This window comes from Actinokineospora spheciospongiae, from assembly GCF_003182415.1.
Lineage (GTDB): Bacteria > Actinomycetota > Actinomycetes > Mycobacteriales > Pseudonocardiaceae > Actinokineospora > Actinokineospora spheciospongiae.
Genome location: NZ_QHCP01000002.1, coordinates 618,183 through 848,412, shown reverse-complemented (window position 1 = coordinate 848,412; position 230,230 = coordinate 618,183). Strand labels below are relative to the sequence as shown.

The following is a 230,230-nucleotide window of genomic DNA, read 5'->3' as shown; positions in this document are numbered from 1 at the left end:
CTGGAGGGCTGGCGGGCTGGCGGGCTGGCGGGCTGGCGGACTGGCGGGCTGGGAGGGGGCGGCGGGCTCAGGTGGAACTGGGCGGGAGCGAGGGGCGTCCGATGGGGGCTGGGACCCGAGAACTCGGAAGGTCTGGTCGTGCGATTCCAGGTGCTGGGGCCGTTGCGCGTGGACGACGGCGGTGTGGCCGTGGGGCTTGGCGGGACCAAGCAGCGGGTGTTGCTCGCGCACCTGCTGCTGAACGCCGGACGGGTGGTCCGGGCCGCTGCGCTGGTGGACGCGCTGTGGGGGGACGAGCCGCCGACCTCGGCCGGGGCGAACCTCCAAACCTACGTGTGGCGGCTGCGGCGGGAGGTGGCACCGGAGGCGCTCGTGCGCAGCGGGGACGGGTACGCGCTGCGGGTGCCGGAGGAGTCCGTCGACGCTTTCCTGTTCCGGCGGGAGTGCGCGCGGGCGCGGACCGAGCGCGACCCGGTGGTGGCGCTGGAGCTGTTCGAGGGGGCTGAGGCGCTCTGGCGGGGGGAACCGCTGGCGGACCTGCCCGCCGTCCCCGCCTGGGAGGCGGAGCTGAGCGCGCTGTGCGAGGCGCGGTTGGCCGCCACCGAGGACCGGTTGGCGCTGGAGTTGCGGCTGGGGCACCACGGGCGGGTGGCCGAGGAGCTGGCACCGCTGCTCGACGAGCACCCGTACCGGGAACGGTTGTGGCAGCACCACCTGGACGCCCTCGCGGCCTCCGGGCGGCGGGCGGACGCGTTGGCGGCCTACCGGTCGGCGCGGGAGCGGTTCGTCAACGAGCTGGGGGTGGAGCCGGGACCGGGCCTGCGGGCGGCACAGGCACGAATCCTCCACGGCAGCAACCACCCCGCTCCCGGCAGCCATCCCACTGGCGGCGGCCACCCCGCTCCCGGTGGTTACGTCGATCCTGGTGATCACGCCGGTCCCGTTGGCCACCCCGCTCCCGGTGGTTACGTCGATCCTGGTGATCACGCCGGTCCCGTTGGCCACCCCGCTCCCGGTGGTTACGTCGATCCTGGTGATCACGCCGGTCCCGTTGGCCACCCCGCTCCCGGTGGTTACGTCGATCCTGGTGATCACGCCGGTCCCGTTGGCCACCCCGCTCCCGGTGGTTACGTCGATCCTGGTGATCACGCCGGTCCCGTTGGCCACCCCGCTCCCGGTGGCCACCTCGATCCTGCTGGTCACGCCGATCCCGGTGACCACTCCGCTCGCGGTGTTCACGCCGATCCCGGTGGCTACCCCGCTCGCGGCGGCCACGTCGATCTTGGCAGCCACGCTGATCCTGGCGGTCACCCCGCTTGCGGCGGCCACCGCGCTCGCGGCGATCACCATGCTCGCGGTGGCCGCACCGCTTGCGGTGACCACGGCGGTCCCGGCGGGCAGCACGTGCCGATCCGGCAGCTACCGCCGGACCTGCCCGACTTCACCGGGCGGGAGGAAGCGGCGGCCGAACTCCTGCGGTCCCTGGCACCCCGGCCCGGGCAGTACGCGGCGCCGGTCGCCGTGGTGTCCGGGCCGCCGGGGACGGGGAAGTCGGCGCTGGCCGTGCACGTGGCGCACCGGTTGCGCGAGGAGTACCCGGAGCAGTTCTACGCCGACCTCGGGGCCACCGGTGGGCGGGCGCCCGAGGCCGTGCTGACCGACTTCCTGCACGCGCTGGGGGTGTTCGGGGCCGGGCTGCCCGAGGGGGTCGCGGCGCGGGCCGCGCTGCTGCGGTCGCGGCTGGTGGGGCGGCGGGTGCTGGTCCTGCTCGACGGTGCCACCGGTGCCGCGCAGGTCCGGCCGCTGCTGCCCGCCGACGGCGGGTGCGCGGTCTTGGTCACCGCCCGCTCGCGGCTGCCGGAGCTGGTGGGGGCGCACTCGGTGGGGCTGACCGAGTTCGCCCGCGCGGAGAGCGTGCGGCTGCTCGCGGGCATCGCGGGTGCCGACCGGGTGCGGGCCGAACCGGGACCGGCGGCGGACGTCGCCGAGTTCTGCGGGCACCTGCCGTTGGCCATCCGGATCGCGGGCACCCGGTTGGCCGGGCGGCGGGGGTGGACCGTGGGGGTGCTGCGCGACCGGTTGGCCGACGAGTCGCGGCGGTTGGGTGAACTGCGGGTGGGCGACCTGGCGGTCCGGACCGGGTTCGAGCTGAGCGTGCGGCAGTTGCCGGAGGCGGGGGTGCGCGCGTTCGGGCGGTTGGCCCTGCTGCCGGGGCGGGAGTTCCCGGCCTGGGCCGTGGACGCGCTGCTCGGGTCCCCCGCACCCGACGTGCTGGACGGGTTGCTCGACGCGCACCTGGTCGCGGCGGCGGGCCCCGGGTTGGACGGGCAGCCGCGGTACCGGTTGCCCGACCTCCTGCACTGCTACGCCAGGGAAGTCGTCGACGCCGAGGCGGCCGGGGAGCGCGCGGCCGCGTTCGCCCGGTCGATTTCCGCTTTGTCGTCCCTGGCCAAGCGCGCCGCCCGGGGACTGCCCGCGTCGTTCGGAGCGGTGCTCGGGGAAGCGGTGGGGTGGACGCTGGACCCGGCGGACGAGGCGACCGCGGTGGCGAAGCCGTTGGAGTGGTTCGGCACCCACCGGCACGTGCTGGTCCGCGCCGTCGAGTCGGCCGCCGCCGCGGGGGAGGCCGAACTCGCCTGGCAACTGGCCGCCGCGTCGGTCCCCTTCCACGACCTGCGTGGCCACTACGACGACTGGCACACCGCCCACCAGCACGCCCTGAACGCGGTGCGCGAAGCGGAAAACCCCCGGGGGGAAGCAGTCCTGCTGCGCGGCCTGGGCCAGGTGCACCTCTACCGCGACGAGTACTCAGCCGCCGCACGGAGCCTGACCCGGTCCGCAGAGCTGTTCGCCACCCTGGAAGACCACCGCGGTGAAGCCTCAGCCGTGGCAGGCCTCGGCACCCTCGCCCGAGTCGGGAACCGCCCGGACCAGGCACTGCCGCACTACCGGCGGGCACTGCGGGGATTCCGCGCGGTCAACGACCTCGGCGGCGTGGCCCAGACGCTGGGCTCGCTCGGTTCGGCGTACCGCGCCCTGGGAGTGCTGGACGCCGCCGCGGTCCGCTTGGCCGCCGCCCTCGACGCCGCCCGCCACCTCGGGGACGCGCACCGAGAGGCCAAGGTGCGCACCGAACTGGCCGCCCTGCACCGGGACAACCACGATTTCCCCGCCGCCGAGGGAGAACTGCTCACCGCACTGTCCACCCTGGAGGAACTGCGCGACGAGCGCTGCACCGCCTACGCCGTGTTGGGCCTCGGACGTACGCTCCTCGGCGCCGGGGAACCCGCCCGGGCCCGCGGGCTCGGGGAACGGGCGGTGCGGGTGTTCCGGGAAACCGGCAACCGGCGCGGGGAAGCCGAGGCACTGGTACTGCTCGCCCGCTGCCGCCGCCCGCCCCGGACACTGCCGGGGCGGGCGTACGGGCGCGCGGTCTAGTAACGATCATGTGCGAGCCTGCCTGGGCTGTGGGGCATCTCTTCAGCCCCACTCGGTCACACCGGGCGCGTGATCGGCGTAGGTGCCCCGCCCAAGCAGATCCACCCACCCGGGCGTTTGCGTAGCCAGCCACCGGTTCGCGGGGGGCTGGCTTGGTGGCAGGCCTAGTTGCTGTTGCCCGGCTTCCAGCCCAGGTAGTTGGCGAAGTAGCCCTGGCGGACGTGGCCGATGCGGCCGTTGACGCTGGTTGCCCAGACGCCGCCGTTGCCGTCGGCGAGGCCGACGTGGCCGTACTGGGAGATGTTCCAGAAGACGAACGCGCCGCGCGGCGGGGTGGCGCCGCCGGTGTGCCGGGCGCCGTCGCCGGAGTTCCAGTGCGCGATCGCGCTGGCGTGGTGGGTGGTGCGGTTCCAGGCCAGGCGGACCGCGCGCTCGCAGTAGCCGTCCTGCTCGGTGCTGCCCTCGCGGTTGCGGAACCAGCCGATGGCGCCCTCGACCGTCTGCAGCGCGCTGAAGTCGGCGTCCGTCCCGGTGGGCAGCACCGCCGACGGGTCGGCGACGTCGGCGGCGGTGACCTGGCTGTACAACTCCGCGCCGTGCACCTGCGCGGGTGCGGCCGACGCGGTCCCGACCGTGCTCACCGCGATGGCGGCGGCGGCTCCGACGGCCCCGACCAGCTTGACCAGCTTCATGGCAGCTCCTCCCGACTGATGGCTCGGCGGAGCCGGTGCAGGCCGACCCGCCGGTGTCGCCACCAGGCTGGGTCGGCCCGCTACACGGGCACTACAACCGCAGGTCAGGACTTCGCGAAGATCTGCGGCTCGGTGATGCGGACCTGCTCGCCCCGCGCCGCGAAGCCGTTGGCCCACAGCGAGTTGACCCGGCTGCGCTCGGTGGCGTTGGGGTAGGAGTTGGTGCAGCTCGGGCCGGGGCCACCGCCGGACATCAGCTCCGAGCAGGGGCCGGAGTAGTGGTCCGGCAGGCCCAGGACGTGCCCGGTCTCGTGGGTGATCACCCGGATCACGTCGTACTGGCGGACCTGGGCGTAGTCGATGAAGACGTAGCCGCGGCCGTGCCCGTCGGTGCTGGCGTAGGAGCCCCGGGAGTCGTTGCCCTCGTAGAAGGCGAAGTTCCCGCCGGAGGAGACCTGCTGCAGGCGGACGTTGGTCACCGAGGTGTTCCAGTGCGAGATCGAGGTGCTGATCTGCGACCGGAACGAGGGGGCGCCGGAGACCGTGTAGGTGACGGTGACCGCGGCGGTGCCGAAGTCGCCCTCGGTGGTGGCGCTGGCCTGGGCGGCGGTCATCGGGGCGATGGTCGCCGCCAGGGCCAGGGCGGCGGCGGCGAAGGACTTGCGGATCATGCGAACTCCTCGGTGCAGGGGGACGAGGTTCACGGTGTCCGCCTGACCGTAGGAGGTCGTGTCATCCCTTCACCAGACCATTGAGCAGTGGTTATTTACCAACCGAAGTGGACGATTGACCTGGCCCGGGGTGTGCTGCTTGCCCGCGGGCGGCCGGGTCAGGCCTCCTCGCCGACGAGGACGGCCTCGGCGGGCACCGCGCGCGGGTCGCGGCCGGTGCGGCCCAGGGTGAGGACGCCCGCGGCGACCACGCACAGCGCGGCGGCGACCAGGAACGGCGCCCGCGGCCAGTCGAACCAGGCCGCGACGTGGCCGACCAGGGTCGCGGCCACCGCGCCGCCGAACCAGCGGCAGAAGTTGTAGCCCGCGCTGGCAACCCCGCGCGGCGCCCCGCTCGAACTCATCGCGGTGCCGGTGAACAGTGTGTTCAGCAGGCCGGACGCCACCCCGCTGACGATCACCGCGACGACCAGCACGGCTTTGCTGTCGATCACCATGGCCGCCATCAGCGCCGCGTACCCGAGCACGGCGGCGGTGGTGGCCGCGCGCTCGCCGAGCCGGGCGGCGAGCTTCGGCGCCAGCACCACCCCGGACACGGCCACGCCCAGGCCCCAGCCGAAGAAGATCAGTCCGATCGGGACGGCCCCGAAGCCCAGCACGAACGGCGACCAGGCCAGCACCACGAAGAACGCGGCGGTGTAGAGCGCCGACCCGATCGAGGTCAGCAGCAGCCCGCGGTGGCGCAGTGCGCGCAGCGGGTCAAGCAACCGCACCGGGTCGCGCTCCTCGTGCCGGTCGGGGGCCAGTCGGGTCGCGCAGAGGACCAGGGCGACGGCCATCAGCACGGCGGTCCCGGCGAACGGGGCGCGCCACGACCAGGAGCCGAGCAGCGCGCCCAGCAGCGGGCCGGTCGACAGGCCCAGGCCCAGCGCGGCCTCGTAGAGCACGATGGCGCCCTGCTGCCCGCCGGACGCCGCGCCCACGATGACCGACAGCGCGGTGGCGATGAACAGGGCGTTCCCCAGCCCCCACACCGCGCGCAGCGCGACCAGCTCGGTGATCGATCCGGCCAGCGCGCAGGCCAGGGTGGCCGCCACGATCAGGCCCAGGCCGGCGACCAGGGTGCGCTTGGCGCCGAACCGCGCCGCGCAGGCGCCGGTGATCAGCATGGCCACCACCTGCACGCCCAGGTAGGACGAGAACAGCAGGGTGACCTGTGAGGGGCTGGCGTGCAGGCCCTCGGCGATGGACAGCAGGATCGGGTCGACCAACCCGATGCCCATGAACGCGATCACCGCGGCGAACGCGGTGACCCAGACGACCCTCGGCTGTCGTCGCAGGGATTCGGACAGCGCCATGCGGTCTCATCGCCTCCCGGATCGGCTCCCGGGGCACGGCCGTCCCGGGATTTCACTTAGCAATGCTACCCAATAAAAGTTAGGACAGCTAAGTAACTTGCCTCACCGGGGGGTGCGTGGTGCTCCGCGCGCAACTCGCTACACTTGCCCACGGACCCCGTGCGGTGTTCACCCTGCGAACCTCCCCAGGGCCGGAAGGCAGCAAGGATAAGCGGGCTCTGACAGGTGCACGGGGTCCCCTTTCGTCCCGGGGTCAGGCCAGGGCCTTGAGCCCCACGACCTCCGCCACCCGCTCGTAGCTGCGGATTCGCTCGGCGTGGTCGAAGACGCTGGTGGTGATCATCAGCTCGTCCACCCCGGTCGCCGCCAGCAGGTCCTCGATGCCCCGGCGCACCGTCTCCGGCCCTCCGACCACCTGGTCGGCCAGCCGCTGCTCGATGAACAGCCGATCGACGTCGGTGTACTCGTACGCCGCGGCCTCCTCCGGCGACGGCAGCCGACCCGGGTCGCCCTTGCGCAGCTTGAGGAACTGCAGCAGGGCGGGCTTGGCCAGCTCCCGGGCGGTCTCGTCGTCCTCGGCGCACAGCACGTTCGCCGCGATCATCGCGTACGGCTCGTCCAGCACGGCCGACGGGCGGAACCGGTCGCGGTAAAGGGCCAGGGCCGGGATGGTGTTCTCCGAGCTGAAGTGGTGCGCGAAGGCGAACGGCAGCCCCAGGTGGCCCGCGACCTGGGCGCTGTAGCCGGAGGAACCCAGCAGCCACATCGCGGGCTGGTTGCCCAGCGCGGGCACGGCGGTCACCCCGCGCGAGTCGCGGCCGGTGAAGTAGTCCGCCAGTTCGGTGAGCTGCTGCGGGAAGTCGTCCACCGACAGCGCCCCCTCCTGCCGCCGCAGCGCCCGGGCGGTCACCTGGTCGGTGCCCGGCGCCCGGCCGATCCCCAGGTCGACCCGGCCCGGGTGGAACGCCTCCAACATGCCGAACTGCTCGGCCACGACCAGCGGGGCGTGATTCGGAAGCATCACGCCGCCACTGCCGACCCGGATGCTCTCGGTGGCCATGGCGACGTGCGCGAGCAGCACGGCGGGCGCGGAGCTGGCGATGCCCGGCATGTTGTGGTGCTCGGCCACCCAGTAGCGGTGGTACCCCAACCGCTCGGTCGCCCTGGCCAGGTCGAGGCTGTTGCGCAGCGCGGTGGTCTCGGAGGAACCACTGGCCACCGGTGCGAGGTCGAGTACGGAGAAGGGGATCGTCACCCAGGGGACAACACCGGGCGGCCCACCCGGATTCCCCCCGCCACCCCTGTGTCGATCCCCACCCGCGCCGGTCAGGCCCCCATCGTGATCACGACCGGCCCCGGTAGTGTCGCGTCGTGGCGCTCGCCCTCTACCGCAAGTACCGTCCCGCGACCTTCGCCGAGGTCGTGGGACAGGAACACGTCACCGTCCCGCTGCGCACCGCGCTGGCCGCGGGCCGGGTCAACCACGCCTACCTCTTCTCCGGACCGCGCGGCTGCGGCAAGACCTCCAGCGCGCGCATCCTCGCCCGCTCGCTCAACTGCGAGCAGGGGCCGACCGACGAGCCGTGCGGGGTGTGCAACTCCTGCGTGCAGCTCGCCCCGAACGGGCCGGGCAGCGTCGACGTCACCGAACTGGACGCCGCCTCCCACGGTGGTGTCGACGACGCCCGCGAGCTGCGCGACCGGGCCTTCTACGCCCCCGCCGGGTCGCGCTACCGGGTGTTCATCGTCGACGAGGCGCACATGGTCACCACGCAGGGCTTCAACGCCCTGCTGAAGATCGTGGAGGAGCCGCCGGAGCACCTGGTCTTCATCTTCGCGACCACCGAACCGGACAAGGTCCTCGCCACAATCCGCTCGCGGACGCACCACTACCCGTTCCGGCTGATCCCGCCCGGCGCCATGCGCGACCTGCTGGAGCGCAACTGCGCCGCCGAGGGCGCCGTCATCGAGCCCGCCGTGTTCCCGCTGGTCATCCGCGCGGGCGGCGGTTCGGCCCGGGACACGCAGTCGGTGCTCGACCAACTGCTGGCGGGCGCCGGACCGGAGGGGGTCACCTACGAGCGCGCGGTTTCCCTGCTCGGGGTCACCGACTCGGCACTGATCGACGACATGGTCGACGGCCTCGCCGCCAATGACGCCGCCGCCGTCTACGCCACGGTCGACCGGCTGGTCGAAGCAGGCCACGACCCACGGCGGTTCGCCTCGGACCTGCTCGACCGACTGCGCGACCTGGTCCTGCTGCGCGCGGTCCCGGAGGCGGGCGCGCGCGGCCTGGTGAACGCCCCCGCCGACGAACTCGACTCGATGACCCGCCAGGCCGCCCAGCTCGGCCCCGGCACGCTGTCGCGCTACGCCGAGATCGTGCACACCGGACTGGTGGAGATGCGCGGCGCCACGGCACCCCGCCTGCTGCTGGAACTGCTGTGCGCGCGGATGCTGCTGCCCGGCGCGGTCCCCACCGACGCCGCCGCCGACTCGGCGGTCATCCAGCGCCTGGAGGCGATGGAACGGCGGATCACCAACGCCCCCGCCGCACAGCCCACCACCCCCGCGCCGCGCGCCGCCGCCCCGGAACCCGCCCGCCCGGAGCCCGCGCGGGCCGCCGCCCCGGAAGCCCCCCGCGCCGAACCCGCCCGCCCGGAGCCGGCGCGGACAGCCGCCCCGGAGGCCGCGCGCCCCGAGCCCGCCCGGGCGGAGGCCCCGCGCAAGAACGCCGACGGCTCGCAGTACGTCCGCCCCTCGCAGCGCGCCGCCGCGCAACCCACCCCGCAGCCGGAACGGCCCACCCCGGAGCGCCCGACCCCCGAGCGGCCCGCGCCGCAGCGGCTCGCAGCGCCCGAGCCCGCCCCGACCGGGTCCACCCCGACCGGGTCCACCCAGGCGCCCGCCGCCGCCCCCGCCCCCGGCGGCCTCGACGCCGCCGCCGTGCGCCGGGTGTGGTCGGAGTTGCTGGCCACCATCCGCAACACCAGCAAGCGCACGGCCGCACTGCTCGCCACCGCCACGGTCCAGGCCGTCGAGGGCGACACCCTGGTCATCGCCCACGCCGCCGCGCCCCTGGCCCGGCTGCTGGCCGAGACCAGCAACACCGACGCCATCGCCCAGGCCCTGGTCACCCTGTTCGGCGGCACGTGGAAGGTCCGCTGCATCCACGCCGACCCCAGCTCAGCCCCCGACACCGGCGCCGCCCAACCCAGGACCCAGCCCAAGGCCACCCCGGAACGCACCTTCGAACCCCCGCGCCGGTCGTCCCGCCCCGTCGAGCAGCTCCCCCCCGAGCCCCCCGCCGAGGACGTCCCCCCGCCCCCCGAGCCGGAGGACGAAGAGGAGATGCTGGCCCAGGCCGCGCACAAGCCCGACCCGGACGCCCCCCGGCAGGACCCCGAGGCGGCGATGCTGAAGCTGCTGGCCGAAAAGCTCGGCGCCCGCCCGGTGGAGGGCTAGGGCCTGGCCTCAAAGCCAGCCAGCCCCCACGAACCGCCGGCCCGGCTACGGAAACGCCCGGGTGGGTGGATGTGCTCGGCCAGCCAACCACCCCGCAAACCACCAGCCCAGCCACGGAAATACCCGGGTGGGTGGATGTGCTCGGCCAGCCAGCCACCCCACAAACCGCCAGCCCGACTACGGAAAAGCGCGGTTGGGTGGATGTGCTGCTCGGCCAGCCGACCGCCCCCGAAACCGCCGGCCCGGCGAGCGAATGCCCGGGTGGGCGGATGTGCCTGGCCAACCGACCACCCCCGCAACCGGCGGCCCGACCAAGCAACTGCCCGGGTGGGTGGAGGTCCTGAACGCAGGCTGGCCACCCCGAGAACCGCCGGCCCGGCTGCGCGACTGCCCGGGTGGGTGGATGTGTTTGGCCGGGGGTGGCGATCATGTGACAGCCTGCCTGGGCGGTGGGGCATCTTTTCAGCCCCACCTGACGCACTGGAGCACATGATCGCCATAGGGGCCCCGGCCAAACACATCCACCCAGCCGGGCACACCCACAAACCCCCGGCGCTCGAAAGCCGAGCACACCCACCCAGTCGGGCATCACAGCAAACGACCGGCGCTCGAAAGCCGAGCACACCCACCCAGCCGGGCACTACAGCAAACGACCGGGCTTCGCAGGACAGGCCCCGGGGAGCACCGAGCTTGAAAAGCCGACCACTCGGGCGCAGCAGGCCAAGCCCTAAGCGGCTTTGACCGCGCCCGACTCCGCTTCCACCCACGAGATCCCACCGGCCCCGGTGACCACCAACCGCAGCGAGTCAGGCGTCCAGCGGACGTCGGTCGGCGCGGGCACGGCCGCGGAGCGCAGGTAGCGGCCGGTCTCGGTCTCGTGCAACGAGATCCCGTCCGGCAGTGCCACCGCGAAGCGCCTGCCGTCGGGGGCGAGGTGCGCCGTGGCCGACAGCGGCAGGTCGGGGACCAGCGTGGACCACTCCGGGTCGGTGACGTTCCAGCGGGTCACCGCGGCCGACTCCGGGCCGTACTCGGTGGCGAGGAGGCGCTGGGAGTCGGGCAGCCAGGCCAGGGTCCGGTGGCCCGCGTCCACCGGTTCGGGGGAGATCAGCCGGACGTGGTCGTCCTCGGTGAGCGGCATGGTGTCGACCAGGACGAGCTTGCGGGGCATCCGGATGGCGATGTGGCGGCTGTTGGCGCTGACCGCGGCCTCCAGGACCGAACCGCCCCGGTCGTAGACCGCCTGCTCCTCGCCCACCAGGACGTTCCTGATCACCACCGTGTAGAGCAGGCGGTGGCGGCGGTTGGCGCGGTAGACGATCCGGCCGGGGAGCACGCCCAGCAGTTCGGTGTCGTGGTCCGGTGCGCCCAGCAGCGGTGACATCTTCCCGTTGGCGCGCAGGAGGGACAGGCGCGCGGGGGTTCCGTGTTGGACGACCACCGTGCGCTCCTCGGGGAGGTACCTGGCCAGGGTGAGGTCACCCACCACGGCGAGTTCGCGGCTGTTCCCCTTGGCGTCGGTCTCGACCAGCCGCGACTGGTCTCCTTCGGTTGCCGCGGTGAGCAACCGTCCCCGCTCGTCGACGTCGAGCACCCGCATCCCGGACATGATCCAAGCCTGTCACAGGGTGCTCAGCCGAGGAATCCGAGGATGCCGTTTGCTATCCCTTCGGCGTAGCGCTGCCGCCCGTCCGGGCTCGACAGGGTGGCCGCCTCGGCCGGGTCGCGCATGTTGCCGCACTCGATCAGGGCGCTGGGGCGGGTGGCCAGGTTGAGCCCGGCCAGATCGTTCCGAGGGGACAGTCCGGCGGTGCCGATGTAGGTGGAGGTGGGGAAGCCCGCGCCGACCAGCGCGTCCCGCAGGTCGCCCGCCAGCTCCAGCGACGGCGCGCCCTGGGCGGCGTTGAGCGGCGGGGACGAGTGGGCGATGTGGAAGCCGCGGGCGCCCGCGGCGGTCGAGCCGTCGGCGTGCAGGGACACGACCGCGTCGGCGGCGGCCTCGTTGCCGATGGCCGCGCGGCGGTCGACGCAGGGGCCGACCCCGGTGTCGTCGGGGCGGGTCAGGACGACCCGGACGCCCCGGGCGGTGAGCAGGGCGCGGACGCGCTGGGCGAGGTCCCAGGTGAAGGCGTGTTCGGGGTAGCCCGCGCCGGTGGCCGTCCCGGTGGTGTTGCACGCCTTGACCTGGCCGCGACCGGCGGGCACCGGCTTGTTGATCTCCTCGGGGTGCGCCGCGTTGCCGCCGTTGTGCCCGGGGTCCAGGACGACCACGCGACCGGCGGGGACGACCGGCCCGGTAGTGGTCGTCGGCACCGCGGGCGGGGTGGTCGTCGTCGCCGGTGTCGGGCTCGGCGGCGGGGTGGTCGTGGTGGGTGGGGTGGCACTCGCCGTGGTCACCGTGGTCGTCACCGCGCTGGTCGCCGCGGGGGCCACGGGGGCGCCGCCGCAGGCCGCGGTGGCCAGGACGACGGAGCAGGTCAGGGCGAGGCTTCGCAGCGGGGGTCGACGCGGCACGCCGCCCACCATGCCACGCGGGGGGTCCGCCTAGACTGGGGGCGACCACGATCCCCGACGAGAGGGGCCCCGGTGTTTCCCGGAGGCGGCGCACCCGACATGCAGGCCATGCTCGCGCAGCTCGGCAAGCTCCAGGAGCAGGCCGAGACCACCCAGCGCGAGATCGAGGAGGCCGAGTTCACCGGCACCTCCGGCGGCGGGGCCGTGGTGGCCACGGTCGCCGGGTCCGGCGAGCTGAAGGCCCTCGTGCTCAAGCCCGAGGTGGTCGACCCGGAGGAGGCCGAGCTGCTGGCCGACCTCATCGTCGCCGCGGTCCGCGACGCGTCCGGGCAGGTGCAGGAGCACGCCGACGCCAAGCGCGCCGAGCTGACCAGCGGTCTGGGACTGGGCGGCCTCGGCCTGCCCGGCATGTGAGGGCTGGGTGTACGAGGGCCCGGTCCAGGACCTGATCGACGAGCTGGGCAGGTTGCCCGGTGTCGGGCCCAAGAGCGCCCAGCGGATCGCGTTCCACCTGCTCGGCGCCGAACCCGCCGATGTGACCCGGTTGCAGGAGGCCCTGCAGAAGGTCAAGGAGGGCGTGGTCTTCTGCGACGTCTGCGGCAACGTCTCCGAGGAGACCACCTGCCGCATCTGCCGGGACGCCCGGCGCGACCCGTCGGCGGTGTGCGTGGTCGAGGAGCCCAAGGACGTCCTGGCCATCGAGCGGACCCGCGAGTTCAAGGGCCGCTACCACGTGCTCGGCGGCGCGCTCGACCCGTTGTCCGGCATCGGGCCCGAGCAGTTGCGCATCCGGCAGTTGCTGTCGCGGATCGGGTCGCAGGAGATCACCGAGGTGATCCTGGCGATGGACCCGAACACCGAGGGCGAGGCCACCGCCACCTACCTGGTGCGGATGCTGCGCGACTTCCCCGGGCTCACCGTCACCCGGCTGGCCTCCGGCCTGCCGATGGGCGGCGACCTGGAGTTCGCCGACGAGCTGACGCTGGGCCGAGCCCTGTCCGGTCGCCGCACGGTGTGAGCCCGGCCGCGGTGGACCCGGCCGCGGCGGCGGCGCTGGCTGCCGCGCCCCGGCTGGGCGCGGTGCGGCTGGTGGCCGTCGACGGCCCGTCCGGGTCCGGCAAGACCACCTTCTCGGGGGACCTGGTGGCCGCGCTGCGCGGGCGCGGGGCGCGCGTCGCGCTGGTGCCGACCGACGACTTCGCCACCTGGGACGACCCGGTCGGTTGGTGGCCGCGGTTGGCCCACGGGGTGTTGGACCGCTTGGCGCAGGGCCACCCGGGTGCTTACCGCCGAATGGACTGGTCCACCGGCGAGCCCCGGTTGGGCGCAACGGTCCACATCGAACCCCCCGACGTGTTGCTCGTCGAAGGCGTCTCCTCCGGCAGGCGCTCGGCGGTGCCCCTGCTGTCGCACCTGTTCTGGTGCGAGGTGCCCGATCCCGCGGTGCGGCTGGCGCGCGCGGTGGCGCGCGACGGGCACCCCAGCGAACCCCTGTTCCGCCGCTGGCAGCTCTTCGAGGAGGGGTGGTTCGCTGTGGACGGCACTGGTGACCGTGCGTCCACCCGTGTTCAACGCTGACCGAACAGCGTACCCACGGTGTCCGCTCACCGAACAAATCCCCGCTAAAAGTGACTGACAGTGTCAAAACAGTTGCTCAGCGGTGATTCTGTGTATGCCAGTTGTTCGGATCGTGACCTCCCGTAGTTAAGAGTTCTCCGACAAAACGGCTATGGTCGGCCACCACACGGCGCGTTCCGGAAGACGGACCGCCGCGGAGACGAGGAGTGCGGGATGGCTTACCAGCGATCCGCGCGAGCCGGTCGGACGACCGCCACACCCGGCGGAGCACGACCGCACGCGCAGGCGCCAGGGCGGTTCACGGCATGACGGCACCGCCCGACGTCTCCGGCTCGGCCGCCGAGGCCGACCCGGAGGCCGCACTCGCGGGCATGCCCGCCAAGGCGATCCAGGGCCGCTCGCTCGGCCAGATCGCCTGGCTGCGGCTCAAGCGCGACAAGGTCGCGATGGCCGCGGGCGTGTTCGTGGTCCTGCTGGTGCTGATGGCCGTCGCCGGGCTGCTGCTCGACCGGGTCTTCGACGTGGTGCACCCCAACACGTTCCACGAGGACCTGGTCGACACCGAGTTCGGCACGCTCGCCCCCAAGGGCGCCTTCGGCGGCATGAGCGCCGACCACATCTTCGGCGTGGAGCCCAAGAACGGCCGCGACATCGCCGCCCGGGTCCTCTCCGGCGCCTGGATCTCGCTGCTCATCGCGTTCCTCGCCACGCTGCTCTCGGTCTTCATCGGCACCGTCATGGGCGTCACCGCCGGGTACTTCGGCGGCTGGGTCGACACCCTGATCAGCCGGGCGATGGACGTCTTCCTGGCCTTCCCGCTGCTGGTCTTCGCCATCGCCATGGTCGGCGTGCTGCCGGACGAGCTGTTCGGGCTGCAGGGCGAGGCGCTGCGGATCGCGCTGCTGATCTTCGTGATCGGCTTCTTCAACTGGCCCTACGCGGGCCGGATCGTGCGCGGCCAGACGCTGTCGCTGCGCGAACGCGAGTTCGTCGACGCGGCGCGCAGCCTGGGCGCGCGCGGCCCGTACATCCTCTTCCGGGAACTGCTGCCCAACCTGGTGGCGCCCATCCTCGTCTACTCGACGCTGCTGATCCCGACGAACATCCTGTTCGAATCGGCGCTGTCGTTCCTCGGTGTCGGGATCAACGCCCCCACCGCGACCTGGGGCGGGATGCTGTCGGAAGCCGCGGCGTACTACACGATCCCGCACTTCATGCTCTGGCCCGGTCTGGCGATCTTCGTGACCGTGCTCGCGTTCAACCTGTTCGGCGACGGCCTGCGCGACGCGCTCGACCCGCGTGCCCGATAGGTGATGGCAGTACCGGTGTCCTGGAAGGAAGGGTGCAACAGCACGATGAACAGCAAGCGCTTGGTCACCGCGGTCGCCGCGGGCGCTGCTGTTGCCATGGCACTGTCCGCCTGCGGCGGCAGTACCGGTGGCAACAGCGGTTCGGGGGAGTCCGGCTTCAACGCCGCCCTCGACAAAACCCTCAACCCCTCTGAGAAGAAGGGTGGGGTCATCAAGATCGCCAACGCGGGCACCTGGGACTCCCTGGACCCCGGCGAGACCTACTACGGCTACTCCTGGAACTTCCTGCGCCTCTACGGCCGGTCGCTGGTGATGTTCAAGCCCGCCCCCGGCGGCGCGTCCAACGAGCTGGTCCCGGACCTCGCCGAGAAGCTCGGTGAGCCCAGCGACGGCGGCAAGACCTGGACCTACAAGCTGCGCACGGGCATCAAGTACGAGGACGGCACCCCGGTGACCGCCAAGGACGTCGCGTACGCGGTCCTGCGGTCCACCGACAAGGAGACCTTCCCCAACGGCCCGGCCTACTTCGAGGGCTTCCTCAACCTGCCCGAGGGCTACAAGGGTCCGTACAAGACCCCGGACATGGACACCAGTTCGGCCATCACCACGCCGGACGACCAGACCGTCGTCTTCCACCTCAAGGAAGCCTTCGGCGGCTTCGACTACATGGCGCAGCTCCCGCAGACCGCCCCGGTGCCCAAGGCCAAGGACACCGGCGCCAAGTACAAGGAGCACGTGCTCTCCACGGGCCCGTACAAGTTCGACAAGAACGAGATCGACAAAAAGTTCAACCTGGTCCGCAACGACCAGTGGGACCAGGCCACCGACCCGAACCGCAAGGCGCTGCCGGACGGCTACGAGGTCGAGATGAACGTCAACGCCGACGACATCGACAACCGGCTGATCAACGGTGACCTGCACATCGACATCGCGGGCACCGGCGTGCAGCCCGCGTCGCTGAGCCGCGTCCTCGGCGACCCGAGCCTCAAGGCGAACGCGGACAACCCGACGATCGCGCGCCTGTGGTACACCTCGATCAACCCCACGGTCGCCCCGCTGGACAACATCGACTGCCGCAAGGCGATCGAGTACGCCACGGACAAGACCAGCTACCAGACCGCCTACGGCGGCCCGTTCTCCGGCGGCGACATCGCCACCACCATCATGCCGCCGCTGATCCCCGGCCAGGAGAAGTTCGACCTGTACCCGGCCGGTGCGGACGGCAAGGGCGACGTGAACAAGGCCAAGGAGGCGCTGACCGCCTGCGGCCAGCCCAACGGCTTCGAGACGAACATCGCCTACCGGGCCGAGCGCCCCAAGGAGAAGGCCACCGCCGAGTCGCTGCAGCAGTCGCTGGCCCGCGTCGGCATCAAGCTGACCCTCCGCGCCTTCCCGCAGGGTGACTACTTCTCCCAGTTCGCGGGCAACCCGCCGTTCGTCAAGGCCAACAACCTCGGCTTGGTCGTCAACGGCTGGGGCGCGGACTGGAACGACGGCTTCGGCTTCCTGTCGCAGATCGTCGACAGCCGGGTCATCCGGGAGACCGGCGGCTCGTCGAACACCTCCGTGCGCATCCCCGAGGTCGACACCATGCTCGACGCGGCCATCGCGGAGACCGACGCGACCAAGCGCGAGGCGATGTGGGGCGACATCGACAAGCGGGTCATGGAAGAGGCCGTGATCCTGCCGGGCGTGTACGCGAAGAGCCTGCTCATCCGCGGCAAGGGCCTGACGAACGTCTTCGTCTCGGAGGCGTACGGCATGTACGACTACCTCGCCCTCGGCGCCAGCTAGCCCATCCGACGGTCGAAGCGACGTTAGGCAGGTGAAGGCAGCAGGCGGTGGGCCCGGGACGACCTCCCGGGCCCACCGCCGGTGCCGGCCACTGTGATCACATACATCATCAGGCGGCTGTTCGCCGCGGTCGTGCTGCTGTTCATCGTCAGCATGATCACGTTCGCCATCTTCTTCGTGATCCCGAAGCTCGGTGGCGGCACCCCGGAAACCCTGGCGTCGCGCTACGTCGGTCGAGCGGCCACCGCCGAGACCGTCCGGCTCACCGCCGAGCGGCTCGGCTTCTACGACCCGATCCTGGTGCAGTACGGCCACTGGCTGAAGGGCATCTTCGTCGGCGCCGACTACGACTACGGCCCGGCCGTGGACCACTGCCCGGCCCCGTGCCTGGGCTACTCGTTCCGCACCAACCAGCCGGTGCTGCCGGACCTGCTCGACCGGCTCCCGGTGACCCTGTCGCTGGCCAGCGGCGCGGCGGTCCTGTGGCTGCTCGCGGGCATCTCCGTCGGCACGCTGTCGGCGCTGCGCAAGGGTTCGGTCCTCGACCGCATGTCGATGGGCGTCGCCCTCGCGGGCGTCTCGCTGCCGATCTTCTTCACCGGCCTGATCTCGCTGGCCTTCTTCAGCTACCAGCTCGGCTGGACCGCCCCCGGCGGGTCCTACACCCCGATCACCGAGAACATCGGCGACTGGGCGTACGCGCTGCTGCTGCCATGGATCACCCTCGCCTTCCAGTTCTCCGCCCAGTACGCCCGGCTCACCCGGGCCGGGATGCTGGAGACGATGAACGAGGACTTCATCCGCACCGCCCGCGCCAAGGGCCTGGTCGAGCGCAGGGTCGTGGTCAAGCACGGCCTGCGCGGCGCGCTCACCCCGATCCTCACCATCTTCGGCCTGGACATCGGCCTGCTGCTCGGCGGCGCCGTGCTGACCGAGTCGGCGTTCTCGCTCAAGGGGCTCGGCCAGTACGCCATCGACGCGATCAAGAACTACGACCTGCCCAAGGTGATGGGGGTGACGATCATGGCGGCGTTCTTCATCGTGCTGGCCAACCTGGTCGTCGACCTCCTCTACGCCGTCGTCGACCCGAGGGTGCGCACCGCATGAGCAGCAGCACGGGAGCACAGAACCCGTTCCTGGAAGTCCGCAACCTGCGCGTGCACTTCCCCACCGACGACGGCGTGGTCAAGTCCGTCGACGACCTGTCGTTCAGCGTCGAGCGCGGCAAGACCCTGGGCATCGTCGGCGAGTCCGGCTCCGGCAAGAGCGTCACCAGCCTGTCGGTGATGGGGCTGCACAAGCGGGGCACGGCGGACATCACCGGTGAGATCCTGCTCGACGGGCAGGACCTGGTGGGCCTCGACCCCGACGCCGTGCGCCGGTTGCGCGGCAAGCGGATGGCGATGATCTTCCAGGACCCGCTGTCGGCGATGCACCCGTTCTACTCGGTGGGCAGCCAGATCGTCGAGGCGTACCGGGTGCACAACAAGGTCACCAAGCAGGTGGCCCGCAAGCACGCGATCGACCTGCTGGAGCGGGTCGGCATCCCGAACCCGAAGTCGCGGGTGGACGACTACCCGCACCAGTTCTCCGGCGGGATGCGCCAGCGCGCGATGATCGCCATGGCCCTGTCCTGCGACCCCGAGCTGCTCATCGCCGACGAGCCCACCACCGCGCTCGACGTGACCGTGCAGGCGCAGATCCTGGACCTGATCCGGGACCTGCAGACCGAGTTCAACTCCGCCGTCGTGATCATCACCCACGACCTCGGCGTGGTCGCCGAGCTGGCCGACGACATCATGGTCATGTACGCGGGCCGGGCGGTGGAGTACAGCACCGCCGAGGACATCTTCACCAACCCGCAGCACCCCTACACCTGGGGCCTGCTCGGTTCCATGCCCCGCCTCGACCGCGAGCGCACCGAGCGCCTGCAACCGATCGCGGGCTCCCCGCCCAGCCTGATCAACGTGCCGCAGGGCTGCCCGTTCAACCCCCGGTGCGCCTACGACGCGCTCAACGGCGACCTCAGCACCACCGAGCGCCCGGAGTTCCGCGACGTCGGCGGCGGCCACTTCATCGCCTGCCACCTGTCTGGCGAGGAGCGCACCCGCATCTGGGAGAACGAGATCAGGCCGAAGCTGTGAACGAGGACGCTGTGACTTCTTCTCCCACCGGAACGGCGGTGGACCGGGACGACCTCCTGGTCGCCGAGGACCTGCAGATGCACTTCCCGATCCGCCGCGGCCTGCTGCGCCGCAAGGTCGGCGCGGTGCAGGCCGTGGACGGGCTGACGTTCTCGGTCAAGCGCGGGGAAACCCTGTCGATCGTCGGCGAGTCCGGCTGCGGCAAGACCACCACCGGCCGCCTGCTGACCCGCCTGCTCGAACCCACCGGCGGCAAGGTCACCCTGGAGGGCCGCGACATCACGCACCTGTCCATGTCGGACATGCGCCCGATGCGCCGCGACATCCAGATGATCTTCCAGGACCCGTACTCGTCGCTGAACCCCCGGCACACCGTCGGCACGATCGTCGGCGCCCCGTACCGGTTGCAGAAGGTCGACCCGCCCGGCGGCGTCAAGAAGGCCGTGCAGGAACTCCTGGAACTGGTGGGCCTCAACCCGGAGCACTACAACCGCTACCCGCACGAGTTCTCCGGCGGCCAGCGCCAGCGCATCGGGATCGCCCGCACCCTGGCGCTGCGCCCGAAGCTGATCGTCGCCGACGAACCGGTGTCGGCGCTGGACGTGTCCATCCAGGCCCAGGTGGTGAACCTGCTGGAGGACCTGCAGAACGAGTTCGACCTGACCTACGTGATGATCGCCCACGACCTGTCGGTGGTGCGGCACGTGTCCGACCGGGTCGCGGTCATGTACCTGGGCCAGATCATGGAGATCGCCGACCGGACCGCGCTCTACGAGCGGCCCATGCACCCGTACACGGTGGCACTGCTCTCGGCGGTCCCCATCCCGGACACCAACCGCAAGAACAACCGTGAGCGCATCCGCCTGCAGGGCGACGTGCCCAGCCCGATCAACCCGCCGTCGGGGTGCCGGTTCCACACCCGGTGCTGGAAGGCGCAGGAGATCTGCAAGACGGTGCAGCCGCCGCTGGCGGAACTGGCCCCCGGCCACCGGGCCGCCTGCCACTTCCCGGAGAACACCGACAAGCTGACGATCGACCCGACCGGCGTCGCGAGCTGACCCCCCGCTCGAAGGCCCCACCCGACTCCGGGTGGGGCCTTCGAGCACGTCAGGGCACCTTTTTTGTCGGTGGTACGCGCTACGCTCGAATCAGTCGAGGCGAGGGGGCGCTGGTGGCGGGCAGGCGGGGGTCCGGCGAGTGGGGCGAGGAACCGTTGGAAGTCACGCGGCTGCGCGAATCGGGAACGATCGGCAACCCGCGCCCGCTCGAGCGCGACGGCGGCCAGGTCGGGGTGCTCGCCATCCGGTGGGTCTGCGGGGTGGCCCTGCTCGGCCTGGTCCTCGCGATCCTGGCCACCGGCAACCTGTGGCTGCTGATCGTCGTCTCCCAGGTCCTGTTCGTGGCGACGTGGACGACGACCGGCTGGCGCCAGTTCCTCAGCCGGGACCACCACCGGTAGCCGGTCGGTGTGCTGAGGCGGAGTGGTCAACTCCCGATCCGCTCCTCCATCAGCGCGATCACGGCGATGAACTCGGTTTCGGTCAGGTGCAGCCAGGTCCGGGGCAGCTCGGCGGGGTGCGAGTCGAGTTCGCGCAGCGCTGCCACCGGCCTCGGGTGCAGCCTCACCCAAGCCTGTCTCTCCAGCGAGTCGAAGCGTGCCGCGAACACGTGGTCCGCCCCGCTGCCCGCCCAGGCGACCAGGCCGTCCAGCATCCGACCGCCACGGCGCCGCGCGTCGATGTTCCCGTCCACGTCGGTGATCGCCCATCCCGGACTGGCCTCCAGCGCTTCCCGCAACGGTTGCAGATTCACCCGCCACCACCCCACAACCGGGCGACGAGCTCCTGCGACACCCCTGCCGACAACGCCGAGCCCATGGCTGCGCGCAGTGGAGCGACGTAGTGCTCGGCGTGCTCGTTCTCCAGGATGACGACGGTGTGGTCGAGGTCGAGGATCACCACCGGTGCGAAGTGGCGGAAGCGAAGCACCTGGACGGGGTGCCGAAACGGCGCGGCGACACCATCCGGGATGACCCGAACCCCGCCGGGCCGCGCCAGTCGGACCAACCGTTTCGTCTGCGGGTCGAGTTCGCCCCCGGACCGATCCAGTGCGCGGGTGGGCAGGTAGTGCGTCCACACGGCATCCCCCACGTGCCTGGCCCGCGTGGTCCCAGGTGAGACGTGGGCATTGCCCAGGACGCGCGGTCCACCGGTCACACCGTAGGTGTCTATCGCGTCCGCCAACGACCACAGCGCGCGAACGGTGCCGTTGGGGTCGGAATCCGATGGTGTCGTGTGGATCAGCCAGTCCTTCTTCTCGCTCTCCCGCGCCAAGCCGTAGAGGTGGAGACGACGCTCGGGCGGGACGTCCAGAACGGCGCACAGCCCTCCGATCTCCACCGGGTCCGGCACCCGGCGACCGGTCATCATCCGGTTCACCATCGCCGGTGACATGTTCATGGCGTCGGCCAACATCCGAGTGGTCAGACCGCGCTCCACCTGGACCGCGTCCAGCTCCGACGACAACAGCAGCGATCGAGCGGTTTTCGCCCGAATGTTGTGACGCGCACGGATGAATCCCTTGTATACACCCATGATCCCCACTGCCGATGTGTCGATCTACCTGTTCTTCGAACCCCGGTGCCGGTCCCGCACCCGTCCCAGGCACACCCGCGCGTAGGCCCGCAACCCCGCGTGGTCACTCCAGTCCAGGGCGAAAGGCTTCGGGAGCACGCAGAGCGGCTGTTGTGGTCCCTCCACCGGAGGAGTGGGAAACCTCGTCTCCCGGATGACCAGGAAACGGCGTTGCTCCACGCACGTCCCCACGAACACCGCGATCCCGGTGTCCCCCTTGGCCAACCGGAAGGTGTAGCCGCCCTCGAACACGCGCGAACACGCCCGACTCCCGATGTCACCACTGGAAGTGACCGATACGCCAATGGCGGTACTCGTCTTCACCGGCGCACTCCGGATCTTCGAAAATCACCGAGCGGACAGCACGCCATGTCCCGATCTCCCGTCTACGCTGGGCACTGGTCTCGTCACTCACAGGTACTCTCACGGCTCGGCGCGAGGATGGGAACGACCCAGCCGTCTACACACGTCTACGGTGGAGGAAGGTGCAGCGTGAACGACCTGGGTGCGACACTCCGAGCGGCGCGTGTGGCAGCGGGGCTGAGCCTGGACGGCATGTCGCGGCTGACCCACTTCAGCAAATCAACCCTCGGCCACATCGAAACGGGTCGGCGAGTCGTCCAAGGCGAGCATGTGATCGCTTATTCGAGAGTCCTCGGACTTTCAATCGAAACCCTTTACGGCAAGCCGTTCGACCCTTTGCGTATGGCTCATGAGTGGCTTGTCAGGGAAACGCCCGTACATGCACACCTCAGATCTGGTCGCCGCATCGGGTCGTCTTTGGTCGACACATTGGAGAATCGTGTCGTGGAACTCAGGCACCTGGATGACCTGGTCGGTGGGCGCGATCTCCTCCCTGTGGTCCAACGGGAGTTCGAAGAAGTGCAACTGCTCGCCAAAGAGGCCAGTTTCAGCGAGGTCAACGGACGCAGGTTGTTGGTGGCTGTTGGCGAGTTGGCGCAGTTGGCCGGTTGGGTCGCCAGTGACGCCGGTCGATACCCTGAGGCTCAGGCAACCTACTTGACGGGTGTGGCGGCGGCTCGCGAAGCCGACGATCAGGTTCTGGTCGGACAGCTTTTTTCCAGTCTGGCCTATCAAATGGCCAATGTGGGAGACCCGGCTGATGCCGTGCTCCTCGCGCAAAGCGCCGTAGCCGGTGCGCCAGAAGCCGCTCCGGCTGTCAAAACGCTCTTGCGGGAGCGGCTGGCGTGGTCCTACGCGCGTGCCCGTGACAAGACTTCGGCACTGCGAACCCTCGGGCTGGTGGATGAGGAGTGGGAGCGTCGCTCGCGCAACGATGACGAGCCAGAATGGGTCTACTGGCTGAATCGCCACGAAATCGACGTCATGGCTGGGCGATGCCTGATCGAACTCGGCCAGCCCTCCGCGGCCAAGCCACTTCTCTTCGGCGCGATCGAGGCTTACTCACCCGATCACGTACGAGAGAAGGCGCTGTACATGACATGGCTGGCTGAATCACAAGTCAACGCGGGCGAACTCGACGAGGCACGTCTGACGCTGGAGCAAGCCCGTACCGTCTCCGGGAGCGTCCAATCCTCCCGCCTGGAACTGCGGATGCGACAGGTCGAACGCTTGGCCAACTGACCACACGCGAAGCCGTCTCGCACCGCCTGCCCGACCGGCCTCCGGGCACTGCCCGGAGGCCGGTCGATGGGTCAGCGGAAGGCGCGGTTGACCGCGGACACGACCGCGCGCAGCGAGGCGGAGACGATCGAGCTGTCCACGGCCACCCCGAACAGGACCCGGTCGCCGATGGCGCACTCGACGTAGGCCGCCGCGCGGGCGTCGTCGCCCGCGGTGAGGGCGTGTTCGGAGTAGTCCAGGACGCGGACGTCGTAGCCGACCGTGGCGAGGGCGTCGACGAAGGCGGCGATGGGGCCGTTGCCGCTGCCGGTGACGTCGTGGGAGTCGCCCTCGACGTCGACCGTGGCGTGGATCTCGTTGGTGCCGTCCTCGTTGCCCGAGATCCGGTGGCGGCGCAGGCGCAGGGGGCTGACCCGGTCCAGGTACTCGGTGGCGAAGACGTCCCACATCTCCTTGGGGCCGACCTCGCCGCCCTCGGAGTCCGTGACCGCCTGGATGACCTGGGAGAACTCGATCTGCAGGCGGCGCGGCAGCTTGAGCTGGTGCTCGGTCTTCATCACGTACGCGACGCCGCCCTTGCCGGACTGCGAGTTGACCCGGATGACCGCCTCGTAGGAGCGGCCCACGTCCTTGGGGTCGATCGGCAGGTACGGGACCTCCCACGGGTGGTCCTCAACCGGGGTGCCCGCCGCCTCGGCGTCGGCGCGCAGGGCGTCGAAGCCCTTGTTGATCGCGTCCTGGTGGCTGCCGGAGAACGCGGTGAAGACCAGGTCGCCGCCCCACGGGTGGCGCTCGGCGACCGGCAGCTGGTTGCAGTACTCGACCGTGCGGCGGATCTCGTCGATGTCGGAGAAGTCGATCTGCGGGTCGATGCCCTGGCTGAACAGGTTCATCCCCAGGGTGACCAGGTCGACGTTGCCGGTGCGCTCGCCGTTGCCGAACAGGCAGCCCTCGATGCGGTCCGCCCCGGCCAGGTAGCCCAGCTCGGCCGCGGCGACGCCGGTGCCGCGGTCGTTGTGCGGGTGCAGGCTCAGGACCAGCGAGTCCCGGTTGTCCAGGTTGCGGTGCATCCACTCGATGGAGTCGGCGTAGACGTTCGGGGTGGCCATCTCCACGGTGGCGGGCAGGTTGACGACCATCGGGCGGTCCGGGGTCGGCTGCCACACCGCGGCCACCGCGTTGCACACCTCGGCGGCGTAGGACAGCTCGGTGCCGGTGTAGGACTCGGGGGAGTACTCGAAGCGGAAGTCGGTGTCCGGGTACTTCTCGGCGAAGGCCAGCACGCACTCGGCGCCGTCGGTGGCGATCTTCTTGATGCCCGCGCGGTCGGAGCGGAACACGACCTTGCGCTGCAGGATCGAGGTGGAGTTGTAGAGGTGCACGATCGCGCTGTGCACACCCTGCAGCGCCTCGTAGGTGCGCTCGATCAGCTCCGGGCGGGCCTGGGTCAGCACCTGGATGCGCACGTCCGCCGGGATCGCGCCCTCGGTGATGATCTCCCGGACGAAGTCGAAGTCGGTCTGGCTGGCGGCCGGGAAGCCGACCTCGATCTCCTTGTAGCCCATGCGCACCAGCAGGTCGAACATGCGCCGCTTGCGGGCCGGGGACATCGGGTCGATCAGCGCCTGGTTGCCGTCGCGCAGGTCGACCGCGCACCACAGCGGGGCGCGCTCGATGCGCTTGGTGGGCCAGGTGCGGTCGGGTACGTCGACCTTCTCGACCAGCTCGGGGAACGGGCGGTAGCGGTGGAAGGGCATCGAGCTGCCGCGCTGCGGGTTCCAGGCGGGCTGGGTTTCCGGTGCCGGTCGCGCGGGGGTGCGCAGGCGGCTGGGGGCGTTGCCGATGTTCTCGGGAACACTGCTCATGATGGGGGTCTCCTGCTTACTGGTCGTCGAGCGACCGGCGGCAACGCCGACCTCCGCGACGGGGAGCCGGTCTGGGTCAGACCCCGTCGCGGCGGAGAAGCAGGAGAGCACGCGCCACACCCACACCCTAGCGAGGCGCCACCGGTTTCGGGCAACCCACCCGTCCACATGGTGGGCGGGGGTCCGCATTGGGCTGATCGGAGCAGTTAGAGACCGGTCAGTTTCGGGAATCTTCCGGACATGGCTACTCGCAGATGGCACGGCACCAGCACCCGTGGGAGCGCCGCCCGCATCGTGTCCGGGATCGGCGCCCTCTTCGCGATCATCGAGGTCGTCTACATCCTCCTGATCGTCCTCGGGGCGAACACGGCGAACGCGTTCGTCCGCTTCATGAGCTCCATCGCCGAACCCCTGGCCCTGTTCTTCCCGGGGCTGTTCCCGATCGAGAACTACACCGCCAACGTGGTCGTGAACTACGGCCTGGCCGCGGTCTTCTGGCTCGTGGTGGCCGGTCTGCTCGCCCGCGTGCTCCGCTGACCGGTCCGCGCGCCGCCTCGACCGGGTCGCGGCGGGTCGCGGGTCCGCGTGCCAGACTGCGCTCATGGCTGAGCGCGCCGAGGAGACCGGCAAGGAGACCCGCCGTCGGGAGCCCGCCGTGGTGCGGGCCAAGGCGGTGGGTCTCCTCGCCGGGATCGCCGGGTGGGTCGGCAGGCTGATCGCGCTCGTGCTCGTGCTGCACGTGGTGCTGGTGATGGGCAACGCCAACCCGGACAACCCCATCGCGAACCTCGTGCGCGGCCTGGCCGAACCCCTGTCGCTGGCGTTCAAGACGCTGTTCACCCCGGAGGACGCCAAGCTGGGGCTGCTGGTCAACTACGGCCTGGCGGCGGTGTTCTGGCTCGTGGTGACCTCGGTGGTCGTCCGGCTCATCCGCCGCCTCGGCTAGATCTAGATCGCATATCCCCACAGCGTGAGCGCGTAGGCGCCGAACCACGAGCCCACCAGGGCGAACCCGGTCAGCGTCAGCAGGACGGTGGACGTGCGCCGCTTGGCCAACCCGATCGCCACCGGGATCAGCAGGGTGAAGGCGGGCACCATCAGCCGGATCTTCGAGGCCATGGTCCCGTTCGAGGCGAACGTCATGATCAGCACCAGCACCCCGTAGACCACCAGCGGCAGCTCCAGCCGCCGCCGGAACGCCACCGCGGCCAGCACCAGCGAGGCCGCCAGCACCAGCAGTTCCACGAAGTCGAGGATCGACCGGCCATCGGACAACCGGTCCACCACCCAGTTCGCGGTGGCCACCCCCCAGTCGAAGCCCGAGTCCCAGCCGCGCTCCTGCAGGGCGAACCAGCCGTTGAGCTCGCCGGTCCGCACGGCGACGTACCCGAGGTAGCCGAACAGCCCGAGCGGGGCGATCAACCCGCCCAGCCACGGCCGCCAACTGTCCTTGCGCGTCACGACCGCCACCAGCACGGCGAGCCCGACCCCGGCCACCAGCGCCGCCCCGGTCGTGCGCACCAGGCCCGCGCAGGCGCAGAGCACCCCGGCGTGGACCCACTGCCGTTGCAGGGTGAACACCAGCGCCCACGCCGCGAACGCGCAGAACAGCGCCTCGGAGTAGACCATCGACAGCGAGATCGCCATCGGCGAGCCCGCGAACAGCGCGACCAGGACCAGCCCGACCCGCCGGGACCCGCCGCGCACCAGCTCGCCCATCCTGGCCAGCGCGTACGCGCAGGCCACCCCGGACGCGGCGCTGACCACCAGGCCCGCGGTCAGGGTGTCGAGGCCGATCGAGGACACCAGGCCCACGACCTTGGGGTAGCCGGGGAAGAACGCCAGCGGGGTCGTCGCGTCGCGGTGGCCGAACGAGTCGACCATCATGGTCGGCACCCCGCCGTAACCGCCTTCGGCGATCGCCAGGAACCACCAGCCGTCCCACGACTTCAGCGCGTCGCGCAGCTCGACGCCCTTGTTGCCCGCCAGCCAGGACAGCACCAGCACGGCGAACTGCTGGATGCCCAGGTAGACCACGGCGGGCAGGAGCAGGTGGACGGCGCGGCGGAGCTTCCCGACCCGGTCCGCGACCTCCGGCCCCGGTAATCGCGGTGGGGTCCCGACCGCCTCGTCGCGCACGGACTCGCTCAGCTCGGTGGCGGACAAGACCGGCCCCTCCCCGGTGGTGGTCGATCCGACGGCTCGACAGTCGGGATAACGACGATACCGAGGTTGGTCGGTGGCCGAGAAGACGTCGGTTCCACAAAGGCGGCCGGGAAATCATCACGCCGCGACAATTCACCCCGCGTCGTACGGGGTCCCCCAGCTCCCGGTGAAGGCCGTTTCTGTCAGCGGGAGCCGAACGCGCGGTGCGGTCTCCCTGGCCCGCCGGTCCTCCGGCAGCAGCTCCGGCGGGCCGAGCACCCCGACCGCCACGGCGACCAGCGGGCGCACCGAGTCCGGCAGGCCGAACCCGGCGGCCACCGCCGCCCGGTCGAACCCGGCCATCTGGTGCGCCACCAGCCCCTCGGCCACGGCCTGCAGCACCAGGTTCTCCGTCGCCAGGCCGAGCCCGTACTCGGCGTAGGGGACCTCGCCCTTGGCGTTGGCGGTCTCCGCGCAGCCGACCAGCAGCGCGCCCGCGCCGCCCGCCCACGCCCGGTTCCCCGGGTCGAGCAGCGCCAGGACCCGGTCGAAGGTGTCCGTCCCGCGTGGACCGACGAGGTAGCGGGCGGGCTGGGTGTTGCCGTAGGAGGGCGCCCAGCGCGCGGCGGTCAGCATTCTGGTCAGCGCCGCGGCCGGGACCACGCCCGCGGGGTCGAGGGCGCGCGGGCTCCAGCGGTCGCGGATCAGCGGGTGCGGGTCGCAGGGCAGCAGGTCAGGGGGCGGCGGGTCGGATGGCTGCGGGTGGGATGGCTGCGGGTCAGATGGCATAGCCCCAGGCTGTCAGGGCGTAGGCGCCGAACCAGGAACCCACCAGGGTGAACCCGGCGAGCACCAGCAGCACGGTGGACGTCCGGCGCTTGGCCAGGGCGACCGCCACCGGGATGAGCAGGGTGAACGCCGGGACCATCAGCCGCGCCTTGGAACCCATCATGCCGTTCGCGCCCAGGTCCATCACCAGCACGCCCACGCCGTAGGCGAACAGCGGCCACTCCAACCGGTGCCGCACCGCCACCCCGACCAGCACCAGCGACAGCGCGATCAGCGCCACCGTGCCGACCTCCAGGATCGACCGCCCGTCGGCGAGCCGGTTCACGGTGAACCGCCAGGTGGCCGCGCCCCAGTCGAAGTGCGAGTCCCAGCCGCGCTCCTGCAGGGCGAACCAGCCGTTCCACTCCCCGGTCCGCACCGCCACCCAGCCGAGGTACCCGAGCAACCCGATCGGGGCGAGCAGCCCGCCCACCCACGGCCGCCACCCCTGCTTGCGGCCGATCACCGCGATCAGCGCGGCGAGCCCGACGGCCAGCACCAGCGCCGCCCCGGTCGTGCGCACCAGCCCGGCCAGCGCGCACCACAGGCCCGCGTACACCCAGCGCCGCTGCACCAGGAACACCAGCGACCACGCGGCGAAGGCGCAGAACAGCGCCTCCGAGTAGGCCATCGACAGCGAGATCGCCATCGGCGACCCGGCGAACAGCGCCACCAGCACCAGCCCGACCCGCCGCGAACCGCCGCGCACGAGTTCGCCCAGTCGGGTGAGGGCGTAGGCGCAGGCGATGCCCGCGACCACGCTCACCGCCAGCGCGGAGGCCACCGGCTGGAAGCCCAGCCAGGTCAGCAGGCCGACCACCTTGGGGTAGCCGGGGAAGAACGCCAGCGGCGTCTCCATCGAGTGCCTGCCGTAGGCGTCGACCAGCTTGGTCGGCACCCCGGAGTAGCCGCCCTCGGCGATCGCCAGGAACCAGTCGCCGTCCCAGGAGCGCAGCACGTCGGAGGCGCGGACGCCCTTGTGGTCGGACAGCCAGGTCAGCATCAGCAGGCTGACCTGCCGGATGCCGAGGTACACCACGGCGGGCAGGACCAGGTGGACGAGCCTGCCCCAGTCGACGCGGCGCGACCCCGGTGCCTCCGGGACCTCGACCGGCTGCTCCGGCGCGCGGTCGGGCGCGGACCTGGTCACGTCGGTCGCGGACACCCCGACCCTCCCCATTCGGTCGCCGTACTCCTGCGCTGCCGCGCGGTAGGAGGCGACGATACCGGGCCGGGCGGGCGGCGCCGCGCCGTTCAGCCCACCCGGTGACGGGCCGTGTCGACGAGCAGTGGTGACGGCCACTGGAGCACCGGTCTGGGCCGACCGCGCAGGTACGCTCACGCGAGACATGCGGCGTGGGCTGTCGGCCGCGTCCGCTCGCGGCTTGAGGAGGTTGCACGCAGTGGCGCTCGTCGTCCAGAAGTACGGCGGTTCCTCGCTGGAGAACGCCGACCGGATCAAACGGGTCGCCGAGCGGATCGTCGCCACGCGCAAAGCGGGGAACGACGTCGTGGTGGTCTGCTCCGCGATGGGGGACACGACCGACGAGTTGCTCGACCTCGCCAAACAGGTCAACCCGGTCCCGCCGCAGCGGGAGATGGACATGCTGCTGACCGCGGGGGAGCGCATCTCCAACTCGCTGGTGGCCATGGCCATCGCCGCGCTCGGCGCCGAGGCGCGCTCGTTCTCCGGCTCGCAGGCCGGGGTGATCACCACCTCGGCGCACGGCAAGGCGCGCATCATCGACGTGACGCCCGGCCGGGTCCGGGCCGCGCTGGACGAGGGCCACATCGTGCTGGTGGCCGGGTTCCAGGGCGTCAGCCAGGACACCAAGGACATCACCACCCTGGGCCGCGGCGGGTCGGACACCACCGCGGTCGCGCTCGCCGCCGCGCTCAACGCCGACGTGTGCGAGATCTACACCGACGTGGACGGGGTCTACACCGCCGACCCGCGGATCGTGCCGGACGCCAAGCGCCTCGACCAGGTCACCTACGAGGAGATGCTGGAGATGGCGGCGAGCGGCGCCAAGGTGCTCATGCTGCGCTGCGTCGAGTACGCGCGCCGCTACGGGGTGCCGATCCATGTCCGATCGTCTTACAGCGACAGGCCCGGCACCACGGTGTCCGGGGCAATGGAGGACTTGACCGTGGAACAGGCGATGATCACCGGCGTCGCGCACGACCGGTCCGAGGCGAAGGTGACCGTGGTCGGCGTGCCCGACACCGCGGGCGTGGCCGCGCGGATCTTCCGCACGGTGGCCGACTCCGAGATCGACATCGACATGGTGCTGCAGAACGTGTCCAGCACCGTGTCCGGCAAGACCGACATCACCTTCACCCTCTCCAAGAGCAACGGCCCCACCGCGGTCGAGGCGCTGGAGAAGGTGCGCGAGGAGCTGGGCTTCGCGCAGGTCCTCTACGACGACCACGTGGGCAAGGTGTCGCTGGTCGGCGCCGGGATGCGCTCGCACCCCGGCGTCACCGCCCAGTTCTGCGAGGCGCTGGCCGAGGCCGGGGTGAACATCGAGATCATCAACACCTCGGAGATCCGGATCTCGGTGCTCATCCGCGACACCCAGCTCGACGAGGCGGTCCGGGCCATCCACGAGGCCTTCGACCTCGGCGGCGACGAGGCCGCGGTCGTCTACGGCGGGAGTGGTCGCTGATGGCACCGGTCCTGGCCCTCGTGGGCGCCACCGGCGCCGTGGGCACCGTGATGGTCGACATCATGAACAGCAGGCAGAACTGGCCGTGGGGCGAGGTGCGGCTGATCGCCTCACCCCGGTCGGCGGGCAAGAAGATCGTGGTGCGCGGCGAGGAGCTGACCGTGCTGGCGCTGGCGCCGGAGGTCTTCGACGGCGTCGACGTGGCGATGTTCGACGTGCCCGACGAGGTGTCGGCGCGGTGGGCGCCGATCGCCGCCGAGCGCGGCGCGGTCGCGGTGGACAACTCCGGCGCGTTCCGGATGGACGACGACGTGCCGCTGGTCGTGCCCGAGGTCAACGCGGACAAGGTGGCCGACCGCCCGCGCGGGATCATCTCGAACCCGAACTGCACCACGCTGTCGATGATGGCGGCGCTGGGCGCGCTGCACCGCGCGTTCGGGCTGCGCCAGTTGGTCGTCGCGTCCTACCAGGCGGCCTCGGGCGCCGGGCAGGAGGGCATCGACCGGCTGCACGCCGAGGTCGACGCGGTCGCGGGCAAGGGCGTGGGGGACCGGGCCGGTGACGTGCGCGAGGCGCTGGCCGCCGCCGGTCTGTCCCTTTCGGACTCGCCGTTCCCGGCCCCGCTGGCCTTCAACGTCGTGCCGTGGGCGGGTTCGCTCAAGGAGGACGGCTGGGCCAGCGAGGAGTTGAAGGTCCGCAACGAGTCCCGCAAGATCCTGGGCATCCCGGACCTGGCCGTCTCGGCGACCTGCGTGCGGGTGCCGGTGGTGACGACGCACTCGTTGGCCGTCCACGCCACCTTCGCCGCCCCGGTCACCGTCGCCGAGGCGCACCGCATCCTCGGCGAGCAGCCGACGCTGGTGTTGCAGGACGACCCGGCCAACGGCGTCTTCCCGACCCCGGCGGACGTCGTCGGCGGCGACCCGACGTACGTCGGCCGGGTGCGCCAGGCGCTGGACTTCCCGAACACGCTGGACTTCTTCGTGTGCGGGGACAACCTGCGCAAGGGCGCGGCGCTGAACACCTACGAGATCGCCGAGGTGCTCGCCGCCCGGGCCTGACCCGCTCCACCCCACGCGCGAGCGGCCTCCCCCGGGGGGCCGCTCGCGCGTGCTTTCCGGGCGACCTCTCGCCCCCCTGGTTACCAGCGAGTAACGTGGCGGGCAGGGGCTGAACGAGGAGGTTGGATGTCAACGCTGGTGAACCGAATCCCGCTGCGGGCACAGGCACTCGGCGCCAGGCTGGCGTACGCGCTGCCCAGGCCGCTGCGCCGGGTCATCGCGGGCAAACCCATCCGCATCGACGGGCAGGAACTGGCCCTCGACGCCCAACTGCTGGTCACCCTGCAGCGGCTGTCCGGCGCCGGGATGGTGAACGAGACCCCGGAGGCGTCGCGCCGCAAGCTGGAGGCGTCGGAGCGCCTGGTGAGCGGACCGCCGATCGAGCCGGTGACCGTGCGCGGCCTGGTGCTCGGCGGAGTCCCGGCCCGGCTCTACGAACCCGCCGGGGTGGGCGACGACGCGCCGCTGCTGGTCTTCTACCACGGCGGCGGGTGGGTCGTCGGCTCGCTGGACAGCCACGACAACCCCTGCCGGTTCATCGCGGTCAACGCCCACGTCAAGGTGCTCTCCGTCGACTACCGACTGGCCCCGGAACACCCCTTCCCGGCCGCGGTCGACGACGCCGTGAGCGCCTTCCGCCACGCGGTGGCCCAGGCCGCCGACCTGGGCGTCGACCCGGACCTGATCGCCGTCGGCGGGGACAGCGCGGGCGGCAACCTCGCCGCGGTCGTCTCCCACCAGCAGGTGCTCGCGGGCGGGCCCGTCCCGGCGTTCCAGCTTCTGTTCTACCCGGGCACCGACGGCACCACCCGGCGCCGCTCGCGCGACCTGTTCGCCGACGGGTTCTTCCTGACCAGCGACCAGATGGACTGGTTCATGGACCACTACATGCCCGAGCAGGACCAGCGCAGCGACCCCCGGTTCTCGGTGCTGCTGGCCGAGGACCTCAGCGGGATGCCGCCCGCCTACGTCGCCACCGCCGGGTTCGACCCGCTGCGCGACGAGGGGGAGGCCTTCGCCGACCGGCTCGCCGCCTCGGGCGTGCCGGTGGTCAAGAGCAGGCAGGCCGACCTCATCCACGGCTACATCAACTTCCTCGGCGTCGGCACCCGGTTCCGCGAGGCGCTGTCGGAGGCGACCGGCGCGCTGCGCACCGGCCTCGCGCTCAGCGGCCGCAAGGGCGCCGACCTGAACACCTGACCCGCCGCTGACCCCGGCCGGTGCCCCGCCCGACGGGCGCAGCACCGGCCGGGCCCGTGATATCCGGTTGACCCGTCCCGGCCCGCACGACGACATTCGACCCATGCAGCAGTACCGCCGGTTGCTCGGCCTCCCCGGCATGCCCGCCCTGATGATCCTGCTCTTCTTCGCCAGGGTGCCCGGCGCCGCCACCACGATGGTGCTCACGCTGCACGTCGCGGTGGGCCTCGACCGGGGCTACGGGCAGGCGGGGCTGGTCGGCGCCGCGGTCACCGTCGGCATGGCGGTCGGCTCGCCCTACGTCGGCCGGGTCGTCGACCGCTACGGCCTGCGCCCGATGCTCGTGGTGGTCACGCTGGGCGAGACCGCGTTCTGGCTGACCATGCGGTTCCTGCCCTACGAGGCGCTGCTGCCGGTGGCGTTCGCGGGCGGGGTGGTGGCGCTGCCCGCCATGGCCATCGGGCGGCAGGCCGTCGCCGCGATCGCCCCACCGGAACTGCGCCGCACCGGGTACTCGCTGGACTCGGTGTCGACCGAGCTGTCGTTCATGGTGAGCCCCGCGGTCGCCGTCCTGCTCGCCACCCGCTTCTCCACGGCCACCGCCACGACGCTGCTCGGCGTCGCGGTGTTCCTGGCGGGCGGGGCGCTCGCGGCGATGAACCCGAAGGTCAAGGCGGAAACCGGCCCGGGCGCGCCGAGAAGGGTGCCGCGCCGGGAGTGGCTGACCCCGCGGCTGGTCGGCGTGCTCGCCGTCGCGGGCGGCGCCACGTTCGTGCTGTCCGGCATCGACGTCGCCCTGGTCGCCGCGCTGCGCGACACCGGTCAGCTCGACTGGACCGGGGTGGTGGTCGCCGGGTGCTCGCTGGCCTCGGCGGTCGGCGGGCTGGTGCACGGCCTCGTCCGGCGCTCGCTGCCGCAGTTGGTCCTGATGGCGCTGCTGAGCGCGCTCACTCTGCCGGTCGGGTTCGTCGCGGGCGGACCGTGGTGGCTGCTGTCGCTGGTGCTGCTGCCCGCCTGCGCCGTGTGCGCGCCGACCGTCGCCGCCACCGGGGAGGGCGTCGCCCGGCTGGCGCCGCCCGCGGCCGCGGGCGAGGCCGCCGGGTTGCAGAGTTCGGCGTTCACCCTCGGCGTCGCCCTGGGCGCGCCCGCGGTCGGCTTCGTGCTCGACCACGGGAACGCGGTGCTGGGCTTCGCCGCGGCGGGGCTCGGCGGGCTGCTGGTCGCCCTGGCCGCGTGGCTGCTGGCGCGGGTCCACCAACCCGCGCCAGCGGAGATCCCGGCGGCCCCCTGAGCGGGAGCCGCCGGGGGTTCCCTACGCCGTGCGGCACCAGTGGGTGAGGTAGGCCGACGCCTCGGCGGCGAGCCAGGCGTCCAGCTTGGGCACGTTCACGCTGCGCGAGAGGCGCAGCTCGCGACCGCGGCGGGTGTCGAGGACCAGCGGCCGGGCCCCGGGCCGCAGCTCGGGCATGCAGCGGTCGAGCACCCGCAGCGCGGCGTTGGCGGCGTCGCGGGGCAGCGGCGCCTCCTTCAGGTACAGCAGCACCACGTGCTCGTCGCCGTGGCGGTCCTCGAACGCCAGGTGCGGGCTCACCGCCAGGTCCAGGCTGCCGAAGCCCAGCAGCGCCGACCCCACCGCCACCGGGGTCGCCCCCCGGCCGCGCCACCAGCGCAGGAAACCCTCGGCGACCTCGGTGAACGCCCGGGCCTGGCCGTTCAGCTCGGCCGCCGCCACGGCCGCGGCGAGCGTGGCCGCCGGGTCGGGGTCGGTGACACAGGCCTGGACGGCTTTGATGATCGGCCGGTAGAAGACGTGCGCGTAGTGCTCCTCGTCGACGGCCCTGGCGTGCTGGTCGGCGACGATCTCGGTGCGGCCCCGCCGCCCGGCGGCGGCGTACTCGACGAACGACGACGTGGCGACAACAACGTTCCCCATGCGGTCCTCCCTGGCGGGTCGTGCTCCCGGGAGAATTTTATCGCGGGGGTATGACACATCTGTTCGACTGAACGGGTACCGCTGCGGACCTGATGGATTTCCCGCCCGGTTGCCGCACCTGCGGAGCAGTATTCCCACCCATTCGCCCACGGCGTTCCGCAATCGATTCCCGGCGCCGATCGGGAGCGGGCGCGGCGGGTCCCCGGTGCGCGCCGGACCGCGGGCAGGCCGGCACCGGGGACCACCGCCGTACCTCAGCCGACCAGGGTTTTCCCGCCCTCGGTGATGGTGATGGCCAGCGCCGGGCAGGCCTCCGCCGCGTCCAGCGCGTCCTGGTCCGGTTCGATCCGCGCGGACCGCGCGGTGGCCACCAGGCCGTCCAGTTCGAAATGGTCCGGCGCAGCCGCCGCGCAAACACCCGCGGCTATGCACCGGCCCGCGTCCACATTCAGATTCCAGGTCATCCCGACACGGTAGATCAGCGCCCGATTTCCTCGAACGTGGCGACGATCTCATCGAGCGCCGGTCCCGCCGCGTCCCGGCGGTCCTCCAGCGTCCAGGCGATGACCTGGTAGTACGCCCCGTCCCCCTCGACGAGGGTCTGCCAGAACAGCGCGTCCACGCCGTCGATCGAACCGCTCATCTCGTAGCGCACCGCCGTGCGCCCGCCCAACCGCATCGGCGTGCCCTGGTCGACCTTCAACACGCCCCCGCCCGCCAGTTCGCTCACCGTGGCCTCCTCGAAGTCGGGGAAGTCGGTGTAATCGGCCTTGTCGAACGGCACGACCATGACGTAGCGCTCCTGGAAAAGCTGCCCCTGGGCCAGCACCGCGCGCTCGTCGCGGTACTCCGCGGCCAGCTCGCGCCACCCCTCCGGCACGGTCATCCGGCTGCGCCCGTCGGACGCGGTGACCACCTTGGTCAGCGAGTCGTCGGGCGCGCTGCGCCGCTGCGGCGTGCCGTTGGTGGCCACCACCAGCCAGGCGACCGCACCGAGCAGCACGACGAGCAGCAGCGACAGCCCCACCCACAACCCGGTCGGGCGCTTCGGCGGCGGGCCCACCATGCCCCCGGGGAAGTACTGGCCACCGGCGCCGACCTGCCCGGACCACTGCTCAGCCATGCCCGATCCCGCCCCCAGACCCCGCGACCCGCCCCTGGCGGCGGGCGACGGCGAGCCTACCGGCCTGGCAGGATCGGGCAGGTGACGAATCATCCAGGCGCCGAGGTCCCGGACCACCTGTTCACCGACGCCGCGGCGGAGGCGCGCTGGCGGGCCCGCTTCCACGCCGCCCGGGTGTCGCTGCCCGACTGGGCCTGGCAGGCGCCCGACCGCACCGTCTACGCCTCCAACGCCAGCGGCGTGTGGGAGATCTACGCCTGGGACCGGGCCACCGACACCCACCGCCAGGTCACCGACCGCCCCAACGGCACCCTGCACGCCACGGTCAGCCCGGACGGCGAGCACATCTGGTGGTTCGACGACACCGACGGCGACGAGTTCGGCTCCTGGGTGCGCGAGCCCTACGGCGGCCGCCCGGCGGGCGCGGCGGCCGAACCCGCCGTCGCGGGCACCAAGCCCGGCTACCCGGCGGGCCTGGAGATCGGCGACGAGGTCGTCGCGGTCGGCGTCGCCGACGACGACGGCACCACCGTCTACCTCGCCCGGGGCGGAGCGGAAGCCGAGGTCGTCTACCGCAACGAGAACGACGGCGGCGTCGCGGCCCTGTCCTTCGACGAGACCCTGCTGGCCATCGCCCACTCCGAGCACGGCGACAACCGCCACCCCGCCCTGCGCGTCCTGTCGGTCGCCGACGGCACGGCGGTGGCGGAGAAGTGGGACGGCCCCGGCAAGGGCCTCGACGGCATCGCCTTCAGCCCCGTCGAGGGCGACCAGCGGCTCCTCGTCCTGCACGAGCGCCACGGCCGCGAGGAACTGCTCATCTGGGACGTCGCCGCCGACACCGAGACCGAGATCGCCCTCGACCTCCCCGGCGAGGTCACCGCGGGCTGGTACACCGACGGCGCGGCACTGCTCATCGCGCACACCCACGAGGCCCGCAACACGCTGCACCGCTACGAGATCAGCACCGGCACCCTGTCCACCTTGGACACCCCGCCCGGTGTCATCGGCGCCGCCCACACCCGCAAGGACGGCACGGTCGAGTACTCCACGTCGAACGCGGCCCACCCCACCGCCGTCCGCGCCCTGTTCACCGACGGCACCGACCGCGTCCTGCTCACCCCACCCGGCGACCCGGCCCCGCCCTCGGCCCCGCTGGTGGACGCGTTCGTCGAGTACGCCAACGGCCGCGTCCACGCCCTCGTCGCCCGCCCCACCGACGCCCCGGACGGCCCCCTCCCCACCGTCTTCAGCCTCCACGGCGGCCCCCACGCCGCCGACGAGGACCGCTTCTCGGCCTACCGGGCCCTGTGGCTCGACGCGGGCTTCGCGGTCGTCCACGTCAACTACCGGGGCTCCACCGGCTACGGCTCAGCGTGGCGAGACGCCATCGAGGGCCGCCCCGGCCTCACGGAGCTGGAGGACGTCGCCGCCGTCCACACCTGGGCGGTCGAATCCGGCCTGGCCGACCCGGCCAAGTGCGTGGTCAACGGTGCGTCGTGGGGCGGCTACCTGACCCTCCTGGCCCTGGGCACCCAACCCAAGCTGTGGGCAGCGGGCGTCGCGGGCGTCCCGGTCGCCGACTACCTCGCCGCCTACGAAGACGAGATGGAACCCCTCCGCGCCTTCGACCGGGCCCTCTTCGGCGGCTCCCCCACCGAGGTCCACGACCGCTACGTCGAGTGCTCCCCCCTGACCTACGTGGACCAGGTCCAAGCCCCGGTCCTGGTCCTGGCAGGCGAGAACGACCCCCGCTGCCCCATCCGCCAGATCGACAACTACCTGGACCGCCTGGCCACCCGGGACATCCCCTACGAGATGTACCGCTACGACGCAGGCCACGGCTCCCTGGTGGTGGCCGAAACCATCAAGCAGTCCCTCATCGAAGTCCACTTCGCCCTGAAGTCCCTCAACCTCAGGTAGCAACCCACCGGACGGCCCGGGCACGCCCCACCGCTCGGGCCGTCCGATGGGGCGGTCTCCAAGAGACAGCGATGCCAGTTTCAGAAGCTTTGAGTTCGATGCTGGTTTCCACTCACGTGCTCAGCGCCCGCCCACGCGAGGAGCTCGCACCGGGGTCTGGGGACCGCCCCTTAGGACGAGGAAAGGGCGATCCCTGTCCGGGCTCTCTGCAGACAGGAACCGCCGAATCGCCCGTCGGGGTAGCAGGATTTGAACCTGCGACCCCTTCGTCCCGAACGCGGTTGCCTCATGGGTTGCCGTAATCCCCGGTTGCTCTGAGCTGGCGTTTCATCTGCTCCAGGACTAGCTATGTGCAGCGTGTGTCAGGCCGTTCGCTGACTCCGTGCTGACGACGGACCCGTTCGGCGACCTTCTCGATGTCGAACTGGCGGCTGCCGGGTCACTGCTGGTCAGCGGCGAGGTGAAGCGGGTCATGTTGGGCAACGATGGACCACCTCGTGCACCCCGGCTGCTGTACTTCCATGCTGTACATCTGCCTGCCCGCTCCAGCGTCTGCTTCTGGCTTCAGGCCATGACCGTTGCATTGGTGGCCATGGTTAGACCTGCAATAAGTTAACTATCTCTGGGAGTATCTCGCGAAGCGGCAAATTGTTCGCCAGAGCCAATTTTTGATTGCCTTGCTTCTATCTTTGTAAGGAAGTATCCCCGTCCTGATGGCCGGTCGCTTCCTTGCGCAAATTTCGTGACGACACGAAGCCTTGCTCTTACCTGCAAATCGCGCTCAGCGCCAAATTGCGCCACGGTGGCGGCTAGGTTTTCTGGCACAGAAGCACGAAAGGGCGGACCGGTCGACGGCAAGAAGCTAACGAGACCTGAGGACCATTGCCAACCATCAATGGTTGCGAAAACTACTATTTCTGTAATTTTCTCTGTAGCCTCAGAAGATGCTTCTTTCAACCTGCGTGCTGCCTGAGTGGAGAAGTTCAGATTAACTGAACCCCTAGTCGGATCTCTCCAAGAGCCGGAAATCTCGTAATCGCCATTAATTGCAGCAAGAGCCAGTCTTTTAACGGCGCGTCGGGCTGAAGGATTAAGATCCTCAAGAGCGGCAAGCATTTCAGCTCCGCTAGGGTCATGAGTATCTTCTGCGACAACTAGCAATGTGACAAGCTTCCGAAGTCCGACAACTTCCGCAGAAACTAGCCTTTCAGGACTAAAAGCGCTAGGAGGAGCCTCTGAAACTTCTGGCTCAAAAGTCAAGCGAACACTACCCGGGGCAGGGGAAACCATGAGACGCGATGTCAGCCTTGACAGCCCCCGAATACTTTTGGTAATTTCTTTTGAAACTGATGCTGCGGCTGCCACAAAACGGGCAAGCATATCCGCTGGCGTTGCATGTTCCTTAACGGACGCCCCATTTAGGTGCAGATCAAGTTGAGGAACTTCTCCGTACGCTGCGGTCACGAGCCAGGCCCGGTGACGTTGCATGGATGTTAGCCCAGGGTAGTCAGGCGAGACGCTGCGTAGCATCTCGTCGTACGACCGAAGCTCCTCGAACGGGTCAACCCGCCGCCCCGGAGTGAGGGACCGACGGCTAAAGAGCGCAGGTGGGAGCGGTTCGGACACCTTCACCACCTCACTTCCACGAAGCCCTTGCCATCGTCACAGTAGACGTAGTTGCCCTCGCTGTCGTGGCCAACATTAACCATGACACGAACGCGTGACCACTGTCGAGACCAATGTTCCAGATCGTTAAGACTGTCTTGATGGAATCCATGACCCTCCGGAAACCACCACGTATAGCTAAAGCTTGTCAAATGATCAAGAGCGGTGCCGCCGACCTCGTATCGTTGAGCCTCATGATGATTAGTTCGCCTTGTGGCTTCTTCATGATCCAAACCATGAATTTCGCGCATTGTCGGAATTCTCTCACCGTCAATGATGACGAGCATGTCGATATCCGACGGCCTCTCTTTGTCGGTGACAAAGGAGCCATTGATCCAACATGCTTTTAGAGGCACTAGATCTGCCGTTATTGTTTCGAGGCGACTACGGGCCATCAAGATCATGCTTCGTCGGTGGGCGGTGCTTCCGAAAGTCTTGTCGACTTCATCCCAGGTTGCGACGTAAGGGCTCAACGCTGGCGGCAGGACCCGCAACCCAGGGTCGACAGTCGAGCACTCTAGATCCGGCAGCATCCCCGCAGGTCCTCCTTCGCCGGGCGGTACATCGAAAAGTGTATGCGCACTGTTACACCGAGCTATCGACTCTATCCCTCCTAGGAGGGGGCTTCCTGCCTCGCCGCCGTCTGGGCGCTTTCGATCAGTCTGGCCATCAGGGTGCAGCCCTCGACGGACACTGGCGGCCAGACGCCGCATGCTCTGCGCCTTGGTGGCCAGACTGATAGCCCGTGTTCTGACGGCGGCGAGACAGGCAGTCACCGACGAAACCGGCGGCTGAGCGCCCGACCCCTCCTCGCTGCTGGCCTGCCCGCGCGGCGAGCGCATTCTCTGTCGGTAGAGCTGCGCTCCTCGGTCCGCGGTCCTCCGGTTCGTCTCCTGGTTCGGCGGCCTGGTGCTGGTTGTGGCACGCCTCGCCGGACGGGCCCGCGCGGGGACCGGCCGAAGGCCGCATGCCCCGTGCGGGCCCGTCCGGAGATGGCCAGCGTGCCCGCGGGCTGCCCGGAGGGCGGGCCGCCTTGACGTCGCAGAGCTGCGGGTGGTGCGCACCGTGATCGAGGTCAGCGGGCACACCTCGATCAAGCCGTTCCCCAAGAGCATGGCGGGCCGCCGAACCGTGCCGCTGCCGGACTGGGTGGTCACCCTGCTCCGGGCGCACATGGAACGGTACGAGCGCGGACCGGGTGGGCTGATCTTTACCAACGCGGCCGGGGGAGCGCTGCGACGCACCCTGTTCCGGTCCCGGGTGTGGAAGCCCGCTCTCGTGCGCGCCGAACTGCTCGCGACGTCATCCCCCAAGGCGACAAGTTCGTGGGCGTCTGGTCCGACGAACGGGGCGCGCACTCGGAGGTCTTCGCCAAGAGGGAACAGGCCATCGCCTACGTGGCGAAACACCAGGGGGGCGGGCTGCGCTTCCACGACCTCCGACACTCCTACTCGACGTGGCTGGTCGACGACGGGGTGCCGATCAACATGGTCCAGCGGGTGCTCGGGCACGAACGGGCGGAAACCACGCTCCAGCTCTACACCAAGCGCACGGAGAACCCTGACCGCATCCTGCGGGCGCTCAGCTCCGACGTCCCTGATGATGACGAAGACGGCCCGGCCGGTGTGGTGCTGACTCCTCGCTGACTGCCGGGTATCTGGAGACGAAGAAGGCCAGGTCAGAAGCTCTTGTATGGAGTCTCTGACCTGGCCTTCTGTCGTGTCGGGGTGACAGGATTTGAACCTGCGACCTCTTCGTCCCGAACGAAGCGCGCTACCAAGCTGCGCCACACCCCGGTGGAACGAGACAAGCCTACCTGACGCCCGCACCGGGGTTGAAGCGGGCTCCCCTAGTGGCGTCGAGGGCGGGGTTTGCGCTGGTGGTGCGGGGTACGAGGGTCAGCAGGCTGGCTTCGGGCGGGCAGGCGAAGCGGACCGGCGCGTAGGGCGAGGTGCCCAGTCCGGCGGAGACGTGCAGCCAGGTGTGGGCGCCCCAGCGGGAGCTGCCCCGGGCCCGGGACCGGTCGAGCTGGCAGTTGGTGACGATGGCGCCGTAACCGGGGATGCGCAGTTGTCCGCCGTGGGTGTGGCCCGCCAGGACGAGGTCGTAGCCGTCTTCGGCGAAGCGGTCGAGGACGCGCGGTTCCGGGGAGTGGGTGACGCCGAGGCGGAGGGTGGCCTGGCGGTCGGGCTTGCCCGCGATCTCGTCGTAGCGGTCGCGCTTGAGGTGCGGGTCGTCGACCCCGGCGGCGGCGATGGGGCGGCCGTCGACGGTGAACAGGGTGCGGGTGTGGGTGAGGTCGTGCCAGCCGTGTTCGAGCATGGCGGCGCGGAGGTCCCGCCAGGGCAGCGGGATGCCGTGGAAGCGCTTGTCGGAGGGGAACAGGTAGCGCGCGGGGTTCTTCGGCTTGGGCGCGTAGTAGTCGTTGCTGCCGAAGACGAACACCCCGGGCCGGTTGAGCAGCGGGCCGAGCGCGCGCACCACGGCCGGGACGGCCTGCTTGTGCGCGAGGTTGTCCCCGGTGTTGACCACGAGGTCCGGGTTGAGTTCGTCCAGCGCGGCGACCCAGCGCTGCTTCGACTTCTGTCCGGGCATCATGTGCAGGTCGGAGATGTGCAGCACGCGCAGCGGCCGCGCCCCCTCGGCGAGGACGGGCAGCGTGGCCTGGCGCAGCGTCCAGTGCGTGCGCTCGAAGCCCGCGGCGTAGGCGAGGGTGGCGGCACCGACCGCGGTGGTGCCGAGTGCGATCCGGCTGAGGTTCCTGACGACGTCACTCACACCCCAAAGGGTACGGTGCGCCGCCGTCGGCGCCGACAACTCGTTTGGCCTGGCCCGTTACGCTCGTCGCATGGCTGAGCTGAAGAACCGGTTGCAGGCGGACCTGACCGCCGCGATGAAGGGCCGGGAGAAGACCAGGGTCGCGACCCTGCGCATGGCGCTTGCCGCGATCACCACCGCCGAGGTCGCGGGCGACGAGGCCGTGCAGCTCACCGACGACGAGGTGCTCAAGGTCCTCACCCGCGAGGTCAAGAAGCGCAAGGAGGCCTCCACGGCCTTCGCGGGCGCGGGCCGCGCCGAGCAGGCCCAACAGGAACTCGACGAGGCCGCCGTCCTCGACGAGTACCTCCCCAAGCAACTCGACGACGCGGAACTGACCGCCCTGGTGGCCACCGCGGTCGAGGAGGTCACCGCCCAACTCGGCGAGACCCCCGGGCCTCGCCAGATGGGCCAGGTCATGAAGGCCGCCAACGCCAAGGTCGCGGGCCGCGCCGAGGGCGGCCGCGTCGCCGCCGCCGTGAAGGCCCGCCTGACGGGCTGACCACGCACCCGCTCGAGGGGGCCCGGGAAACCTCCCGGGCGCCCTCGCGCTTTTCGGCGAGCCACCACACCCCGCCCGACCCGACCCCACCGCTCCCCTGCACACCGCGGCATCCTCCGACTGCCTCGCCGCCCCGACGAACCACATTTCGGTGCCCACTCCGCCCCGCCGCGCCCCCACCGACCCTGCTCGGCTTCCTCGCAACGACCGGACTCCGCCCAGACAGCCGCAACAGCCCGCCCTGTCAACACAGCCCGGCTCCGCTCGACACCGCCCGACCTGGCGCGGCCCCGCTCGTTCCGATTAGCCTCGCCCGGCTGCCCGGCTGCCCGGCTGCCCGGCTGCCCGGCTGCCCGGCTGCCCGCTCGGCCCGCTGGCTTGGTTCGTGCTCGCGGTTCGGTTGCCTGTCTAGCCGCCCGCTTGGCTTGGCCCGCCCAGCTCTGCTTGCCTGTCCGCTGGCTGGGCCCACCCGCCCGGCTCGGCCCCCGACTCAGGCCGCCGCTCGTTGGCTCGGTCCGGTCTGGCGCAGCTTGGTTTGTCGGGCTGGTTCGCTCGACTCGGGGTGACGTGGTCCCACCCGCCTCGTGCGGTTCGGTCCGGCTTGCCCCGTTCGGTTTGGGGTGTCCGGTCCGGCTCGGCCTGCCTGGTCCGGCTCTGCTCGGTGCGGCCTGCCTGGAATGGCTGTGGGCCCCGCACCCACCGGGGTACGGGGCCCACACGTACTGCTTGGACCTAGGGAGCGGGTGCCCCGTTGCCGGGGTTGCCCGTGTTGCCGTTGCCGGGGTCACCACCGCCCTGGCCGGGGTCGCCGTTGCCGGGTGGGGGAGTGCCTGCTCCGCCGCCGGGGTCGGTGCCGGGGGGTGGGGTGGTGGGGCTGGATGGGGATTCGGAGGTTTGGGGCGGGGGGACGTAGCCGGTGCTGACCTGGATGGTGATGGTTTCCCCGGTCAGTGCGGCGCCGCGGGGGGACTGGCTGACGACGGTGCCCTTGGTGGCGGCGTCGGGGCGTTCCTTGGCGACGACCTGGTAGCCGGCCTGCTGCAGGATCTGGGTGGCCTCGTCCTTGCTCTTGCCGATGACGTCCGGCACTCGGATCTCCGGGCCGCCGTCGAGGTAGCGCGGGTCGGTCGGGGGCAGCGGGAGGGCGGGCTGGCCCTCCAGGAGCGGGGTCATCGTCTGGAACCAGGTGCGGGCGGGCACCTTGCCGCCGTAGATGTTGCCGCCGGTGCCGCAGAGGCGGGGTGGGTCGGTGTCGCAGATGCCCTGGGGTTTGGGGCTGTCGTTGAAGGTCAGGACCGCCGCGGCGTACTGCGGGGTGGCGCCGAGGAAGCCCGCCGACTTGTACTCCTGGGTGGTGCCGGTCTTGCCCATCATCGGGCGCGCCCACTTCGAGGCCTGGGCCGCGGCGCGGGAGGTGCCTTCGATGTCGTCCTTGCTCAAGCCGGTGACCAGGGTGTTCGCTAGCGGTTCGGCGACCGCCTGCTCGCACGGCGCCTCGTTGACCTCGATCTTCTTGCCGTTGCGGTCGCGCACCTCCAGCAGCGGGGTCGGCGGGCACCACACGCCGCCGCTCATCAGCGTCGCACCGACGTTGGCCAGTTCCAGGGTGCTCACCGGGCCGGGGCCGAGGGTGAACGACGCCTTGCCCGCGTTGTTGCCCATCGGCTTGAAGAACTCGGACTGGCTGAACCGGTACTCGGGGGCGGAGGCCGCCGGGTCCGGGTCCACGCCGCCCATGCTGGAGGCCATCGTGGTGCGCAGGCCGAGCCTGCTGGCCATGTCCACGATGGGGGCCATGCCGACCCGCTCCTCGAGGATGACGAACCCGGTGTTCGGGGAGGTCGCCAGGGCGGTCTGCAACGTCATCCTGGACGGCGGGTTGCCCGTGTTGGAGACGCAGTACTTCTTCGTGCCGTCCACGCCGCCCGGCGGGCACTTTGAGCCGCCGCCGCTGAACACGTTGGAGGTGTAGGAGGCGGGCACGTCGATGATGTTGTTGATGCCGCCGCCCTTCTCCAGGTAGGCGGCGGAGGTGAAGATCTTGTAGATCGAGCCCGCGCCGAACTTGTTCGCCACCCGGCTGGGCAGGCCGTAGGTCGTCTGCCCGTTGTTGGCGTCGAGGCCGTAGTCGCGGTTGGCGACCAGTGCGACGACCTGGTGGCGCTCCTTGCCCGGCTGGATGATCGCCATGGTGTTGGCGATGCCCGGCTGGGTCTTGGGGACCTCGTTCATCGCCGCCTGCTTGGCCAACTGGGTGGCGCGGGCGTCGAAGCTGGTCTTGATGGTGTAGCCGCCGGTCTTGATCTGGTCCTCGGAGAAGCCGAGGCGCTCGAGGTACTCGAAGACGTACTGGCAGAAGAAGCCGTACTCCGGGCCCGCGCCGACGCAGTTCGCGGCGGGCTTGCGGGGGGTGGGCAGGGTGCCGAGCGGCTCTTCCTTCGCCGCCTCGGCCACCTCCGGGGTGACCTTCTGGTTCTCCAGCATCTTGTCGATCACGACGTTGCGCCGCTGCAGCGTCTCCGCGGGCTTGCGCCACGGGTTGTAGAGCACGGGGTTGTTCACCGCGCCCGCGAGCAGCGCCGCCTGGGCGACGGTCAGCTTGTCCGCGGTGGTGCCGAAGTAGGCGCTGGCCGCCGCGCCGACGCCGTAGACCTCGTAGGCGAACTCGACGACGTTGAGGTAGCCGGCGAGGATGTCCTCCTTGCTCATCTTCTGCTCGAGCTGGATGGCGATCCGCGCCTCGCGCAGCTTGCGCGCGATGGTCTGTTCCTGGGCCTTGGACTGCTCGGTCTTGTTGTCCCGGTTGACCACGTTGATCAGGTAGTTCTTGACGTACTGCTGGGTCAGCGTGGACGCGCCCTGGGTGTCGCCGCCGCTCTGGTTGGAGATGGCGGCGCGGATGGTGCCCTTCCAGTCCACCCCGTGGTGCTCGTAGAACCGGCGGTCCTCCACCGAGACCAGCGCGGCCTTCATGGTGGGGGAGATCTGCTCGGACGAGACCGGGATGCGGTACTGGTCGTAGAGCGAGGCGATCGGGGTGCCCGCGCTGTCGGTGATCGTGGTGATCAGCGGCGGCGGGGTGGCGACCAGGTCGGCCGAGACGCTGTCGATGGTGTCGCTGGCCCGGTTCGACGCCACCCCCACGGCCCCGACCAGCGGAAACAGCATGCCCGCGACGAGCACCCCCGCCAGCAGGCACAGTCCGAGCATCTTCAGCAGGCTGTCTCCCACACGCACGTGACCCAGGGTACGCGTCACCCGGTCGGTCCACCCGGAGCCGCCTGCTAAAGCATTGACATTCTGTAACGGCTGGGTCTCTGGAGGTTCTCGATGGAACCGTCACGCACTAGAGTCCGTCAACGTCTCACGACAGCGCTGATCAGCCTCGTCGCTCCCGCGGCAGGTCGGTCGGCACCCGATACCGGGGGGTATCGGTCCAGGGTCGCTGACGACGACAGGGGTGGGGGACACATGTATCTCGAGAACCAGCAGCAGGCGGACTGGCGGGTGCGCGCGACGTGCCGCGACGAGGACCCGGACGGGCTGTTCGTCCGCGGCGCCGAGCAGCGCAAGGCGAAGCTCGTCTGCATCGCGTGCCCGGTGCGCACCGAGTGCCTGGCCGAAGCACTGGACAACCGGATCGAGTTCGGTGTCTGGGGCGGGATGACCGAACGCGAGCGACGCGCCCTGCTGCGCAGGCGCCCCGACGTCGACAACTGGCGCGAACTGCTCGACGACGCCCGCCGCAGGCACAGCTTCGACGACGAGGAAGTCCGCGTCGGCTGAGGTCGGCCACCCGGCCCCGACCCGCCCGCGCCGGGCGGGTCAGGCCCCGGTCAGCCGCTCCCCGATGCGGCGCAGCCCGTCGACGTCGTGCACGTCCGCGGCCATCGCGGGCACGTGCACCAGCGGCACACCGGGGTGCGCCTTGGTGAACCGGTTGACCAGCCTGCGCTCCCGCTGCGCCTGGGCGACCCGGTCGGCGTGCAGGCGCAGGACGGCCGCGGCCAGCGGTGCCTCCCCGGCGGCGTCCAGGTTGTCCGCCGCGGTGAGCGCCTTGGCCGCGGGCAGCTTGGCCAACACCGGGTGGGTCCGGTTGACGACCAGCCCGGACAGCGGCATGGACTCCGCCTCCAGCCGCTCGACGAAGTAGCTGGCCTCGCGCAGCGCGTCCGGTTCCGGCGCGGCCACCACCACGAACGCGGTGCCGGTGGAGCGCAGCAGCTCGTAGGTCTTGCGCGCCCGCTCGCGGAACCCGCCGAACATGCCGTCGAAGGCCTGCACGAACGCCGACGCGTCGGCGAGCAGTTGCCCGCCGACGATGGTCGACACGGCCTTGGCGAACAACCCGAACCCGGCGCTGACCACCTTGCGGATGCCCCAGCCACCGGCCTTCACCGGCCCGGTGAGCAGCTTGATCATCCGTCCGTCGAGCGCGGTGGAGAGCCGCTGCGGCGCGTCCAGGAAGTCCAGCGCCGACCGCGACGGCGGGGTGTCGACGATGATCAGGTCCCAGGTGCCCTCGGCGGCGAGCTGGCCGAGCTTCTCCATCGCCATGTACTCCTGGGTGCCGGAGAACGACGAGGAGATGGTCTTGTAGAACGGGTTCGACAGCACCTCCTCGGCGCGCTTCTCACCCGCGTGCGCCAGCACCATGTCGTCGAACGTGCGGCGCATGTCCAGCATCATCGCGCTCAGCTCGCCGGTCGGGGCGAAGCCGTCGACCGACACCTGCTTCGGGGTGTTGCCCAGCTCCTCCAGGCCCAGCGCCTGCGCCAGCCTGCGCGCCGGGTCGATGGTCAGCACCACCGTCTTGCGGCCCCGCTCGGCCGCGCGCACCCCGATCGACGCGGCGGTCGTGGTCTTGCCCACCCCGCCGGACCCGCAGCACACGATGACCCGCGTCCCCGGGTCGTCGATCAGCGTGTCGACGTTGAGCCCGCTCATCGCACCCCCTGCTCGACCAGGGCCTCGGCCAGCTCGTAGAGCGCCCCGGTGTCCACCCCGTCGACCAGTTCGGCCAGCTCCACCGCGGGCAGGTCGACCTCCGCGAGCCGTTCTCTGGCCCGCTGCTCGGCCTGCACCCGCACCGCGTGCTCCACCGTCTCCTCGACCAGGCCGTCGAGGTCGTCGGCCGACAGCGCCAACCCGGCCGAGGTCAGCCCCTCGCGCACCCGGCCCGCGTCGACCCGGCCGTCGGCGGCGGCGGTCACCGAGTGCGCGGGCAGCCGCGGCGGGCGCACCCGGTTCAGGATGATCGCGCCGGGCCGCAGGTCCGCCCCGTCGAGCTCGCCGACCGCCTCCATCGTCTCGCGCACCGGCATCTCCTCCAGCAGCGTCACCAGGTGCACCGCGGTGTCGCCGGAGTGCAGCAGCCGGACCACGCCGTCGCTCTGCCCCTTGATCGGCCCGACCTTGGCCAGGTCGGCCATGGCCTTGGTCACGTCGAGGAACTTGACGATCCGGCCGGTCGGCGGGGCGTCGACGACCACCGCGTCGTAGGTGTGCCGACCGGACTCGTCGGTGCGCGTCACGCACTCCTTGACCTTGCCGGTGAGCAGCACGTCCCGCAGGCCCGGCGCCAGCGTGGTGGCGAACTCGATCGCCCCCATCTTGCGCAGCGTGCGGCCCGCGAAGCCCAGGTTGTAGAACATCGACAGGTACTCCAGCAGCGCCGCCTCGACGTCGACGTGCAGCGCGCGCACCTCCCCGCCACCGGGGGCCGAGGCCACCTTCTCCTCGGAGTAGGGCAGCGGCTGGGTGTCGAAGAGCTGGGCGATGCCCTGCCTGCCCTCCACCTCGACCAGCAGGACGCGCCTGCCGCCGGTGGCCAGGGCCAGCGCGAGGGCGCCCGCGACGGTGCTCTTGCCGGTGCCGCCCTTGCCGGTCACCACGTGCAGTCGGGCGCGGGCGATCTGCTCGGTCCAGCCGACGACGGGGGTGGTCACCGTTTCAGCCTAAATGCCCGGAGGCCCCCACCGCTGTCCGACCGTCCTAACCGACCAGCAACAGCACCGACACCGCGGCGCCTACCACCAGGACCGCGCCCCACGCCACCGGTTGCGGGAGGGCGGTGAGCACCAGCAGGCACAGCAGCGCCAGCAGGGCCACCGACACCGCCCCGGCCACCGCCACGCTGCTGCCCCGGCCGGTCCGGTCGCGCACCTTGGCCATCGCCACCAGCACCAACACCAGCCCCGCCGCGACGAGCAGGGCGGTCGCGAACAGTCGCCACGACTCCATGAACGCCACCGTACCGAGACGTGACACCAACGTGATCTAGGCTGCGGGCATGACGAAGTGGGAGTACGCGACCGTGCCACTGCTGATCCACGCGACCAAGCAGATCCTGGACAACTGGGGTCAGGACGGCTGGGAGCTGGTCACGGTCCTGCCCGGCCCCACCGGTGAGCAGCTGGTCGCGTACTTCAAGCGGCCCAAGGGGGCGTGATGTCCTGGCGCGCCAAGCTCGCCGAACTGGGCGTCGAACTGCCCCCGGTGGCACCTCCCGCGGGTTCCTACGTCCCGGCGGTGCGCACCGGCTCGCTGGTGTTCACCGCGGGCCAGATCCCGCTGGTCGACGGAGCGGTCGCGGCGATCGGCAAGGTCGGCGCCGAGGTCAGCCCCGAGGAGGCCCAGCGGCTGGCCCGGATCTGCGCCCTCAACGCCCTGGCCGCGGTCGACGACCTGGTGGGCATCGACGAGGTGGTCCGGGTGGTCAGGATCGTCGGTTTCGTCGCCTCCGCGGAGGGCTTCACCGGCCAGCCCGCGGTGGTCAACGGTGCCTCCGACCTGTTCACCGAGGTGTTCGGTGAGCAGGGCAGGCACGCCCGGTCGGCGGTCGGTGTGGCCGAACTGCCGCTCGGTGTCCCGGTCGAGGTCGAACTGGTGGTGGAGGTCCGATGAGCACGGCAACCCAGACCGCCGAGTGCCACGAGCTGCTGCTGCGGCTCGCGGGCAGGCTCGGCGACCGGCAGCTTTGGCGCTGCCGCGACTGGCTCGCCTCCGGCGCGGTCGACGCGGTGGCCAGGGTGCTGCCGCTGACCCTGCTGCGCGAACGGGTGGCGATCACACCGGAGGAATCGCGCCTGGTCGGAGCGGTGCTGCTGCCCGCCGGGGCCGACGCGGAGCGGCTCAACGCCATCCCGTGGGTGGACGAAATCTCCGAAACCGACTACACCTTTTCCGCGGAGTCCACTGATCGGGTGAGCGCTGGTGACTCCGACGCGGTTGTGCTCGGGGCGATCCTCCGCGGCAGGCCCGAGGTCGTGGAGGCGCGCTCGAGCTGGCGCCACGACCGGACCTCCGGTTCCACCGCCCGGGTGGTCCTGGTCACCACGACCGGTGACGCCGCCCGCCTGACCGGGGAGCTGCAGCGGGTGCTGCGGGCCCTGGGCACCGCGGAACCGGTGGTGGAGGTGCTGCCGAGGGCCTTCGAGCCCACGGGGTACCACCGGGCGGCGTTGGCGGCCTCCGAGCCGCTGGTCGCCGAAGGACACCTGGTTCCGAGCTAGTCGCCTGGACTGATGTGGGAGGGGTTCGATCGTGACGCAGATCGCCAGTGGCAAGGGTGCCGCCTGGCCGGGGGTTGCCCTCCCGGTCCGGGTGCACGACCTGCTGCTCGGACTCGCGGGCAGGCTCGATGACGACGCGCTCGCCGACGCCAGGGAACTGCTGGCCTCGGCCGAGGTCGACCGGTCGCTCGACCTGGTCGCGGGCTGCCTGGCCGCGGGGCCGATCGCGGTCAGCCGGGCCGAGCACGACGAACTGCAGGAGCTCTTCCTCGCCGCGCACGCCGACCCGGCCGTCGTCGAGCGGCTGACCATCGCCGAGCCGGACCTGGTCACCCGGCACCGCTTCGCCACCGGCTCGGTGGCGGGCGTCAGCCCCGAGGACGGCGTCGCCGAGGCGGCCAACCGGGTCCTCGACGTGCTGCCTGACATCCGCGCGGTGTGGGCGGTCTGGCGGCTCACCCCCGCCGGACCGGCCACCGGCCCGGTGCCGCACCGGGTGGTGCTCGTCGGGGTCGGCCAGCAGGGCTCCGCGCCCGCCACGGCCTACCGGGTGGAGCACGCCCTGCGCCGCGCGGGCATCACCGCCTCGGTCGAGGTGCTGCGCGACGGCGCCGAGCCCACCGACTACCACCGGACGGCGATGCGCTACGCCAACGAGGTCGGTGCCGCCCGCACCAACGTGGTCGCCGCCCCGGCAGGGTCGGAGCAGGCGCCCCGGGCGGAGCGCCGTGAACCCGAGCTGACCGCGCCGACCCTCCCGTCGCCGCCGTCGATCACCCCGCCGAAGATCTCCTCGGCGCCGGACCCGGAGCCCACCCCGTGGAGCACCGAGGAGCCCAAGGCCGAGGCGAAGTCGGCCGCGGCGGCCACGGACGAGTCGCTCAACGACCAGGAACTCGACCTGCTGCGCCAGCTCCAGGAGGAACTGGCCCGCCGCGAGCAGACCGACCCGGCCCAGCCTGCCGCCTGGCAGGGCGACCTGGGCACCAGCACCCCGTTCGACTGGTCCGAGGCGAACAGCTCGACCATGGTCAACGGCATCCCGTTGCAGCCGCCGGACAACCGCTGACCCGGCACCACCCCGTCAACGACCCTCGACGACCCGCAGCACGGCGTCGAGGGTCTGTTGCACCCGCACCCCCCGGTGCACGTCGAGCGGGTGCTCGGTCCGCCCGTCGCGCACCAGGGCGGTGAAGTCGTCCAGCAGCGCCGAGTAGCACTCCGCCGCGGGCGTCGCCCGCCCCGGCAGCTCCAGGTACCCGGCGTCGCCGTAGACCGCCACGTCGGTGACGGTCGGGCGCATCGGCAGCCGCATCGAGAGGCTGGCGGTGCTGCTCGCCCCGCCCTCGTGCCGCAGCACCAGGTGCCACAGGTCGGGGTCGGTGCGGTGCGCCGACAGCACCTCGACGACCGGTCCGAGCGCCGCGTCGAGCAGGTCGAGCAGGTGCGGCCCGACGTCGGCCAGGGCGCCGCCGTCCTGCCGCCAGGCCGACTCCGAGTACGCCCCGCCCAGCAGCGCGCCGGACAGCCAGCGCGCGCTGGCACCGGCCCACGCGCCGCCCGCCCGCACCTGCTCCAGCCATGCCCTGGTCTCCGGCGCGAACCGCCGGACGAACACGACCAGTGACGCCACCCCGGCCGCGTCCACCGCGTGCGCGACCGCCTTGGCCGATTGCAGGGAGTCCGCCACCGGCTTCTCCAGCAGGACGTGCCTGCCCGCCTCGGCCGCGCGGATCGCCAGCTCGCCCTGCACCGCGGGCGGCACCGCGAACGCCACCGCGTCCACCCCGCTGATCAGCTCGTCCACGTCCCCGACCGCGGTGGCGCCCAGTGCGCCCGCCAGCTCGGCCGCCGCCTCCGGTCGCCTCGCCCACACCCCCGCCAGCTCGGTGCCGGGGTGCGCGGCGAGCCCCGGCCCGTGCACGGCCCGGGCCCACGGACCCGCCCCGACCAGTCCCACTCGCAGCACGTCGTCGCTCATGCCGGTCATCCTCCGTGACCGCTGTCCACGAGCGACACCCGGCCATGACCTGGTTCGCACCAGGGGGTGCGCGGCGGTCCGGCCGGGTTAGGGTCGAGGGGTGCCCGAACTGCCCGAGGAACTCGTCCTGCCCGCCGGTTCCGTACCGGACGAGGTGCCGGACCCGCCCGCCGTGCCCAGGGACGCCGCGACCGTGATGCTGGTGCGCGACACCGACGGGCCGATCGAGGTGTTCCTGCTGCGCCGGGTCGTGGGGATGGCCTTCGCCGGGGGGATGACGGTGTTCCCCGGCGGTGGTGTGGACGAGCGGGACCTGGACGCCTCCGTGGCCTGGCACGGGCCGGACGCCGCGTGGTGGGCCGAGCGGTTCGGGTGTTCGGAGTCGCTGGCGCGGGCCCTGGTCTGCGCGGCGGTGCGGGAGACGTTCGAGGAGTCGGGGGTGCTGCTCGCGGGCCCCGACGCCGGGAGCGTCGTCTCGGACACGACCCCGTACCACGCGGCCCGGCAGGAGTTGGTGGACAAGGAGTACTCGTTCGCCTCGTTCCTGGCGGCGCACGGCCTGGTGCTGCGGGCGGACCTGTTGCGGCCGTGGGCGAACTGGGTGACCCCGGCGGAGGAACCGCGGCGGTACGACACCAGGTTCTTCCTCGCCGCGATGCCGGAGGGGCAACTCGCCGACGGCGCCACGACCGAGGCCGACGACGCCGGGTGGCAGCGGCCCGCCGAGGCGATCGAGGACTGGAAGCGCGGGGCGCGCGGGTTGATGCCGCCCACCTGGGTGGCGTTGGCCGAGCTGGATTCCTGCGCCGGTGTCGCCGCGGCGATGGCGACCCCGCGGACCGTCGAGAAGATCATCCCGAAGGTGGTCCGGGACGGCACCGCGCTGCGGGTCGTGCTCCCCGGGGACACCGGGTACGGGGGCGCGGTGAACCACCTCGACGCGCGCCGGGACGACAGGCTGGAGCCCCGGTGAGCCACCCGGCGTACGGGGTTCCGCGGTCGGTCACGCCGTTCGCTTCCGTGGTGCTGGAGGACAACCCCGGACCGATGACCCTGGACGGGACCAACACCTGGCTGCTGCGGGCGCCGGGCGCCCCCGGGTGCGTCGTGGTGGACCCGGGGGAGGAGGACGTCCCCCACCTGGAGCGCGTGCTCGCCGCCGCGGGTCCGGTCGAGGCGGTCCTGATCACGCACCACCACGGGGACCACGTGGGCGGGGCGGAGTGGTTGGCGCGGCGGGCCGACGCGCCGGTGCGGGCCTTCGACCCCGCGCTGTGCCGGGGGGCGGGGCCGTTGCGGGACGGTGAGGTGCTGGCGCACGCGGGGTTGTCCCTCGAGGTGCTGCACACCCCCGGGCACACCGGGGACTCGGTGTGCTTCGCGCTGGAGCACGACGGGGTGTCGGCGGTGGTGACCGGGGACACGGTGCTGGGGCGCGGCACCACCGTGATCATCCCGCCGGACGGGAAGCTGGGCGAGTACCTGGATTCGTTGCGGGAGTTGGCCGGGCGCAGCGGGTGGGTGCTGCCGGGGCACGGGCCGGAGTTGGCGGACCTCGCCGCGGTCGCCGGGCAGTACCTGGCGCACCGGGAGGGGCGGTTGGAGCAGATCCGGGCCGCCCTGGGGGTCCTGGGTGCGGGGGCTTCGGCTCGGGAGGTGGTGGAGGTCGTCTACGCGGATGTCGACCGGGGGTTGTGGCCCGCTGCTGAGCTGTCGGTGATGGCCCAGTTGGAGTACCTGCGGGGGTAGTCCCCGGGACCGTGGCTGCCCGGGTCGAGTGCTCTCGGCCCGGTGCGGGGGTGGCGGATCACTGTGGAGTTGTCAAGGAACGCGGGGAAGGGGAGTGGGGGCGGTCAGGGCTGGGGCGGGCGGATGGGGACGAGGATGTACTTGATGTTCACCTCCCCCGGGTCCACGGCGGTGAGGATGGTGGCGCGCATCCCGGGCTGGATGGCCAGGTGGACCTCGCCGCCCGCGAAGGGGCGTAAGGCGTCCACGAGGTAGCGGGCCTGGTAGCTGGGGCTGGTGCGGCCGTCGTGGGTGGTGGCCTTGAGGGTTTCCTCCGCTTCGCCCGACTGCTGGTTGGCGCTGCGGAGGCGGAGGTGGGAATCGCCCACCTCCAGGTGCACCACCCCTCGGGTGTCGGCGTAGAGGGAGGTTCGGCGGACGGCGGCGAGGAGGGCGTCGGCGTCCGCTTCCACCCTGGTGTCCACCTTGGACAAGACTACGTTGCCCTCGTTGACGAAGGTGCCGTCGAGGACGGCCGTGGTCGCCGTCGAGCGGCGCCAGGACAGCGAGAACGTGTTGTGGGCCGACCGGAGGGTCACCTCGTGCTCACCCGCCACCTGCTTCCCCACCTCCGCGAGCAGGGTGGCGGGGACCAGGGCGTCGACCGGGTCGCCCTGGGCGGTCCAGGGGATGGTGGCGATGGCCATCCGGTAGCGGTCGGTGGCGCGGAGGATCAGGCGGTCGCCCTCGCTCTGCACGCGGACCCCCGTGAAGATGGGCAGGGCGTCGTCGCGGGAGGCAGTTCCAGCCACTGTGGACAGTGCGGTGGCCAGGTGGGTGCCGGAGACGGTTCCGTTGGCGGTGTCCTGCCGCGGTGGGGTTCCCGGGTGCAGGTCGATGTCCAGCAGGGGGAGGGCGAAGCGGGCGCCCTCGGTGCGGATGGCGAGGCGGGAGCCCTCGACCACCAGGCGGATCTGCGGGGCGGTGAGGGCGCGCAGGGTTTCCGCCAGCGGTTTGGCCGGGACGAGTGCCCGGCCCTCCGCGTGCACGAGGGCCGGGCACTCGACCCTGGCGGAGCGTTCGCGGTCGCTCGCTTCGAGGACCACGCCTTCCGCGGTGGCGGTGATGACCACCCCGCTGAGGACGGGGTCCAGCAGTTTGCCGGGGACCAGGCGGACCAGGTCGGCCGCGGCGGCGGCCAGGTGCTCTGTGGTGACGGTGAGATCCATGGCGCCGAAGGTAGCGACGGCCACCGACAAGCGCGAAAAGTTGTCCACAGGCCCCTTGTGGCCTGTCACCCGACCGGGTCAGGTCAGGGCGGGAACCCGGTCTTCCGCCTGGTCGGCGGCGTCCTGGACGGTCGAGCGGCGCAGGTAGACCACCACGGCGAACAGCAGGCCGACCACGCACGCGGCGACGTAGGCCGCCCACACCCCGACGTGCTCCACCAACTGCCCGGACACCGACTGGCCGAAGGCGAGGCCCAGGGTGACCGCGGTGATCACCCAGCCGAACGCCTCGGTGGCGCTGCTCTGCGGGGCCACCAGTTCGATCGCCGCCGAGTGGGCGGTCGCCTGCGGGGTGACGAGCATCCCCGCGACCAGCAGGACGATGCCCAGGCTGATCAGGGAGGTGGGGATGGCCAGCAGCGCCACCAGGACCGAGAAGCCCGCCAGCAGCGCGGGCAGCCGCAGGCTCATCGGGCGCGGCCACGGGCGGACGCCGTAGAACACGCCGAACGCGACCGAGCTGATCGACCACAGGCCCAGCAGCAGTCCGCCCGCCGGGGCGTTGCCGGTGGCGGTCGCGGCGGCCGGGACGGCGACCTCGACGAAGCCGATGGTGACGCCGAAGCCCATCGCGGCCAGGGCCACCGTGCGCAGGCCCGGGCTGGCGAGCGCGCCGAGCAGACCACCCCTGGCCGCGTTCGGGGCGGGGCGGACGCGGCGGATGGTCGGGGTCAGGGCGAAGCCGAAGGCGCCGACGACCATGCAGGCCGCGCCCGCGACCACGCCGGTGCCCGCCCACGGGGCGGCGATCAGCACGCCGGACAGGGCCGGGCCCAGGATGAAGAAGACCTCCATGCTGATGGCCTCGTAGGCGAGGGCGGCGTCGCGCACCGGACCGGCGGGCACCAGCCGGGTCCACATGGCCCGCGAGGCCGCGCCGATCATCGGTTCGGTGATGCCCACGCCGAAGCCGAAGGCGATGAGGACCGGGGTGGGCGCGCCGCTCTCCACCGCGAGCACCGAGGCGGTGACCACGAGGGCGAACAGGGTGGCGGTGACGAGCAGCGGCAGGGTCGGGCCGACCCGGTCCATGATCCGGCCCTGCGCCACCGAGCCGATCGCCACGCCGACCAGCGCCGCCGCCGAGACCAGGCCCGCGCTGGCGAACGAGCCGGTGGCGTCCTGGACGTAGAACAGCATGGCCAGGCCGATCATGGCCACCGGCAGGCGCCCGAGCAGGGAGGTCAGCACGGGGCCGCGGGCACCCGGGGCGGTCAGGGCAGCGCGGTAGTCGGACAGGCCGGTGGAATGGGACATGCGTACCAGTATGCACACTCTGGTACGGCCGTACCAATAATTTTCCGGTGGTCTCGGACACCGTCGGTATGCGATGTCTCGATCCTGTAACGGTATGTCGGATTTCGGGAGGAACCGGGCAACCGAACCCGCAGAAGGTGAGTCCTTGAGGGTGAAAACCCTTGAGCGAGGGGTGGGGGTCCGTGCGACGCTTGCCCCACACGACTCCCTCCGGTGAAGAGGTTCGGGGCCTGGGCCGGAGGGCGGGGAGCGTGGGCTGTCGGGGGATGGTCCGCGCACAGCGGAGGGCCGGTGCGCCGCGTCGGGGGCGGCGCCCGGCCCTTCGTCACGTCCGGGGACGGGGAAGAGGCCGCGGTCGGTGACCGCGGCCTCTTCCCCTGCTCATGCGCTCAGCGCGCGCGTCTGGCGAGCCGCTCCGGGTCGAGGATCAGCACGCTCTTGCCCTCGAGCCGCAGCCAGCCGCGGTGCGCGAAGTCGGCCAGCGCCTTGTTCACGGTCTCGCGGGAGGCGCCGACGTACTGGGCGATCTCCTCCTGCGTCAGGTCGTGGGTGACCCGCAGCAGGCCCGCCTCCTGGCTGCCGAAGCGCTGCGCGAGCTGCAGCAGCGCCTTGGCGACCCGGCCGGGCACGTCCGTGAAGATCAGGTCGGCCAGCATCCCGTTCGTCCGGCGCAGCCTCCTGGCGATCACCCGCAGCAACTGCTCGGCGATCTCCGGTCGGTTGGCGATCCACTGCCGCAGCGCCGGTCGGTCCATCGTCACCGCGCGGACCTCGGTGACCGTCGTCGCGGTCGACGTCCGCGGACCCGGGTCGAAGATCGACAGCTCGCCGAACATGTCCGACGGGCCGAAGATCCCCAGCAGGTTCTCCCTGCCGTCGGGCGACTTGCGGCCGAGCTTCACCTTGCCGGACTGGATGATGTACAGCCGGTCACCGGGCTCGCCCTCCGCGAAGATCACATGTCCACGGGGGAACTCCACCGACTCGAGTGTCTGTGCGAGCGCTTCGGCCGCGGCCGGCTCGACCCCTTGGAAGATGCCCGCACGGGCCAGGGTCTCATCCACCTCGGTCCTCCTGTTTCCACCCGGCGGCCACGAGGCTGCGCCGCCGATCACTAACAGACAGTGTAGGGGGTGACCCCAGTTCCTCTGGGAGCCGCGCCGACCGTCCGGTAACAAACCTCCGGCGCAGGTCACCGCCCCAACCGCTCGACCTTAGCGCCCTACCCCCGACCCCGGCGACCGCGCAGCTTCGCGGCCCGGCCGCCGAGCCTGCGCAGCCGGAACAACTCCAGGGCCCGGCCGATGCCGTGGCCGTAGAGCGCGCGCACCTCGTCCGGGCGGGCCTGCTCCAGGAATTCCTCCACGTCGGTCTCCTGGACGGCGACGTGGCGCAGGCGGGCCTCGACCCGCTCCATGAACAGCGCGAAGAACATGATCACCAGCGGTACCGCGAACACGAACCAGACAGCCATGGGTCGTAGATCCTCAGCTCGTCGTCCATCCGGAACCCGGGGCTCCCGGTCCGGTCAAGGGGGTGGTCGTCTCAGAAGACGTCCGGTGCACATCTCGGGTTGTCCGACGGCCCGTAGGCTATCGAGGTGCCTCCCACCACCCGACGACCGCCCCGCGCAGCAGCTCCGGTGGACGGCGGACCGGGGATCGCCCTCACCCGCCGCGCCCGCCGGATGGTGCGCGCGCTGGCTGAGGGCTACCCGGACGCCCACTGCGAACTCGACTTCACCAACCCGCTCGAGCTGGCGGTGGCGACCATCCTGTCCGCCCAGTGCACGGACAAGAAGGTCAACGAGACCACCCCTGCCCTGTTCGCGCGGTACCGCACCGCCGCCGACTACGCGGGCGCCGAGCGCACCGAACTCGAAGAGCTGATCCGGGCCACGGGCTTCTACCGGAACAAGACCAGCTCCCTGATGGGCCTCGGCGCCGCGCTCGTGGAGAAGTTCGACGGCGAGGTGCCAGACACGCTCGACGAGCTGGTCACGCTCCCCGGCATCGGCCGCAAGACCGCCAACGTCGTCCTCGGCAACGCCTTCGACGTCCCCGGCATCACCGTCGACACCCACTTCGGCAGGCTGGTCCGCCGGTGGGGGTGGACCGAGGAGGAGGACCCGGTCAAGGTCGAGCACGCGATCGGCCCGCTGATCCCGCGCAAGGACTGGACGATGGCCTCGCACTGGATCATCTTCCACGGCAGGCGGGTCTGCCACGCCCGCAAACCCGCCTGCGGCGCCTGCTTCCTGGCCCCGGAGTGCCCGTCGTTCGGCGAGGGGCCCACCGAGCCGGACAAGGCCGCCAAGCTGGTCAAGGGCGTGGAGGCCGAGCACCTGCTGGAACTGGCCGAGCGGGTCCGCGGCGGCTACCGGCCGGGGAAGTCGACCGGGTGAGCACCCGGCTGCGGTGGGTGCTGGTCGCGGTGGTCCTGCTGGTCGCCGGGGCGGTCGCGGTGTGGCCGAGGGGCGACGACCCGGCCCCGGCGTCCGCTTCCGCACCGGACCTGACCGGACCCAGGAAGGCCGCCGACCTCGCCCCCTGCGCCGCGACCGGGCCCGGTCCGGAGGTGCTGCGGTCGGTGACCGCGACCTGCCTGGCCACCGGGGAGCCGGTCGGCGCGGGCAACGCGCTCGGGGGTCGGGACGTCCTGGTGAACGTGTGGGCCACCTGGTGCCAGCCGTGCCGCGAGGAGCTGCCGGTGCTGGCCGAGTACGCGACCGCGGCGGACGCGGTCGACGTGGTCGGCCTGGCCGTGCAGAGCCCGGAGGCCGACGCGCTGTCCCTGCTGACCACGCTGGGCGTGCGCCTCCCGAACCTGTTCGACGGCGGCGGCGCGGTCGCGAAGGCGCTCAAGGTGCCCGACGCCCTGCCCGCCTCCTACCTCATCTCCGCCGACGGCGCGGTCACCTTCGTGACCCAGCCCCGGGTCTTCCGGACAGCGGAGGACGTGCGCGCCGCGGTGGCGCGCCTGCACGAAGGGACCCGATGACGCACGGACCGCTGGTGGACCCGGCCACGCTGCCCGAGTGGATCAGACCGCTCGTCGCGGCGACCGCCGACCTGGACGCGGACCTGTGGCGCCGCTTCTCCGAGCCCACCGGCCGGGTCCGCGACGCCGCGGTCCTGATCCTGCTCGGCGAGGACCCCGAACACGGCCCCGACTTGCTGTTCCAGTTGCGCGCCGACACCGGGGGCAGCCACTCCGGGCAGGTCGCCTTCCCCGGTGGCTCGGCCGAGCCCGAAGACGGCGGCCCGGTGGCGACGGCGCTGCGCGAGGCCGTTGAGGAGACCGGGCTGGACCCGTCCGGCGTGGTCCCGGTGGCGCTGCTGCCGCCGCTGTTCGTACCGGTCTCCGGCTTCCACGTGACCCCGGTGCTGGGCTGGTGGCGGACGCCGAGCCCGGTCGGCCCGGTCGACCCGGCGGAGTCGCAGGCGGTGGCCAGGGTGCCGGTCGCGCACCTGGTCGACCCGGCGAACCGGTTCCGCGTCGGTCACCCGTCCGGGTTCACCGGGCCCGCGTTCGCCGCGCCGGGGATGCTGGTGTGGGGCTTCACGGCGGGGCTGCTGACCATGGTGCTGGCCACCGCGGGCTGGGAGCGGCCGTGGGACACCTCGGACGTGCGCGACCTCGACGCCGCGTGGCGCTCGGTCGGGTCCGCGGGCGCCGTCGGGTCCGCGGACGTCGGCGCGGAGGTCTGAGCGTGAACTGGGTGGACGTGCTCGTCGTCGCGCTGGCGGTGCTGGCGGCCGTCTCGGGGGCGCGGCAGGGGGTGATCACGGCGCTGCCCGCGTTCGTCGGGGTGCTGCTCGGCGCGGTCGCCGGGATCAAGGTCGCGCCGCTGGTGGTGTCCCGGATCGACTCCACGCCGACCAGGGTGGCGTTCGCGGTGGCGATCTTCGTGCTGCTGGTGGCCCTGGGTGAGACGTTCGGCGTGTGGATCGGGCGGACCATCCGCCAGAAGATCAATTCGCCGCGGCTGGCCGGGGTGGACAGCGCGCTGGGCGCGGTCGTGCAGGGCGCCGTCGTGTTCGTGGTGGCCTGGCTGATCGCGCTGCCGCTGACCTCGGTGGGCGGCCTGCCCGGCCTGGTCTCGGCGATCAACAACTCGACGATCCTGGGCGGGGTCGACACCGTGATGCCGCAGGCCGCGCGCGGCCTGCCCGACGAGCTGCGCGAACTGCTCGACGTCTCCGGCTTCCCGGCCGCGGTCGACCCGTTCAACCGCACCCCGAACAAGGAGGTCGACCCGCCGGACCCGGCGCTGCAGGCCAGCGAGGTCGTGCGGCGGGTGGAGGGCAGCGTGCTGAAGATCAACGCCCGGGCGCCGTCGTGCGAGCGGGCGCTGGAGGGCAGCGGCTTCGTGGTCTCGCCGCAGCGGGTGATGACCAACGCGCACGTCGTCGCGGGCACCGACGAGGTGACCGTGGAGTCCGGCGGCCGGTCGCTGCGGGCGCGGGTGGTGCTCTACGACCCGGAGACCGACGTCGCGGTGCTCTCGGTGCCCGGGTTGACCGCCGAACCGCTGCCGTTCGCCCCCGGCGACGCGACGAGCGGCCAGGACGGGATCGTGCTCGGCTACCCGCTCGACGGCCCGTACACCGCCGCGCCCGCCCGCATCCGGGACCGAATCCCGCTGCGCGGCCCGGACATCTACGACGCGGCCACGGTCAACCGGGACGTCTTCACGCTGCGGGCCAAGGTGCTCAGCGGCAACTCCGGCGGCCCGCTGGTCGACACCAGCGGGCAGGTCATCGGGGTGGTGTTCGGCGCCGCCGTGGACAACTCCGAGACCGGGTTCGCGCTGACGGCGGCCGAGGTCCGCGACGAGCTGGGCCGGGCACCGTCGCTGACCCAGCCGGTCGGCACCGGTCGCTGCGCCTCCTGAGTGGGCCCGGGGGTTCCGGGCCCACTCCCGGTCACGGGTGGAGGCGGTTGAGGTCGCGGGGGAACAGGGTCGTCTCCCGGACGTTGCGCAGGCCGAGCAGGCGGGCCGCCCAGCGCTCCAGCCCGATGGCGAAACCACCGTGCGGTGGCATCCCGTGGGCGAAGGCGTCCAGGTAGCCCCGGTACGGCTCCGGGTCCTCCCCGCGCGCGGAGAGCGCGGTCAGGTAGTCGGAGTACCGGTGCAGCCGCTGACCTCCTGTCACCAGCTCCACGCCCCGGAAGAGCAGGTCGAAGCTGTTGGAGTACTCGGGCCGCCCGGGGTCCGGGTGGGTGTAGAAGGGCCTCTTGGCCATCGGGTAACCGGTGACGTACAAGAAGTCCGAGCCGTGGGTGCGCGAAGCCCAGTCGGACAGCCACCGCTCGTGCGCGGGCGCGAGGTCGGGTTCGCCGCGCGGGTCCTCGCCGGTGTGCCGGGCCAGCAGCTCCTGCGCCTCGACGAAGTGGATCACCGGGATCTCCGCCGGGACCTCGGGCAGCTCCACTCCCAGCAGGTCCAGCGCGTGTGCTCGCGGAGGTCACCGCGAACCGGGCCCGCAACCTCGGGTGGCGCAGCGCGACGGCGGCGTTGTCGAGGACCACGGGCAGCGTCGCGCCGAGCGTCGGGCGGTAGAGGTCGAACGGCGGCGCGGTCGCGTGCTCGGACAGCGCCGTGACCACCGCGTCGGTGACCTCGACGCCGCCGGGGGCCTGCGGGTTGGCCGTCGCCAGCCCGTCGACCCGCACCACCGTCTCCTCCGGCGGGAGGTCGGCCGCGGCGGGCAGCACGACCTGGGCCAGCCCGGTGCGGTCGCGCAGCACCAGGAAGGACACCGATTTCAGGGCTCGTCGCCGGTGGACCCAACCGGCCACCGACACGGGGCGACCGACCCGGTCCGGCAGCTCGGCGGCCAGGGTACGAGAGATCATCACCACTCCTCGTGGACATGGGGTGATCCCTTGGGAGTGCGGGCGAGAAGGGAACTCGCGGTGCCACCGCACTTTCACCGCCGCACGGGGCGACGGCCTCACGGGCCCGGTCACGGGGGCGAACCGGCGGGGCATGGGGCTGACCACCGACTGCGGCCGCCGTTCCTCCCCGCACTCGGGAGGGTCTTCACCGGGGGTGCGGGGTCGCCTTCTCAGCGGCCGGCGGCTCTCTGGGCCCGCGTGGACCCCGGTTACTCGTCTCCGTCTACGCGTTGCGCAGCAGGGTAGGCACCGGGAGCGGCTCGGCGCTCGTCAATTCCCGCCGTCAGTTTCCACGGAGGAACATCGTCAGCAGGGCGTTGGTGGTCTCCGGGTCTTCCTCGTGCGGGAAGTGCCCGGCCCCGGGGATGTCGTGGCGGATGTGCGTGCGCACCCATGGCGCGGAGGCCTCCCGGGAACGCGGCAGCACGCACGGGTCCTCGGCGCCGTAGAGCTGCTGGGAGGGGGCGTCGACGATCCGGGACAGGGCTTCGGTGAAGCGCCGCCCCTCGCTGCGCAGCTGGGAGCGGGCCGCCCAGCGGTAGTACTCCAGCGAGCAGTGGGCGGTGCCGTGCACGAGCACCGCGTCGCGGCAGCGGCTGATCGACTCGACGAAGTCCGGGGTGCGCTGCCAGCCAGGGCCCGCCCAGCGGCGGATGAGGGTCTCGACCACCGCGGCGCGGTCGCGGGTCAGCCAGCGCTCGGGGAACACCGGCACCTGCGCGCGGAACACGTGGCCCAGCGCGCGGGCCTGGTTGCGGGACCTGCGGCGCAGCGCGGTGCGGCGGATCTGCCCGCGCAGGGCCAGCGGGTGCGGGGCGGAGACCGCGCTGATGGAGCGGACGACCCGTGGGTGCAGGGCGCCGACGGTCCAGGCGAGCAGCCCGCCCCAGCCGTGCCCGACCAGGTGCGCGCGGGTCTCCCCGAGCGCGCCGACCAGCCCGGCCACGTCGCCTGCCAGCGTCCAGGCGTCGTAGCCGCGCGGCGGTTTGTCCGAGTCGCCGTAGCCGCGCAGGTCGACCGCCACGGCGCGGAACCCGGCGTCGCCCAAGGCGGTGAGCTGGTGCCGCCAGGTCCACCAGAACTCGGCGAACCCGTGCAGCAGCAGGACCAGCGGACCCTCACCGGTCTCCGCGACGTGCAAGCGGATGCCGTTGGCGTAGACGTCGCGGTGCGCCCACGGCCCGTCGACGCGGACGGTCGACGGATCGGGTGCGGCCGACACGGGGCGCGTCAGTCGGAGTGCTCGCCGCGCCGCGACAGCACGGCGGCGTTGTCCCTCATGGTGTCGATCGTGCGCTTCGGCGCCCGGATCGCCTTGACCTTGCGGTAGCCGAGGAACCCGAACAGGCCCGCGAACAGCAGCATCGCGGCGAACACGATGCCGAACGCCGCCGAGCGCACCAGGCCGACGTCGGCCAGCAGCTCCGCGAGGGCGAAGAACAGGAAGAACGAGCTGTAGAGCAGGACCACCAGGGCGATGATGAAGAAGATCGACCCGCGCAGACCCTTCTTGATCTCGCCGGTGACCTCCGACTTCGCCAGCTCGACCTCGGCTCTCACCAACGTCGACAGGTGGGTGGTCGCGTCCTTGACCAACGCCCCGATGGAGTGGTCGGACGCGGCCGCCAGGGCCAGGTCGTCGGCGAGGGGGATCGAGGGGACGGGCGGCAGTCCCGAGCCGTCGCGGTCCCCGCCTGCGTTTCCGTGCGCGCTGGTCACCTGCGACATGGTGCCATGCCGACCCCCGGCTTACCGGGCGGGCGGGCTCCCGCGTGTTTCTTGTGCCGGGTGATCAACCCGGCCGGTGCGCCTTGCTCCCGCCGATCAGCAGTGCGTTGGTCACCGCCGAGACCGGCGGCGCACCGGGCGCGGGGGTACCGGGGACCTGCGGGTTCCGCCCGGCCCGGCCGACCCGCCGCGGGACCGGTGCCCGAAGATTGGCGGGTGGACACCGAACGGCCGATGGGCCTGCGGCACGCGCTGGCGCTGATGTTCCGGGTGCCGCGGCGCGGCCGCGGGTTCTGGTACAGCTTCGCGATCGACCTGATCTGGCCGCTGCTCGCGCTCTCGGCCCGGCTCCGCTTCCGCGGCACCCTGCCCCGGACCGGACCGGTGCTGCTGGCCTCGAACCACCTCTCCTACGCCGACCCGGTCACCGTGACCGCGTACGCGCTGACCCGCGGGCGCATCCCGCGCTACCTGGCCCGCGCGGACCTCTGGCAGATGCCGGTCGTCGGGCGGGTGCTCGACGGCGGTGGGCACATCCCCGTCGAGCGCGGCACGGTCCGCGCGCGGGACGCCTACCGCAACGCGGTGGACGCCGCCCGCCGCGGTGAGTGCGTGATCTTCTTCCCGGAGGCGGGCTTCTCCGACAACGCCGACAACTGGCCGTCGGAGCGGGTGAAGAACGGGGTCGCCCGGGTGGCGCTGGAGACCGGGGCACCCGTGGTGCCGGTGGTCAACTGGGGCACCCACGACCTGCTGCCGTCCACGGCGTGGTTCCCCCGGCTGTTCCCGCGCCGGACCGTCGACATCGTCGCGGGTGAGCCGGTGGACCTGTCCGACCTGACGGCGGTCGACCGCGAGACCCTCGACGAGGCCACCAAGCGGATCATGCACGCGATCACCGAACTGCTCGCCGACCTGCGCGGCGAGCAGCCCCCCGGCTAGCCCACGGTGACGCCGAAGGCCAGGCCGACGCCGTAGGTCACGGCCATCGCCAGGCAGCCCACGGCGACGTTGCGGGTGATCGCGGGCCGCTTCCTGGCGCCGCCGAGCCGCGCGGAGACGGCGCCGGTCACCACCAGGCCGAGCACCACGGCCGCGGCGCAGGCCCAGACCCGGGCGCCCACCGGGGGCAGCGTGATGGCCAGCAGCGGCAGCAGCGCGCCGACCGAGAACGACAGCAGCGACACCCACGCGGCGGTCCACGGGTTGGTCAGGCCGTCCGGGTCGATCTTCAGTTCGGCCTCGGCGTGCGCGCGCAGGGCGTCCTTCTCAGACAGCTCGTGCGCCACCTGCCGGGCGAGTTCGGGGGACAGGCCCTTGTCCCGGTAGATGTCGGCGAGTTCGCGTTCCTCGGCTTCCGGCATCGTCGCCAGTTCCCGCTCCTCCTTGCGCAGGGCGGCCTTTTCCGTGTCGAGCTGGGTGCCCACCGAGACGTATTCCCCGCCCGCCATGGAAAGGGCGCCCGCGACCAGTCCGGCCAATCCGGCGAGCAGGATCGTGGTCCGGTCCGCGGTGGCCCCGGCCACGCCGACGACCAGGCCCGCGGTGGACACGATGCCGTCGTTGGCGCCGAGAACCCCGGCGCGCAGCCAGTTCAGCCTGCTGTTGAGCCCGTCGGAGTGCGGCTCGACGCCGTGTCCGGGGACCTGCTCGTCCATCTGCGTCACGGTCGAATCGTGGCACACGCGGAATGGTTCGGCTGAGTAAGTTCGACCACGTCAGGATAGGCGAAGCTGTATTAGTGGAGGCTGTCCTGAAATGCGTGCGGCCCCTGGAACACCCGTTCCGGGGGCCGCACGCATTCGGTCAGTCCTCGGAACTCGCGCTGCTCTTGAGGCCCGACGAGATCAGGTCCATCACGGTGCTGTCGGCCAGCGTCGTGGTGTCGCCGACCTCGCGGTTCTCGGCCACGTCGCGCAGCAACCGCCGCATGATCTTGCCGCTGCGGGTCTTCGGCAGCTCGTTGACCACCAGGATCTGCCGCGGCTTGGCGATCGGGCCAATCTCCGCCGCCACGTGGTCGCGCAGCGTCTTCGCGGTGGAGGCGTCGGCGGTCGCGCTGCCGCGCAGGATGACGAACGCCACGATGCCCTGGCCGGTGGTCGCGTCGGTGGCGCCGACGACCGCGGCCTCGGCGACCGTCGGGTGCGACACCAGCGCGGACTCCACCTCGGTGGTGGAGATGCGGTGCCCGGACACGTTCATCACGTCGTCGACCCGGCCCAGCAGCCACACGTCGCCGTCGGCGTCGTACTTCGCGCCGTCGCCCGCGAAGTAGAAGCCCTGCTCGGCGTAGCGCGACCAGTAGGTGTCGCGGAAGCGCTCCTCGTCGCCCCAGATGCCGCGCAGCATCGACGGCCACGGCTGGTCCAGCACCAGGTAGCCGCCCGAACCGTGCGGCACCTCCACGCCCGCGTCGTTGACGACCTTCGCGCTGATGCCCGGCAGCGGCCGCTGCGCCGACCCCGGCTTGGTGGCCGTGACCCCGGGCAGCGGGCTGATCATGATGGCGCCGGTCTCGGTCTGCCACCAGGTGTCGACGATCGGCGTCGACCCGGCGCCGATGGTCTCCCGGTACCAGATCCACGCCTCCGGGTTGATCGGCTCGCCCACCGACCCGAGCACGCGCAGCGACGTCAGGTCGTACCGGCCCGGGATCTCCGCCCCCCACTTCATGAACGTGCGGATGAGGGTGGGGGCGGTGTAGTAGATGGTGACCCCGTGCTGCTGGATGATCTCCCAGTGGCGCCCCTCGTGCGGGGTGTTCGGGGTGCCCTCGTAGACCACCTGCGTCGCGCCGTTGGCCAACGGGCCGTAGACGATGTAGGTGTGCCCGGTGATCCAGCCGATGTCGGCGGTGCACCAGTAGACGTCGGACTCCGGCTTGAGGTCGAAGACCGCGTGGTGGGTGTAGGCGGCCTGCGTCAGGTACCCGCCGGAGGTGTGCTGGATGCCCTTGGGCCTGCCGGTGGTGCCGGAGGTGTAGAGGATGAACAGCGGGTGCTCGGCGTCGAAGGCCTCCGCCTCGTGCACGTCGGGCTGCCCGCCGACCAGTTCGTCCCACCACAGGTCCCGGCCCTCGGTCCACCGCACGTCGCTGCCGGTGCGGCGCACCACGACCACGTGCTCGATGGACGGAGTGTGCGCGGTCGCCTCGTCGGTGTTGTCCTTCATCGGCGCGGGCTTGCCCCGGCGGTACTGCCCGTCGGAGGTGATCAGCACCCGGGCCTGGGCGTCGTCGATGCGCGAGCGCAGCGCGGCGGAGGAGAAGCCGCCGAAGACCACCGAGTGCACCAGGCCCAGCCGCGCGCAGGCCAGCATGGCGAAGATGGCCTCGGGGAGCATCGGCATCTGGATGGCCACCCGGTCGCCCGCGACCAGCCCGAGCGAGGCCAGCGCGTTGGCGGTCCGGCAGACCTCGCGGGTGAGTTCGGCGTAGGTGATCGTGCGGGAGTCGCCCGGCTCGCCGACCCAGTGGATGGCGACGCGCTCGCCGTGGCCCGCCTCGACGTGACGGTCGGCACAGTTCACCGCGACGTTGAGCCTGCCGCCGACGAACCACTTGGCGAAGGGGGCGTTCGTCCAATCGAGTACCTGGGACCACTCAGTGTCCCAGGAAAGTCGGGACGCCTGCTCGGCCCAGAACGCTTCCCGGTCCGCGTCGGCCTCGGCGTAGGCCGATTCGCCCACGTTCGCCGCTTCCGTGAACGCCGCGCTGGGCGGGAAGACCCGGCTCTCGGTGGACAGGTTGTCCAGCGCTGGACCTTGACCGGACTGCTCGGTCATGGACGAGACCTCCTCGGTGGTATCCGGCATCGGGGGCGGGCGCGGGCCGGTCGTCGGTACCGAATCTAGTGGGATGCGGCGCGGTCCGACAGTCCACGAACGGATAGGTGTAGACCAATACGCCCACTGTCGGACTCGTCCGATCGGCCGCCGCATGCTCCGTTCGGCTGTGCTCATCCGAATCTGCGGAAAGTAGCCTGGTGGGGACATACCGTGGTCGACTCGGGGGCACGCCGTGGACGAGGGATGTGACGATGGGTGGTGTTGACCGGGGGTCCCCCCTCGCCAGTCGCGAGTTCCGCGCGCTCTGGATCGCCGAAGCCCAGTCCGTGGCCGGGGACCAGCTCGCCAGGGTGGCCATCTCGGTGCTGGTCTACCAGCGCACCTCCTCGGCCGCCCTCACCGCCCTGACCTACGCCCTGACGTTCCTGCCCGACATCGTCGCGGGCCCGCTGCTGTCCGGGCTCGCCGACCGGTTCCCCCGGCGCGCGGTGATGGTGGCCGCCACCCTCAGCCAGGCGGTGCTCGTCGGGGTGATGGCCGTCCCCGGGGCGCCCATCGCGCTGGTCGCCGCCTGCGTCGCGCTCGAAGCGGCCGCGCAGGCCCCGTTCAAGGCCGCGCAGACCGCGCAGGCCCGGGTCATCCTCGGCAACGACGACCTCGCCGCGGGCCAGGCCCGGCTGACGACGCTGCGCGAGGTGGGGCAGCTCGCCGGGCTCGCCGGGGCCGCCGCGGTGGTCGGGTTCCTCGGCACGACCCCCGCGCTGGTCATCGACGCGGTCACCTTCGTCGCCGCCGCGCTCGTGTTGCGATTCGGCCTGCTCGACCGTCCGGCCGCGCGGACTGCGGCGGTCGCCACCGGCGGACTACTCCTTCCGGACCCCAAGCGCCGGGCGGTTGCCGCCCTGTCCCTGCTCGCCGCGCTCACCGTGATGCCGCACGGGCTGATCGTGCCGCTGGTCGACGAGCTGAACGCTCCGACGTGGACGATCGGGCTGCTCCTCGCGGCCGACCCGTTCGGCCTCGTCGTGGGCGCCTACCTGTTCTGCCGCTCGGGCAGGTCCAGGGAATCGCGCAACGCGCTGATCGTGCCGCTCGCCCTGCTGTGCCTGGGGGCACTCGTGTTCTTCGCCGCCAGACCACACCCCGTGATCGCCGCGCTACTGCTGGCGATCTCCGGACTCGGTGCGGCGTACCAGATCCTGGCCAAGTCGGCCTACGTGGAACTGCTGCCCGACGCCGTGACGGGTCGGGCGACCGGGATGGTGCGCACCGGGCTGCGGGCCGGGCAGGGGCTCAGCGTGCTCCTCGGGGGCGTGCTGACCGAGGTTTTCGACTCCGCCGCTGTCACGATCGCGCTTGCGGGCGCGATTGGCACCGTAGGCTGCGCTGTGGCGGGCTTCGTCTGGAACCGAGGGAGGTCCGGCTCGCCCAGGGAGGTGATCGCGTGATCGAGGCTCAGTACTCACGATTGCGCATTGCGGCTTCCTCCTCGGGGGTCCTGCCAATCGAAAAGTCGACGAGAGCGGTCGCTCTCGGGATGCGTCTCAGTACTCGCGGTTCCGCACGGGGATACCTCCAACTCGAATCCGGAACTCCCGGACGTGGCGGCCCGAATGCGCGCCACAAGCAGTGTCCCGTCTGTCTCAAAGGGGGACAATGCCCAGTCTGACAAGCCCTCAGCGCGGCCGCTTGTCCGGTGTCCCCCTAGCGCGACGGCTCGCTTCTCTGGATCTGGTCGCGCACACGACCCGGCTGGGCCTGGTCTGGATACTCGCCACCGAGGCCGGGATTCTCACCTGGGTGGTCCTCGGCACCGCAGCCTCGGGTGCGCCGGACTCCCTGTCGCTGCGGCTGTTCGCGCTGCTGACCGGCTTCGCCATCCTGCACATGGAGGCCACGCGCCCCGCCGAGGAACGCCGCCGGGCGGCCCACCTGGGCGGCGAGCACATCGACCACACCGGGGTCTGGACGTGCGCCGGGGCGTTCGTGCTGCCGGTCCCCCTGGTCGTCGCACTGGTGCTGATCATCCGCTTGCGACGGTATTTCATCGCCAGGAAACCACCCGGTCGATACCTGTTCACCACCTCCGCGATCACCTCGTCGGCCCTGGCGGCCCAGGCGATCGCCACCGCCACCCCGGTGCACGCCTGGATTCGCGGCGCCCCCGTGCCACCCGATCGGGTCATCTCGGCGGGCCTGGCGGTGCTGGCCGCCTTCGCCGCCTACTACGCCGCGCAGACCGTCGTCATCGGCCTCGCCCGCGGCCTGCGCGGCGACTGGCAGTGGATCTCGATCCTCGGCGAGCGCAAGGAGAACGCCGACCTGCTCATCACGCTGTGCCTGGGCCTCATCGCCGCCTGGGCCGCCGGGGTCGCCTACGGGCTGCTCCTGTTCGCCCTCGCCGGTGTGGTGATCGGCTACACCAGGCACACCCAGCGCATCGAGCAGTTGGAGCAGGAACGCGACCGCCTCGAGGTCGACGCCCTGCACGACCCGCTGACCGGCCTGGCGAACCAGCGCGGGTTCAACCCCGCCGCGGTGCTGGCCCTGGTCGCCGACCAGGCCCGCCGCAGGCCGACGGCGGTGATGATGTTCGACCTGGACCGCTTCAAGCAGGTCAACTCGCGCCTGGGCCACCTCGGGGCGAACGAGGTGCTCAAGGCGCTCGCCGGAGTGCTGCGGGCGAGCGTGCGCCGCGACGACCTGGTCTGCCGCTGGGGCGGTGAGGAGTTCACGGTCCTGCTGCCGAGCACCTCCCGGGTCGACGCCTGGGCGATCGCGGAGCGGATTCGGGACGCGGTGGAGAACATGACGGTGGAGCTCACCCGGGCCGCGGGCGGGCGCACGGAGGTCGAGGCGGGGTTCACGATTTCGGGGGGAATCGCGCTGTCACCCGAGCACGGAACGGACTTGGCGGCGTTGCAGGAGCACGCGGACCAAGCCCTGTCCGAGGCGAAGAACGGCGGCCGCAACCAAATTCGGATTACTCCGTCAATGCCCCTCCCCGGCCCCCGCGCCTCCCGCGAGCCGACTTTCGAGCGGCCTTGACCCCGTTTGCGCCGGGTGTTCCACCGGACCCGGACCGGCCCACCGCGACCGCTCGGTCCCGGGGTCGAGCCGCTTTCGACGGCGGCCCCGGACCGTTCCCGCCACCTGCGCCCGACCGCTGGTCGGTACTGCTCCACCCACCGCGTCCACCCGCCGACCGGGAGCCGTTTCTCCCCGTCCCACACCGGCCCGAGTTACCCACAGGGCTGTGGACAACTCCATCCCGCGCGCGCTCTTTTGTCGTGGCCACACCGTAGTGTGGAATTCGGGGGTTCCCCTGGGGCTGTGGACAACTGGAGCCGAGCGACGGTTTTTGTCGGTGCCGCCCGGTAGTGTGGAAATCGGGGGAACCCCGGGCCTGTGGATGGTTCGAGCGGGGCTCGGGGTCTCGGGGATATGTTGGCGGGTTGGGGATCAGCGCAGCTTGGCGGTCAGGGCGGGCCGGACGGTGGGCCACTCCTCGGCGGTGACGGAGTAGGTGACGGTGTCCCGGATCGTGCCGTCGGGGCGGATTCGGTGGGAGCGCAGGACGCCCTCGCGCCGGGCGCCGAGGCGCTCGATCGCCCGCTGGGAGCGCTCGTTGCGGTGGTCGGTGTGCCAGGCGACGCGGATCGCCCCGAGGTGGTCGAAGGCGTGCGACAGCAGCAGGAGCTTCGCCTCGGTGTTCAGGCCGGTGCGGTGCCAGCGGGAACCGATCCAGGTGTGGCCGATGGCGAGGCCCCGGTGCTGCTCGTCGATGTCGTAGTAGGACGTCGTGCCCGCCGCTTCGCCCGTGTCGGCGCAGATCTGGGCGAACGCGAGGCGGTCCGGGTCCGCGAGCGCCCTGGTGATGAGGGCTTCCATCTCGGGGACGGTGGTGGGCCGGGTGCTGCTCAGCCACGTCCACACGTCCGGGTCCCGGCCCGCGGCGAGGAGGCCGGGGGCGTGGGACGGGGTCAGGGGTTCCAGGCGGACGTGCTTGCCGGTCAGGGTCCGATGCTCTCGCCAGGTGCTCACCGCACCCACGCTAGAGCGCGAAGTGGCATTACCGGGATGGCCACTACTGGTCAGTTCGGCAAGGCCACTTGTCGGCCGGTAGTGTCCGGGCCGTGACCGATCCACTGGCTCCGCTGCTGGACCTGCCCGGTGTCGCCGACGCCGTCCGCCTCGCCAGGGAGTCGGTGGCGGTGGTGCACCGGCACCCGACGAACCGCCGGGGGTGGCCCGCGACGTCCGCCGAGGCGTCGGTGCGGGCCGCGCGGGCCTCGGCCGTGCTCGACGGCGGGGACCCGGAGATCCCCGAGGAGGGTGGGGTCACCGACCCGGTGACGGCGGGCGCGCTGCGCGTCGCCGAGGCGCTGGGGCCGCTGCTGTCCACCTGGGAGCGGGCACCCATGCAGGCGCTGGCGCGGCTGCACGTGCTCGCGGCCGCCGACCTGGGGGCCGACGACAGCGCGCTGGGGCGGCCCCGCGAGGGGCTGGGGGTGGCGAGCAGGCTCGACCTGCTGGCCGGTCTGGTCGCCGGTGGGTCGAAGGTGCCCGGGCCGGTGCTGAGCGCCGTCGTGCACGGGGAACTGCTGGCACTGCGGCCGTTCGGGACGGCCGACGGGGTCGTGGCGCGGGCGGCGGCCCGGCTGACCACCATCCAGACCGGCCTGGACCCCAAGGGGCTGGCCGTGCCCGAGGTGTTCTTCATGCGCCGGGCCGAGCGCTACCGCGAGACCGCCGACGGGTTCGCGGGCGGCGGCCCGGAGGGGGTCGCGGCCTGGATCGTGTTCTGCTGCGAGGCCCTGGAGGCCGGGGCCAAGGAGGCCACCGGCATCGCCGAGGCCGCCGTCACGCAGTAGCGCCCGCGTTCAGCAACCCCAGGGCCTGCCGGACGTGGCCGTTGGAGTCCGCCAGCGCCTTGCCCGCCCGGGTGACGCCGACGCCGGAGAGCAGGTGGACCATGGCCACCTTGAGGTCGCCCTGGGCCTCGATCAGCGCCGCCGAGCACTCCTGCTGGTCCAGGCCGGTGGCCTCGCACAGGATGCGCAGCGCGCGGCCGCGCAGCTTGGCGTTGCTGGCCCGCATGCTGACCATCAGGTTCGAGTACGTGCGACCCATCTTGATCATCACGGCGGTGGAGAACGCGGTCAGCACGATCTTCTGCGCCGTGCCCGCCTTCATCCTGGTCGAACCGGAGATGGCCTCGGGGCCGGTGTCGACGGTGATGTGGATGTCGACGCAGGCGGGGCGGACCGCGTCGGGGTTGTTCGACACCAGCGCGGTCGTCGCGCCGATCTCCCGGGCCGCGGCCAGCGCGCCGATCACGAACGGGGTGCGGCCGGAGGCGGCCAGGCCCAGCACGAAGTCACCGGGGCGCACGTCGCGGACCATCTCGGCGGCACCGGCGCGGTCGTCGTCCTCGGCGCCCTCCACGGCGTTGCGCAGCGCGCCCGCGCCACCGGCGTGGTGCACCTGGAACCAGTCGTCGGGGATGTTGAAGGTGGGCTTGAGCTCGGCGGCGTCCAGCGTCGCCAGCCTGCCCGAGGTGCCCGCGCCCACGTAGTGCACGCGGTGGCCGTCGCGCAGCGCCTCGGTGGCCAGGTCGACCGCCCGGCTCAGGTGCTGCAACGCGGCGGCGACCGCGCCGGGGACCACGTGGTCCTCGGTGTTGATCGTGCGCAGGATGTCCAGGGTGGACATCCGGTCGATCTCGGCGGTGCGCGGGTTCCGCCGCTCCGTGGGGGATTCGACATGGACCACTTGGCGTGGCACGGTCATGGAAACGTCCCCCTCCTCGGCGGCGCGAGCCCGCGCACCCCTGGTCATTTGCCGGTCTCCCGCGGCTTGCGGCGGCCGTCGTGCCTGGTCTCCAGGCGGTGCGGGCCGACCGCGTCGCGGGTCGAGTCGAGTGCCTTGATCGACTGGTCCAGGTGGTGCTGGGCCACGCCGATGAACAGGCAGTCCACGACGGTGAGCTGCGCGATGCGGCTCGCGGTGGCGCCGGAGCGGAAGGTCGTCTCCCGCGCGGCGGTGGTGAGCACGAGGTCGGCGACCTCGGCGATCGGCGACGTCGGGTAGTTCGTCAGGGCGACCGTGGTGGCCCCGTGCTCCCTGGCGACGCGCAGCGCCTCGACGGTGTCGGCGGTGGCGCCGGTGTGCGAGATGCCGACCGCGACGTCGCCGGTGTTCAGGACGGCCGCGGAGGTCAGCATGATGTGCGTGTCGTTCCAGGCGAAGCAGACCCGGCCGATGCGGTGCAGCTTCTGCTGCAGGTCGGCGGCGACGAAGGCGCTGGCGCCCACGCCGTAGACGTCGACCCGGCCCGCGGTGGCGACGGCCTCGATGACCTGGGCGAGCACGGCGATGTCGACCTGCTCGGCGGTTTCCTCGACCGCGCGGGCGTCGGCGAAGGTGACCTTGCCGACGACGGTCTTGAGGTCGTCCTCGGGGGCGATCTCACCGCCCAGGTCGCGGTCGACCCTGGCCTCGGAGCGGGCGGTGTCGGCCGCGAGGGCGATGCGCAGCTCGGGGTAGCCCCCGACGCCGATCGCCTTGCAGAACCGGGTCACCGTCGTCTCGCTGGTACCGGCGGCCTCGGCGACCTCGGTGATGCTGCGCCGGGCCACGGTGTGGGGGCTGTCGAGCACCACCTTGGCCACTCGCTGCTCTGCTCTGGCCAGGCCGGGCAGGAGCGAGCGAATGCGGACCAACGGGCTTGCCTCGCTGTGTTCTGCTGTCGTCATGTCACTCGCACTCACGTGGGAAACTTACTAACAGTTAGGGGGTATATCAAGGTGCTGCGTGACATCTGGAGGCAACGCTACCCAAATGTGTCCGCAATCGCCGTGGCCCTTCGTGGGGCTTGCCCACGGAATCGCTGGTCGAGTGCTGTTTGTTAGCGCCCAACCCTCAACGAGTTTGGAGGCGCCACCCGAGCGGTCGCATCAGGTGGGGTTCTTTCTCACCGTTGAGCAGCATTCGATCACCGTCGGTTACGACTATCCCGTCCAATAGGATTCCTCGACCGGTGTAACGACTGTCCGTAGTCGAAACCCAGCGCAAAGTTATGCCGTCGCCACCCGGCACGATTGCGTCAACCGTCCACCAACTGCGGTGTCCCGAACCCGCCAGTAACTCCGTTTGGCCTACTGGCGCACCGGTTCCCCAGGCGCGCAACGGGATTCGCCGCCACGTCTGCCCGTCCGCGCTCGACTCCAGGGCGAGCGGGTCGGTGTCCTCGGTGTCGACGAAGGCGTCGAAGCGCACCCGCATCGGACCCCGGGAGGTCAGCGGCGGGGTCGTCAGCGTGGCTGTCGTCGCGTCGACGGGCGGGGCGAACCAGGCGTCCGGACCGTGCCTGGGGTGCACGGCCATCGCCGAGGCCAAACCGCTCGCCAACCGTTCGCGTGCCATGTTGATGGTTCCCCGGTTGCGGGACGGGTGAACCCTGTTGGTCAGCAGGATCGCGATGGAGCGCGAAGCCGGGTCGATGACCAGCGACGTCCCGGTGAAACCGGTGTGCCCCGCGGTGCGCGGACCGGACAGCCCGCCCATGTACCAGCGCTGGTCCAGTTCGAAGCCCAGGCCGTGGTCGTTGCCGGGGAAGTCGCCGTTGAAGTTGGTGAGCATGGTGTGGACCGTGTCCGGCCGCAGGACCCGCCTGCCCGCGTAGCTGCCGCCGTTGAGGATCGCCTGGCCCAGCACGGCGAGGTCGGCCGCGGTGGAGAACACCCCGGCGTGCCCGGCCACCCCGCCCAGCGACCACGCGTTCTCGTCGTGCACCTGCCCGCGCACCACCCCGCGCGGGGGAGCGCTCTGGAACTCCGTCGCCGCCACCCGGTCCAGCTTGCTCGCGGGTGGGTTGTAGCCGGTGTCCACCAGGCCCAGGGGGCGGGTGATCCGGTCGGCCACAAAGGCGTCCAAGGAGCGGCCGCTGAGCCGTTCGACGAGGACGCCGAGGGTGATCAGGTTGAGGTCCGAGTACACGTACGACGAGCCGGGCGGGTTGACCGGCGCCCGGTCCATCACCGCCTTGACCCGCGACGGCTCGTCCGGCCAGTCGCGCCACAGCGGGATGAACGGCTCCAGGCCCGAGGTGTGCGTCAGGAGCTGCCGGACGGTGATCTGCTCCTTGCCGTTGACCCCGAACTCCGGCAGGTAGCCCGCCACCCGCCGGTCCACCTTGAGCCTGCCGTCCTCGACCAGGCACATGACCGCCAGCGAGGTGAACAGCTTGCTCACCGACGCCAGGTCGAACACGGTGTCGGCGCGCACCGGCACCTGCTGCTCGGCGGGCAGCTCCGTGCCCGCGCCGTCGGCGTAGCGCAGCGCCTTGCCCACCGCCTGCCGGTGCACGACGGTGCCGTGGTGCACCAGCAGGCTGACCGCACCGGGGAACAGCGGTGTCGTCGGCGACGGCCCGGTCCACGCCGCGATCGCCTCGCCCGCGGCGCGGATCGGCGCCGGGTCCAGGCCCACCGACTCCGGCGTGCCCGGCCGCAGCACGGTGTCGGCGGGGGCGAACCCGCGCTGCGGCAGGTCGAAGCGCCCCGCCGCGCGTTCGTCGCCCGGGTGTGCGGCCACCGCTACCGCGCTGCCCGCGACCGTGGCCGCCACCAGCGCGAGGCACAGGACCGCCGCGCCGCCGCGTGTTCTCCAGGCCATCGCCCCCACCTCACCGGTAGAGCAGGTACTCGCGCCGCAGACCGCGGAAAGCGGCCTGCTCCGACTCCCACGCGCCGACGACCTCGTCGACCCCCGCGCCCGCGTCCACCATCCGGCGCAGCCGGTCGGAGCCGGAGAGCTTGTCGACGTAGTTGTCCGGCCGCCAGCCGAACACGTCCGGGTGCACCAGCTCGGCGGTCACGATCATCGCGATCGCCGTGCGGATCGGGTCGAACCGGCGCGGGTCGGTGACGTGCACCTGCACCCCGCCGCACGCCTCGCCGACGAACTTGCCGAACGTCGGCACGAAGTGGTGCTCGCGCAGCCGCACCCCGGGCAGCCCGAGCGCGTTGAGCGCCTCCGCCCACCGCCAGTCGACCCCGGGGGCGCCGATGATCTCGAACGGGCGGGTGGTGCCCCGGCCCTCGGAGAACACCGTGCCCTCGAACAGGCAGGTGCCGGGGTAGGCGAGCGCGGTCTGCTCGGTCGGCACGTTCGGGCTCGGCATGACCCACTGCAACCCGGTCTCGGCGAAGAGCTGGTCGCGCCGCCACCCCCGCACGCGCACGACCTCCAGCCCCGGCAACCGCTTGCCGCCGGTGTCGGCGGGCAGGAACTCGGCGTCGAACAGGCCCGCCAGCTCGCCGACGGTCATGCCGTGCTGCTGGGCGATCGGCTTGCGCCCCACCCCGGAGGCGAACGCCGGGTCCAGGGTGGGGCCGAACGCCTCGCCGCCGACCGGGTTGGGCCGGTCGAGCACGACGAACGCGGCGCCGGTCAGCGCCGCCGCGTGCATGGCCGAGTACATGGTCCAGATGTAGGTGTAGAAGCGGGCGCCGATGTCGGCGATGTCGAACAGCACGGTGTCGACCCCCGCCTTGGTCAACTGTCCGGCGAGCTTCGCCGCGGTGGCGCCGTAGGCGTCGTACACCGGCAGCCGGGTCCGCGGGTCGAGGTAGTCGCCCTCGGACCCGCCCGCCTGCGCGGTGCCGCGGAACCCGTGCTCCGGGCCGAAGACGGCGACCGGTCGCACCCCGGCGGCCACCATGGAGTCGACCAGGTGCGTGCCGTCGCGCAGGACGCCGGTCGGGTTCGACACGACGCCGACCTTCCTGCCCGCCAGCGACCGCCACCCCTGCGCGGCCAGCACGTCGGCCCCCGCGGTGACCCGACCGGGACCGCCCGGCTGCCCCTGCTGCTCGTTTTGCCGGGTCGCCGTCGCCGGGCTCGCCGCCGCGGACAGCAGCGGGGCGGCCAGCGCCGACGCGGTGAGGAAACGTCGTCTGTCCATGCCCGGCTACCAGCTCAGACCGTGGTCGAACGGGTACCGGATGGTCGACGGGTCAGCGCCGTCCGGCACGTCCACCGGAAGTTTGCCGACCGGCCCGACCTCGCCGAAGAGCACCTTCGCCAGCGATTCCAACGAGACCGCGCGCCACGAGTAGGTGGCGACCCAAGTGGGCGCGTCGACGAAACCCGCGTCGTAGGGCGCCTGCGCCGCCACGGCCACCACCGGTGTGCCGGTCCCGAGCAGCTCGGCCAACAGCGTCCGCTGCTGGGTGTTCGCGGAGAGGTTGTTCGTCAGCAGCACCACGAGGTCCGACTCCCGAGCGGCGGCGACCGCCGAGGAGATCGCCGCGGCGCCCGGTTTGAGACCGGTCGCCAGCGGAGTCGCCGCCGAGCCGCGGGCGGTGATGCTCCTGGCCAGGTTGCTCGGCGAGTTCGCCGGGGTCACCGTGTCGCCGACGCCCGCGACCAGGACCTTCGCCGGTGCGGCGGCCAGCGGGAGCACGCCGTTGTCGTTGCGTAGCACCGTGACGGTCTTGTCGGTCAGCCGCTGGATCGCGGCCAGGTGGTCCGGCGTGCCCACTTCCGCCGCCACCGCGCGCTGGTCGACGAACGGCCGGGCGAAGATGCCGCGCTTCCACTTCAGCGCCAGGACCCGCCGCACGCTCTCGTCGATCCGCCGCTCGGTCAGCCGCCCGCCGCGCACGGCCGCGAGCACGGATTCCTTGGCCAGGGTCAGGTCCGGCGGCATCAGAAGCTGGTCGGCACCCGCCTCCACCGCGCGCACCGCGGCCTCGGCGTCGCCGAACATGTCGCGCACGCCCTGCATCCCCATCGAGTCGGTGACGATCACGCCCCGGTAGCCCAGCTCCCCGCGCAGGATGCCGGTCAGGATCGGCCGGGACAGGGTGGCGGGCACCCCGCTGGGGTCCAGGCTGGGGAACTGGATGTGCGCGGTCATGATCGAATCGATGCCCGCGTCGATGGCCGCCCGGAACGGGGGCAGGTCCACCGCCCGCCACTGCTCCGCCGTCCGGGAGATCACCGGCAGGCCGGTGTGGCTGTCGGTGGCCGCGTCGCCGTGGCCGGGGAAGTGCTTGGCCGAGGACGACACCGTCTCCGTCGGCCCGCCGCCCTCCTGGTAGCCGCGCACCTCGGCGGCGACCAGCTCGGCCGCCAGGTCCGGGCGCGCGGAGAACGACCGGGCGGCGATCACCGGGTTCAGCGGGTTGGAGTTGACGTCGGCGACCGGGGCGAAGTCCTGGTTGATGCCCATCGCGCGCAGCTCGCGGCCGCTGACCGCGGCCAGCGTGCGCGCGTCGGCGGCGCTGCGGCCCGCGCCGACCGCCATGCTGCTCGGGAACTCGGTGGCGGGGGCCTTGACGCGGGTGACGTTGCCGCCCTCCTGGTCGATGCTGACGACCAGCGGCAGGTGCGGCGCGGAGCTGAGCGCGGCGCGTTGCAGGCCGTTGGAGAAGGCGGCCACCTGTTGCGGGCCCTCGATGTTGTCCGTGCCGCTGTTGTTGAAGTAGATGACCCCGCCGACCTGGTACTTCTGCACCACCTGGGCCGGGGTGTCCACGCCGTAGCGCGTCCGGTTGGTCGGGTGGACCTCGTCCGCGGACTTGCCCCACACGGTGGCGACCAGCATCTGGCCGACCTTCTGCTCCAGCGGCATCCGGCGCAGCAGCGCCTCGGTCCACGCCGACACCAGGGACGGTTCGGCGTCGGGGACCGGGACGGGTGGTTCGGGCGCGGCCGAGGCGGGCGCGGCGAGCGCGACGACGGTCAGGGTGGCCGCCGACGCGGTGAGGGTCCGGCGGAACAGGCGGTGAACGGGCACCACGGCCTCCTGGGTGTGCCGAAACTTGTTCACCAAGAACAAGTGTTCACCGGCAAGTTATCCACGACAACCGTGTACCTGTCAACGGCGCCACGCGCGCCCTGTGGACAACTCGGCGCACCGCGGCCGGACACAGATCGAGCGGTCCCGCTCCGAAGAGCGGGACCGCCCACATCCGTCAGCGCGAACATCTCGGACTACCAAGCGTGCAACCTGTCGTACAACTCTGGCCTAGGCGTCCGGCGTCCCGGTCCGCAGGCCCCAGACGACATGCCTCCCGCGGCGTGCTGCGCGTGGGTGCTCCGGCGTCCGCGCACGGAGCTCGGATCGGGGTGGCGCCGGGCTTCTCTTCGCCTGGTCCCTGGCCGGTCTCAAGGTCCGCACCTCCCTTTCTACTCAGTGAGCCAGCTCACTTCAAGAGCTCTTTCGGGTGCACCGTTCAAGACGTCGCACCCGGTCGAACGCGACGGTCCGTGCACAGGAAGTCTCCCGCGCGAGGGGTGCCCCTCCCTTGCGGGGCAACGGAATGATCAGCGCCTGCGCATCCGGTGCAGTCCGCACCAGGCGGCGCCCGCGGTGGCCACCGCGCCGATCCCGATCGCGGCCACCGCCGTGGACGACCGCGAGCGCGGGGACACCGGCTCGCTGAAGGTCAGCACCGGCCACGCGCGCTCGGCCGCCGGCCTGCGCAGCCCGCGGTCGGGGTTGACCACCGCCGGGTGCCCCGCCGCCTCGAGCATCGGCGGGTCCGCGCCGGAGTCGGAGTAGGCGTGGCCGGCGGTCAGGTCGTAGCCGTTGCGCCCGGCCTGCTCGCGCACCGCGGTCGCCTTGTTCGCGCTGTGGCAGTGGAAGGACATCTCACCGGGGTGGCGGCCGCGGACGGAGACCACCTCGGTGCCGACGCTGTGCGTGGCCCCGATCATCGCCGCGACGATCTTCGCGCCGGAGACCGACACGACCACCACGTCGTGCCCGTCGGCCCGGTGCCCGGCCACCGGTTCCGCCGCTTCGGCGCAGACCAGCGGGTCGACGACGTCGTGCGGCGCCTCCTCGACGATCCCGCACCCGACGTGGCGATCACGGTCTTGTCGAGGTCGAAGGACGCGGCCACCCGACCGGTCGCGTCGGGGCTGCCGGGGGCTGTCACGGCGCCTGCACAGGGAGCGCGGCGACCCGGATGGCGGATGGCGCGCGCGGACGTACGGGGCACGGGTGCGAACTCGGCGGGGTGTTCTCACCTGTTGATGCCCATGCGACCCCGTGGAGGGGATACAGTATCGGTACCCGGCGTTCGCGCCGGGTTGGTTCAGTCCGACCCCCCGGGGCTGAACCTCTGACGACCCCCGCCCCTCCCCCCTGGCGGGGGTCGTCCCTTTCCCCGCACCCCTCCCGGCGGGTCCTCCCTGCTTCCGGGCTGTTTTCCCAGTTCCGGGCCTTCGCCCCGGCCGGCCTTGCCTGCTCAGCCCCGTCCGTTCAGCCCTGTCCAGTCAACATCGGGGCACGCGGGACCCCTCCCGAGCATCGCACGGCAGACCGACAGTTCCGGTACGCCGACAACCGGTTGTCCACATCCCCCGAAATCCCTCCACAGGTTTTCGGCGTCCCTTCCCCGCCGTCCCCGCCCTCCCGATCCTGGTGTCAGCGGCCCGATCCGAGGGCCGCCCGGCAAGAGGGGGAACCATGGACCGTCCGGTCGTCTGCGTCCACGACACCGCCGTCCTCGACGAGGTGCTGCGCCTGGCCGCCGCCGCGGGCACCGAGGTCGAGCGGGTCGCGGACGTCGCCGCGCTGCGCGCCCGCTGGCCGGTGGCGCCGCTGGTCGTCCTCGACGGGGAGGCGGTGGCGCGGTGCCGGTCGGCGGCGCTGCCCCGGCGGGAAGCGGTGGTGCTGGTCGCCACCGGCCCACCACCACCCGCTCTGTGGGAGCAGGCGGTGGGCGTCGGGGTCGCCAGGGTGGTGGAGCTGCCCGCCGGGCAGACCTGGCTGGTCGGTGCCCTCGCCGACGCGGCCGACGCGCCTGCGGGCACGGCGGGCCGGGTGCTGGCGGTGGTCGGCGGCCGGGGTGGGGCGGGCGCGTCCACGTTCGCCGCCGCGCTCGGGTTGTCGGCGCTGGAACTGGGCACCGGCACGCTGCTGGTCGACTGCGACCCCCTGGGCGGCGGCCTCGACCTGGTGCTCTCGGCCGAGGACCAACCCGGCCTGCGGTGGCCGGACGTCCGACTGCGGTCCGGGCGCGTCCCGGTGTCCAGCCTGCGTTCCGCGCTGCCCGGCCACACCCGGTCCGGGGCCAGGCTGACGCTGCTCTCCAGCGCCCGCGACGGCGACGGCCCGGCGCCCGAGGCGGTGGCGGCCGTGGTCGACGCGGGCAGGCGGGGCGGCGAGACCGTGGTCTGCGACCTGCCGCGAGCACCCGACCCGGCCGCGCACGCCGCCCTCGACCGGGCTGACCTCACCGTGGTCATCGCCCCGGCCGAGCTGCGCGCCGCCTCGGCCACCCGCCGGGTCGTAGCGCACCTGGCCGACCGCGGTGTGCGGCCCGGCCTGGTCGTGCGGGTACCCGGGCCGTCGGCGCTGAGCCCGAACGCGATCGCGGAGGCGGTCGGACTGCCGCTGCTGGCGACGGTCAAGACCGATCCCGTTCTGGCGCACTCGATCGAGAACGGTGGGTTCCGGCTCAGCGGCTCCATCGCCCGGGCGGCCCGGGTCGTCCTGCGCGCCCTCGCCCACCCACCGGGTTCGCGGATACCGCGAGCCCGACCCTTCCTCACCCGCGCGTGACCCCCACTGCGAAAGGAGTTCCCCGATGGCTGCCCTCGACCTCGTCGACCGGGTCCGCACCCGCCTCGCGGGCCGGGAAGCCGACATGTCCGCGGCCGCGGTGGCCGAGGCCGTGCGCGCGGAAGCCGACGGCGTCCTCGGCGACGGCGACGTGCTCGCCGCACTCACCCTGCTGGAGCAGGAGTTCATCGGCGCCGGACCGCTGGACCCGCTGCTGCGCGACCCGGCCACGACCGACGTCCTGGTCACCGGGCCCGACCAGGTCTGGGTCGACGGCGCGGACGGCCTCCGCCGCACCGGCGTCCGCTTCACCGACGAGGACGCCGTCCGCAGGCTCGCCCAGCGCCTGGCCATGTCCGCGGGCCGCAGGCTCGACGACGCCCAGCCCTGCGTCGACGGCTGGCTGCCCACCACCGGTGGCCGGGTCCGGATGCACGCCGTCCTCGCCCCGATCGCCGCGGCGGGAACCTGCCTGTCCCTGCGCGTCCTGCGCCCCGCCTCCCACGACCTCACCGCCCTCCGGGCACTGGGCACCTTCGACGACGCCGTGCACCACCTCCTCGACGCGATCATCACGGCCCGCTTGGCGTTCCTGGTCTCCGGTGGCACCGGCAGCGGGAAGACCACCCTGCTGGCAGGTCTCCTCGGCCGGGTCCCACCCACCGAGCGGATCGTCTGCGTCGAGGACGCGGGTGAGCTGGAGCCCGGGCACCCCCAGTTCGTCCGGCTCCTCGCCCGCCCGCCCAACGTCGAGGGCGCGGGCGAGGTCACCCTCCGCGACCTGGTGCGCCAAGGCCTGCGCATGCGCCCCGACCGCATCGTCGTCGGCGAGGTCCGCGGCGCCGAGGTCTGCGACCTCCTGTCCGCGCTCAACACCGGTCACGACGGCGGCGCCGGAACGGTCCACGCCAACGCCCCCGCCGAAGTGCCCGCCCGGCTGGAGGCCCTGGCCGCCCTGGGCGGTCTGTCCCGAACCGCCCTGCACAGCCAATTCGCCGCGGCCGTCCACGTGATCCTCCACATGAGACGACTGGGCACCGGCGAGCGGCGCCTTACCGAGATCGGCTTGGTGGTCCGCCCGGCGGGTGGTGTGACCGTGCGCCCGGTGTGGCGCGCGGGTGAGTGGGCCGAGGGGCGTGCCGACCTGGACCGCCTTCTGGCCGGGCGAGGGGGTCGACCATGCGGCGACTGACGGCGACCATCGAGGCGGTTTCGGCGCATGCGGTTTCGGCGTCTGTGGATTCGGCGGCTGTGGATTCGGCGACGCCGGACAGGGCGGTGCGGCTTGGGTGGGGCAGAGCGGTCTTTCGGGTCGATTCCACATTATGTCCTTTGTGGAAGGTAGTCGGATCGGGTGCAGGGAGGATGGGGCGTGCTGGGTCTGCTGTTCGTGGCCGGGGCGGTGTTGTCGTGGCCGTCCGGTGCTGCCGCGCGGAGGCTGCGGGCCTTGCGGGGGCCACGGGTGCGGCGGTGGGCGCCGCCTCGACCGCGCACGGTGCTGGTCGTCGCCGGGTGCGGGCTGGTGGGGTGGGTTCCCTTCGGAGCGGGCGGGGCGGTGGCCGCCTGCATCGCCGGGGTGAGCGTGTGGCGCGGTCGGCTGGCCCGGCGGCGCTCGCGCGAGACCCTGGCCGGGATCGAGGGATTCGCCGAATCCGTGCGGGCCCTGGTGTCGGAGCTGACCGTGGGCGCGCACCCCGCCACCGCGGCCGAGCACGCCGCCGTCGACGCCGACCCGGCCTCGGCCAAGGCCCTGCGCGCAGCCGCCGCCGCGGCCCGGCTCGGGGGTGGCGTCGGTGCCGCGCTGGCCCGTGCGGAACTCCCCGCCACCCTGTCCGCCGCCACCCGGCGAGTCGGTCGGGCGTGGGACCTGGCGGGTCGCCACGGCCTCCCCCTGGCCGAGGTCCTCGATGCCGTCCGCCGCGACCTCGACCACCGGGCCCGCTTCGCCCACCAGGTCGACGCCAGGATGGCGGGTCCCAGGACCAGCGCCGCCGTCCTCGCCGCCCTGCCGGTCCTCGGTGTCCTCCTCGGCGAGGCCATGGGCGCCGCACCCCTGGCGGTGTTCACCACACCGGCGGGTCAGGTCCTCCTGGTGCTCGGCGTCGCGCTCGCCGCGGCGGGTGTCGCCTGGACGTCGCACCTGACCGGCCAGGTGGTTTTCCGATGAGCCCGCGCCGAGGCAGTCGCACTCGCGGCGGTGTGGCGCTCGCATCCGAGACGAACCGGGAGGTCGTGGGATGAGCCGGTCGTTGCGGTCGTTGCGCTTGCGGCGGTGTGGCGCTCGTACCTGGGGCGAACCGGGTGGTCGTGAGATGGGCCTGTTGTTGCGCTTGCGGCGGTGTGGCGCTCGTACTCGGGGCGAACCGGGAAGTTGTGTGATGAGTCCGGTGCCGACAGCAGGCGCTGCTGGTGCTGTGCGGTCGGCGAATCGGGGGGTCCCGTGATGAGCCTGTCGTTCCTACTGCTGGCCGTGGCGGTGGTGGTCGGGGTTCCGCCCGGTCGGGCCGGGCAGCGGTTGGCGGGGCTGGGCGGAGTCGTCCGTCGGCGGTGGCGGGTGCCATTGCCGGTGGTGGCCGGGGTCGCGGTGGGGGCTGCCGTCGCGGTGAACGCCGGTGTGGGGATCGGGATCGCGGTCGGGGCTGGGGCCTGGTGGGGTGCGGTGCGGCTGCTGCGACCCCGGCCACCGCCGGTGGACCGGCTCGGGTTGGCGGCCGGGTGGGACCTGCTCGCCGCCTGCCTCACCTCCGGGATGCCGGTGCCCACCGCGGTGCGGGTGGTGGCGGGCGACCTGCCCGGGCGGGCGGGGGCCGCCCTCCGCGACACCGCCGACCTGCTCGCCATGGGTGCCGACCCGGCGCGCGCGTGGGCCGTGGCCCTCGCCTGCCCCGAGACCGCCGAGCTGGCCCGGGGTGCCCGCCGCACCACCCGCTCCGGGGCGGCACTCGCCGGGGTGGCCCGGGCGCTGGCGGCGGGCGTGCGCGAGCAGGCGACCGACCTGGCCGAGGAGAAGGCCCAGCGCGCGGCGGTGCGGGTCACCGGTCCGCTGGGGCTGTGCTTCCTCCCCGCCTTTCTCTGCCTGGGGGTCGCGCCCGTGGTCATCGGCCTGGTGGCCCGGTTGTCCACCCAGTTCTGACACCACCGATCTGACACCACTGAGAAGGGAGATGTTGTGCGCAAACAGGAGAGGGTGCTGTCCGATCCCGGGATGAGCACCGTGGAGTACTCGATCGGATTGCTCGTCGCCGCGGCGCTGGCGATGCTGCTGTACTCCGTCGTCACCGGAGGGGAGGTCGCCGCGGGGCTGCTCGGGCTGGTGCGGCGGGCCCTCTCGTTCGAGCCGTGATGGCCGACCGGGGAGCGGTCACCGTGGAGGCCGCGGTGGCGCTCGGGGCGATCGTGCTCGTCCTGGCCTTCGCCCTGGGCGGGATCTCGGCCCTGTCCGCGCAGGTCCGGTGCGTCGACGCCGCCAGGGAAGCCGCGCGGCTCGCCGCCCGCGGCGAACCCGAGCGCGGCCGCGCCGCCGCGGTGGCCATCGCGCCGCCCGGCGCCGCGGTCGACATCCGCCGGTCCGGTGACGAGGTGACCGTCGTGGTCCACGCGGCCCCGGTCGGCGGGTTGCTCCCCGGGGTGGACCTGACAGCCGAGGCGTACGCCGTCGCCGAACCGGAGGGGGTGATTCCATGACCGGTGCTCCCGGAACCGGTGCTCCCGTGATCAGGACTTCCGTGACCGCGGTCAACGCCCCGGCACTGCCCGCTCGGACCGCCGCTGCACCGGGCACAACTGCACCAAGTGCGGCTTCACTGGGCGCTGCCCCGCCGGGCGTGGCTGTACCGGGTGTCGTTGCACCGGGTGCGGCTTCATCGGGCAGGCCTCCGCCGGGCACTGCCGCTCCGGGCGCAGCTCCGCCGGGTGGATCGGTCTCGCGGTGTGGGCGCGGTGGGGCGGGCGACGGCGGGTTCGCCACCGTGTGGGCGGCGGGGGTGATCATGGCGCTGGTGGTGGTGGCGGGGTTCGGCGTCCTGCTCGGGTCGGCCGTCGTGACCCGGCACCGGGCCGAGGCCGCCGCTGACCTGGCCGCGCTGGCCGGGGCGGGGCGGGCTGTCGACGGGGAGCGGTGGGCCTGTGACCGGGCGCGGTGGGTGGCGGATCGGATGCGGGTGGAGGTGGTCGGGTGCCGGGTCGACGGGTTCGTCGTGTCCGTGGTCGTGGTGGCGCGGCCACCGGGGGTGTTGGCGGGAGTCAGGAGTGGACGCGCGGTCGCGGTGGCCGGGCCCGTGTGATCGGGTCGGGGGTCAAGCGGTCGCCGTGGAACGGTGAACGGCATCGCGGAAGTTGTTCACCGACTGTTCGCGGAGGTGGGTCACCCAGCGTGTAGCGGGTTGTTTCTGCTGGTGGGTGGCGCTTTCCGTAGTGCTGCCAGGTGGGCGGCGCTGCTCGGTGGGTGCCCACGTCCGAGTGATGGCCGCGGCGTCGGTGATCGGTCGGCTGGGCTTAGGTCGGCCGTTCTCGTTGTCGGCGCTCATCTTGCCAAAACGACCAGTGGTCGACGGTGAGTTCCGTGTGGGGCACCCATGGCGTTGAGTTCTCCACAGGGAGCCAACCCGGCCCCCGCCACCCGAGGAGGCACCGCCCGAGATGATCGGTAGCGAAAGGTCGGATAGCTGGCGCAGGGCGTTCCAGGTCGAACTCCGCGCGGAGGCCATCGGTCTCGCGTTCCGCGGATGGCCGGTACTCCCGGGCACCTACCCGGCCGGTGCGCAGTGGGCGGGCCGACAGGACTTCGAGGCCACCGGGCCGGTTCCGGTGCACGACGACTGGCAGGCGCGGATCGGCACCCGGTCCGACCAGGTCGCCACCTGGTGGGCCGGGCAGCCCTACAGCCTGCTGCTGGCCACCGGTGCCGGGTACGACGCCATCGAGGTCGACGTCGAACTGGGTCGCCGGGCCGCGGGTGTGCTGCGCTCCGTGGGGGTGCCGGTGCCGATCATCGCCACGCCGGACAGCAAGTGGTTGTTCCTGACCACTTCGGACCGGGCGCTCGACGCCGAACTCGCCGAGAGCGGTGTGGTCCTGCGCGGTGCGGGTGAGTGGATCACCCTGCCGCCGAGCCCGGCCAGCCACGGCGTCGTGCACTGGCGGGTCAAGCCCGAGGTGTGCGGGTGGCAGATCCCGGCGTCGCGGGTGGTGCAGGACGCGCTGCTCGACGCGTTGGGGCTGCCCACCTACGACCGGTTGGCCACCCAGTTGGTCACCGCCGACTAGCTCGACCGGTTCCGGTCCGAGTGCGACAGACCCACAACTGAATGACCACTGTGGTCGATCCCGTGCACGCCCGCCGCGAGCACGGACCACCACTCCCGCCAGTCCGCGACGGCGACACCCCTTCCGCCCCTGGTGCGTGTCGCCGCCGGACCGGCAGCCAGCCGAGCTCCGCTGGAGGCGTCCGTCTCCCGCACGCGCACGGATCTGGGACGAGCGGCCACCAGGCCGCGGTCGGCGAAACCCGCCCCGGGAATGCCATCCGCTCGACACCATCCGCCTCCCAGGTGTCGACGACCGGTAGTCCCCGCCGATCGGTTCCCAGAGTCCGAGCGCCGCGGTCGCAGACGGATCGCCGCGGGCTCGGTGGCAGGCAGCGCGCCGGGGTTGCGCGCCGACATCTTGTCGGCGCCCCCCGGCGCCGCTGCTTTTCCCACCCCGCTGCTTCCCGCTCGCTGCTTTCCCAAGCCCACTGTGTTCCGGCCCCGCAGGATCTCCGGGTCCGCGTGATCAGTCCCGGATGGTGTTGAGGACTGTGGTGAGCACGGCTATGGCGCCCTTCTTGTTCAACGGGTCATTGCCGTTGCCGCACTTGGGGGACTGGACGCAGGAGGGGCAGCCCTCGGGGCACTCGCAGGCGGCTATCGCCTTCCTCGTCGCGGTCAGCCACGGGATGAGGGCCGCGTGGCCCCGGTCGGCGAAACCCGCTCCGCCGGGGTGGCCGTCGTGGACGAAGACCGTGGGCTGCTCGGTGTCGGGGTGCAGGGCGGTGGAGACGCCGCCGATGTCCCAGCGGTCGCAGGTGGCGAACAGGGGCAGCAGGCCGATCGCGGCGTGCTCCGCCGCGTGCAGGGCGCCGGGGACCTCCGAGCGCTTCAGGCCCGCTCGGTCCAGGCCCTTCCCGGTCACCAGGTCCTCGGTGAGGGTGTACCAGACGGCGCGGGTGTGGAGGGTGTTCTCCGGGAGGTCCAGGGGGATCTGGTCCAGGACCTCGCCGCTGGGGAGCTTGCGCAGGTAGGCGACGACCTGCGAGGTCACCGCGACCTCGCCCAGGCAGACCCGGACCTCGCCGCCGCCCAGGGCCGGGTGGACCGTCTCCGACACCGTGTCGAGGATCGTGATGTCGACCAGTTCGCGCGGGGTGGTGGTCCACTCGGGGGTTTCCGGGTGGACCATGGCCAGGCCGGACTCCAGGTCGAGTTCGTCGACCACGTACGACGAGCCCTGGTGCAGGTAGATGGCGCCGGGGTGCGCGGTGGCGCAGGCGTTGCCGGGGTTGACCGTGCCGAGCATCCGGCCCGAGTCCGCTTCCACCACGGCGATCTGGTCGCCGCCCGAGCCGCGGATGTCGACCAGGCCGTGCGGGCGTTCGCGCTGGGTCCAGTACCAGCCGGTGGGCCGCTTGCGGAGGGTTCCCTCGGCCACCAGGTCGTCGAGGACCGCCCGCGCCTGCTCGCCGCCGAAGTCGGGGAGGCAGTCCGCGGTCAGCGGGAGTTCGGCGGCGGCGCAGGCCAGTTGCGGGGCCAGGACGTACGGGTTGCCCGGGTCGGTGACGGTGGCCTCGACGGGCTTGTCGAGGACCGCGGCGGGGTGGTGCACCAGGTAGGTGTCCAGCGGGTCGTCCCTGGCCACGAAGACGACCAGGGAGCCGTCGCCCGCCCGGCCCGCCCGCCCCGCCTGCTGCCAGAACGAGGCGAGGGTCCCGGGGTAGCCCGCGACCACCACGGCGTCGAGGCCCGCGATGTCGACACCCAGTTCCAGGGCGTTCGTGCTGGCCACGCCCAGGAGCTGGCCGTCGGCGAGGGCGGCTTCGAGGGCCCGGCGCTCCTCCGGGAGGAACCCGGCGCGGTAGGCGGCCACCCGGTCGGGCAGGTCGGCGTCGACCTCGGCGAGGATGCGCTTGGCGCCGAGCGACGTCAGCTCCGCGCCCAGGCGGGAGCGGACGAACGCCAGCGTGCGCGCCCCCTCGATCACCAGGTCGGCGAGGATGCGGGCGGACTCGGCGCCCGCCGAGCGGCGGACCGGGGCGCCGTTCTCCCCCGCCACGTCGTCGAGCAGCGGGGGTTCCCAGAGGGCGACCGTGCGGGCGCCGCGCGGGGAGCCGTCGTCGGCGACCGCTGCGCAGTCCACTCCGGACAGGCGGGTGGCGGAGGCGGCCGGGTTCGACACCGTGGCCGAGGCCAGCACGAACACCGGGTCGGCGCCGTAGCGGCGGCACACCCGGCGCAGCCTGCGCAGCAGCAGGGCCACGTGCGAGCCGAACACGCCCCGGTAGGAGTGGCACTCGTCGACGACGACGTAGCGCAGGCGGCGGAAGAACATCGACCAGCGGCCGTGGGCGGGCAGGATGCCGCGGTGGAGCATGTCCGGGTTGGTGAACACCCAGCGGGCGTGCGCGCGCACCCAGTCGCGCTCGGCGGTCGGGGTGTCGCCGTCGAAGGAGGCGGCGCGGACGCCGGGGAGGTCGAGGGCGGAGACCGAGCGCAACTGGTCGGCGCCGAGGGCCTTGGTGGGGGAGAGGTAGAGCGCGGTGGCGCGGGTGTCGCCGGTCAGGGCGGTCAGCACCGGAAGCTGGTAGGCCAGAGACTTCCCGGAGGCGGTGCCGGTGGCGATGACCACGCTGCGGCCCGCGTGCGCGTGCTCGGCCGCCTCGACCTGGTGCGACCACGGTTCGCGCACGCCGCACGCGGTGAACGCGGCGCGCACGGGGTCGGGCGTCCACTCCGGCCACGGGACCACCCTGGCCGCCCGCTCGGGCAGCTCGGCGACGTGGGTCAGCGGCTCCTCGCCCGCAGGCACCCCGGCGAGCACCCGCCTGAGCAGGTGGGTGCCCCGGTCCGGCTCCGCCGCGCCCGCCGGGAGAGCCGCGACCGCCGGGAGATCTGTGGCCGACTCGACACGCACCCCCCGATTTTCGCACAGGTGTACGAGGTTCCCGTGCTCCGCGGGGCGACACGCGGTGTGATCATGAGATTTCGATCACACTACGACGGTGTTGCATAACGGAGGGTGCACGGTGTGGAACAGATTCGCGTCAGTGATCCGCTTTACCAATAGACTCCCGAGCGGACCACTGATTGTGGTGGCCCACACGTGCAAACGGGGTCGGTGGACGTCGTGTGGTAGTGGCGGTCGGCCGGCGCTGAACACCAGGCAGATCCTCAGGAGGCCGGATGTCCGGGCAGTCCCTCGCGGCAGATCTGACACTCACCGGCGGCGACCGCGGTGTCGTCGTCGTGGTCGCCGTGATCGCCCTAGCCGCGCTCGCCGTCGGGTACGTCCTCATCAGGGAGGTCCTGGCCGCGGGCCAGGGCACCCTGAAGATGCAGGACATCGCCAGGGCGGTCCAGGAAGGCGCGGCGGCGTATCTCAAGCGACAGCGCAACACCCTGCTGGTCTTCGGCACAGTGGTGTTCCTGCTGCTGTTCCTGCTACCGGCCGACAGCGGTGGTGAACGGATAGGACGATCGCTGTTCTTCCTGGTCGGCGCCGTCTTCTCGTTCGCCATCGGGTACCTCGGCATGTGGCTGGCCACCCAGGCCAACCTGCGCGTCGCGGCCGCGGCCAACGAGCAGGGGGGCCGGGAGACCGCCACCAGGATCGCGTTCCGCACCGGCGGCGCCGTGGGCATGGCGACGGTCGGCCTCGGCCTGTTCGGGGCGGCCATCGTGGTGCTGGTCTACACCGGCGCCGCGCCCAAGGTGCTGGAGGGCTTCGGCTTCGGCGCCGCGCTGATCGCGATGTTCATGCGGGTCGGCGGCGGCATCTTCACCAAGGCCGCCGACGTGGGCGCCGACCTCGTCGGCAAGGTCGAGCAGGGCATCCCCGAGGACGACCCGCGCAACGCGGCGACCATCGCCGACAACGTGGGCGACAACGTCGGCGACTGCGCGGGCATGGCGGCCGACCTGTTCGAGTCCTACGCGGTCACGCTGGTCGCGGCGCTCATCCTGGGCTCCACCGCGTTCGGCTCCAAGGGCCTGCTGTTCCCGCTGATCGTCCCGGCGCTCGGCGTGGTCACCGCGATGCTCGGCGTCTACATCACCAGGGCCAGGGCGGGGGAGAGCGGGCTGACGACGATCAACCGCTCGTTCTACATCTCGGCGCTGATCTCGGCCGTGCTGTGCACCGCGGCGGCGTTCATCTTCCTGCCGAGCTCGTTCTCCGCGCTGACCGACGGCACCCAGGCGAGCACCGCGGGCAACCCGGCGCTGATCGCCGCGGTGGCCGTGATCATCGGCATCGTGCTGGCGGGGGTCATCCTCTGGTTGACCGGCTACTACACCGGCACCGAGTACAAGCCGGTCAAGGAGGTCGGCAAGACCTCGCTGACCGGTGCGGCGACCGTGGTCCTGTCCGGCATCTCAGTCGGCTTCGAGTCGGCGGTCTACACCGCGCTGGTCATCGGCGCGGCGGTGTACGGCGCGTTCCTGCTGTCCGGTTCGGTCGTGGTGGCGCTGTTCGCCATCGCGCTGGCGGGCTGCGGGCTGCTGACCACGGTCGGCGTGATCGTCGCCATGGACACCTTCGGGCCGGTGTCGGACAACGCCCAGGGCATCGCGGAGATGTCCGGCGACGTGACCGACGAGGGCGCGAAGATCCTCACCGAGCTGGACGCGGTCGGCAACACCACCAAGGCCATCACCAAGGGCATCGCCATCGCCACCGCGGTGCTGGCGGCGACCGCCCTGTTCGGCTCCTACCAGGACGCCATCGGCAAGGCGCTGGTGAAGGCCGGGGAGACGTTCGACCCGACCGCGTTCCTGGTGTTCAGCCCGGACGTGCTGGTCGGCGTGCTGATCGGCGCGGCGGTGGTGTTCATGTTCTCCGGCCTGGCGATCAACGCGGTGACCAGGGCGGCGGGCGCGATCGTGTTCGAGGTGCGCCGCCAGTTCCGGGAGATCCCGGGGATCATGGAGGGCACCGGCAAGCCGGAGTACGGCAGGGTCGTGGACATCTGCACCCGCGACTCGCTGCGCGAGCTGGCCACCCCGGGCCTGCTGGCGGTGCTGGCGCCGATCGCGGTCGGGTTCGGCCTCGGGGTCGGGCCGCTGGCCGGGTACCTGGGCGGCGCGATCGCCACCGGCACGCTGATGGCGGTGTTCCTGGCCAACTCCGGTGGCGCCTGGGACAACGCGAAGAAGCTGGTCGAGGACGGCAACCACGGCGGCAAGGGGTCCGAGGCGCACGCCGCCACGGTCATCGGCGACACCGTCGGCGACCCGTTCAAGGACACCGCCGGTCCGGCGATCAACCCGCTGATCAAGGTGATGAACCTGGTCTCGGTGCTGATCGCGCCCGCCATCGTGGGCTGGTCGGTCGGCGCGGACGCCTCGACCGGGCTGCGGGTGAGCATCGCGGTGGTCGCCCTGGTGCTGATCGTGGTGGCCGTGGTGATCTCCAAGCGGCGCGGCACGGCCATCGCCGACGCGCCCGCGGAGGCGGCCAACCGGCCCTGATCCGCCGCACCCGACCGGGGCTCGACCGGCGCACGCCGGTCGAGCCCCGGTCGGCGTTCCCGGTGCGCGCGTGCGAGCATCGGAGCGATTTCCGGCGCCCCCGGCTGAGGAGTGCTCAATGTCACGTCGCCCCGTTGTCGCCCTGGAACCGGCATCCGCCGCCCCGGGGTCCTGAGCGCCGGGGCCGCCGTGGTGGGGCTGGTCCTCGCCGCCGCGGTCGGGTGCACCGGGACGACCGGCGACGACCCGGCGGCCAAGATCGCCTGGTCGGGTGAACTGTGCGCGGCGGTGACCTCGGCGTCCGCCGTGCTGGCCACCCCGCCCCCGGTTGCCGACCCCGCCGACCCGGCCGCGGTGCGCAGCGCGGTGGAGACCTACCTCACGTCCGTCACCCGGGGTCTGACCGAGGCCGTGGACACCGCGACCAGGCTGCGCTCATCCCCCGTGACCGGCGGTGATGCTGTGGCCGCGGGCGCGGCGTCCGCCTACGACGCCGTGCGCGCTCCCCTCGACGCGGCGTTGATCACCCTGCGGGGTGATCCGAGCGCGGGAGCGGCGCTGACCGCGCTGGCCGAGGTGGTGCCCCGGATCACGTCGGCGGTGCCACCGGAACCGCTCCGGGTCGAACCCGATTCGGAATTCACCCGATGGGCGCAGCAGGCACCGCAGTGTGCCGACGTGCCCGCGCTGCGTCGCTGAACCGATTCCGGGCGCTTCCGCCAGTCGAACCCTTGTTCTATTCTGCCTGTCGTGGCGCAGCAGATGTCGATCTTCTCCGCGGAGGTCAGCCACCCCGGCGTCGCCGACCTCGCGGGGCTGCTGTGCGGGCCGGGGCGCACGGCCGTCTTCGCCCGCGCCACCGCCCGGCTCCTCCTCCCCGTCGACGACCAGTGGCGGGCGAACGCCCTGGTCAAAGCCTGCGCCGAGCGCGGGGTGGCGGCCGAGGTCCGAACCTGCGAGGAGTCCGGCGGCCCACGGTTGAGCACCGCCTTCCGCCGCGACCTGGCCCCGCTGGCGAGCGCCTGGACCGACCCCGCGGGCGGCAAGGCCGTCCCCGACTGCTTCCTCCCCGACGGCGCCGCGCTGCGCATGTGGGTGCTCGCGGCCGGGCGCTGGACCGACGGGGGCTACCTGCTGCCCCTCGACCCGACCGCCCCGCACACCCACGCCCCGCTGGCCGAGGCCCTGCTGCGCTGCGGCCTGCCGGCCACCGCCCCGACCGCGAAGGGCGAGGTCCCGGGCCTGCGCGTGGTCGGCAGGCGCAGGCTGGCCCGGCTGCTGGAACTGGTCGGCCCGCCCACCGGACCGGGGTGCGCCGACCAGTGGCCCGCCGTTTCCCGGATGCGCGCCGTGTCCTGAGCGTGCTACTGGTGGAAAGGGGGTCATACTCGGTCGGCCGATCTCCAGCGCTGGGCAACCTGGAATAGGGCTTTTCCTCATCAGCGTGCACACTGACTGGCTGACGCAGGCTTGGTACGGGGTTCACAGGAAGCGGGACAGCGTGGCAGCGACGAAGAAAAGCGCAGGTACCGGCGGTGCCGAACTGCGGCGGCTGGTGATCGTCGAATCACCCGCCAAGGCCCGCAAGATCGCCTCCTACCTCGGCCGCAACTTCGTCGTCGAGTCCTCCCGGGGCCACATCCGCGACCTGCCGCGCAAGGCCGCGGAGGTGCCGGAGAAGTACAAGGGCGAGTCCTGGTCCAACCTCGGCGTCAACGTCGACCACGGCTTCGAGCCGATCTACATCGTCACCCCGGACAAGAAGTCCACGGTGACCGAGCTCAAGAGCCTGCTCAAGGACGTCGACGAGCTGTACCTGGCCACGGACGGCGACCGCGAGGGCGAGGCCATCGCCTGGCACCTGCTGGAGGCGCTCAAGCCCAAGGTGCCGGTGCGCCGGATGGTCTTCCACGAGATCACCGAGCCCGCCATCATCGCCGCCGCGCAGAACACCCGCGACCTCGACCGCGACCTGGTCGACGCCCAGGAGACCCGGCGCATCCTCGACCGCCTCTACGGCTACGAGGTCAGCCCGGTGCTGTGGAAGAAGGTCATGCCGCGGCTGTCGGCGGGCCGCGTGCAGTCGGTGGCCACCCGGATCGTGGTGCAGCGCGAGCGCGAGCGGATGGCGTTCGTCGCGGCCAACTACTGGGACATCGCCGCGACCATGGACGCGGGCAAGGAGGCCGAGCCGCCCACCTTCGGCTCCCGGCTGCTCTCCGTCGACGGCGTGCGGCTGGCCACCGGCCGCGACTTCGGCCAGGACGGCAAGCTCAAGGCAGGCGCCGAGGTGCTGCTGCTCGCCGAACCCGAGGCCCAGCGGCTCACCCAGGCCCTGGCCGGTGCGCACCTCACCGTCTCCAGCGTCGAGGAGAAGCCCTACACCCGCAAGCCGTACGCGCCGTTCATGACCTCCACGCTGCAGCAGGAGGCGGGCCGCAAGCTGCGCTTCGGCTCGGACCGGACCATGCGCACCGCCCAGCGGCTGTACGAGAACGGCTACATCACCTACATGCGAACCGACAGCACCACGCTGTCGGAGACGGCGATCGACGCGGCCCGCTCGCAGGCCACCGACCTCTACGGCGCCCAGTTCGTGCACCCGACCCCCCGGCAGTACACCCGGAAGGTCAAGAACGCCCAGGAGGCGCACGAGGCCATCCGCCCCGCCGGTGAGGTGTTCCGCACCCCCGGGCAGGTGGCCGGTGAGCTGGAGACCGACGAGTTCCGCCTCTACGAGCTGATCTGGCAGCGCACCATCGCCTCCCAGATGGCCGACGTGCGCGGCACCACCATGACCGTGCGGATCACCGGCAACGCCTCCAGCGGCGAGGAGTGCGTGTTCTCCTCCTCGGGTCGCACCATCACCTTCCCCGGCTTCCTGCGCGCCTACGTCGAGGCGGTCGACTCCGAGGAGGGCGGCGAGGCCGACGACTCCGAGCGCAGGCTGCCGCTGCTGACCAAGGGCCACGCGGTCACCGCGACCGACCTGTCCGCCGACGGGCACAGCACCAGCCCGCCGCCGCGCTACTCCGAGCCCAGCCTGGTCAAGGCGCTCGAGGAGCTGGGCATCGGCCGCCCGTCGACCTACGCCTCCATCATCAACACCATCCAGGACCGCGGCTACGTGTGGAAGAAGGGCTCCGCCCTGGTCCCGTCGTGGATCGCGTTCTCCGTGGTGGGCCTGCTCGAGCAGCACTTCGAGCGGCTGGTCGACTACGACTTCACCGCCGCCATGGAGGAGGAGCTCGACGGCATCGCCGCGGGCACCCAGCAGCGCACCGACTGGCTGTCCGGGTTCTACTTCGGCGGCACCGTCGGCCCGGAGGGCTCGGTGGGCCGCTCCGGCGGGCTCAAGCAGCTCGTCGGCTCCGGTGTGGACAACATCGACGCCAAGGTCGTGAACTCGATCCCGGTGTTCTCCGACGCCGAGGACCGCCCCATCGTCGTCCGGGTCGGCCGCTACGGGCCGTACCTGGAGCGCGAGGTCGAGGGCGAGGCCCAGCCGCAGCGGGCGAACCTGCCCGAGGACCTGCCGCCGGACGAGCTGGACCTGGAACTGGCCGAGAAGCTGTTCGCCACCCCGATGGAGGGGCGCAGCCTGGGCACCGACCCGGTCACCGGGCACGAGGTCGTGGCCAAGGAGGGCCGGTTCGGCCCCTACGTCACCGAGGTCCTGCCCGAGCCGGAGGAACCCCCGGCCCCGGTCGAGGGCGCCAAGAAGACCCGCGCCAAGGCCCCGGCGAAGCCCAAGCCGCGCACCGGCTCGCTGTTCAAGTCGATGTCGCTGGACACCGTCACCCTCGACGACGCGCTCAAGCTGCTCTCCCTGCCGCGGGTGGTGGGCACCGACCCGACCTCCGGCGAGGAGATCACCGCGCAGAACGGCCGGTACGGGCCCTACCTCAAGAAGGGCACCGACTCCCGGTCGCTGACCGGCGAGGACCAGATCTTCTCGGTGACCCTGGACGAGGCGCTCAAGATCTACGCCGAGCCCAAGAAGCGCGGCAGGCAGGCCGCCGCGTCGGCCCCGCCGCTGCGCGAGATGGGTGAGGACCCGGTCTCGAAGAAGCCGATGGTGGTCAAGGACGGCCGGTTCGGCCCGTACGTCACCGATGGCGAGACCAACGCCTCGCTGCGCAAGGCCGACAACGTCGAGACCCTCACCGACGAGCGGGCCAGCGAACTGCTCGCGGAGAAGCGCGCCAAGGGCCCCGCCCCCAAGCGCACCCCCGCGCGCCGCACGACGACCGCCGCGAAGAAGCCCGCCGCGAAGAAGGCCCCGGCCAAGTCCAAGGGCTGACAGACCGCGGCACCCGGGGGTGGACGGTCATGTCCACCTCCGGGATGACCCGGGACCCGGCGCACCCCGGCTACCCTGGGCGCGTCTACGGCGTGGAAAGAGGGTGGCTGTCATCAGCGGCGACGGGGACACCGGGGACGGCAAGCCCCCGGTCGGCGGCGAGGGCTCGATGGCTTACCGGGCGCGCAGCGTGCTGTCCATCCGCCCCTTCCGCAGGCTCTGGGGCGTCACCTACCTGTGCAGCATGGGCGACTGGCTGGCGCTGCTGGCGCTGAGCGGGCTGGCCAGCCAGTTCACCCAGGGCTACAAGGCGCAGAGCTTCGCCTTCGCCGGTGTCGTGCTCACCCAGTTGCTGCCCGGGCTGCTGTTCGCCCCGCTCGGCGGGCTGTTCGCCGACCGGTTCGACCGGCGCAAGGTGATGGCGTTCGCCGACGTCGGCCGGTTCGGGCTGCTGCTGTCGATCGCCCTCGTCGGCTCGACGCTGTGGCTGTTCATCGGCAACTTCCTGGTCGGCTGCTGCGCGCTGCTGTGGATTCCGTCGAAGGACGCCGCGGTGCCCAACCTGCTGCGCAGGCCGGACCAGGTGGAGACGGCCAACCAGCTCGGGCTGGTGATGACCTACGGCATCTCGGTGATCAGCGGCGCGGGCCTCTACGCGCTGATCAACGGGGTCAGCACCAACCTCAACCTGCGCTTCGACGACACCGGCCTCGGCATCGTCAAGGTCATCCTGATCCTCACCGCGCTGTTCTACCTGACCAGCGCCCTGCTCATCGCCACCCGCATCCCCGAGCTGTCGCGCCGGGTGGTGGCCAAGCCGGTCGAGCGGGCCGCGGAGGAGACCGCGCCGGAGGTCAAGTCCGGCTTCCTGGCCATGGTCCGCGACGCGGGTCGGTTCGTGCGGAGCACCCCGCTGGTGCGCGGGCTGCTCATCGGCATGGTCGGCGCGTTCGCCGCGGCCGGTGCCCTGGTGGGCTCCGCGCAGCTCTACGGCAAGAGCCTCGGCGGTGGCGAGTCGACGTTCGGCCTGCTGTTCGTCGCGCTGTTCGTGGGCCTGGTGCTGGGCATGACCGGGTCGCCGAAGCTGGCCCGCAGGCTGCCGCGCAACCGGATGTTCGGCATCGCCATCGTGATCGCGGGCCTGTCGCAGCTCATGCTGGCGATCTCGCCGCACCCGGTCGTGACGCTGCCGTTCGTGGTGCTGCTCGGCGCGTGCGCGGGCGCGGCCTTCCTGACCGGGGTGACGATCATCGGCACCGAGGTCGAGGACGCCATCCGCGGCCGGATCAACGCCATCTACCAGTCCATGATGAAGCTCATCCTGGCCGGTTCGATGGCGCTGACACCGCTCCTGGTCGGCCTGGTCCGGCCGCACACGATCACCGTGTTCGGCCGGGACATGGTGGTCGACGGCACCCGGCCGGTGCTGCTCGGCGCGGGGATCATCGCCGCGCTGGTCGGCGTGATCGCCTACCGGCAGATGGACGACCGGCGCTCGGAGAGCATCCTGTCCGACCTGCTCTCGGCGGTGCGCGGCAAACCGCGGCGCAGCACCGGGCTGCTGATCGCCGTCGAGGGCAACACGCACTTCGACACCTCCACCCAGGCGCACCGGCTCGCCGACTGGCTGCGCGGGCCCGGCCGCAAGGAGGTCCTGCTCGCCACGGACCCGGTGCTCGACGACGCGAAGCTGCGCGCGGTGCTGTCCGGGGCGCAGCTCTCCAGCGCCCGCGCGCACGCGCTGGTGGCCGCCGCCGTGCGCGCCGACCTGGTGGAACGGGAGATCCGGCCCGCCCTGGACCGCGGCGCGCTGGTGGTCATGGAGCGCTTCGTCGACAGCCCGCTGGCGCACCTGTCCGCCGCGGCCGACCTCGACTCCGCCGAGCTGGAGGGGCTGGCCGACTGGGCCACCTCGCGGCTGCGGCCGGACATCACGATCCTGCTCGACCGCGACCCGGCCGCGCTGCCGCCGCGGCCCGGCAGCGTCGAGCACCACTGGCACGTCCGGGGCGTGCTCACCGACATGGCCGCCGCGGACCCCGACCGGTACGTCGTGGTCGACGGCGACGGCTCGGCCGACGAGGTCGCCGCCCGGGTCGCCGCGGCGGTCTACGTGGCGCTGGTGACCAGGAACGTGCCCGGTTTCGCCGAGGACGAGCCGGTCAAGACCCCCGTCGACGCGGGATGACCCACTGGATTCGTGAGGTGATGGGCTGATGGGCGTCTGGTCCCAGGTCGTCGGGCAGCCGGACGCGGTGCGGGTCCTCGGGACCGCCGCGGTGGCCGCGCGCGGGTTGGTCGACGGCACCGGGACGGCGGCGGGCATGACGCACGCCTGGCTGTTCACCGGGCCGCCCGGGTCGGGCCGGTCGGTGGCGGCGCGGGCGTTCGCGGCGGCGCTGCAGTGCACCACCCCGGGGGAACCGGGGTGCGGGGAGTGCCAGGGCTGCCACACCAGCATGTCCGGCACCCACGCCGACGTGCGGATGGTCGTCCCGGAGGGGCTGTCGATCTCGGTGGCCGAGATGCGCGCCCTGGTGCAGACCTCAGCCAGGCGGCCCACCGGCGGGCGCTGGCAGGTCGTGATCATCACCGACGCCGACCGGCTCACCGAGGGCGCGGCCAACGCCCTGCTCAAAGCGGTCGAGGAACCCCCGGCGCGGACCGTCTTCCTGCTCTGCGCACCGTCGGACCACCCGGACGACGTGTCCGTGACCATCCGCTCGCGCTGCCGGGCCATCGCCCTGCGCACCCCCGCCGCCCCGGCCATCGCCGAGGTGCTCCGGCTGCGCGACGGGGTGGACACCGACACCGCGGCGTGGGCGGCCTCGGTGTCCGGCGGGCACGTCGGCCGCGCCCGCCGCCTCGCCACCGACCCGGCGGCCAGGGACCGGCGGGCCAAGGTGCTGCGCATCCCCCTGCACCTGCGCAGGCTCTCCGACGTCTTCGACTGCGCCGACGACCTGGTCAAAGCCGCCGAAACCGACGCCAGCGAGGTCAGCGGCACCCGCGACGAGGCCGAGCGGGACGCCCTCAAGACCGCCCTCGGCCACGGCGGCACCGGCAAGGGAGCGGCGTCGGCCACCCGCGGCAGCGCGGGCGCCATCAAGGAACTGGAGAAGCGCCAGAAGTCCCGCGCCACCCGGACCCAGCGCGACGCCCTCGACCTGGCCCTGGTCGACCTGGCGGGCTTCTACCGGGACGTCCTGGTCACCCACGCGGGCGCCTCGGTCGCGCTCAACCACCCGGACCACGCCGAGGGCTCCGCCCAGGCCGCGGGCTCCTGGACGCCGGAGTCGACGCTGCGCAGGCTCGAAGCGGTGCTCGCGTGCCGGGAGGCGCTGGAGCAGAACGTGAAGCCGCGCATCGCCATCGAGGCCATGGTCTCGGCGATGCACTTCGGCTGACCCTGGCCCGTGTGGACTTAAGGACTTAAGGACTTAAGGACTTAAGGACTTAAGGATGTAAGGGCGTACGGAGCGGCGGGCTCCGGCCGTCTGGGCGGTTCGGGTCGCCGATCGGGATGGGCGCGGCTTTGCGGGGAACCAGCGGCACCGCAGAACCGCCGCGGCTGGGGCGTGCCCCGCAAGGCTCATCGGAGCCGGAGGCTGATCGCGGCGAGGTGGGTTCGGCCTGGTGACAGGAGGATCGCTCCGCGCAGCGGCTGGCAAGATCCTGAAACTGCTCGCGCCAGTTGAAGCACCGCCCAACCACATCGCGCCGCTCGCAGCCCCCTGATCACCAGCTCGCAGGGCACGCCCTGGCCGGAACAAGCTCAGCCGCTGCTTTTCCTCGCGCGCGCGTCACCATCCACAACCCCCACCCTCCCGAGGGGATTCGCGGCCCTTGGGGCCATTCTACCTGCGGGGATGTGGTTTTGGGGTGGTGTGGATCTTGGCTGTGGACAACTCGGGGGCGTGTCCACAGGTGGGGTGGACGGGTTGCGGTCGGTGGGGGGCGCGTGCGGGGTGGGGGACGGGGAGGACCGGGCCGGGGCGCCCCGAACGCGCCCCGGCCCGGGGGCGCTAGTCGGTCGTCTTCCGGCGGCGGGTGGGGAGGGCGGCGACGAGGACGACGCCGAACAGCAGCATGGCCGTGCCGGTCCAGAACAGCGGGACCGAGTGGTAGGCGGCGTTCGTGTAGGCGAGCTGCGGGGTCGCCGAGCCCTGCGGGGCGGGGGCGGGCGGGGCCTGGGGGGCCGACGCGGTGCCGCAGACGACGCCGCCCTCGGGGGCGTAGGCCCTGGCGACCTGCTCGCCGAGGGAGACCTGGGCCAGGGCCGAGGGCAGGTTGGGCAGGCCCAGCGCCTCCGTGGGCAGGACCTGGAGGTCGACCATGCGGGCGGTGGCGCCGAGCTGGTAGCCCTTGAACGGCTGGGTGGCCGCCGCGCCGGTCTGGTTCAGGCCCGCGACCGCCAGGCGGAGGACGCCCAGGTCGAGCTTCTGCAGGCCCTTCGACAGCGCGTCCCGCAGCGGTGAGCCGTCGCCCAGCAGGTCGCCGACGATCGGCAGCTTGCCGAGGTCGCCGAGGCCGGGGAGGTCGTCGGCGCCGGGCAGCGGCAGGCTGATCGGGATGTCGAGCTTGGGGTTGGCCGCGTCGAGCCTGCCCAGGCTCTTGCCGCCCTGGGTGACCTCCAGCACCGGGGCGGTGTACTGCACCGCCGAGGTCGCCGCGTCACCGGTCGAGGTGACCTGGAGGGTCGGCTGGCTGACCACGTTGATGGAGATCTCGAACGGCGTGCCCGCCAGCAGCTTCAACGCCGCCACCTGGAGGGTCGAGGTCGACTGGACGGCCTTGTTGGGGGAGCCGGGGATGTCGACCAGCTTGACCACGGAACGGGCGGAGAGGGTGTTCGGGAGGCTCAGGACCGAGCCGCCGCCCGCGCTGCCCTGGCCGCCGAGGACACCGCCCAGGGTGCTCAGCGGACCCGCCAGGTTCTTGAGCTGCTCGACGACGGTGTTGTCCGCGGCCTCGTCGAGGTTCGGGGCGTCGAACGCACCGGTGAGGTCCTTGACGCCGGGCAGGGTCGGGATGGCGTTCAGGGCGGAGATGCTCGCGATGCTGGTGGAGGCGTCGGAGATCGTGTCGACGCACGGACCGAGCGCGTCGCTCCAGTTGGCGGAGACCGAGCCGTTGAGCGCGCCGACCTTCACCAAGGTGTCCAGCGGGGTGGACGGCGGGTTGATGCCACCGGTCAGCGGGGCCTCGTTGTTCGGCGGTGCCGTCTGCGCCAGTGAGCCGGGGGCCTGCGGGCTCGACCCCTGCACGGCGATGCCACCGGGGGAGGCCTGCGCGATGGACTTCTCGTAGGCCAGGTACGCCTCGGAGTTCGCCTGGGCGCTGGCCAGCCCGAAGCCCAGCTCCACCGCGGCCTGCTTCGGCAGCTTGTCCGCGGCACCCGGCAGGATCGCCTTGGTCGGGGTCGAGTTCGGCAGCACCCGGATCACCGCCAGCCCGGTCCCGGCGTCGCCCACCGCGTGCCCGAGGGGCTGCGGCGAGGCGGGCGCGGACGCGGGCGGGGCGCCGGGGTTGCCCGGCGCGGGCACCGGCGTCGTCTCCACCTGAGCCGCGGCGGGCCCCGCGGCCAGAGCGAACACCGACGCGGCCACCGGCAGGGCCAGGACCGCGGGCAGACGTCGACGCATGGTGCCGTTCCTCCTACGAGCGGGTTCTGCTGTCACCCGGGTCGCCGGGCGCACACCCGGTAAACGACGGATACCCCTGCTGGTGACGCGGCAGGGTGACGGTATAGTGGGTCACGAGCACGCCGCCTTAGCTCAGTCGGCTAGAGCGATTCACTCGTAATGAATAGGTCAAGGGTTCGACTCCCTTAGGCGGCTCGCAGGTCAGAGGGGTTGTCCCGGTTCACCCGGGACAACCCCTCTGTCGTTCCCGCCTCTGTTCGCGTTGACGACCACTGCTGGATCGCAGGTGAGCCGATGCCCCGGTGGCAGATGCGCTGTGGGCCTTTCTCTCGAAGGCTGCGGCGCCTCCGTGCAGAGAAGGTGGAGTGACCTGGGGCACGTTGCTGGTGCTGGGTGTCGGATTCTCGCTTCGATCGGTAATCCGGCAACCTCTTTACTCCCTTCGTGCTCATGGCGACTGTCTTCGAGTTCACGTCGGTACCGCGGGAGGGCTCCCATGCAGGCGGCTGTGGCGGGCAGGTGGCTGCCCGGGACGTTCCTGGCCAGGCTGGGCCCGGTGGCGCCCGCGTTGCTGGACCTGGGCAGGTCGCGCGTGCTGGGGGCGGGCGAGCGACTGATCACCCAGGGGGACGACAACACCAGCGTCTTCCTGCTCGAGTCCGCAGACCGGGACTCGGCAGCGTGCGTGAAGGTCACCGCGACCACGCCCAATGGAACCGAGAGCCTGCTCGGCATTCGACTGGCGGGTGACATCGTCGGTGAACTCGCGGCGCTGCGGGACGACGGCAGGCGGTCCGCGACGGTCACGACGTGCACCGAGACCGTTGTGCACGCCGTGACGCACGAGCGGTTCCTCGGTTTCCTGCGCGCCGAGCCGGTGGCGTGGGAGGCGCTGAGCCGCGTGTTGGCCGACCGGCTCGACTGGGCCAACCGCCGCAGGCTCGACTTCGGTGGCTACGTCGTGCGGGTCCGCCTGGCGCGGGTGCTGCTGGAACTGGCCGAGCGGCACGGCCACGGCGCGGTGGGCGGCATCGCTCTCGGTGTGAAGCTGTCGCAGGCGGAGCTGGGCAGGCTCATCGGTGCTGGTGCCGATGCCGCCGCCGGGGCGGTGGCCGAACTGCGCCGGGCGGGCGTGCTCAGCACCGAGTACCAACGGCCGACGATCACCGACCTCGCCGGGTTGCGCGAGCTCGCAGGCGAGAACTGAGTCGGAATCCGTATTTATCCGTAGTTCCACACCGGTTCTGTCCCCACACTTCTCCCCACACCCCCACTGCGCGAGGACACCGACGTGACCGAACCCTTTCATCGACGTGTGCTGCTGAGCCTGGACGCCCAGGCATACGGCTCACGTGGCGACCACCAGCAGTTGGAGCTGCAGCGCGCGTTGACCCAGGTCGTCGCCGAGGCCGCCGGGCGGGCCGGGGTGGACCTGGCCGCCGCGGACCGGCAGGCCGCGGGCGACGGCATGCTGATCATCCTGGCGCCGGGCTCCTCGGAGGTCGCACCCGTGGACGCGTTCCCCCGCGAGTTGGTCCGGGCGCTGCGCGACTACAACGGCGGCGACCGCGGCGACTCCCCCCGGTTGCGGTTGCGGTTGGCCGTCCACCAAGGACTCGTTGCGACGGGCGACAACGGGTACCCCGGTGCGGGTGTCGTCGTGGTCGCCCGGATGGTCGACAGCGGACCCGCACGCGCCGCGTTGAAGGCGGCCTCGGCCGCCGACCTGGTGCTGCTGGTCTCCCGCACGATCTACTTCGACCTGGTCGTCCAGTCACACACTTCCCTGCAACCACAGGCGTTCCGCCAGGTCGAGTACGAGACGAAGGAGGGCGCGGAAGTCGCGTGGTTGTCCGTCCCCGGTGGCGACGCGCACGCGCTCGACCTCTCCGGTGAGAGCTCGGACGCCTCGGGTGCCGGTCATGCGGGCACAGCCGCCGAAATCCCCGCGAGCGTCGACGCCGCCGCTCCCACCAAGGCGCGCGTCGTGGTCAACGGTGGTGTGCACGGCGGGAACGTGGTGCAGGGCACCCTGCACGGCACCGCGTTCAACTTCGGCATCCAGACCGGTGATCGCCATGACGGCTGAACCGGAACCACCCGACCAGCCCGTCGAAGACCCACCGCCCGACAAGGAGGCGCCGAACACCCTCGAGCACCCTGGCGCGCTCCACTCGGTCCGCAACACCATGAGCGGGACGTTCTACATGAACGCCGCCAACTTCGGTGTTGACGGTGTGTCCGCCAGTCCGTTGACCAGGGCCACCGGCCGGGTCCAGGAGTCCGTCGTGCGGGCGGCGCTCGACCGCTTCGTCACCCCGCCCCGCTTCGACGTGGCGCTCGGCAGGCTGCACCGGGATCGAGTGGTGGTCTTGCGCGGGCTCCGCGGCAGCGGCAAGCGCACGGCGGCGCTGACCATGCTCCGCGAGGTCGGCGCGAGCACCCTCTACGCGTTGTCCCCGCAGGTGACGCTGTCGGAGCTCGCCCAGCGGGACTACGACCGGGGCGCGGGTTATCTCGTGGCCGACCGACGGGTGGCAGACGCCGACGACTCCGACTTCGACTGGGGGCTGGTGCGTGACCGGGTGCAGGACGAGGGCGCGTACCTGGTGGCCACCGTTGGCAACGAGGCCTCCAACCCCGCCGACGGCACGACGCACGTCGACTGGGTGATGGTCGAACCCGAGCGGGTGCTGCGGGCGCACTGGCCGCACGAGTGGCCCGAAACCCTCCACGAGGTTCTGTGCTCGGTGAACCGGGTGTCCGACGTCATCGAGCTGGCTCGCCGCCTCGCCGCGGGCGAGTCACCGGACGCCGCGGTCACGCACCTCGACGGCAGGGCGGGTGACGTGGTGGCCGACTGGTTCGCGGCGGGACCGACCCGGCGGCAGGTCCTGGAGGTCGCCGCGTTGGCGTTCGCGGTCGGCACGGACGAGCGCACCTACGAGTCCATGCTGCACAAGCTCGTGGAGCACTACGAGCACCACGATCCCGAAGTCCGCCCGGGCGAGTTGGCCGCCGTCGAGGATCGGTTGCGGCAGCGTAGGAGCACCCTGTTCAACGAGAACGAATTGGTGTCCGCCGTACGCTACCGCGACCAGTACGGCGCCGAGCAGACCGCGCTGTGCTTCACCGTCCCCGCCTACCACCGGCACGTGCTGGCCCAGCTGTGGGCGAGGCTGGACGTGCGGTTCTGGGACGCGGTGCGGGACTGGCTCAACGGTGTTGCGGGGCGCCACGGGGACCCGGTCGCGGTCGGACTGGCGGAGCTGGCCGACGTGTCCTTCGGGGAGGCGTTGCCGCTGCTGGAGCGGTGGGCGGGCGGTGAGGTCGGGGCGGGTGGTCAGCACACGGCCGTGCAGACCCTATGGGCCATGGCCTACCGGGAGCCGTTGGCGTCCGCGGCGTTGCGGGTGGCGACGTCCTGGGTGACCAGGGGCAGCCCGGCTCGGCGCTGGGCCGGGGCGATGGCCTTCAGCGGCGACATCGGCGTCCGGTACCCGCACGATGCGGCCAACCGGCTGTGGCAGCTGTGCGTGCAGTCCCACACCGCCTCGGGCAACGTGGAAATGGTCTTGGCCGCGTTGTTCAGCAGGCTGGTCCACGATACCGCCGACGCCGGGATCGTGCTGTCCGTGCTGCGCACCAAGCTGCGCCGTTTCAGCCGCAGCAGTGCCGATCGGCGCCTGCTGGTGATCGCCATCCGGGCCACCCTCGCGGTGCTGTCCGCCCGCGACGGACGTGCCGCGTTCGTGGAATTCCTGGTGTCCGCACCGGACCGGATCGATCTCGTGGCCGAGCTGTGGGCGTCGGTCCTGTGCTACCGCCCCACCCGGCTCGCCGCCCTCACCGCCCTGCGCCAAGCCCTCGACACCGCGGGCCCGGACGCGCTCGACATCGCCGAGCGGCTCGGCCGTGCGCTGGGCGCCACCCTGCCCCCTGACGAACCACCCGCGCTGCGCAGCGACTTCCAAACCCTCGCAGCGCGGAAAGGGGTGCCCATCGGGCCCGTGCTCGCTGCCTTGCTGACCGTGCTGACCGAATTCCCCACCGGAGCTTAGGAACTGGACATGGCACAGCCCTACCCGATCGTCCGACAGGTAGTACTCGACCCCCTCCCGCGCAAGCGGATGTTCGGCCGCGGCCGCAGTGGTCGCACCACCGACGAGATCCCACACCTGGCTGCCCACCACCGCTTGGTCTACCGGGTGCGGGGTGACTACGTGGTCGACAACTTCACCATGCCCCTGGATTCATCCACCGTCGTGGACGCCTCGCACGTGTCCGTCGTGGACGTGGCCCGGGACGTGGCGGTGGTCGTGAACCTGACCATACCGTCGCAGGACGCGTCGTCGTTCACCGTGCTCGCCACCTTCCTGTGCTCGGTCACCGACCCGCTCTCGGTGGTGCGCAGCGGGGCGCAGGAGGCCGCGGGCATGCTGCGCGCCTACCTGCGCGGTCACCAGCGGCTGTTCGAGCTGGGGCTGGACTACCCGATCTCCCGGATCAACGAGATCCGGCGCAAGCTCAGCACCCAGGTCATGGCGTACCTGGAGGTCACACCGCCGCAGTTCCCCGGGGTGGAGGTGGCCCTCGCCAGCGTCGAGGTGATGACACCGGAGGAGCTCTCAGCCCTGGAGCAGTCGCGGCGCGAGGTGGCCGCACAGCACGCGTTGGAATCCGAGCGGCTGCGGACCCAGCACGACATCGTCACCACCCAGCTGTTGCAGGAGCAGAGCTTGCGCGCCGACCGCGAGCTCTGGGACTCCCGGCTCGCCGCTGAGGGCCAGCAGCGGGAGCTGGAGATGGATGCCGAACGACGCGAGTACGAGCTGTTCCAGCAGGCGAAGGCTGCCGAGGCGATCGCGGACGACCCGGTGCGGGCGCTGGCGCTCGCCTACTCGAGCAAGGAGATCACCGCCAAGGAACTCGCCGACGGCCTGGCCGCGATCCACGAGACCCGGCGGCAGGACCGGCTCACCGAGGCCGAGGCCGAGCGGGTCGAGCGGCGCCGGGAGACCGAGTGGCAGCGCGAGCGCGAGCGGTTGCGGATCGCGGCGCACCGCGAGGACAGCATCAAGCGGGCCGAGTGGGTGCGTGCTGACCGGAAGATGGACCGCGAGGACCAGCGCCAGCAGTTGCACGCCAAGCTGGCAGTGATCAAGGAGCTGGCCGAGCAGGGCCACCTCGCCACCGCCAACCTGCGGTTGGACTCGGTGGTCAACTCGATGCTGGCGGTTCCCGCCGCACCGGAGCAGGAGGCCCCGGCCCTGCCGGAGCCCGACCGGGATCGATCCCCGGCAAACGGCTTCGCGGGCCTGGACCGCGAAGCCGACGAGATGGTGAGGGAAGAAGATGCCGACTGATCTCGCGTCCCCGCCCGAGCTGGACCCGCGTCCCGTCCGGTCGTCGCTGACCAATGAGGCGATGCCGGGGTTGTACCGGCCGGTCCGGCCCGCTCGGGGTCTCCCGGTGGTGCTGCGCAGGCTGGTCGGCGTCAAGGAGGACATCCTCGACTGGGTGCCGGAGGAGCGACCCCGCTACACCCGGCTGGGGCTGATCGTGCTCAACACCGGAGTGCTCGCCGGGTTCTCGATGACCATCGCCATGGCGACGGTCGGTGCGGTGTCCCCGTGGCTGCTGGTGCCGCTCGGCCTGTTCTGGGGCTTGATCATCATCACTGTCGACAGCTGGCTGATCACCAGCACCAACGGGAGCAGCCGCCACGGGCGGTTGCGGGTCTTCGCGCCCAGGTTGGTGCTCTCGGTGCTGCTCGGCCTGGTGATCGCCGAACCGCTGGTGCTCTGGGTGTTCGGCTCCTCGATCACCGCCGAGATCAAGGAATTCCGGAAGGCGGAGGTCGAGGGCTACCAGAGCACGCTGCGGGTGTGCAACCCGGCCACCGGTGGGCTCAACCAGGACCCGGCCTGCGACGGGTACCGCTTGAACCCCGGTGACACGCCGCAGGCGCTGGAGTCGCAACTCGAAGAGGCCACCGCCATCCGGGACCGGGCCAAGGGCGTGCTGGTCGACCTGGACGCCAAGCACGCCGAGCTGGAGCGGCTGGCGCGCGACGAGTGCGCGGGCCGAGCGGGGCCGGGCCTGACCGCCGTGCCCGGTGAGGGCGGCGAGTGCCTCCGGAACCGGGCCAAGGCCGACCAGTTCCGCGTCGACAACCAGATCGAGAGGCTGCACGTCGAGCAGCTCGGTCTGGAGCAGAAGGTCACCGACCTCACCGACCAGGTCGCCCGCTCCCGCGCGGGCGCGGCGGTGCGGATCGGCGAGGACATCACCGCCAAGGTCGAGGAGAAGCGGGCCAACCTGGTCGGCGTCGACATCCTGGACCAGGTGAGCGCCATGGGGCGCGTCGCCGACCGCGACCTGTTCGCCGAGGTCGCCCAGTGGGTGCTCCGGCTGCTGCTGGTCGCGCTGGACTGCCTGCCGGTCCTGACCAAGCTCATGGGTGGGACGACCGCCTACGACGAGCAGGTCACCCGGCAGTTGGAGGGTGCGAAGCGGTTGCACGACAAGCACATGCACGTCCACGAGAACCGCGATGGTGTTGACCTGGAAATCCAGATGCGGCAGTCCGACCGCAAGCTGCGGGACAGGATCGCGGCCATGACCGCCACCGACCGGGCCAACTCCGCCCGGCGCCGGATCGACGAGGCCGCCGAGATCGACCGGCTGGCAGCTGAACTGGAACGCCGGGGAGGGCGCTGACGGCCGTGGTGGGGCGGGCAGGTCCATGTGCCCGCCCCACCACGGCGGGGATTACCGGGCTGACGCGTAGGCGGAGGTGGCGGCGGGGTACTGGCTGGCCCAGGCGGGCAGGGCCGACACGGTACGGCGGATGCGGTCGGACTGACGGGCGAAGCGACAGTCGTCCATTGTGGACCAATTTACGGATGGGCGGGTGGGCAGGTGGTGCCACAACGGTTTGGGGAACCACTTGGTGGGTGGCGGTACCGCGCCGATGAGTGAGTGCAGAACGTCCTGTATGGGATGGTTTGCCGTCAGGGTGGCGGTTTTCTCCTCGACGTAGGCGCGGAAGTCCTTGTGGTCGCGGGGCATGGTGTGGTCGGGGATGCCGAGGATGCGACCGAGATGGCGCCATTCGCGGTGGAGGGTGTGCAGTCGGGTGGACTCGGCGTGGGCCCTCGCGCCGCCGTAGGTGAGGCGGAGGCGGAGTTCACCGTGTCCCACAGGCGCGGCCACGGGGCGTGCCGGAAGGTGAGGTGGTTGGCGGCCGCGTCGACGGCCGGGTGGGCCACCTGCACGAGCAGCACCCGGCCGCCGCACAGCGCCGTGCGGGCGTCCGCCATGACGCGCCAGGTGACGGAGGCGGGGCCGAGGGGCCCCATGGGGTCGTTCCTGTGGCAGGCCGTCGTCGGTGTCACTACCGCGAGCCGGTGCGCCCGGATAGCGTCCCCGGGTGACCGACGACCTGTTCACCGACGCCATCACCGACATCGACGAGCTGCGGGAGCTCTACCCCGAACCCGCGGGGCAGGGCAGGGCCAAGGAGATCGACACCGTCGACGACATGGCTCGGCGGCTGATCGCGCTGGCGCCGCTGGTGTTCGTGGCCAGCGCCGACGCCGACGGCCGCTGCGACGTCTCGCCGCGCGGTGGGCCGCCGGGGTTCGTGTCGGTGCTCGGTGACGGGACCGTGGTCGTCCCGGACGCCACCGGCAACCGGCGGATCGACACCTTCCGCAACGTCGTGGTGACCGGGCGGGTCGGTTTGGTGTTCGTCATCCCCGGGCGCGGGCAGACGCTGCGGGTCAACGGGGCGGCGTGCGTGAGCAGGCGGCCGGAACTGCTCGCGTCGCTCACCGCGGTCGGCAAGGCGCCCAGGGCGGCGCTGGTGGTCCGGCCGGACGAGGTGTTCACGCACTGCCCGAAGGCGTTCGTCCGCTCCGCCCTCTGGGACCCGGCCTCCTGGCCCGACGCCACCGCGCAGCCGACCCCGGCCGAGGTCGTGCACACCCACCTGCGCGACCCGGGCATCAGCCTCGCCGACGTCGAACGGGACATGGTCGACAGCCTGCGCGACCGCCTCGCCTGAGGCCGCGCCTCAGGACGCCCGGCGGCGGGCCGACCACGCGGTGGCCAGGACCAGGGCGGCCGCGCCGAGGGCGCCCGCGACCGCGGCCCCGGTGGCGTACCCCGCGGACGGCTCGCGGGCACCCAGGGTGGAGACGAACAGCCACACGCCCAGGCCCAGCACGGCGCCGAGCGGGAGCGCGGCGACCGGGGCGGCCGGGCGGCGGTGGCCGCGGCGGAGGGTGCGCATGACCGATTCGAGGTAGGCCAGGGCGAACAGGGCCAGCAGCAGGCTGCCGCCGCCCATCGCGCTGGCGATCGGGGCCTGCGGCGGTCGGACCGCGAACCGCTGGGGTTCGCCCGTGCCGGTGTCCAGGGTGCCGGTGGCGGCGCCGCCGACGAGCCAGCGGGTGAGCGGCCGGGGTTCGACGGTGGCGGTGAAGGTGCCGTCCGGGTTCGGGGTGACCGGCACCTCGACTGTGTCCAGGTCGACCCCGGCGGCGCTGAGGGTGAACCGGAGGGTGGCGGGGGCCGGGGCGCCGGTGACGGTGAACGGCCTGCTCAGGTCCAGGGAGACGGGGGTCACCGCGGGTTTGCCGTCGATCGCGAGGGTGTTGGCGGTGCCGGGGTGGGTCAGGGTCTCGGGGGCCAGGAACGGCAGGGCGAGCATCACCAGCAGGGCCACGGCGGCGACCAGGCCGGGGAACAGGGGGGACCGGCCGGGGCGGCCCAGGACCTCGGCGGCCGGGCGCAGGTCGGCGGGCCGGATCGCCCTGGTGGGCTCCGGGGCGGCGGTGCCGCGGACCGGTCGGGTGACCGCTGCCGGGTTGTCCGGGCCGGGTTGGTCGGCGATCGAGCCCAGGACGCGCGGGCCCAGGTGCACCGGGATGCCCGCTCGTTCCAGCCAGCCGCGGCCGAACACGGCGGTGGCCGCGGCGCCGAGGTCGACGGCGAACGCCTCGGCGTCGCGGTAGCGGTGCCTGGGGTCCCTGGCCAGGCTGCGCATGACCACTGTGGACAGCGGGGCGGGCACGCGCGGCAGCGGCCGCGGGTCGGTGAACATCCGCTGGCGCATCATGCTCACCGCGCCCCGGGTGCGGTCGAACGGCAGGTCGCCGCAGAGGAGTTCGTAGAGGACCGTGCCGGTGGCGTAGAGGTCGGCCGCGGGGGACAGGGCGTTGCCCATGGCCTGTTCCGGGGCGATGTAGGCGGGGGTGCCCAGCACCTCGCCCGCGTGCGTCATCAGGGTGGCGCCCTCGCTGACGACCTGGGCGATGCCGAAGTCGGCCACCTTCACCACCCCGGCCGAGGTGAACAGCAGGTTCTTCGGCTTCACGTCCAGGTGCAGCACCCCGGCGGTGTGCGCGGCGTGCAGCCCGGCCAGCGCCGCCAGCGCGATCGCGCACGACTGCTCGCCGGTCAGCCCGCGCCCGCGGAAGGCGTCGTGGACCGTGCCGCCGTCCAGCTTCTCCATCACCAGCAGGTTGTCGGTGCCGGTCTGGACGTAGTCGTAGACCGGGACGATGTGCGGGTGGTCCAGGCCCGCCAGCACCCGCGCCTCCCGGTCGAACCGGGCGTTCACGTCGGGGTCGCCCGCCACCGCCGCGGGCAGTTGCTTGATCGCCACCTGCCTGCCCAGGGAGCGGTGCACCCCGGAGAACACCACGCCCATGCCGCCGGAGCCGATCACCGACCCCACCTGGTACTGCGGCAGTGCCGCCGCCAACCCGGCCGGAGCGCTCATCGGGTCCACTCCCGGGTCAGCGCCACCGTCGGGCCGTCGCCGGTCGGGTCCGGGGGGCCCGCGGGGGCGGGGTGCGGGGTGAGGAAGCCGAGCAGCAGGCCGATCACCGCGGCGCCGAGCACGATCGGGATCTCCACCTCGGGTTCCGGTGGGACCAGCCGCAGCACCGACAGCGTCACCACCGCCACCAGCCCGGTGCCGACCCCGGCGGGCAGGAACCGCAGCGCGCGCCGGAACCTGTTGGCGGACAGGCGGTGCCGGGCCAGCGCCAGCAGCGCGCCGGTCCAGGCCAGGGCCGTCAGCACGAGCAGCGCGACGCCGAAGACGCCGTAGACCGACCAGAACGACCCGCGCACGTCGACCACCGTGTCCGAGCTGGCCAGTTCCACCCGGTCCTCGCTGAGCAGCGCCACCGTCGTCGGCAGCAGCCCGATCGCCTGGCCGTCGAGGTCGCGCACGTCCAGCGGGAAGGTGCGGGTGACCTGCCCGCGTGAGGGCACCTCGAACGGGACCGTGGTGTCGTAGGAGAAGAACGTCAGCGCGAGCGCCACGCCGGTGATCCGCACCAGGCGGACCTCCTGCTTGGCGGCGCCGGGGTTGCGCACGGTCAGCGAGACCTCGACGGGCCTCGCCGGGTCGAAGGTGACGGTGCGCCCGGTGATGTCCTCACCGTCCACGGTGACCACCACCCGGAGCGGATCATCCGACCCCTGGGCGGCGGCCGGGGTGGCGCCGGAGGCCAGCACCGTCACGAGGGCAACCGCCGTGCCGACAAAACGTCCCATGGGATGACTCCGGTTCAGGCGGGCCCGATTGACGCGGAATGCTACAGCGGCGCAGGTCGTCGCCGGGGCGTTCCATCGAGCGAGGGAAGTGGTCGTGCGCACTCTGGGAATCGTCCCTGTGGGAATCGCTTCAGCGGGCGTCGCCGTGATGGTCGTCGGCTTGTCGGGCGGCCCGGCGCAGGCCCAGCCCGCCGAGCGGGCGCAGCAGCCGACCTTCTCCTCCTCGATCAGCCCCACCTCCGGCCCGGCGGGCACCGCCTTCACCGTCCACTGGGGTTCCAACGCGGGCGCCCTGTGCAAGACCGTCACGTTCAGCACCGCGCTGACCACGATCCCGCCCACGCCGTACCCGAACCTCCAGGTCGGCGTCGTGGCCCCCGCCTCGGCCACGCCGAACACCTACGCGATCACCCTCACCTGCGACAGGTACACGTCGGTCACCCGCTTCACCGTCACCAAGCCCACCACCACCGCGCCGACCACCCCGCCGGTCACCACGACCCCGCCACCCGTCGTCACCCCGACCACCCCGCCGCGGGTCACGACCCCGCCGGTCACCACGACCCCGCCGCGCACCACCACGACAACCGCCCCGGTGACCACGACCACTGTGCCGACCACCACCACGACCACGGCGCCGACGACCTCGACCACGCTCCCGCCGATCACCACCGCCGACGCCCCCGAGGGGGACCTGCGCCTCGACCGGGAGAGCGTGCAACCCGGCGACGACCTCTCCGCCGAGGGCGAGGGCTGCACCCCGGGCGCCCCGGTCGTGCTCACCTCGGGCGGTCAGCGCGTCGGCTCCACCACGGCCGACGCCATCGGCGGCTTCACCGCCGGGGTCGAGTTCACCAGGGTCGAACCGGGCAGGCACACCATCACCGCCGAGTGCGGCGTCGTGCTCACCGGCGCGGTCGACCAGATCGTCACCAGCTCAACCGGCGGCAGCTCCGGGACGCTGGTGGTGCTGGTGTTCTTCGTCCTAGTCGGCGCCGCGCTGGTCCGCTTCGCGTAGGGCGGCGCGGACCGCGCTCCAGCGGGCCGGGTCCGGCGCCCCGGACGTGGTCAGGGTGAACCGGTCCACGACGTCGCCGAAGCGGCGCCGGACCTCCGCCGCCGCCTCGGCCGGGGAGCCGACCACGGCGAAGGCGTGCAGCACCTCGTCGTCGACGAGGCCCGCCATCTCGGCCCACCGGCCGCGCTTGGCCAGCGCGTTGAGGTCGTCCTGCAACCCGCCCCAGCCGTGCAGCTCCAGCACGCCCCGGTAGGCGGGGGTGGAGCCGTAGAAGGCGATCTGCCCGCGCACCTCGGCGACGGCGGTGGCCAACTCCTCGTCGGTGGCGCCGGTGGCCACGAACGACGGACCGCTGACCTCGAAGCCCGCCAGCGGCTTGCCCGCCCTGGCCCGGCCGCGCTCCAGGGCGGGCAGGGTCACCTCGCGCAGGTACCGCTCGGTGGAGAAGCCGTGGCAGAGCACCCCGTCGGCGACCTCGCCAGCCACCTCGGTCATCCGCTCGCCGACGGCGGCCAGGAGCACCCGGGGGTTGCCGTGCGGGTTCGGGCCGGGGTTGAAGAACGGCGTCAGCAGCGTGTGCCGGTAGAACTCGCCGGTGAACGAGAGCCGGTCGCCGGACTCGAAGGCCGCCCAGATGGCGCGCACGGCCAGCACGAACTCGCGCATCCGCGCCGCCGGGGCCGACCACGGCATCCCGAACCGCTTGGTGATGTGCGGCTTGACCTGCGAGCCCAGCCCCAGCACGAACCGGCCGCCGGAGTGCAGGTGCAGGTCGTTCGCCGCGACCGCCACCGTCATCGGGTTGCGCGCGAAGGCCACCGCGATGCCGCTGACCAGCTCGATCCGCTCGGTGCGCTCGGCCGCCACGGCCAGCGCGACGAACGGGTCGAGCCGCGTCTCGGCCACCCAGGCCCCGTCGAAGCCCGCCCGCTCAGCGGCGACCACCGCGTCCGCGGCCTGGGACACGGTGTCGGCGTAACCACCCGAATCGAGCTTCACCCCGCCGACATTACTGTGACCCCCATGCCGATGTTCTCGTTCGAAGGCAAGAGCCCGCGCGTGCACCCGACCGCGTGGATCGCCCCCACCGCGACGCTGGTCGGGGACGTGACCGTCGAGGCGGGCGCCTCGGTCTGGTACGGCGCGGTCATCCGCGCCGACCTCGGGCCGGTCGTGCTGCGCGAGGGCGCCAACGTGCAGGACAACTCCGTGATCCACACCAACACCGACGGCTGCGAGGTGGGCCGCAACGCCACCATCGGCCACCTGTGCGTGGTGCACGACTGCACCATCGGCGAGCAGGCCCTCATCGGCAACGGCGCCACCGTGCAGGACGGCGCGGTCATCGGCGCGCGGGCCCTGGTCGCGGCGGGAGCGATGGTCGGGCCGGGTACCCAGGTGCCGCCCGAGGTGGTCGCCATGGGCGTGCCCGCCAAGCGGATGGTGCCGCTGGACGGGGTGCCGAAGCTGTTCGTCGACCACAACGCCGACATCTACCGCGACCTGGCCCGCAGGCACGCCGAGGGCGCCGAACCCGTGTGAGGTCGGCGGTGCCCCTGGCGCGGTGCCGGTGGTCAGGGGTATCAACGGGTGCTATGGCGGAACTGGAGCTGCGGCACCTGCGGGCGATCTGCGCCATCGCCGAGGAGGGCAGCGTGTCGAAGGCGGCCATCCGCCTCGGCGTCACCCAACCCGCGCTGACCGCGCAGCTGCGCTCCATCGAGCGGCTGCTCGACGGCGAGCTGTTCATCCGCTCCGCGCACGGCTCGGTGCCGACCGAGCTGGGCCGCGGTGTGGTCCGCTCGGCGCGGGTGGTGCTGGAGGACATGGCGGTGCTGCTGGCCTCGGCGCGGTCGCACCGGTCGGACCCGGCCGAGGCGCCGCTGGTGGTCGCCGCCACGCCGATGCTGTTCGCCAGCGCGCTGATCGCGGAGCTGCGCGCGTGGGTCCGCTGCTCGCAGCTCCGCACGGAGATCGACTCCTCCGGGCCCGCGCTGCTGGACCTGATCTCGTCGAAGCAGGCGGACCTGGCGGTGTTCGAGCGGTTCGAGGGCATGGACAACCGCGCGCTGCGCGACGTCGAGGTGCGCACGATCGTCGAGGAGCCGCAGTTCGTCGCCCTCAGCTCCGACAGCCCGCTGGCCTCGCGCGACGAGGTCGACCTCGCCGACCTGGCGGGCCTGGACTGGGTGGTGCCGCCCCCGGACCAGGACTGCATGCGGCTGCGCTTCCGGGCCGCGTGCGAGGCGGTCGGGTTCACCCCGCGGATCACCCACCACGTCACCGAGGGCCGCACGGCGATGGCGCTGGCCGCGGCGGGCGCGGTGTGCCTGGCGCAGCCGGCGTCGCTGGGCGGGCCGGGGTTCGTGATCCGGCCGCTGAGCGGATCGGTGCTCACGCAGTCGGTGGTGCTGGTGATCAGGTTGGACGGCCCGCTGGGCGCGCGGCGGCAGGAGGTGTTCTCCTGCGTGGCGCACGCGTACCGGTCGATCGTGGACCGCAACCCGACCTACGCCCGCTGGTGGGCCGAGCACCCCGAGGCGCACGCCGAGCTGGACGTGGCCCTGCGCCTGCCACGCCCCAGCTCGCCGTCGTAGCGCCTACCGCTTGTTCGGCTTCAACGTCCAGACGACGTCCATCAGCGCCGTGGTGACGCCCTCGGCGTTGGTGATGGTGCAGGCGACGGTGAACTCGGGGCGGGTGCCCGCCTCCAGTTCCGCGACGACCTCGGCGGCCGGGCGGGTCAGCACGGCCTCGGCGGTGAGTGCGCCGAGGGCCAGCTTCTTGTACTGGATCTCCGACTTCACCACCAGCGGGGTCGCGCGGGACATGACCTGGTTGAAGGTGGCCAGGCCGACCGCGCCGGAGGCCGTCTCGGCGAGGCCGAACATGACCGCGGCGTGCGGTCCGCCGACGTGGTTTCGCTGCGACTCGACGTCGGGGAGGGTGCAGACGACGCGGTCGGCGGCGACCTCGGTGAACTCGACGCCCGCGGTGCTGACCCAGGGGACGGACTGCTTCATCGCGTCGGCGACCCACGCGTACTCGGTGCTCATGCCCCGAACATTACTCGCCGGTAACATAGCTGCGCCAGGTGCTATCGTGGGAACCCAGGGCCGTGACTGGCGTGCAGCGGGTGGAATCGACCACCGGGGAGCGGTCCTGGGCGGAGGACGACACCGAACGCCTGGGTGTTCCGCGCGACGACCAGCCGCGCGCAGAAAGGCCCGCCCGTGCACCAGCCCGACGTCCCCGCCCTCACCGCAGCCGACCCCGATGTGGCCGCCCTCGTGCAGGGCGAGGCCCAGCGCCAGTTCGAGAAGATCCGGCTCATCGCCTCCGAGAACTACGTCTCCCAGGCGGTGCTGGAGGCGACCGGCACCGTCCTGACCAACAAGTACTCCGAGGGGTACGCGGGCAAGCGCTACTACGAGGGCCAGCAGTTCGTCGACCCGATCGAGACGCTGGCGGTCGACCGGGCGAAGGCCCTGTTCGGCGTCGACCACGCCAACGTGCAGCCCTACTCCGGTTCGCCCGCGAACCTCGCCATCTACCTCGCGCTGGCCGAGCCCGGCGACACCGTGATGGGCATGGCGCTGCCCGCGGGCGGGCACCTCACCCACGGCTGGTCGGTCTCGGCGACCGGTAAGTGGTTCAACGCGGTGCGCTACGGCGTGCGCCGCGACACCGGGCGGGTCGACCTCGACGAGGTGCGCGAGGTGGCGCTGCGGGAGCGGCCCAAGCTGATCTTCTGCGGTGGCACGGCGATCCCGCGCGCGATCGACTTCGCCGGGTTCGCCGAGATCGCCCGCGAGGTCGACGCGGTCCTGGTGGCCGACATCGCCCACATCGCCGGGCTGGTCGCCGGGGGCGCGCACCCCTCGCCGGTGGGGCACGCGCGGATCATCTCCACCACCACGCACAAGACCCTGCGCGGGCCGCGCGGGGCGATGCTGATGTCCGACGCGGAGTTCGCCAAGCCGCTGGACAAGGCCGTCTTCCCCGGGTTGCAGGGCGGGCCGCACAACCACACCACCGCCGCGATCGCCGTCGCCCTGGGTGAAGCGGCGCGGCCGGAGTTCCGCGACTACGCCCACGCCATCGTCGCCAACGCCAAGGCGCTGGCCGAGGCGCTGGTCGAGCGCGGTTTCGACCTGGTTTCCGGGGGCACCGACAACCACCTGATCCTGGTCGACCTCACCGCCAAGGGGGTGGCGGGCAAGCCCGCGGCGAAGGCGCTGGACGCGGCCGGGATCGAGCTGAACTACAACACCGTCCCGTTCGACCCGCGCAAGCCGTTCGACCCGTCCGGCATCCGGCTGGGCACCGCCGCCATCACCACGCGCGGCCTGGGCGTCGACCAGATGCCCCAGGTGGCCGAGTGGATGGATCGCGCGGTGCGCGCGGGGGCCGAGGACGACGCCGCCGCGGTGGCCGCGGTGGCCGCCGAGGTGCGCGAGCTGCTGGCCGGGTACCCGATGCCCGGTTGGGCCTGACCTGCACGAATAGTCCGCTTCGCCCCGGCGCCGCCCGGCGCCGGGGCTGCGAGCGGGGTCACAGGAAACCGAGTTGCCCCGCGGTGGCGTCCCGGTGCATGCTTGTATCCACCAACTAATTGGGTGTTGCAAGCAACTGGGGGTTCACCATGGTCGCGCCGAAGCCGGACGCGGTGGCCGCCGAACCCACCCCGCCGAACGTGGAGCGGGGCACCCGGCTGGCCAACGCGCTGTTCGGCTTCGGCAAGCAGCAGGCGAGCTTCGCCGCCCGGATGAGCAAGACCGGGATGGACCGCTCGGCCATCGTCCTGCTGAAAAGCCTTCTCCACCTCGGTCCGAGCCGTTCGCGGGCGCTCGCCGAGGCGGTCCACTCCGACCCGTCCACGGTCAGCCGCCAGGTGGCGGCGCTGGTCAAGGACGGGCTCGTCGAGCGCCGCGCCGATCCCGAGGACGGGCGGGCCAGCCTGCTGGCCGTCACCGACCGCGGGGTGCGGCTGCTCGAGGAACAGCGCGCCCGCTACGCGCTGTCCATCGCCCGCATGGTCGCGCACTGGGAACCCGACGACCTCGACCGGTTCGTCGAGCTGTTCGAGCGGTTCCTGGTCGACCACCAGACCCACCTGCCTACCTTGATCACCGAATGCGCCGCACCGGCGCGTTCCGAAGGGGAAACCTGATGTCCACCACGGTTTCGGATGCCGCTCCCGGGCAACTGAGCCACCGGCAGATCATGACCGTCCTTTCCGGACTGCTGCTCGGTATGCTGCTGGCCGCGCTCGACCAGACCATCATGTCCTCGGCGATGAAGACGATCGCCGACCAGCTCCACGGCCAGACCATCCAGGCCTGGGCCACCACCGCCTACCTGATCACCGCCACCATCTCCACCCCGCTCTACGGCAAGCTGTCCGACATCTACGGCCGCAAGCCGATGTACCTCACCGCGATCAGCGTCTTCCTGCTCGGCTCGGTGCTCTCCGGCATCGCGAACTCGATGTACGAGCTGGCCGCGTTCCGCGCGGTGCAGGGCCTCGGCGCCGGTGGCCTGATGTCGCTGGCGCTGGCGATCATCGCCGACCTGGTCTCCCCGCGCGAGCGCAGCAAGTACCAGGGCTACTTCATGGGCGTCTGGGGACTGTCCAGTGTGGCCGGTCCGGTCGTCGGCGGGTTCTTCGCGGGCCTGGACAGCTTCGGCGGGTTCGAGGGCTGGCGCTGGGTGTTCTTGATCAACATCCCGATCGCGCTGGTCGCCCTGGTCGTGGTCGCCCGCTACCTCAACGTCCCGCACAAGCGCGTCCCGCAGCGGGTGGACTACTGGGGCGCGGTCACCCTGACCGTCGGCCTGGTGCCCCTGCTGATCATCGCCGAGCAGGGCCGGGAGTGGGGCTGGGCCTCCGGCCGGGCGTTCCTGATGTACGGCGTCGGCGTGCTGGGCTTGGCCGCGTTCGTCGCGGTGGAGAAGCGGATGGGTGACGCGGCCCTGCTGCCGCTGCGGCTTTTCCGCCGCCCGATGTTCAGCCTCACCAACGCCGTCAACTTCATCATGGGCGTCGGCATGTTCGGCATGATGATGTCGCTGCCGCTGTACCTGCAGATCGTCAAGGGCGCCACGCCCACCGCCTCCGGGCTGATGACGCTGCCGATGACCTTCGGCATCCTGGTCGCCGCCATGGGCTCCGGCGCGATCATCACCAAGACCGGGCGCTACAAGAAGTTCCCGATCATCGGCCTCGGCGTGCTCACCGCGTCCATGTTCGCCTTCGCCACCATCGGCGTGGACACCCCGCTGTGGCTGATCATGCTGATCATGGTCGGCGCCGGTGCCGGGCTGGGCCTGAACATGCAGACGCTGGTGCTGGTCGTCCAGAACGACGCGCCGCCCAAGGACATGGGCGTCGCCACCTCGTCGGCGACCTTCTTCCGGTCCATCGGCGGCACCGTCGGCACGGCGGTGTTCCTGTCCATCCTGTTCAGCGTCGTCGGCGACCGCATCACCGACGCGTTCGCCTCGGCCCGCACCGACCCGGCGTTCCTGGCCGCGGCCGCGCAGAACCCCGGCTTCTCCCCCGCGACCGGGGTCGACCTGAACAACACCGAGTTCCTCACCACGCTGGACCCGGCGCTGGCCCGACCGATCCTGACCGGGTTCGCCAGCTCGCTGGACACGGTGTTCCTGGTCGGCGGCTTCACCGTCCTGGTCGCGTTCGCGCTGATCTGGTTCCTCAAGGAGGTGCCGCTGTCGATGAAGTCCGGCATCGAGCGCGCCGCCGACGCGGAAGCCGACGCGGCCGCGCCGGTCCCGGTGGCCATGCACTGACCCGGCACGCGAAAGGGCCCCGCACCTCCCGAGGTGCGGGGCTCTTCCCGATTCAGAGGCCGACGGTGAGGGTGGCGGTGTAGCCGGAGCCGGTGTCGCCGGTGACCTCCGCGAGCTGGGCGTCCCAGCCGTCGCTGAACACGTTGTCCCTCTCCAGGGAGGACCGGCTGAGGTTGCGGACGCTCTGCGAGTAGCCGTCGGTGGCGTAGACGGCCGTGCAGGCGGCTTCCGGGAGGGCCAGTTGCGAGGTCTTCACCGGGTCGCCCGCGGCGGTGGCCTCGGCGAGGGACGCGTAGACCTCGAAGTGGATGTGCGGCCAGCGGCCGGAGTACGCCGCCGGGAAGATGCTGGTGAAGCTGACCCTGCCGTTGGCGTCCGCCTCCCGCACACCGCGCAGGTAGTTCTCACCGGTGAGCCCCCGCGCATAGAGGGAGTAGTTGCCCTCGCGGTCGCAGTGCCACAGGTAGACCGCGGCACCGCTGAGCGGTTCGCCGTTGTCGACGAGTGCCAGCTCGACCTTGAGCGGGACGCCCTGGGCGGTGGTGGTCGAGCCGCCGAAGCTCGACCGGATGTCGGAGCGGACGATGCCGGACTCGGTGAGGACGTTCGGGCCGTTGGTACCGTCCCCGGGGTAGGGGCCCGCGGTCTCGTCGGGGATCTCGGCCACGTCGGCGGTGCTGGTCGTGGGGGTGGTCGTCGCGGGGGCGCCGGTGCCCGCGGTGGCGCAGCCGGTGAGCACGGCCAGGCCCGCACCGCCGAGGAGCGCGAGCATCCGGCGGCGGCCGAGGGTGGCCATGTCGAACGCGAGGCCGCGGTCGTGGTCGGTGGCCTGGGTGTCTTCCCGGTTCAGGTGCATGACCACAGGCTGCGCGCGGACCCCGGGACCCGACTGGGGAAGGGCTGTGCTCCGGCTGTGCGCGGCTCTGCGATAGTTGCGCCCGGGACCACTGGGGGGAACGTGCGCGTCGTGCTGTCGATCTTCCTGGTCGGCGGGCTGGTCATCACCGCCGCGTGGTTCCTCGGCGCGCAGCCACCCCCGCCGGTGACCGCCCCGGCCCCGGCCATCACCCCGGCACCGGGCTGCCGACTGGGCGGCGGGTCCACGACCGTGCCGGAACCCACCAAGATCCTCACCCGCCGGGTCGACGCCGCGTGGACGCGCATCGAGACCTGGCTGGCCGTGCACGCGCCGCGCACCGCGGCCCGCTGGAACGCCCCCGCGCCCGCCGCCGCGCTGAGCGCGTTGCAGCGGGAGGTGGGGGTGGAACTGCCCGGCGACCTGGTCGCGACCCTGCGCAGGCACGACGGGTCGAGCGCGGGCGGGTTCGTGCTGCCGCTCGCCTACCGGCCGATGTCGGTGGGGGAGATCGCGGGCCACACCAGGCGGATGTGCTCCGGCCCCGGTCAGCCCGGCTGGGACGGCCGCTTCGTGCCGTTCGCGGTCGACGGCGGGGGCGGCCTGCTCTACCTCGACCAACGCGGAGCGGGCTCGCTCGGGGAGCAGTTCGACGAAGGACCCGGACCGGGCCGCTGGCCCACCGGGTTGTCGGAACTGCTGGAGCAGACGGCCGACCTGCTGGAGGAAGGCACCGGCCCGCTCGCCGACCGCTACCGCCCGGAAGTCGATGCGGGCTGGTTGCGCTGGCTGATCAGGTAGTACGGCTCAGGTGGTGCGGCGGGTCGAAGCAGGGCCCCGGTCATCGACGCGCGGGGCCCTGTCACCACCGGTCCTCAGTGCAGGGTGAGGCCCGACTCCTTGAGCCGCTTGTACGAGCGCTCGATCTCCGCCTCCGCCTCGGCCCGGCCGACCCAGCTCGCGCCCTCGACGCTCTTGCCCGGCTCCAGGTCCTTGTAGACCTCGAAGAAGTGCTGGATCTCCAGCCGGTGGTACTCGGCCAGGTGGTGGATGTCGCGCAGGTGCTCGGTGCGCGGGTCGTTGGCCGGGACGCAGAGGACCTTGTCGTCGCCGCCCTTCTCGTCGGTCATCCGGAACATGCCGATCGCCCTGGAGCGGATCAGGCACCCGGGGAACGTCGGCTCCTGGACCAGCACGAGTGCGTCCAGCGGGTCACCGTCCTCGCCGAGGGTGTTCTCGACGAAGCCGTAGTCCGCCGGGTACTGCGTCGCGGTGAACAGGGTGCGGTCGAGTCGAATCCGCCCCGTCTCGTGATCCACCTCGTACTTGTTGCGGACCCCCTTGGGGATCTCGATCGTGACGTCGAACTCCACGCCGTCCCTCGCTCGTCTCGGCTGCGTTTGTTACATCACTAGTGTGGACCACACCGGACTGGCGGCAGGCACCGATCCCGACGGATGCGGTGTGACGTTCGCAGGACACCAGGGGAGGACCACGCGTGCCCGAGCAGGACCCCACCGTCGGGCAGCAGTCCGACGCGCACCGGCGGCAACCTGATGACCTGCCGAAACGTCCCCCAGAGGTGCCCGACGACACCCCCGCCTGGCCCGGCGCCGACGACACCGCCTGGCCCGCCCTGGACGACGACACCACCCCCGCGGTGCCGGACGAGCCCACGCCGCCCGCCCCGAACGCCGCCGGGAGTGACGAGCCCCACGTCCCGGCACCCGGTCCGACACCCCCGGCAGCCGTCGCACAGTCGGGTGAACCTGCGGGCAACCCCCCACAACCGACCGCCTGGCCCACCACGGGCGACGACGAACTGACCCCCGCAGAGCCCACCGAGCCCGGGTTCGCCGAGCGCCCCGCGCAGGCAGGGGACACCGGACAGGCAGGCGCTCCGACCGGCCAGGAGACCCCCGGTCCCGACCAGACCCGGCCCGACGTGGCTGCTGACCCGAGCACTCCCGGCGCCGGGCCCGACGCGGTCGGTGCCGAGCGGGACAGCGCTCCCCCCGGGACCGCGTGGCCCGAGGCCGAGCCACCCACCGAGGAGCGACCGCGGTCCGGTGAGCCGGAAACCGCGGCCCCCACCGCCGCCGAACAGGCCCCCACCGAGCCGAACGCGGACGACGCCCCCTCGGCCGTCTCCCGACAGGGGGCCGATGATGAGCAACCTGCCGCAGTCGAAGACGCGGAATCCCGCGCCGACCAGGACGAGGACAGCTCCGCCGCGACAGGTACCGACCAGGGCGAGAGCGATCCCGCTGGGGCGGAGCGCGCCGAACGCGGCGAGCACGATCCCGCTGGGGCGGAGCGCACCGAACGCGGCGAGCACGATCCCGCTGGGGCGGAGCGCACCGAACGCGGCGAGAGCGACCCCGCCGCAGAGCGCACTGAGCCCGGCGAGAGTGATCCCGCTGCGGTGGAGCGCGCCGAACGCGGTGAGAGTGGTCCTGCTGCGGTGGAGCGCGCTGAACAGGATGGGAGCGCCCCCGCTGGGGCGGAGCGCGTCGAACGCGGCGAGGACGATCCCGCTGCGGTGGAAGGCGATGAGCGAGGCGGGAGCGATCCCGCCGGGATGGAACGCGGCGAAGGCGACCCCACCGCCGCAGAGCGCATCGAACGCGGTGAGAGCGGCCTCGCCGCAGAGCGCACCGAGCCCGCTGCACCCGCCGGAACCGCTGAGCCCGCCGAGTTCACCGAGCCCGCTGAGCACGCCGACGAACCCGAGCACGACCGGAACGCCGAGCGAGCCGAGGCAGCCGAGCAATCGCAGGACACCGACCCGGCCGACGAGTCGGCCGCACCGAACGCCGAGCCAGACCGCGCCGAGGTCGGAGAACCGACCGCCGAGCAGCCCTCGTCACCCGAGGACGCCCACCCCGACCTCCAAGCCCCGGCGGAAAACCGCCCCGCCCCCCAGTCCCCACCTGACGCCCAGACCGGATCGGACGCCCAGACCACCGCCCCGGCCCCCGCCACCGGAACACCTGGCGAAACCGAGCACCCCGCCGCCCCCCACCCCGACGTCCGTTCCGGTGCCGAGGAGCCGCGCCCGCCGTCCTTCTCGTTCAATTGGGAAACGACGACCCCGGTCGATGGCCTCGACGACGAGCCCACCGTCCACCGCGTCGGCCCCGACGACATCGCGGACGCCTACGCCTTGGTCGACGACCTCGACGACAACGCCCTCGACGACCACGAGGCCTACCTCCACGACCCCGACGCGCCCCCACTCGACGACCGCCGAGCAGGCGAACCCGACCACCACCACCCGACAGCCGACCACCCACGCGGCACCCACCCGGCCGCCGACGAGCAGCGGGCAGACGAACACACCCCCGCTGAGCGGACGACCGCCGCCCCCGACCATGACGCGCACCAGCGCGACCTGCCCGACGAGGCCGGTCATGCGGCGAGCGACCAACTGCACGACGCGCACCACGATGCCGACCTGCCCGACGTCGGCGCCTACCCGGCGGAGACCTACCCGCACGAGGTCCACCGGGATGCCGATGGGGGCGAGCGGTCCGGTGAGGGTGGCTACGCGGCGGCCCACCCCCACGACGTGCACCGGGATGCCGGCGGGGGCGAGTTGCCCGGTGAGGGCGGCCACCCGCTCGACGCGCACCGGGATGCAGACCAGAGCGAGCTGCCCGACGTCGGCGCCTACGCGGCGGAGGCCCACCCGCTCGACGTGCGCCACGATGCCGACCGCAGCGAGCTGCCCGACGTCGGCGCCTACGCGGCGGAGGCCCACCCGCACGAGGTGCACCGGGATGCCGATGGGGGCGAGCGGTCCGATGAGGGCGGCTACGCGGTGGGTGACCACCCGCACGACGTGCGCCACGATGCCGACCGCAGCGAGTTGCCCGATGACGGCGGCTACGCGGCGGCCCACCCGCACGACACCAGCCGGGACGAGGACCAGCACGACCAGCACCACGACCAGCACGCGGACCTCCCCGACCCGGTGGAGCTCCACGGGCAGGAGCCGGGCGGTGGCACCGCCGAGCTGCGGCGCCCGGATGTCGAGCCGCCCACCCGGTTCACCCGGCCGGTCCCCCCGGACCAGCGGCCCGAGCCGCCGACCCGGTTCGTCCCGCGTCCCGACGCGGACCGCACCGCGCCCAACCCCCGCCCCACGCCGCCGCAGGGCGACCGCACGTCTGAGCTGAACCGCCCCGGCTGGTCCCGCGTGCCCGGCACCGTCGGGCCGCACGGCGGGCGCGGTCCCGCCGGGCTCGCCCCCGGCCGCGGCGGCCTCCCGGGTGGGCGGCCGCGCGCTCCCGAGGAGAGCCCGGCCGAGCGGACGCAGCTCACCGGCATCCCGGTGACCCGCCCGGACGGCCCCCGGCCGCAGCCGGAGAGCCCGGCCGAACGCACCCAGGTCACCGGCCTCGCCCCCCTCGGCCGGGCGCAGGCCCCGGGCAGGCCCGCGCAGCCCACCGGCCTCCCCCAGGACCAGCCGCCCGGCCGCACCCAAGAGCAGGGGCGCACGCCCGACCACCCGACCACCCGGACCCAGGACCAACCCCGGGTTCAGGACCGGCCAACCGGCGCAGAGGACCGGACCAGGGTCCAAGAGCGGCCGGACGGCACCGGTACGCAGGACCGGATCAGGACCCAGGACCGATCAGGCGGCGCTGGCACGCAGGATCGAACCAGGGTCCAGGAGCGGCCGAGTGGTGCCGGTACGCAGGACCGGCCGGGCGGCACCGGTACGCAGGAGCGGATCAGGGCCCATGATCGGCCCGGTGGCACCGGTACCCAGGACCGGCCCGCGGAGCGCACGCAGATGATCAGCCTCGCCGCCCTCTCCGCCGACCCGAAACCGGTCGCGCCCACCGGAACCGCCACGGCTGCCGGCGCCGCCACGGCCGCCGGAACTGCCGCGCCCGGCGGAACCGCCGCGCCCGGCGGAGCCGCCGAGTCCGGCGCCACCCGCGCCGAACCCCGCCGGGTGCCGCCGCGACCCGGCTCGGGGGTCGAGGACCCGCCCAAGCCCCGGCGCAGGCGCGGCCTGCTCGTGGCCGTCGCGGTGGTGGTCGTGCTGGCGCTCGGCGCCGGGGTCGTCTACCTCGTCCCCGGGGTGGCCGACAAGCTCGGGATCAGCGGCGGCACGCCCGCCGTGGACATCGCGCCGCCCGCGGCGGCCGTCCAGTTCACCCCGACCCTCAGGGGCCCCGGTGGCGGTGTCCCGGCGCCCACGGCGGCCGGGGTGCAGGCGGCGCTCGCCGGGCCGGCGGGCAACCCGGCCCTGGGCACGCTCACCGGGACCGTCGTCGACCCGACCACCGGTGAGGTGCTGTTCTCCCGGAACGCCGACACCCCGCTCGTGCCCGCCTCCACCACCAAGGTGCTGACCACGGCCGCCGCGCTGCTGGCGATCCCGCACGCCGAGCAGTTGACCACCCGGGTCGTGCAGGGCGACAAGCCCGGCACGGTGGTCATCGTCGGTGGTGGGGACGTCACGCTGTCGTCCCTGGCGCCCGGTGAGAGTTCCGTGTACCCGGGTGCGGCACACCTCGGCGACCTGGTCAACCAGGTGAAGGCCACAGGTCCCGTCGACACCGTGCTGCTCGACCTCGACCGGTACACCGGTGACCCGCTCGCGCAGGGGTGGTTGCCCGGTGACGTGGGCGCCGGGTACATCTCGCCGATCGTCCCGGCGATGCTCGACGGCGGTCGGGCGGACCCCACCAAGGCCGTGTCCGCGCGGTCGGCGAACCCGGCGCGCACGCTCGCGGAGGAGTTCGCCGAGCGCATCGGGGCGACCGTGCCCGCGAAGGCCGTGGTGAAGGCCCCGGAGGGGGCGCGGGTGCTCGGTGAGGTCCGTTCGGCGCCGATCGTGGAGCTGGTCGACAACGCCCTGCAGCGCTCGGACAACGTGCTCGCCGAGGCGCTCCTGCGCGAGGTCGCCCGCGCGGTCGGCAAGGAGGTGTCGTTCAGGGGCGGCACGGCGGCGGTGATCGACACGTTGAAGCAGAACGGTTTCGACACCTCCGCGGTGCAGCTCAGCGACGGCAGTGGAATGTCCACTTTGAACAAGGTGACGTCCACCCTGCTCGCCGACGTGCTCAAGGTCGCCGCCTCGCCCGACAGCGGTGACCCGCGCACGGCGAAGCTGCGGCCGCTGCTCGGCGGGCTGCCGGTCGCCGGGGGCAGCGGGACCCTCGCGCGGCGCTACCAGGGGCCCGCGGAGACCGCGGGCAAGGGCTGGGTGCGGGCCAAGACCGGCACCCTGTCCGGGGTCAACTCCCTCGCCGGGGTGGTGCTCGACTCCGACGGTCGGCTGCTGGTGTTCGCGCTCATGTCCAACGGCTCCGACCCGGGCGCCGCGCAGCCCGCGCTGGACGCCGTGGCGGCCACGTTGCGCGGTTGCGGTTGTCGGTGAGGGCCGTTCGGCTCGGGTAGCTTCGGGGGTGTGAACGCGACCAGCACGGACGTGGCCGGAGCCGGGGTCTCGCCGATCGACTGGGCGGTGGCGGTCTCCACCGCCCGCAGGTTGGCCCGTCCCGGGCCGGTCGTGCCCAGGAGCGAGGCCGACGCCTCGGTGGCCCGGCTGCGCTCGATCACCGCCGAGGCCGAGGGGCACGTGCGCGCGCTGACCGGGCTCGGCGACGGGTTGCCGCTGCTCGACGGCGACGTGGTCGACCGCGACGGTTGGATCGCCGCGGCCGCCGCGAGCATTTCGGCGCTGACCGACGGCGCCCTGCCCGCGCGGTCGGGCCGGGTCGTCGCGGGTGTGCTGTCCGGGACCGCCGGGGTGCAGGCCGGGGCGGTGCTGGCGTACCTGAGCAGCCGCGTGCTGGGGCAGTACGACCCGTTCGCGGGGGACTCCGGGCGGTTGCTGCTGGTCGCGCCGAACATCGTCGCCGCGCGGCGGTCGCTGGAGGTGGACGCGCAGGACTTCGACATGTGGGTGTGCCTGCACGAGTGCACGCACCGGTTGCAGTTCACCGCCGTGCCGTGGCTGCGGGACTACTTCGCCGAGCAGGTCGCCACCTTCGTCGGGGGGCTCGACGACTCCGCCGACAACGCCCTGTCGCGGCTGCCGGAACTGCTCAAGTCCGCCAGGGTCAAGCCGGACCCGACGTCGTCCGCCGGGCCGATGGGCGTGCTGGAACTGCTCCAGTCGCCCGCCCAGCGCGCGGTGTTCGACCGGCTGATCGCGCTGTCGACCCTGCTGGAGGGCCACGCCGACCACGTCATGGACGCCGTCGGGCCGCTCGTGGTGCCCAGCGTGGGGACCATCCGCCAGCGGTTCACCGCCCGGCGCAAGGGCGGCGGTCTGCTCGACCGCGTGCTGCGCAGCCTGCTGGGCATCGACGCGAAGATGAAGCAGTACGCGGTCGGCGCGAAGTTCACCACCGAGGTCGTCGAGACCGTGGGGATGCGGGCGTTCAACACCATCTGGACCTCCCCGGAGACGCTGCCGCTGCGCGCGGAGCTGAGCGACCCGCAGGCCTGGGTCCGCCGCGTCGCCCCGTGAGCCGTCCGCACCCGGCGGTCGCCGAGACCCGGGTGGCGGTGCGGGCGCTGCTCGACGGGTGCGGTGACCGGGTGTTCGTCGCGGTGTCCGGCGGGGCGGACTCGCTCGCGCTGGCCGCCGCCACCCGGCACGTCGCCGCCCGGGTCGAGGGACTGGTCGTCGACCACGGGTTGCAGGCGGGTTCGGCCGAGGTCGCCGCGCGCGCCGCCGACCAGCTCGAACACTTGGGCCTCGACGCCGTGCACGTGCTGCCCGTCGTCGTCGAGGGGCGCGGCGGGGTGGAGGCGGCGGCCAGGCGGGCCCGGTACGCGGCGCTGCGCGCGGCCGCCGGGGACGACCTCGTGCTGCTCGGCCACACCCGCGACGACCAGGCCGAGACCGTGCTGCTCGGGCTCGGCCGCGGCTCCGGGCCGCGCTCCATCGCCGGGATGCGCGCCCGCGACGGCTCCTGGGGCCGCCCGTTCCTCGGCGTCGCCCGCGCCACGACCGAGCTGGCCTGCGCCGCGCAGGGCCTCACCCCCTGGCAGGACCCGCACAACAGCGACCCGCGGTTCACCAGGGTCCGGCTGCGCCACGAGGTGCTGCCGCTGCTGGAGGAGGTCCTGCAGGGCGGCGTGGCCGGTGCGCTCGCCCGGACCGGCGCCCAGCTCCAGGACGACCTGGCCGCCCTCGACGAGCTGGCCGCCGACCTCTACACCCCGTCGGCGGACGGGCTGGCCGTCGACCGGCTCGCGGGTGCTCCCGCCGCGCTGCGCAGGCGGGTGCTGCGGCGCTGGCTGACCGACGCGGGCGCACCCGAGCTGACCGACGCCCACCTGCGGGCCGTCGACACCCTGATCACCCGCTGGCGCGGCCAGCGCGGCATCGCCGTGCCGGGCGGTTTGGTGGCTCGCCGCGCACGTGGCAGGCTGACCTGCGACCGGTCGGAGAGCTGAGAGGACACCCGTGTACGACGGCGACATCGCCTCCGTGCTCATCACCGAGCAGCAGATCAGCGAGAAGATCTCCGAACTGGCCGAGCAGGTCGCGCGGGACTACCCGGAGACCGGCGCGGACCTGGTGCTCGTCGGGGTGCTCAAGGGCGCGGTCATGTTCATGACCGACTTCGCCCGCGCGCTGCCGGTGCCGGTGCAACTGGAGTTCATGGCGGTCAGCTCCTACGGCTCGGCCACCTCCTCCTCCGGCGTCGTGCGCATCCTCAAGGACCTCGACCGCGACATCGCGGGCCGCGACGTGGTGATCGTCGAGGACATCATCGACTCCGGCCTGACGCTGTCCTGGCTGCTCAAGAACCTGGCCTCGCGCAACCCCCGCTCGCTGGAGGTCTGCACGCTGCTGCGCAAGCCGGACGCGGTCAAGGTCGAGGTGCCGGTGAAGTACGTGGGCTTCGAGATCCCCAACGAGTTCGTGGTCGGCTACGGCCTCGACTACGCCGAGCGGTACCGAGACCTGCCCTACATCGGCACGCTGGACCCCAAGGTCTACAGCTGAGGACCGGGTAGCACGGGTCACGCCGCGGGGGCTTGACCGACGGGAACCCGGTCCGGTCGCCGGACGTTGACGTCAACGGGCAGCCCAACCGCACTTCGTCCGGTGGGGGTGCCCGAGCGGGCGGTACTCTGGGAGGACCGGAGGCCCCGTCCGGTGGGGCAATGGTCGTCATTGCCCTCACAGGCAAGTCAGGGAGGGTGGAGGCCGCCACCGCGGCCGTAAGTGCATGGACCGCAAGCGCCTGCTACGCAACCCGCTGCTGTGGATCTTGGCAGTGTTGCTGATCTACTTCGCCGTCAGCATGCTGTTCGACGACACGCGCGGGTACACGACCGTACCCACCTCCAAGGCCGTCGCCGAGATCAGCAAGGGCAACGTCAAGACCGCCGAGCTGGGCGACAAGGAGCAGCAGCTCAAGCTCACCCTCCGCCAACCCGTCGAGCAGGACGGCCAACAGGTCACCCAGGTCCTGACCCAGTACCCCGCCGGGGCCACCGGGCAGATCTACCAGGCCCTGATCGGCGCGGACGGCACCGAGTTCAAGACCGCGGTGACCCAGGACTCGTTCCTCACCCAGATCCTGATCTTCATCATCCCGCTCGGCCTGCTGTTGCTGCTGCTGATGTGGATGATGAACAACGCCCAGGGCGGCGGGAACCGGGTCCTCAACTTCGGCAAGTCCAAGGCCAAGCAACTGCCCAAGGACATGCCCAAGACGACGTTCGCCGACGTCGCGGGCGCCGACGAGGCCGTGGAAGAGCTCTACGAGATCAAGGACTTCCTGCAGAACCCGAGCCGCTACCAGGCGCTCGGCGCGAAGATCCCCAAGGGCGTGCTGCTCTACGGCCCGCCGGGAACCGGCAAGACCCTGCTGGCCAGGGCCGTCGCCGGTGAGGCCGGGGTGCCGTTCTACTCGATCTCCGGGTCGGACTTCGTGGAGATGTTCGTCGGCGTCGGCGCCTCCCGGGTGCGCGACCTGTTCGAGCAGGCCAAGCAGAACTCCCCGTGCATCATCTTCGTCGACGAGATCGACGCGGTCGGCCGCCAGCGCGGCGCGGGCCTCGGCGGCGGGCACGACGAGCGCGAGCAGACCCTCAACCAGTTGCTCGTCGAGATGGACGGCTTCGACGCCCGCGGCGGCATCATCCTGATCGCGGCCACCAACCGGCCCGACATCCTGGACCCGGCGCTGCTGCGCCCCGGCCGGTTCGACCGGCAGATCCCGGTGTCGGCCCCGGACCTGACCGGCCGCAAGAAGATCCTGCAGGTGCACTCCAAGGGCAAGCCGATCGCCCCGGACGCCGACCTCGACGGCCTGGCCAAGCGGACCGTCGGCATGTCCGGCGCCGACCTGGCCAACGTGCTCAACGAGGCCGCGCTGCTCACCGCCCGCCAGAACGGCACGCTGATCGACAGCGCCGCCCTGGAGGAGTCGGTCGACCGGGTCGTCGGCGGTCCGGCGCGCAAGAGCCGGATCATCTCCGACAAGGAGAAGAAGATCACCGCCTACCACGAGGGCGGGCACGCGCTCGCCGCGTGGGCGATGCCCGACCTGGAGCCGGTCTACAAGCTGACCATCCTGCCGCGCGGGCGCACCGGCGGGCACGCGCTTGTCGTCCCCGAGGACGACAAGCAGCTCATGACCCGCTCGGAGATGATCGCCCGGCTGGTGTTCGCGCTCGGCGGCCGCTCGGCCGAGGAGCTGGTGTTCCACGAGCCCACAACCGGTGCCTCCAGCGACATCGACCAGGCCACCAAGATCGCCAAGGCGATGGTGACCGAGTACGGCATGAGCGCCCGGCTCGGCGCGGTCCGCTACGGCCAGGACCAGGGCGACCCGTTCCTGGGCCGGTCGATGGGCCACGGCGCCGACTACTCCCTCGAGGTCGCGCACGAGATCGACGAGGAGGTGCGCGCGCTGATCGAGGCCGCGCACACCGAGGCGTGGGAGGTGCTCAACACCTACCGCGACATCCTCGACTCGCTGGTCGAGGAGCTGCTGGAGAAGGAGACGCTCACCCGCAAGGACCTGGAGCGGATCTTCTCCAACGTCGAGAAGCGGCCGAGGATCACCGCGTTCAACGACTTCGGCCAGCGCACCCCGTCGGACAAGCCGCCGATCAAGACCCGCCGCGAGCAGGCCATCGAGCGCGGCGAGCCGTGGCCGGAGGACAACGAGCGCGAGTCGGTGCCGACGCCGGTGGCGGCCATCCCCGGCGCGGGTGACCTCCCCGGTGGCCCGCCCCACTCCAACCCGGGGCTGCCGCCGACGAACGGGACGCCCAACGGGACCCCGCCGCCCTACGGGCAGCCCGGACCCAACGGGACGCCCCCGCCGTACGGGCAGGCCTACCAGCCCGGCCGCAACTCGGGACCGCCGCACTACGGCGCCCCGCCCGGGTGGACCCCGGCCACCGGGCCGCAGGGCGGGCCGCCGCAGCAGTGGCAGCCCGGCCAGGGTGGGGGTCAGCCGCCGCGGGGTGACGATCCCAACGGTCGGGAGCGGGACTCCGACGGACGCGGCAACGGTTCCTAATGCGATGGTGGCGGCGTGTGGCCGCCGCGATCGACGGAGGTACCGATGACCACAACGAACAACGGGGCTGGGACGGCTGCCGTCCCAGCCCCGGCTTTCGACCCGGCCCGCGCCGAGAACGCGGTGCGGGAACTGCTCCTCGCCTGCGGTGAGGACCCCGACCGCGAGGGGCTGCGGGAAACCCCGGCCCGCGTGGCGCGGGCCTACGCCGAGCTGTTCGCCGGTCTCTACACCGAGCCCGACGCGGTGCTCGACAAGACCTTCGACGTCAGCCACGAGGAACTGGTCCTGGTGACCGACATCCCGATGTACTCCACCTGCGAGCACCACCTGGTGCCGTTCCACGGCGTCGCGCACGTCGGGTACATCCCGGCGCTGACCGGCCGGGTCACCGGGCTGTCCAAGCTGGCCCGGCTGGTCGACCTCTACGCCAAGCGCCCGCAGGTGCAGGAGCGGTTGACCTCGCAGGTGGCCGACGCGGTGATGCGCAAGCTGGACGCGCGCGGCGCGATCGTGGTCATCGAGGCCGAGCACCTGTGCATGGCCATGCGCGGGGTCCGCAAGCCCGGCGCGCGCACGGTCACCTCCGCGCTGCGCGGGCAGTTCAAGACCTCGGCCTCCTCCCGCGCGGAGGCGATGCAGCTAATCAACGGGCGCAGCCGGTGACCCTCCCCGACCCCGGCCGCTGCGCGGTGGTGGGCGTGCTGAACGTGACGCCCGACTCGTTCTCCGACGGCGGCCGCTACCTCGACGTGGACGACGCGGTCCACCACGGCCTCGCGCTGTGGCGGCGCGGGGCCGACCTGGTCGACGTCGGCGGCGAGTCGACCCGGCCCGGGGCGGCCAGGGTCGACGCGGCGACCGAGTCCGCGCGGGTGGTCCCGGTCGTGCGCGCGCTGGCCGCGGCCGGGGTCGCCGTCAGCGTCGACACCACCCGGGCCAGGGTGGCGGAGGCGGCGGTCGAGGCCGGGGCGCGGGTGGTCAACGACGTGTCCGGCGGGCTGGCCGACCCGGACATGGCGAAGGTCGCCGCCGCGACCGGGGTGCCGTGGGTCCTGATGCACTGGCGCGGGCACAGCCGGGACATGGACTCCCTCGCCGAGTACACCGACGTCGTCGCCGAGGTCCGCGCCGAACTGCTCGCGCAGGTCGACGCCGCGGTCGCCGCCGGGGTGGCCACCGACCGGATCGTGCTCGACCCGGGGCTGGGCTTCGCCAAGAACGGCGCGCACAACTGGGCGCTGCTGCGCCACCTCGACAGCCTGGTGGGGCTGGGCTTCCCGGTGCTGGTGGGGGCTTCCCGCAAGCGCTTTCTCGGCACCCTGCTGGCCGCGCCGGACGGCACCCCGCGCCCACCGGACGGCCGGGAGGACGCCACCGCGGCGATCACCGCCCTGGCCGCCGCGGCCGGGGCCTGGGGGGTGCGGGTGCACGACGTCGACCGATCACTGGACGCGGTGGCCGTGGTGGCCGCCATGACGGGGGCTGCCGGATGACCGACCGGATCACGCTGACCGGCCTGCGCGTGCGCGGGCACCACGGCGTCTTCGACCACGAGCGCCGCGACGGCCAAGAGTTCGTGGTGGACATCACGCTGTGGTTGGACCTGGCCGAGGCCGCCGCCACCGACGACCTGACCAAGACCGTGCACTACGGCGAACTGGCCGAGCGCGCGGCCAAAGTCGTCTCCGGTCCGCCGCGCGACCTGATCGAAACCGTCGCCGCCGAGATCGCCGACGCCGAGATGGCCGACGACCGGGTGCACGCCGTGGAGGTCACCGTGCACAAGCCGTCGGCGCCGATCCCGCTGTCGTTCGCCGACGTGGCCGTCACGGTCCGCCGGTCGCGCCGCTCCCGGGGCGGGGCGCGGTGAGCCGGGCGGTGCTGTCGCTGGGGGCCAACCTCGGCGACCGGCTGGGACACCTGCGGTCGGCGGTCGAGGCCTTCGCGGCCGAGCTCGTCGCCGTGTCACCGGTCTACGAGACGGCCGCGTGGGGCGTGACCGACCAGCCGGACTTCCTCAACGCCGTCCTGGTCGTCTCGTCCCCCGACCTCGACGGGTGGGGTTGGCTGCGCCGCGGGCAGGCGGCGGAGGACGCGGCAGGCCGGGTCCGCGAGCAGCGGTGGGGGCCGCGCACGCTCGACGTCGACGTGGTCACCGTGGACGGTGTGACCAGCGACCACCCGGAACTGCTGCTGCCGCACCCGGGCACCGCGGAGCGGGCGACCGTGCTGGTCCCGTGGCTCGACGTCGAACCGGACGCGGTGCTGCCCGGGCGCGGCCCGGCGCGGGACCTGCTGTCCGCCCTGGACACCTCGGGCGTGCGGCGCCGGGACGACCTGGAGCTGCGGTGAAGGCGACGAAGGCGGCCGACCTCATCCCATCGGGTGCAATCGGCGCCCTGATCGGGTATTTCGGTTGTCGGCTCCTCTACGGCTCCCTCCCGCCGCTGCCGACCCTGGCCGGGCTCACCCTGCTGGTGCTCGCCGCCGTGGAGGCCGTGCTGGGGTACTCGCTGCGCTCGCGCATCCGGGGCAAGGGCGGCAAACCGGTGCAGGCGCTCGCGGCGGCCCGCGCCGTGGCGCTGGCGAAGGCGTCGTCCCTGCTCGGCGCGATCATGCTCGGCCTCTGGCTGGGCGTGCTCGGGTACGTGCTGCCGGAGAGCTCGCGGGTGTCGGCGGCCAAGCAGGACGTGCCGAGCGCCGTCGTCGGCGCCGCCTGCGCGGCGATCCTCATCGGCGCGGCGCTGTGGCTGGAGCACTGCTGCCGCACCCCGGACGACCCCTACCCCGATGATCGGCGATCAACAACGTGAGATCCATTTGGTCTCGTCGAGGTAACGGCCCGGTACGGTAGGGCGCATGACCGGCCGGACCGACACCTTCGACGAGCGGGACAGCGCCCCCACCGCGCGCCTGCTGCTCGTCGCGGCGCTGGGTCTGGCCCTCGCCTCCACCGCGGTGCTCGTCTTCAGCGATTCCCTCAAGTGGATGCGGCTGGGGGTCGTCGCCGCGCTGTGGGCCGCGCTCGCGGGGGCCTTCCTCGCCGCCCGCTACCGCAGACAGGCCGGGGACCGCGCCGAGCGGGCGGCGGACCTGCAACACGTCTACGAGCTGGAGCTGGAACGCGAGGTCGCCGCCCGGCGCGAGTTCGAGCTGGAGACCGCGGCCGAGGCCGAGCGCGCCGCGCAGGAGAAGGCGGGCACCGACCTCGCCGAGCTGCGCGAGGAGCTCAAGGCCATGCGCGAGCACCTGCAACAACTCCTCGGCGGCGGCGAGGTCCTCGTCGAGCGCTTCGCCCTGCACGCCGAGGCCACCCGGATGCGCGGCGTGGCCGAGGAGAACCGCGGCTCGAAACCCCTGCGCCGCATCACCGCCGCGGGCGACGCCTCCACCGAGATGATGGGCCGCGTCGGCAAACCCCCGGTCGAACGCCCCGACGGCTGGTTCGAGGGCGACCGCATGGACCCGGACTGGCAGCCGTCGTGGGACAGCGACGAGCAACCGGCGGTGGTCTCCGGCCAGGGCAGCCGCCCGGTCACGGCCCGCAGGCGCACCGTCCCGGAAACCGCCCGCCAGCAGCCCGCCGCCGAACCCCCCCGCAGGCCCACCACCCGCCAGGCCCCACCCAACCGCACCGAGTCCCGCCCCCGCGCCGACGCCTTCCCCCCGGTCGCCAACCCCGGCGGCGGCAGACCCCTGCGCACCGACGAGGCGGAACGCCTCCGCGAACCGGACCCCCGCCGGACCCCCGGCGCCCACCCCACCAGGCAGGGCGCCGCGTTCCCGGCCGAGCAGGAGAGCTCCCGCCCCGTCGGCCAGGACACCCGCCGCGCCCAACCCGGGACCCCGGAGCAGGACCAGTGCCGCCCCCAGCAGAGCGGCGCCTTCCCGTCCCAGCCGGAAAACGCCCGAGGCGAACCCGCACCGGGCACCCCCCCCACACCAGACCCGCGCCGACAACAAGCCCCACCCGACCCCGAAGCCCCCCGCCGCGACGGCGCCCCGCGCAGGCAACAGGCCCCGATCGACTCCGACAGCGCCCGCCGCGAACCGCCCACCAGCGCGTTCCCGGCCCAAGACCCCCGCCGCCAGCAGGCGCCCGCCGCTCACCCGGAGTCCGCTCGCCCCGACCAGCGCAGACAGACCGCCGCGGCGTTCCCCACCGAACCCCACCCCGACCAGCCCCGCCGCGCCCCGGACCCGACCCGCGCCGCGCCCGAGCAGCCCCCCGCCACCCGCCGCCCCGCCCCCGCCGATTTCCCCGCCGACCCCGGCCGCAGGCACCCGGCCGAGCAGGCGCCCGGCTCTCACCCACCCCCCGACCCCCGCAGGCAGGCGGCGGGATCAGGCAGGTACACCCCGTCCGGCACGTTCCTCCCCGTGGAGCGCACGCCGGAGGAGTCGGTGGATGCCGCAGGCCGTCGCCGCGCGCCCACGGGGACGTTTCCCGCGGTGGAGCGCAGGTCGGATCAGCCTGCTGATGGCGCAGGTCATCGCCGTACTCCCAGTGGGACGTTCCCGCCGGTCGAGCGCAGGTCGGATCAGCCTGCCGATGCCGCAGGCCGCCGCCGTGCGCCGACCGGCACGTTTCCCGCCGTGGAGCGCAGGTCGGATCAGCCTGCTGATGCCGCAGGCCATCGCCGCACCCCCACCGGTTCGTTCCCGCCGGTCGAGCGCAGGCCGGAAGACCCCGCGGACGCCGCAGGCCGCCGCCGCGCGCCGACCGGCACATTTCCCCCGGTCGAGCACAAGCCCGGTGAATCCGCCGATGCCGTGGGCCGCCGCCGCGCCCCCACCGGCACGTTCCCCTCGGTCGCCCCCGCCGAACCCCAGGCGGGCAGGCACGCCCCCGCCGGATCGTTCCCGTCGGCCGCCCACCCCGACCCGACCCCCCGGCACAGCCCAACCGACCCCCGGCGCACCCCGAGCGGCACCTTCCCCCCCGTCGCCGAACCAGCCGCCCGACACACCCCCGACGACGGCGCGGGCCGCCGCCGCACCCCCACGGGCGCCTTCCCACCCGCCCCGACCTCCGAGGACCCGGGCAGGCACGCCCCGACCGCCCCCGGAGAATCCACCGGCCGCCGCGCCCGCCCGGAGGGCAACGCCCCGGCGGGTTCGCACGCGCAGGGCAAGTCTGTGGAGGAACTGCTGGCCGCACACGGCACCGGCGCCACCCCCCGCCGACGCCGCCGCCGCGAGGACGACTGAGCCAGCACCACAGCCCCACATCACCACCGCTGCTCCACCACGCCCCTGCCACTGCACCACCACTGCGCCGCCGCGCGGCGGCACGCCACCACCGCCGCATCGCCGCATCACCACTGCACCGCCGCCGCACCATCACTGCGCCATCACACTGCCGCCGCCGCACCGCCGCCGCACCACTATCGCCGCCGCCGCGCGGTGGCACGCCACCGCATCGCCGCTGCCGTCGCGCCACTGCTGCGCCGCGCCACCGCTGCCACGCCGCGCGCCGCGCCATCGCCGCCGCTGTCACCGCCGCCGCTGTCACCGCCACCGCCGCGCCGCTGCCATGCCGCTGCCGCCGCGCTGCCTCAGCCGCCGTGTCGCTGCTGCTGCGCCGCAACCGCACTGCTGCCGCTGTGCCGCCGACGTACCTCGCCGCTGGGTACCAGCGCACAGGCCGTGCCAGCCGAGTGCCGTTCTGAGCAGCCCCCGAATCAATCCAAGTGTGGGGCATCGACAGAACCGGGGACCTGAGCCGGAGTTGTCCACAGCGGGCGTCCACCGCTGGGTGGGTTCACGCGCCTCGCTCCGTAAGATCACCGTTCGTGTCTGAAGCGCAGTTGCACCGGCATACGCCCCGCAGGTTGACGGTCCTGCTGCCCGTCGTCGCCCTGGTGGTGCTCGCCGGGTGCGGGCTGACGCTGTTGGCGTTGAGCACGGCCAGGGTCGGGTTGGTGGCCGAGTTGGTGGGGGTCGGTGCCGCGCTGTTGCCGGTGGGGCCGGTGGTGGCGGCGTTCCTGTGGGTGGACCGGTGGGAGCCGGAGCCCGCGAAGCTGCTCTGGTCGGCTTTCGCGTGGGGGGCGTGCGGGGCGACGATCACCGCGCTGCTGATCAACAACACCGCTGAGGCCGTCGGTGACCTGCTGCTGGGGCAGGGCAACGGGGACAAGCTCAGCGCGGTCGTGTCGGCGCCGCTGTTCGAGGAGGCGGCCAAGGGGGTGTTCATCCTCGGCGTCTACCTGTTCCTGCGCACCGAGTTCGACGGGGTCATCGACGGGATCGTGTTCGCCGGGTTCACCGCGGCCGGGTTCGCGTTCACCGAGAACATCTACTACTTCGGCCGCGCGTTCTCCGACTACGGCTTCGGCGACAGCACCTCGCCCGGGGTGATCGCCGCGTTCGTGCTGCGCGGGCTGCTCTCGCCGTTCACCCACCCGCTGTTCACGGTCATGATCGGCATCGGGATCGGGGTGGCCGCGCGCACCACCTCCGCGCGCACCCGCGTCCTCGCCCCCATCGCGGGGTACGTCGCGGCGGTCCTGCTGCACGCCACCTGGAACGCCTCCGCCACCCTCGGCACCGCCTCGACCTTCCTCGGGGTGTACTTCCTGCTGATGGTGCCGCTGTTCGGTTCCGTGCTGTGGCTGGTCGGCTGGCACCGCAAGCGGGAGCAGCGGGTGATCGCCGCCGCCCTGCCCGCCATGGTGGAATCGCGGTGGATTCTGCCGTCGGAGGTCGAGGCGCTGGCCAGCCTGCACGGGCGCAAGGAGTGGCGTGCCCGAGTGCGGCGGCGCAACGGGCGGCAGGCGGCCGCCGCTGTGGAGGAGTACCAGGCTGCGGTCAGCGAACTGGCGTTCCTGTGGCACGCCATGGCCGTCGGCACCGCCGGGCCCGCCGGGCCCGCGCACGAGACGAAGCTGATCAGCGTGCTCAAGCAGGCCAGGAAGCGTGCTGTGCAGGCTTCCGCGCACCGTGACCGCGAACCCGGTTCCTCGGTTTCTGCTTGACGAGCTGGGATGTTCTCGGTGCCTGTCTGAATCCGCCTGCCGTGCTTTCGAGCCCAAGACCTTGTGCGGTGGGGGCTGGGTGGGCCGATCTGCTCGGTCGTGTTTCAAGGGCCCGGGATTTTTGGGGGCGGGCCCGGGTGGGTGGATCTGCTTGGGCGGGGCCCCTACGGCGATCATGTGCCCAGTGCGACCGAGTGAGGCGGAAAGAGTGCCTCACAGCCCGGGCAGGCTTGCACATGATCGCCTTCCCCACCCAAGCACATCCACCCACCCGGGCAGAGCCGTAGCCGGACCGCCGCTTCGTTGGGTGGCCGGGTTTCGCTGCGCCCGGTGGGGCTGCTGGTGGCGGGCCGCCTGGCCGGTGGTTGGCGGGGTGGTCACCGCTGCGCTGGTGGGCCGCTGGTGGCTGGCCGCCGGGCTGGCGGTTGGCGGGGTGGTCGGCGGCTGCGCCCGGTGGGTCCGGTGTGGCGGGTCGCTCGGCTGGCGGTTGGTGGGTGGTCGGCGGCTGTGCCGGTGGGGCTCGGCGTGGTGGGCCGCCGGGTTTGGGGCGGTGGGTGGCAGCGCCTGGTGGGATTTCGGGTGGCTGATCGCCAGACCAGCGGTTGGTGGGGTGGTCGGTCGCTGCACCCGGTGGGTTTGGGCGGCCGGTGACTCGGCTTGCGGTGGGGTGGTCGGTGGGGATCGGGCAAGTTGGTGGCCGGGCCGGTGGTTTGTGGGTGGTTGGTTGCTGCGCCAGCGGCGTTCTGGGTGACCGGCTGGCTTCGATGGCGGGCCGTCCGGTCTTGGCGGCTCGGGTCCGTGCCGGGTGCGGCTCCTGGCAGCACGGCGCTTCCCGGGTGCGGCTGGGGCCGTTGTGGTCCAGCGGACAGCGTGGTGGCCGTCACCCGGATGCCACCCCCCGGCCCGGCGGCGGCTACTCTCGCGGCCGTCGTCCGGTACCCGCGCCGATGCGGGACTGGAACGAGGTCGAGGAGCCGTGGCGATGTCGTTCGGTGTTGTGCCGGTCTCCGGTGGTGCGTCGTGAGCAGGCCTGCGCGGTTGCGGGTCGGTGTGGTGTCGGCGGGGCGCGTTGGTGCCGTGCTGGGTGCCGCCCTGGGGCGGGCCGGGCACACCGTGACCGCCGCGGCCGCGGTGTCCCGCGAATCGCTGCGCCGGGCCGAGGAACTGCTGCCCGGCACCCCGATCCGGCCGCCGGACGAGGTGGCCGCAAACGCCGACCTGGTGTTGCTCGCCCTCCCCGACGACCGGTTGGCGGGCATGGTGCGGGGTCTCGCCGCCGCCGGTGCGCTGCGGCCGGGGCAGATCGTCGTGCACACCTCCGGTGCCAACGGGGTCGGTGTGCTGCAGCCTGCTGTCGACGCGGGTGCGTTGGCGTTGGCCATGCACCCGGTGATGACCTTCACCGGCCGCGCCGAGGACCTGCACCGGGTGGCGACCTGCTCCTTCGGCGTCACCGCGGCCGACGGGGACGAGGTGGCCTGGAGCGTGGCCGAGGCGCTGGTGGTTGAGGTGGGTGCCGAGCCGGTGCGCATCGCCGAAGCCACCCGGCCGCTCTACCACACCGCCCTGTCGCACGGCGCCAACCACCTGATGACGCTGGTGGGTGACTGCGCCGACCTGCTGCGCGAAGCGGGCGTGACCGCCCCCGGCCTGGCCGAGCGGGTGATCGCCCCGCTGCTCTCGGCCGCCCTGGACAACGCGCTGCGCCACGGTGACCGCGCCCTCACCGGTCCGGTGGCCCGCGGTGACAGCGGCACCGTGGCCAAGCACGTCGACGTGCTCGGTGAGCACGCCCCCGACCTGCTGCCCGCCTACCGGGCGCTGGCGGCCCGCACCGCCGACCGGGCGGGTGCCGCGGGCCTGCTGCGCCCCGACCAGCTTCCGGACGTCCTGGCCGCCCTCGACCACGAACCACCACAGGAGCAACGATGACCGCCCCGCGCTTCACCGCCGGGAAGCTGCACGTCCACGACGACCCGCAGCAGTTGGCCAGGGTCACCCGCGCGCTGCGGGCCACCGGCCGCAAGATCGCGTTCGTGCCCACCATGGGCGCCCTGCACGAGGGCCACCGGGAGCTGATGGCCCGCGCCCGCCGCATCCCGAACACGGTGCTGGTCGCGTCGATCTTCGTGAACCCGTTGCAGTTCGGGCCGGGTGAGGACTTCGAGCGCTACCCGCGGCCGTTGGAGGCCGACCTGGCGGTGTGCGAGGCCGAGCGGGTCGAGCTGGTCCTCACCCCGCCGGTCGAGGCCCTCTACCCGCCGGGCGCGCAGGTGACCGTCCACCCCGGACCCCTGGGTGAGGAGCTGGAGGGCGCGGTGCGGCCCGGGCACTTCGGCGGGGTGCTGACGGTGGTGGCGAAGCTGCTCAACATCGTCCGCCCGGACTACGCCATGTTCGGTGAGAAGGACTACCAGCAGCTCGTCCTGATCAAGAAGATGGTGCGCGACCTGGACATGGAGACCCAGGTGGTCGGGGTCCCCACCGTCCGCGACCGCGACGGGCTGGCCAAGTCCTCCCGCAACGCCTACCTCGACGACGCCCAGCGCACGGCGGCCGTCGCCCTGTCCGCGGCCCTGTCCGCGGGCGGACACGCCGGTGCCGGTGGGGCGACCGCGGTCCTCGATGCGGCCCGGGCCGTGCTCGACGGGACCCCGGAGCTGAAGGTCGACTACCTCGCCCTGCGCGACCCCGAGCTGGGTCCCGCCCCGGACGGCGGCGACGCCCGCCTGCTGGTGGCGGCCCGCCTCGGCACCACCCGCCTGATCGACAACGTCCCGGTGCTGCTCGGCACCCAGGACCTCGCCCAGTACGTCTAGCCCCCCGCCAGAAGGACCGGCCCATGTTCCGCACCATGCTGAAGTCGAAGATCCACCGCGCCACGGTCACCCAGGCCGACCTGCACTACGTGGGTTCGGTGACGGTCGACCCGGTGCTCATGGAGGCGGCCGACCTGCTGCCCGGCGAGCAGGTCGCCATCGTCGACGTGACCAACGGCGCCCGCCTGGAGACCTACGTGATCGAGGGGGAGCGCGACAGCGGTGTCATCGGCATCAACGGCGCCGCCGCCCACCTCGTGCACCCCGGCGACATCGTCATCCTCATCGCCTACGGCCTGATGGACAGCGCCGAGGCGGCGGCCTTCGCCCCGAAGGTCGTCTTCGTCGACGCGGACAACAGGGTCGTGCACCTGGGCGCGGACGCCGCCCACGTCCCCGAGGGCACCGAGCTGACCAGCGGCGCGGAGACGGTCGACGCGGCCCGGCTGGACGCCCTCCTGGCCCACGAGAGCTGACCCTTGCTGCTCACGATCGACGTCGGCAACACCAACATCGCCTTCGGCCTGCACAACGCCGACGACCTCCTCCGCGACTGGCGGATGCGCACCGACGCCAGGATCACCGCCGACGAACTCGCCCTCACCATGCGCGGGCTCCTCGGCGAGCACGCGGAACGGGTCACCGGCGTGGCCGCCCTGTCGACGGTCCCGGCGGTCCTGCGCGAGGTGCGCGCCATGCTGGGCCGCCACTACCGGTCCCTGCCCAGGGTCATCGTCGAACCCGGGGTCAGGACGGGGGTCCCGCTGCTGGTCGACAACCCCAAGGAGGTCGGCTCCGACCGCATCGCCAACACCCTCGCCGCGCACCACTACTTCGGCACCGCGTGCGTGGTGATCGACTTCGGCACCTCCACCAACATCGACGTCATCTCAGCCAAGGGCCAATTCCTCGGCGGCGCCTTCACCCCCGGCATCGAGATCTCGGTCGACGCGCTGGCGTCGCGGGCCGCCGCCCTGCGCAAAGTGGAGATGGTGCGCCCCCGGTCGGTGATCGGCAAGAACACGGTGGAATGCCTGCAATCGGGCATCATGTACGGCTACGCGGGCCAGATAGACGGACTGGTCGCCCGGATCACCCGGGAACTGCGCGACACCGGCCACACCGACGACATCGCGGTGATCGCCACCGGTGGTCTCGCCCCGATAGTCATCGACGAAACCACCACCATCACCCACCACCGACCGGACCTGACCCTCCAGGGCCTCCGCCTCATCTACGAGCGAAACCAACGCTGATTCGCCTATCCCCGTTGTCGGCACCGCGCGAGCGGCATCCCGAAACCCGGCTTTCGCTCCCCGGCTTTCCCCGGTGAAACCGACCCACCGGACCCGAAAACCCGTCGGCACTCCGACCTCGGCCGACAACCCCACCACTGGCGAACCCGAACCAAGCACACACGCCGCTTTTTCTCGCGCGCGCGTAACCATCCACAACCCCCACCCTCCCAAGGGGACCCGCGTCCTTGCGGCCATTCTACCGGGGCAAAGGGGAAAGCGGGGGGAAGTGGATCTTGCCTGTGGACAACTCGTATCCCTCGGAAGGCTGAATCCGCGGCGAGCCGGGGACGGCACCGCGTGGGCCGGGATCGCTGTGGAAGTCGGTTCGCCGCGGGAGGTCTGGATTGCCGGGGGAGGTCTGGTTCGCCGTGGGGGGCGATTGTCGGGGAGTTGCGGTCAGCGGCGGAAGGCCCGGATCACCGTGGTGATCAGTGGGCGTTCGAACTCGCCCTCCGAGGTCTCCGAGTGCGTCTGGAGGTAGGACCGGACCTGGTTCAGCACCGCTTCCCGCTCCTCCTCCGGGGCCTGGGAGATGTGGCTCTGCGTCCGCAGGGTGGCGATCATCGACTCCACGGTCCGCCGCTGCGAGTGGTGCACCTGCACCTGCTCCGGCGGCTTGAGCTGCGGGTGTTCCGGCACGCCCCTCGGCTGCCGGGGGAGTTCCCCGACGGTGGTGGTGGTCAGCTTCTCCAGCCCGGCCACCCAGGGCACCGTCAGGTCGTCGTGGTTCCAGAGGGCGGCCAGGACGCCGCCGGGGCGCAGGACGCGGACGATCTCCGGGAGGGCGCGGGCGGGGTCGAACCAGTGGTAGGCCTGCCCGATCACCACGGCCTCGACCGAGGCGTCGCGCAGCGGGATCTCCTCGGCGGTGCCGTCCAGGGCGGGCACGTCCGGGAACAGCCGGGTGAACTCCGCGCGCATCGCCGGGTCGGGTTCGACCGCGGTGACCTCCAGGCCCAGCTCCAGCAGGCTCTCGGTCAGCTTCCCGGTGCCCGCGGCGAGGTCCAGCACCCGGTCGCGGTCGCCGATGGCCCACTCGATGGCCTCGACGGGGTAGCCGGGCCGGTGGCGGGTGTAGTCGGCGGCCACGGAGCCGAATGAGGCGGCCCGCCTGGCGAACAACTCCTCGGAGTCCATGGCGCCACCGTAGCCTCGTCCCCCGGCGATACCCGGTGGGGGAGTTCGCCTTGCCACGACCCGGGTGTGCGTGCCCGGCGGGACCGCCGCGGCGCGCGTTCCGGGTGGGGTCGCGCCCGTCCCGGGAACCGCGTTCGGCAGTGGCGCGGGCGTGCGGGGCACGCCCGCGGGCGCTCGGGTGTCCCCGCGTTCGGCCGGGCCCGTTCGGCACCGACCGGGACGGCGCCAACCGGCCGACATCGCATTCGCGCGAGTTCCGCCCCGGTGCTCGGCGAGTTCCGCGTTGTCGGGTATGGCGAGTGCCCCGGGGACCGATCCGCTTTCACTCCCCCCGTGCGGGTGACCCGTTCGGGTATCGGGCGCTAACGCAATCCGGTGGATTTGCGCTAACCTGCTTCCCGGGAGCAATTCACCACATGGTGGCCGAGTCGCTCAATGAGCCGGTACATTCCAGCCCGAGGAGGCCCATATGGCGCAGAAGGTCACTGTTTCGCTCGTCGACGACCTCGATGGGTCGATCGCTGAGGAGACGGTCGAGTTCGGCCTCGACGGCGCGTCCTACCAGATCGATCTGTCCTCGGACAACGCCGACAAACTGCGCGAGGCGCTCGCCGACTTCATCGACAGCGCGCGCCGTTCCGGTGGCCGCAAGCGCGTGCCGGGCAAGGTCGCGGTCGGCCGCGCCCCGCGCACGGCGTCCGCCGACCGCGAGCAGAACCAGGCAATTCGCGAGTGGGCGCGCAAGCAGGGGATGAAGGTCTCCGATCGCGGCCGAATCCCGTCGGAGGTTCTCGACGCTTACAACGAGCAGGCCTGAGCCCGAAACGCGGACAGGTCCGAAGGGGCACCGGCGCGCCGGTGCCCCTTCGGGCATTCCGATGATCTTCGGCGAGTCCGCGCGAATTCGCGGGCGGAGTTGTCCGCCGGTGCGCCCGGGTGATTCCCACCGGGTGGGCGGAGTCGCATTCGTCACTCCGACCCCACCCGAACCGCTCACCCCTTGGGGCACACCCGCGGGCAGGTCGAGCAGGTGCCCTGCCCGGCGGCGAGCAGGTAGTGGAAGCAGCAGCTCTCCCGGCGCCTGGTCCACTCGACCGGGCCGCCACCGGCGGGGTGCACCGCGCGCAGCGTCGACCCCGAGGTGAACGGCGCCGGGCCGTCGTCGAGGACCAGGGCCGCGTCGAGCACCCCGGCGCCCTCGTCGCCGCCGTAGCGGCCCGCGAGCCACAGGGCGTTGTCGAGCGCGTCGGTCGCCGCCGCCCAGAGCATCCGCCTGCCGAACCGGACCTGCGGGCCGAACACGTCGGCGAACCGGCTCGCGTGCGCGGCGAACCGGCCGCGCAGCACCGCGGCCAGCGCCCGCTCGTCGGCGACCGCGGTGGCCTCGGCGGTGCCCGCGGCCGGGTCGTCGGGCAGGCAGGCGAAGTTCGGGTTCAGCACCGCGATCGCGTCCGGGTGCGGGCGGGGCTCGGCCATCCGGAACGCCAGGTCCTCCGGGCGCAGCGACGGGACCCGCCGCTCGTGGTGGAACAGCAGCCCGGCCAGGTAGCCGGGGACGGTCAGGTACCAGGACATCACGTAACCGGCGGTCGTCCGATCGGGCGAATCCCCGTACTGGGCCCGCAGCCAACCCGCCAGCCCGGACCGCCAGCGGTCGAACCCGTCGGGCAGGTCGAGGAAGTCCGCGCAGGTGGTCCACCTCGGCGCGCCCCCGGGCAGGCCGTACCGCAGCTCGACGCGCGCCTGCCGCGGGTTCACCCTGGACAGCGAGTCGGCCAGGGGCCCGCGCCGGTCCAGGGCGTCGGGCCGGACCCGGTACCCGGTCGTCACCGGCGGGTACCGTCACGGTGTGCGACGTGGCCGCTGGTCCACATGGCGTGGCCCTTCTGCTCCGTACGGTTACTGAGGTATGCCTTACCTTACCCAGTATCCCGCGCGGTCGGCCACCGGAACAGCCCGCAGTGCGCTTTCCCGGGTGGCGAAGCCCACGGATGGGGTGCTCCCGGCGCGTGTTCGCGCTCAGCGGACACGGCCCCGGTTGCGGAATCCCTCCCGGTCACCGCACGTTGGACACAACGAAGGGACCACCGGGCAACGGCGCCACGGGGGTTCGGCCGCAAGTGGCACTGAGAGCTTGCGTCGGGCCTACTACAGTGGTCCCACGGTGCTGAATCCGATCCGAGCGGAGCGGATGAGGGCCGCCGGCGCAGCAGTCAGGGAGTGCGAATGTTCGAGAGGTTCACCGACCGCGCGAGGCGGGTGGTCGTCCTGGCCCAAGAAGAGGCCCGGATGCTCAACCACAACTACATCGGCACCGAGCACATCCTCCTGGGCTTGATCCACGAGGGTGAGGGTGTCGCCGCCAAGGCGCTCGAGTCGTTGGGGATCGCGCTGGAAGGCGTGCGGCAGCAGGTCGAGGAGATCATCGGCCAGGGCCAGCACGCGCCGAGCGGGCACATCCCCTTCACCCCGAGGGCCAAGAAGGTCCTGGAGCTGTCACTGCGCGAAGCGCTGCAGCTCGGACACAACTACATCGGCACCGAGCACATCCTGCTCGGCCTGATCCGCGAGGGCGAGGGCGTCGCCGCCCAGGTGCTGGTCAAGCTCGGCGCCGACCTCAACCGGGTCCGCCAGCAGGTCCTGCAGCTCCTGTCGGGCTACCAGGGCGGCAAGGAGTCCACCGAGACCGGCGGTCGCGGCGAGGGCACCCCGTCGTCGTCGCTGGTGCTCGACCAGTTCGGCCGCAACCTGACCGCGTCCGCCCGCGAGGGCAAGCTGGACCCGGTCATCGGCCGGACCAAGGAGATCGAGCGGGTCATGCAGGTGCTGTCGCGGCGCACCAAGAACAACCCGGTCCTCATCGGCGAGCCCGGCGTCGGCAAGACCGCCGTCGTCGAGGGCCTGGCGCAGATGGTGGTCAAGGGCGAGGTGCCCGAGACCCTCAAGGACAAGCAGCTCTACACCCTCGACCTGGGTTCCCTGGTCGCGGGCTCGCGCTACCGCGGTGACTTCGAGGAGCGCCTGAAGAAGGTCCTCAAGGAGATCAAGACCCGCGGCGACATCATCCTGTTCATCGACGAGATCCACACCCTCGTCGGGGCCGGTGCCGCCGAGGGCGCGATCGACGCGGCCTCCATCCTCAAGCCGATGCTGGCCCGCGGTGAGCTGCAGACCATCGGCGCCACCACGCTCGACGAGTACCGCAAGTACGTCGAGAAGGACCCCGCGCTGGAGCGCCGCTTCCAGCCGATCCAGGTGGGCGAGCCGTCGCTCGAGCACACCATCGAGATCCTCAAGGGCCTGCGCGACCGGTACGAGGCGCACCACCGCGTCACGATCACCGACGCCGCCCTGGTCGCCGCGGCCACGCTGGCCGACCGCTACATCAACGACCGGTTCCTGCCGGACAAGGCGATCGACCTGATCGACGAGGCGGGCGCGCGGATGCGCATCCGCCGGATGACCGCGCCGCCGGACCTGCGCGAGTTCGACGAGAAGATCGCCGACGTGCGCCGCGAGAAGGAGAGCGCGATCGACGCGCAGGACTTCGAGCGCGCCGCCAAGCTGCGCGACAACGAGAAGCAGCTCCTCGGCCAGAAGGCCGAGCGGGAGAAGCAGTGGAAGGACGGCGACCTCGACGTCGTCGCCGAGGTGGACGACGAGCAGATCGCCGAGGTCCTGGCGAACTGGACCGGCATCCCCGTCTTCAAGCTCACCGAGGAGGAGACCACCCGTCTGCTCCGCATGGAGGACGAGCTGCACAAGCGGATCATCGGCCAGGAGGACGCCGTCAAGGCCGTCTCCCAGGCGATCCGCCGCACCCGCGCGGGCCTCAAGGACCCCAAGCGCCCCTCGGGTTCGTTCATCTTCGCCGGCCCGTCCGGTGTCGGCAAGACCGAGCTGTCGAAGGCGCTGGCGAACTTCCTGTTCGGCGAGGACGACGCCCTCATCCAGATCGACATGGGTGAGTTCCACGACCGCTACACCGCCTCGCGGCTCTTCGGTGCCCCTCCCGGGTACGTGGGCTACGAGGAGGGCGGCCAGCTCACCGAGAAGGTGCGCCGCAAGCCGTTCTCGGTGGTCCTGTTCGACGAGATCGAGAAGGCGCACCAGGAGGTCTACAACACCCTCCTGCAGGTGCTGGAGGACGGTCGCCTGACCGACGGCCAGGGCCGCACGGTGGACTTCAAGAACACCGTGATCATCTTCACCTCGAACCTCGGCACCCAGGACATCTCCAAGGCCGTGGGCCTGGGCTTCACCAGCGGCAACGACCAGGGCTCGAACTACGAGCGGATGAAGAACAAGGTCAACGACGAGCTGAAGAAGCACTTCCGCCCGGAGTTCCTCAACCGCATCGACGACATCATCGTCTTCCACCAGCTCAACGAGCAGCAGATCATCACCATGGTGGACCTGATGATCGGCCGGGTCGAGACGCAGTTGAAGAACAAGGACATGGCGATCGAGCTGACCGAGCGCGCCAAGCTGCTGCTGGCCAAGCGCGGTTTCGACCCGGTGCTGGGCGCCCGCCCGCTGCGCCGCACGATCCAGCGCGAGATCGAGGACCAGCTTTCGGAGAAGATCCTGTTCGGCGAGATCCAGCCGGGCCAGATCATCATCGCCGACGTCGAGGGCTGGGACGGCGGCGAGGGCTCCACCGACAAGGCGAAGTTCGTCTTCCGCGGCGAGGCCAAGCCGTCGCAGGTCCCCGACTCCCCGCCGGTCGAGCTCTCCGCCCCCGGTGGCGGCGAGGCAGGCGAGGACTCGGCCGAGGGCTGAGCCTGACGTTCTGAGTTCTGAACCGGAAGGCGGTCTCCCCACGGGGAGGCCGCCTTCCGGCTTTCCGTCCCCGCGCGCGAGACCCTGTGGATGAGTGGAGCGCGGAGGCGGTGGCCGCCAGTACGCTGGGGGCATGGCAGTGGTGAAGATCAACGCGATTGAGGTCCCCGACGGCTCCGGCCCCGAGCTGGAGAAGCGGTTCGCCGCCCGGCTGGGCGCGGTGGACGGCGAACCCGGCTTCCTCGGGTTCGAACTCCTCCGGCCGACCGGCGGGGAGACCCGCTACTTCGTCTACACCCGGTGGGAGACCGAGGAGCACTTCCAGGCCTGGATGAAGGGCTCCGCCAAGGAGGCGCACTCCGGCGAGCGCGCCAAGCCGGTGGGCACCGGTTCGGCGCTGCTGGAGTTCGAGGTCGTCCAGAGCACGAGCCCCCGCCCGGCTGAGTGAGCTTCGAGCGGGCGGCTGACCTCATCCGGGAGGCCGACGCGGTCCTGGTGTGCGCCGGGGCGGGCATGGGCGTCGACTCCGGCCTCCCGGACTTCCGGGGCAACCAGGGCTTCTGGCGCGCGTACCCCCCGTACGCGCGCCTGGGCCTGGCCTTCGAGGAGCTGGCCGACCCCGTGCACTTCGCCGACGACCCGGAGCTGGCGTGGGGCTTCTACGGCCACCGCACCCACCTCTACCGCGACACGATCCCGCACGGGGGCTTCGCCATCCTCCGCTCCTGGGGTGCCCGGGTCTTCACCTCCAACGTCGACGGCCAGTTCCAGAAGGCGGGCTTCGCCGACGTCGCCGAGGTGCACGGGTCGATCCACCACCTCCAGTGCACCTTGCCCTGCCGGAGCGACATCTGGCCCTCCACGCAGGACATCACCGTCGACCCGGACACCATGCGCGCCGTGGGCGACCTCCCCGCCTGCCCGTCCTGCGGCAGCCTGGCCCGCCCCAACATCCTGATGTTCGGCGACGCCCACTGGGTCCCCGACCGCAGCCAAGCCCAACTCGACGCGGTGAACGGGTGGCGGCGCGGCCGCAAGGTCACCGTCGTGGAGATCGGCGCGGGCCAGGCCGTCCCCACGGTCCGCCGGTACGCCGAACTCGCGGGTGCGGCGACCGGCGCCCTCATCCGCATCAACCCCCGGGAGCCCGATATCCGCCACAACCGTGGCGTCTCCCTGCCGGTCGGCGCCCTCGAAGCGCTCACCGCCATCCAGGAGCGCCTGTAGGCCCTGTCCCCGCGGTTCTCTAGCGGGGCAGCACCAGGTCGGTGAACAGCACGTTGTGGTCACTGCCGGGCAGGTCGTAGACCGCCGCGGACGCCGCCCCCAACCGCCGGTCGAACAGCACGTGGTCCAGGGTGACCGGCGGCCCCACCGGCCACTGCGACCACGTGGGACGAAGGGCCTCCCCGGTCACCTCGGCGGCGTCGGAGTACCCCCGGTCGATGAGCTGGGTGAACGACGCGTGGTCCAAAGTGGCGTTGAAGTCGCCCACCAGGACCCGGGGCCGGGTGCGCCCGTCAGGGCTGGGGAAAGCAGCCAGTTCCCGCTGCCACTGCGCGCGGTCCACCTCGGAACCGACCGGCGGCACCGTGTGCACCGAGACCACCTCCAGGTCCTGGCTGCCCGAGAGGTCCAGCACCGCCGCGGGCATCTCGAAGCGGCTGCGCTCCGGCACGAGCACGATCTGCCGCAGCGGCACCTTGGCCAGGATGCCGCCGCCCTCGCCGCCCGCCTTGGGGCGCAGCACGCGGTTCGGGAGCAGGTCGGCGATGCCCGCCCGGTCGAGTGCGGCCACCGCGGCCGGGGTCAGCTCCTGCAACGCCAGCACGTCGACCCGGGCATCGCGGACCAGGCGGACCAGGGTGGCCGGGTCGGCGAGGCCGAGGCGGAGGTTGGCGGTCATCACCCGCACGTGCTGGCCGTCCGGCAGGGAAGTGCCGTCCGGGAGGACGCGGGGGGTCAGGACGATGCCCAGGGAGATCGACAGGACCAGGGCCAGCAGCGACTGGAGGCGGCGGCCCAGGACCAGGGCGAACAGGGTGATCACCAGCCCGCCCACGGCGGTGTACGGGGTGAGGGCGAGCGCGGCGGCGGTAAACCGATTGCCGTCGTGGCCGCTGAGCCGGAGGATCGTCAGCCCCAGCAGGGCCAGCACCGGCAGGGCCACCAGCACCGTCACCCAGCGCCGTCGCCTGCGCCGGGGTGGTGGGGGTGGACCTTCCGGCGGGGGGATCTCCGCGCTGGTCGGCCGGGTGAGCGCCATGCCACCAGGATGCCCCACCGGGCCGCTGTCACGGCGGGGTGCCGCTGACAGCGCGCTGTGCCCGCGCTGACAGCGGTCGGGTGCAGCCTGGGTGGACACGAAGAAGGGGGACGCATGTCCGGCAACACAGATCTGGCCGTGGAGGCCGAGGGGCTGGTGAAGCGCTTCGGGGACACGGTCGCCCTCGACGGGGTCGACCTGGCCGTGCCGAGGGGGAAGGTGCTGGGGGTGCTCGGCCCGAACGGGGCGGGCAAGACGACCGCGGTCCGGGTCCTGGCGACGCTGCTGCGCGCCGACGAGGGGTGGGCCAGGGTCGGCGGGTACGACGTGCGCGAGCAGGCGACGGCCGTGCGCGGGCTGATCGGCCTCACCGGCCAGTACGCCTCGGTCGACGAGGACCTGTCCGGCACCGAGAACCTGGTGCTCATCGGCAAGCTCCTGGGCCTGCCCAAGGCGGAGGCCAAGGCGCGCGCGAAGGACCTGATGGCGCGCTTCGAGCTGACCGACGCCGCGGGCCGCTCCGTCAAGACCTACTCCGGCGGGATGCGCCGCCGCGCCGACCTGGCGGCCAGCCTGGTCGGCCGCCCCGAGGTGCTCTACCTCGACGAACCCACCACCGGGCTCGACCCGCACAGCCGCAACGAGGTGTGGGCCACCGTCCGCACCCTCGTCGACGACGGGACGACGGTGCTGCTGACCACCCAGTACCTGGAGGAGGCCGACCGGTTGGCCGACCTGATCACGGTGATCGACCACGGCAGGGTCATCGCCAACGGCACCCCGAACGAGCTGAAGCGCCGCACCGGCGGCCAGGCCCTCCAGGTGCGCCCGAGCCTGCCCACCGACCTGCCCGCGGTCGCGGCGATCCTGCGCGAGCTGACCGGCATCGACCCGATCACCGACGCCGAGTCCGGCCTGCTGAGTACCCCGGTCGACAACTCGCTGCTGCTGTCCGCGCTCGTCCGCAGGCTGGACGAGGCGGGCATCACCGCCGACGAACTGGCGCTGCGGCTGCCCAGCCTCGACGAGGTGTTCCTGTCCCTGACCGGCCGGACCACCCCGGTGACCGAAGGGAGCGTGGCATGAGCACGCCCACCATCACCCACATCAGCCCCGGCCTGGCCCTGCGGCACGGCTTCGCCCTGGCGGGCCGGTCCATCACCAAGACCCGCAAGAACCCCGAGTCCCTGCTGGACGTCACGCTCCAGCCGATCATCTTCCTGCTGCTGTTCGTCTACCTGTTCGGCGGCGCGCTCGCGGGCAGCCCCGAGCAGTACCTGCAACTGCTGCTGCCCGGCCTGATGGTGCAGAACATCGCCTTCGCCAGCCTGGGCACCGGCATGGCGCTGTGCACCGACATCAGCAAGGGCGTCTTCGACCGCTTCCGCAGCATGCCCATCGCCCGCTCGGCGCCCCTGGTCGGCGCGGTCCTGGGCGACGTGGTGCGGTTCGTGGTCACGCTGGCGGTGCTGATCGTGTTCGCGGTGATCCTGGGCTTCCGGGTGCAGACGGACCCGGGGCGGTTCCTGGTCGCGGTGGTGCTGATGATCCTGTTCGGGCTGTGCCTGTGCTGGGTGTCGGTGTTCGTCGGGATGCTGGTCAAGAGCCCGCAGGCCGTCCCCGGCACGCTGGTGGCGTTCATCCTGCCGCTCACCTTCGGCAGCAACGTGTTCGTCTCCGCCGAGACCATGCCGGGCTGGCTCAGGGGCTGGGTCGAGATCAACCCGGTGTCGCACCTGACCAACGCCGCCCGCGGCCTGCTGCTGGGCGGGGAGTGGGTGGGCGACGCGGTCTGGGCCTTCGTCTGGGGGGTCGCGATCGCCGCGGTGTTCTTCCCCCTGGCGCTGCGCGCCTACCGCCGCCGCGTCGGCTGACCGGACCGCCGACGGCCCGCTCCGCCGCGTGCGGGGCGGGCCATCGGTTCATCGGTTGGCCGCCGGATCATGGTCTGGTCGGATTCAGTGGTGAATCCAATGCGACATGGCGCACCAGCTTCTCCGGTGTGCGATGTTCCCCATCACTCCGCAGGTGCTCCAAAATCTGCTGTGGACACTGCATTGTGGAGGGACTTGAGCGCGGTGGCGCGGTCGAGGGCCGCTGCTGCCGCGTGGGCCGCTTCCCCTGCCCGTGCGCCGATCCGCTCGTCGATCGCGGCCCTCAGGCTCGTCAGTTCCGGGTTGCCGAGGTCGGGGGCGCCGCGGATGGCCGTGCTCAGGCCGAGCAGGTGGGCCGCGCCCGCCGGGTCGCCCGCGGCCAGCCACGCCATGGCGGCGGTCTCCGCGACGGCGCTGACCACCGGCATGTCCGGGATGGCCGACAGGTCGACCGCGGCGGTGCGCAACCGGGCCAGTGCCAGCGGCAGGTCGCCGGTGGCGACGGCGAGCTGGGCGCCGACGGTCGTCAGCGTCCTGGCCATGTGCGGGGCCCGGTTCTCCAGCGTCGCCACCCGCGCGGTGACCGCCTCGTGCTCGGCCACCGCCGCCGACAGGTCGCCGCGCTGCCGCAGGACGGTGGACAGCCAGCTCTGGACCAGGATGCCCAGGTCGTTGGTGCCGCGTTCGCGCAGCATCCGCAGGGCTGCGCGCAGGCCGCGCTCGGCGCCGTCGAGGTCGCCCGCGCGGCCGCGCTGGATGGCCAGCCGGGCGAGCATGCCGGGCAGTTCGTCGGCCGCGCCCAGCTCGCGGACCAGGCGGACGGCCTCTTCGACGGCCTCGATCGAGCCCGCGTGGTCGCCGAGCAGCGAGCGGCGCTCGGCCACCTGCCCGATCGCCATGGCCTGGCCCCAGCGGTCGCCCAGCTCGCGGAAGCGGGCCAGCGCCCCGGCCGCCGCGGCCTCCGACCCGGCCAGGTCGCCTGTGTTCTCCAGCAGGAAGGCCCGGCCCAGCTCGGCCATGGCGCGCGCCCACGGGTCCGGGTGCGCCGCCGCCCGCGCCAGCCCGGCGAACGCCTCGTCGACCTCCCCGGCGAACGCGGCGAGCATCGGTTCCACCATCGCCATCGACGGGTGGTGGTCCATGGCGCGGGTTTCGGCGAGTTCGGTGCGCAGCTCGGCCAGCACCGCCGGGTCGGGCATCCCGGCCGCGTCGTCGAAGGCGGTCAGGGCGCGCAGGGTGGCGGTGGCGTGCGCGGGGGCCGGGCCGGGCAGCGCGACGACCGACCGCATCAGGTTCACCGCCTCCCGGTGGTGGCCGCTGATCATCCAGAACCAGCCCGCGCGCAGTGCCAGCCGGGTGGCCAGGTCGGCGTCGCCCGCCTCGGCGGCGTAGCGGGTGGCGGCCAGGACGTTCTCCTGGTCGGCGGCGATCCTGGCCATCCAGCGCACCTGGTCCGGGCCGCGCAGCCGGGGTTCGGCGTCGTCGAGGAAGGCCAGCGCGCACCGGCTGAACGCGGCGCGCACCCGCGCGGTCTCGGCGGCGCCGTGCTCGGCGAGCCGTTCGGCCGCGTACGCCCGGACCGTCTCCAGCACCCGGTACCGCACCTGCCCGTCGCGGCCCTCGGCCACCTGCACCAGCGACTTCTCCACCAGTGAGGCCAGCACGTAGACGACGTCCTCGGCCGGGAGCAGGGTGTCGTCGGCGGCGACCGCGGGGACCCAGTCGGCCGCGGCGGGCGCCGGGAACACCGACAGCCGCGCGGCCAGCACCCGCTCCGGTTCCTCCAGCAGGTCCCAGCTCCACTCGACCACCGCGCGCAGCGTCCGGTGCCGGGGCAGCGAGGTGCGGCTGCCGCCGGTGAGCAGCCGGAACCGGTCGTCGAGCCGTTCGGCGACCTGGCCCAGGGTCATCGACCGCAGCCGGGCGGCGGCCAGCTCCAGGGCCAGCGGCAGCCCGTCGAGGCGGCGGCAGACCTCGGCGACCGCGGGGGCGTGCTCGGCGACGGCGAACCCGGGGGCGGCGGCCTCGGCCCGGTCGGCGAACAGCCGCACCGCCTCGGCGGCGAGCACCTCGGCGGCCTCGGCGCGCTCGGCGGGCAGCCCCAGCGGTCCGACGCCGAACACCACCTCGCCGGTGATCGCCAGCGGCTCGCGGCTGGTGGCCAGCACGGTCAGCCTCGGGCAGCGGGCCAGCACCGCGTCCGCCAGGGCCGCTGCGGCCTCGACCAGGTGCTCGCAGTTGTCCAGCACCAGCACGCCCCGCTGCGCCGACAGCATCTCCACCACCCGGTCCAGCACCCGGCCGGGTCGCGGCGGCGTGCCGCCCGGGGCGTCCAGCAGCCGGGTCTCGCGGGCGCCGAGCGCGGCCAGCACCGCGCCGGGCACGTCCTCGGCGGCGCGCACCGCGGCCAGCTCCACCAGCCACGTCGGCCGCTCGGAACCCGCGACGGCCTCGCACGACAGCCGCGTCTTGCCCGCCCCGCCCGGCCCGACCAGGGTCACCAGCCGGGCCGAGGCGAGCAGCCCGCGCACCTCGGCCAGCTCGACCCGCCTGCCGACGAAGCTGGTCAGCGCCGGGGTGGGAACGGCGGCGGGGGCCGCCGGGGCGAGGTCGCCGCGCAGCACGGCCAGGTGCAGGTCGCGCAGCTCGGCGGACGGTTCGACGCCCAGCTCCTCGGCCAGTGCCCGGCGGATGCGCTCGTGGGCGGCCAGTGCCTCGGCCTGCCTGCCGGACAGGTACAGCGCGCGCACCAGCAGCCCGGCCGCCCGCTCGCGCAGCGGGTGCTCGGCGACCAGGCCGTGCAGCTCGGCCACGGTGTCGGCGTGCCCGCCCAGGTCGACGTCGGCGGCCAGCCGGTCCTCCAGGGCGGCCACCCGCAGCTCGGTGAGCCTGGTGATCGCGGCACCGGCGAACGGCGCGTCGGCCAGCCCGGACAACGCCGGGCCGCGCCACAGCTCCAGCGCGGCGCGCAGGGCCGCCGCGGCCTCGGTGGGCCTGCCCTCGCGCAGCGCCAGCCTGCCCTCGGCCGCCAGCCGCTCGAACCGGTGCACGTCGACGTCGTCGCGGTCGACCACCAGCCGGTACCCGGACGCCGACGACTCGACCAGCCCGTCGGCCCCGGCGCGCAGCGCCCGGCGCAGCCGCGACACCAGCGATTGCAGCGCGTTCACCGCGTCAGCGGGCGGTTCGTCGCCCCACAGCGAGTCGATCAGCGCGGCCGAGGTGACCACCCGGCCCGCGTCGAGGGCCAGCCGGGCGAGCAGCATCCGCAGCCGGGCCCCGCCCAGCTCGACCTCCACCGCGCCCGCGCCGGTGACCCGCACCGGGCCGAGCATCGCCACCCGCACGCGACCAGCCTCCCAAACCGCGGTTGCCGCCCGAATTCCGGCCACCGCTCAAATCTCGGTCACCGCAGAGTGCCCGGGAACAGGTACCGGTCCTCCGGCTTCGCCGCGTCGCGGAACCAGGCGGTGAGGAACGGGCGCAGGTCGGCCTGCCCGGAGACCTCCACGGCCATGTCCTCGAACTGCGGCCAGCTCGCGTTGCCGTCGCGGTGGGTGCTCGCCCACCGCTTGAGCAGGCTGCTGAACGCGTCCTCGCCGATCTGGCGGCGCAGGGCGTGCATGGCGAGCTGGCCCTTGTCGTAGACGGCGGTGAACTCGTTGCCCGGCCCCATGTCGTAGAGCTTGCGGTTCCAGTAGCGGGTGTTCCCCGACGTCTTGGACACCGTGGCGCGGAACCGGTCGTCGAGGTCCACCCGGTTCGCCGACTCGTCCCACAGCCACTGCGCGTAGGAGGCGAAGCACTCGTTGAGGCAGATGTCGGCCCAGCTCTCGATGGACACGCTGTCGCCATACCACTGGTGGGCCTGCTCGTGCACGATCGTGTCCAGGTCGGCCCACTTGGCGTAGATCGGCCTGCCCTGGGTCTCCAGCGAGAAGCCGATGTTCTCGTTGAGGAAGATCCCGCCCGCGCCGCTCTGCGGGTACGGGCCGAACCGGTCGGCCAGGAACGCCAGCACCTCCGGCACCCGCTCCTCGTCGGCCCGCTTGCCCTCGGTGCCCGGCGCGTACGCGTCGACCAGCGGGACACCGCCGGGCAGCGTCGACCGGACGATGGTCCACCGGTCGATGGCCACGGTCGTCACGTACGGCGCGATCGGGTTCGGCTCCACCCAGGTGAACGTCGTCCACCCGCCCTCGGGTTTCGGCGCCTCCTCGCGGCCGTTGGACACCACGCTCCAGCCGTCGGGCACGCGGGCCCGGACGCTGAACGTCGCCTTGTCGCGGGGGTGGTCGTTGACCGGGTACCAGCTCGACGCGGAGTGCGGCTCGCCCGCCGCGTACGCCCCGCCGGAGGTGGAGACCTGCCAGCCGTTGGTGCCCAGGTCGCCGTCCGGTTCGGCCTGCGGCTCGCCGGAGTAGACGACCCGGGTCTTGAACTCCGCGCCCTTGACGACCGGGGTGGCCGGGGTGATCACCAGTTCGTGGTCGCCCGCGCGCTCGGCCCGGGCCTGCACGCCGTCGACCTCGACCCGGCTGACGTCGAAGCCGGTGAGGTCCAGGTTGAACCGGGACAGGTCGGCGGTCGCCTCGGCGGTGACGGTCGTGTCGCCGTCGAGGCGCCGCGCCGCCGGGTCGTAGCTGATCCCCACGGCGTAGTCGGTCACGTCGTAACCGCCGTTGCCGTCGTCGGGGTAGTACGGGTCGCCGATCCCCTCCGCCCCTTCGGCCCCGTCGACCGCGGGCGGTGTGGTGCCGGGCGGTGCGGTCGAGTCGGGGGTGGCGGTGCACCCGGTGAACGCCACCGCGGCGAGCAGCGTGGCGGTGAGGCGGACGGCGGGGACCCTGGGCATGGGCCCATTCTGGACGCTGTCCGGTGAGGTCGCGGTGGCTTCGGGCACACTCGGCGCGGTGGAGATCGTGGAGTTCGGCGGTACGGGTCGACCGATCGTGGTGCTGCACGCGCTGATGGGCCGGGCGTCCACCTGGTGGCCGTGCGCCGCGTGGTTGTCCCGCTACGGTCGGGTGCTCGGCTTCGACGCCCGCAGCCACGGGCGCAACCCGCACCGGGGCGTGTGGACCACCGAGGACTTCGTCGGCGACCTGGTCGACGTGCTGGCCGGGTTGGGCGAGCCCGCCGTCCTGATCGGCCACTCGATGGGCGGGCTGCACGCGCTGGGGGCCGCCGCGTCCGCGCCGTCGCTGGTGCGGGGGGTGGTGACCGAGGACGTGGGGGTGGACCTGGTCGGGCGGACCGCGGACGACTGGCGGGCGCTGTTCGCGCAGTGGCCGGTGCCGTTCCCGTCGCTGGCGCACGTCCGGGAGTTCTTCGGGCCCGCGGCGGACTACTTCGCCGAGTGCGTGGAGGAGCGCGACGGCGGCTACCGGCTGATCGCGGACCTGGAGGACCTGTTCGGCATCGCCGAGGAGTGGGGGCGGCGGGACTTCTGGGCGTACGTGGACGCGGTGTCGTGCCCGGTGCTGGCGGTCGAGGCGGAGCACTCGGTGATGCCCGCGGGCCAGCAGGAGCAGATCCCGCTGCGCGCGCCGGGCGGTGGGCGCCACGTCGTCGCCCCCGGCTCGGGCCACCTGGTGCACGGGTCCGCGCCGGAGTTCTACCGCGGCGCGGTGGAGGCGTTCCTGTCGGAGCTGTTGGGGCGCTGAGGGTTCAGCGGGCGAAGAGGACGTCCTCGGTGCCCGGGTTGTTGGTGTCCAAAATGGACACCTTCACCACCTTGGCGCGGATGGTGTCGGTGGGGAACACCGCGTTGAACGCCGTGGTCATGTCAGGGGTGGGGACGCCCTGCAACAGGGTGCAGTGCGGCATCCAGTTGCCGGGCAGGTAGTAGGCGCTGGGGTTGCGCACCTTGCCCGCCAGCACGTCGTGCAGTGCGGAGTGGACGGCCAGCAGTTCCGCGTCGGTCACCGCGGCGAGCACCAGGGCGTTCTCGTTGGCGCTGAACGTGGACAGGGCCGAGAGCCAGATGTCCGGCACGGCCAGCAGGCGCAGCTCCGCGGCCAGGGCGGCGCGGGTCTTCGCCGGGATGTCCGAGGCCAGCGCGAAGGTCAGGTGCGGCGGGAAGGGGCGCTCGGGGGGCAGCCCGGCGGCGTCCAGGCGGGACCACAGGGCGCGGACGGACCGGTCGGCGTCGGGGTCGAAGGTGGCGACCACTCCCTGGGGCATGGCGGAAGTGTGCCAGGTCCCGTGCCCGCCCCGCCCCGTGATTCCCGGGCCGGGCACGGGACGCGCCGCTAGCCGTTCAGCAGGGTGTGCCAGTCGCGGGACTCGACCCGGGTCAGGGACCGGTCGCGGACCAGGGTGCGGGCCGCGGCGGCGGCCTCACTGGCCTCGGACAGCTCGACCGGGCGGATGAGCGCGGGCCAGGCGCCCGCGCCGAGGAAGCCGCTCTCGTCGGCCACCCGGCTCGCGTAGCAGGGGTCGGAGCGCAGGCCCGCAGCGTCGCCGAAGCGGCGCACCGCGGCGGCGGTGGCCGCGCCGAACACGCCGTCGGCGGGCAGGTCGCGGGAACCCCGTTCGCGCAGCAGGTGCTGGGCGGCCTTGACCCTGTCGCCGGTGTCGCCCGGCTTGAGCAGCGGCCAGGTCTGCGGGTGCGCCACCGCGCGGCCCAGGACGCCGCCGACGGCCGTGCGCAGCTCCGGCAGCCGCCCGTAGAGGACGCCGCCGGGGCACTCGGTGCTGTTGAAGTCGCGGTGCCCGCGGATCTCCGACGGCGCGATGTCGTACTGCCGCGCGATGTAGGCGACCAGGCTGACCAGGGAGTTCCACAGCCGCGCGGGCACGTCCACGCTGGTGTAGAGGCCCTCGTTCTCGATGCCGATGACCTCGCTGTTGTGGTCGCCGACGTTGGCGCCCATCAGGTGCCTGGTCCCGTCGCGCAGCGCTTCCAGGCTGCGGTGGCGGCCCTCGGTCACGTGCCCGCCACGGCTGTTGGTGAGCTGTTGGCCGCTGTCGATCCAGCCGTTGTTGTCCATGTGGTGGTCCTGGATGGACCGCGAGATCGCGTACGCGTGCTCCAGCGACAGGTCGCCGCTGTTGGGGCCCGCGGTGTGGTGCACCACGATGTAGGTCGGCCTGCGGTCCAGCACCTCCACGGCCGCCCGCGGTTCCCGCGCTCCCCAGGTCTGGCAGGAGGCGATCACAGGGGCGGCGGCGTTCGCGGTGGCGGTGAACACGGGAAGTGCGGCCCCCGCCGCACCGACGGCGATGCTCGTCCGCAGTAAGTCGCGCCTGGTCAGAGCCATCTCGATCTCCCTCGACGAAGGAGCCGGACGGCCCCGGACCGGGAACTGGTGTCGCCGACCGTAGCCAGGGGATCACCCGTGGGGCAATGGTTTTCCAACCATCGGGCTAATTGGTTGGCTGGTTTCAGTGCTCTCCGGGCAGCGCGAACTCCCCGTTCGCGGTCTGCTCCACCAGCCCGTCGACCAGCAGCGAGTCCAGGCACCGGTCGCGCTGGCCCGCGTCGGACCACACCAGGTCCAGCCGCGCCTTCGAGGCGGGTTCGGCGCTGCCGCGCAGCACGTCCAGCAGCAGGCCGCGCACCTGCCGGTCGGTCCCGGCGAACCGCTGCACCGCCTTCGCCGGGCCGTCGTAGGCCGGGCGGCCGTTGTGCTGCCAGGCGCAGCCGTCGAACACCGGGCAGTCCGCGCACCGCGGTCCGCGCGCCACGCACACCACCGCGCCCAGCTCCATCAGCGCCGCCGACACCTTCGCCGCGGTCGCCGGGTCCTGCGGCAGCAGCTTCGCCACGTCGGCCAGGTCCCGGGTGGTCGACGGCGGACCGGCGTCACCCGCGCCGTGCACCGCCCGCGCCACGACCCGCCGGACGTTGGTGTCGACCACCGGGCAGCGCTGCCCGTAGGCGAACGCCGCCACCGCGCGGGCGGTGTACGCGCCGATGCCGGGCAGGCCGAGCAGGGTGTCGACGTCGGCCGGGACCACGTCGCCGTGGTCGGTGGCGATCGCGGTCGCGGCGGCGTGCAGGCGCAGCGCCCGCCTCGGGTAGCCGAGCTTGCCCCACGCCCGCAGCACCTCGCCCTGGCTCGCCGCGGCCAGCGCCGAGGGCAGCGGCCAGCGCGCCATCCACTCCAGCCAGATCGGTTCCACCCTGGCCACCGGGGTCTGCTGGAGCATGATCTCGCTGACCAGCACACCCCACCCGGTGGTGCCCGGCTTGCGCCAGGCGAGGTCGCGGGCGGTCCGGTCGAACCAGTCGGTCAGGTCGGCGAGGTCGGCGGCGTCCACCCGGCGAGTGTAGGTACTACCGCACCTCGGTGATCTTCGCGGTGCGCACGTCGTAGACGAAGCCGCGGACGTTGTCGGTGTGCGGGATGAACGGGCTGCGCCGCACCCGCTCGACCGACAGCCGCACGGACTGCTCGACGTCGCGGAACGACTCCACCGCCCACGGCGGGCGCATGCCGGTGTCGGCGGCGACCTCGTCGCGGAACTCGTCGTCGGTGAAGGTGGCCAGGCCGCACGAGGTGTGCTGCATCACCACGACCTCGCGGGTCTGGAGCTTGCGCTGGCTGATCGACAGCGACCGGATGACGTCGTCGGTCACGATGCCGCCCGCGTTGCGCATGATGTGCGTCTCGCCGTGGCGCAGGCCGAACACGTCGAACACCTTGATCCGGGCGTCCATGCAGGTCACCACGGCCACGTGCAGGTTGGGCACCGGGGTGGGGATTTCCGGTGCCCCGTGGTCCGGCCCGTCGAGATGGCGCTGGAGCAGGTCGTCGATCGCGGTCACGGCGGCCCTTCCGTCAATCCTCTGTGTCCGGTCCATGAAACCGGTTGTTCACCAGGGGGGCAAGGCGGTCTTGTCCAATATCACTCCTGGTGCATGTGTCCGTTCCGGATACCGCCCGATAGGGGGTGGCGTCTTACTCCACTCGGCCGCACGGCGGCGTTACCGTTCCGCAGGTGATTGACCCGAAAGGACCGCTCCCGCGCGGCACCTACCTGCGACGTCGTGCGCTCGCCGTGGCGCTGGCGGCAGGCGGCGTGGTCGTGCTCATCTGGAGCATCACGGCACTGCTCGACGGCGGGGGCGACGGCCGGGAGGTGCGCGGTGCCGGGGCGGAGGACCAGCCGACCAGCGCGCCGCCGTCCACCTCCGCGCTCACACCCCCGCCCTCGTCCACCACCGCGGCGCCCGAGCCGCCGCCCAGTCCCGCCCCGCCCCCGCCACCGCCGGACCCGAACCTGCCGTGCCCCGACGCGGCGGTGGCGGTGACCGCCGAGGTGGAGGCGCCGTCGTACCGGGTGGGTCAGCGGCCCGCGCTGCGGCTGGTGGTGACCAACGCCGGGGCGGTCCCGTGCACCCGCGACGTCGGCCGCGCGCTGCGCGAACTGGTCGTGACCAGCGCGGACGGCGTCACCCGGGTGTGGTCGAACAACGACTGCGCGCGCGTGTCCGGGCAGCAGCCGCAGGTGCTGCAACCGGGGGAGCGGCTGGTGTTCGAGGTCAACTGGGCGGGGCGCACCTCAGCACCCGGCTGCCCGCTGGCGCGGACCGCGGTCCCGCCGGGGAACTACCTGGTGGTGCCGCGGCTCGGGGCGGTCGTGGGCGCCGGGGCGCCGCTCGCGCTGCTCCCGTGAGGGGGCCGCGCTCAGGGCCCGAACCAGCGCTCCTCGGCGGTGCGCGGCGGGGCGGCGGTGGCGCCGGTGACCAGCTCGGTCTCCAGGGTGATCTCGCGCGGCCGGGTCGGGTCGACGGTGCCGAGCAGCAGCTTGCCCGCGGCCTTGCCCTTCTCCAGGACCGGCTGGCGCACCGTGGTCAGGCCGATGCGCTCCCCGTCGGGGATGCCGTCGAAACCGGTGATGGTGAGGTCCTGCGGCACCCGCAGGCCGCGCCGCTTGGCCTCGGCGAGCGCGCCGAGGGCGAGGATGTCGGAGGTGCAGACCAGGGCGGTGACCTGCGGGTCGGAGTCGAGGAGCTGGGCGGCGGCGGAGGCTCCGCTGGCGGTGCTGTGGTCGAAGCGCTCGACCACCGGCACCCGGGACCACTCCACCCCCGCGGTGGTGAAGGCGTCCGCGATCCCGGCGAGCCGGGCCCGCTGGACGTGGAAGTGCGCGGCGTGCTGGCGCTCGACCGGGGCGAAGCCGTCGTTGCGGTCGCGGGCCAGCCGCATGCAGACCACGCCGACGCGGCGGTGGCCCAGCGCGATCAGCCGCTGGGCCAGGGCGGTGATGGCGCCCCGGTCGTCGATGCCGACCCGGTCCACGCCGTCGACGATGGGCTGGTCGGCGACCACGGTCGGCACCGGCCGCGACAGCACGGCGGCCAGGTGCGGGTCGTCGTCGGGCACCGAGTAGACGACGAAGCCGTCGACGCCCGCGCGGTGCACCGCGGCGACGTCCTCGCGCTCGGGGTTGACCGGCACCAGGTGCAGGCCCTGGCCCGCGTCCTCGCAGGCCAGCGCCAGCCCCTCCAGGAAGCCGAGCGCGGCCGGGTCGCGGAAGGCGTAGGACAGGTTCTCGGTCAGCAGCAGCCCCACCGCGCCCGCCTTGCGGGTCCGCAGTGACCGGGCCACCGGGTCCGGACCGGGGTAGCCGAGGCGCCGGGCGGTTTCCAGGACGCGCCTGCGCAGCTCCGGTGAGAGCTGGTCGGGTCGGTTGTAGGCGTTGGAAACCGTGGTCCGGGAGACTCCGAGTTCCGCCGCGAGGGACGCGAGGGTCGCCGGGCGTCGAACGTGCATTGACCGCGCCATGGACTGACCGTAACGGTTCAGAACCACTAGTAGAAGCCCGGTTACCGCCCGGTCGCGCGGTTGGCGTCACCCGGTCGGATGAGTGGCGCTGCGCGGGCTGACGTAGTCTAAAACCGACAACGATTACCATTACCGTGATCATGGATCGCGCCTGCCCTGGGAGAAGCCTCATGACACCCCGTTCCCGCAGACCACTCGCCGTCGCGGTGGGCCTCACGGCGGTCACCCTCGCCTCGGTCACGGCGTGTGGTGGCTCACAGGACACCGCGGCGCCCACGAGCGGCGCGGCAGCCGACGGCAAGGTCGTCGTCGTCGCCTCCACCAACGTCTGGGCCAGCGTCGCGCAGGCGGTCGGCGGCGACGGCGTCACCGTGAACGCGATCCTCAGCGACCCGGCGGCGGACCCGCACGGGTACGAGGCCAAGCCCGCCGACGCCACCAAGTTCACCGACGCGAAGGTCGTCATCTCCAACGGCGGCGGCTACGACGACTTCATCGCGGGCCTGTCCCAGGGTGCGGCCGACGCCCGCAAGATCGTCGCCTTCGACCTGCTCGGCGCGGCCCCGGCCGACGGCGAGGAGGTCAACGAGCACGTCTGGTACGACTTCGGCACCGTCCGCAAGGTCGCCGACACCCTCGCCACCCAGCTCGGCGAGATCGCACCGGACAAGAAGGACAGCTTCACCGCCAACGCCAAGACCTTCGGCGAGGGCCTGGACAAGCTCACCACCTCCGCCGCCGCCATCGGGCAGGCCAAGCCGGGCGCGAAGGTCGTCGCCACCGAACCGGTCGCCGCCTACCTGTTCGCCGCCGCCGGGCTCGCCGACGCCACCCCGCCCGCCTTCGCCGAGGCCATCGAGGAGGAGACCGACCCGCCCGCCGCCGCGGTCGCCGACATCGACGCCCTGGTCACCGGCAAGCAGGTCGCCGCGGTCGTCTACAACGCACAGACCGAGACCCCGGTCACCAAGCAGCTCAAGGACAAGGCCGCCGCGGTCGCCGTCCCGGTCGTCGCGGTGACCGAGACGCTCCCCGCCGACGCCACCGGATACCTTGAGTGGATGACCAAGCAGGTCGACTCACTCGCGGGAGCCGTGTCCGGATCATGAGCACCACCCCGGCGGTCACCCTGTCCGGCGCCCGGCTCGCCTACGGCGACCGGGTGCTCTGGGACGGGCTGGACCTCGACGTCGCCCCCGGCGAGTTCATCGCCGTGCTCGGCCCGAACGGGTCCGGCAAGACCAGCCTGATGCGCGTGCTGCTGGGCCTGCGCGCGCTCAGCTCGGGCACGGTGACCGTCGCCGGGGCGGCCCCGGGGCGGGCGAACCGCCGGATCGGCTACATCCCGCAGCAGCGCGCCCTCGACCCGGCGCTGGCCCTGCGCGGCCGCGACCTCGTCGGCCTCGGCTGGGACGGGCACCGCTGGGGCCTTGGCCTCACCGGCATCCGCGAACGCCGCCGCCGCGTCGACACCGCGCTGGCCGAGGTCGGCGCGGAGGCCTTCGCCAACCGCCCGGTGGGGATGCTCTCCGGGGGTGAGCAGCAGCGCCTCCGCGTCGCCCAGGCCCTGGTGGGCGACCCGGCGGTGCTGCTGTGCGACGAGCCGCTGCTCTCCCTCGACCTGGCCCACCAGCGCGCGGTCAGCGACCTGATCGACACCCGCCGCCGCACCGCCGACACGGCCGTCCTGTTCGTCACCCACGAGATCAACCCGGTCCTCCCCCTGGTCGACCGGGTCCTGTACCTGGTGGACGGACGCTTCCGCATCGGCCCCCCGGACGAGGTCATGACCTCGGAAACCCTCTCCGAGCTCTACCGCACCGAGGTCGACGTCCTCCGCGTCCGCGGCCAGGTCCACATCGTCGGCGGGCACGGCGCGGTGTGCGAGGACTTCCACCTGGCGGAGCACTGACGGTGGACAACATCTTCGACTTCCGGCTGACCTGGCAGCTCCTCTCGCTCGACTTCGTGCTCAGCGCCCTGCTCGTCGCCGCCGTCCTCGGCCTGCTCGCGGGCGTCCTCGGCCCGCTGATCGTCAGCCGCAACATGGCCTTCTCCGTCCACGGCACCTCCGAACTGGCCCTCACCGGCGGCGCCGCGGCCCTGCTCCTGGGCTGGGACGTCGGCAACGGCGCACTGGCGGGCGCCATCGTCGCCGCCCTGGTCCTGGGCCTGCTGACCCGCCGCAGCTCCGAGTACGACTCGGTCATCGGCGTCGTGCTGGCGTTCGGACTCGGCCTGGGCGTGCTGATGCTGTGGCTGTACAAGGGGCGCGCGGCCAACAAGTTCGGCCTGCTCACCGGCCAGATCGTCGGCCAGGACTTCGCCAGCATGGCGTTGTTGACCGGAGCCGCGGTGGTGGTGCTGGCGGTGCTGGCCGTGGTCTACCGGCCGCTGCTGTTCGCCAGCGTCGATCCTGACGTGGCCCGCGCTCGGGGCGTTCCGACGACGCTGCTGGCGGTGGTGTTCGCCGTGCTGGTGGGCGTCGCCACGGCGCTGGGGGTCCGCACGGTCGGGTCGCTGCTGGTGTTGGCGTTGATGGTCACCCCCGCTGCCGCGGCGGCCCGGGTGACGGCCAGTCCGCTGCGGGCGACGGTGCTGGCGGTGGTGTTCGCGGAGGTGTCGGCGGTGGGCGGGATCGTGCTGTCGCTGGCCCCCGGCGCCCCGGTGAGCGCCTTCGTCACGGCGATCTCGTTCCTGATCTACCTGGTCTGCTGGCTCTTCGGCCGAGCCCGCCGCACCGCCCTGGCGTAGTCCGGCAGCCCACCAGCTCAGCCCAGGAGCAGCAGGACCTGGAGTTCGCCGACCAGGGCGCCGATGACGGCGCCCACGGCGATGAGCTTCCACTCGTCCTGGCGGAACGCCGGGCGCAGCAGGCCCTCGTACTCCACGCGGCTGAGCTGGTTCATCTTGGCCGCGATGGTGTTGCCGATGTCCAGGACCTCGCGGGCGTAGGGCTCGGCGGCGAGGGCGGTGGCGCTCAGGTGGGTCATGGCCTTCTGGGCGGCGGCGACCTTGATCTCCTCGAACCGGTGCGAGCCGACCGCCACCGACACGAACGGCCGGGCCAGGCGCGCCTGCGCTTCGACGGAGTCGGCCACCAGCTTCTGGATCGAGGTCAGCAGCTTCTCCGACCGGGGGCCGCTGAGCACGCCCTCGACCAGGTTCGGGACCGTCATCACCTCGCGGGCGATCAGGTCGCCGTACTGGCGGGCGACCTCCACCCGCCTGCGCTGGAAGACGCCCTGGAAGCCGAGGACGGGGGAGCGGGGGAAGAAGACCAGCTTGATGGCCAGCCAGTCGGTGAACCAGCCGATGGCGGCGCCGAAGACGGGGAGGACCCAGGGCTGTTGGGTCAGGGCCCAGACGACGGTCTGGACGACGCCCAGGGCGAAGCCGAACCAGATGCCGCAGCGGGCGATGAACGCCATCTCCGGGCGCGAGATGTCGCGGACCAGGCGGACCAGGAGTGCCTTGTCGCGCTCCAGGGCGGTGACGGCGACCTGCTGGACGTCGAGGACCTCGCCGATGTTGCGGCGGACCTCGTCCATGACCCGGCGGACCAGGTCGGGGGTGCCCGCCTGGACCTGCTTGACCACCAGGTCCTGGGCGAGGACCGGCAGCATCTCCCAGAGCTGGGGGTGGTGCTCCTCCAGCACCTCGCGGGCGATCCGGTCGACCGTGAGCAGCAGGGGGGTCTGGATCTGGCGGGCGATGGCGTCGGAGTCGAGGCGGGCGACGATCTCGGCGGGGTCGACCAGCTTGCCGGTGATGAGGTCGGCGGAGACCCGGATCATCCTGGCCGAGTTGCGCGGGACCACGCCCTGCCAGCCCAGGTAGGGCTCGGCGACGCCGATGAAGCGCAGCGGCCGGAACATCATCTCGATGGCCACCCGCTTGGTCACGTACCCGATGACCGCCGCGATGAACGGCATCGACGCGTAGACCGGCCAGTTGGCCGCGAAGCCGCCGAGGAACGCGTCGATGTTCAAGCGGACCCGTTCGATGAAATGCGACGTTCTGTCCCGATCATCGACTCACCATCTCGCGACGGTGAGGTTGAGCCGGAGGCTCTTCCCGAGGCGGTCCGACTGCGTCCGCGAGCGGACGTCTGACACCGGTTCCTTCGGGCTGCTCACGCACCAACTGTGCGCGGTCGGCTGCCAGAGCAGCCAGGTTGATCGCGGCGTTGACGTCCCGGTCCAGGACGATGCCGCACTCCACGCAGGCGTGGGTGCGCTCGGACAGGGCCAGCTTGGCTTTCGCCGCGCCGCATCCGGAGCACGTCTTGGAGGAGGCAAACCAGCGGTCGGCGACGATCAGCTCCGCGCCGGTGCGTTGGGTCTTGTAGGTGAGCTGGCGGCGGATCTCCGCCCAGCTCGCGTCGGCGATCCGCCGGGCCAGGCGCCGGTTCCGGATCATGTTCGCCACGGCCAGGTCCTCGATTGCGATCACGTCGAATTCGCGGACCAAGCGGGTCGTGAGTTGGTGGATGGTGTCGCGGCGCAGGTTGGCGACGCGTGTGTGGATACGGTCGGCGCGGGCGCGGGACTTGCGCCACCGGTTGGACGGCTCGACGCGGGTGCGGCGGTCCGGTCCGCGGCGGCGGGCGCACGCCCGTTGGGTTCGGCGCAGCGCCTTCTGTGCCAGGTCAAGGTGTCGCGGGTTCGGCACCGTCTCACCGGTGGACAGCACCGCGAGGGACTTGATGCCCAGGTCGACACCGACAACCCGGCCTCGGGTCCGCTCAGTGGGCACGGGATCGGGCAATTCGACGGAGAAGCTGCCATGCCACCGTCCACGCTGGAAGCTCAACGTCACCGAGCGGATTCGAGCGGTTCCGGCCTCCACGTGGCGGGTGAGTTCGCGGGTCGACTCGTGGGTGCGGACCAAGCCGATCACCGGGAGCCGGATGTGGCGACAGTCGGGGCCGAGGCCGAACGCGCCGGTGGTGAACCGGCAGGTCAGCCGCGCCCGGCGCTTGGACTTGAAACGGGGCATCCTCGCCCGACCGGCCTTGCGGTTGCCCAGCGCAGTCGACAGGTTCGCACACCCCGAGGCGTATGCCTCCTTGCTGTTCTCCGCCCACCAAGGCGCCACCTGCTCCTTGGCGGCGTTCCACGCCTTGCGCAGGCTGTAGGCGGAGGTGTCGATCCATGGGGTGAGCTGCTCGCCGGTCAGGCCGTAGGTCTGCTCAGCCGAGCGCTGCGCCCAGTTCGCGAGTACCCGGGCCAGGCACCAGTTGTAGGCGACCCGCTGCGCACCGCAGTGCGAACGCATCGCGTCGGCCTGCTGATCGGTCGGGTCCAAGGCGAACAGGTAGGCGCGGATCATGATGGATCACCCGGTGCTTCGTCGGGCTCGACCTCGGTGAGGTCGCGGGCAAGGTCGTCAGCAGGTTCCGTCTCGTCGAGGACGATCACGGTTCGACCGTGGGCGGCCAAGGCTGCTTCCAGGTACTCGACCCCGAAGTGGGCCAGCCGGTCGCGGTGCTCGACGACGATCGTGGACACCTTCGGGTCGCCAAGCAGCTTGCGCAGCTTTGTCCGCTGCCCGTTCAGGCCCGAGCCTATCTCGGTGACAGTGCGGTCGATGCGAAGCCCGCGCTGTGAACACATCGTGAGCACTCGTCCGGCCTGGCGTTCCAGGTCCGATTCCTGCTCCTGCGAGCTGACCCGGCAGTATGCCACCACCGCGCCGACGGTCTTGGCCGGTGGGTCGACCAGGATGGTGCCGGTCGGGAGCTGCCGGGCAGGCGCCGGCAGCGTCCCGGCGTGGAACCAGTTCAAGGCGGTTCGGTACGAAACGCCCTGCTCCTTGGCCCAGGCACTCAGCTTCACCCATCCATTATTACACAGAATGGCGTTTTATTACACATTTACAAATAGCTGCCGACCTTTGTCAGTGGCTCCCAGGTCAGTGCAGCACCAGCAGCACTTGCAGTTCACCCACCAGGAACCCGATGACCGCGCCGACCGCGATGAGCTTCCACTCGTCCTGGCGGAACGCCGGCCGCAGCAGGCCCTCGTACTGGATCGGCGTCAGCGCCCGGATCTGGGCGACGATGGTGTCGCGGATGTTCAGGGCACCGGTGGCGTAGTCCTCGACGTGGCGGACGGTGTCGGGGATGCGGGCCACCGCCTTGTGCGCCGCGGCGCGCTTCATCTCCTGGTAGCGGCGGGAGCCGACGGCGGCGACGACCAGGGGTTTGACCGTGCCCGCCTGGGCGTCGACGGAGCGGCGGACCTCGCGGTGGATCAGCTCGAACAGCCGGTCGGACTTCGGGCCGGTCAGCACGGCCTCCAGCACGTTGTGGACGGTCAGGACCTCCTTGGCGATGAGGTCGCCGTAGTCCTCGGCCACCTCGGACTTGCGCCGCTGGAACATGCCCTGCCAGGTGACCAGGCCCAGGAAGCGCTTGGGCTGCCGGGGGAAGAAGATCATTTTCAGGGCGAGCCAGTCGGTCAGCCAGCCGGTGAGGCCGCCGAAGACCGGCATCACCCAGGCGCTCTTGGTCAGCGCCCACACCACGACCTGCACCAGCCCGATCACCAGGCCGAACCAGACGCCGGACCGGGCGATGAAGCGCATCTCCGGGGTGGCGGTGTCGCGGATCAGCCGGTTCAGCACGGCCTTGTCGCGGACCAGGTTGCGCACCGCCATGTCCTTGACGTCGAGCACTTGGTCGATGTCGGCCGCCAGCTCGCGCATCACCCGCTCGACCATCCGCGGCGCCTCGGCGCGGACCCTGGCCAGCAGCAGCGCCCTGGCCCGGTTCGGCAGCCGCTCCCACAGGTTCGGCTGGTACTCGCCCACCAGCTCGGTGGTGATCTCCTCGACCACCCGTTCGATGGGTTCCCGCAGCTCGGCCACCACGGCCTTGGGGTCGAGCCGGGAGAAGACCTCCTTCGGGTCGATCAGGTTCGTCGTCATCAGGTCCATGGCGACCGTGGCCATCCGCTCGGCGTTGGCCGGGATCACCCCCTGCCACCCCAGCCTGCCGATCCCGACGAACTCCAGCGGCTTGTACATCATCTCGATCGCCGCGCGCTTGGTGACGTACCCGATGACCGCCGCGATGAGCGGCATCGTCAGGTACACGTGCCAGTGCTCGCCGATGTCGTCGGCGACGGCCCGCCAGTCCACCCGATCACCCCCTCGCCGCCGGGTCAGTTTCGCACGCCGCGGCACCGGCGCGGTGGAAGTGGACACAGGGGGAGCGGACACAGAGGACCGGCCCGCCCCGGTCGGGGGCGGGCCGGTCGGGGGTGTCGGGGGTCAGGCGTTGCAGGCGCTCGGGTTCACCACGAGCTGCGGGTTGTCGCCCTTGACGCCGAAGATCGGGATCTGCGAGCTGGGGGTGGCCACGCCGTTGGCGAACCGGTAGGAGGCGAGGGTGCCGATGAAGTCCGGGTTCGGGGCCGAGCTGCTCGCCACCGCGAACAGGATGGTGAACTCGCGGGTGCCGAAGAACTCCTTGCAGGTGTAGCCGGAGCGGGCGCCCGGGCCGCCGCCCTCGAAGAAGCGCAGGGCCTGCCCGTCCGGGGTGGTGGCAACGCGGAAGCCGCCGGTGCCGAGGTCGACGATGTTGAAGGTCGTGGTGCCGTCGCCGGTGCTCTCGGTGACCAGGAGCTCGGCCTTGCGGTCCTTGTTGATGTCGACGACGCGGATCGGCTGGGCGCCGTCGGCCGAGGACAGCGGCAGGACCAGCGTGCGGGTCTGGCCGCCGACGGTGGCGCTGAGCAACTGCTCGGTGCCGTCGGTCTGGGTGGTGAGGGTGATGGTCTCGGCGGTGCCGTCGCCGTTGAGGTCGGCCCGGGCGGTGACCGACGGGGCGGCGAGGGCGGGTACCGCGCCGACCAGGCTGATCAGCCCGGCGGCGATCAGCCCAGCGGTGGCGCGCGAGGTGGGAAGCATGCGCACGGTGGATCTCTCCCTTCGCGCGGACGCCTCTGTCCGCGCCGTCACCGACCCCCTGGTCAGGGTGCCGATTCACCGGAATTGACTGCTCAAAGGAACATAACCACCGGTACCGGGCAGTTTATGAATAGTGATCCAGATCACAACAGATGTACTGGAACCGGTAGTCGAGGCATGGGTGCTGCCCTGACCAGGCGCTGTGCAGTTGTCCTGAGTCCTCGGGCCGTCGTCAGACCACCACCGGCAGTTCCGGGCCGCCTGGGTCGCCACCACCCCCGAACACTGCTTCGGCAGCCCGCCGGGTTCGCTGCCTACTCGACCGCATCAGGTGCGTGTAGATCCTTCAGCGTGAACCCCGGGTCGGTATGGCCGAGGTAGGCCGACAGCGCCGCGGTGGTCTCCCCGGCGTCCAGGAGCGTGGACACGTAGAAGTGCAGCAGGGCGTGGAAGCCATTGACCCGGGACGCAGGCGTGATGCCTGCCTTCTTGAGCGCGGGCGCCCACGTCCACTGGTTGCAGACCGGTCGCCACGCCACCGTACGGTCGCGGCTGGCCAGATTGAGCAGGGCGTCACGTCGGGACCCGGGTTCCGTCCAGCACCAACCGACCATCGACGCCACCATGACAAGGGTGGGCGGCCTGCGACCGGTCAAGATCCGCGACAGCATGGTGGTGCTCCACCCCGCTTGCGCGGCCAGCGCGCTGCCTTGAGCCCGGCGGCACGGATCAGCTCACGCAGCCCGCGGCCGAGCACCCATGCCCGCAGCAGTCGGCAGCTCCAGGGAGCGTAGCTCACGGCTTTCTCCTCGTCCGCTCACGCCGCCTGTGCGTAACCGCGTCACCACGGGCGGCCCAGTACCGGGACCTGACCCTCGAACGCCTCCGCTGCCGTGCTCGCCGCCGTGATTACCCACCACCCCTGAACGCGACCGCACCTTTCGCCCGCATGTGAGTATTGCCTACCCCGACATCAACCAGGACCCGACGGACATCATTGCTGTATTGGAACTGCTCACACCTCAAACTGTCCCGGACGAAATCGGGCAGGTTGCTCTCATCAAGCTCGACCGCGACCCAGCATCTACACCGGTGGGGAGCCTTGCGTCTTGGCTGCATTTATAACTTCTGAATAATTCAACCAGTATTGCTGGTGCTGTCGGATCGGCGCAGGCGATGGCGTGTCGAAGTCAGTGCCATACCAATCGATGTCAATTGCCACCGGTACTTTTTTCGGATTGAACCACTTTGGATGTGGATTCGAAAACTTCGACTGGGTCCTCGTCTTCTCGGCAACGAAGGACGGCCCATTCGGCGGAAACCAAGACTTCAGGCACTCGGTCATCTCGATCCATGTGCTTGCCCCATGTTCTTGAGTAGTTTATTTTCCGCCAATCGGAACTAATTTTGGGCCGCCTGCCGTGCGCGGGACAGGAGTGTCAGAAGCGTACTTCAATGAAAATGGAGATCTTCCAGCGCGCGAATACGATGTCGATCTTACTCCGAGGCGCCTCTCTGGGGAAAAATGGATACGGTATCTGTGTCCGGCCCGGTGTAGCAGTCTCCGCACACTCAGCTCGGGGGCTGTGTCGCGTGGTGCTTGGCGCTGCATGCGCTGCCGTACCTTCTCGTCTGCAGCTACAGGGCGCAGGCCGTGGGGCGTGTTGGCACGCCAGTCTGAGTAGTGCAGAATGCCCGGCATGCCGGTGCAGGACGACGTACGCGAGCAGCAGTTGGTCCAACTGTTCAACCTGTTCACACCCGATGATCGGACGCGGTCGGGGACAGACGCATACTTGAAAATCAACAACGAGGAGATCCCTTTCGAACTTAAGTCGACCACCGGGAAATCTGTTTCAACGGTGCGGGATTTTGGTGCGGAACACATTAGGAAGTGGGCCAACCTTCACTGGATCTTCGGCTTCTACAATAAGGCGGGGTCCAAGATTCTCTACTGTCACTACGCTTCACCGGCCGACATGAAGGCTTGGATCGAAGAGAAGCAGAGGTACGTCCATCCTGATCTGTTCCTCAAGCGGGAAGCAGCGCAGAACATAGGATATGAGACTCTGTTCGGCCTTCTCGGGGAGAAGGAGAAGTACAGTGAAGACGACGCCAAGTGGATAATGAAGAACCAATGGAAACGGGATCGGTATCTTGAGGCGCAGGACTCGCCGTCTGGATATTCCGCAGCCCGCATGGTGGAAATCCTCCGACTTCGGTGCGAATATGTAATAGATCGGGGGGCGACGCTGAACAATCCCCACATTCCCAGTAGCTACTTTAGGGACTGGGAAAAGATTACAGAGAACCATGCGGCCACGCTGCGAGAGAAAGTTCGATCCTACTTGATGCGCCCCAATGCGGCTACGATTGATGCTGCTACGTTGTAAGCAAGGGGAGGGGGGACGGCATTGCCAATCTGCCCCAATACTTTGTACGTGGCACCCGAAAAAGGCCAGTCATCTGGAAATCCTTGTATGAGAGCGACGTCGGGGACCGAAAGCCGGAAGTGGCCATTGGGACTAGGGAATTTTTGAGCCTTTTCCCGGCTGGCCGCAACCCCGTTTGGCCAAATTTGAAGTTTTTCGAATCGATTTCTCGCGGACACGCTGTTCAGGATCGAAGTGGTGTTCCGGGGGCCGTTCAGGGTGCTGCGGATAGTCGGGGAAAGGTCATCAAATCCACTTTCGCGCAACCCGAGTGCTTCCCGGACCCCCATGCACTTCACAATGCCGGATTCCAACGCTTCATTGTCATTCCAGGCGTGGGTGGGTGTTGGAGGTCGATATTTGCCGTGAATCCTCTTGTTGCGAAATCCGATAAAGAATATACGACGTCGAATTTGGGGAACTCCGAAATCCTGCGCGCGAAGTTGTACGACATGAATATGATACCCCTTGCTCAGGGGTGCCAGAATTGTCTGATTGACATATTCGGCAAATTTTGCCTCCCCGAGTGCTGGGACATTTTCCCCAACGAATACGGCAGGCCTGATCTTGAGCACGGCTCGGACAAATTCTGGCCACATATCCCGTGGATCCAGGCTTCCCCGCTGCCTTCCTGCGTGCGAGAACGGCTGGCAAGGAGGTCCCCCGTGGAGGATGTCGACAGAACCACGCCACGGCGACCAATCCACTTCTCGGACGTCCCCGGCCTCCCCTCCGTATACCTTCATCTCGGGACAGGCGACACGAATCGTGTCGGCAGCGTCATCCATGATTTCAAATGCGGCGACGTTATTGATTCCTATCCTCGAAAATCCCAGATCGAGGCCGCCGCCACCGCTGAAAAGTGACAGGGCGGAAATTCCTGTGTCTTCTCGTTGTGGCATCAAGAGTTTAGTGCTCAGCTTAGGAATATTAATCGGGTGAAGATTTTCATCGCTTGTGATATCAAGGCCGGCGGCTTTGGCTGCGCGGGCTTGAATAGCGAGTTGGCGATACCGCTGACGTTGCTCTTCAGTCAGCTTCCATGGCTCATGCAAGGCCGCTTTGGAAGGTATGCGACTTGGGACGAAACTTGCGGCATCGATGATCGTGTTCTCAGTCTCTGGTGGTACCACGGGCCACACCGTACGGGACTCGATGAAAAAGCCAGGTACAACCCGCCTGTAGCTGGGACGATGCTGCTGAACCGGGCTCTGTGGATCAAGGCCGCGCCGCCTGCGCGGCGCTGCCCTCGCTGCGGGTCAGGACCGCGCCGCGCAGGCGGCACGGAGGGCTGGGGGTCGGTGCCCCGTGGCGGGACGTCCCGCCTGTGTATGGGTTGTTCCGCCGCTGGCAGCGGGCCGGGGTGTGGCAGAGGGTCCTGACCGCGTTGCAGGCCCGCGCCGATGCCGACGGGCTGATCGTGTGGGACATCAGCGTGGATTCCACGATCACCCGCGCCCACCAACACGCCGCCGGGGCGCAAGCCGTTGTCGCTGCTGCTCACCGCCGGACACCGCGGTGAGAGCCCGCAGTTCACCGCGGTGATCGAGGGCATCCGGGGGTCCCGCCTCGACAGCGGCCGCCTCCGGACCCGACCTGACCGGGTGCTGGCGGACAAGGCCTATTCCTCCCGTGCGAACCGGGCCTACCTGCGCCGACGTCGGATCAAAGCCACCATCGCCCAACCCCGCGACCAAGCCGCCCATCGCAAGAACAAAGGATCTTCCGGTGGGCGACCGCCCGCGTTCGACACCGAGACATACAAGCAACGCCACGCGGTGGAATGCGGCATCAACCTGCTCAAACAACACCGGGCGGTCGCCACCCGCCACGACAAACTCGCCCTGCGCTACCAGGCCACCATCACGATCGCCACCATCAACATCTGACTACGCCACATCTGGAACACGGCTTAGGCGACGACGAGGGCAGCTTTCGCGGGCATGCGTAGCCGACCTGGGTTGGTACCAGGGGCGCCCCGCCCCTGGACCCCGGAAGCCCACGGCACGATCCACGCCCTACCCGGGGGAACGGTGCCGGTTCCGTCGGTGTGGATCGCACCACGGGGACGGAGGCCGAGGCGGACGAGCAGCGGCCCGCACCGGGCCCCAGCCAGGCCCTCAGGGTAATCGCGACTGGTGGGGGCCAGACCGCCATCAGAACTGGTAGTACAAGAACGGGCTGAACGTGCCGGATGCGACAAGAACCGCCGCCCACAGCAACCCCGGCACCATCACCGCCACCCGCAGCACCTGCGCCACCCGGCCGCGCGAGGACTCCAGCAGCGGCCCGGTGACCGGCCCCGCGGGCAGCGCGAAGATCACCAGCGCCAGCAGCAGCGTCACCAGCACCTGGTTGCCCAGCGCCACGTCCACCTGGTCGGTCAGGCCGGTGAAGTCCGGCAGCAGCATGTGCCCGACCACCACCAGCGCCTGCCCCAGGTCGGCGGCCCGGAAGAACACCCAGCCGACGACGACCAGCAGCATCGTCAGCACCCGCCTGCCCAGCCTCGGCCACCGCCCGGCCGGCGCCCGCTCCAGCCCGAACCCGCGCTCGACCACCAGCAGCGCGCCGTGGAAGACGCCCCAGACCAGGAACGTCCAGTTCGCGCCGTGCCAGAAGCCGGTCAGCACGAACACGATGCCCAGGTTGCGGTAGGTGCGGGCGGCGCCGCCGCGGTTGCCGCCGAGCGGGATGTAGACGTAGTCGCGGAACCAGCGCGACAGCGACATGTGCCAGCGGCGCCAGAACTCGGTGATGGTGACCGACGAGTACGGTCGGGCGAAGTTCTCCGGCAGCCGGAAGCCCAGCATCCGGCCCAGCCCGATCGCCATGTCCGAGTAGCCGGAGAAGTCGAAGTAGAGCTGCAGCGTGTACGCGATGGCCCCCAGCCAGGCCACGGCGAAGGTCATCCGGTCCGGTGGGGTGGCGAAGCACTGCTCGACCAGCGGGCTCAGCGAGTCGGCGATGATCACTTTCTTGCACAGGCCGAGGGCGAAGCGCGGGAAGCCGGAGGAGATGTCGTCGAGGCGGTGCGTGCGCTGCTGCGGGAGCTGGTCGGCGATCTCCCGGTAGCGCACGATCGGTCCCGCCACGAGCTGCGGGAACATGGCGATGTAGGCGATGAACGACACCGGGTCGCGGCTGGCCGGGCGCTCGCCGCGGTACACGTCGACCACGTAGGAGATGTGGTGGAACGTGTAGAAGGAGATGCCGATCGGCAGTGCCAGGTGGACCACGGGGAAGTCGCCGCCGAAGATCTCCGCGAAGCCCGCGAGCTGCTCGGTGGCGAAGCCCGCGTACTTCCAGACCACGAGCACCAGCACGTCGAAGGCGATGACGCCGACGAGGACGTTGCGCCTGCGCGCCCGGTCGGTGTCCCACTCGTCGGGCTCCAGCCAGGGGCCCACCAGGTAGTTGACCACCATGCAGGTGAGCAGCAGGAGCGTGGTGGACCCCGCCCCCGCCGAGTAGAACAGCAGGCTGGCGACGGCGATGATCGCATTGCGCCAGGAGCGGGGGCAGAGCAGGACCGCCAGGAGGACGACCGGGGTGAAGTACCAGAGGAACAACGGACTGGCGAACGACATCCTCTGCCCCCTCGGCGCGCCAACGGCTCCCAGACCCTAACGGGTCCGCCGCCTGGTCACCCCGCTCGCTCCGCCGCGGGAGCGGCCCGTGGGGGGCCGCTCACCCGCGGTCACCGGGGCGCGGTCAGGTGCGGCCCGCCACCCGCCGGCGCCGGGCCACCTCCGCCAGCACGACGCCCGCGGCGACCGAGGCGTTGAGCGACTCCACCCCGGCCGACATGGGGATGCTGATGGTGGCGTCGCAGGCCTCGCGGACCAGCCGCGACAGGCCCCGGCCCTCGGAGCCGACCACGACCACCAGGGGGCCGGTGGCCAGGTGCAGGTCGTCCAGTTCCATCGTCCCGTCGGCGTCGAGGCCGACGATCATCAGGCCCTTGGCGGCCAGGGCCCGCAGTTCCCTGGTCAGGTTGGTCGCCACCGCGACCGGGATCTTCGCGGCCGTGCCCGCGCTGGTGCGCCAGGCGACGGCGGTGATGCCCGCGCTGCGGCGCTGCGGCAGCAGCACGCCGTTGGCGCCGAACGCCGCCGCCGAGCGGATGACCGCGCCCAGGTTGCGGGGATCGGTGACGCCGTCCAGGGCGACCAGCAGCGGCGGCTCCGCGGTGGCCGCGGCGGCTTCCAGCAGGTCGTCGGGGTGGGCGTACTCGAACGGCGGCACCTGCAGGCTCAGGCCCTGGTGCATGGCGCCCGCGGTCAGCCGGTCCAGCTCCGGGCGGGAGACCTCCAGGACCGAGATGCCCCGGTCGGCCGCCAGCCGGATGGACTCGGCCACCCGGTCGTCCGCTTCGACGCCGATGGCGACGTAGAGGGCGGTGGCCGGGATCTGGGCGCGCAGGCACTCCACCACGGGGTTGCGGCCCGCGATCAGCTCGCTGGTCGGCTTCTCCTTGGTGCCCGCGACGCGCTTGGTGGTGGGCTTGCGGTAGTTCTTGTGGCCGGGGCGCTCCTCGGCCTTCGGCGTCGGGCCCTTGCCCTCCAGCCCCTTGCGCCGCTGCCCGCCGGAGCCGACGACCGCGCCCTTCTTGGTGCCCGGATTGCGCATCGCGCCCTGGCGCCTGGAGTTCCCTGCCACGTCAGCTGTCCTTCAATGTCCACAATGGACCGTCGGGGGTGTCCTCGACGGTGATGCCCGCGCACTGCAGGCGGTCCCTGATCGCGTCGGCGGCCGCGAAGTCGCGGTCCGCCCTGGCCTGCTGCCGCTCGGCGAGGAGACCGTCGGCCAGGGCGCCGACCGCCTCGCGCAGCCCGTTGTCCACTGTGGAGGTATCGGACCACTTGGCCGACAACGGGTCCAGGCCCAGCACCCCGGTCATCCCGCGCACCGCCGCCGCCGCCGCCCGCGCCGCCGCGTCGTCACCGCCGTCGAGGGCGGTGTTTCCGGTGCGGACCGCGCTGTGCACCGCGGCCAGCGCGGCCGGGGTGGCCAGGTCGTCGTCCATGGCGGCGGCGAACTCCGGACCCGGGTCGCCCTCGGGCACCACGCCGGTGCGCTGCACGACCTTGCGCAGGAACGACTCCACCCGCTGGTAGGCGCGCACCGACTCCTCCAGCGCCGCCTCCGAGTACTCGATGTTCGAGCGGTAGTGCGGGCCCACCAGGTAGTAGCGCAGCTCCTGGGCCCGCACCCGCTTGAGCATCTCCGGGATCGACACCGTGTTGCCCAGCGACTTGGCCATCTTCTCGCCGCTGATGGTCACCCAGGCGTTGTGCATCCAATACCGGGCGAACCCGTCACCGGCCGCCCGCGACTGAGCCTGCTCGTTCTCGTGGTGCGGGAACACCAGGTCCTGGCCGCCGCCGTGGATGTCGAACTCGGCGCCGAGGTAGGTGCGCGCCATCGCCGAGCACTCCAGGTGCCAGCCGGGGCGGCCCGCGCCCCACGGGGTGGGCCAGGACGGCTCACCGGGCTTGGCGGACTTCCACAGGGTGAAGTCGCGCGGGTCGCGCTTGCCCGCCAGGGCCGGGCCCTCGCCCTGCTGCACCTCGTCCGGCTTCTGCCGGGACAGCTCGCCGTAGGCCGGGTACGAGCCGACCGAGAAGTACACGTCGCCGTCGGCGGCGTACGCGTGGCCCGCGGCGATCAACCGCTCCATCAGCTCGACCATCTGGGTGATGTGGCCGGTGGCGCGCGGCGAGATCGACGGGGGCAGGCAGCCCAGCACGTCGTAGGCGTCGTCGAAGGCGCGCTCGTGCGTCGCCGCCCACTCCCACCACGGCCTGCCCGCCTCGGCGGCCTTGGTCAGGATCTTGTCGTCGATGTCGGTCACGTTGCGGACCAGCCGCACGTCGTTGCCCCGGTGGGCCAGCCAGCGGCGCAGCACGTCGAAGTTCAGGCTGCTGCGCACGTGCCCGATGTGCGGGATGCCCTGCACGGTGGCGCCGCAGACGTAGATGGAGACGATCCCGTGCTCGCGCGGCGCGAACTCGCGCAGCGAACGGCTGGCGCTGTCGAAGATGTGCAGGGACACGGTTATCTCCTGGTGGGAGCACGAAATTTCTTGGGAAGAATGGTACGGGCAACGCCACGCGCGGTCGTGCCCGGTTTGGCTTGACTTACCCCGCGATGCCGTGGGTGCCCACCGCGCGCAGCAGCGCGTCGGGGCGGTTCGCGGTCGCCTGCGGCTCCACCCGCTCGAATCGACAGCCGATCCGGGTGGCCGCGCCGTCGGCCTCGGCGCTGTCGCCGACCATCAGCGCGTCCGCCGGGTCGACCCCCAAGCGCTCGCAGGCCAGGCGGAAGATCTTCGGGTCCGGCTTGACCACGCCCTCGGCGAAGGAGAGGACGAACTCGTCGACCAGGTCGAGCAGGCCGTGCGCGGCGAAGGTCGGGCGCAGGTCCCAGGCGATGTTGCTCAGCACGGCCACCCGCAGGCCCCGCTCGCGCAGCAGCCGCAGCACGGCGCCGGTGTCCGGGTAGGGCCGCCACGACTCGGGGTCGAGCATCCTGTCGTAGAGCCTGCTCGGCACGTCGGGGGCCAGGGCCAGCGCCGGGGCGCCCAGGGAGGCCTCGTAGCCCGCGCGGTGCGCCCGCGGGTCGAGGTCGCGGCGGTGCCAGGTGTCGTGCAGGTCGGCGGGCAGGTGCTCGGGCACGCCGGTCGGGATGGTCATCAGCGCGAACAGCTCGACCACCCGTTCGGGGGTCAGCGGGCTGCCGTCGAGGCTGGAGAAGTCGTCGTCGGGCCGGGCACCCGGCTCCAGACGGAACAGGGTGCCCGAGAAGTCCAGCAGGACGCCGCGGATGCCCACGGCGCCCACGCTAGAGGGTCAGGCCGAGTTGCCTGTAATCCGGTCCGGTGTGAGGCGTACCACAACGCGCACGGTGCCCTCCGGCTCCTCGGGGTAGGACTCGCCCCGGTAGGCCTGCGACAGCTCCTCGATCAGCTCCCGGCCGCCCTCGTCGGTGAGCGACACCGACCCGCGGATCTCCACGTAGCTGTACGGGTTCTCCCGGTCGTAGGCGGTCAGGCTGACCCTCGGGTCGCGTTCGAGGTTGCGGGCCTTCTTCCTGCCGCGCACCGTCGAGAGCAGGATGTCGTCGCCGTCGCGCTTGGCCCACAGCACCGAGGTCTGCGGGCTGCCGTCGGGGTTGATCGTGGCCAGGACGACGTAGTTGTGGTCGTCGAAGATCTTGCGTGCGGTCTCGCTCAGCGCTGCCATGGGCTCGAACCTACGGCCGCGCGGGCCGGTCCGCGCGGTGTTCAGCCCGCCGGGACGAGCAGCGCGGTCGCCACCGCGGCGATGCCCTCGCCGCGGCCGGTCAGGCCCAGGCCGTCGGTGGTGGTGCCGGAGACCGACACGGGGCCGCCGACCGCCGCGGACAGCGCCCCCTGCGCCTCCGCGCGGCGCTTGCCGATCTTGGGCGCGTTGCCGATGACCTGCACCGCGGCGTTGCCCACGCGGTACCCCTCGGCCTCGACGAGCCTGCGCACCTCGGCCAGCAGGACCGCGCCGTGCGCGCCCGCCCAGCGCGGGTCACCGGTGCCGAAGACGGCGCCAAGGTCGCCCAGGCCCGCCGCCGACAGCAGCGCGTCGCACAGGGCGTGCGCGGCGACGTCGCCGTCGGAGTGGCCCGCGCAGCCGTCGACGCCCTCCCAGAGCAGCCCCGCGATCCAGCACGCGCGGCCGGGCTCGATCGGGTGAACGTCGGTGCCGATGCCCACCCTCACCGCGACCCCTCCCCGGCGAGGACGGCCTCGGCGATGGCGAGGTCGAACGGGGTGGTGATCTTCATCGCACAGGGGTGGCCGGGAATCGCCAGCACCGGCACGCCGAGCTTCTCGACCAGGCCCGCGTCGTCGGTCGCCGAGTCGCCCGCGAGGGCGTAGGCCCTGCTCAGCGTGTCGACGGCGAAGCCCTGCGGGGTCTGCACCACCCGCAGCGCGGCCCGGTCGGGGGTGTCCTGGACGACCTCGTCGATGTCCACGCGCTTGACCGTATCGGCCATCGGCAGCACCGGGATCACCGCGGGGGCACCCGCCTCCACGGCCGCGACGACGGCGTCGACGACGGCGGGCGGGGTGAACGCGCGGGCGGCGTCGTGCACCAGCACGACCCGCACGTCCGGGTGCACGGCCAGCGCGTGCCGCAGCGCCAGCCGGACGGACTCGGTGCGGTCGGCGCCACCGGGCACGACCTCCGCGCGCAGGCCGTGCTCGCGCAGCAGCGCCTCGGTGGCGCCCACCTCGGCGGGCGGGGCCGCGACGACGACATGCCGCACGCGGCCCGCGTTGAGCAGGCCGCGCACGGCATGGACGAGCAGTGCGACACCGCGCACCGGAACGAGCGCCTTCGGCATGCCGTGGCCGAGGCGTTCACCTCGGCCCGCGGCGGGCACCAGGACGACCGTGCTCACCGGGACGTCATCCCGCGGGGTGTCAGCAGCGTCACGACCGGGCCGGATTCGACGGTGGCCCGATCGGGACTTGCCAGGTCTTTCGCCAAGGATCAGACGGCCGCGGTGGACAGGACCTCGTCCAGCAGGACTTCCGCCTTGTCCTCGTCGGTCCCCTCGGCCAGCGCCAACTCGCTGACCAGTATCTGGCGCGCCTTGGCCAGCATCCGCTTCTCACCAGCGGACAGGCCCCGGTCCTTCTCCCGCCGCCAGAGGTCTCGCACCACTTCGGCCACCTTGTTCACATCGCCGGAGGCGAGCTTCTCCAGGTTGGCCTTGTACCGACGCGACCAGTTGGTCGGCTCCTCGGTGTGCGGCGCGCGCAGGACGTCGAAGACGCGGTTGAGGCCCTCTTGACCCACGACATCCCGCACGCCCACGATCTCGGCGTTGTCTGCGGGGACGCGAACCGTGAGGTCACCCTGGGCGACCTTGAGGACGAGGTACTTCTTCTCCTCGCCCTTGATCACCCGGGTTTCGATCGCTTCGATGAGTGCGGCACCGTGGTGCGGGTAGACGACGGTCTCTCCGACCTTGAAAACCATGTGTCCTCTGCCCCTTTCGCTGACTCCATCTTAACACGGGTCGGGCGGTGCCGGTGATGGACCTGTGATCCGTCTTCGCAGGTCAAGGGCCAAATGGGGGAGATGTTCGGGGTTGACAAACGCCCCTGTCGCGTACTCAGCCATCACCCGATCGGGGCTGCTTGATCCACTGTGGACATTGTGGCGGCGGCCCCGGCGGGCCGCTATGGCGGACCACACGCGGCTCCGATCCATTGCGCGGGCTAGGCTTCGCCCGGCAATGTCGGCAGCGGACGCAGGAGCCCTTCGTGAGTCGTGGACAGCAGAACCTGACCGGTGGGCGGCGCCTGGCCCCGGCCCTGGCCGGCCTCGGCCTGGCCGCGGTCCTCGGGGTGACCGGGTGCTCGGCGGGTCAGATCACCCAGACCGACTCGCAGCTCCCCGCGGTCAACGGCGCGGAGCACACCCAGGGCGCCATCGCCCTGCGCAACGCGGTGCTCGCCTACCCGGAGGGCGGCTCCTACCCCGAGGGGTCCGAGGCGCCGCTGGTGCTCACCATCGTCAACACCGGCTCCGCGGACGACGCGCTGACCGAGGTCACCAGCCCGGTCGCCGCCTCGGCCACCGTCACCGGGAGCAAGGACCTGCCCGGCGGCTTCGCCATCGAGGTCGGCACCCCGGGGGAGAACGCCGAGGTCGGCGGGCACTCCTCGGCCGCCCCCACCCCGACCCCCTCCGGCGCCCCGTCCTCGGCGCCCGGCTCGGTCGCGCCGACCACCTCGGCCAAGGCCCCCAACGAGAAGCTGGGCGAGCTGGAGATCGTGCTCGAGGACATCAACACCAGGCTGTTCCCCGGCAAGACCGTGCCGGTCACCTTCGTCTTCGCCAACGCGGGCCCGGTGACCGTCGAACTGCCGATCGGGGCCAGCAGCGAGCCGCGCGAGGAGCAGCACGCCGAGGAGCACTGACCCACCGGTCGTGGACGGGCGGGCGCGGGCTGTCGGTGCCCGCCCGTAGCTTTGTCCCGTGGCCACGACCAAGACCCCGAAGCCGAACTACCGCTGCGCCGAGTGCGGGCACGGCGTCGCCAAGTGGTTCGGCCGCTGCCCGGAGTGCCAGGCCTGGGGGACGCTGGAGGAGGTCGGCGCCCCCCGCCCCGGCCTGGCCCGGATCGCCGCTGGCGCGCCCAGCACCCCGGCCCGCCCGATCGACGAGGTCGACGTGGAGGCGGCCCGCGCCCGGCGCACCGGTGTCTCCGAACTCGACCGCGTCCTCGGCGGCGGCCTCGTGCCCGGCGCGGTGGTGCTGCTGGCGGGCGAACCCGGGGTCGGCAAGTCCACCCTGCTGCTGGAGGTCGCCTACCGGTGGGCCGCCCGCGACGGCGAGTACGGCCCCACGCTGTACGTGACGGGCGAGGAGTCGGCCGGGCAGGTGCGGCTGCGCGCCGAGCGCACCGGCAACGTGCACGGCGCCATGTTCCTGGCCGCCGAGAGCGACCTGTCCGCCGTCCTGGGCCACGTCGACGCCGTCAAGCCGGGGATGCTGGTCGTCGACTCGGTGCAGACCATGTCCTCCCCGGCCGCCGAGGGCACCCCCGGCGGCGTCACCCAGATCCGCGCGGTGACCGCGGCCCTGGTGGCCCTGGCCAAGGAGCGCGCCCTCCCGGTGGTCCTGGTCGGCCACGTCACCAAGGAGGGCTCCATCGCGGGCCCCCGCGTCCTGGAACACCTGGTCGACGTCGTCCTGCACTTCGAGGGCGACCGCCACTCGTCCCTGCGGATGCTGCGCGGGGTGAAGAACCGCTTCGGCCCCGCCGACGAGGTCGGCTGCTTCGAACTGGTCGAGGGCGGCATCGTCGGCGTCCCGGACCCCTCCGGCCTGTTCCTCAACAAGCGCGAGGCAGGCGTCGCGGGCACGGCCGTGACGGTGGCGGTCGAAGGCAAGCGCCCCCTGCTCGGCGAGGTGCAGGCCCTGGTGGCCAAGTCCCCCCTGGGCACCCCCCGCCGCGCGGTGAGCGGCCTGGACTCGGCCAGGGTGGCGATGGTCCTCGCCGTCCTGGAACGCCGCGGCGGCGTCAAACTGGGCGACGCGGACGTGTTCACCGCCACGGTGGGCGGCATGAAGATCCCCGAACCCGCCGCCGACCTGGCCATAGCCCTGGCCGTGGCCACGGCGGCCCGGGACGTGGCCCTACCCCCGGACCTGGTGGTGCTGGGCGAGGTCGGCCTGGCGGGCGAGGTCCGCCGGGTGAGCGGCGTCCGCGCCCGCCTCACCGAGGCGATGCGGCTGGGCTTCACCAAGGCACTGGTGCCCCCGGACCCGGGGGAGTTGCCCGAGGGGATGCAGGTGCGCATCGTGCCCGACCTGGGCTCGGCGATGAACAACCTGTCGGTGCTGCGCCCCTAGACCACGTCCGCGAAGCCACAATTCGACAACGCCGCACAAATTCCACAGTAGACGACCACAGTGGACAGGACCCCGACCGTTCCCGTCCCGAACCGCGTCGATCTGCCCGTCGGTCGTGGGCGGTGGCGCGGTGCCGTCCGGCACGGGTCTCTCCCCCTGGGTGAAGTCCCAGGGGGAGAGACTGCCGACGTGTCCCGTCAGTTCCTCGACATCCGCGCGCTTCCCCCGATCGGGGCAATCACGCCGACAGCAACTGCGCGCAGCGGATCAGACCCAGGTGCGAGTACGCCTGCGGGTGGTTGCCCAGCGAGCGCTCCGCGACCGGGTCGTACTCCTCCGGCAGCAGGCCCGTGGGGCCCGCCGCGTCGACGATCTGGGCGAACAGGTCCTCGGCCTCGGTGCGGCGGCCGGTGAGCAGGTAGGCCTCGATCATCCACGCCGCGCACAGGTGGAAGCCGCCCTCGTCGCCGGGGAGGCCGTCGTCGCGGTGGTAGCGGTAGACGGTGGAGCCGGAGCGCAGTTCGGCCTCGGTGGCGGTGACCGTGGCGACGAAGCGCTCGTCGGTGGGGTCGATGAGGCCGACCATGCCGATGAGCAGGGTGGCCGCGTCCAGGTCGGTGCCGTCGTAGGCGGTGGTGAACGACTTGATCTCGTCGTTCCAGCCGTTGGTCAGGACGTCGTCGGCGATCTGGGTGCGCAGGGGTTCCCAGGTGGGGTCGACCTCGCGGCCGTGGGCCCGGCCGAGCTTGATGGCGCGGTCGATCGTCAGCCAGCACATGACCTTGGAGTACACGTGGTGGCGCGGGCGGTGCCGCTCCTCCCAGATGCCGTGGTCGGGCTCGTGCCAGCGGCGGGTGACGGCCTCGGCCATGGCGCGGACCATGGTCCAGTCGCCGTCGGTCAGGGAGCCCCGGGCCTCGGCCAGGTCGGCGACCAAGTCCACGACCGGGCCGAACACGTCGAGCTGGACCTGCTGGTTGGCCAGGTTGCCGACCCGGACCGGGCGCGAACCCGCGTAGCCGGGCAGCGTGTCGATCACGGCCTCCGGGCCGAGCGTGGTGCCCGCGATCGTGTACAGCGGGTGCAGCCGCTCCGGCCCGGCCACGGTCTCCAGGACCCCGTGCACCCAGCCCAGGAACGCCTCCGCCTCCGCGGTCGACCCCAGCGACACCAGGGCCTTGGCGGTCATCGACGCGTCGCGCAGCCAGCAGTAGCGGTAGTCCCAGTTGCGGACGCCGCCGATCTCCTCCGGCAGCGACGTGGTGGCCGCGGCCATGATCGCGCCGGTCTCGCTGTGGCACAGGCCGCGCAGCACCAGCGCGGAGCGGGCCACCAGTTCCTTCTCCACCGGGGGCAGCACCAGCGTGTCCAGCCACGTCGACCAGTACCGGCCCGCGACGGCCTTGCGCTCGGGCTCGGTCTGCGCCTTGGGCGACAGGTCGTCGGTGCCGCAGCGCAGCTCGAACACCACCGGGGCGTCGGCGGTGGGCTGCACGACCGCGCGCGCGGCGTCCCACATGCCGTCGGAGGTGATCTCCCAGGTGACGCCGGGGGAGCGCAGGGCGATCGGGTCGGAGGTGCCGAGCACCCGCAGGCCGTCCTCGGTGGCCTCCAGGCGCACCTGCACCTGGCCGAACTCCGGTCGCGGGGCGAACTCCACCACGGCCGCGGAGGTGCCGGACAGCACCCGGGTCAGGTCGGTGCGGTACTCCTCGGCGCCGTGGTCGAGGTAGTCGGTGACCAGCAGGCCCGACCAGCGGGTCTCCACGGTCATGGTGCCGGGCAGGTAGCGCTGGCCCAGCGGCAGCCCGCCGCGCTCCGGGGAGACGGAGAAGTGGCCCGCGGTCGGCCCGCCGAGCAGGTCGGCGAAGATCGCCGCCGAGTCCGGCTCCGGGTGGCACAGCCAGGTCAGCCGGGCGTCCGGGGTGACCAGGGCGACCGAGCGCTCGTTGGCCAGCATCGACAGCCGCTCGATCGGCGGGGCCTGCTCGCCGTAGAGCCAGTTGCGCCGCTCCTCCAGCAGGAACGCCAGCATCGTGGCCACCGCCACCGGGTCGGCGATGCGGTACCCGGCCAGGCTGTCGCCCTCGCCGACCTTCACGCCCAGGTCGGGCCCGGAGAGCCGGGCGAAGGCCTTCTCGTCGGTCACGTCGTCGCCGACGAAGATCGCCGCGGTGGCGCCGACCTGGTGGCGCAGCACGTCGAGGGCGTGGCCCTTGTCGGTCTGCACGACGGCCAGCTCGACCACGGCCTTGCCCTCGGTGACCTCCACGCCCGCCCAGGTGCACGGCCCGGAGCGGACCAGCCCGAGCACCCGCTCGGCGGTCTCCGGGTCGGTGCGGCGCACGTGCACGGCGATGCTGGCGGGCTTGACCTCCAGTTGGACGCCGACCGCGCCGTCGACCAGCTTGTCCAGCTCCGCCTCCACGCGCTGGTGCAGCTCGCGGGCGGCGGCGTCGAGCGCGTGCACGAAGCCCACGTCGAACTCGGAGCCGTGGCTGCCGACCAGGTGCACCTCCGATGGCAGCCGCGACAGCGTCGCCAGGTCGCGCAGCGCGCGCCCGGAGATCACCGCGGTGGTGGTCTCGTGCAACCCGGCCAGGGAGCGCAGCGCACCGACCGACTCGGTGTGCGGCCGCGCTTTCTCCGGGTCCTCGACGATGGGCGCGAGAGTGCCGTCGTAGTCGCAGGCGACCAGCAGGCGCGGGGTGCGGGCCAACTGCACGATCGCACGCCGGAGTTCGGCGGGGAGGGCCTCGGCGGTCAACGCCTTCTCCTTGGGGACATCGGTGTCAGGGGAACGACAGGGCGCTAGTGGCCGTGCTCTGGTTCCAGTGCGTCGAGGAATGAGCGCGCCCACCGGTCGACGTCGTGGGTCAGCACTTGTCGCCGCAGCGCGCGCATCCTACGGCGGCCTTCTGCTGGATCGATCGTGAGGGCCGCGAGCATGGCGTTCTTGACACCATCGAGGTCGTGCGGGTTCACCAGGAAACTGCTCGTCAGCTCCGCCGCGGCCCCGGCGAACTCCGAGAGCACCAGCGCCCCGCCCAGGTCGTGGCGGCAGGCCACGTACTCCTTGCAGACCAGGTTCATGCCGTCGCGCACCGGGGTCACCAGCATGACGTCGGCGGCGGCGAAGAACGCGGCCAGCTCCGCCCGCCCCACCGACTGGTGCAGGTAGTGCACGACCGGCCGCCCGACCCGGCCGAACTCGCCGTTGATCCGGCTGACGATCTGCTCGATCTCCCCGCGCATCCGCTGGTAGTGCTCGACCCGCTCGCGGCTGGGGGTGGCGAGCTGGACCATGGCGACCTCGTCCGGGTCGACCTTGCCCTCCTGGAGCAGCTCGTGCAGGGCGTAGAGGCGGCGGTCGATGCCCTTGGTGTAGTCGAGCCGGTCCACCCCGAGGATGATCTTCTTCGGGTTCCCCAGGTCGGCCCGGACCTGCTGGGTGCGGGCGACGGTCTCCTTCTTGCGGGCCAGCGCGTCCAGCCCGGCCGAGTCGATGGAGATGGGGAACGCGCCCACCCGCACCGCCCGGTTGCCGAGCTGGATGACACCCGGCCGGGTGCGCACGCCGACCGCGCCGCGGGTCGGCTCCAGGCCGAGCAGCCGCCGGGCGAGCCAGAGGAAGTTCTGCGCGCCGCCGGGCCGGTGGAAGCCGACCAGGTCGGCGCCGAGCAGCCCGCGCACGATCTCCGCGCGCCAGGGGAGCTGCATGAACAGCTCGGTCGGCGGGAACGGGATGTGCAGGAAGAACCCGATCCGCAGGTCGGGCCGCAGGTCGCGGAGCATCGAGGGCACCAGTTGCAACTGGTAGTCCTGAATCCACACGGTCGCGCCGGGGGCGGCCACCTTCGCGCACGCCTCGGCGAAGCGGTGGTTCACCTTGACGTAGGTGTCCCACCAGCCCCGGTCGAACACGGGCGTGGCGACCACGTCGTGGTAGAGCGGCCAGAGGGTGCCGTTGGAGAAGCCCTCGTAGTAGTCGCGCACCTCGGTGGAGGTCAGCGACACCGGGTGCAGCCGCAGCCCGTCCTCGGTCAGCTCGTCGAGTTCCACGTCGGGCACGCCGGGCCAGCCCACCCAGGCGCCGCTGTGGCTGCGCAGGAACGGGGCCAGCGCGCTGACCAGGCCGCCGGGGCTGGACTTCCAGCGCTGGGTGCCGTCGGGCAGCCGTTCCAGGTCGACCGGCAACCGGTTCGCCGCGACGATGAAGTCCGCGCCGTCGGACCCGGGAGCGTTTTCGCTGCTCACGCTGGACGTGCCTCCTGTCGAACCGGGGAGCTCGCTTGGCCTGTTGAGGCTAGCCAACGCGGGCCGACCCCGCGTCCTGCGAGCGGGGCGCGAATTGGGTGCAATCTGTCACTCGACCGGTCACTCCAACCGGCGCCGGGTCGGCCGCAGCGGCCCGGACATGCGCGGCCCGGCCAACCGCCGCTCCAACCGCCCCAACCCCGACCGCACCGGCTGCGCCAGGTACTCACCGAGGACGACCCCCGCCGCCAGCGCCAACGCGATCGCGGCGGCCAACATCAACGTCGGCAGCCCGCTGACGGTCCGCTCCACCGCGAGCTGGTAGAGCGCCCGGTAGGTCGTGATCCCCGGCAGCAACGGCACCATCCCCGACACGGCCACCACCAGCGGCGGCATCCCCAACCGCCGCGAGACCACCCCACCACCGAACCCGATGACCACGGCGGCCCCGGCGGAAGCGGCGATCGGCCCCGCCCCGGTCAGCGAGAGCGCCCCGAACCCCGCCGCCCCGATCCCCCCGGCCGCGGCCGAGACCACGAGCGCTCTCGGCGTCGCGTAGCTGGCCAACCCGAAGCACCCCGAGGCCGCCGCCCCGGCCAGGGCCAGCACCGGCAGCCGCAGCGCACTGGGCGGCAGCGGATCGGCCAGGGGCGTGTACTGCATCCCGAGCGCGGTGGCGACGTTGAAGGCCAGCACGACACCCGCGATCAGCCCCGCGGTCATCAGCGAGACCTCCATGGTCCGCCCCGCCGCGGTCACGTTGTACCCGGTGATGGCGTCCTGCACGGTGGACACCACGGACAGCCCGGACAGCAGAACGGTGATGGCAGCCGCCACCAACAACGTCGGCCGAGCCGCGGGCACCCACCCGCTGACAAAGAGCGCCAGCGCCCCACCGGTCGCCAACGCACCCCCGACAGCCTGCTGGAAGAAGAAGGGAAGCGCCCTCCTGTTCAGAACCCGCCCCACCCGATCCACCACCGCGGTGATCCCACCGGCGAACAACGCACTCAACAGATCCCCACCGATCAGCACGGTGACCGCCACAGCCATCCCCGCCCACGCGGCAGTGGCCATCCACCGCGGATAGGGGTGCTCAGCGGTGGTGATCCCCTCCAACTCGACGTGGGCGCCCTCCGCCGACACCCGCTGCCGGGTGATCCGCCGAACCAGGTTCTCCACCGCGGCCAACCGCGTGTAGTCCAGGGACCGCGACCGCACCACCCGCAACGAGGTGATCGGCGGCTCCTCCGTCCCCCGCCAACACGCCACGGTGATCGACGTGAAGATCACGTCCACCTCGCAGTGCGGCAACCCGTAGGCAGCGGCCACGGCGATGATCGTCGCCGTCACGTCGGCGGCCCCGGCCCCCGACGTCATCTGCACCTCCCCGATCCGCAACGCCAGGTCCAGCACGAAGTGCACCTGCCGCTCCTCCAACTGGGCAGGCCCCTCCACCGCCTCACCCGCCACCGGAGCCACCCCACCGCCCGCCGGTCCAGCGGCCCTGTCGCGCTGCCACCACAGCCCCACCCGCCGCCCACCGCGCCCGAAGCGCCCCACAACCGCCTCCCCACCCCAGCGTCACCCTCCCGGGTGACCCGGGCCGTCCAGGCGACAGTCTCCGATCCCGGCCCACCCCGCAACCGCGCGGGCTCCGGCCTTAGGATGGGCGCGGCGCCCGAGGGCGCCGCGCCGGTATAGCTCAATTGGCAGAGCACTCGCCTTGTAAGCGAAAGGTTTCGGGTTCAAGTCCCGATACCGGCTCCACCGCAGGTCAGAGTCGGTATCGCTCGGGCTGGCGGATGTTGTCGACAAGCCGGGAGCAGGCGGCGTCGTTGACGGTGACAATCCGCTGTCGGCTACCGAGCGAAGATCGTTCGGCCCCCTCGTGTCACGGCGCTCCAGCCAGATCCGGCCCCTTCGACGCGCCTACCTCCACGTCGGGTCGCGATTCGACCTCCGGCGGCTCTGGTCGCCGGTCACCGCGTCGAGCACGGCCTGCACGGCGTCGGCGCGCTCGGGCAGATCGATGGCCCGCCACAGCTCGACCGCCGAGCCCAGGTGACGCTGGGCCGCGGCGGCGTCACCGAGCTGGCTTTCGAGTTCGCCGAGCTGCTGCCAGCACGCGGCCTCGTTGCTGCGGTCGCCGTTGAGGCGGAAGACGAGTGCCGCGCGCTGGAGGGCCGACTCCGCACGGGAACGGTCACCGAGCTCCGCGTAGATCGTGCCGAGCCGTTGGTCGGTGTAGGCACCGCACCGGTCGTCGCTGATCTCGTTGAAGATCGTCAACGCTTCGGTGAGGTCGCGCAGCGCGGCCGGGGTGTCGCCGATGCCCAGGTGGTACCGGCTGAGCGTGCGGAGGATCACCGCCTGCCGGTGGCGGTCGCCGAGGTGCCGGGCGATCCGCAGGCCGTCCTCGATCCACAGACCCGCGTCGTCGGAGCCCCGCTCGAAGCCGATGATGCCGATGGCGGTCCGGATCTGCGCTTCCGCCTGCCGGTGCCCGGCGGCGACCAAGTGGGCCAGCGCTTCCTCGTCGAAGGCCAGCGCCTCGTCGAGTTCGCCGCGGACGCGGTGCACGGTGCCCAGGCTCGCCAACGCGAGTCCTTCGCCGCGTCGATCGCCGGTGGTCCGGTACAGCTCCACGCACCGGCACAGGTCCTGGCGGGCTTCGTCCACCTCGTCGAGGTAGATGTGCACCTGGCCCAGTCCTTGCAGCAAAGCCGCTTCGCCGTGGGTGTCACCTGCCGCTGTGGCCGCTGCCAATGCGAGCCGGTGGCTGCGGTTCCAGTCCTGGTAGAGGCTGCGGTGGTCGTAGTACGGCACCGCGGCGACCGCCAACTCCCACGCGAGTTCGGCGAAGCCCCATTCGGCCGCGAGTTCGATCGCGCGCAGCAGCGTCCCGCGCTCGGCGTCGAACCAGGCGAGGGGATCGACGACCCGGTGATCCGGGCTCCAGCGCGGTGAACGGCCCGATGTCGGCCGGAAGAGGCTGGGGTAGAACAAGTCCCGGGCTTGCTCTGCGAGGGCGAGCCAGGCCGAGATGACCCGTTCCACCGCCGCCCGGCGTTCCGCGACCGGGTAGTTGCCCGATGCGCCTTCCGTCGCGTAGGCGCGCAGCAGGTCGTGCAGTCGATACCGCGGCTGGCCCGCGGAGTCGGTGGTCACCAGGCGTACGAGGTAGGCGTCGACCAGGGCGTCCAGCACGTCGTGCGCCACCCGTCCACCGAGCAGCGGGCCGATCACCCACGCGGGCAGTGTTTCCGCGCCCAGCAACCCCAGCAGCCGGAACGCCCGGACGGTTTCCTCGGGGAGCTGGCGAAGGCTGAGGTCGAAATTGGCTCGCACGTCGAGGTCGCCGACCCGCAACTCGCGCAGGCGCCGGGATTCGTCCTCCAAGCGGTCGCGCAGCACCCGCAGGGTCCACCCGCGCCTGCCCGCGAGCTTCGCGCCTGCGATCCGGATGGCCAGCGGGAGGTGCCCGCACAGCTCGACGATCGCATCGGCCGCCTCCGGTTCCCGCTCGACGCGCTCCGCGCCCGCGATGCGGGCCAGCAGGTCACGGACATCGCGCGGGGACAACACGTCCAGCTCGACGTGCTCGGCACCGGCCAGGTCCGCCAGCCGGTGCCGACTCGTGATCACCACCGCGCAACCGCCGGACGGCGGCAGCAGCGGCCGGACCTGCTGGGCGCAGGCCGCGTCGTCGAGCAACACCAGCAGGCGGCGGTCGGCCAACCGTGACCGGTAGAGGGCGGCTCGTTCGTGCAGACCGGCGGGCATGACCGCGTCCGTGACGCCGAGGGCGCGCAGCAACTCGGCCAGCATCGGCGCCGGGTCCCGGGGCACCTCGGACGTGCCTGCGAGGTCGAGGTGGAGCTGGCCGTCCGGGTAGCCGTCCCGTACCTGGTGGAGCGCGCGCACCGCGAGCGTCGACTTCCCGGTCCCGGGCGCGCCGACGATCACCACCACCGGGCGCTCGCCCAGCAGCCCCAGCAGCTCGCCCAGCGGCTCGGCGTGCCCGGTGAAGTCCGGGATGTCCGCGGGCAACTGGGCGATCGGCCGCTGCTGCCCGGCCGTGGCGACCCAATCCAGTGCGGGGTCCGCGCGCAGGATCTGCGCGTGCACACGCCGCAGCCCGGGCCCGGGGTCGGCGCCGAGCTCGTCGGCCAGCAGTCGCCGGACGTCGTGGAACACCGCGAGCGCGTCGCCTTGGCGCCCGCTGCGGTAGAGCGCGATCATGAGCAGCTCCCGCGCGCGTTCGCGGTACGGGTGCTCCTCGGCGAGCCGGAACAGCTCGGGGACGGCCAGCGCGTGCTCGCCGCGCAGCAGGTCGAGCTCGGAGAGGTCCTCGAGTGCACCACACCGGTACTCGGCGAGCCGGGCGCGTTCGGTGGTGGCCGCGGGCGTGTCGATGCCGCTGAAGGCAGGCCCGCGCCACAACTTCACGGCCTCGGCGAGGTGCTGCCGGGCCGCGGTGAGATCACCGTCGCTCTTCGTTTCGCGCGCCCGGACGAGGCGGGAGGCGAACTGATCGCTGTCCAGTTGGTCGGGGGCCACCCGCAACAGGTAACCGGTGCCGATCGTCTGCAGTGAACCGCGATCGAGCCGCAGCGATCTGCGCACGTCACCGACGTACTTCTGGACGAGGTTCACCGCGCTCCTCGGTGGGTTCCCGTCCCAGGCGCCCTCGATGATCCGCTGGCGGTCCACTCGCTGGTTGGCGTGCAGCAACAGCACCCCGAGCACACGCAGGCACTTGCCGGAGCCGACCTCGACCGTGTCCACCCCACGCCAGACCACGACCGGGCCGAGCACGCCGAACCGAACACCAGGCACGCAAACACCCCCTCCCCGGCTCGATCGTACCTCTGACCAGTTACTTTCCGTAGGACTGCAGTACGACTGCAGTGAACACTGCGAGCCTTTCGTCGTCAGCCGACACGTGGTGACGAAAGGGGAGATCCATGATGGGAATCGACGCGAAGGCACGCCGCTCAGGTGGCTGGAGGGCAGGCGAGCCGGTCCGCCGGGCGAAGGCGTACGCCACCGTGACCGCGGTCGTGGCGGCGACCGTTCTGGCCGGGGCACCGGTCGCGACCGCGACACCCCCCACGACCACCGCGGACCCGTCCAGCTCGATCGATCCGATCCTCCGCTACGGCGCGACCTACGCCCTCGGCAAGCTGCGCTGGCATCAACGATCCGTCGACGTCGACTACTCGTTCAAGGCGAGCAACTGCCGTCGGCTCTACGCCTGGGGTTACGACGCCAATGGCAACGAATGGCCGCCGAGGAGCACCAGTCTGCACTGCAACGACGTGTCCACCGACACCATCAACGTGCCCGTCGACATCGCGGGCGGCCCGCGCTACGTCATCCTCTGCTTCAGGGACGAGAACGACACCTACGACCTCGTCTGCGAGGGCTACGCGCATCCCTGACCGGTCCTTGGTGCCAGCCGGGGCCGAAACCGTGTGAAGATCAACTCCAGGCCGTTCGCCCCATCGCTCCACGCGCGCTCCCGCGCGCCCCGCCCACCGCTCCCAGCGCTTGGTTCCGCAGATCACCGCGTGTGTCGAGGGCACCCCCGGTCCACGGGGGACGCACTCTTTCAATCACAGTGCGGTGCGGTGCTCGCGGATTGGGGTACCCCAGGTAGTGGCGGTGTGCAACATTCTTGCGGGTGCGGGCGGTGTCGTCCGCGGGAGCGGGTGGAGGTCGGCGTGAGCGTTCCGGTCATTCGGGTGGGGGCCGCGACTGATGTGGGGTTGGTGCGCGCCGCCAATGAGGACTGCTTCCTGGCGGAGGGACGGGTGTTCGCCGTCGCCGATGGGATGGGTGGGCACGCGGCGGGGGACGTGGCCAGTCGGATGGCGGTGGACGGGCTGCGCGAGCTGGACGTGGAGCGGGTGGTGCGGGGGGAGGACGTGCGGGCGCGGCTCGTGCGGGTGAACGCGGACATCGTGGCCGCCGCGGAGCGGCACCCGGAGCAGGCGGGGATGGGGACGACCGTCACCGGGGTGTGCCTCGCCGACGTGGACGGGGAGGCTCGGTGGGTGGTGTTCAACATCGGGGACTCGCGGGTCTACCGGTACGCCGACGGTGGGTTGGAGCAGTTGACCAGGGACCACTCCGAGGTCGCCGAGATGGTGGCCGCCGGGCGGTTGAGCCCGGAGGAGGCGGCGGTGCACGCGCGGCGCAACGTCGTGACCCGGGCGTTGGGGTCGGACGCGCCCCCGGAGCCCGATCTCTGGCCGCGGACGCCCGTGGTGGGGGAGCGGTTCCTGATCTGCTCCGACGGGCTGACCGGGGAGGTCGCCGATCAGGACATCGCGGCCGTTCTCGGTGAGGTCGTCGACCCGCAGGAGGCCGCGGACAGGCTGGTGGACGCCGCGTTGGCCGCCGGGGGGCGGGACAACGTGACCGTTGTGCTGGTCGACCACGTGGCGTCGGAATCCGGTGCGGCGGCGGAAGCCGACCAGGTGACGGAGGCCATCCCGCTCGCGCAACGGTGACACCGCGGGTTCGGGGCGGTCAGCGCAGGGAGATGACGACCTTGCCCTTGGCGTGGCCCACCTCGACCGCGGCCACCGCCTTCTCCGCCTCCTCGAACGGCACGACGTCCTCGACCCTGGGGTCCAGCTTCCCCTCGGCGACGTGACCCGCGACGATCGCCAGCACCCGCGCGGTCCGGTCGCGCTCGACCATCACCCCGCCGAACTCGGCCGCGGTGGCCGGGTCGCCCGCGGTGACGATCGGGCCGCCGTCGAGCAGGGGGGCGACCGCCCGCAGGCCGTCGCCGCCCGCCAGGTCGAAGATGGCGTCGACCTTCGGCAGCAGGTCGTGCACGCGCTGGACGATGCCGGGGCCGTACTCGACGAAGATCGCGCCCAGTGACTCGATCAGCTCGCGCTTGTCCGGGCCTGCCACGCCGACGACCGTGAGCCCCTGGTCCCGGGCGAGTTGCGCGGTGGCGACCCCGACGCCGCCGCTGGCGCCGTTGATCAGGAGGGTCTGACCTTCCTCGAGGCCCAGTTGGACCAGCGCGTCGTACGCCGTGGCGGCGGCGACCGGGAGGGTGGCGGCGTCGGTGAAGGAGACGTGCGGGGGTTTGTGCGCGGTGGCGGCTGCCGTGGTCAGCGCGAACTCGGCGTAGGCGCCGGAGTCGGGGGCGGTGCTGCCGAACACCTCGTCGCCCACGGCGAAGCCCTCGACGTCCTTGCCGACCGCGCGGACCACGCCCGAGACCTCGGTGCCGAGGACGGCGGGCAGTTCCAGGGGGCGCACGTCCTTCATGTGCCCGGCGCGGATCTTCCAGTCGACCGGGTTCACCCCGGCCGCGGCGACCTCGACCAGCAGTTCACCGGCCATCGGCTCCACCGGGTCCAGGTCGAGGTATTCCTGGACCTCGGGGCCCCCGTACTCGCGGAATCCGTATGCCCTCATGACACTCCTCTGCGCAGGCGATCGGGTGGGCGATGCCCTGGGCCTACCCGCGCGGACCACGCCCACACACCGCTCACCCGGGCGCGGAAACTTTTTTCGGCCGGGTGTCGATTCCGGGGGTGGCTCGTTCGACGCGTCAGTGTTCGAGCCACACGATCGAGGAGAGCGACATGCCGCGTTTCATGATGATGCACAAGATGACCCCCGACGTGGAGGCCGGTGTCCCGCCGACCCCCGAGCTGATGCAGCGGATGGGGGCGTTCATCCAGGAGGCCGTCGACGCCGGGGTGCTGCTGGCCGGTGAGGGCCTGCGGGAGACCAAGGAGGCCACCCGGGTCGTGGTGAAGGACGGGGAGGCCACGGTCACCGACGGGCCGTTCGCCGAGACCAAGGAGCTGATTGCCGGGTTCGCCATCATGCAGCTGCCGGACCGGGCCGAGGCCGTGCAGTGGGCGCTGCGGTTCGCCGACGTGCTCGGGCACGACATCGAGATGGACGTCCGGCTGGTGGTCGAGGCCCCGTAGCCCGGCGCCGTAGCCTGACCGCGTGGCGGACGCGGTTGAAACGGTGTGGCGGATGGAGTCCGCACGGCTCGTCGCCGGGCTCGTGCGGCTCGTCCGCGACGTCGGGATGGCCGAGGAGTTGGCGCAGGACGCCCTGGTGGCGGCGCTGGAGCAGTGGCCGGGGACCGGTACGCCGCGCAACCCCGGCGCCTGGCTGATGGCCGTGGCCAAGCGCCGCGCCGTCGACCAGTTCCGCCGTCGGGAGACCCTGGACCGCAAGTACCTGGAGATCGCCCGCGACCTGGAGACCGAGGTCCCGGAGCCGACCGCGGGGGAGATCCGGGACGACCTACTGCGGTTGATCTTCACCGCCTGCCACCCGGTGCTGTCCGCCGAGGCCAGGGTGGCGCTGACGCTGAAGCTGCTCGGCGGGCTCAAGACCGAGGAGATCGCCCGCGCGTTCCTCGTCGGCGAGTCCACCGTGGCGCAGCGGCTGGTGCGGGCGAAGAAGGCGCTGGCCAAGGCCGACGTCCGGTACGAGGTGCCGTCCGGCCCGGAGCTGGCCGGGCGGCTGGCCTCGGTCCTGGAGGTCATCTACCTGATCTTCAACGAGGGCTACTCGGCCACCGCGGGCGACGACCTGATGCGCCCGGAGCTGTGCGCGGACGCCCAGCGCCTCGGCCGCGTCCTCGCCCGGTTGATGCCGCGCGAACCGGAGGTGCACGGCCTGGTCGCCCTGATGGAGATCCAGGCTTCGCGGGCGGGCGCCCGGGTCGACGCCAAGGGTGAACCGGTCCTGCTGCTGGAGCAGGACCGCACCCGGTGGAACCGGCTGCTCATCGGCCTTGGCCTCGACGCCTTGGAGAAGGCGGAGCGGTTGGGGCCGCGCGGCCCGTACACCGCGCAGGCCGCGATCGCCGCCTGCCACGCCCGCGCCGCCCGCCCGGAGGACACCGACTGGGCGCGCATCGCCGACCTGTACGCCGAGCTGGCCTCGGTGAACCCGTCGCCGGTCGTCGAGCTGAACCGGGCGGTCGCGCTCTCGATGGCGCACGGCCCGCAGGCCGGCCTGGACCTGGTGGACGCGTTGGCCGACGAGCCCGCGCTCAGCCGCTACCACCTGCTGCCGACCGTGCGCGGCGACCTGCTGGTGAAGCTGGGCCGCCCCGCCGAGGCCCGCGCCGAGTTCGAGCGCGCCGCCGGGCTGACCCGCAACACCCGCGAGCGCGCCCTGCTCCTCGACCGGGCCGCCGCCTGCGGCTGACGCCCGGGTTTTCCCCAGCCTGGGGACGGACCTGTGCACAACGATGACCCGGTGGGCGGCTTGACAGCACGATCCACAGGGGGCATGGCGGCGGTGTCCGATTCATCTCACACCGAACCCTTCTCAGGGCGCCCACCTGCGGTTAGATTAGGCAAGCCTGACCTAAGAACCGGTCGATGACGCCCTGGGAGAGCCGCGTGCACCGATACCACGAACTGAGGATTCCCGGCCGGTTCGAGCCCTTGGCGCTGGCCGGGCGCCTGGCCTCGTCCGGGGTGTTCGAGTCGCACGTCGTCTACGAGCGCGCGGGGGAGTTCTGGTTCGCCGGTGACCGCCTGGTCGAGGTCGTCCTCAACCGCGACGCGGTCCGCACCACGGTCGACGGCCGCACCACCGCCCAGCCGTGGACCGGGAACTCGCTGGCCCAGGTCAAGCAGGCCCTCGCGGACGCGGGTGTGTCGCGCTGGCGAGCCTTCGGCTGGGCGGGCTTCGAACTCGCCTACGCCATCGCGGGCAGACCGGACCTGGTCGCCGACCAGCCCCTGCTGCACCTGGCGGTCCCGCGCACCGAGATCCGCCTCGGCGCCGACGAGGTCGTGGTCCGCACCGTCGACGTGCCCCGCCTCGCCGAGATCACCGACCTGCTCGGCACCCCCGCCGCTCCGGCCGAGGTCGAGGCCACCCCGGTCGAGATCACCGCCGACGACGGCCGGGTCGCCTACCAGCACGCCGTCGCCGCCGCGGTCGCCGACATCCGCGCGGGCCAGCTCAACAAGGTCATCCTCTCCCGCGCGGTCGACGTCCCCTTCGAGGTGGACCTGGTGTCGACGTACGTGCTGGGCCGCACCCGCAACACCCCCGCCCGCTCGTTCCTGCTCGACCTCGGCGGCTGGCGGGCCGCCGGGTTCAGCCCCGAGACGGTCACCGAGGTCGCCGCCGACGGCGAGGTCAGCACCCAGCCGCTCGCGGGCACCCGCGCCCTGGACGGCGACGAGACGACGAACCTCGACCGCAGGCTGGACCTGCTGTCGGACCCCAAGGAGGTCTACGAGCACGCGGCGTCGGTCAAGCTGGCCTGCGAGGAACTGGAAGACCTGTGCGAGCCGGGTTCGGTGACGGTCAAGGAGTTCATGGCAGTCAAGGAGCGCGGCAGCGTGCAGCACCTGGGTTCCCGGGTCAACGGCCGACTCGCCACCGGCCAGGACGCCTTCTCCGCGCTGGCCGCCCTGTTCCCGGCGGTCACCGCCTCGGGCATCCCCAAGCTCCCCGCCTACGACCGCATCGCCCGGATGGAGGACCGCCGCCGCGACCTCTACGCGGGCGCCGTCCTGATGACCGACTGCGACGGCGCCCTGGACGCGGCGCTGGTGCTGCGCGCCATCTACCAGCGGGACGGCCGCACCTGGCTGCGCGCGGGCGCGGGCATCGTCGCCGACTCCACCCCCGAGCGCGAGTACGAGGAGACCTGCGAGAAGTTGGGCAGCGTCGCCCCGCACGTGGTCCGCGCGGTCCGCGAACTGGTCGAAATCTCCGCCTGAGGGCGGGGAAAAGCCCCGGCCCGGGAGAACCCGGGCCGGGGCTTTTCCGCATCTCACAGCCGGGCGGCCAGCTCCTTCTTGCTGACCTTGCCCACCGCCGTGTAGGGGAACTCCGGCAGCACCTCCAGCCGGTCGGGCAGCTTGTAGTCCGCCACCCCGCGCTCGCGCAGGAACGCCGCGATCCCGGCCAGCGTCGGCGCTTCACCCCGGGCCAGCACGAACGCGCAGGTGCGCTCGCCGAGCATGTCGTCCGGCACCCCGACCAGGGCCGCGTCGTGGACCAGCGGGTGGGCCAGCAGGTGGTTCTCCACCTCCTCGGCGGACACCTTCTCCCCGCCGCGGTTGATCACGTCCTTGACCCGGCCGTCGACGACCAGGTGGCCGCTGGGCAGCTCCCGCACCAGGTCGCCGGTCAGGTAGAAGCCGTCCGCGGTGAACGCGCGGGCGTTGTGCTCCTCGGCGCGGTAGTAGCCGCGCAGGGTGTACGGCCCGCGGGTCAGCAACTGTCCCAGCTCACCGGGGGCGACCGCGTCACCGTCCTCGTCGACGACGCGGATCTCGTCGTCGGCCGACAGCGGCCTGCCCTGGGAGGTGACCACCAGCTCCAGCGGGTCGTCGAGGCGGGTGAAGCAGAGCAGCCCCTCCGCCATGCCGAACACCTGCTGCAACGCGCACCCCAGCGCCGGGGTGACCCGCCGGGCCGCCTCCTCCTTGAGCTTCGCCCCGCCGACCTGCAACAGCGCCAGGCTGGACAGGTCGCGCCCGGCGAACTTCACGGCCTCCATCCACAGCAGCGCCAGCGACGGCACCAGCGCCGTCACCGTCACCCGTTCCCGCTCGATCAGCGGGAACGCGTCCGGCGGCGACGGCGACGGCGCCAGCACGACCGTCCCGCCGACCGACAGCACCCCGAGCACCCCGGGGCAGGCCAGCGCGAAGTTGTGCGCCACCGGCAGCGCCGCCAGGTACACCGTCGAGGAGTCCAGCCCGGCGACCTCGGCGCTGGCCCGCAGGTTGTAGGCGTAGTCGCCGTGCGTGCGCGGGATCAGCTTCGGCAGCCCGGTGGTCCCGCCCGAGAGCAGGAACAGCGCCACCGAGGACGGTTCCGGCAGCGGCAGCTCGACCGGCTCCGAGTCCACAGAGGACAGAGCGGTGAAGTCGCCGGGATCGCCGGACACCAGCACCCGGGGCACCCCGGGCATGGACGCGGCCAGCTCCCGGTAGTCGAACCCCGCGTGCCGGTCCGGGATCACGTAGGCGACCGCCGAACTGTGCTCCAGCAGGTACTCGACCTCGCTGCGCCGGTGCGCGGGCAGCGCGTACACCGGCCGCGCACCCAACCGGAACAGCGCGAACGACAGCACCACGAAGTCCACGCTGTTCGGCAGGTGCACGACCACGTTGTCCCCGGCCGAGATCCCCAGCGCGGCCAACCCGGCGGCGAGCCGCGACGCGCGCGCGTCCAGCTCGCCGTAGGTCACCCGCTCGGACCCCGACACCAGGGCGACGTCGGACGGCGCACCGCCGAGCAGCGTGCCCAGGCGGGCGCCCGTCCAGTGGCCGCGTTCCCGGTAGCGGGCCGCGAACGCGTCAGGAAACGACATCCGCGCGTGCCTTCTCGATGACCCCGGTCAGCTCGCGGATCACCGGCGCCAGCTTCTGGTACGACATGGGCGTCTCCGCGTGCCACAGGCCCAACTGCTTGGCCTGCACCGCCGGGAGCTGCGCCCAGGTCGGGATCTTCGCCAGCTCGTCCTGCGACAGGGTGAACTGGCGGGCGTCGGTGAGGATCAGGTCGGCCGGGTAGGTGGAGGCGCGCTCCCAGCTCAGCTCGTCCCAGGTGGGCTGCTCGCCCGCGGTGGGGGCGACGATGTCGACGCCCTGCTCGGTGAAGTACTTGAGGTCGCTGAAGAAGCTCGGCTTGCCCACCAGCAGCGCGTCCTGGGTGCCCTGCACGACCTCCACCTTGAGGCCCGGCTTCGCCGCGGCGGCGGCCTTGAGCGCGGCCCCCGCGTCTTCGAAGTCCTTCTTCGCCTTGGCCAGCTCGGCGGAGTTGAGGTCGGCGCCCAGGGACTCGGCGAGCTTGGCGAACTTGGCGATGCCCTCGGCCGCGGACACCCCGCCGAGCTGGATGGCGACCATCGGCGCCTTCTCCTCGATGGCGGCCTGCGACTCCTCCGGGACGTACCAAAGCGACTCGCCGTACATGATCGTCACCAGCAGCTCGGGGCGCTGCTCGGTGTACTTCTCCAGGTTGAACTCGCCGAACTCGGTGCCGACGCTGACCACGCCCGGGTCCACGTCCCCGGCTTGCGGGTCGGCCTTGCCGTCCTCCAGCTTCTGCGGGCCGAAGACGGCGGTCGGCTTGATGCCGAAGTCCACCAGGGTCGCGGCGGCGTTGACCTGCATGACGATCCTGGTCGGCCGCTGCGGCAGCGACACCGTCTTGCCCCGGTCGTCGGTGAACGTCCACGGACCCGAGGGGGCGGCGGCGGTGCTGCTGCCGTCCGCCGAGGCGCCCGGCCCGGAGTCGCCGCAGGCCGCGAGCAGGCCGAGGGCGAGCGCGCCCGCGGTCAGGCCGAGGAACCGGCGGCGGGTCGGCACGCGCGAGCGGCCGGAGGTGAAGGTCGTCATTGTTCTGCTCTCTCGGGGATTCTTCGGGGAGTGGTGGCTCTCGGGATCAGTGCGGGAGGTTCGCGGGGGCGGCACGGTCCGTGGGAACAGCGCGGTCCGCCGGATCGGCGCAGCGGTGCCTGCCGAAGGGGACGATGAGCGGGGTGCCCGACAGCGGGTCGGGGATGACCTCGCAGCGCAGGCCGAACACGTCCTCGACCAGCTCGGCGGTGACGACCCGGAGCGGGTCGCCCTCGGCCACCACCCGGCCGGACTTCATCGCCACCACGTGGTCGGCGTACCGGCAGGCCTGGTTGAGGTCGTGCAGGACCATGACCACGGTCCGGTCGCCCGCGTGGTTGAGGTCGGCGATCAGGTCCAGCACGTCGATCTGGTGCGCCAGGTCGAGGTAGGTGGTCGGCTCGTCGAGCAGCAGGTACGGGGTGTCCTGGGCCAGGGCCATGGCGATCCAGGCGCGCTGCCGCTGCCCGCCGGACAGCTCGTCCACCGGCCGCTCCGCCAGGTCGGCCAGGTCGGTGGCGGCCAGCGCCAGGTTCACCGCGTCGCCGTCCTCCGGGGACCACTGCCGCCACCAGGTCTGGTGCGGGCTGCGACCACGGGTCACCAGTTCGCGCACGGTCATGCCCTCCGGCGCGGTCGGCGACTGCGGGAGGATGCCCAGCTTGCGGGCCAGGTCGCGGGTGCGCATCCGGTGGATGGACTCGCCGTCGAGGTGCACCGCGCCGCCGTCGGGGGTCAGCAGCCGCGACATCCCGCGCAGCAGCGTCGACTTGCCGCACGCGTTCGCGCCGACGACCACGGTCACCTTGCCCGGCGGGATCACCAGGTCGACCCCGTCGATCACGGTCCGCTTCTCGTAGGCCAACCGCAGCCCCTCGGCGCGCAGCCCAGCCCCGACCGGCGCCCCGTTGCCCAGCGCCGTGTTGTCCAGCGCCGTGTTGCCCGACCCGGTGTTGTCCGTCATGCCCCACTCCCCAGTCGCTTCGCCCGGCTCAGCAGCCAGAGCAGGTACGGCGCCCCGATCGCCCCGGTGACCACACCCACCGGCAGCCCGAACGGCCGGGCCAGCAGGTCACCGGCCAACACCACCAGCGCCCCGGTCAGCGCCGACACCACCAGCGGCGGCGTCGGCCTGCGCGCCAACCGCAGCCCGATCTGCGGCGACACCAGCGACACGAACGCCACCGGCCCGGCCGCCGCCGTGGCGAACGCGACCAGCCCGACCCCGGCGAGCATCAGCGCCAGCCGCGCCTTCTGCACCGGCACCCCCAGCCCGCGCGCCGTGTCGTCGCCCAGCATCAGCCCCGACAGCCACCGCGACATCAGCAGCACGACCGGCACCAGCACCAGCACAGCTCCCGCCAACGGCCCGACGTGCTTCCACTCCCGCAGGTTCAGCGACCCGGTCAGCCACAGCACCGCGCGCTGCGCCTGGAACACGTCCGCCCGTTGCAGCAGGTACGAGGTGAGGCTGGTGAACAGCGCAGACACCCCGATGCCCACCAGCACGATCCGGTAGCCGGTCGTCCCGCGCCGCCAGGCCAGCAGGTAGATCGCCGTGGCACTGGCCAGCGCCCCGAGCAGCGCGGTGGTCGAGGTCCCCAGCGACGCCCCGAACCCGAACACGATCCCGGCGACGGCGGCGGTGTTGGCCCCCTCCGCCACCCCGATCACGTCCGGGCTCGCCAGCGCGTTGCGCGCCAGCGTCTGGAACACCGCCCCGGCCAACCCGAACGCCGACCCCACCAGCAGCCCGACGAGCACCCGGGGCAGCCGCAGGTCGTAGACGATGTCGACGGTCGTCGGGTCGCCGTACCAGAACAGCGCCCGCATCGCGTCAACCACGGTCACCGGGTAGTCGCCGAAGGTCAACCCGAGGCAGAAGCACAGGAAGACCAGCACCGCCAGCACCACCGCCACCCAGAACGGCCGGGCCCGCAGCACCCCGGAGGGCCCCCGGTCGCCGACCCGGAAGGTGGTCTGCCCGTCCACGCGCGCAAGGGTGATCATCACAGCTCCGGCAGCTTGCGCCTGCGGACCAGGGCGATGAAGAACGGTGCCCCGAGGAACGCCACCACGATCCCGACGTGGATCTCCCGCTGCTCGGCGACGACCCGGCCGAGGATGTCCGCCCCCAGCAGCAGCACCGGCGCCAGCACGGCGGAGTAGGCGAGCACCCACCGCTGGTCCGGGCCGGTGATCGCCCGCGCGATGTGCGGCACCACCAGCCCGATGAACGCGATCGGCCCGCACACCGCCGTCGCCCCACCGGCCAGCAGCGTGATCGCCACCGCCCCCCGGATGCGCACCCCGGTCACGTTCTGCCCGAGCGACTTCGCCACGTCGTCCCCCAGCGCCAGCATGTTCAACCCCGGCGCCGTCAGCAGCGCCAGCACCAACCCGAGCACCAGGAACGGCAGGACCTGGAGCAGCACGGAGGAGTCGGGCACGTTCAGCGACCCGACCGCCCAGAACCGGTACTGGTCCAGCGTGGAGGAGTCCAGCAGCAGCAACGAGCTGATGATCGACTGCAACAGCGCCGACACCGCCGCCCCCGCCAGCGCCAACCGGGCCGGGTGCGGCCCGCCCAGCAGGTACACCACGACGGTCGCGGCCAGCGCCCCGGCGAAGGCGAACCAGATGTAGCCGAACAGGGCGGTCACCCCGAACACGCTGGTCGTCAGCACCACGCCCAGCGCCGCCCCCGCACCGACACCGAGCAGGCCCGGGTCGGCGAGCGGGTTGCGGGTCAGCCCCTGCATGAGCGCCCCCGCGATCCCCAGCGACACCCCCACCGCCACCCCGAACAGCGTTCGGGACAACCGCATGCCGTTGACGATCGCCGCGTCCTCGCCTGCGGCCGGGTCATCGCCCAGCAGCCGCAACACCTCCGGCAGCGGGATGTACTTGCTGCCGACCATGATCGACAGCACCGAGACCGCGAGCAGCCCGGCAACGGCGACCAGCAGCCAGCGGACCCGGTGGGCCGCGCGGCGGGGCGCCTGGACAGGCGGGCTTGGGGCGAGCACGGAGTGAGGATAGCCTAACGAAGGGCAGGCTTACTTCAATGTGGACAACGGTGGAGGAGGACCCATGCGGGTCGTCATGTTCGGCTTCCAAACCTGGGGACACCGCACCCTGCGAGCGCTCATCGAATCCGAACACGAAGTGGTCACGGTTGTCACCCACCCACAGGGCGGCGGGGTCTACGAGCAGGTCTGGAGCGACTCCGTGGAGGAGCTGGCGAAGGAGAACGGCATCCCCGTCGTCCTCCGCGAACGCCCCGACGACCAGGAACTCCTCGACGAGCTGCGCGCCCTCGACGCAGACGTGTTCGTCGCCGCCAACTGGCGCACCTGGATCTCCCCGGAGGTCTTCGAGCTGCCCAGGCTCGGCACCCTCAACATCCACGACTCCCTGCTCCCGGCGTACGCGGGCTTCTCGGCGATGATCTGGGCCCTGATCAACGACGAGAAGGAAGTCGGCGTCACCGCCCACCTGATGGACGCCACCCTCGACGCGGGCGACATCGTCCTGCAACGCGCCTTCCCCGTCGGCCCCCGCGACACCGCGGGCGACCTGGTCGCCAAGTCGATGGACATTTTCGGCCCCATCACCGTCGACGGCCTCGCCCTGATCGCCGCAGGCGGCAAGGACTTCCAGAAGCAGGACCGCACCAAGGCCAGCTTCTTCCACAAGCGCGCCGACGAAGACCTCCGCATCGACTGGACCTGGAGCGCGGAGGAACTGGACCGCTTGGTGCGAGCCCAGTCGACCCCGTACCCCAGCGCCTTCTGCTACCACCGGGGCAAGCGCCTGGAAATCGTCACCGCCGAGGTCTCCCGCGAGGTCTACGGCGGAACCCCCGGCCGCATCTTCTACCGCGAGGGCGACGGGGTGGCGATCGTCGCGGGCGCGGAGGCCCGGCGCGGCAAGAGCAAGGGCCTGCTGGTGAAGACCGTGCGCACGGCCGATGGTGAGGTGCAGAGCGCGGAGAAGTACTTCACGCACATGGGCGGATACCTCACGTCCCGCCCGTAGCAGTCGGCCCACCGCCCGGCACGCTCCCCGCGTGCCGGGCTCAGTCGTCGTCGTCATCCGGTCGCCGCCGCTCGGCCTCCTGGCAGGCGGCGGTGGCGGTGGCCACCAGCCTGCGGAGACTGTTGGTGGACATGGACAATTCGATGGTGGAATGGCTGCCGAAGCACAACTCCACCATGTCCGAGCGGACGACGTAGGTGATCGGGCAGTCGTCCGCCACCGTGGCCCAAGACCCGCCCTGTACTTCCATTTGCATGCGCTTCCTCCTCTGCTGTATCCAGATTCCCTGACGTTTCACTGCGGGACAACGCCGTGACGCGGTCGCAACAGGTGAAACGGATCGGAATGTCGGTCACGCAAAGGTGTCACCGGCCGACAACAACAGGAGGAATCGATGGCCAAGGCGCCGAAAACGGTGGTGCTGGGGCGTGTCCTGCGCCGGGAGCGAGAAGAGCGGGGAATCGGCCTCCGGGAATTCGCGGGCCGGATCGACCGCGATCCGGCCGTGCTCTCCCGGTGGGAAACGGGAGAGCGCACCCCCAAACCGGAGGACGTGGCGAGGATACTCACCGTGCTCGGTATCGGCGGGCAGCGCTACACCGAGGTGATGACACTGATCCACGGTGCCGGGGAATCGCACTGGCTCGCCCTGTCATCGCCGGAACACCGGCAGCAAGTGGCGGCCTTCGGCGAATACGAGCGCAGCGCCAAGACGATCCACACGGTTTCCCCGTTGCTGATCCCCGGCATCCTCCAGGTGACCGACTACATCGCCGCGATCATGTCCGAAGGTGGGCTCCCGCCTGAGCAGGCGGCGGCCAACGTCGCCCGCCGGGTGGCGCGGCGGGCGGTGCTCAGCGGCCCCGAACCGGCGCGGCTGGTCGCGCTGATCGGCCAGGCCGCACTGCACCAGGAAGTGGGTGGCCGGGCCACCATGCTCGCCCAGCTGCGCCACCTCGTCGACGTGGCCCGCCTGCCGAACGTGGAACTGCGGGTCGTGCCGTTCGGGCAGGGGTGGCACCCCGCGCTCGAAGGGCCCTTCTGCCTGATGGAGTCGGATTCGCTGCCGCCGGGGGTGTTCCTGGAGCTGCGCCGGACCGCCGTCTGGCTGCACAGCGCCGAGGACGTGGCCGTCTACCGCGCGGCCGTCGACGGCGTCATGCGTGCGGCGTTGAGCGAGCAGGGCTCGCTCAGGCTCATCGCCGACCTGCTCCGCCGCGCGGAAGCGGACCTACCGGTGCCCGCCTGAATCAGGCGTCGGCAGGTTCGGTGACCACGCTGGCCCGCCGCAGTTCCGGGTAGAGCGCGGCGACCAGCAGCACCACGAACACGCACACCCCACCACCGATCGCGATGGCCAACCCTGGCCCCAGCAACCCGGCCGCGAAGCCCGTCAGCACCCCGCCCAGTGACGGGCCGGTGATCGCCTGGGCCAGCCACACGCTGCCCACCCGGCCTTGCAACCGGTCCGGGGTGTTGCCCTGCAGCAACGCCCGCCGCAGGATCTCCGAGAACACGTCCGCCAAGCCGCCCACACCCAGCAGGAACAGCACCAGCGACAGCTCCGTGCTCACCCCGACCCCCGTCGCCGCCACGCCCCAGAGGGCGGCCACGCCGATGAGGATCAAGCCCGAGCGGCGGGCGGTGGCCGTCCAGCCGGAGACGATCGAGCCGATGAACGCGCCCACCGCCGGGGCGGTGTAGAGCAGGCCGACCAACTCCGGGCCGCCGCCCAGGCGCTCGGACGCCAGTTGCGGGTACAGCGCCGAGGGCATGGCGAACAGCATCGCGCCGAGGTCGACCAGCAGCAGGGACGAGATCAGGCGGTTGCCCTTGATGAAGCGGAACGCCTCGCGCAGTGAACCCTCCGAGCCGTCGGGGCTCTCCGGGTCCTCCGACTTCTCCGCTGGCGGGACCGGCATCGGGCTGACCAGCACCAACAGCCCTGTTGTGCCCAGGGCCATCACGGCTGCGGCGCCGTAGCAGGCCGCCAGGCCGGGGCCGCCGATCAACAGGCCCGACAGGGCGGGGCCGACGATGCCGCCCAGTTGGGTCGTGACCGCGAGCAGCGCGCCCGCCGAGGTGAGCTGGTTCTCGCCGACCATGGACGGGACGACCGCCGTCAGCGCCGACTCGCCGATCCCGTCGATCAGGCCGTGGGCGGCGGCGAAGACGAAGACCACCCACAGTTGCGGGGTCGGCAACAGGGCGTTCACGGCCAGGCCGACGAAACCGAGGCTCGCTCCGAAACTGGTCAGCACCACCAGTTTCTTGCGGTCCATGCGGTCGGCGAGGACGCCGCCGAGCAGGAAGCCGATCAGCAGGGTGGTGCCGAGGGTGAGGCTGACCAGGGCCACCGGGGCACTGGAACCGGTGATGTCGAACACCTGGACGGCGACCGCGACCGAGGTCAGGCCGATGCCGAGCAACCAGAGCGTTCTGCTGGTCAGCACCAACCGGAAGTCGCGGTTTCCGCGCACCGGGGCGGGGTCGAGTACGAGCTGTCCCAGGCGCACGGGTCCTCCGACTCGCTACGGGTGAGCCTTGCCCCTTGAGAGGTAAGGCTGTCCTAAATTAGCATCCGGAGTCGGGCGCTGGACCGATGGTGTTCCGCCTGCCGAACGAGGAGGGTCGACCCCGGTGACCGACGACGCCCGCGCTCGCAAGCGTGCCCTGCTGCGGCAGCGGCTCGCCAAGTCCGGACTCGCCGCCGCCGAGGTCGCGCCGATCACCCGCCGCGCGCCCGGGTCACCGGCACCGCTCTCCGACGCGCAGCGGCGGATGTGGCTGCTCCAGCGGCTGGACCCGGAGTCGACCGGTTATGTCCTGTGCGCGGCCATTCGGTTGTCGGGGGCGCTGGACACCGACGCGCTGCTCACCGCGGTCACCGCCGCCTGTCGTCGGCACGAGGTGTTGAGCACCGTGTACCCGGATGCCGGGGGGCAGGTCGTGCTGGCCGGGGTGAGCCCGGTTCCGGTGCTGGTCGAGGGGGACGAGCGCGCTGTCCGGGAGGTCGTCGCGGAGCTGGGGCGGACGCCGTTCGACCTCGCCGAGGAGTCGCCGCTGCGGGTGCGGGTGGTCAAGGCGGCGCCTGATCGGCACGTCCTCGTGCTCGTCGCGCACCACATCGCCTGGGACGACAGTTGCTGGGAGATCCTGCTGGGCGACATCTCCGCCGCCTACCGCGGCCGGGACCTGGTGGCGCCTGCGGTGGACTACGCCGACTACGCCGCCTGGGAGCAGGGGCAGGACCGCTCGGCGCAAATGGAGTACTGGCGCTCGAAGCTGACGCCGCTGCCGGAGCCCCTGGCGTTGCCGCTGGACCGGCCGCGACCGCAGAAAGTGGGCGAGGACGGCGGGCGGCGGCACCGGGCCGTGCCCGTCGCCCGACAGGTCAAGGAGTTCGCGCGGGCCGAGGGTGTCACCCCGTTCATGGTGCTGTCGGCGGTCGTGTCGGCGGTCCTGCACCGCTACACCGGCAACCCCGACATCACGCTCGGCACGCCGACGGTCGACCGCTCGCGCGACGAGGTCGCCGGGGTGGTCGGGAACTTCGGCAACACCGTCGTACTGCGCTCCACAGTGGATGGTCACGGCAGCTTCCGGGAACTCCTCGCGCACGTCCGCGAGGTGTGCGCCGGGGCCTACGCGAACGCGACCCTGCCGTTCGACCGGCTCGTCGCCGACCTCGCACCCGAGCGCGGGTCGACCTCGGTGCTGTTCGACGTGCTGTTCTCCCTGCGCACCGAGGTCCTGCGCGGGCTCGACATCCCCGGGGTGACCGCCGCCGACATCCCGGTGCACAACGGCACCGCGCAGTTCGACCTGGCCTTCGCCGCCGTCCTCACCGACGACTCCCTCGACCTCGAAGCCACCTACCGCACCGAACTCTTCGACAGCGAGACCGCCGACGCGCTGCTGCGGCACACCGACCGGCTGCTGCGCGCCGTCCTGGCCGACCCGGACGTGCGCGTCGCCGACGTCGACCTGCTCGGCCCCGAGCGCGACCGCGTCCTGCGCGACTGGAACGCCACGGCCGCCGAGGTGCCCGCGACGACCCTGCCGGAACTGCTGGCCGCCCAGGTCGCGGCGACCCCGTCGGCACCGGCGCTGGTGTTCGAGGGGCGGCGGCTGACCTACGCCGAGTTCGACGCCGAGATCGCCCGGGTGGCCGCCGCGCTGCCCGGGGTGGGGCCGGAGAGCGTGGTGGCGCTGCTGCTCCCGCGCTCGGTCGAACTGGTGGTGGGCATCTGGGGGGTGCTGCGCGCGGGCGGGGCGTACCTGCCGGTGGACCCGGACTACCCGGCCGACCGCATCGCGTACATGCTCGGCGACGCGCGGCCGGTCACCGTCCTGACCACGCGGGCGATGCTCGACCGGTTGCCACCGGGCACCCCGCACATCCTGCTCGATGCGCCGCTTCCGACCGGTGTTGCGTCTACTGTGGAGCTTCGACCGGAACACCCGGCCTACGTGATCTACACTTCCGGGTCGACCGGGCGCCCCAAGGGGGTGGTGGTCCCGCACGCGGGGATCGTCAACCGGTTGCTGTGGATGCAGGACGAGTACCGGCTTGTGCCGGGGGAGCCGGTCCTGCAGAAGACGCCGTCGAGCTTCGACGTGTCGGTGTGGGAGTTCTGCTGGCCGCTCATCGTCGGCGCGACGCTGGTGGTGGCGCGACCGGAGGGGCACCGCGACCCGTCGTACCTGTCCGAGCTGATCCGGGTCGAGGGTGTGACGACTGTCCACTTCGTACCCTCGATGTTGCGGGCGTTCCTCGCCGACCCGACGGCGGCGCGGTGCACGGGGCTGCGGCGGGTGCTGTGCAGCGGTGAGGCGCTGCCCGCCGACCTGGCTTCGGCGTTCGCATCGGTGCTGCCCTCGGTGGAGCTGCACAACCTGTACGGGCCCACGGAAGCGTCGGTCGACGTCAGCTCGCAGCCGAGTGTGCCCGGGCTGACCACGGCGACGGTCCCGATCGGGCGACCGGTGTGGAACACGTCGCTGTACGTGCTGGACCGGGACCTGCGGCCGGTGCCCGCCGGGGTGGCCGGGGAGCTGTACATCGCGGGCGTGCAGCTCGCGCGGGCGTACCTGGGGCGGCCGGACCTGACGGCGTCGCGGTTCGTGGCCGACCCGCACGGGAAGCCCGGATCGCGGATGTACCGGACCGGCGACGTGGCCCGGTTCTCCCGCGACGGGGTGCTGGAATACCTCGGGCGGGCCGACGACCAGGTGAAGCTGCGCGGACTGCGGATCGAACTGGGCGAGATCGAGGCGGTGCTGGCAGGCCGGCCCGGGGTTCGGGGCGCGGCGGTCGCGGTGCGATCCGGTCAACTGGTGGCGTTCCTGGTCGGCGACGCCGACTGGGAATCGGTCCGCGCCGAGGCGGCGGCGGTGCTGCCGGAGTACATGGTGCCCACGGCGTGCGTGCCCGTGCCGTCGCTGCCGCTGAGCCCGAGCGGCAAGCTCGACCGCAAGCGCTTGACCATCGCCGAGGAGTACGCCCCCCGCGCGACGGCGGTCGCCCGGGAGCCGCGCACCGACCGCGAACGGGTGCTGTGCGCCCTGGTGGCGGAGGTCCTGAACCGGCAGACCGTCGCCCCCGACGACCGCTTCTTCACCATCGGCGGCGACAGCATCCAGGCCATCACCCTGGTCGGCCGCGCCCGCGCGGCGGGCCTGGAGTTCACCCCGCGCGACGTGTTCGACCAGCAGACCCCGGCGGGCCTCGCCGCGGTCGCCGTCGAGGCCGAAGCAGACGTGCACGCCGTCGACGGCACCGGCGAGGTCCCCGCCACCCCCATCATGGAATGGCTCCGCGCCCGCGGCGACGCCATCGCCCGGTTCAGCCAGACCATCCAGCTCCAGGTCCCCCCGGGCACCGACCTCGCCCCGCTCACCGCCGCCCTGCAAGCCGTCCTCGACCACCACGACGCCCTCCGCGCCCGCCTGCTCCGCTGGGCCGACACCCCCTGGCAGCTCGACATCCCCACCCCCGGCGTCCTCGACGCCGCGGCGATCCTGCGCCGCGTCGACACCACGGGCCTCCCCGCACACGCCGTCGACGCCCTGGTGGACGCTGAAACCACCGCCCACCGCGATCGCCTCGACCCCGACGCGGGCGCCATGACCTGGCTGACCTGGCTCGACGCGGGAGCCGACGAACCGGGCCGCCTGGTCTGGACCGCGCACCACCTGGTCGTGGACGGCGTCTCGTGGCGAGTCCTGATGACCGACCTCGCCGACGCCCACGCAGCCGCCGCGGCAGGTGCCGAACCGGCGCTGCCCGCCGTCCGCACCTCCCTGCGGGCCTGGTCCCGCAGCCTCCCCAGCCACCTCCCCGCCGCGACCCGGCGACCGTGGCCCGCCTCCGACCAGGAGCACCTTCCCATGTCCCGCCCGCTGGACCCCACCAGAGACACCGCCGCCACCGCGGCCCACCTCCGCCGCACCCTCGACGCCACCGCCACGGTCCCCCTCCTCGAAGACGTCCCCACCGCCTTCCACGCCACCACCCACGACGTCCTCCTCGCCGCCCTGGTCATCGCCACCACCGACTGGCGCCGCCGCCACGGCGGCCACGGCACCGCCCTGACGGTCGACCTCGAAGGCCACGGCCGAGACCTCGGCGGCGACCTCTCCCGCACCGTCGGCTGGTTCACCAGCCTGTACCCGGTCCGCCTCGACCCCGGCCCGGTCGACCCGGACGACGCCATGGCGGGCGGCTCCGCCGCGGGCGAGGCCCTGCGCCGGGCCAAGGAACAACTGGCGGCCACCCGGGACGCGTCCACCCTGTACGGCATCGCCCGCTACCTCGGCGGGGCCGTCGAACCCGATCCCGCCCCGATGATCGGCTTCAACTACCTGGGCCGCTTCGACGCCTCCGGCACCGACTGGGGCCTGACCGGCGACGGCCGGGCCATGCGGGCCGGGGTGGACCCCGAACTCGCGGTGGCCCACGCCATCGAGGTCACCGCGGACGTGCGCGACCACCCGGACGGCCCCCGGCTCTCGGTGACCTGGGAGTGGGCCACCGGAGTGCTGTCCGAACACGCGGTCAACGACCTGGCCCACGCCTGGTTCCGGGCACTCGCGGGCCTCGCCGCCCACGCGAAGACCACCCGAACCACCCTGACCCCCGCCGACGTCGCTTTGACCGGCCTGGACCAGCCCGCCATCACCGCCCTGACCGCCGGCGTCGACGCGGTCGACATTCTCCCGCTCACGCCACTGGCGGAGGGCCTGCTCTACCACGCCCTGGGGGGCAGCGACCGCCTGCAGCCGGGCCACAGCCCGCAGCCGGGCCACAGCCCAGCGGGCCGTCGCCCGCATGCGGGCGACGGCCCGCTGGACGGGGGCCGCGGCGCGCAGGCGGACCATCGCCCGCAGGACGCGGGGCAGGGCGCGCGCGGTGGCGCCCCGGGCGCGGCCTCCCCGTCGAACGCGACTGGCCTCTCGTCGAGCACGGGCGGTTCCCTGCCGGGCGTGCAGGACTCCGCGTTCGGCGGGGATGCCCGCCCGCAGGCGGCTGACCGCGTGCAGGGTGCGAGCGGTCTTCCGCTGGGCGCGGACGGCTCCCCGCTTGGGGCGAGCGATAACCCGCCGGCTGCGGATCTTCGCACGCGGGACGCGGAGGTCGGCCACGGCGGTGCTGCGGACGTGGGCTCCAGCGGTGCGGAGTCGGACCGCAGCGGTGCAGGACCACGTGGCGGCGGTGCGGGGTCGGACCTCAGCCGTGTGGAAACGGGTGGCGGCGGTGGGGAGCTGGGCGGCGGTGGTGTGGGGGCGGACCCCTACACCGTGCAGCTCAGTGTCGAGTTGCGTGGGGACGTTGACCCGACTGTGCTCCGGCGTGCCGCGAACTCGGTCGTGCGGCGGAATCCTGTGTTGCGGTCGCGGTTTCGGACCGCGCCCGATGGGCGGGCGTTCGCCGTGATCGCCAAGGACGCCGTGGCTGAGTTCACCGTTGCCGATGTGGTCGATGAGCGGGCCGAGCGGGAGAAGCCGTTCGACGTCGTCAACGGGCCGCTTGTTCGGTTTTCGTATGCGCGTGGCGGGCAGCTCGTGCTGACCTGTCATCACCTCCTGATGGACGGGTGGTCTCTCGCGGTCGTGCTGCGGGAGTTGTTCGAGTTGTACGGCACGGGGGGTGACCACGCGCCGCTCAAGCCTGCGCCTCCTTATCGGGATTACCTTGCCTGGCTTGCGGTTCGGGACACCGATGCTGCCGTGCACGCGTGGCGGCGCGCGCTGGCCGGTGTCGACACCCCGCCTCCTGCGGTGGCCACGGGGGCGCCTCGGCAGTTGAGTCGGGACATCGCCGTCGCGGGGATCGCTGAGCGGGCGCGGCGGTTGGGTGTCACGGTCAACACCGTTGTGCAGGGGGCTTGGGCGTTGTTGCTCAGTGCGAGCACGGGGCGCACTGATGTTGTGTTCGGGACCGCCGTGGCGGGGCGGCCCGGGGAACTGGTGGACGTCGAGCGGATGGTGGGGTTGTTCGTCAACACCGTGCCGGTCCGGGTCACCCTCGATCCGCGGGAAACCGTGGGTGAGCTGTTGGGCAGGGTGCAGCGCGAGCAGGCCGCCCTGCTCGACCACCAGCACCTGGGGTTGGCCGACATCCAGCGGGCCGCCGGGCGCGACCGGCTGTTCGACAGCCTGGTGGTGTTCGAGAACTACCCGCTCAGCCCGGCTGACCTACCGGACCCCGGGCCCGGGGTGGCGGTCGTTGGGGTGCGCGGGCACGACGCCACGCACTACCCGCTCGGGTTGACGGTGCTCCCGGTGGGCGATCGGCTCACGCTCGCCATTGACCACCGGGGGCCTGCCGTTTCCGGGGCGGCGGCTCAGCGGATGTTGGATCACCTCCTTTCCCTGCTGGAACTGGATTCCGATGTTCGTGTGGGGACATTAGACCTGACCACCGACAAAACCGCGTCGATCCATCCACAGGCGACCCGGACCCTGCCGGAGTTCTTCCGGGAGCAGGTCAGGAGCACGCCGGACGCCCCCGCGCTGACCGGGGCGGCGCGGGACCGGACCTTCGCGGAGCTGGACGCCCACACCGATCGGGTGGCGCGGGTGCTCGCCGCGCACGGGGTCGGGCCGGAGGTGGCCGTCGGGCTCGCCCTGCCGCGCGGGGAGATGGTGGTCGGGTTGCTGGCCGCGTTGAAGGCGGGCGGGGTGGCCGTGCCGATCGACCTGGCGTACCCGGCCGACCGGATTCGACACATGCTCGACGACGCCGCGCCCCGGGTTGTCCTGTCCACACAGGACATGGGCCACCCGTGCGTCATCCGGCTCGACGACCTGCCGGAGGCCGAGGTCGAGCCGGTGGCGGCGACCACCGCGAACGCGGCCTACACCATCTACACCTCCGGCTCGACCGGGCTGCCCAAGGGCGTCGTGGTCGACCACGGCAACCTCGCCACCCTGTTCACCGGCCACCGCGACACCCTCTTCCGCCAGGCGGGCGGGCGCACCCTGCGGGTCGCGCACACCGCCTCCTTCTCCTTCGACTCCGCCTGGGACCCGGTGCTGTGGCTGGTCGCCGGTCACCTCCTCGACGTGGTCGACGACACCACCCTGCGCGACGCGGAGGCGCTGGCCGCCTACGTCGCCGACCGGCGGATCGACTACCTGGACCTGACCCCCGCGCACCTCGCGGCCGTCGTGGAGCACGGGCTGCTCGACGACGGCGGGCACCGGCCGGAGCTGCTGGTCGTCGGCGGGGAAGCGGTGCCCGCGAGCCTGTGGGAGCGGCTGCTCGACGTGCCGGGCAGCACCCCGCACAACCTCTACGGCCCGACTGAGACCACGGTCGACGCCTACCGGTGGGACCGCACCGGCGGCGCCGCCGTCGCGGGCGCCCGGCTGTCCATCCTGGACGGTTTCCTGCGGCCGGTGCTGCCGGGTGCGGTGGGGGAGCTGTACGTCGGCGGCCCCGGTGTCGCGCGCGGTTACCTCAACCGGCCGGGGTTGACGGCGGAGCGGTTCGTCGCGGGCCCGAACGGGTCGCGGTTGTACCGGACGGGTGACCTGGCGCGGTTCGACGACCACGGGGTGCTCGTCTACGTGGGTCGGGCCGACGACCAGGTGAAGATCCGCGGGTTCCGGGTGGAACCGGGTGAGGTAGAGGCCGCGCTGCTGCGGCACCCGTCGGTGTCGGCGGCGGCCGTGGTGGTGCGTGACGAGCGGTTGGTCGCCTACGTCGTGGGCGGGGTGGCCGAGGAGCTGCGGGCGCACCTGTCCGACGTGCTGCCCGCGCACCTGGTGCCCGCCGCGTTCGTGGCGCTGGCCGAGCTGCCGCTGACGCCCAACGGGAAGCTGGACCGGGTGGCGCTGCCCGCGCCCGCCGCGGGGACGGCCTACCGGGCGCCGCGCGACCCGCGCGAGCAGATCGTGTGCGAGCTGTTCGCCGATGTGCTCGGGCTTCCGGCGGTCGGTGTCGACGACGACTTCTTCCAGCTCGGCGGGCATTCGCTGCTGGCCAGTCGGCTGGTGAGCCGCATCCGGTCGGTGCTGTCGGTGGAACTGCCGGTGCGGGCGCTGTTCGACTCGCCGACCCCCGCCGGGGTGGCGCTGGCGGTGCGCGACGGTGGTGCGGCGCGTCCGCCGCTGGTCGCCCGGGAGCGGCCGGAGGTGGCGCCGCTGTCGTTCGCGCAGCAGCGGCTGTGGTTCCTGCACCAACTGGAGGGGCCGAGCCCGACCTACAACATCGCGGCGGCGCTGCGGCTGCGCGGCGCGCTGGACGTGGCGGCGCTGGCGGCGGCGGTGGACGACGTGGTGGCGCGGCACGAGGCGCTGCGGACGGTGTTCCCCGTGGTCGACGGGGTCGCCCGGCAGGTCGTGCGGGACCGGGCGGACACCGGGCTCGTGGTCGTCGACGGCGTGGACCTCACCTCGGCAGCCCAGTACGAGTTCGCGCTCGCGGTGCAGACGCCGCTGCGGGTGACCCTGTTCCGGGCCGCGCCGGACGAGCACGTGCTGCTGTTCACGCTGCACCACATCGCCGGTGACGGGTGGTCGTTCACCCCGCTGACCAGGGACCTCGCCACCGCCTACCGGGCGCGGATGGCGGGCGGCAGTCCGGAGTGGACGCCGCTGCCGGTGCGGTACTCGGACTTCTCCGCGTGGCAGCGGGAGCTGCTGGACGGTGCCGAGGCCGAGCGGCAGGCGCAGTACTGGCGCGCGGCGCTGGCGGGCATCCCGGACGAGCTGGTCCTGCCGACCGACCGGCCGCGGCCCGCCGAGTCGTCCTACCGCGGCGGGCTGGTGGAGTTCGCGATCCCGGACGGGCTGGCGCGGCAGGTGCGCGCGGTCGCGGGGGCGGTCGGGGTCAGCCCGTTCATGGTGTTCCAGGCGGCGTTGGCCGTGGTGCTGCAACGGCTCGGCGCGGGCACCGACATCCCGCTGGGCACCCCGGTCGCCGGGCGGCTGGACTCGGCGCTGGACGACGTCGTCGGGTCGTTCGTGAACACGCTGGTGCTGCGGACGGACATGTCCGGCGACCCGACCGTGCGGGAGCTGCTGGGGCGGGTGCGGCAGGTCGCGCTGGGCGCCTTCGAGCACCAGGACCTGCCGTTCGAGCGGCTGGTGGAGCTCCTGAACCCGGTGCGGTCGGCGGCCAGGCACCCGCTATTCCAGGTGATGCTCGCCTACCAGAACAACGCGCCGGTGCGGCTGGAGCTGCCGGGGCTGGAGGTGTCCGACGAGGTCGTCGACACCGGGGTCTCCTCGTTCGACCTGACCTTCACCGTGGTCGACGAGCCGGGCGCGGCGATGGCCGGGTTCGTCGAGTACAGCGCCGACCTGTTCGACGCGGCGACCGCCGCGGGTGTGGCCGAGCGGCTGGTGCGGGTGCTCGCCGGGTTAGTGTCCGATGTGGACGCCCCGGTGTCGGCCGTGTCGGTGCTGTCGGCCGAGGAGCGGCGGTCGCTGCGGTCGGGTGGGGCTGTCGCGCTGGAGGCGCCCGAGTCGGTCGTCCCGCTGCTGGCCGCGCAGGCCGGCGCCACGCCGGACGCGGTCGCGCTGGTCTCCGGGGAGCGGCGGGTGACCTTCGGCGAACTGGCGGCGCGGGTGTCGCGGGTCGCGGCCGGGCTGCGGGCGCGGGGTGTGGTGGCCGAGGCGCCGGTGGCGGTGTCGCTGCCGCGCTCGGCGGACGCGGTGGTGGCGCTGTTCGGCGTGCTGGCGGCGGGCGGGGTGTACGTCCCGGTCGACCCGGAGCACCCGGCGGAGCGGGTCGGGCAGATCCTCGCGGAGGTCCGGCCGGTGCTGAGGTTGTCCACAGGGGCGGACCTCGCCGACCTCGAACTGTCGGTGCCCTCGGGTAGCGTTGAAATCAGGGGTCCCCTTGGCGAGTTGATCATGGATTCGGCTCGGATCGGGGCTGGGGAAAGCGTTGTCGAGGCTGGCGAAAATGGTCGCTGGCCTGGGGAAGTCGCCGATGGTGCCCGGGGAGCTGCCAGCGGCGGAGGGGAAGCCGCCGGTGGGGTGAGCGGTGGTTGGGGGGCCGGGGTTCGGGGTGGGGACGCGGCGTACGTCGTCTACACGTCCGGGTCCACCGGGCGGGCCAAGGGGGTGGTGGTCGAGCACCGGGCGCTGGGGAACCTGTTCGCCGAGCACCGGGTGAACCTGTTCGGGCCGGAGGAGGCGCGCCTCGGGCGGAAGGCGCGGGTGGCGCTGACCGCCTCGTTCTCCTTCGACGCGGCGTGGGACGCGTTGCTGTGGCTGGTGGCCGGGCACGAGGTGCACGTGCTCGACGACGCGACCCGGGCCGATCCGCGGGCGGTCGAGTACTACGCGCGGCTGGAGCAGGTCGACGTGCTGGACGTGACGCCGTCGTTCGCCGGGCGGATGGGTGGGTGGCCGGGGGTTCTCGTCCTGGGTGGGGAGGCGGTCGACCCGGTGCTGTGGGAGGCCGTGGCGCGCAGCGGGACGCGCGGGTACAACCTGTACGGGCCGACCGAGTGCACTGTGGACGCCTTGCGGGCGGCTGTCGACGGCACGCCGAACGTGGGTGTGCCGGTGGCGAACACCGGGGCGTACGTGCTCGACGCGGCCTTGCGGCTGGTGCCCGCCGGGGTGGTCGGGGAGTTGTACCTCGGCGGGGCGCAGGTGGCGCGGGGGTACGTGCGGCAGCCGGGGAGGACCGCCGAGCGGTTCGTGGCGAACCCGTTCGGGGCGGCGGGCAGCAGGCTCTACCGGACCGGTGACCTGGTGCGGCGGCGCCCGGACGGGGTGTTGGAGTTCGTCGGCCGGGCGGATGAGCAGGTGAAGATCCGGGGGTACCGGATCGAGCCGGGGGAGGTCGCGGCCGCGCTGCTGGACCTGCCCGGGGTGACCGAGGCCGTGGTGGTGGCGCGGGACAACGCGCTCGTCGCCTACGTCGTCGGGGCGGTGGAGGGGTTGCGGTCCCGGCTCGCCGAGCGGTTGCCGGACTACATGGTGCCCGCGCACTTCGTGCCGGTCGGCGGCATCCCGTTGACCGGCAACGGGAAGGTCGACAAGGCGGCCCTCCCGGCGCCCGAGCGCGGGCAGCGCGAGGACCGGCCGCGGACCGCGACCGAGGACGTCCTCTGCGCCGTGTTCGCCGACGTCCTCGGCCTGGACCGGGTGGGGCCCGAGGAGGGGTTCTTCGAGCTGGGTGGCGACAGCATCGTGTCGATCCAGCTCGTCAGCCGGGCCCGGGCGGCCGGGTTGCTGGTGACCGCCAAGGACGTGTTCCGCCACCACACCCCGGCCGCGCTCGCCGCCGTCGCGGTGCCGGTGGGGACCGAGGAGGGGGTCAGCGAACCGGAGGGCGCCGCGCTCGGGGTGGTGCCGGAGACGCCGATCGTGGCGTGGCTTCGGGAGGTGGGCGGGCCGATCGGGCGGTTCAGCCAGTCGATGGTGCTGCGCGTTCCGCCGGGCAGTGCGCAGCGGTACGCGCAGGCGCTGCAAACCGTCCTCGACCGGCACGACGCGCTGCGCGCCCGGTTGCGCCGGGGGGACACCTGGTCGCTGGAGGTCGGGCCGGTCGGGTCGGTGGCGGCGGTGACCTGCCTGCGGCGGGTCCCGCTGGACGGCGCCGAGGTGGCCGCCGAGGCCGAGCAGGCGCAGGCCGGGCTCGACCCCGACGCCGGGCGCATGGTGCGGGCGGTGTGGTTCGACGCGGGCGCCGAACCGGGGTTGCTGCTGCTCGTGGTGCACCACCTGGTGGTCGACGGGGTGTCGTGGCGGGTGATCACCGACGACCTGCGGGCGGCGTGGGAGACCGGGGCCGCGACCACGGTCCCCGGCACGTCGCTGCGCGGGTGGGCGCGGCTGCTGGGTGAGCAGGCGACCCGGCCCGCCGCGCTGGCCGAGTTGGCCGTGTGGCGGGAGGTCGGGTCGCACGAACCCGGCCTGGCGCTGCGCCGCGCCCTCGACCCGGCCACCGACACCACCGCCACCCTGCGCTCGCTCACCCGCACGCTGCCCGCCGAGCACACCGAGCCGCTGCTGAGCACGGTCCCGGCCCGCTTCCACGGCGGTGTCGACGACGTGCTCCTGGCCGGGCTGGCGCTCGCGGCGAAGGACGGGCTGCTGGTGGAGTTGGAGGGCCACGGCCGGGAGACCGAGGTCGCGGAGGCGGCCGGGTTGCGGGCCGACCTGTCGACAACCGTCGGCTGGTTCACCTCCGCCTACCCGGTGCACCTCGCCCCCGCCTCCGACGCGGAGAAGGCGGTCAAGACGGTGAAGGAGCAGCTCCGCGCCCTGCCGCGCGACGGCATCGGCTTCGGCCTGCTCCGCCACCTCAACCCGTCGACCCGGGCGGAGTTGGCGCACGTCAAGCCGCTGGTGAGCTTCAACTACCTGGGCCGGTTCAGCGGCGGCGGCGACGCGCTGTGGTCGGTGGCCGACGAGTCCACCGCCGTGCCGCTGGGTGCCGACGCGGACATGCCGGTCCCGCACGCCTTGGACATCACCGCCGCCACCCGGGACCTGCCGACCGGGCCCGAGCTGACCGTCACCTGGTCCTGGCCCGACGGGGTGCTGGACGAGGCGGCGGTGACCGCGCTGGCCGACGGGTGGTTCGCCGGGCTGATCGCCATCACCCGCGCCGAGGCCGGCGGGCACACCCCCTCCGACCTGGACCTGGTCGACCTGAGCCAGGACGAGATCGACGAGTTCGAAGCCGAATGGAGCACCAGTGAGTAGGCCCAAGGGGCTCGACGACATCCTGCCGCTCTCGCCGCTGGCCGAGGGGCTGCTGTTCCGGTCCGAACTGGACAGCACCGGCCCGGACGTCTACACGGTGCAGCTCGTGCTCGGCGTCGACGGCCCGCTCGACCCCGAGCGGCTGCGCCGGGCCGCCGAGGCGCTGCTGGTGCGGCACCCGAACCTGCGGGCGGGGTTCCGCCGCCGCAAGAACGGCACCGCCGTCGCGCTCATCCCGAGCCGCGTCGAGCTGCCCTGGCAGTACCTGGACCGGCCGGAGCACGACGTGGCCCTGGCCGAGCGGGAACGCCGGTTCGTGCCCGCCAAGCCGCCGCTGATCCGGTTCGCGCTCGTCCGCGAGCACGACACCCGGCACCGGCTGGTGATCACCAACCACCACGTGCTGCTCGACGGCTGGTCGACGCCGCTGCTCGTGGCCGACCTGTTCGCCCTCTACGACGACCCGGCGTCGCTCGAGCCCGCGCCGCCGTACAAGGACTACCTGTCCTGGCTGGCCAGGCAGGACCGCCCGGCCGCCGAGTCGGCGTGGACGCGGGCGCTGGCCGGGTTCGCCGAGCCGAGCATGGTCGCCCCGAGCGAGGGCACCCGGGCGCCGCTGGCCCCGGAGCGGGTGGAGCGCACCCTCGACCCGGAGTTGAGCAGCGGCCTGGACGCGCTGGCCCGGGCGCGCGGGGTCACCGTGGCGACGGTCGTGCAGTTGGTGTGGGGCACGCTGCTGGCCCGCGTCCTGGGCAGGCACGACGTCGCCTTCGGCACCACCGTCTCCGGGCGCCCGGCGGAGCTGCCCGGGGTTGAGGACATGGTGGGGCTGTTCATCAACACCGTGCCGGTCCGGATCACCCTCCGTCCACAGGAGACGGTCGCGGAAGCGCTCACCCGCGTGCGCGACGAGCAGGCGGCGCTGCTGGCCCACCAGCACCTGGGCCTGTCGGACATCCAGCGGCTCGTCGGCGGCGGCGACCTGTTCGACACCATGGTCGTGTTCGAGAACTACCCGTTCGACCAGGAGACGGCGCGGGAACCCGTCGCCGGGCTGACCCTGTCGCCGATCTCCGACAGCGACGCCGCGCACTACCCGCTCGGCCTGACCGCGCTGCCCGGCCGGGAACTGGCGCTGCACCTGGACTTCCGCCCGGACGTGTTCGACCGCGCGCACGTCGAACGCCTCGCCGACGCCGTGGCGCACCTGTTCGCGCAGGTCGTGGCGAGCCCCGACCGGTCGGTGGGCACCCTCGGCCTCACCGCCGGGGTGCCCGGGGAGTGGAACGCCACCGGCACCCACCCGCGCACGACCCTGCCCGCCGAGTTCGCCAAGAACGCCCGGGCGAAGCCGAACGCCGAAGCGCTCGTCTGCGAAGGCGAGAGTCTGACGTATGCGGAGCTGGACGAGCGCACCGATGCTCTCGCCGCTGTGCTCCAAGGGCACGGCGTCGGACCGGAGCAGGTCGTGGCCGTCGCCGTGCCGCGCGGGGTGGACCTGGTCGTCTCGCTGCTGGCCGTGCTCAAGGCGGGCGGCGCCTACCTGGCGCTGGACCCTGACTACCCGGACGACCGACTCGCCCTGATGGTCGACGACGCGCGGCCCACCGCCGCCATCGCCACCCCCGACCTCGCGGGCCGCCTCCCCGGCGTCCCGGTCGTCGACCCCACCGCCGCCGCTCCCGGCTTCACCGCCCCCGACCTGCTGCCTGAACACCCCGCCTACGTCATCTACACCTCCGGTTCCACCGGCAGGCCCAAGGGCGTGGTGGTCCCGCACGCGGGCATCGGCAAGCTCATCGCCACGCACACCGAGAAGCTGCTGGTCACCCCGGACAGCCGGGTCGCCCAGTTCGCCTCGCCCGGGTTCGACGTGGCCTGGTGGGACCTGGTGCAGGTCATGTGCACCGGCGGCACCCTGGTGGTCGTCCCCGCCGAGCGCCGCGTCGCCGGGCCCGCGCTCACCGACTACCTGCGCGAGCAGCGCGTCACGCACGCGATCCTGCCGCCCGCGCTGCTCGCCGCGCTCCCGGAGGAGGCCGCGCTGCCCGAGGGCATCACCCTGCTCGCGGGCACCGAGGAGGTGACGCCGAAGCTGGTGGACCGGTACTCGCCGAACCGGTTGATGTTCAACGCCTACGGGCCGACCGAGGTCAGCGTCAACTCCACGCTGGGCCGGTGCCGCCCCGGCATGTCCGCGCCGGTCCCGATCGGCCCGCCCGACCCCGGGACGCGCGCCCACGTGCTCGACTCCGGGCTCTCGCCCGTGCCAGTCGGCGTGGTGGGGGAGCTGTACCTGGCGGGCGACGGGCTCGCCCGCGGGTACCTCAACCGGTTCGACCTGACCGCCGAGCGGTTCGTCGCCGACCCGTTCGGCGAGCCCGGCACCCGGATGTACCGCACGGGCGACCTGGTGCGGTGGAACGCCGAAGGGGCGCTGGAGTTCGTCGGCCGGGCCGACGACCAGGTGAAGATCCGCGGGTTCCGGGTGGAGCCGGGGGAGATCGCGGCGGCGCTGCTGCGGCGGCCGGAGGTGTCGGCCGCGGTGGTCGTGGTCCGGCAGGACGGGCCGGGTCAGCGGTCGCTCGTGGCCTACCTCGTGCCCACCGCCGGGAGCGCCGCCGACCCGGCTGAGCTGCGCAAAGCCCTCGCCGCGGAGTTGCCGTCGGCGTTCGTGCCGTCGGCGTTCGTGGTGCTGGACCGGTTGCCGGTGCTGCCCAGCGGCAAGCTCGACCGCAAGGCGCTGCCCGCCCCGGACGCCGCCGCGCAGCCCGCCGGGCGACGCCCGCGCGACCCGCGCGAGGAACTGCTGTGCGCGGCGTTCGCCGAGGTGCTGGGCGTGCCGGTGGGCATCGACGACGACTTCTTCGGCCTCGGCGGGCACTCGCTGCTGGTGCCCCGGCTGACCGGGCGCATCCGGGCGGTGCTGGGCGCGGACCTGCCGCTGCGGGCGGTGTTCGAGGCACCCACGGTGGCCGCGCTCGCCGCCCGGCTCGACGGGGCGCGCAGGCAGGTGCCGCTGGTCAGGGTGGCTCGCGGGGCCACACTGCCGCTGTCGTTCGCGCAGCAGCGGATGTGGTTCCTGTACCGGCTCGACGGCCCGACGCCGACCTACAACATCCCGTTCGCCGTCAAGCTGACCGGCCCGCTGGACCGGCGAGCGCTCGCCGCCGCACTGTCCGATGTGGTCGGACGGCACGAGAGCCTGCGCACGGTGTACCCCGAGGTCGACGGCATCCCGCACCAGCACGTCCTTGACGCCACCCCGACCCTGGACGTGGTGCCCGCCGCCGACGGCTCGCTGCCGTCGAAGCTGGCCGACGCCGCCGCGCACGCGTTCCGGCTCGACGAGGAGACCCCGTTCCGGGCCACGGCGTTCGCCGTGTCCGACACCGAGCACGTGCTGCTCCTGCTGGTGCACCACATCGCCGCCGACGGCGCCTCCGCGCTCCCGCTGCTCGACGACCTCAACACCGCCTATGCCGCCCGCGCCCACGGCCGGGCGCCGACCTGGCGCGAGCTGCCGGTGCAGTACGCCGACTACGCGGTCTGGCAGCGCGAACTGCTCGCCGACGACGGCGACGTGCTGCCGCAGCAGGTCGAGTTCTGGTCGCAAGCGCTTGCCGGGCTGCCCGAGGAGCTGTCGCTGCCCACCGACCGGCCCCGCCCGGCGGTGGCGGGCCGGGTCGCCGGTGACGTGGAGTTCGAGTTGCCCGCCGCGACCCACCGGGCGCTGCGCGAGCTGGCGAAGGCCACCGACACCAGCCTGTTCATGGTGTTGCAGGCGGGCCTGGCCGCCCTGCTGACCCGGCTCGGCGCGGGCACCGACATCCCCATCGGCGCCCCGATCGCGGGCCGCACCGACGACGCGCTCGACGACCTGGTGGGCTTCTTCGTCAACACCCTGGTCCTGCGCACCGACACCTCCGGCGACCCGGCGTTCACCGAGCTGCTGGGCCGGGTCCGAGAATTCGACCTGGCCGCCTACGCCCACCAGGACATCCCGTTCGAGCGGCTGGTCGAGGTGCTCAACCCGGCCCGGTCGCTGGCCAGGCACGCGCTGTTCCAGGTGATGCTGGCCTTCCAGACGATGCCCGCCGACGCGCTGACCTTCGGCGACCTGGCGGTGGAACCGGCGTCCACCGGGCCGGGCGGGGCGAAGTTCGACCTGTCGTTCGACCTGCTGGAGGTCGAGGGCGCCGACGGGCTCAGCGGGGTGCTGGAGTACCGGGTCGACCTGTTCGACGCGGCCACCGCCGCCAACGTGGCCGAGCGGTTCGTCCGCTTCCTCGACGCCGTGGCCGCCGACCCGAAGCGGCCCATCGGCCAGGTCGACATGCTGACCCCGGCCGAGCGCGACCGCGTCCTGCACGACTGGAACGACACCGCCCTGCCCTACACCGGGCCGGGCACGCTGCCGGAGCTGTTCGCCCACCAGGCCGCGGCCACCCCGGACGCGACCGCGCTGGTCTGCGAGGACACCCACTACACCTTCGTCGAGCTGGACGCCGCCGCGAACCGGCTGGCGCACGAGCTGATCGCGCGCGGGGCCGGGCCGGAGAAGGTCGTCGCCCTGTTGCTGCCGCGCACGGCCGAGACCGTCGTGGCGATCCTGGCGGTGCTCAAGTCCGGCGCCGCGTACCTGCCGATCGACCCGGCCTACCCGGCCGACCGACTGGAGTTCCTGCTCTCCGACGCCGATCCGGTGCTGGTGCTGCGGCCTGAGGATCTGATGGCGGATCTGGGCGCGCACCCGGCGACCGCCCCGGAGACCGGGCTGCGGCCCGAGCACCCGGCGTACGTGATCTACACCTCCGGGTCGACCGGGGTGCCCAAGGGCGTCGTGGTCGAGCACCGCAGCGTGGTCAACCTGTTCGCCTCGCACCGCGAGACGCTCTACCGGCCCACCGTGGACCGCGCGGGCGGTCGGCGGCTGCGGGTCGCGCACAGTTGGTCATTCGCCTTCGACGCGTCCTGGCAGCCGCAGCTCTGGATGTTCGACGGGCACGCGCTGCACGTGGTCACCGAGGACGTCCAGCGCGACCCGGACCTGCTGGTCGAGTTGATCGAGCGGGACCGGATCGACTTCATCGAGGTCACCCCGTCGCACGCGGTGCAGCTCGCCGCCGCGGGCCTGTTCCGCGACGGCCGCTGCCCGCTGCTGGTGCTCGGCGTCGGCGGTGAGGCGGTGCCGTCCACGCTGTGGCGCGACATCCGCGAGCTGGAGGGCACCGAGGGCTACAACCTCTACGGGCCAACGGAATCCACTGTGGACGCGCTGGCGGCGCGGATTGGCGCGAACCCGCGCCCGGTCGTCGGCCGCCCCACCGCGAACACCCGGGCCTACGTGCTCGACCGCGCGCTGCGGCCGGTGCCGCCCGGCGTGCTCGGCGAGCTGTACGTCGCGGGCGCCGGGCTCGCCCGCGGCTACCTCGACCGGGCCGGGTTGACCGCCGAGCGGTTCACCGCCGACCCGTACGGGCCCGCCGGGGCGCGGATGTACCGCACCGGCGACCTGGTGCGGTACCTGCCGG

Annotated in this window: 189 protein-coding genes, 3 tRNA genes, 1 other RNA gene, 2 pseudogenes and 1 riboswitch (1 of these 196 running past the window's edge); of the genes and pseudogenes, 107 read left to right on the top strand and 88 right to left on the bottom strand. The window is 72.2% G+C overall.

Annotated features, from left to right (window positions below):
- The first annotated feature begins 138 nt into the window (after positions 1–138).
- Positions 139–3,438 (top strand): BTAD domain-containing putative transcriptional regulator, encoded by a 3,300-nt coding sequence (locus DFQ13_RS07470; protein WP_110079263.1) that lies wholly within the window; start codon positions 139–141, stop codon positions 3,436–3,438.
- A 164-nt stretch (positions 3,439–3,602) separates the two neighbouring features.
- Here the strand turns inward: DFQ13_RS07470 and DFQ13_RS07465 are convergent, their stop codons facing one another.
- The 3 genes from DFQ13_RS07465 to DFQ13_RS07455 all read right to left on the bottom strand — a co-directional run bounded on the left by DFQ13_RS07465 (position 3,603) and on the right by DFQ13_RS07455 (position 6,159).
- Complete coding sequence (locus tag DFQ13_RS07465) at positions 3,603–4,130, bottom strand: hypothetical protein (protein ID WP_110079262.1); 528 nt, start codon at positions 4,128–4,130, stop codon at positions 3,603–3,605.
- A gap of 104 nt (positions 4,131–4,234) precedes the next feature.
- Positions 4,235–4,801, bottom strand: a complete 567-nt coding sequence (locus DFQ13_RS07460; RefSeq protein WP_110079261.1) for a snapalysin family zinc-dependent metalloprotease — start codon at positions 4,799–4,801, stop codon at positions 4,235–4,237.
- Between the two features lie 158 nt (positions 4,802–4,959).
- Positions 4,960–6,159: an MFS transporter gene (locus DFQ13_RS07455; protein ID WP_110079260.1), complete on the bottom strand. Its 1,200-nt coding sequence runs from the start codon at positions 6,157–6,159 to the stop codon at positions 4,960–4,962.
- Positions 6,160–6,308: 149 nt separating this feature from the next.
- Here DFQ13_RS07455 and ffs point away from each other — a divergent pair.
- An RNA gene (gene ffs, locus DFQ13_RS07450) (signal recognition particle sRNA small type) lies at positions 6,309–6,403 on the top strand.
- A 9-nt stretch (positions 6,404–6,412) separates the two neighbouring features.
- Here ffs and DFQ13_RS07445 read toward each other — a convergent pair.
- Positions 6,413–7,408 (bottom strand): LLM class flavin-dependent oxidoreductase, encoded by a 996-nt coding sequence (locus DFQ13_RS07445; protein ID WP_110079345.1) that lies wholly within the window; start codon positions 7,406–7,408, stop codon positions 6,413–6,415.
- Between the two features lie 122 nt (positions 7,409–7,530).
- On the opposite strand from DFQ13_RS07445, the gene DFQ13_RS07440 reads away from it, so the two are divergent.
- Positions 7,531–9,624, top strand: coding sequence for a DNA polymerase III subunit gamma and tau (locus DFQ13_RS07440; protein WP_110079259.1), 2,094 nt, complete (start codon positions 7,531–7,533; stop codon positions 9,622–9,624).
- Between the two features lie 727 nt (positions 9,625–10,351).
- Here DFQ13_RS07440 and DFQ13_RS07435 read toward each other — a convergent pair.
- On the bottom strand, positions 10,352–11,233 hold the full coding sequence (locus tag DFQ13_RS07435) for a WD40 repeat domain-containing protein (protein ID WP_146241146.1): 882 nt from the start codon (positions 11,231–11,233) through the stop codon (positions 10,352–10,354).
- A gap of 23 nt (positions 11,234–11,256) precedes the next feature.
- Positions 11,257–12,138, bottom strand: coding sequence for an N-acetylmuramoyl-L-alanine amidase (locus DFQ13_RS07430; protein WP_233438293.1), 882 nt, complete (start codon positions 12,136–12,138; stop codon positions 11,257–11,259).
- Positions 12,139–12,237: 99 nt separating this feature from the next.
- On the opposite strand from DFQ13_RS07430, the gene DFQ13_RS07425 reads away from it, so the two are divergent.
- From DFQ13_RS07425 to DFQ13_RS07385, 9 genes are all read left to right on the top strand, one after another.
- On the top strand, positions 12,238–12,552 hold the full coding sequence (locus DFQ13_RS07425) for a YbaB/EbfC family nucleoid-associated protein (protein ID WP_035280003.1): 315 nt from the start codon (positions 12,238–12,240) through the stop codon (positions 12,550–12,552).
- A gap of 7 nt (positions 12,553–12,559) precedes the next feature.
- Entirely contained in the window at positions 12,560–13,156 is a 597-nt protein-coding gene (gene recR, locus DFQ13_RS07420; protein WP_110079256.1) for a recombination mediator RecR, read from the top strand.
- The gene (locus DFQ13_RS07415; protein ID WP_407643135.1) at positions 13,153–13,716 is read left to right on the top strand and encodes a uridine kinase family protein; all 564 of its coding nucleotides are present in this window, start codon (positions 13,153–13,155) and stop codon (positions 13,714–13,716) included. The genes recR and DFQ13_RS07415 overlap by 4 nt, the downstream gene beginning before the upstream one ends.
- Before the next feature lie 305 nt (positions 13,717–14,021).
- Positions 14,022–15,026, top strand: a complete 1,005-nt coding sequence (locus tag DFQ13_RS07410; RefSeq protein WP_035280006.1) for an ABC transporter permease — start codon at positions 14,022–14,024, stop codon at positions 15,024–15,026.
- Positions 15,027–15,071: 45 nt separating this feature from the next.
- Complete coding sequence (locus DFQ13_RS07405; protein ID WP_110079255.1) at positions 15,072–16,820, top strand: ABC transporter substrate-binding protein; 1,749 nt, start codon at positions 15,072–15,074, stop codon at positions 16,818–16,820.
- A gap of 93 nt (positions 16,821–16,913) precedes the next feature.
- Entirely contained in the window at positions 16,914–17,927 is a 1,014-nt protein-coding gene (locus DFQ13_RS07400) for an ABC transporter permease (protein ID WP_035280008.1), read from the top strand.
- Positions 17,924–18,964: an ABC transporter ATP-binding protein gene (locus tag DFQ13_RS07395; RefSeq protein ID WP_110079254.1), complete on the top strand. Its 1,041-nt coding sequence runs from the start codon at positions 17,924–17,926 to the stop codon at positions 18,962–18,964. The genes DFQ13_RS07400 and DFQ13_RS07395 overlap by 4 nt, the downstream gene beginning before the upstream one ends.
- A gap of 77 nt (positions 18,965–19,041) precedes the next feature.
- Positions 19,042–20,022, top strand: coding sequence for an ABC transporter ATP-binding protein (locus tag DFQ13_RS07390; RefSeq protein ID WP_233427471.1), 981 nt, complete (start codon positions 19,042–19,044; stop codon positions 20,020–20,022).
- A 113-nt stretch (positions 20,023–20,135) separates the two neighbouring features.
- A complete protein-coding gene (locus DFQ13_RS07385; protein WP_110079253.1) occupies positions 20,136–20,423 on the top strand; it encodes a hypothetical protein in 288 nt (95 codons plus the stop codon).
- A gap of 26 nt (positions 20,424–20,449) precedes the next feature.
- Here the strand turns inward: DFQ13_RS07385 and DFQ13_RS07380 are convergent, their stop codons facing one another.
- Entirely contained in the window at positions 20,450–20,776 is a 327-nt protein-coding gene (locus DFQ13_RS07380; RefSeq protein ID WP_146241144.1) for a hypothetical protein, read from the bottom strand.
- The gene (locus DFQ13_RS07375; RefSeq protein ID WP_233438314.1) at positions 20,773–21,558 is read right to left on the bottom strand and encodes a helix-turn-helix domain-containing protein; all 786 of its coding nucleotides are present in this window, start codon (positions 21,556–21,558) and stop codon (positions 20,773–20,775) included. The genes DFQ13_RS07380 and DFQ13_RS07375 overlap by 4 nt, the downstream gene beginning before the upstream one ends.
- Before the next feature lie 531 nt (positions 21,559–22,089).
- Between DFQ13_RS07375 and DFQ13_RS07365 the strand changes: the two genes are divergently transcribed.
- On the top strand, positions 22,090–23,202 hold the full coding sequence (locus tag DFQ13_RS07365; protein WP_233438292.1) for a helix-turn-helix domain-containing protein: 1,113 nt from the start codon (positions 22,090–22,092) through the stop codon (positions 23,200–23,202).
- Between the two features lie 71 nt (positions 23,203–23,273).
- Here the strand turns inward: DFQ13_RS07365 and leuA are convergent, their stop codons facing one another.
- The gene (gene leuA / locus DFQ13_RS07360; RefSeq protein WP_110079249.1) at positions 23,274–25,067 is read right to left on the bottom strand and encodes a 2-isopropylmalate synthase; all 1,794 of its coding nucleotides are present in this window, start codon (positions 25,065–25,067) and stop codon (positions 23,274–23,276) included.
- Positions 25,068–25,307: 240 nt separating this feature from the next.
- On the opposite strand from leuA, the gene DFQ13_RS07355 reads away from it, so the two are divergent.
- Together DFQ13_RS07355 and DFQ13_RS07350 are read left to right on the top strand one after the other, a co-directional pair.
- Entirely contained in the window at positions 25,308–25,604 is a 297-nt protein-coding gene (locus DFQ13_RS07355; protein WP_052020874.1) for a hypothetical protein, read from the top strand.
- 64 nt (positions 25,605–25,668) lie between these two features.
- On the top strand, positions 25,669–26,013 hold the full coding sequence (locus DFQ13_RS07350) for a hypothetical protein (RefSeq protein ID WP_110079248.1): 345 nt from the start codon (positions 25,669–25,671) through the stop codon (positions 26,011–26,013).
- A gap of 2 nt (positions 26,014–26,015) precedes the next feature.
- Here the strand turns inward: DFQ13_RS07350 and DFQ13_RS33640 are convergent, their stop codons facing one another.
- The 3 genes from DFQ13_RS33640 to DFQ13_RS07335 form a co-directional block, all read right to left on the bottom strand.
- Positions 26,016–27,233, bottom strand: a complete 1,218-nt coding sequence (locus tag DFQ13_RS33640; RefSeq protein ID WP_233438291.1) for a hypothetical protein — start codon at positions 27,231–27,233, stop codon at positions 26,016–26,018.
- 132 nt (positions 27,234–27,365) lie between these two features.
- Positions 27,366–28,001: a nitroreductase family protein gene (locus DFQ13_RS07340; RefSeq protein ID WP_110079247.1), complete on the bottom strand. Its 636-nt coding sequence runs from the start codon at positions 27,999–28,001 to the stop codon at positions 27,366–27,368.
- On the bottom strand, positions 27,991–29,205 hold the full coding sequence (locus tag DFQ13_RS07335) for a glycosyltransferase family protein (protein WP_233438290.1): 1,215 nt from the start codon (positions 29,203–29,205) through the stop codon (positions 27,991–27,993). The genes DFQ13_RS07340 and DFQ13_RS07335 overlap by 11 nt, the downstream gene beginning before the upstream one ends.
- 238 nt (positions 29,206–29,443) lie before the next feature.
- Between DFQ13_RS07335 and DFQ13_RS07330 the strand changes: the two genes are divergently transcribed.
- The 4 genes from DFQ13_RS07330 (at position 29,444) to DFQ13_RS07315 (ending at position 34,261) form a co-directional block, all read left to right on the top strand.
- The gene (locus DFQ13_RS07330) at positions 29,444–30,709 is read left to right on the top strand and encodes an aspartate kinase (RefSeq protein WP_035280016.1); all 1,266 of its coding nucleotides are present in this window, start codon (positions 29,444–29,446) and stop codon (positions 30,707–30,709) included.
- Entirely contained in the window at positions 30,709–31,770 is a 1,062-nt protein-coding gene (locus DFQ13_RS07325; protein ID WP_035280017.1) for an aspartate-semialdehyde dehydrogenase, read from the top strand. Before DFQ13_RS07330 ends, DFQ13_RS07325 begins: the two co-directional genes overlap by 1 nt.
- Positions 31,771–31,896: 126 nt before the next feature.
- Entirely contained in the window at positions 31,897–32,970 is a 1,074-nt protein-coding gene (locus DFQ13_RS07320; RefSeq protein WP_110079246.1) for an alpha/beta hydrolase, read from the top strand.
- Between the two features lie 103 nt (positions 32,971–33,073).
- Positions 33,074–34,261 carry an MFS transporter gene (locus DFQ13_RS07315; protein WP_110079245.1) on the top strand — a complete coding sequence of 396 codons (1,188 nt, stop codon included), beginning with the start codon at positions 33,074–33,076 and terminating at the stop codon, positions 34,259–34,261.
- A gap of 21 nt (positions 34,262–34,282) precedes the next feature.
- Here DFQ13_RS07315 and DFQ13_RS07310 read toward each other — a convergent pair whose 3' ends face one another.
- The 3 genes from DFQ13_RS07310 to DFQ13_RS07300 form a co-directional block, all read right to left on the bottom strand.
- A complete protein-coding gene (locus tag DFQ13_RS07310) occupies positions 34,283–34,903 on the bottom strand; it encodes a hypothetical protein (RefSeq protein ID WP_110079244.1) in 621 nt (206 codons plus the stop codon).
- A gap of 254 nt (positions 34,904–35,157) precedes the next feature.
- Positions 35,158–35,367, bottom strand: a complete 210-nt coding sequence (locus tag DFQ13_RS07305) for a ferredoxin (RefSeq protein ID WP_035287182.1) — start codon at positions 35,365–35,367, stop codon at positions 35,158–35,160.
- A gap of 14 nt (positions 35,368–35,381) precedes the next feature.
- Positions 35,382–36,026: a hypothetical protein gene (locus tag DFQ13_RS07300; protein ID WP_035287185.1), complete on the bottom strand. Its 645-nt coding sequence runs from the start codon at positions 36,024–36,026 to the stop codon at positions 35,382–35,384.
- A gap of 81 nt (positions 36,027–36,107) precedes the next feature.
- Between DFQ13_RS07300 and DFQ13_RS07295 the strand changes: the two genes are divergently transcribed.
- Complete coding sequence (locus DFQ13_RS07295) at positions 36,108–37,949, top strand: prolyl oligopeptidase family serine peptidase (RefSeq protein WP_110079243.1); 1,842 nt, start codon at positions 36,108–36,110, stop codon at positions 37,947–37,949.
- Positions 37,950–38,331: 382 nt separating this feature from the next.
- Complete coding sequence (locus DFQ13_RS33030; RefSeq protein ID WP_146241142.1) at positions 38,332–38,565, top strand: hypothetical protein; 234 nt, start codon at positions 38,332–38,334, stop codon at positions 38,563–38,565.
- Here DFQ13_RS33030 and DFQ13_RS33025 read toward each other — a convergent pair.
- Positions 38,562–39,413 (bottom strand): hypothetical protein, encoded by an 852-nt coding sequence (locus DFQ13_RS33025; protein ID WP_181399872.1) that lies wholly within the window; start codon positions 39,411–39,413, stop codon positions 38,562–38,564. The genes DFQ13_RS33030 and DFQ13_RS33025 overlap by 4 nt on opposite strands.
- 164 nt (positions 39,414–39,577) lie before the next feature.
- Positions 39,578–40,147, bottom strand: a complete 570-nt coding sequence (locus DFQ13_RS33020; RefSeq protein ID WP_407643134.1) for a DUF6932 family protein — start codon at positions 40,145–40,147, stop codon at positions 39,578–39,580.
- 792 nt (positions 40,148–40,939) lie between these two features.
- Between DFQ13_RS33020 and DFQ13_RS07290 the strand changes: the two genes are divergently transcribed.
- The gene (locus DFQ13_RS07290; protein WP_219994311.1) at positions 40,940–41,260 is read left to right on the top strand and encodes a tyrosine-type recombinase/integrase; all 321 of its coding nucleotides are present in this window, start codon (positions 40,940–40,942) and stop codon (positions 41,258–41,260) included.
- Positions 41,261–41,336: 76 nt separating this feature from the next.
- Here the strand turns inward: DFQ13_RS07290 and DFQ13_RS07285 are convergent.
- Both DFQ13_RS07285 and DFQ13_RS07280 read right to left on the bottom strand, forming a co-directional pair.
- Positions 41,337–41,410: transfer RNA gene (locus tag DFQ13_RS07285), tRNA-Pro, on the bottom strand.
- A 16-nt stretch (positions 41,411–41,426) separates the two neighbouring features.
- Positions 41,427–42,392 (bottom strand): metallophosphoesterase, encoded by a 966-nt coding sequence (locus DFQ13_RS07280; RefSeq protein ID WP_035287191.1) that lies wholly within the window; start codon positions 42,390–42,392, stop codon positions 41,427–41,429.
- A 70-nt stretch (positions 42,393–42,462) separates the two neighbouring features.
- Here DFQ13_RS07280 and DFQ13_RS07275 point away from each other — a divergent pair, with 70 nt between their 5' ends.
- On the top strand, positions 42,463–42,933 hold the full coding sequence (locus tag DFQ13_RS07275; protein WP_035287194.1) for a GatB/YqeY domain-containing protein: 471 nt from the start codon (positions 42,463–42,465) through the stop codon (positions 42,931–42,933).
- A 732-nt stretch (positions 42,934–43,665) separates the two neighbouring features.
- Here the strand turns inward: DFQ13_RS07275 and DFQ13_RS07270 are convergent.
- Positions 43,666–46,170: a penicillin-binding protein gene (locus DFQ13_RS07270; RefSeq protein ID WP_181399871.1), complete on the bottom strand. Its 2,505-nt coding sequence runs from the start codon at positions 46,168–46,170 to the stop codon at positions 43,666–43,668.
- Between the two features lie 234 nt (positions 46,171–46,404).
- Here DFQ13_RS07270 and DFQ13_RS07265 point away from each other — a divergent pair, with 234 nt between their 5' ends.
- Positions 46,405–46,719: a WhiB family transcriptional regulator gene (locus DFQ13_RS07265; protein WP_035287197.1), complete on the top strand. Its 315-nt coding sequence runs from the start codon at positions 46,405–46,407 to the stop codon at positions 46,717–46,719.
- 39 nt (positions 46,720–46,758) lie between these two features.
- Here the strand turns inward: DFQ13_RS07265 and DFQ13_RS07260 are convergent, their stop codons facing one another.
- From DFQ13_RS07260 to DFQ13_RS07250, 3 genes are read right to left on the bottom strand one after another with little or no spacing between them, the layout of a single operon-like run.
- Entirely contained in the window at positions 46,759–47,880 is a 1,122-nt protein-coding gene (locus DFQ13_RS07260) for an ArsA family ATPase (RefSeq protein ID WP_035287200.1), read from the bottom strand.
- Positions 47,877–48,881, bottom strand: a complete 1,005-nt coding sequence (locus tag DFQ13_RS07255; RefSeq protein WP_035287203.1) for an ArsA-related P-loop ATPase — start codon at positions 48,879–48,881, stop codon at positions 47,877–47,879. The genes DFQ13_RS07260 and DFQ13_RS07255 overlap by 4 nt, the downstream gene beginning before the upstream one ends.
- A gap of 46 nt (positions 48,882–48,927) precedes the next feature.
- Positions 48,928–49,176, bottom strand: a complete 249-nt coding sequence (locus tag DFQ13_RS07250) for a hypothetical protein (protein ID WP_110079241.1) — start codon at positions 49,174–49,176, stop codon at positions 48,928–48,930.
- A 49-nt stretch (positions 49,177–49,225) separates the two neighbouring features.
- Here DFQ13_RS07250 and DFQ13_RS07245 point away from each other — a divergent pair, with 49 nt between their 5' ends.
- The 4 genes from DFQ13_RS07245 to DFQ13_RS07230 are packed head-to-tail and all read left to right on the top strand — an operon-like array spanning position 49,226 to position 51,516.
- Entirely contained in the window at positions 49,226–49,384 is a 159-nt protein-coding gene (locus tag DFQ13_RS07245; protein ID WP_110079240.1) for a DUF4177 domain-containing protein, read from the top strand.
- Positions 49,384–49,839: a RidA family protein gene (locus DFQ13_RS07240; protein ID WP_110079239.1), complete on the top strand. Its 456-nt coding sequence runs from the start codon at positions 49,384–49,386 to the stop codon at positions 49,837–49,839. The genes DFQ13_RS07245 and DFQ13_RS07240 overlap by 1 nt, the downstream gene beginning before the upstream one ends.
- Positions 49,836–50,447 (top strand): hypothetical protein, encoded by a 612-nt coding sequence (locus DFQ13_RS07235; RefSeq protein WP_035287211.1) that lies wholly within the window; start codon positions 49,836–49,838, stop codon positions 50,445–50,447. Before DFQ13_RS07240 ends, DFQ13_RS07235 begins: the two co-directional genes overlap by 4 nt.
- Before the next feature lie 31 nt (positions 50,448–50,478).
- Entirely contained in the window at positions 50,479–51,516 is a 1,038-nt protein-coding gene (locus tag DFQ13_RS07230; protein WP_110079238.1) for a hypothetical protein, read from the top strand.
- A 15-nt stretch (positions 51,517–51,531) separates the two neighbouring features.
- On the opposite strand, the gene DFQ13_RS07225 is transcribed toward DFQ13_RS07230, so the two are convergent.
- Positions 51,532–52,428 (bottom strand): Gfo/Idh/MocA family protein, encoded by an 897-nt coding sequence (locus tag DFQ13_RS07225; RefSeq protein ID WP_110079237.1) that lies wholly within the window; start codon positions 52,426–52,428, stop codon positions 51,532–51,534.
- A gap of 109 nt (positions 52,429–52,537) precedes the next feature.
- Here DFQ13_RS07225 and DFQ13_RS07220 point away from each other — a divergent pair, with 109 nt between their 5' ends.
- Together DFQ13_RS07220 and DFQ13_RS07215 are read left to right on the top strand one after the other, a co-directional pair.
- Entirely contained in the window at positions 52,538–53,401 is an 864-nt protein-coding gene (locus DFQ13_RS07220) for an NUDIX hydrolase (RefSeq protein WP_407643142.1), read from the top strand.
- Positions 53,398–54,177: an MBL fold metallo-hydrolase gene (locus DFQ13_RS07215; protein ID WP_110079235.1), complete on the top strand. Its 780-nt coding sequence runs from the start codon at positions 53,398–53,400 to the stop codon at positions 54,175–54,177. Before DFQ13_RS07220 ends, DFQ13_RS07215 begins: the two co-directional genes overlap by 4 nt.
- A gap of 104 nt (positions 54,178–54,281) precedes the next feature.
- Here the strand turns inward: DFQ13_RS07215 and dnaN are convergent, their stop codons facing one another.
- From dnaN to DFQ13_RS07195, 4 genes are all read right to left on the bottom strand, one after another.
- Positions 54,282–55,385: a DNA polymerase III subunit beta gene (dnaN, locus tag DFQ13_RS07210; RefSeq protein ID WP_110079343.1), complete on the bottom strand. Its 1,104-nt coding sequence runs from the start codon at positions 55,383–55,385 to the stop codon at positions 54,282–54,284.
- Positions 55,386–55,463: 78 nt separating this feature from the next.
- On the bottom strand, positions 55,464–56,702 hold the full coding sequence (locus DFQ13_RS07205) for an MFS transporter (RefSeq protein ID WP_035287221.1): 1,239 nt from the start codon (positions 56,700–56,702) through the stop codon (positions 55,464–55,466).
- Between the two features lie 389 nt (positions 56,703–57,091).
- Complete coding sequence (locus DFQ13_RS07200) at positions 57,092–57,766, bottom strand: Crp/Fnr family transcriptional regulator (protein WP_035287224.1); 675 nt, start codon at positions 57,764–57,766, stop codon at positions 57,092–57,094.
- Positions 57,767–57,924: 158 nt separating this feature from the next.
- On the bottom strand, positions 57,925–58,176 hold the full coding sequence (locus DFQ13_RS07195) for a hypothetical protein (RefSeq protein ID WP_035287227.1): 252 nt from the start codon (positions 58,174–58,176) through the stop codon (positions 57,925–57,927).
- Positions 58,177–58,389: 213 nt separating this feature from the next.
- Between DFQ13_RS07195 and nth the strand changes: the two genes are divergently transcribed.
- The 4 genes from nth to DFQ13_RS07175 are packed head-to-tail and all read left to right on the top strand — an operon-like array spanning position 58,390 to position 61,599.
- Positions 58,390–59,106, top strand: a complete 717-nt coding sequence (gene nth, locus DFQ13_RS07190) for an endonuclease III (protein ID WP_110079342.1) — start codon at positions 58,390–58,392, stop codon at positions 59,104–59,106.
- Complete coding sequence (locus DFQ13_RS07185; protein ID WP_110079234.1) at positions 59,103–59,702, top strand: TlpA family protein disulfide reductase; 600 nt, start codon at positions 59,103–59,105, stop codon at positions 59,700–59,702. Before nth ends, DFQ13_RS07185 begins: the two co-directional genes overlap by 4 nt.
- Positions 59,699–60,412, top strand: coding sequence for an NUDIX hydrolase (locus DFQ13_RS07180; RefSeq protein WP_052021761.1), 714 nt, complete (start codon positions 59,699–59,701; stop codon positions 60,410–60,412). Before DFQ13_RS07185 ends, DFQ13_RS07180 begins: the two co-directional genes overlap by 4 nt.
- 2 nt (positions 60,413–60,414) lie before the next feature.
- Entirely contained in the window at positions 60,415–61,599 is a 1,185-nt protein-coding gene (locus tag DFQ13_RS07175; RefSeq protein ID WP_110079233.1) for a MarP family serine protease, read from the top strand.
- Between the two features lie 31 nt (positions 61,600–61,630).
- On the opposite strand, the gene DFQ13_RS34845 is transcribed toward DFQ13_RS07175, so the two are convergent.
- From DFQ13_RS34845 to DFQ13_RS07160, 4 genes and pseudogenes are all read right to left on the bottom strand, one after another.
- Positions 61,631–62,140, bottom strand: coding sequence for an amino acid--tRNA ligase-related protein (locus DFQ13_RS34845; protein ID WP_233438289.1), 510 nt, complete (start codon positions 62,138–62,140; stop codon positions 61,631–61,633).
- 244 nt (positions 62,141–62,384) lie between these two features.
- Positions 62,385–62,564 (bottom strand): annotated as a pseudogene (locus tag DFQ13_RS34840) (OB-fold nucleic acid binding domain-containing protein); the annotation flags it as partial.
- 325 nt (positions 62,565–62,889) lie between these two features.
- On the bottom strand, positions 62,890–63,828 hold the full coding sequence (locus tag DFQ13_RS07165; RefSeq protein WP_110079232.1) for an alpha/beta fold hydrolase: 939 nt from the start codon (positions 63,826–63,828) through the stop codon (positions 62,890–62,892).
- A gap of 8 nt (positions 63,829–63,836) precedes the next feature.
- Positions 63,837–64,334 (bottom strand): phage holin family protein, encoded by a 498-nt coding sequence (locus DFQ13_RS07160; protein WP_035287242.1) that lies wholly within the window; start codon positions 64,332–64,334, stop codon positions 63,837–63,839.
- Positions 64,335–64,550: 216 nt separating this feature from the next.
- Here DFQ13_RS07160 and DFQ13_RS07155 point away from each other — a divergent pair, with 216 nt between their 5' ends.
- A complete protein-coding gene (locus DFQ13_RS07155) occupies positions 64,551–65,276 on the top strand; it encodes a lysophospholipid acyltransferase family protein (protein WP_407643133.1) in 726 nt (241 codons plus the stop codon).
- Here the strand turns inward: DFQ13_RS07155 and DFQ13_RS07150 are convergent.
- Positions 65,273–65,992, bottom strand: a complete 720-nt coding sequence (locus tag DFQ13_RS07150; protein WP_110079341.1) for a VIT1/CCC1 transporter family protein — start codon at positions 65,990–65,992, stop codon at positions 65,273–65,275. The genes DFQ13_RS07155 and DFQ13_RS07150 overlap by 4 nt on opposite strands.
- A 148-nt stretch (positions 65,993–66,140) precedes the next feature.
- The gene (gene acs / locus DFQ13_RS07145; RefSeq protein ID WP_110079231.1) at positions 66,141–68,120 is read right to left on the bottom strand and encodes an acetate--CoA ligase; all 1,980 of its coding nucleotides are present in this window, start codon (positions 68,118–68,120) and stop codon (positions 66,141–66,143) included.
- 254 nt (positions 68,121–68,374) lie between these two features.
- On the opposite strand from acs, the gene DFQ13_RS07140 reads away from it, so the two are divergent.
- Together DFQ13_RS07140 and DFQ13_RS07135 are read left to right on the top strand one after the other, a co-directional pair.
- On the top strand, positions 68,375–69,571 hold the full coding sequence (locus DFQ13_RS07140) for an MFS transporter (RefSeq protein ID WP_110079230.1): 1,197 nt from the start codon (positions 68,375–68,377) through the stop codon (positions 69,569–69,571).
- A 208-nt stretch (positions 69,572–69,779) separates the two neighbouring features.
- On the top strand, positions 69,780–71,171 hold the full coding sequence (locus DFQ13_RS07135) for a GGDEF domain-containing protein (RefSeq protein WP_084176257.1): 1,392 nt from the start codon (positions 69,780–69,782) through the stop codon (positions 71,169–71,171).
- Positions 71,172–71,585: 414 nt separating this feature from the next.
- Here DFQ13_RS07135 and DFQ13_RS07130 read toward each other — a convergent pair whose 3' ends face one another.
- Complete coding sequence (locus DFQ13_RS07130; RefSeq protein ID WP_035287373.1) at positions 71,586–72,167, bottom strand: GNAT family N-acetyltransferase; 582 nt, start codon at positions 72,165–72,167, stop codon at positions 71,586–71,588.
- A 92-nt stretch (positions 72,168–72,259) separates the two neighbouring features.
- Between DFQ13_RS07130 and DFQ13_RS07125 the strand changes: the two genes are divergently transcribed.
- A complete protein-coding gene (locus tag DFQ13_RS07125) occupies positions 72,260–72,997 on the top strand; it encodes a Fic family protein (protein ID WP_035287247.1) in 738 nt (245 codons plus the stop codon).
- On the opposite strand, the gene DFQ13_RS07120 is transcribed toward DFQ13_RS07125, so the two are convergent.
- The 6 genes from DFQ13_RS07120 to DFQ13_RS07095 form a co-directional block, all read right to left on the bottom strand.
- The gene (locus DFQ13_RS07120) at positions 72,987–73,916 is read right to left on the bottom strand and encodes an N-acetylmuramic acid 6-phosphate etherase (RefSeq protein ID WP_035287249.1); all 930 of its coding nucleotides are present in this window, start codon (positions 73,914–73,916) and stop codon (positions 72,987–72,989) included. The two genes, DFQ13_RS07125 and DFQ13_RS07120, sit on opposite strands and share 11 nt — an antisense overlap.
- A gap of 44 nt (positions 73,917–73,960) precedes the next feature.
- On the bottom strand, positions 73,961–74,881 hold the full coding sequence (locus tag DFQ13_RS07115) for a MurR/RpiR family transcriptional regulator (RefSeq protein ID WP_035287251.1): 921 nt from the start codon (positions 74,879–74,881) through the stop codon (positions 73,961–73,963).
- Positions 74,882–75,047: 166 nt separating this feature from the next.
- Positions 75,048–76,802, bottom strand: a complete 1,755-nt coding sequence (locus DFQ13_RS07110) for a serine hydrolase domain-containing protein (protein ID WP_110079229.1) — start codon at positions 76,800–76,802, stop codon at positions 75,048–75,050.
- Positions 76,803–76,812: 10 nt separating this feature from the next.
- Positions 76,813–78,093, bottom strand: a complete 1,281-nt coding sequence (locus DFQ13_RS07105) for an exo-beta-N-acetylmuramidase NamZ family protein (protein ID WP_110079228.1) — start codon at positions 78,091–78,093, stop codon at positions 76,813–76,815.
- Between the two features lie 6 nt (positions 78,094–78,099).
- Positions 78,100–79,932 (bottom strand): glycoside hydrolase family 3 protein, encoded by a 1,833-nt coding sequence (locus tag DFQ13_RS07100; protein WP_233438288.1) that lies wholly within the window; start codon positions 79,930–79,932, stop codon positions 78,100–78,102.
- A gap of 530 nt (positions 79,933–80,462) precedes the next feature.
- Entirely contained in the window at positions 80,463–81,170 is a 708-nt protein-coding gene (locus tag DFQ13_RS07095) for a haloacid dehalogenase-like hydrolase (protein ID WP_181399870.1), read from the bottom strand.
- A 442-nt stretch (positions 81,171–81,612) separates the two neighbouring features.
- On the opposite strand from DFQ13_RS07095, the gene ssd reads away from it, so the two are divergent.
- The 8 genes from ssd to DFQ13_RS07055 all read left to right on the top strand — a co-directional run bounded on the left by ssd (position 81,613) and on the right by DFQ13_RS07055 (position 87,975).
- Positions 81,613–82,710 carry a septum site-determining protein Ssd gene (gene ssd, locus DFQ13_RS07090; RefSeq protein WP_110079226.1) on the top strand — a complete coding sequence of 366 codons (1,098 nt, stop codon included), beginning with the start codon at positions 81,613–81,615 and terminating at the stop codon, positions 82,708–82,710.
- 25 nt (positions 82,711–82,735) lie between these two features.
- Positions 82,736–83,902: a TadA family conjugal transfer-associated ATPase gene (locus DFQ13_RS07085; protein WP_110079225.1), complete on the top strand. Its 1,167-nt coding sequence runs from the start codon at positions 82,736–82,738 to the stop codon at positions 83,900–83,902.
- 180 nt (positions 83,903–84,082) lie between these two features.
- Positions 84,083–84,877: a type II secretion system F family protein gene (locus DFQ13_RS07080; RefSeq protein WP_110079224.1), complete on the top strand. Its 795-nt coding sequence runs from the start codon at positions 84,083–84,085 to the stop codon at positions 84,875–84,877.
- A 276-nt stretch (positions 84,878–85,153) separates the two neighbouring features.
- Complete coding sequence (locus DFQ13_RS07075; RefSeq protein ID WP_110079223.1) at positions 85,154–85,843, top strand: type II secretion system F family protein; 690 nt, start codon at positions 85,154–85,156, stop codon at positions 85,841–85,843.
- A 36-nt stretch (positions 85,844–85,879) separates the two neighbouring features.
- Positions 85,880–86,053, top strand: coding sequence for a DUF4244 domain-containing protein (locus DFQ13_RS07070; protein WP_233427838.1), 174 nt, complete (start codon positions 85,880–85,882; stop codon positions 86,051–86,053).
- The gene (locus DFQ13_RS07065) at positions 86,053–86,394 is read left to right on the top strand and encodes a TadE family type IV pilus minor pilin (RefSeq protein WP_035287267.1); all 342 of its coding nucleotides are present in this window, start codon (positions 86,053–86,055) and stop codon (positions 86,392–86,394) included. Before DFQ13_RS07070 ends, DFQ13_RS07065 begins: the two co-directional genes overlap by 1 nt.
- Entirely contained in the window at positions 86,391–86,993 is a 603-nt protein-coding gene (locus tag DFQ13_RS35530; protein WP_110079222.1) for an Rv3654c family TadE-like protein, read from the top strand. Before DFQ13_RS07065 ends, DFQ13_RS35530 begins: the two co-directional genes overlap by 4 nt.
- A gap of 355 nt (positions 86,994–87,348) precedes the next feature.
- Positions 87,349–87,975 (top strand): bifunctional DNA primase/polymerase, encoded by a 627-nt coding sequence (locus DFQ13_RS07055; RefSeq protein ID WP_110079221.1) that lies wholly within the window; start codon positions 87,349–87,351, stop codon positions 87,973–87,975.
- A gap of 507 nt (positions 87,976–88,482) precedes the next feature.
- On the opposite strand, the gene DFQ13_RS07050 is transcribed toward DFQ13_RS07055, so the two are convergent.
- Positions 88,483–90,783 (bottom strand): DEAD/DEAH box helicase, encoded by a 2,301-nt coding sequence (locus DFQ13_RS07050; RefSeq protein ID WP_110079339.1) that lies wholly within the window; start codon positions 90,781–90,783, stop codon positions 88,483–88,485.
- 362 nt (positions 90,784–91,145) lie between these two features.
- Here DFQ13_RS07050 and DFQ13_RS07045 point away from each other — a divergent pair, with 362 nt between their 5' ends.
- The 6 genes from DFQ13_RS07045 (at position 91,146) to DFQ13_RS07020 (ending at position 101,141) form a co-directional block, all read left to right on the top strand.
- Positions 91,146–93,431, top strand: coding sequence for a sodium-translocating pyrophosphatase (locus DFQ13_RS07045; RefSeq protein ID WP_035287274.1), 2,286 nt, complete (start codon positions 91,146–91,148; stop codon positions 93,429–93,431).
- Between the two features lie 189 nt (positions 93,432–93,620).
- A complete protein-coding gene (locus DFQ13_RS07040) occupies positions 93,621–94,130 on the top strand; it encodes a hypothetical protein (protein ID WP_110079220.1) in 510 nt (169 codons plus the stop codon).
- A gap of 51 nt (positions 94,131–94,181) precedes the next feature.
- Positions 94,182–94,790 carry a hypothetical protein gene (locus DFQ13_RS07035; protein WP_233427839.1) on the top strand — a complete coding sequence of 203 codons (609 nt, stop codon included), beginning with the start codon at positions 94,182–94,184 and terminating at the stop codon, positions 94,788–94,790.
- 142 nt (positions 94,791–94,932) lie between these two features.
- Entirely contained in the window at positions 94,933–97,734 is a 2,802-nt protein-coding gene (gene topA, locus DFQ13_RS07030; RefSeq protein ID WP_035287277.1) for a type I DNA topoisomerase, read from the top strand.
- 169 nt (positions 97,735–97,903) lie between these two features.
- Positions 97,904–99,922: a bifunctional MFS transporter/dTMP kinase gene (locus DFQ13_RS07025; protein ID WP_084176265.1), complete on the top strand. Its 2,019-nt coding sequence runs from the start codon at positions 97,904–97,906 to the stop codon at positions 99,920–99,922.
- A 28-nt stretch (positions 99,923–99,950) separates the two neighbouring features.
- The gene (locus tag DFQ13_RS07020) at positions 99,951–101,141 is read left to right on the top strand and encodes a DNA polymerase III subunit delta' (protein ID WP_035287279.1); all 1,191 of its coding nucleotides are present in this window, start codon (positions 99,951–99,953) and stop codon (positions 101,139–101,141) included.
- Between the two features lie 618 nt (positions 101,142–101,759).
- Here the strand turns inward: DFQ13_RS07020 and DFQ13_RS07015 are convergent.
- The gene (locus DFQ13_RS07015) at positions 101,760–103,379 is read right to left on the bottom strand and encodes a hypothetical protein (protein WP_181399869.1); all 1,620 of its coding nucleotides are present in this window, start codon (positions 103,377–103,379) and stop codon (positions 101,760–101,762) included.
- Positions 103,380–103,500: 121 nt separating this feature from the next.
- On the opposite strand from DFQ13_RS07015, the gene DFQ13_RS07010 reads away from it, so the two are divergent.
- The 6 genes from DFQ13_RS07010 to DFQ13_RS06985 all read left to right on the top strand — a co-directional run bounded on the left by DFQ13_RS07010 (position 103,501) and on the right by DFQ13_RS06985 (position 110,102).
- A tRNA-Thr gene (locus DFQ13_RS07010) sits at positions 103,501–103,574 on the top strand.
- 301 nt (positions 103,575–103,875) lie between these two features.
- Positions 103,876–104,586: a Crp/Fnr family transcriptional regulator gene (locus DFQ13_RS07005; RefSeq protein ID WP_035287282.1), complete on the top strand. Its 711-nt coding sequence runs from the start codon at positions 103,876–103,878 to the stop codon at positions 104,584–104,586.
- 84 nt (positions 104,587–104,670) lie between these two features.
- Entirely contained in the window at positions 104,671–105,468 is a 798-nt protein-coding gene (locus DFQ13_RS07000) for a hypothetical protein (protein WP_146241136.1), read from the top strand.
- Positions 105,458–107,440, top strand: a complete 1,983-nt coding sequence (locus tag DFQ13_RS06995) for a hypothetical protein (protein WP_110079218.1) — start codon at positions 105,458–105,460, stop codon at positions 107,438–107,440. Before DFQ13_RS07000 ends, DFQ13_RS06995 begins: the two co-directional genes overlap by 11 nt.
- A gap of 9 nt (positions 107,441–107,449) precedes the next feature.
- Positions 107,450–108,745 carry a coiled-coil domain-containing protein gene (locus tag DFQ13_RS06990; RefSeq protein ID WP_146241134.1) on the top strand — a complete coding sequence of 432 codons (1,296 nt, stop codon included), beginning with the start codon at positions 107,450–107,452 and terminating at the stop codon, positions 108,743–108,745.
- On the top strand, positions 108,735–110,102 hold the full coding sequence (locus DFQ13_RS06985) for a DUF4407 domain-containing protein (protein WP_052021766.1): 1,368 nt from the start codon (positions 108,735–108,737) through the stop codon (positions 110,100–110,102). The genes DFQ13_RS06990 and DFQ13_RS06985 overlap by 11 nt, the downstream gene beginning before the upstream one ends.
- Before the next feature lie 51 nt (positions 110,103–110,153).
- Here DFQ13_RS06985 and DFQ13_RS35765 read toward each other — a convergent pair whose 3' ends face one another.
- A complete protein-coding gene (locus tag DFQ13_RS35765; protein WP_110079217.1) occupies positions 110,154–110,597 on the bottom strand; it encodes an oxygenase MpaB family protein in 444 nt (147 codons plus the stop codon).
- 29 nt (positions 110,598–110,626) lie between these two features.
- Positions 110,627–110,704 (bottom strand): annotated as a pseudogene (locus DFQ13_RS35920) (hypothetical protein); the annotation flags it as partial.
- Between the two features lie 110 nt (positions 110,705–110,814).
- On the opposite strand from DFQ13_RS35920, the gene DFQ13_RS06970 reads away from it, so the two are divergent.
- Positions 110,815–111,450, top strand: a complete 636-nt coding sequence (locus tag DFQ13_RS06970) for an MSMEG_1061 family FMN-dependent PPOX-type flavoprotein (RefSeq protein ID WP_110079215.1) — start codon at positions 110,815–110,817, stop codon at positions 111,448–111,450.
- Between the two features lie 9 nt (positions 111,451–111,459).
- On the opposite strand, the gene DFQ13_RS06965 is transcribed toward DFQ13_RS06970, so the two are convergent.
- Both DFQ13_RS06965 and DFQ13_RS06960 read right to left on the bottom strand, forming a co-directional pair.
- Entirely contained in the window at positions 111,460–113,172 is a 1,713-nt protein-coding gene (locus DFQ13_RS06965; protein WP_110079337.1) for a serine/threonine-protein kinase, read from the bottom strand.
- Positions 113,169–113,957 (bottom strand): hypothetical protein, encoded by a 789-nt coding sequence (locus DFQ13_RS06960; RefSeq protein ID WP_233438286.1) that lies wholly within the window; start codon positions 113,955–113,957, stop codon positions 113,169–113,171. Before DFQ13_RS06960 ends, DFQ13_RS06965 begins: the two co-directional genes overlap by 4 nt.
- Positions 113,958–114,075: 118 nt before the next feature.
- Here DFQ13_RS06960 and DFQ13_RS34825 point away from each other — a divergent pair, with 118 nt between their 5' ends.
- Positions 114,076–114,975: a hypothetical protein gene (locus tag DFQ13_RS34825; RefSeq protein ID WP_233438285.1), complete on the top strand. Its 900-nt coding sequence runs from the start codon at positions 114,076–114,078 to the stop codon at positions 114,973–114,975.
- Here the strand turns inward: DFQ13_RS34825 and DFQ13_RS06945 are convergent.
- Positions 114,943–115,974: an LLM class F420-dependent oxidoreductase gene (locus DFQ13_RS06945; RefSeq protein ID WP_110079214.1), complete on the bottom strand. Its 1,032-nt coding sequence runs from the start codon at positions 115,972–115,974 to the stop codon at positions 114,943–114,945. The two genes, DFQ13_RS34825 and DFQ13_RS06945, sit on opposite strands and share 33 nt — an antisense overlap.
- Positions 115,975–115,998: 24 nt before the next feature.
- On the opposite strand from DFQ13_RS06945, the gene DFQ13_RS06940 reads away from it, so the two are divergent.
- Positions 115,999–116,517 carry a gamma carbonic anhydrase family protein gene (locus DFQ13_RS06940; protein ID WP_110079334.1) on the top strand — a complete coding sequence of 173 codons (519 nt, stop codon included), beginning with the start codon at positions 115,999–116,001 and terminating at the stop codon, positions 116,515–116,517.
- A gap of 53 nt (positions 116,518–116,570) precedes the next feature.
- Entirely contained in the window at positions 116,571–117,572 is a 1,002-nt protein-coding gene (locus DFQ13_RS06935; protein ID WP_110079213.1) for a LysR family transcriptional regulator, read from the top strand.
- Positions 117,573–117,575: 3 nt separating this feature from the next.
- Here the strand turns inward: DFQ13_RS06935 and DFQ13_RS06930 are convergent, their stop codons facing one another.
- Positions 117,576–118,031, bottom strand: coding sequence for a DUF4442 domain-containing protein (locus tag DFQ13_RS06930; protein WP_110079212.1), 456 nt, complete (start codon positions 118,029–118,031; stop codon positions 117,576–117,578).
- Between the two features lie 52 nt (positions 118,032–118,083).
- A riboswitch (ZMP/ZTP riboswitch) is annotated at positions 118,084–118,175 on the top strand.
- Positions 118,176–118,208: 33 nt separating this feature from the next.
- Between DFQ13_RS06930 and glyA the strand changes: the two genes are divergently transcribed.
- The 3 genes from glyA (at position 118,209) to DFQ13_RS06915 (ending at position 121,788) form a co-directional block, all read left to right on the top strand.
- A complete protein-coding gene (gene glyA / locus DFQ13_RS06925; protein ID WP_110079333.1) occupies positions 118,209–119,471 on the top strand; it encodes a serine hydroxymethyltransferase in 1,263 nt (420 codons plus the stop codon).
- Between the two features lie 149 nt (positions 119,472–119,620).
- Positions 119,621–120,148 carry a MarR family winged helix-turn-helix transcriptional regulator gene (locus DFQ13_RS06920; protein ID WP_110079211.1) on the top strand — a complete coding sequence of 176 codons (528 nt, stop codon included), beginning with the start codon at positions 119,621–119,623 and terminating at the stop codon, positions 120,146–120,148.
- Positions 120,148–121,788: an MDR family MFS transporter gene (locus tag DFQ13_RS06915; protein ID WP_110079210.1), complete on the top strand. Its 1,641-nt coding sequence runs from the start codon at positions 120,148–120,150 to the stop codon at positions 121,786–121,788. Before DFQ13_RS06920 ends, DFQ13_RS06915 begins: the two co-directional genes overlap by 1 nt.
- 52 nt (positions 121,789–121,840) lie before the next feature.
- Here the strand turns inward: DFQ13_RS06915 and DFQ13_RS06910 are convergent, their stop codons facing one another.
- Complete coding sequence (locus DFQ13_RS06910; RefSeq protein ID WP_110079332.1) at positions 121,841–122,644, bottom strand: intradiol ring-cleavage dioxygenase; 804 nt, start codon at positions 122,642–122,644, stop codon at positions 121,841–121,843.
- Positions 122,645–122,746: 102 nt separating this feature from the next.
- Here DFQ13_RS06910 and DFQ13_RS06905 point away from each other — a divergent pair, with 102 nt between their 5' ends.
- Positions 122,747–123,445, top strand: a complete 699-nt coding sequence (locus DFQ13_RS06905; RefSeq protein WP_110079209.1) for an SMI1/KNR4 family protein — start codon at positions 122,747–122,749, stop codon at positions 123,443–123,445.
- 74 nt (positions 123,446–123,519) lie between these two features.
- On the opposite strand, the gene DFQ13_RS06900 is transcribed toward DFQ13_RS06905, so the two are convergent.
- On the bottom strand, positions 123,520–124,017 hold the full coding sequence (locus DFQ13_RS06900) for an inorganic diphosphatase (RefSeq protein ID WP_035287313.1): 498 nt from the start codon (positions 124,015–124,017) through the stop codon (positions 123,520–123,522).
- A gap of 125 nt (positions 124,018–124,142) precedes the next feature.
- On the opposite strand from DFQ13_RS06900, the gene dacB reads away from it, so the two are divergent.
- From dacB to DFQ13_RS06810, 16 genes are all read left to right on the top strand, one after another.
- Entirely contained in the window at positions 124,143–129,044 is a 4,902-nt protein-coding gene (gene dacB / locus DFQ13_RS35525) for a D-alanyl-D-alanine carboxypeptidase/D-alanyl-D-alanine endopeptidase (RefSeq protein WP_181399868.1), read from the top strand.
- Positions 129,045–129,074: 30 nt separating this feature from the next.
- Positions 129,075–130,142, top strand: a complete 1,068-nt coding sequence (locus DFQ13_RS06880; RefSeq protein ID WP_110079205.1) for a zinc-dependent metalloprotease — start codon at positions 129,075–129,077, stop codon at positions 130,140–130,142.
- A complete protein-coding gene (gene tilS / locus DFQ13_RS06875; protein WP_110079204.1) occupies positions 130,139–131,077 on the top strand; it encodes a tRNA lysidine(34) synthetase TilS in 939 nt (312 codons plus the stop codon). Before DFQ13_RS06880 ends, tilS begins: the two co-directional genes overlap by 4 nt.
- A gap of 10 nt (positions 131,078–131,087) precedes the next feature.
- Positions 131,088–131,633 carry a hypoxanthine phosphoribosyltransferase gene (gene hpt / locus DFQ13_RS06870; RefSeq protein WP_110079203.1) on the top strand — a complete coding sequence of 182 codons (546 nt, stop codon included), beginning with the start codon at positions 131,088–131,090 and terminating at the stop codon, positions 131,631–131,633.
- A 226-nt stretch (positions 131,634–131,859) separates the two neighbouring features.
- Complete coding sequence (ftsH, locus tag DFQ13_RS06865) at positions 131,860–134,169, top strand: ATP-dependent zinc metalloprotease FtsH (protein WP_035287328.1); 2,310 nt, start codon at positions 131,860–131,862, stop codon at positions 134,167–134,169.
- A 45-nt stretch (positions 134,170–134,214) separates the two neighbouring features.
- Positions 134,215–134,835, top strand: a complete 621-nt coding sequence (gene folE, locus DFQ13_RS06860; RefSeq protein WP_035287331.1) for a GTP cyclohydrolase I FolE — start codon at positions 134,215–134,217, stop codon at positions 134,833–134,835.
- Positions 134,832–135,665 carry a dihydropteroate synthase gene (folP, locus tag DFQ13_RS06855; RefSeq protein ID WP_456049226.1) on the top strand — a complete coding sequence of 278 codons (834 nt, stop codon included), beginning with the start codon at positions 134,832–134,834 and terminating at the stop codon, positions 135,663–135,665. Before folE ends, folP begins: the two co-directional genes overlap by 4 nt.
- The gene (gene folB, locus DFQ13_RS06850; RefSeq protein ID WP_110079202.1) at positions 135,662–136,042 is read left to right on the top strand and encodes a dihydroneopterin aldolase; all 381 of its coding nucleotides are present in this window, start codon (positions 135,662–135,664) and stop codon (positions 136,040–136,042) included. The genes folP and folB overlap by 4 nt, the downstream gene beginning before the upstream one ends.
- Positions 136,039–136,524 carry a 2-amino-4-hydroxy-6-hydroxymethyldihydropteridine diphosphokinase gene (gene folK / locus DFQ13_RS06845; RefSeq protein ID WP_110079201.1) on the top strand — a complete coding sequence of 162 codons (486 nt, stop codon included), beginning with the start codon at positions 136,039–136,041 and terminating at the stop codon, positions 136,522–136,524. The genes folB and folK overlap by 4 nt, the downstream gene beginning before the upstream one ends.
- Positions 136,521–136,985, top strand: a complete 465-nt coding sequence (locus DFQ13_RS06840; protein ID WP_035287340.1) for a DUF3180 domain-containing protein — start codon at positions 136,521–136,523, stop codon at positions 136,983–136,985. The genes folK and DFQ13_RS06840 overlap by 4 nt, the downstream gene beginning before the upstream one ends.
- A 46-nt stretch (positions 136,986–137,031) precedes the next feature.
- Entirely contained in the window at positions 137,032–139,383 is a 2,352-nt protein-coding gene (locus DFQ13_RS06835; RefSeq protein ID WP_110079200.1) for a DUF6779 domain-containing protein, read from the top strand.
- 584 nt (positions 139,384–139,967) lie between these two features.
- Positions 139,968–141,149: a PrsW family intramembrane metalloprotease gene (locus DFQ13_RS06830; RefSeq protein ID WP_233438284.1), complete on the top strand. Its 1,182-nt coding sequence runs from the start codon at positions 139,968–139,970 to the stop codon at positions 141,147–141,149.
- Between the two features lie 1,020 nt (positions 141,150–142,169).
- The gene (locus DFQ13_RS06825) at positions 142,170–143,081 is read left to right on the top strand and encodes a Rossmann-like and DUF2520 domain-containing protein (protein ID WP_110079198.1); all 912 of its coding nucleotides are present in this window, start codon (positions 142,170–142,172) and stop codon (positions 143,079–143,081) included.
- On the top strand, positions 143,078–143,968 hold the full coding sequence (panC, locus tag DFQ13_RS06820) for a pantoate--beta-alanine ligase (protein ID WP_110079197.1): 891 nt from the start codon (positions 143,078–143,080) through the stop codon (positions 143,966–143,968). The genes DFQ13_RS06825 and panC overlap by 4 nt, the downstream gene beginning before the upstream one ends.
- 23 nt (positions 143,969–143,991) lie before the next feature.
- Positions 143,992–144,444, top strand: a complete 453-nt coding sequence (gene panD / locus DFQ13_RS06815) for an aspartate 1-decarboxylase (RefSeq protein WP_035281867.1) — start codon at positions 143,992–143,994, stop codon at positions 144,442–144,444.
- A gap of 3 nt (positions 144,445–144,447) precedes the next feature.
- Positions 144,448–145,224, top strand: a complete 777-nt coding sequence (locus DFQ13_RS06810; protein WP_035281869.1) for a type III pantothenate kinase — start codon at positions 144,448–144,450, stop codon at positions 145,222–145,224.
- A 438-nt stretch (positions 145,225–145,662) separates the two neighbouring features.
- Here the strand turns inward: DFQ13_RS06810 and DFQ13_RS06805 are convergent, their stop codons facing one another.
- Entirely contained in the window at positions 145,663–146,403 is a 741-nt protein-coding gene (locus DFQ13_RS06805; RefSeq protein WP_035281871.1) for a class I SAM-dependent methyltransferase, read from the bottom strand.
- A gap of 469 nt (positions 146,404–146,872) precedes the next feature.
- On the opposite strand from DFQ13_RS06805, the gene DFQ13_RS06800 reads away from it, so the two are divergent.
- Entirely contained in the window at positions 146,873–147,220 is a 348-nt protein-coding gene (locus tag DFQ13_RS06800) for a histone-like nucleoid-structuring protein Lsr2 (RefSeq protein ID WP_035281873.1), read from the top strand.
- Positions 147,221–147,396: 176 nt separating this feature from the next.
- Here DFQ13_RS06800 and DFQ13_RS06795 read toward each other — a convergent pair whose 3' ends face one another.
- Positions 147,397–148,233 carry a (2Fe-2S)-binding protein gene (locus DFQ13_RS06795; protein ID WP_110079196.1) on the bottom strand — a complete coding sequence of 279 codons (837 nt, stop codon included), beginning with the start codon at positions 148,231–148,233 and terminating at the stop codon, positions 147,397–147,399.
- Between the two features lie 396 nt (positions 148,234–148,629).
- Here DFQ13_RS06795 and DFQ13_RS06790 point away from each other — a divergent pair, with 396 nt between their 5' ends.
- The 3 genes from DFQ13_RS06790 to DFQ13_RS06780 all read left to right on the top strand — a co-directional run bounded on the left by DFQ13_RS06790 (position 148,630) and on the right by DFQ13_RS06780 (position 152,412).
- Positions 148,630–151,185 carry an ATP-dependent Clp protease ATP-binding subunit gene (locus tag DFQ13_RS06790; protein ID WP_035281874.1) on the top strand — a complete coding sequence of 852 codons (2,556 nt, stop codon included), beginning with the start codon at positions 148,630–148,632 and terminating at the stop codon, positions 151,183–151,185.
- Between the two features lie 133 nt (positions 151,186–151,318).
- Complete coding sequence (locus DFQ13_RS06785; RefSeq protein ID WP_035281875.1) at positions 151,319–151,633, top strand: antibiotic biosynthesis monooxygenase family protein; 315 nt, start codon at positions 151,319–151,321, stop codon at positions 151,631–151,633.
- On the top strand, positions 151,630–152,412 hold the full coding sequence (locus DFQ13_RS06780; RefSeq protein WP_035281876.1) for an SIR2 family NAD-dependent protein deacylase: 783 nt from the start codon (positions 151,630–151,632) through the stop codon (positions 152,410–152,412). Before DFQ13_RS06785 ends, DFQ13_RS06780 begins: the two co-directional genes overlap by 4 nt.
- A gap of 19 nt (positions 152,413–152,431) precedes the next feature.
- Here the strand turns inward: DFQ13_RS06780 and DFQ13_RS06775 are convergent, their stop codons facing one another.
- A complete protein-coding gene (locus DFQ13_RS06775) occupies positions 152,432–153,451 on the bottom strand; it encodes an endonuclease/exonuclease/phosphatase family protein (RefSeq protein WP_063935931.1) in 1,020 nt (339 codons plus the stop codon).
- A gap of 114 nt (positions 153,452–153,565) precedes the next feature.
- Between DFQ13_RS06775 and DFQ13_RS06770 the strand changes: the two genes are divergently transcribed.
- Both DFQ13_RS06770 and DFQ13_RS06765 read left to right on the top strand, forming a co-directional pair.
- Complete coding sequence (locus tag DFQ13_RS06770; protein WP_035281877.1) at positions 153,566–154,537, top strand: daunorubicin resistance protein DrrA family ABC transporter ATP-binding protein; 972 nt, start codon at positions 153,566–153,568, stop codon at positions 154,535–154,537.
- Positions 154,534–155,325: an ABC transporter permease gene (locus DFQ13_RS06765; RefSeq protein ID WP_110079195.1), complete on the top strand. Its 792-nt coding sequence runs from the start codon at positions 154,534–154,536 to the stop codon at positions 155,323–155,325. Before DFQ13_RS06770 ends, DFQ13_RS06765 begins: the two co-directional genes overlap by 4 nt.
- 143 nt (positions 155,326–155,468) lie before the next feature.
- Here DFQ13_RS06765 and DFQ13_RS06760 read toward each other — a convergent pair whose 3' ends face one another.
- Positions 155,469–158,672: a BTAD domain-containing putative transcriptional regulator gene (locus DFQ13_RS06760; RefSeq protein ID WP_110079194.1), complete on the bottom strand. Its 3,204-nt coding sequence runs from the start codon at positions 158,670–158,672 to the stop codon at positions 155,469–155,471.
- 59 nt (positions 158,673–158,731) lie between these two features.
- Positions 158,732–160,180, bottom strand: coding sequence for a M1 family metallopeptidase (locus DFQ13_RS06755; protein ID WP_110079193.1), 1,449 nt, complete (start codon positions 160,178–160,180; stop codon positions 158,732–158,734).
- Between DFQ13_RS06755 and DFQ13_RS06750 the strand changes: the two genes are divergently transcribed.
- Positions 160,179–160,991 (top strand): alpha/beta fold hydrolase, encoded by an 813-nt coding sequence (locus DFQ13_RS06750; RefSeq protein ID WP_110079192.1) that lies wholly within the window; start codon positions 160,179–160,181, stop codon positions 160,989–160,991. The two genes, DFQ13_RS06755 and DFQ13_RS06750, sit on opposite strands and share 2 nt — an antisense overlap.
- A 4-nt stretch (positions 160,992–160,995) precedes the next feature.
- On the opposite strand, the gene DFQ13_RS06745 is transcribed toward DFQ13_RS06750, so the two are convergent.
- The 4 genes from DFQ13_RS06745 to DFQ13_RS06730 all read right to left on the bottom strand — a co-directional run bounded on the left by DFQ13_RS06745 (position 160,996) and on the right by DFQ13_RS06730 (position 164,101).
- Positions 160,996–161,511, bottom strand: a complete 516-nt coding sequence (locus DFQ13_RS06745) for a 2'-5' RNA ligase family protein (RefSeq protein WP_110079191.1) — start codon at positions 161,509–161,511, stop codon at positions 160,996–160,998.
- Between the two features lie 68 nt (positions 161,512–161,579).
- A complete protein-coding gene (locus tag DFQ13_RS06740) occupies positions 161,580–162,590 on the bottom strand; it encodes a peptidoglycan recognition protein family protein (RefSeq protein WP_110079190.1) in 1,011 nt (336 codons plus the stop codon).
- 124 nt (positions 162,591–162,714) lie between these two features.
- Positions 162,715–163,593, bottom strand: a complete 879-nt coding sequence (locus tag DFQ13_RS06735) for an HhH-GPD family protein (protein ID WP_181399867.1) — start codon at positions 163,591–163,593, stop codon at positions 162,715–162,717.
- A 16-nt stretch (positions 163,594–163,609) separates the two neighbouring features.
- On the bottom strand, positions 163,610–164,101 hold the full coding sequence (locus DFQ13_RS06730) for a beta-class carbonic anhydrase (protein ID WP_110079189.1): 492 nt from the start codon (positions 164,099–164,101) through the stop codon (positions 163,610–163,612).
- A gap of 173 nt (positions 164,102–164,274) precedes the next feature.
- Between DFQ13_RS06730 and DFQ13_RS33630 the strand changes: the two genes are divergently transcribed.
- On the top strand, positions 164,275–164,952 hold the full coding sequence (locus tag DFQ13_RS33630) for a hypothetical protein (RefSeq protein ID WP_181399866.1): 678 nt from the start codon (positions 164,275–164,277) through the stop codon (positions 164,950–164,952).
- An 11-nt stretch (positions 164,953–164,963) separates the two neighbouring features.
- Here the strand turns inward: DFQ13_RS33630 and DFQ13_RS06720 are convergent, their stop codons facing one another.
- Positions 164,964–166,064 (bottom strand): LacI family DNA-binding transcriptional regulator, encoded by a 1,101-nt coding sequence (locus DFQ13_RS06720; protein ID WP_110079187.1) that lies wholly within the window; start codon positions 166,062–166,064, stop codon positions 164,964–164,966.
- Between the two features lie 170 nt (positions 166,065–166,234).
- Here DFQ13_RS06720 and DFQ13_RS06715 point away from each other — a divergent pair, with 170 nt between their 5' ends.
- Genes DFQ13_RS06715 through DFQ13_RS06705 form a run of 3 tightly spaced genes read left to right on the top strand, consistent with a single transcriptional unit; the run spans position 166,235 to position 168,818 of the window.
- A complete protein-coding gene (locus tag DFQ13_RS06715; RefSeq protein ID WP_110079186.1) occupies positions 166,235–167,173 on the top strand; it encodes a metal ABC transporter solute-binding protein, Zn/Mn family in 939 nt (312 codons plus the stop codon).
- Positions 167,170–167,976, top strand: coding sequence for a metal ABC transporter ATP-binding protein (locus DFQ13_RS06710; RefSeq protein ID WP_110079185.1), 807 nt, complete (start codon positions 167,170–167,172; stop codon positions 167,974–167,976). Before DFQ13_RS06715 ends, DFQ13_RS06710 begins: the two co-directional genes overlap by 4 nt.
- Before the next feature lie 2 nt (positions 167,977–167,978).
- Positions 167,979–168,818 carry a metal ABC transporter permease gene (locus tag DFQ13_RS06705; protein ID WP_035281891.1) on the top strand — a complete coding sequence of 280 codons (840 nt, stop codon included), beginning with the start codon at positions 167,979–167,981 and terminating at the stop codon, positions 168,816–168,818.
- Between the two features lie 17 nt (positions 168,819–168,835).
- On the opposite strand, the gene DFQ13_RS06700 is transcribed toward DFQ13_RS06705, so the two are convergent.
- The 6 genes from DFQ13_RS06700 to DFQ13_RS34815 all read right to left on the bottom strand — a co-directional run bounded on the left by DFQ13_RS06700 (position 168,836) and on the right by DFQ13_RS34815 (position 174,652).
- Entirely contained in the window at positions 168,836–170,050 is a 1,215-nt protein-coding gene (locus tag DFQ13_RS06700; RefSeq protein ID WP_181399881.1) for a DUF445 domain-containing protein, read from the bottom strand.
- A 43-nt stretch (positions 170,051–170,093) separates the two neighbouring features.
- Positions 170,094–171,398, bottom strand: a complete 1,305-nt coding sequence (gene tnpB, locus DFQ13_RS06695) for an IS607 family element RNA-guided endonuclease TnpB (protein WP_110079184.1) — start codon at positions 171,396–171,398, stop codon at positions 170,094–170,096.
- Positions 171,395–171,904, bottom strand: a complete 510-nt coding sequence (locus tag DFQ13_RS06690) for an IS607 family transposase (protein WP_181399865.1) — start codon at positions 171,902–171,904, stop codon at positions 171,395–171,397. Before DFQ13_RS06690 ends, tnpB begins: the two co-directional genes overlap by 4 nt.
- Before the next feature lie 76 nt (positions 171,905–171,980).
- A complete protein-coding gene (locus DFQ13_RS06685; protein ID WP_110079182.1) occupies positions 171,981–173,210 on the bottom strand; it encodes a DUF445 domain-containing protein in 1,230 nt (409 codons plus the stop codon).
- Positions 173,211–173,342: 132 nt separating this feature from the next.
- Positions 173,343–173,987 (bottom strand): hypothetical protein, encoded by a 645-nt coding sequence (locus DFQ13_RS06680; RefSeq protein ID WP_052021086.1) that lies wholly within the window; start codon positions 173,985–173,987, stop codon positions 173,343–173,345.
- A gap of 308 nt (positions 173,988–174,295) precedes the next feature.
- Positions 174,296–174,652 carry a site-specific integrase gene (locus DFQ13_RS34815; protein ID WP_110079180.1) on the bottom strand — a complete coding sequence of 119 codons (357 nt, stop codon included), beginning with the start codon at positions 174,650–174,652 and terminating at the stop codon, positions 174,296–174,298.
- Positions 174,653–175,681: 1,029 nt separating this feature from the next.
- Here DFQ13_RS34815 and DFQ13_RS33620 point away from each other — a divergent pair.
- Positions 175,682–176,374 carry a hypothetical protein gene (locus DFQ13_RS33620; protein WP_181399863.1) on the top strand — a complete coding sequence of 231 codons (693 nt, stop codon included), beginning with the start codon at positions 175,682–175,684 and terminating at the stop codon, positions 176,372–176,374.
- Here DFQ13_RS33620 and DFQ13_RS06665 read toward each other — a convergent pair.
- Positions 176,326–177,546: a DNA cytosine methyltransferase gene (locus DFQ13_RS06665; RefSeq protein ID WP_219994309.1), complete on the bottom strand. Its 1,221-nt coding sequence runs from the start codon at positions 177,544–177,546 to the stop codon at positions 176,326–176,328. The genes DFQ13_RS33620 and DFQ13_RS06665 overlap by 49 nt on opposite strands.
- A gap of 354 nt (positions 177,547–177,900) precedes the next feature.
- On the opposite strand from DFQ13_RS06665, the gene DFQ13_RS06660 reads away from it, so the two are divergent.
- Positions 177,901–178,302 carry a transposase gene (locus DFQ13_RS06660; protein WP_233438283.1) on the top strand — a complete coding sequence of 134 codons (402 nt, stop codon included), beginning with the start codon at positions 177,901–177,903 and terminating at the stop codon, positions 178,300–178,302.
- 267 nt (positions 178,303–178,569) lie between these two features.
- On the opposite strand, the gene DFQ13_RS06655 is transcribed toward DFQ13_RS06660, so the two are convergent.
- The 8 genes from DFQ13_RS06655 to DFQ13_RS06620 all read right to left on the bottom strand — a co-directional run bounded on the left by DFQ13_RS06655 (position 178,570) and on the right by DFQ13_RS06620 (position 185,439).
- Positions 178,570–180,003 (bottom strand): MBOAT family O-acyltransferase, encoded by a 1,434-nt coding sequence (locus tag DFQ13_RS06655; protein WP_110079178.1) that lies wholly within the window; start codon positions 180,001–180,003, stop codon positions 178,570–178,572.
- 124 nt (positions 180,004–180,127) lie between these two features.
- The gene (gene rlmB, locus DFQ13_RS06650; protein ID WP_110079177.1) at positions 180,128–181,075 is read right to left on the bottom strand and encodes a 23S rRNA (guanosine(2251)-2'-O)-methyltransferase RlmB; all 948 of its coding nucleotides are present in this window, start codon (positions 181,073–181,075) and stop codon (positions 180,128–180,130) included.
- A gap of 1 nt (position 181,076) precedes the next feature.
- Positions 181,077–182,471 carry a cysteine--tRNA ligase gene (cysS, locus tag DFQ13_RS06645; RefSeq protein WP_110079176.1) on the bottom strand — a complete coding sequence of 465 codons (1,395 nt, stop codon included), beginning with the start codon at positions 182,469–182,471 and terminating at the stop codon, positions 181,077–181,079.
- An 85-nt stretch (positions 182,472–182,556) separates the two neighbouring features.
- A complete protein-coding gene (locus DFQ13_RS06640) occupies positions 182,557–183,249 on the bottom strand; it encodes an HAD family hydrolase (RefSeq protein ID WP_110079328.1) in 693 nt (230 codons plus the stop codon).
- 18 nt (positions 183,250–183,267) lie between these two features.
- On the bottom strand, positions 183,268–183,660 hold the full coding sequence (locus DFQ13_RS06635; RefSeq protein ID WP_110079175.1) for a PPOX class F420-dependent oxidoreductase: 393 nt from the start codon (positions 183,658–183,660) through the stop codon (positions 183,268–183,270).
- Between the two features lie 41 nt (positions 183,661–183,701).
- Complete coding sequence (gene ispF / locus DFQ13_RS06630; RefSeq protein ID WP_110079174.1) at positions 183,702–184,169, bottom strand: 2-C-methyl-D-erythritol 2,4-cyclodiphosphate synthase; 468 nt, start codon at positions 184,167–184,169, stop codon at positions 183,702–183,704.
- Positions 184,166–184,855, bottom strand: a complete 690-nt coding sequence (gene ispD / locus DFQ13_RS06625) for a 2-C-methyl-D-erythritol 4-phosphate cytidylyltransferase (RefSeq protein WP_110079173.1) — start codon at positions 184,853–184,855, stop codon at positions 184,166–184,168. The genes ispF and ispD overlap by 4 nt, the downstream gene beginning before the upstream one ends.
- Before the next feature lie 92 nt (positions 184,856–184,947).
- Entirely contained in the window at positions 184,948–185,439 is a 492-nt protein-coding gene (locus DFQ13_RS06620; protein WP_035281903.1) for a CarD family transcriptional regulator, read from the bottom strand.
- Positions 185,440–185,726: 287 nt separating this feature from the next.
- Between DFQ13_RS06620 and DFQ13_RS06615 the strand changes: the two genes are divergently transcribed.
- Together DFQ13_RS06615 and radA are read left to right on the top strand one after the other, a co-directional pair.
- Positions 185,727–186,386, top strand: a complete 660-nt coding sequence (locus DFQ13_RS06615; protein ID WP_052021087.1) for a copper chaperone PCu(A)C — start codon at positions 185,727–185,729, stop codon at positions 186,384–186,386.
- A gap of 58 nt (positions 186,387–186,444) precedes the next feature.
- Positions 186,445–187,824 (top strand): DNA repair protein RadA, encoded by a 1,380-nt coding sequence (gene radA / locus DFQ13_RS06610; RefSeq protein WP_035281905.1) that lies wholly within the window; start codon positions 186,445–186,447, stop codon positions 187,822–187,824.
- Positions 187,825–188,062: 238 nt separating this feature from the next.
- On the opposite strand, the gene otsB is transcribed toward radA, so the two are convergent.
- From otsB to DFQ13_RS06595, 3 genes are all read right to left on the bottom strand, one after another.
- Positions 188,063–190,591 carry a trehalose-phosphatase gene (otsB, locus tag DFQ13_RS06605; RefSeq protein ID WP_110079172.1) on the bottom strand — a complete coding sequence of 843 codons (2,529 nt, stop codon included), beginning with the start codon at positions 190,589–190,591 and terminating at the stop codon, positions 188,063–188,065.
- Between the two features lie 44 nt (positions 190,592–190,635).
- Complete coding sequence (locus DFQ13_RS06600) at positions 190,636–192,081, bottom strand: alpha,alpha-trehalose-phosphate synthase (UDP-forming) (protein ID WP_035281909.1); 1,446 nt, start codon at positions 192,079–192,081, stop codon at positions 190,636–190,638.
- 120 nt (positions 192,082–192,201) lie between these two features.
- The gene (locus DFQ13_RS06595) at positions 192,202–193,563 is read right to left on the bottom strand and encodes a threonine/serine exporter family protein (protein ID WP_407643141.1); all 1,362 of its coding nucleotides are present in this window, start codon (positions 193,561–193,563) and stop codon (positions 192,202–192,204) included.
- 212 nt (positions 193,564–193,775) lie between these two features.
- Between DFQ13_RS06595 and DFQ13_RS06590 the strand changes: the two genes are divergently transcribed.
- Positions 193,776–193,851: transfer RNA gene (locus DFQ13_RS06590), tRNA-Thr, on the top strand.
- Positions 193,852–194,013: 162 nt separating this feature from the next.
- On the opposite strand, the gene DFQ13_RS06585 is transcribed toward DFQ13_RS06590, so the two are convergent.
- Positions 194,014–196,923, bottom strand: a complete 2,910-nt coding sequence (locus DFQ13_RS06585; protein WP_146241126.1) for an AfsR/SARP family transcriptional regulator — start codon at positions 196,921–196,923, stop codon at positions 194,014–194,016.
- A 131-nt stretch (positions 196,924–197,054) separates the two neighbouring features.
- Here DFQ13_RS06585 and DFQ13_RS33005 point away from each other — a divergent pair, with 131 nt between their 5' ends.
- Both DFQ13_RS33005 and DFQ13_RS06580 read left to right on the top strand, forming a co-directional pair.
- Positions 197,055–197,528, top strand: a complete 474-nt coding sequence (locus DFQ13_RS33005; protein ID WP_146241124.1) for a hypothetical protein — start codon at positions 197,055–197,057, stop codon at positions 197,526–197,528.
- Positions 197,529–197,810: 282 nt separating this feature from the next.
- A complete protein-coding gene (locus DFQ13_RS06580; protein ID WP_233438282.1) occupies positions 197,811–198,602 on the top strand; it encodes a PP2C family protein-serine/threonine phosphatase in 792 nt (263 codons plus the stop codon).
- Between the two features lie 19 nt (positions 198,603–198,621).
- On the opposite strand, the gene DFQ13_RS06575 is transcribed toward DFQ13_RS06580, so the two are convergent.
- Positions 198,622–199,533: an NADP-dependent oxidoreductase gene (locus tag DFQ13_RS06575; protein WP_035281911.1), complete on the bottom strand. Its 912-nt coding sequence runs from the start codon at positions 199,531–199,533 to the stop codon at positions 198,622–198,624.
- A 170-nt stretch (positions 199,534–199,703) separates the two neighbouring features.
- Between DFQ13_RS06575 and DFQ13_RS06570 the strand changes: the two genes are divergently transcribed.
- From DFQ13_RS06570 to DFQ13_RS06560, 3 genes are all read left to right on the top strand, one after another.
- A complete protein-coding gene (locus tag DFQ13_RS06570; protein ID WP_035281913.1) occupies positions 199,704–200,057 on the top strand; it encodes a YciI family protein in 354 nt (117 codons plus the stop codon).
- Positions 200,058–200,109: 52 nt separating this feature from the next.
- Positions 200,110–201,300: an RNA polymerase sigma factor gene (locus DFQ13_RS06565; RefSeq protein ID WP_110079167.1), complete on the top strand. Its 1,191-nt coding sequence runs from the start codon at positions 200,110–200,112 to the stop codon at positions 201,298–201,300.
- 197 nt (positions 201,301–201,497) lie between these two features.
- The gene (locus DFQ13_RS06560) at positions 201,498–202,838 is read left to right on the top strand and encodes a salicylate synthase (protein WP_233438281.1); all 1,341 of its coding nucleotides are present in this window, start codon (positions 201,498–201,500) and stop codon (positions 202,836–202,838) included.
- A gap of 53 nt (positions 202,839–202,891) precedes the next feature.
- On the opposite strand, the gene DFQ13_RS06555 is transcribed toward DFQ13_RS06560, so the two are convergent.
- The 5 genes from DFQ13_RS06555 to DFQ13_RS06535 are packed head-to-tail and all read right to left on the bottom strand — an operon-like array spanning position 202,892 to position 208,501.
- Entirely contained in the window at positions 202,892–204,442 is a 1,551-nt protein-coding gene (locus DFQ13_RS06555; protein WP_110079165.1) for a (2,3-dihydroxybenzoyl)adenylate synthase, read from the bottom strand.
- Positions 204,429–205,472: an ABC transporter substrate-binding protein gene (locus DFQ13_RS06550; RefSeq protein ID WP_110079164.1), complete on the bottom strand. Its 1,044-nt coding sequence runs from the start codon at positions 205,470–205,472 to the stop codon at positions 204,429–204,431. The genes DFQ13_RS06555 and DFQ13_RS06550 overlap by 14 nt, the downstream gene beginning before the upstream one ends.
- Before the next feature lie 46 nt (positions 205,473–205,518).
- Positions 205,519–206,436: an ABC transporter ATP-binding protein gene (locus tag DFQ13_RS06545; RefSeq protein ID WP_110079163.1), complete on the bottom strand. Its 918-nt coding sequence runs from the start codon at positions 206,434–206,436 to the stop codon at positions 205,519–205,521.
- Complete coding sequence (locus DFQ13_RS06540; RefSeq protein WP_110079162.1) at positions 206,433–207,482, bottom strand: FecCD family ABC transporter permease; 1,050 nt, start codon at positions 207,480–207,482, stop codon at positions 206,433–206,435. Before DFQ13_RS06540 ends, DFQ13_RS06545 begins: the two co-directional genes overlap by 4 nt.
- Positions 207,482–208,501, bottom strand: a complete 1,020-nt coding sequence (locus DFQ13_RS06535) for a FecCD family ABC transporter permease (protein WP_052021092.1) — start codon at positions 208,499–208,501, stop codon at positions 207,482–207,484. The genes DFQ13_RS06540 and DFQ13_RS06535 overlap by 1 nt, the downstream gene beginning before the upstream one ends.
- Positions 208,502–208,565: 64 nt before the next feature.
- On the opposite strand from DFQ13_RS06535, the gene DFQ13_RS06530 reads away from it, so the two are divergent.
- Entirely contained in the window at positions 208,566–209,513 is a 948-nt protein-coding gene (locus DFQ13_RS06530) for a methionyl-tRNA formyltransferase (protein ID WP_110079161.1), read from the top strand.
- A gap of 40 nt (positions 209,514–209,553) precedes the next feature.
- Here the strand turns inward: DFQ13_RS06530 and DFQ13_RS06525 are convergent, their stop codons facing one another.
- A complete protein-coding gene (locus DFQ13_RS06525) occupies positions 209,554–209,769 on the bottom strand; it encodes a hypothetical protein (RefSeq protein ID WP_035281925.1) in 216 nt (71 codons plus the stop codon).
- Positions 209,770–209,907: 138 nt separating this feature from the next.
- On the opposite strand from DFQ13_RS06525, the gene DFQ13_RS06520 reads away from it, so the two are divergent.
- The gene (locus tag DFQ13_RS06520) at positions 209,908–210,762 is read left to right on the top strand and encodes a helix-turn-helix domain-containing protein (RefSeq protein WP_110079160.1); all 855 of its coding nucleotides are present in this window, start codon (positions 209,908–209,910) and stop codon (positions 210,760–210,762) included.
- 1 nt (position 210,763) lies between these two features.
- On the opposite strand, the gene entS is transcribed toward DFQ13_RS06520, so the two are convergent.
- Positions 210,764–212,029, bottom strand: coding sequence for an enterobactin transporter EntS (gene entS / locus DFQ13_RS06515; protein WP_110079159.1), 1,266 nt, complete (start codon positions 212,027–212,029; stop codon positions 210,764–210,766).
- A 124-nt stretch (positions 212,030–212,153) separates the two neighbouring features.
- Here entS and DFQ13_RS06510 point away from each other — a divergent pair, with 124 nt between their 5' ends.
- Complete coding sequence (locus DFQ13_RS06510) at positions 212,154–224,696, top strand: non-ribosomal peptide synthetase (protein WP_110079158.1); 12,543 nt, start codon at positions 212,154–212,156, stop codon at positions 224,694–224,696.
- Positions 224,689–230,230: the 5' portion of a non-ribosomal peptide synthetase gene (locus DFQ13_RS06505; protein WP_110079157.1), read on the top strand. The gene runs 605 nt beyond the window's last position; 5,542 of the gene's 6,147 nt are visible here — the first part of the coding sequence; the start codon lies at positions 224,689–224,691; the stop codon falls past the right edge of the window. The genes DFQ13_RS06510 and DFQ13_RS06505 overlap by 8 nt, the downstream gene beginning before the upstream one ends.

Coding starts and splice junctions, on each gene's coding strand:
- DFQ13_RS07465 (WP_110079262.1), bottom strand. CDS start 4,130: ATGAAGCTGGTCAAGCTGGTCGGGGCCGTCGGAGCCGCCGCCGCCATC.
- DFQ13_RS07460 (WP_110079261.1), bottom strand. CDS start 4,801: ATGATCCGCAAGTCCTTCGCCGCCGCCGCCCTGGCCCTGGCGGCGACC.
- DFQ13_RS07455 (WP_110079260.1), bottom strand. CDS start 6,159: ATGGCGCTGTCCGAATCCCTGCGACGACAGCCGAGGGTCGTCTGGGTC.
- DFQ13_RS07435 (WP_146241146.1), bottom strand. CDS start 11,233: ATGTCCGGGATGCGGGTGCTCGACGTCGACGAGCGGGGACGGTTGCTC.
- DFQ13_RS07425 (WP_035280003.1), top strand. CDS start 12,238: ATGCAGGCCATGCTCGCGCAGCTCGGCAAGCTCCAGGAGCAGGCCGAG.
- DFQ13_RS07410 (WP_035280006.1), top strand. CDS start 14,022: ATGACGGCACCGCCCGACGTCTCCGGCTCGGCCGCCGAGGCCGACCCG.
- DFQ13_RS07405 (WP_110079255.1), top strand. CDS start 15,072: ATGAACAGCAAGCGCTTGGTCACCGCGGTCGCCGCGGGCGCTGCTGTT.
- DFQ13_RS07395 (WP_110079254.1), top strand. CDS start 17,924: ATGAGCAGCAGCACGGGAGCACAGAACCCGTTCCTGGAAGTCCGCAAC.
- DFQ13_RS07390 (WP_233427471.1), top strand. CDS start 19,042: ATGCACTTCCCGATCCGCCGCGGCCTGCTGCGCCGCAAGGTCGGCGCG.
- DFQ13_RS07375 (WP_233438314.1), bottom strand. CDS start 21,558: ATGGGTGTATACAAGGGATTCATCCGTGCGCGTCACAACATTCGGGCG.
- leuA (WP_110079249.1), bottom strand. CDS start 25,067: ATGAGCAGTGTTCCCGAGAACATCGGCAACGCCCCCAGCCGCCTGCGC.
- DFQ13_RS07355 (WP_052020874.1), top strand. CDS start 25,308: ATGGCTACTCGCAGATGGCACGGCACCAGCACCCGTGGGAGCGCCGCC.
- DFQ13_RS07350 (WP_110079248.1), top strand. CDS start 25,669: ATGGCTGAGCGCGCCGAGGAGACCGGCAAGGAGACCCGCCGTCGGGAG.
- DFQ13_RS07340 (WP_110079247.1), bottom strand. CDS start 28,001: ATGCCATCTGACCCGCAGCCATCCCACCCGCAGCCATCCGACCCGCCG.
- DFQ13_RS07325 (WP_035280017.1), top strand. CDS start 30,709: ATGGCACCGGTCCTGGCCCTCGTGGGCGCCACCGGCGCCGTGGGCACC.
- DFQ13_RS07320 (WP_110079246.1), top strand. CDS start 31,897: ATGTCAACGCTGGTGAACCGAATCCCGCTGCGGGCACAGGCACTCGGC.
- DFQ13_RS07315 (WP_110079245.1), top strand. CDS start 33,074: ATGCAGCAGTACCGCCGGTTGCTCGGCCTCCCCGGCATGCCCGCCCTG.
- DFQ13_RS07310 (WP_110079244.1), bottom strand. CDS start 34,903: ATGGGGAACGTTGTTGTCGCCACGTCGTCGTTCGTCGAGTACGCCGCC.
- DFQ13_RS07305 (WP_035287182.1), bottom strand. CDS start 35,367: ATGACCTGGAATCTGAATGTGGACGCGGGCCGGTGCATAGCCGCGGGT.
- DFQ13_RS07300 (WP_035287185.1), bottom strand. CDS start 36,026: ATGGCTGAGCAGTGGTCCGGGCAGGTCGGCGCCGGTGGCCAGTACTTC.
- DFQ13_RS33020 (WP_407643134.1), bottom strand. CDS start 40,147: ATGCTGCCGGATCTAGAGTGCTCGACTGTCGACCCTGGGTTGCGGGTC.
- DFQ13_RS07275 (WP_035287194.1), top strand. CDS start 42,463: ATGGCTGAGCTGAAGAACCGGTTGCAGGCGGACCTGACCGCCGCGATG.
- DFQ13_RS07265 (WP_035287197.1), top strand. CDS start 46,405: ATGTATCTCGAGAACCAGCAGCAGGCGGACTGGCGGGTGCGCGCGACG.
- DFQ13_RS07260 (WP_035287200.1), bottom strand. CDS start 47,880: ATGAGCGGGCTCAACGTCGACACGCTGATCGACGACCCGGGGACGCGG.
- DFQ13_RS07250 (WP_110079241.1), bottom strand. CDS start 49,176: ATGGAGTCGTGGCGACTGTTCGCGACCGCCCTGCTCGTCGCGGCGGGG.
- DFQ13_RS07245 (WP_110079240.1), top strand. CDS start 49,226: ATGACGAAGTGGGAGTACGCGACCGTGCCACTGCTGATCCACGCGACC.
- DFQ13_RS07240 (WP_110079239.1), top strand. CDS start 49,384: ATGTCCTGGCGCGCCAAGCTCGCCGAACTGGGCGTCGAACTGCCCCCG.
- DFQ13_RS07235 (WP_035287211.1), top strand. CDS start 49,836: ATGAGCACGGCAACCCAGACCGCCGAGTGCCACGAGCTGCTGCTGCGG.
- DFQ13_RS07225 (WP_110079237.1), bottom strand. CDS start 52,428: ATGAGCGACGACGTGCTGCGAGTGGGACTGGTCGGGGCGGGTCCGTGG.
- dnaN (WP_110079343.1), bottom strand. CDS start 55,385: ATGGATCTCACCGTCACCACAGAGCACCTGGCCGCCGCCGCGGCCGAC.
- DFQ13_RS07205 (WP_035287221.1), bottom strand. CDS start 56,702: ATGTCCCATTCCACCGGCCTGTCCGACTACCGCGCTGCCCTGACCGCC.
- DFQ13_RS07195 (WP_035287227.1), bottom strand. CDS start 58,176: ATGGCTGTCTGGTTCGTGTTCGCGGTACCGCTGGTGATCATGTTCTTC.
- nth (WP_110079342.1), top strand. CDS start 58,390: ATGGTGCGCGCGCTGGCTGAGGGCTACCCGGACGCCCACTGCGAACTC.
- DFQ13_RS07180 (WP_052021761.1), top strand. CDS start 59,699: ATGACGCACGGACCGCTGGTGGACCCGGCCACGCTGCCCGAGTGGATC.
- DFQ13_RS07160 (WP_035287242.1), bottom strand. CDS start 64,334: ATGTCGCAGGTGACCAGCGCGCACGGAAACGCAGGCGGGGACCGCGAC.
- DFQ13_RS07150 (WP_110079341.1), bottom strand. CDS start 65,992: ATGGACGAGCAGGTCCCCGGACACGGCGTCGAGCCGCACTCCGACGGG.
- acs (WP_110079231.1), bottom strand. CDS start 68,120: ATGACCGAGCAGTCCGGTCAAGGTCCAGCGCTGGACAACCTGTCCACC.
- DFQ13_RS07140 (WP_110079230.1), top strand. CDS start 68,375: ATGGGTGGTGTTGACCGGGGGTCCCCCCTCGCCAGTCGCGAGTTCCGC.
- DFQ13_RS07135 (WP_084176257.1), top strand. CDS start 69,780: ATGCCCAGTCTGACAAGCCCTCAGCGCGGCCGCTTGTCCGGTGTCCCC.
- DFQ13_RS07120 (WP_035287249.1), bottom strand. CDS start 73,916: ATGACCGTGCCACGCCAAGTGGTCCATGTCGAATCCCCCACGGAGCGG.
- DFQ13_RS07115 (WP_035287251.1), bottom strand. CDS start 74,881: ATGACGACAGCAGAACACAGCGAGGCAAGCCCGTTGGTCCGCATTCGC.
- DFQ13_RS07110 (WP_110079229.1), bottom strand. CDS start 76,802: ATGGCCTGGAGAACACGCGGCGGCGCGGCGGTCCTGTGCCTCGCGCTG.
- DFQ13_RS07105 (WP_110079228.1), bottom strand. CDS start 78,093: ATGGACAGACGACGTTTCCTCACCGCGTCGGCGCTGGCCGCCCCGCTG.
- ssd (WP_110079226.1), top strand. CDS start 81,613: ATGGACCGTCCGGTCGTCTGCGTCCACGACACCGCCGTCCTCGACGAG.
- DFQ13_RS07085 (WP_110079225.1), top strand. CDS start 82,736: ATGGCTGCCCTCGACCTCGTCGACCGGGTCCGCACCCGCCTCGCGGGC.
- DFQ13_RS07075 (WP_110079223.1), top strand. CDS start 85,154: ATGAGCCTGTCGTTCCTACTGCTGGCCGTGGCGGTGGTGGTCGGGGTT.
- DFQ13_RS07065 (WP_035287267.1), top strand. CDS start 86,053: ATGGCCGACCGGGGAGCGGTCACCGTGGAGGCCGCGGTGGCGCTCGGG.
- DFQ13_RS35530 (WP_110079222.1), top strand. CDS start 86,391: ATGACCGGTGCTCCCGGAACCGGTGCTCCCGTGATCAGGACTTCCGTG.
- DFQ13_RS07055 (WP_110079221.1), top strand. CDS start 87,349: ATGATCGGTAGCGAAAGGTCGGATAGCTGGCGCAGGGCGTTCCAGGTC.
- DFQ13_RS07045 (WP_035287274.1), top strand. CDS start 91,146: ATGTCCGGGCAGTCCCTCGCGGCAGATCTGACACTCACCGGCGGCGAC.
- DFQ13_RS07025 (WP_084176265.1), top strand. CDS start 97,904: ATGGCTTACCGGGCGCGCAGCGTGCTGTCCATCCGCCCCTTCCGCAGG.
- DFQ13_RS07020 (WP_035287279.1), top strand. CDS start 99,951: ATGGGCGTCTGGTCCCAGGTCGTCGGGCAGCCGGACGCGGTGCGGGTC.
- DFQ13_RS07015 (WP_181399869.1), bottom strand. CDS start 103,379: ATGCGTCGACGTCTGCCCGCGGTCCTGGCCCTGCCGGTGGCCGCGTCG.
- DFQ13_RS07005 (WP_035287282.1), top strand. CDS start 103,876: ATGCAGGCGGCTGTGGCGGGCAGGTGGCTGCCCGGGACGTTCCTGGCC.
- DFQ13_RS06995 (WP_110079218.1), top strand. CDS start 105,458: ATGACGGCTGAACCGGAACCACCCGACCAGCCCGTCGAAGACCCACCG.
- DFQ13_RS06990 (WP_146241134.1), top strand. CDS start 107,450: ATGGCACAGCCCTACCCGATCGTCCGACAGGTAGTACTCGACCCCCTC.
- DFQ13_RS06985 (WP_052021766.1), top strand. CDS start 108,735: ATGCCGACTGATCTCGCGTCCCCGCCCGAGCTGGACCCGCGTCCCGTC.
- DFQ13_RS06965 (WP_110079337.1), bottom strand. CDS start 113,172: ATGAGCGCTCCGGCCGGGTTGGCGGCGGCACTGCCGCAGTACCAGGTG.
- DFQ13_RS06960 (WP_233438286.1), bottom strand. CDS start 113,957: ATGGGACGTTTTGTCGGCACGGCGGTTGCCCTCGTGACGGTGCTGGCC.
- DFQ13_RS06940 (WP_110079334.1), top strand. CDS start 115,999: ATGCCGATGTTCTCGTTCGAAGGCAAGAGCCCGCGCGTGCACCCGACC.
- DFQ13_RS06935 (WP_110079213.1), top strand. CDS start 116,571: ATGGCGGAACTGGAGCTGCGGCACCTGCGGGCGATCTGCGCCATCGCC.
- DFQ13_RS06930 (WP_110079212.1), bottom strand. CDS start 118,031: ATGAGCACCGAGTACGCGTGGGTCGCCGACGCGATGAAGCAGTCCGTC.
- DFQ13_RS06920 (WP_110079211.1), top strand. CDS start 119,621: ATGGTCGCGCCGAAGCCGGACGCGGTGGCCGCCGAACCCACCCCGCCG.
- DFQ13_RS06915 (WP_110079210.1), top strand. CDS start 120,148: ATGTCCACCACGGTTTCGGATGCCGCTCCCGGGCAACTGAGCCACCGG.
- DFQ13_RS06910 (WP_110079332.1), bottom strand. CDS start 122,644: ATGCACCTGAACCGGGAAGACACCCAGGCCACCGACCACGACCGCGGC.
- ftsH (WP_035287328.1), top strand. CDS start 131,860: ATGGACCGCAAGCGCCTGCTACGCAACCCGCTGCTGTGGATCTTGGCA.
- folE (WP_035287331.1), top strand. CDS start 134,215: ATGACCACAACGAACAACGGGGCTGGGACGGCTGCCGTCCCAGCCCCG.
- folB (WP_110079202.1), top strand. CDS start 135,662: ATGACCGACCGGATCACGCTGACCGGCCTGCGCGTGCGCGGGCACCAC.
- DFQ13_RS06835 (WP_110079200.1), top strand. CDS start 137,032: ATGACCGGCCGGACCGACACCTTCGACGAGCGGGACAGCGCCCCCACC.
- panC (WP_110079197.1), top strand. CDS start 143,078: ATGACCGCCCCGCGCTTCACCGCCGGGAAGCTGCACGTCCACGACGAC.
- panD (WP_035281867.1), top strand. CDS start 143,992: ATGTTCCGCACCATGCTGAAGTCGAAGATCCACCGCGCCACGGTCACC.
- DFQ13_RS06805 (WP_035281871.1), bottom strand. CDS start 146,403: ATGGACTCCGAGGAGTTGTTCGCCAGGCGGGCCGCCTCATTCGGCTCC.
- DFQ13_RS06800 (WP_035281873.1), top strand. CDS start 146,873: ATGGCGCAGAAGGTCACTGTTTCGCTCGTCGACGACCTCGATGGGTCG.
- DFQ13_RS06790 (WP_035281874.1), top strand. CDS start 148,630: ATGTTCGAGAGGTTCACCGACCGCGCGAGGCGGGTGGTCGTCCTGGCC.
- DFQ13_RS06785 (WP_035281875.1), top strand. CDS start 151,319: ATGGCAGTGGTGAAGATCAACGCGATTGAGGTCCCCGACGGCTCCGGC.
- DFQ13_RS06775 (WP_063935931.1), bottom strand. CDS start 153,451: ATGGCGCTCACCCGGCCGACCAGCGCGGAGATCCCCCCGCCGGAAGGT.
- DFQ13_RS06770 (WP_035281877.1), top strand. CDS start 153,566: ATGTCCGGCAACACAGATCTGGCCGTGGAGGCCGAGGGGCTGGTGAAG.
- DFQ13_RS06765 (WP_110079195.1), top strand. CDS start 154,534: ATGAGCACGCCCACCATCACCCACATCAGCCCCGGCCTGGCCCTGCGG.
- DFQ13_RS06750 (WP_110079192.1), top strand. CDS start 160,179: ATGGGCCCATTCTGGACGCTGTCCGGTGAGGTCGCGGTGGCTTCGGGC.
- DFQ13_RS06755 (WP_110079193.1), bottom strand. CDS start 160,180: ATGCCCAGGGTCCCCGCCGTCCGCCTCACCGCCACGCTGCTCGCCGCG.
- DFQ13_RS06745 (WP_110079191.1), bottom strand. CDS start 161,511: ATGCCCCAGGGAGTGGTCGCCACCTTCGACCCCGACGCCGACCGGTCC.
- DFQ13_RS06740 (WP_110079190.1), bottom strand. CDS start 162,590: ATGGCTCTGACCAGGCGCGACTTACTGCGGACGAGCATCGCCGTCGGT.
- DFQ13_RS06720 (WP_110079187.1), bottom strand. CDS start 166,064: ATGGCGCGGTCAATGCACGTTCGACGCCCGGCGACCCTCGCGTCCCTC.
- DFQ13_RS06715 (WP_110079186.1), top strand. CDS start 166,235: ATGACACCCCGTTCCCGCAGACCACTCGCCGTCGCGGTGGGCCTCACG.
- DFQ13_RS06710 (WP_110079185.1), top strand. CDS start 167,170: ATGAGCACCACCCCGGCGGTCACCCTGTCCGGCGCCCGGCTCGCCTAC.
- tnpB (WP_110079184.1), bottom strand. CDS start 171,398: ATGATCCGCGCCTACCTGTTCGCCTTGGACCCGACCGATCAGCAGGCC.
- DFQ13_RS34815 (WP_110079180.1), bottom strand. CDS start 174,652: ATGCTGTCGCGGATCTTGACCGGTCGCAGGCCGCCCACCCTTGTCATG.
- DFQ13_RS33620 (WP_181399863.1), top strand. CDS start 175,682: ATGCCGGTGCAGGACGACGTACGCGAGCAGCAGTTGGTCCAACTGTTC.
- DFQ13_RS06655 (WP_110079178.1), bottom strand. CDS start 180,003: ATGTCGTTCGCCAGTCCGTTGTTCCTCTGGTACTTCACCCCGGTCGTC.
- DFQ13_RS06635 (WP_110079175.1), bottom strand. CDS start 183,660: ATGGCAGCGCTGAGCGAGACCGCACGCAAGATCTTCGACGACCACAAC.
- DFQ13_RS06620 (WP_035281903.1), bottom strand. CDS start 185,439: ATGGTTTTCAAGGTCGGAGAGACCGTCGTCTACCCGCACCACGGTGCC.
- DFQ13_RS33005 (WP_146241124.1), top strand. CDS start 197,055: ATGGGAATCGACGCGAAGGCACGCCGCTCAGGTGGCTGGAGGGCAGGC.
- DFQ13_RS06575 (WP_035281911.1), bottom strand. CDS start 199,533: ATGAGGGCATACGGATTCCGCGAGTACGGGGGCCCCGAGGTCCAGGAA.
- DFQ13_RS06570 (WP_035281913.1), top strand. CDS start 199,704: ATGCCGCGTTTCATGATGATGCACAAGATGACCCCCGACGTGGAGGCC.
- DFQ13_RS06565 (WP_110079167.1), top strand. CDS start 200,110: ATGGAGTCCGCACGGCTCGTCGCCGGGCTCGTGCGGCTCGTCCGCGAC.
- DFQ13_RS06555 (WP_110079165.1), bottom strand. CDS start 204,442: ATGTCGTTTCCTGACGCGTTCGCGGCCCGCTACCGGGAACGCGGCCAC.
- DFQ13_RS06550 (WP_110079164.1), bottom strand. CDS start 205,472: ATGACGACCTTCACCTCCGGCCGCTCGCGCGTGCCGACCCGCCGCCGG.
- DFQ13_RS06545 (WP_110079163.1), bottom strand. CDS start 206,436: ATGACGGACAACACCGGGTCGGGCAACACGGCGCTGGACAACACGGCG.
- DFQ13_RS06540 (WP_110079162.1), bottom strand. CDS start 207,482: ATGATCACCCTTGCGCGCGTGGACGGGCAGACCACCTTCCGGGTCGGC.
- DFQ13_RS06530 (WP_110079161.1), top strand. CDS start 208,566: ATGCGGGTCGTCATGTTCGGCTTCCAAACCTGGGGACACCGCACCCTG.
- DFQ13_RS06525 (WP_035281925.1), bottom strand. CDS start 209,769: ATGCAAATGGAAGTACAGGGCGGGTCTTGGGCCACGGTGGCGGACGAC.
- DFQ13_RS06520 (WP_110079160.1), top strand. CDS start 209,908: ATGGCCAAGGCGCCGAAAACGGTGGTGCTGGGGCGTGTCCTGCGCCGG.